The sequence below is a fragment of the Pseudomonas sp. LSJ-87 genome (assembly GCF_032971465.1).
Classification (GTDB): Bacteria; Pseudomonadota; Gammaproteobacteria; order Pseudomonadales; family Pseudomonadaceae; genus Aquipseudomonas; species Aquipseudomonas putida_Z.
Genome location: NZ_JAWJYQ010000004.1, coordinates 1 through 228,369, shown reverse-complemented (window position 1 = coordinate 228,369; position 228,369 = coordinate 1). Strand labels below are relative to the sequence as shown.

Sequence of the window (228,369 nt, the reverse complement as noted above, 5' to 3'; positions counted from 1 at the left end):
CACGCGCGATGTTCACCAGGTAGCCCTCGGCCCCCAGGGCCTCGAGCACGTGTGCATCGACCAGATGGCGAGTATTGGCACCGCCGGGGGTGGCCACAACCAGGATGTCGACGGCATCGGCCAGGTGCTGCGGGCTGTCGTACCAGGTGTACGGCACATCCTGGCGCGGCGTGCGGCTGTGGTAGCTGACGGGCATGGCGAAGCCCAGATGGGCGCGCCTGGCGATGGCCAGGCCCACCGCACCAAGGCCGAGAATGCCCAGGCGCTTGCCACTCACCGAGGGGCTGATCACCCGGTTCCATTCGCCCCGGCGGGTACTGGCATCGGCGCGGGGAATGTCGCGCAACAGCGCCAGCAGCAGGGCGAGGGTGTGGTCGGCGACTGCCTCGGCATTGGCCCCGGCGCCGTTGGTAACAGTGATGCCGCGCGCAGCGGCGGCGGCCAGGTCAACCTGCTCGTAGCCGGCACCGATCACGCAGATGATCTGCAGTTTGGACAGCGTGTCGATTTCGCTGGCAGTCAGGCCCAGCGGGCCGCGGGTGAGCACGGCATCGATTTCATCGGCATGGCGCTGGATGGCCTCGGCCCGCAGTTGCGGCGAAGGGGCGCGGATCAAACGGTAGCCGGCCTGCTCCAGCATGGGCAGGTAATCATCGACGGTTTCCACCAGCACCAGGACTGTCTTGTGCATGCCACCTCCTTATTCTTGAAGGGGCATTATGCGGAATCACAGCACAGTACAGTCAATCGGTAATTGCGGAAAAGCTGTACTGTATTGGTTGCCTGTCCCGACCCCTTCGCGGGTAAACCCGCTCCCACAGGGATATCACAGCACTTGAGATTTGTGACGTACCTGTGGGAGCGGGTTTACCCGCGAAGGGGCCGGGACAGGCAAACAACCCACTACTGGGCGAACGCACGCCCCAGACCACCCGGTACACCGCTGCTGTCAGTCTCCTGCCACGGCCCATCCGGGCTCAGCGACCAGCTCCAGCCGTTGTCGAAGCGGTAGTAGGTCCGCTGGCGGTAGAAGGTATTGGGCTTCTTCTCCAGCACATACACACCCAGCTTCGGGTCCCAATGGCTCGCCCCGCCAGGTGGCGGCGCGAAGCTGGCCGAGGTGCGTGGCATCGGCTTGGGCGTGGCCGCAGGCTTGCTCGGCGCGGGGGCCGGTTGCCTGTCCGGCAAGGGCTTGACCGCCGGCCCCGGCGGCGGCAGGCGCTCGATCGGTGGTTCGGGCTGCTCGTACGGCTCATGCACCGTACACGCAGACAAACCCAGGGCCAGGGTGATCAGGGTCAGGCGGACGATGCTGTGCATGGCATTGCTCTCTTACGGGTCGGGGCTGTCGATGGTCAGGTGCTGGATGGCCTGGGTGGCGCTGGGCAGTGGCGTGCCCTGGCCAATCCACTCGCCATGGGTTGGCTGGCCAGCGCGTGATACACGTGCAACGAGTTGGACTTCGGCAAAGTCCGACAGTTTCATCTGCGGCATCATGGCGTCAGCATCGGACAACTCCACCTCGATCGGCAACTGCGCCACAGTCACCCGCTTGGCCGCCAGCGGCATGGGTGGGCCATTGCTGGCGCGGGCGAAGATGAACACCGTGTCGTCCGGCTTGACCTTGTCCTTCAACGCCGCCGCCAGTTCCACGCGCACCTTCAAGCGAGCCGCCACGGGCGCCGCAGCCTGCCCCGGCGAACCACCCAGGCGCTCGGCGGCGCGGTCGATACCGCCCTGCAGCGCCGCACGCGAGGCATCACCTTCCGGCAGCTGCGCCAGCAGGCGCTTCCAGTAATCGATGGCTTCCTGGTAACGCTCGCCCTCGAAGGCAGCGATACCACGCAGGCCCAGGCTGGTCACTTCGTTGGGGTCGGCTTTCAGCGCCTCGTCAGTCAGCGCCTGCAGCTGCGGGCTCCATTTCTTGTCGGCGGCGAAGTACAGCGCCTGTGCCCACTGCCCGAGCAATTCGGGCTGGCGATCGGCCAAGGCCACGGCGCGCTCGAAGGTACGCGCGGCATCGGCAGGGCGCTGCTCGGCCATGTAGGCTCGGCCCAGGAAGTACACGGCCTCGGCCGAATCCGGCTGGGCCTGCACCACCCGTTCCAGGCGGGCAGTCATTTCTTCCATCGACTTGGGCGCCTCGGCAAACTCCTGGGTCAACTCCACCTTGTCGGCCGCGCCGAAATGCAGGTACAGCCCCAATGCCAGCAGCGGCACCAGCAGCGCCGCCAGCAACGGCAGGGCCTTGCCCAGGTGCCCCTGGCGCGGGGCCTCGGCACCTTCGGTATCCGCCAGCAGCTCACGGGCGGCCTCGTCACGGCCCTTGGCCATCTGCGCCTCGTCGAGCACGCCAGCGGCTTGCTGGGCAGCCAGTTCGGCGACGCGCTCCTGGTACAGGGCCACGTTCAGGGCGGTGCGGTCTTCTTCCTGCTGGCGGCCACGGCCACGCAGGATCGGGATCAGCAGGAAGCTGAGGGCAGCGAGCAGCAGCAGGCCCGCGCTAAGCCAGAATTCAATCATGGGTCTGTTCTTTTTCCAGCAATTTGGCGAGACGCTCGCGTTCTTCGGCGGACAACTCATTGGCGCCCTGCACGGCCGCACCGCGGCGGCGGCGCACGATCAGCGCCAGTACCACGAAACCACCGGCCAGCAAAATCCCCGGGCCGAACCACAGCAGCCAGGTACGCCCGCTGAGCGCCGGCTTGTAGCGCACGAAGTCGCCATAGCGGTCGACCATGAAGTCGACGATCTGCTGGTTGCTCTTGCCCTCGCCGAGCATGCGGAAGATTTCCCGACGCAGGTCGGCGGCAATAGGCGCGTTGGAGTCGGCGATGTCCTGGTTCTGGCACTTGGGGCAGCGCAGCTCCTTGGTCAGCTGCTGGTAGCGCTCACGCTCGGCATCGTCGCGGAACTGGTAGGTGTCGATGGCCGCCTTGGCCACGCCCGCCAGGCTCAACCCCATGAAGAGCCCCAGCACGGCAGCTGCCAGCCCCCGCTTCATGGCTTGGCCTCGTCGACCAGGCCCTGGTACAGCGGCGCCAGCTGCTCACGCCAGACCGTGGCATCGACCACGCCCACGTGCTTGTAGCGGATGATGCCCTTGGCATCGATCAGGAAGGTTTCCGGCGCGCCGTACACGCCCAGGTCCAGGCCCAGGCTGCCCTGCTCGTCACGAATGTCCAGCTGGTACGGGTTGTGGAACTCGGCCAGCCACTTCAGGGCCGCCGCATTGTCGTCCTTGTAGTTGACGCCGTGGATCACCACGCCCTGCTGGGCCAGCTGGTTCAGGTACGGGTGCTCGACCTTGCACGACGGGCACCAGGTGGCCCACACGTTGACCAGTGCCGGGCGGCCCCGCAAGTCGGCCTCGGTCAGGGTACGGTCGCCCTGGGTCGAGGCCAGGGAAAAGGCCGGGAACGGCTTGCCGATCATTGCCGAGGGCAGCTCGTCGGGCTTGAGGAACAGCCCTTTGTAGAGGAACACCGCCACCAGCAGGAATACCGCCAGGGGGACTACCATGATCCAACGCTTCATGCAGCTGCTCCAGACACGCCCAGGGCATCACGCACCCGGGTCTTGACCTTGACGCGATAGCGCCGGTCGAGGGCCGCCAGCAACCCGCCCAGGCCGGTCAGCAGACCGCCCAGCCAGATCCAGCGGACGTAAGGCTTGATATGCACGCGTACCGCCCAGGCACCGTTCTCCAGCGGCTCGCCAAGGGCGACGTACAGGTCGCGGGTAAAGCCGGCGTCGATGCCGGCTTCGGTCATCATCGACTGCTGCACGGTGTACAGGCGCTTCTCCGGGTGCAGGGTGGTCACTTCACGGCCATCGCGGCTGACCACCACGGTGCCTTTGTCGGAGATGAAATTCGGCCCTTCGAAATGCCGGGCACCCTGGAACAGGAAGTGGTAACCGCCCAGTTCCACGCTCTCGCCCGGCGCCATGCGCAAGTCGCGTTCGGCGCTGTTGTTGCTCGACAGCACCACACCCAGCGCGCACACCGCCAGGCCCAGGTGCGCCAGCTGCATGCCCCAGTAGCTGCGACCCAGCCCGGGCAGGCCCTTGAGCAGGCCTTTGTGGCGGGTCTTGTCGAGAATGTCGCGCAGCCCGCCAAGCACCACCCAGGCGGCCAGGGCGAAGGCGGTCAGGGTCGGCCAGTCGAAGTCGTCGACGATAAAGCCCGCCACCGGCGCGAGGATGGCGCTGCCGAGCAGCACCGGGGTCATCATGCTGGCCAGCCATTTGCCGGGGGTGTCTTTCCAGCGCACCACCACGCCCACGCCCAGCACCACCATCAGCAGTGCCATCAGCGGCAGGAACAAGGCGTCGAAATACGGTGGGCCAACCGACAGCTTGGCCCCGGTCAGCGCATCTAGCACCAGCGGGTACAGGGTACCAAGCAGAATCATCGAGGCCGCCACTACCAGCACCAGGTTGTTGGCCAGCAGCAGCGTCTCGCGCGACCACAGGGCAAAGCCGACCTGGCTCTTGACCACCGGTGCGCGCAGGGCGAACAGAGTAAGCGACCCACCGACCACGAACAGCAGGAAGATCAGGATGAAAATGCCCCGCGACGGGTCGGCGGCAAACGCGTGCACCGAGGTCAGCACACCGGAACGCACCAGGAAGGTACCCAGCAGGCTCAGCGAGAACGCGGCAATCGCCAGCAACACTGTCCAGCTCTTGAACACCCCGCGCTTCTCGGTCACCGCCAGCGAGTGGATCAGCGCCGTACCCACCAGCCAAGGCATGAACGAGGCGTTTTCCACCGGGTCCCAGAACCACCAGCCACCCCAGCCCAGCTCATAGTAGGCCCACCACGAACCCAGGGTAATGCCGACCCCGAGGAAGGCCCAGGCAACGATGGTCCAGGGCCGCGACCAGCGCGCCCAGGCGGCGTCCAGGCGGCCACCGAGCAAGGCGGCGATGGCGAAGGCGAAGGCCACCGAGAACCCGACGTAGCCCATGTACAGCATCGGCGGGTGGACGATCAGGCCAAAGTCCTGCAACAGCGGGTTGAGGTCGCGGCCATCGGTCGGCACCTGCGGCAGCAGGCGCTGGAACGGGTTGGAGGTGATGATCAGGAAGCTCAGGAAGCCCACGCTGATCATGCCCATTACCGCCAGCACGCGGGCCAGCATCACCTGTGGCAACTGCCGCGAGAACACCGATACGGCGAAGGTCCAGCCGCCGAGGATCAGCGCCCACAGCAACAGCGAACCTTCGTGGGCGCCCCACACGGCACTGAACTTGTAGTACCAAGGCAAGGCGCTGTTGGAGTTGCTGGCCACATAGGCGACCGAGAAGTTGTCGGTCATGAAGGCATGGGTCAGGCAGGCGAAGGCAAAGGCCAGGAAGGCGAACTGCCCCCAGGCCGCCGGCCGCGCCAGGCTCATCCACAGGCTGTCGCCACGCCAGGCGCCGAGCAGCGGCACGCTGGCCTGCACGGCGGCAAAGCAGATGGCCAGGATCATCGCCAGCTGGCCGAGTTCGGGGATCACCAGCGCCGCGTTCATGGCTTGGCCTCCCCGCCGGTGGCGGCCTGGCCGCTTTCCTTCAGGGCCTTGGTGACCTCGGGCGGCATGTACTTCTCGTCGTGCTTGGCCAGTACTTCATCGGCCACCACCACGCCATCGGCGTTGAGCTTGCCGAGGGCGACGATGCCCTGCCCTTCGCGGAACAGGTCGGGGAGGATGCCACGGTAGGTGATCGGCACCGACTTGTTGAAGTCGGTGACCACGAAGCGCACGTCCAGCGAATCGGACGAGCGCTGTACCGAACCTTTCTCGACCATGCCGCCGGCGCGGATGCGGGTGTCCAGCGGCGCTTCGCCGTTGGCGATCTGGGTCGGGGTGTAGAACAGGTTGATGTTCTGCTGCAATGCGCTCAAGGCAAAGCCGACGGCAACCCCGACGCCGACCAGCAGGCCGACGATGAGCAACAGGCGTTTCTTGCGCTGCGGATTCACTGGTTGTTCTCCCGGCGCAAACGGCGCGCCTCATCTTGCAGGTAGCGACGGCGGGCCAGCACGGGCGCGGCGACATTCAGCGCCAGCACCGCCAGGCAGATGCCATAGGCCGTCCACACGTACAGGCCATGGTGGCCCATGGCGAGAAAGTCACCGAAGGTGGCGAAACTCATTGTGCGGCCCTCCGCCCCAGGCTGTTCAATACTTCGTCCTTGACCCAACTGGCGCGCGCTTCGCGCTTGAGCACTTCAAGGCGCATGCGCAGCAACAGCACCGCGCCAAAGAAGCAGTAGAAGCCCAGCGCCGTGCACAGCAGCGGCAACCACATTTCTGCGGGCATCGCCGGCTTTTCGGTGAGGGTGAAGGTGGCGCCCTGGTGCAGGGTGTTCCACCACTCCACCGAGTACTTGATGATCGGGATGTTCACCACGCCGACGATCGCCAGTACCGCACAGGCCTTGGCTGCACTGTCACGATTACTGATTGCCTGGCCCAGCGCAATAATGCCGAAGTACAGGAACAGCAGGATGAGCATGGACGTCAGCCGGGCATCCCAGACCCACCAGCTTCCCCAGGTGGGCTTGCCCCAGATGGCCCCGGTGACCAGCGCCACCGCGGTCATCCAGGCACCGATGGGGGCGGCGCACTGCAAGGCAACGTCGGCCAGTTTCATCTTCCACACCAGCCCCACCACCCCGGCCACTGCCAGCAGCACGTAGCAGGACTGCGCCAGCATCGCCGCCGGCACGTGGATGTAGATGATGCGGAAGCTGTTGCCTTGCTGGTAGTCCTGGGGGGCGAAGGCCAGGCCCCAGGTGATGCCGACCAGCAGCAGGAGCACGGCAGCGCCGGCAAGCCACGGCAGCATGCGGCCGCTGATGGCATAGAACCATTTGGGGGAGCCCAGCTTGTGGAACCACGTCCAGCTTATTTTCATCAGGGTACATCCAGGGTATTGGCCGGGCTTGAAAGCCCGGGACTCGTTATTCGCCGACGCTGATCTTCAGGCCGGCCGCTATCGCAAAGGGTGCCAGGGTCACGGCGAGGGCCGTCAGGCTGGCGAGCCAGAGCAGGTGGCCGGTTGCCGGCATATTCTGCAACGCCGCTTGCAACGCACCACTGCCCAGGATCAATACAGGGATATACAACGGCAGAATCAGCAATGCCAGCAGCAAACCGCCGCGTTTCAGACCGACTGTCAGCGCCGCGCCCACCGCGCCCAGCAGGCTCAGCACCGGCGTGCCCAGCAGCAGGGAACCGAGCAGCACCGGCAGGCAATGGCTCGGCAGCCCCAGCATCAGTGCCAGCAGCGGCGCCAACAATACCAGCGCCAGCCCGGAAAAGATCCAGTGCGCCAGCACCTTGGCCAGCACCAGCAGCGCCAACGGGTGCGGCGACAGCACCCACTGTTCCAGCGAGCCGTCCTCGAAATCGCTGCGGAACAGGCCGTCCAGCGACAACAGCACCGCCAGCAGTGCTGCCACCCAGACCAGGCCTGGCGACAAGGTTTGCAACAATTGGCTTTCCGGGCCGACTGCCAGCGGGAACAGCGCAACCACGATGGCGAAGAATACCAACGGGTTGGCCAGCTCGGCCGGGCGGCGGAACAGCAGGCGCGCTTCGCGGCGCAACAACAGGATGAATACGCTCATGCCGCCCATTGCCCCAGGTTCAGTTCACGGTAACCGGAGGGCTTGCGTTCCAGCGTGTGGTGGGTGGTCAACACTACCGTGCCGCCCTGCTCGCAGTGGGCCGCCAGGTGCGCCTCGAGCTGCGCCACGCCCTGCTTGTCGAGGGCGGTGAAGGGTTCGTCGAGGATCCACAGCGGCGGGCTGGCCAGGTACAGCCGGGCCAGGGCCACGCGGCGCTGCTGGCCAGCAGACAGGGTGTGGCAGGGCACGTCTTCGAAACCACGCAGGCCGACGGCCGCCAGTGCCGCCCAGATCGCCTCGCGGCTGGCCGGCTGGTGCAGGGCGCACAGCCAGGTGAGGTTCTCCTCGGCGGTGAGCAGGTCCTTGATGCCGGCGGCGTGGCCGATCCACAACAGGATGCTGGCCAGGGCGTGGCGCTGCTCGGCCAGTGGCTTGCCGCCCAGCAGGATCTGCCCGGCCGTCGGCTGCATCAGGCCGGCCAGCAGGCGCAGCAGGCTGGTCTTGCCGCTGCCGTTGGGGCCGCTGATCTGCAGCATGTCGCCGGGCCGCAGCTCGAAAGCGAGGTGCTCGAACAGCAGGCGCCAGTCGCGCTCGCAGGCCAGGCCCGCGGCTTGGAGGTGAAGGGTCACGGTTTCGCCTTATCTTTGTAGGGCTAGAGGTCGGCGTCGTCTGCTTCGCGGGTAAACCCGCTCCCACAGGTTCAGCGCAGGGTTTGAAAGCTGCGCAAACCTTTGTAGGAGCGGGTTCACCCGCGAAGCAGGCGACGCCGACCTCTAGCCCTGTATCTCAAGTCGCCCCCCTCGCTGCCGTTATACTGGCAACGACGGACGGTCGGCATTATTACACGCGCCGCCGCGCTGCCAAGAGGGCGGGCTCGACAGGTTGTATACAATCATGACTGAAATCAATAGTCTCGGCGCACAAACCGCGATCAGCCCCCAGGCCATCAAGGCGGGCATGACCGGCGAACTGCTGCGCCTGACGCAACCGCAGCCCGGCTTGATGGCCCCCGGCGAGACCGCGCAGGCCGAGGTCATGTCGTTACGCCAGGTGGGCCAGGACTTTCAGCTGGTGCTGCGGCTGATGCAGGCCAACGGCACCCAGACCCAGCTGCAAGCCAGCGCCAGCCAGCCCCTGCCCCAGGGTAGCCAGGTCACGGTCAGCCAGACCGAAAGCAACCGCCTGGCGATCATGCTGCAGCAGGCCAGCGCCAGCCAGGTCGCCACCCTCACCCAGCTGGACACCAGCAAGGTGCCGGTCGGCACCCTGCTGCAGGGCAAGGTCCTGACCAACCAGGCGCTGGCCCAGGCCCCCGGCCAGCCCGCCGTCTACCGGGCGCTGGTCAGCCTGCTGAACAGTGCCCAGGCCGGCGCAACCCTGAGCGTGGACAGCCCTCGACCGCTGGCCGTCGGTAGCCTGCTCAGCGCGCTGGTGCAGGGCGACCAGTCGCTGCGTTTCGTACCGCTCAGCGGCCGCCAGGACCAGCTCAGCATTGCCCAACAGCTGCTGACCCAGCAAAACCGCCAGGCTTCGCTGCCCGGCCTGCTCAATGCCCTGCAACAGGTGACCCGCGACCCGGGCGCCGATGGCGAACTGCGAGCCAGCGCCGAACGCCTGCTGGCGGGCCTGCCGGAAGCCCGGCAACTGGGTGATGCCAAGGCAGTGGCCCAAGCCCTGAACAACAGCGGTACCTTTCTCGAAGCCAAACTGCTGGGCGGCCTCCCGGCCAGCGTCGCCACCGACCTCAAGGCGCACTTGCTGCGGCTGATCACCGTCGCGCCGGCCAGCACACCCGGGGCGCCCAACCTGGCGCCCGCCAGCCTGGCCGTAACCATGCCGGCCCTGGCCCGCAGCGCGCTGGGCATGCTCGAACGGGTCAGCCCCAAGCCGCAGCCGGGCGCATTCCCGCTGCCGTCGCGCCTGCTCAAGGCCATGGAAGACGAAGGCGACCTGCAACAACTTCTGCGCCTGGCCGCCGCTGCCGTGTCGCGCCTGCAAAGCCACGCCATGAGCAGCCTGCAACAAACCGGTACCCTGGAAAACGGCAACCTGCAGACCACCTGGCAAACCGAAGTGCCGATCCGTCACGGCCAGGAGTTCATCCCGTTGCAGGTCAAGCTGCAACGCGAGGAAACGCCACAACAGCAAGCCGACCGCCAGCAGGAATCAGCCGACCCGCTGCAAGCCCTGTGGCGTATCGAGCTGGCTTTCGACCTCTCGCCCCTTGGCCCGGTGCAGGTCCAGGCACAACTGAGCCAAGGCCGCCTGGGTGGCCAGCTTTGGGCGGAACGCGAGGCTACAGCCCGGCTGATCGACAGCCAGCTCGGCAGCTTGCGCGAACGCCTGTTGGCGCGGGGCCTGGATGTAGGTGATCTGGAATGCCATCCTGGTATCCCGCCACAAGGCCCGCGTACGCGGGTTGAACAACGCTGGGTGGATGAGAACGCATGACGCACCAACCTGCACGGCAGGCGATTGCCCTGTTCTACGACGGGCAGCAAGCCCCTACCCTCACCGCCAAGGGCGACGATGCGCTGGCCGAGGCCATCCTGGCATTGGCCCGCGAGCACGAAGTGCCGATCTACGAAAATGCCGAGCTGGTGCGCCTGCTGGCGCGCCTGGAGCTGGGGGACCAGATACCGGAGGCGCTGTACCTGACCATTGCCGAAATCATTGCCTTTGCCTGGCACCTGCGGGGCAAAGTGCCTGCGGGCTTCGATGACGAACCTGCCGCCCCAGGGCCTACCCCACCGCTGCTCGGAAGGCTGCCCGGAGGCGAAGGCGCCTGACCGCCATGGTATCCATGCAAATTGCCTTTTTGCGCCATATTGGTAACGTGCCGTTCAAGGTCAGGCGCTTGGCGATGTAAGGAATACTGTAATGCGTACCATCTGGTTCTTGCTGCTCCCGGGCACCCACATCCTTGATCTAGGCGGCCCGCTACAAATCATGGCGAGCCTCGAAGAACTCCAGCTGGCACCGGTCAACGTACGTTGCATAGCCGCCAGACAACAGGTCAGCAGTTTTCAGGGCGTGACACTGAGTGGCCTGCACCAGCTGCCTGAGCGGCTCGCACCGCAGGACTTGCTGTTCGTGGTGGGCAACAAGCTCTCTGCGACACCCGCCGAAACAGCGATATTGACCGCCACCGCCCTGTGGCTGGCGAAGGTGGTCAGGCAAACGCCGGATATAAAGCTGTGCTCCATATGCACCGGTGCGTTCCTGCTGGGCGAAGCTGGCTTGCTGGATGGCCGACAGTGCACCACGCACCATCGTTACGTCGATTTGCTTCGAATGCGCTACCCAGCAGCCAAGGTGCTGGAGAACCGCCTGTTCGTCGAGGACGATGGCGTGTTCACCTCGGCAGGCGTGTCCAGCGGAACTGACCTGGCACTGCACATCGTCAGCCTGGAATTTGGCAAGGTCGTGGCCAACCAGGTGGCGCAGGAGCTGGTCATCTACCGGCGCCGCGCTGGCGAAGATGTGCAGCTGCGCGCGGCAGACCTGGCGCGCAATCACATCCACCCGTTGGTGCATGCGGCCCAAGACTACATCGATGCACACCTGGGTACCCACTTCAGCTTCGAACAACTGGCCAGCCAGTTCAATGTCAGCTACCGGCACCTGGCGCGGCTGTTCCGCGACAATACCGGTCAAACGCTGCAGAGCTACCTGCGCACCCAACGCATCGACCTGGCCCGTGAGCTTTTGCGCAGCAGCCACCTCAACGTGGAACAGATTGCCGAGCGTTGCGGCTACGGCAGCAGCCATGCCTTTCGCTTGGCATGGCGCCAGGAAATGCCGCAACCGCCCCTGCAGTTTCGCCATGCTCTCGCCCACGAGCGCGCCTAGATTTTCGACTGCTACCGCTCGCTTATCGCAGTCGGGGCGAAGCTTTCGGTGAAAAACTCCACCACGGCCTGGCGCGAAGCGTCGCGCGCCGCCGGGTCAGGTGCCGAACGCCCCACGCCGCCCTGACCACGGTGCAAGAACGGGTCCTGATACTCCTGGGCGGCCTCCAGCCCGTTGAAACCGTGCTCTGCGCCGGGGTAAACCAGCACCTGCGCACGCGCCTGGTCTTCGCTGGGCAGGTTTGAAATCAGCGACGGGCAGGCACGCGGGTCATCGTCGTACTGGTCGTTTTCGCCTACCAGCACCAGCAAGCGAGCCGGGGCCAGATGCTTGAAGGTATAACCTGGCACATGGTTGTAACCCCAGCACACGGGGTAAAACGCTGCCATCGAGATGGGGCGAATACCTGAGGCTTGCTCCAGCTCGTCGTTGATGGGCGCAGAGGCGGCGAGCATGGCCTGTACACCCCCCCAGGAAAACCCGAGCACTCCCACGCGCTGGCCGTCGACGCCAGGCTGCTTGGCCAGGTAAGCCAGGGCGCCTGCCAGGTCCGGCAGGGTATCGTGCACGCGTGGCGGCCGCCCTTGTGCACCGCCAGTGAGCCTGCGCGCGCCCCACATGTCCAACTCCAGCGTTGCGATGCCGCGGGCATTGAGGTCACCGCCATGCAAGGGACCACGCGAATCCATACCCGCCGAGCCATGCAGGATGATCACAGCCGGTACCGGGCCCGCGGCCTTGGCCGGCAACGACAACACCGCCGGAACCCGAATCGGTATCGCCTTGCCGGCGGATGGCAGTGGCTGACTATAGAAAGAGACGAGCCGTTTGCTGACTGTGGCAACGGTGCCGCTATTGGTGGCAGCGACCTCAGCCCGAGCCGTTGCGACCTGAAGGGCACAGCCCAGCACCAAGCTGATGGCCATTACTTTGAACATCTGGTTACCCCTGAACGTCATGAGCGGGTGTTGAACCGGCACCCGTTATCGAAAATTGACGGCGCCCGGCATCATCCGCACATCGCCATTACTGCCAGGCCGTCGACATGCCATTGGGTGAATGCCAATGGGTCGAGCATCGCCATGCCTGCCATCACGCAACTCGCCAATGCGAAAGCCACGGCATAGAAACGCACTTCCTTCGCGCAGGCCGTGCCATACACCGCGATCAATGCAAGGATCTGCACGCCCACGGCGAACACGCCAATGCCGAATCCTGAAGCGAGCAGTTCAGCCATTGAACACCGCGTTCCGGTTATGGCCGACCGGCGCTGCCATGGATGTTTGCAAGGACACGGCCTGGAAAGCCTGTTGCAGGTCGGCCTTGATATCGTCCACACGCTCCAGGCCGACGCACAACCTGATCAAACCATCCGAGATACCCGCCTGATGCCGCGCCTGTGCGTCCAGCCGCCCGTGTGTGGTTGTAGCTGGATGCGTGACCATGCTGCGGGTGTCGCCAATGTTGGTACAGCGCGCCACGCAACGCAGTTGGTCAATCCATTGCCAGGCTGCGGCCTGGCCCCCGACGATCTCGAAAGCCAACAGTCCGCCATGGCCGTCCTGCTGGCGGCATGCCAATGCATGCTGGGGGTGGTGCTCCAGGCCGGTGTAATGCACCGCGGTCACCAGCTCCTGATGGCTAAGCCAGCGGGCCAGCTCGAAGGCGCTCTGCTGTGCCCGCATCATCCTGACTTCGAGGGTTTCCAGGCTTTTGAGCAGCAGCCAGGCGTTGAACGGGCTGCAAGAAATGCCCAAGGTACGCAGAACACCCCGCAACACCTGCATCAGGCTTTGCGACCCCGTCACGACGCCCGCCAATGCACGCCCCTGGCCATCCATGTACTTGCCAGCGGAGTGGATGACCAGGTCCGCTCCCAGTGTGTGTGGCCGCTGAAAAACCGGGGTCAGCAAGGTGTTGTCCACCACCAGCAACGCCCCTTTTTCATGTGCCAGGGAGCTTACGGCGCGGATATCACCGATTTTCAGCAGCGGATTGGAGGGCGACTCCAACACCACCAGACGGGTCCTGCCGTCGATTGCTGACTTCCACTGCGCCAGGTCTGTCAAATCGACGAACCGGGCCTCGATCCCGAAGCGGGCCATGTAGTAGCTGAAGGCATTGACGGTAGTGCCGAACACGTCACGGCTGCAGACGATGTTGTCGCCTTGCTGGAGAAAGGCGTGACAAAGCGCGGTGAAAGCGCCCATGCCGGAAGCGAACGCCACTGCACTTTCAGCGTGTTCGAGCGCCGCCACACGGCTTTCAAACGCTTGAACGGTCGGGTTGGTGAAGCGGCTGTATACATTGCCCTGCTGTTGCCCGCTGAAGCGCTCGCAAGCCTCTTTCGCTGAAGCGAAGGTATAGGCGGACGTCATGGCCAACGGCTCGCAGAACACATCGGACAGGTCGCTGACCCGGTGAGCATGCAGTGCCCCAGTTGCATTGAAATCAGTTGCGTCGAAATCATCCAGGCCAATCACGGTCGATTGCATGGTTTTGCGCCTCCTTGTTTGCATTGAACAATGCGCAATTGATTGGTGGACTATTCAGGTTCAGCGAGTTGAGCAGCCAGGGTTTCGCTTGATGGGCGAACCGCTATCAGCCACAACGATGCCAGGGCAGCCACCGCCGTGGCCGTGGCCAGGCCGGCCAAGGTCAGCTGATAGCTTTGATGCCGGTCGAAATCCAGTGCGCCCAGCTGCGTGGCCACCAACGCGCCAAGTTGATGTACCAGGAACAGCATCCCGAACACCTTGCCTTTGATTTCGGCGCCATACAGCGCGAAGCAGAAGGCAGATGTGAGCACCACCGTTCCGAGGTAACTGGCGCCAAACAGCACAGCGAACACGTAGGTTCCAAGGGGCCCGGGCGTGGTCAGCAGCACGATGACCGCAGCGGTTCGCAGCAGGTAGAACATCATCAGCAGCAGGCCCTTGTTGTAGCGGGTAGCCAACCAACCCGCGAGCAGGCCGCTGACCAGTTCCAGCACACCTAACAGGCTCAGGCCGCTGGCCTGCACCGAACTGGGCAGCGCCTCACCCTGCCAGAACGACACCAGATGAACATCGATGAACGCCATGGTGGCACCACAACTGGCGAAACTGAGGGCCAGCACGAAGAAGCGCGGGTCACGCAGCAGAAACATTACCGGATGCCTGACCTTTGCCGCCTGCGGGTCGGGCTTCAACGGCACGGTGCGGGATACCCAATACAGCGCCAGGCTCAAAGGCACCAGAAAGATCAGGCCAACCCAGGAGAACACCGACTGCCAGGGCACGCTCTGCTGCAGCATGATCCACAACGGCGACAGCACGATGAAGCCAATGGAGGTGCCGTTGGTGACGAATGCGAAAGCGAAGGCCTTGAACCGTTCAGCGACCAGGCGATCGACCAGAATACCCATGGGTACATAGGTCATCGCAGCGAGGGCAAAGGCGCCGAGCAGGCCATACAACAGGGTGAACACCAGCAGGTGCGTGCCTGCGAATGTCACGCCCAGCAGCACCACCCCGCCGCTGACACTGCCCAGGGCCACCGTGCTCAAGGGCCCAACCCTGTCGCTCAGCCACCCCACCACGGGCGATACCAGGCCAATGGTCAGGACGAACAGCGATCCTGCGGTAGCCAAGGCTGCGCGCCCCTCGCCAAAGTGGGAGGCCAGGTCGACGAAGTAGACTTGGTACAACCCCTTCAAGGCGCTGGACAGAAACATCACCACGAAGCCGACGACCAGCACCGAGACGATCAAGGTAGAGCTGAATTTCTGTTTCATGGCCAATCCTTATCGTGTGGGCATTACACCGCCTCGGCCTGCGGAGCTCGGCAATACGCCTGGTACATGTTTTCGTACATTGCGTAGAACAGCTGGCAGGTGTGGTCTACAGCCTGCAACGCCTCTTCTTGCATCTGCGCCGTGCTGCACAACTGCGAGACAAGGTCCAAGCCTTCATTGACGTGGCCCACGTCTTCCTTCTGGTGCACCGAGAAGAACAGCAAGTCTTGTTCGGCCAGGCCATAGGCACGCCCCAGCAACACATGCCGTGCATCTCCAGCGACGGTCTCGAGGTTTTGCCCTTCGCTGGCGATCATCACTGCTGCCGCACCAATGTGATAACGCGCCGGGTCACGTACCGCCTGCAGGCGGAAATCGATCAGTTCCCAGGTGGCTGGCAGCGGCTGCTCGGCATCACGCTCGGCATCGCTGATGCCGAGCGCCCTCAGGAAATTCTGCATGAGCACGACATGGTTGTCGGTGCGGGAAAGCCGGCCGGTTTCTTCTTCGAAACAATTGGTGATCAGTGCCCGCTTGTGGGCAGGCAACGGGCAATGAAAGAACAAATGCTCGACATAGGTCAGGAAGTACTTGGTGAGCTGATAGCCTTGCAACGCGACCTTGCGCAGCAGCGGCCTGTTGCCCTCAGGCGCAAGCAGTTCCTTGAATATCGGGTGGGACAGGGTCAGATGGTGGTGCAGTTTCTGCTCCAGCTGATCGCGAAAGGCTGCAGTAGATAAGGCCATTCAGGGTGTTCCTTGGGTGAGAGAGGCAGGTGCCGTTGACCGCGATGGCCACAGGCAGAGTCGACGAAGGGCAACTCAGTCCAGGTTGAGTCGCAGCGCAAGGCTTTCCACGGGCTGGGCCATGTAATGGCCGCGATGCTTCACGCCATCGACACGTGCGTAGTCGTCCAGCACGCCGTAGGTCTGGAAGCCGAAGGTTTGCCATAACCGGTGTGCACGGGTGCCCTCGCGTACATCCAGGGTCAACAGCTCGATACCTTGGGCCTGGCACAGGCGCACGACTTCGCTGAAAGCCCGTGCCACCAGGCCGGTCCCGCGATAGGCCGGGTGCACCACGCCCTTGCTCAGGTCGGCAATATGCCGGCAGTTCGGCATGCTGCTGCGCGAAACAATGACCAGGCAGGCCGGCCCCGCCATTGCCTGGCCGAGCAGGACATGGGTATTGCCGCCATGGATGCGCTCTTGCAACGAGGCCGTGAATTCGACGCTCTGCCCGGCAGACATCTCGTGCTCGTAACCCAGAACACCGCCATCGCCAACCGTGCTGTTGATCAGTTGCATGATGGCCGGCGCGGTATCGCTGTCGGCCTGACGCAACCACTGCAACTGTGGCTCGCCAGGGGCCACCTGCTTTGAAGAGAGGGTGTTCATTGCGTAAATCCCTTGTGCGTACAAGCTGGGATTTAAACGTTTAAGTGCGATGCCGGGTAAGAAGGGAACCGGACAGGAAGCGGAAGGATAGTGACATCCACGACCAAAATGCCATCAGCACCCGAGGGCCAGGGGGTGACGAGATCGGCCAGGCGCCGTACCGACATATCTACCACCGTCTTTTCGTGCCCCTGCTTCAACCTTGCCGGCTTCATCTCAGCGCAAGGTACCCCCATGCATTCGACTCGCATCAACGTGATGGGCACGCATTACGTTATAGACCACCTCGGCCATGTGCCCCGCCCCGATCGTGAAGCCAACCGCGCCATCCGCCAATGGCTCGCGCAGCAAGGCCATGACCTGGACCCAGACCAGCTCGACGTCGTTACCCTCCACTACTGCCCGGACGGTGCAGGTGGCCATCTGGCCGCGATCAGCCAGCGCACCAGCCTGCCCCAGGCACTGCTGGGCAACTGGCAGGGCGAGTCGGCCAGTGACATGTTCGGCAAGCTGCTGCAAGCACCCTGGGCCGGTGCATTACCCGCAGGCCCGCTACGGTTGGTGGAAACCCTCTCGGCACCCGGCTTCAATCACTACGGGGCCCCCTTCGAGGTATTCAACGGCCTGTTCCGGCGCACTGCCCCGCAACGCTACGACGCTTCCACCCATCTGCCGGTAAGCGCCGAAGCCTTCCAGCAGTTCATCAGCAACCTGGACTTCCAGCAGCCTTTCAAGGCGGCGCTGGATGTGTACTGGCGTGACCATCTGCACAGTCACAGGCTGGCGCTGAAGCTCAACTTCATCGCAGCCTGCAACAGACAGGTCAGCGAGGGCAGCCTCAGCGAGCCTGCACGGCAACTGGTCTGGCAAGCGGCCGGGCTGATGCCTCGGCGCAACAGGCTGCGACGCAGCACCTTGAGCATCTACGGCTATGCCGCAACCGACCTGCTGTACCTGAACGACCCCGCTACCGACCTGACAGTGCTGTATGTTCCTGGCAACAGCTCACCGTTGTTGACGTTCAGCAGCGAACGAGAATTGAAGGCCTGGGTCGGCGAACAATGCAAAGACCCGACCAAACGCCAGGCCCTGAAACAGCACTTTCGCTTGACCGATTGCCCGCAAGGCCTCGACTTCAGCGGCCTGGACACTGCCATGGAGGGGCTGGGCGCCTACCCTGAACGTCATCTGCTGCCACCCGAACACGGCTATTTCAACGACGACGGCACCTGGCCGCCGCAGACCTATGTCAATTATCGACCTACCAAGTACAACCCAAGGATCAAGGGCGACCTGTTCCAGGCGTTGGCCGAGCGCCAGCGTCAGCGCAGCTACGACGATGCCGCGTTTCTGATCACGGCTGACAGCGAAGTCATCAAGGCCAGGTGGCGTGGCTACCTGGCCACTACGCTCAACCTGCTGGCGCCACTGTGCCTGGTGGTACCCGGCCTGGGGCCGCTGCTGGCCATCGGCGGCATCGCCCAGCTTGGCCTGGGGCTCGACCAGGCAATCAACGGCAAGTCACTGCAGCAGCAGCAGGAAGGCATCGGCAACATCACCTGGGGCCTGTTCAACGCCTTGCCCCTGGCGGCAGGCGCTGCCGCAAGGGCCGAGGCATTGTTCGAATTCAAGGTCGAGGGTTTCGCACCACCGACGCGGCTGAATGAGCAGATCGGCTACCCCCTGAGCCCGCTCTCGCCACCGCGCTTCCCCGAGCCCGAGGGCGCACGCTACTTCCACATCACCGACCCGATAGAGCCACTGCCTGACTGTGACCAGGCGGTTGCCGACGCAGTCATTCGTACGCCCCAGTACGATGGTGAACCAGACACCCTGGCAGCGAACATCGATGGCTACAACGCCAGGATGATCTACGACATGGAGCGGGACGTATTCATTCGGGCCGAAGACCTGAACCAGGTCGACCCTGTCGGCTTCGTGGCGGTACCCGGCAGCCGGAACCTGCGCCCCGCGCCACAAGGGCGCGTGGTGACCCATGCGATGCGCAGTCGTACCTTGCGGGCGCTGGGCGTGGACCTGCCATTGCCGCTACAGGTGCCGGCCAGAGCGCCGGGCAGTTGGCCAATACCCAGACACATCTCCTGCCTGTGGGTCGGTGACCAGATCATCGGCCCGGAGCTGCTGGCCAACCTGGGCCAGAACGCAGCGCGGTTGCAAGGCAGCGAATACAGCATACGGTTGTTCCTTTCCAGCACTGCCCGGCAGGCCTACGCCGAAAACCTGGGCCTCCTGGCCACTCACGCCCCGGGCTTGCAGGTGCTACCGCTGGAAGAGCAGGCCTTCTTCAGGGCTTTCCGCCAAAGCAGGTACTACGCGCAGTACGACGCGGCCCTGGATGGCAACGGCGGTGTTGCCCGCAACTATGCATCGGCATGCGATGTGCTGCGCTACCCGATGTTGCACCACGAAGGTGGCTTGTACATGGATGTCGATGACACCTTGCTCGCGCCAGGCGAATACTCATTGATCATCGAGGGCCAACCGGTAGGCCCCGCCGGTGAACCCATCGATCAGGTCGACTTGAGCACGGACGCCAATGGGCTGCTGCTGGTACCGCCCATGTCCAATGAAAAGATGAGCATGAACAGCCTCTACAACTCCAGCCTTATCGGCAGCCACCCCGGCAACCCCACCCTGGAGGCCATTTCCGAAGAGATGTACGCACGTTACCAGCTCAATCGCGACTTCTACGACAGCAAGCCCAGCCTGGCTGAAGACCCGGGGAGCTTCTATGAGTATGCCAGCCGCCTGAGCTACCTCACCGGCCCTGCCCTGCTCAGCGACGTGGTCGATCGGCAACTGCCGAGCCTGCGTATCCTGCGCCAGCTCACCAATCTCTATGGGATGCCGCGCATCAATGCCTACCGGTTCGTCGATCTGCCACGCATGCGCGATTCGGTGCGTACGCTCCTGCCCCTGAACCGGTTCGCCACTGTCGGCGGCAACCATTCCTGGAGCCGAACATGACCCAGCGCCAACCTGTGGTCGGCGCAGCCGGCCAAGACTACGTCAAGGCAATGCTGGGTTCGGTGCCTCGTCCTGACCGCAGTGCCAGTGCAGCCATCCGCGAATGGGCCAGCCAGCAGCGGCTGGATGTGGAACCCGACAACACGCTTGCGGTGACCTTGCATTGCAAATTCGTTCCCAAGCGGGGCTGGCTGGCCAAGGTCGTCCAACAAATGAGCCTGACCGAAGCGCTGCTTGGCAACTGGCAGCAAAGCGGCTACTCCAAGGTTGCCGAGCAGACCGCGCAGCTACTGCTAAGAGGCGGGACGGCCACCGTCGACCTGCTAGGTGTACTGCCGGAGCTGTCCCTGCCACACGGTCGAGCGCCCTGGGCCCAGGCCTTCAGCCATGGTCAGGTGACGATCGTCGATGAATTGCCAGGAAGCGGCCTGGACCACGACATCGATGTGCACACCGAATTCCACGGCCTTTTTCGCCGAACCGCACCCATGCGCTACGACGCCAGCACTTATGTCCAGTTCGACGCCACGACTTTCCAGTCCTTCATCTGGCAACTCGACTTCCAGGGCGTATTCAAACGCCAGCTCGATGACTTCTGGGCTCATGCCGCCAGCCAGTACAGCGTCAGCGCATGCATCGCATTCCTCGCTGCCTGCAACCGGCAGGCATTGCGGGGCAACCTCAGTGAACAGGGGCGCAGCCTGGCGTGGCGGGCGGCAGGCGTGGAACGCTGGCACCACGGCGCCAGCCTCAGTGCCAACGGGGTAGACGCCAGGCTGCTGAATATCAATGGCTACCCATCAAGCGACATCCTCTGCCTGAGCGATACGCGCAGCCGCCTGACCTTGCTGTACATACCGGGCAATGCGGCGCCGTTGCATGAGTTCGCCAACCCGGGCGCCATGCGTGCGTGGCTTGCCAGGCAGTGCCGCGACGCCGACAAACGGGCGGCCCTGCTTGCCCACTTCAGGGCCTGCGATATTCCGGACAGGATCGGCCGGTCGGGGTTGCGTCGGGTACTTCAGGGCATGGGCGATTTCCCGCCCCGCCAGATCATCCTGCCTGCAACCAGCGTGTATCGCCTGGCCAGGGTATGGAACCCGCATACCCTGATCAACTACAAGGCAGACACCTCCAGCCCACGCATCGAATACAACCTGTTCGAGGCATTGACGGTGGCACAACGTCAACGCAGCCAATCCGACGCCGACTTCCTGATCACGCGCGACAGTGAAGTGACCAAGGCCGCATGGCGCAGCTATTTCTACCTGACCATGAACCTGGCCACACCGTTTCTGCTGGTGGTTCCCGGACTGCTACCCCTGGCTGCCGTGGCCGGGGTGGCCCAATTTACAGTGGGCCTGGACCAGGCGCTGCACGGCAAGGACTTGAACCAACAGCTCGAAGGCGCGGAGCAGGCCGTGTTCGGCCTGCTGAACGCAGCCCCGGGGCTGGCGCGTGGAGTCAAGGCGAGCAAGGCGCTGTTCGGCCAACGCCCCATTGGCTTCATCAAACCGGTGAGGCTCAATGGCCGCATAGGCTACCCGCTGAGCCCGGTCTCGCCGCCACGCTGGCCCGGGCCTGCGATGACACCCTATTTCCAGGACCTGGCAGTAGCGGGCGACCAGGTAGCCGCCAGCTGGTCCGGCGCCGATTCACACATTGCCCGCTGCGTAACGCGGCGCAGGGCATTCGGCACGGGTGACGAACTGATCGGCGATGTGGGCAATGGCCCGCACCCGCTCTACTACGACGCCCGACAGGACAGCTTCGTGCTCAAGTACCCCAACGGCACACGCGGCGCCCAGCACTATGTGGCCAGCGCCGATCCGCTGCAGCCCTCGATCAGCCGGCTGCTGCCCGATACGGACCCGTTGCGGGAAATCAGCCCGGCATCGCGCTCGCGTACGCTGCGGGCACTGGGTATCGATCTGCAGCTGCCCGTCGACCTCGACGCCCTGGGGACTGCACCAGGCATACCCGTCCCCAGGCAGGTATTTCACATCTGGCTGGGTGACAGGACGATCGCCGGTGATTACCTGGCTGCGCTCGACAACAACGTGCAGGCACTGCGCAACAGCGATTTCACGCTCAAGCTCTACCTCTCCAACGCCAACCCTCGGGCATTCGAACGCAACATGACCCTGCTGCAGCCCCGCATCGCCGAGGGGCTGAAGGTGGCTGTGCTGGAGCACCAGACCTTCTATCGCCAGTTCGAGGCAAGTGAATACTTCGGCCAGTACCAGGCTGCGCTGGAAGGGAATGGCGGTGTGGCGAGCAACTTCTCCTCGGCCTCCGACATCTTGCGCTACCGCGTCCTGCACAGCGAAGGGGGCATCTACCTGGATATCGACGACCATCTGCTGGTCGAGCCGGACGCAACCGGGCAGCTGCGGGCAAAGATCGACAGCGTACCGCTCACCACGCCCCTCGACGGGCTGCTGTTGAGGAGCCCGGTGTGCAATGCGCAATTGGGCATGTATACCAGCTACAACACCAGCATGATTGGCAGCCGTGCTGGCAATCCGGTGCTGAACGCCATTTCCGACGAGATCCTGGGCCGTTACCTCACCCCGGAGGGCCAGGCGTTCTACGAGGCTCCCAAACCGCCGCGGCAGCATGCGGCGGCATTCCAGGCCTATACCGAAAGGCTCAACACGCTGACCGGGCCCGCGGTGCTCAACCATGTAATCGACCAACGTCTACCTGAGCTCTACACCTTCAGGCAGGTGGCGGACCTGGCAAACATGCAGACCCTGAACTACGACGCGCTGCTGGATGAAGCAGCACAACGGCGTGCAGAGCTGCGGTTGCTACCCCTGGAAGAGGTAGCAATGGCGGGGAACGCACAGGGTTACTGACGGCCGGACGGGCTTGCGCGGCCACTGTATCAGGGGCCGCGCAATGCTCATGGCAATCAGTTGCTGCGATGCAGCTTGCTCATCAGCTCTGCCTCGGCCTGGGTCAGGCCGCAGCTTTCGGTCAGCTCGGCCACGCTGGCGCCCATGCCCACCAGCTTGGCCGCCTGGGTGAAGGTGACGTTGTGCGGGTCGCGCTGCTCCAGCTGCTGGATCTTGTCGGGCAGCGGGGCAACCGCCACGCGCAGGTCGTGCAGCGCCTCGCCCATGCGCACGGTACCGTTCTGGTAGTCGTCCAGGCGCTTGGCGAGGTCCTTGATGCGCTGGTCACGCAGGGCATCACCCTCGGCCTGCTGCGCGGCCAGCTCGCGCTGGCGCTTGCTGTAGTTGAGGAAGAACCACAGGCTCAGCGCCCAGACCAGCGCCAGGAAGATGACAGCAACCTGTAGGATCAACTCAGATGTTCTCCAGCTCGGACCACTCTTCCTCGGTCATCATCTTGTCCAGCTCGACCAGGATCAGCAGTTCGCCATTCTTGTTGCACACGCCCTGGATGAACTTGGCCGATTCTTCGTTACCCACGTTCGGCGCGGTCTCGATCTCGGACTGGCGCAGGTACACCACCTCGGCCACGCTGTCGACCAGGATACCGACCACTTGCTTGTCGGCCTCGATGATGACGATACGGGTGTTGTCGGTGACTTCGGTCGGCATCAGGCCAAAGCGCTGGCGGGTGTCGATCACGGTCACCACGTTGCCGCGCAGGTTGATGATGCCCAGCACGTAGCTTGGCGCACCCGGCACCGGGGCGATCTCGGTGTAGCGCAACACTTCCTGCACCTGCATCACGTTGATGCCGTAGGACTCATTGTCCAGACGGAAGGTAACCCACTGCAGGATCGGATCTTCGGAACCTTGTGCAGACGACTTTTTCATTCCCCTACCCTCAAAATCCGCCATCGGCGGTGTATTCGGTGTCATTTCTGTTTGGCATGCATCTGCTTGACCGCACCGCTGGCGATCAGCTCGGCCAGTGCGGCGACGTCGAGCAGTGCACACATGTGTTCAATCACCGTGCCGGCCAGCCACGGGCGCTGGCCACGCTGGCTGCGCCACTTGATCTCGGACGGGTCCAGGCGCAGCGAGCGGCTGACCTGGTGCACGGCCAGCCCCCATTCGTAGCCCTGCACGGAAATTACGTATTGCAGGCCCTGGCGAAAATCATCGCGGTAGCGGTCGGGCATCACCCAACGCGCGGTATCCAGCACCTTCAGGTTGCCGGCCTGGCAGGTCAGGATGCCGAGGAACCAGTCGGGCTGGCCGAACAGTGGTGTCAGTTCCTGGCCAGCCAGGGTGTAGATCGACCCCAGGCACACCAGCGGCACCGCCAGGGTCAGGCCGGCCACGTCGAACAGCAGGCATTCGAACGGCTCGGCGGCCCAGGCCGGGCGGCCATCGACCGTAGCCGGGGGCACGGGCACCTGCGGCGCCGGCAGGTGCACATCCACCAGCGGCACTGCCGGTTCCACGGTTTGCTCTTCGACCAGCACCGGGATGCTGGCTTCGGCCACCACTTCGCGCTCGACCACCGTCACCACCGGTGCTTCCACCGGCATCACGCGGGGCAGCACCGCCAGCCTGGGCTCGGCGAATGGCCGTGGTGCGGGGCTGACTGTCGCTTCGGCTGACGCCGGCCTGGCTTGCTGCAAGGCATCACGCGCCTGCTCTTCGCGCACCGCTTCGGCGAACTCGTCCGCCGCCGCTGGCGCCTCGAACAGGTCTTCGGCTTCGGTGGCCTCCTGCAGCAGGCCGTCGAGGTATGACTGCAGGGCCATCTGTGGCCGGGTATTGGTTTGCCGGGTCTGGGTCATCAGGCCACCTGCGCTGCAGTCTTGTAGGTCAGCAGGTGCTTGAGCAGCGCCCGATAGGCAATCAGCCCGCGGCTCTTGCTGTCGAATTGCGAGGGCGTGACGCCCTTGCGGCTGGCATCGCGCAGGCGCGTATCCACCGGGATGTAGCCCTGCCATACATGCTGGTCGTAGGTGTCACGCAGCAGCTTGAGCGTGGCCAGCGAGGCCTGGGTGCGGCGGTCGAACAAGGTCGGCACGATCTGGTACGGCAGCGCCTGCTTGCGCGACCGGTTGACCATGGCCAGGGTACCGACCATGCGCTCCAGGCCCTTGACAGCGAGGAATTCGGTTTGCACCGGGATCACCAGCTGCTGGCTGGCTGCCAGGGCATTGACCATCAGCACACCGAGCAAGGGTGGGCTGTCGATCAGGGCAAAGTCGAAATCCTGCCACAGCTGCGCCAGACTCTTGGCGATCACCAGGCCCAGGCCGTTCTGCCCCGGTGACTGGCGCTCCAGCACCGCCAGCGCGGTACTCGACGGCAACAGCGAGATGCGTTCGTCACTGGTGGGCAGCAGCAGTTGCCCGGGCAGGCCCTCGGGCACCGCGCCCTTGTGCAGGAACAGGTCGTAGCAGCTGTGCTCCAGGGCATCCGGGTTGTGCCCGAAATAGCTGGTCATCGAGCCGTGCGGGTCGAGGTCGACAACGACCACGCGCTTGCCGGCCTCGGCCAGCAGGCCGGCCAGGGCGATGGTAGTGGTGGTCTTGCCGACGCCACCTTTTTGATTGGCTACTGCCCAGACTCTCATCAAGCAAACTCTATCTATTGATTTGGCAGGGACACTGCTGGGGCAACTGTCTTGCTCAACATCGGAAGCTGGCGCGATCAGTGTGGGAGCGGGTTTACCCGCGAACACCGGCGCAGCCGGTGCCATGCACCGTGTCACCTTCTTCGCGGGTGAACCCGCTCCCACACAGGACCGCGCTACATTCAACTACTTGGCAGCGTCGGGGAATTGACGGATCACTGCCCCGCCACCGTTGCTGGCGTAGCCGGTGCACTTTGTGTGCCAGCCCGGCGCAATGCGGCATCCGGCGTGGCATTGGCACTGCCCGAGCCCGTCAGGCTGCGGCGCACTTCGAGGTTGCGCGAAATCACCAGCACCACGCGGCGGTTGCGCGCACGGCCTTCGGCAGTGTCGTTGCTGGCCACCGGCTGGTACTCGCCATAGCCGACCGAGGCCATGCGTGCCGGGTTTACCCCTTCCATGGCCAGCAGGCGCACGATGCTCGCCGCCCGCGCCGATGACAGCTCCCAGTTGGTCGGGTACTGCGCGGTGCGGATCGGCAGGTTGTCGGTAAAGCCTTCGACGTGCACCGGGTTGGCGAACGGCTTGAGAATGCCGGCCACCTTCTCGATGATGGCAAATGCCTTGTCGCTGGGCATGGCATCGCCACTGCCGAACAGCAACGAGGAATTGAGCTCGATCTCGATCCACAGCTCATTGCCGCGCACCGTCATCTGGTCGCTATTGATCAGGTCGCCAAAGGCATCACGCACGTCATCGCTGATGGTTTTCAGCGGGTCGACACTGGTCGCCCCAAGGCCTGCATCGGTCTGCTCGCTGTCCTTCACCAACGGCTCGGCCGAGCGCACGCTCAGCGGCCGCTCTTCACCGATGGGGATCGGCTTCATGCTGCGCTCGGGGTCGTTGAACACCCCGAGCAAGGCCTGGGAAATGACCTTGTACTTGCCCTCGTTGATCGAGGAAATCGAGTACATCACCACGAAAAAGGCGAACAGCAAGGTGATGAAGTCGGCGTACGACACCAGCCAGCGTTCGTGGTTTTCGTGTTCCTCGGTATGACGACGGCGACGCATGGGTTACTCCATGAAGCCTTGCAGCTTCAGCTCGATCGAGCGCGGGTTCTCACCCTCGGCAATCGACAGCAGGCCCTCGAGCAGCATCTCGCGGTAGCGCGACTGGCGCATGACGATGGCCTTGAGCTTGTTGGCGATCGGCAGCAGCACCAGGTTGGCGCTGGCCACGCCATAGATGGTCGCGACGAAGGCCACGGCAATGCCGTTGCCCAGCTGCGACGGGTCGGCCAGGTTGCCCATCACGTGGATCAGGCCCATCACCGCACCGATGATGCCGATGGTCGGCGCGTAGCCACCCATGCTTTCGAACACCTTGGCGGCCTGGATATCACGGCTTTCCTGGGTCAGGAAGTCGACTTCGAGGATGCTGCGGATGGCCTCTGGCTCGGCTCCATCCACCAGCAGCTGCAGGCCCTTGCGCGCATACGGGTCAGGCTCGCCGTCGGCCACCCCTTCCAGGCCCAGCAGGCCTTCCTTGCGCGCGGTCAGGCTCCAGTTGACGACGCGGTCGATCCCGCCCGCCAGGTCGACCCGTGGCGGAAACAGGATCCAGCGCAGAATCTGCAAGGCACGCTTGAACGACGACAGTGGCGACTGCAGCAAGGCCGCCGCCAGGGTGCCGCCCAGCACGATCAGTGCCGCCGGGCCATTGATCAGGGCGCCGACATGGCCGCCTTCGAGGAAGTTGCCACCGACGATGGCGACAAAGGCGAGGATCAGGCCGATCAGGCTGAGCACGTCCATCAGACGCACGCCTCCACCAGGTGCTTGCCGATTTCGTCCAGGCTGTACACCGCGTCGGCCAGGTTGGCCTTGACGATAGCCATGGGCATGCCATAGATCACGCAGCTGGCTTCATCCTGGGCCCACACCGTACTGCCGCCCTGCTTGAGCAGGCGCGCACCTTCACGGCCATCGGCGCCCATGCCGGTAAGCACCACCGACAGCACCTTGTCGCCATACGACTTGGCCGCCGAGCCGAAGGTGATGTCCACGCACGGCTTGTAGTTCAGGCGCTCGTCACCGGGCAGGATCTTCACCGTGCCCCGGCCGTCGATCATCATCTGCTTGCCACCCGGGGCCAGCAGGGCCAGGCCCGGGCGCAGCATGTCGCCGTCCTCGGCTTCCTTGACGCTGATGCGGCACAGCTTGTCCAGGCGTTCGGCAAAGGCCTTGGTGAACGCCGCCGGCATGTGCTGGATCAGCACGATCGGCGCCGGGAAGTTGGCCGGCAACTGGGTCAGCACCCGCTGCAGGGCGACCGGGCCACCCGTGGAGGTGCCGATGGCCACCAGCTTGTATGGCTTGCGCTTGGGTGCCGGCGAGTGTGCTGGCGCCGCAGCCGGGGCCGCCGCACGGGCAGGCGCAGGCGTGCGCGCCGCTGCCGGGCTGGCGAAACTGCTGGTGGGTGCATGGCTGCTGCCTGCTGGCCCAGGTGCGGCAACCGGCGCATGGCTGGCGTAGCTGCCAAAACGGCGGTTGCTGCGGGAAATGGTATGCACCTTCTCGCACAGCAGTTGCTTGACCTTGTCGGGGTTGCGCGAGATGTCCTCGAAGTTCTTCGGCAGGTAATCCACCGCACCGGCATCCAGCGCATCGAGGGTGACACGGGCGCCTTCATGGGTCAGCGACGAGAACATCAACACCGGCGTCGGGCAGCGCTGCATGATGTGCCGTACCGCGGTGATGCCGTCCATCATGGGCATTTCGTAGTCCATGGTGATGACATCGGGCTTCAGCGCCAGCGCCTGGTCGATTGCTTCCTTGCCATTGGTCGCGGTACCCACTACCTGGATCGTCGGATCCGCCGAGAGGATTTCCGAGACGCGGCGGCGGAAGAAACCGGAATCATCCACCACCAGGACCTTGACTGCCATAAACACTCCATTAGGCGGCGCAACCCGCCAGGGTGCGCCACCGAAATCAAATACGCCGCGCGGCGTAACGCTTGAGCATGCTCGGGACGTCGAGAATCAACGCGATGCGACCGTCGCCGGTGATGGTGGCCCCGGACATGCCCGGGGTACCCTGCAGCATCTTGCCCAGCGGCTTGATTACCACTTCTTCCTGGCCAACCAGTTGATCGACGACAAAGCCGATGCGCTGGGTGCCGACCGACAGGATCACCACGTGGCCCTCGTGCTGCTCTTCGTGCACCTGGCCCTGGACCAGCCAGCGCTTGAGGTAGAACAGCGGCAGCGCCTTGTCGCGCACGATCACCACTTCCTGACCGTCGACCACGTTGGTGCGCGACAGGTCGAGGTGGAAGATCTCGTTGACGTTGACCAGCGGGAAGGCGAACGCCTGGTTGCCCAGCATCACCATCAGGGTGGGCATGATCGCCAGGGTCAGCGGCACCTTGATGACGATCTTCGAGCCCTGGCCCTTGGCCGAGAAGATGTTGATCGAGCCGTTGAGCTGGGAGATCTTGGTCTTCACCACGTCCATGCCCACACCGCGGCCGGACACGTCGGAAATCTCGGTCTTGGTCGAGAAGCCCGGGGCGAAGATCAGGTTGTAGCAGTCCGACTCGCTCAGGCGATCGGCGGCATCCTTGTCCATCAAGCCCTTTTCCACGGCCTTGGCGCGCAGGATGTTGGGGTCCATGCCCTTGCCGTCGTCAGAGATCGACAGCAGGATGTGGTCGCCTTCCTGCTCGGCCGACAGCACCACGCGGCCGGTGCGCGCCTTGCCGGAGGCTTCACGCTCTTCGGGCATTTCCACGCCATGATCGACAGCGTTGCGCACCAGGTGCACCAACGGGTCGGCCAGGGCCTCGACCAGGTTCTTGTCGAGGTCGGTCTCTTCGCCGACCAGCTCCAGGTTGATCTCTTTCTTGAGCTGGCGGGCCAGGTCGCGCACCAGGCGCGGGAAGCGGCCGAAGACTTTCTTGATCGGCTGCATGCGGGTTTTCATCACCGCGGTCTGCAGGTCGGCGGTGACCACGTCGAGGTTGGACACAGCCTTGGACATGGCCTCGTCGCCGCTGTTCAGGCCCAGGCGCACCAGGCGGTTACGCACCAGCACCAGTTCGCCGACCATGTTCATGATCTCGTCCAGGCGCGCGGTATCGACCCGCACGGTGGTTTCCGCTTCGCTGGCGCCATGCTTCTCGGCAGCCGGCGCCGGGGCGCGGGGTGCTGCGGCAGGTTTGCTGGCAGGTGCCGGTGCCGGCGCAGCAACTGCGGCTGGCTTGGCCACGGGCTGGCTGTCGGCCTTGGCCGCGACCGGCGCTTGCACCTTGGCCGCAGCCGGGGCTTCGACGGCGGCAACGTCGCCACCGAACTTGCCCTTGCCGTGCAACTGGTCCAGCAGCGCCTCGAACTCGTGCTCGCTGATTTCGTCGCTGGCTGCGCTGGTGTCGGTTGCGACAGGCGTCGGCGCCTTGGCAGCGGGCAAGGCATCGGCCTGGAAGGTGCCCTTGCCATGCAACTGGTCCAGCAGCGATTCGAACTCGGCGTCGGTAATTTCGTCGCTGGCCGCTTCCGGCGCGCTGGCAACCGGCTGCGCGGCAACCTCGGCGCTGAACTGGCCTTTGCCGTGCAACTGGTCGAGCAGCGACTCGAACTCGGCGTCGCTGATTTCGTCACCCTCACCGCTGACGGTCTCGCCCTGCATCTGCTCGTCGGCCGCAGCTTGTGCCTTGACCGCATCGAGCGAATCGAGCAGCTGCTCGAACTCGCTGTCAGTGATGTCCTGCTCCTCGGCAGGCGCTTCGGCAACCGGTGCCGCAGCGGCAGGCACTTCAACGGCTTCGGCGCCACCCGGCTCGGCCAGGCGCGACAGCGCCGCCAGCAGCTCGGGGGTGGCCGCGGTCACTTCGGTGCGCTCGCGCACCTGGCCAAACATGCTGTTGACCGTGTCCAGTGCCTCGAGCACCACATCCATCAGTTCCGCGTCGACCCGGCGCTCACCTTTGCGCAGGACGTCGAACACGTTCTCGGCGATATGGCAGCACTCCACCAGCTCGTTCAGCTGAAGGAAGCCGGCGCCCCCTTTTACAGTGTGGAAACCGCGAAAGATCGCATTGAGCAGGTCGGCATCGTCGGGCCGGCTTTCCAGCTCGACCAGTTGCTCGGACAGTTGCTCAAGAATTTCGCCGGCTTCTACCAGGAAATCCTGGAGGATTTCTTCATCGGCGCCGAAGCTCATCAAACGTGCTCCTTAAAAACCCAGGCTGGACAGCAAATCATCGACATCGTCCTGACCGGACACGACGTCTTCACGCTTATCGGCATGAATCTGCGGACCTTCACCCCGAGTCGGATGTTTTTCTCGATCTTTTTCTGCGCGCAGTTGATCGTGGTCATGCTGGATGCCCGCAAAGCGGTCGACCTGGCTGGCCATCAACACCAGTTTGAGCAGGTTGCTTTCCACCTCGGTGACCAACGTGGTGACGCGCTTGATCACCTGGCCGGTCAGGTCCTGATAGTCCTGGGCCAGCAGAATGTCGTTGAGGTGGCCGGCGACCTTGCGGTTACCTTCGGCGCTGTGCGTCAGGAAACTGTCGACGCGCTTGACCAGGTCACGGAACTCCGGCGCAGCCACTTCGCGGCGCATGAAACGCTGCCAGTCGGTGCTCAGGGCCTGGGCCTCGCTGGCCAGGTCATTGAGCACCGGGGTGCTTTCCTCGACCAGGTCCATGGTGCGGTTGGCCGCGCCCTCGGTGAGCCTGACCACGTACGACAGGCGCTCGGTGGCGTCGGTTATCTGCGACACCTCCTCGGCCTGCGGCATGGTCGGGTCGATCTGGAAACTGACGATGGCACTGTGCAGCTCGCGGGTCAGCTTGCCGACTTCCTGGTACAGGCCGCGGTCGCGGGTCTGGTTCAGCTCGTGAATCAGCTGCACCGCCTCGCCGAAACGGCCCCGCTCCAGGCTTTCGACCAGCTCCTGGGCATGCTTCTTCAGGGTCGATTCGAACTCGCCCAAAGACGTTTGTGATGAATCCATGGCGCGCCCCCTGACGTGACTCAGCCGTTGACGCGTTCGAAGATCTTCTCGATCTTTTCTTTGAGCACCTGGGCGGTGAACGGCTTGACCACGTAGCCATTGACGCCAGCCTGGGCCGCTTCGATGATCTGGTCGCGCTTGGCTTCGGCGGTCACCATCAGCACCGGCATGGTTTTCAGGCGATCGTGGGCACGCACCTTGCGCAGCAGGTCGATGCCGGACATGCCAGGCATGTTCCAGTCGGTCACCAGGAAGTCGTAGTGGCCGTTCTCCAGCATCGGCAGCGCCGTGGTGCCGTCGTCGGCTTCTTCGGTGTTGGTGAAGCCCAGGTCACGCAACAGGTTCTTGATGATCCGCCGCATCGTCGAAAAGTCGTCAACGATGAGGATTTTCATGTCTTTGTTCAAGTAGACCTCCAAGCAGTCTCAAACGCGCTCGGCCCCGAGCGCGCATTCACAATTCGGTACAACGTAGAAAACGACTGCAACGACAGCGGGCTCAACGCGCCCGCCATTCCCCCAGGCGGCTGCGCAGGCGCGCGGCACACTGGCTGTGCAACTGGCTGACCCGCGACTCGCTGACCCCCAGCACCTCACCGATTTCCTTGAGGTTCAGCTCTTCGTCGTAGTACAGCGCCAGCACCAGGCGCTCACGCTCCGGCAGGTTGGCGATGGCCTCGGTCAGGGCGACCTGGAAGCGCTCGTCCTCCAGACCACGCGCAGGTTCTACCTGGCCACTGGCGCCATCCTCATGCAGCCCTTCGTGCTCGCCGTCCTGCAACAGGTCGTCGAAGCTGAACAGGCGGCTGCCCAGGGTATCGTTCAAGATCCCGTAGTAATCATCGAGACTCAATTGGAGTTCGGCAGCAACTTCATGATCTTTAGCGTCACGGCCGGTTCTGGCTTCAACCGCACGCATCGCGTCGCTGACCATGCGGGTGTTGCGGTGCACCGAACGCGGTGCCCAGTCGCCCTTGCGCACTTCGTCCAGCATGGCCCCGCGAATGCGGATGCCGGCGTAGGTTTCGAAGCTGGCGCCCTTGCTGGCGTCGTACTTGTTGGCCACTTCCAGCAGGCCGATCATGCCGGCCTGAATCAGGTCCTCGACCTGCACGTTGGCCGGCAGCCGCGCCAGCAGGTGGTAGGCGATGCGCTTGACCAACGGGGCGTAGCGCTCGATCAGCTCGTACTGCGCGTCTTTCGACGCCCGGCTGTACATCTTGAAACCGCTGGCGTTCATAGCACAGGTCCCGCGCTGGTGGGCTGCACCAGACGCTCGACAAAGAACTCCAGATGGCCGCGCGGGTTGGCCGGCAGCGGCCAGCTATCGACCTTCTGGGCAATCGCCTTGAAGGCCAGCGCGCATTTGGAGCGTGGGAAGGCTTCGTACACGGCACGCTGCTTCTGCACCGCCTTGCGCACGCACTCGTCATACGGCACGGCGCCCACGTACTGCAGGGCAACGTCGAGGAAGCGGTCGGTGACCTTGGTCAGCTTGGCGAACAGGTTGCGGCCTTCCTGCGGGCTCTGCGCCATGTTGGCCAGCACCCGGAAACGGTTCATGCCGTAGTCGCGGTTGAGCAGCTTGATCAGGGCGTAAGCATCGGTGATCGAGGTGGGTTCGTCGCATACCACCAGCAGCACTTCCTGGGCGGCACGTACGAAGCTGACCACCGAATCACCGATACCGGCCGCAGTGTCGATCACCAGCACGTCGAGGTTGTCGCCGATTTCGCTGAACGCCTGGATCAGCCCGGCATGCTGGGCCGGGGCCAGGTGCACCATGCTCTGCGTGCCCGAGGCAGCCGGCACGATGCGCACACCACCGGGGCCCTGCAACATCACGTCGCGCAGCTCGCAGCGCCCTTCGATGACATCGGCCAGGGTCCGCTTGGGGGTAAGGCCCAGCAGCACATCGACATTGGCCAGGCCCAGGTCGGCGTCGAGCAGCATGACCCTGCGGCCAAGCTCGGCCAGCGCCAGGGACAGGTTCACTGAAACGTTAGTCTTGCCGACGCCACCTTTGCCACCGGTCACGGCGATCACCTGTACGGGATGCATGCTACCCATGTCTGTTCTTTACCTTGTCTCGCTGGGACTCAGGCCACACGTAGGGCAATTCTGCGTACCCCTTGGCATAGCTACCTTGCACACATTTCATCATCAACCCGCTCGCCGTGGGTTGTGATAGAGATCAGCGAACATGTCGGCCATGGCCTCTTCGCTGGGCTCGTCCTGCTGCTGCACATTGACCGCGCGGGAGACCAACTGGTGCCCCCGTGGCAGGTGCAGGTCGTCAGGAATGCGCGGCCCGTCGGTCAGGTAGGCCACTGGCAAATCATGACTGATGGCAAGGCTCAGCACGTCGCCAAGGCTCGCCGTTTCATCGAGTTTGGTCAGGATGCAACCGGCCAGGCCGCAGCGCTTGTAGCTGTGGTAGGCGGCGGTCAGCACCTGCTTCTGGCTGGTGGTGGCCAGCACCAGGTAGTTCTTCGCGGCAATGCCACGCCCGGCCAGGGTGTCCAGTTGCATGCGCAGGGCCGGGTCGCTGGCCTGCAGGCCGGCGGTATCGATCAGCACCACGCGCTTGCGCAGCAGCGGCTCCAGCGCCGCGGCCAGCGACTGACCCGGGTCGACGTAGGTCACCGGCACGTTGAGGATGCGGCCCAGGGTCTTGAGCTGCTCCTGGGCGCCGATGCGGAAGCTGTCCATGCTCACCAGCGCCAGGTTCTGCGCGCCGTACTTGAGCACGTAGCGGGCGGCCAGCTTGGCCAGGGTGGTGGTCTTGCCCATGCCGGCCGGGCCGACCATGGCGATCACCCCGCCCTCTTCGATCGGCTCGACCTCGGGGATTTCAATCATCCGCGCCAGGTGCGCCAGCAACATGCGCCAGGCCTGGCGTGGCTCGTCGATCTCGGCAGTCAGGTCCAGCAGCTCACGGGCGATCGGCCCGGACAGGCCGATGCGTTGCAGCCGGCGCCAGACGGTGGCCTGCTGCGGCTTGCTGCCCTGCAGCTGGTTCCAGGCCAGCGAGCCGAGCTGCACTTCCAGCAGCTCGCGCAGGCCCGACAGCTCGGAGCGCATGGCATCGAACAGGCGCGGGTCGACCGGCGCCGACGCAGGCGCTGCAGCAGCCTCGGGCGCATCGACGTGCGGTTCGATCAACGGCTCGGCAGCGGTCAGCGACTGCCCGGCGAACAATTGGCGGTTGTTGTCGCTGCTGTCCTGGCGGTGGCCCAGCTCGGCCTGGGCAGTGGCGATGCGCGTATGGGTCTTGCGCAGCTCTTCTTCCAGTTCGGCGTTGGGCACACGCGGGGCCAGGGCGGACAGCTTGTAGTCCAGCGCGGCCGTCAGCTCGACACCGCCGGCGATGCGACGGTTGCCGATGATGGCGGCATCGGCGCCCAGCTCATCACGGACCAGCTTCATGGCCTGACGCATATCGGCGGCGAAAAATCGCTTAACTTGCATTATCCCCTACCTCAGCCGTTAGGGCCCACGGTGGCAACGATGGTGACTTGCTTGTTGTCCGGTATTTCCTGATACGCCAGAACATGCAAATTCGGTACAGCCAGGCGACCGAAACGCGACAGCATGGCGCGGATCGGGCCGGCGACCAGGAGGATGGCCGGCTGGCCCTGCATTTCCTGGCGTTGGGCCGCCTCGATCAGCGAACGCTGCAGCTTCTCGGCCATGCTCGGCTCCAGAAGAACACCGTCTTCCTGACCTTGCCCGGCCCTTTGCAGACTATTGAGCAAAATCTGTTCCAACCTTGGCTCCAGGGTAATCACTGGCAGCTCCGACTCAACGCCGACAATGCTTTGCACGATGGCGCGACACAATCCGACGCGCACTGCCGCCACCAGCGCGGCGGTATCTTGACTCTTGCCGGCGTTGTTCGCGATCGCCTCGGCGATACTGCGAATATCGCGCACTGGCACTTGTTCAGACAACAGCGCTTGCAGCACCTTGAGCAGGCCCGACAAGGAAATGACACCCGGCACCAGCTCTTCTGCAAGTTTAGGCGATGCCTTGGCCAACACCTGCAGCAGTTGCTGGACCTCTTCATGGCCGATCAGCTCGTGGCAATGCTTCTGCAGGATCTGGTTCAGGTGGGTGGCCACCACGGTGCTGGCGTCGACCACGGTGTAGCCCAGCGACTGCGCCTGGGAGCGCTGGCCGACATCGATCCACACGGCTTCAAGGCCAAACGCCGGGTCGCGCGCGGCAATGCCGTTGAGGGTGCCGAACACCTGCCCCGGGTTGATTGCCAGTTCACGGTCCGGGTAGATCTCGGCCTCGGCCAGGATCACCCCCATCAGGGTCAGGCGATACGCGCTGGGCTGCAGGTCGAGGTTGTCGCGGATGTGCACGGTGGGCATGAGGAAGCCCAGGTCTTGCGACAGCTTCTTGCGCACGCCCTTGATCCGCGCGAGCAATTGGCCACCCTGGTTGCGATCGACCAACGGGATCAACCGGTAGCCGACCTCCAGGCCAATCATGTCGATCGGCGTGACGTCGTCCCAGCCCAGCTCCTTGGTTTCCAGCGCACGCTGTGGCGAGGGCAGCAGGTCCTGCTGGCGCTGCGCCTCCTGCAGCGCCTGCGCCTTGGCCTTCTGCTGCTTCTTCCACACCAGGTAGGCGCCACCACCGGCCAGCAGGCCGAGGCTTAGGAAGGCCACGTGCGGCATGCCCGGCACCAGGCCCATGACGATCATCAGCGCGCCGGACACCGCCAGGGCCTTGGGCGAATCGAACATCTGCCGGTTGATCAGCTTGCCCATGTCCTCGGAGCCCGAAGCACGGGTAACCATGATCGCGGCAGCGGTGGACAGCAACAGTGATGGCAATTGCGCCACCAAACCGTCACCGATGGTCAGCAAGGCGTACACCTTGCCGGCATCGCCAAAGCTCATGCCGTGCTGCAGCATGCCGATCAGCATGCCGCCGATCAGGTTGATGAACAGGATCAGCAGGCCGGCGATGGCGTCACCGCGGACGAACTTGCTGGCACCGTCCATCGAACCGTAGAACTCGGCTTCCTGCGCCACTTCGGCACGACGGTGCTTGGCCTGGGCCTGGTCGATCAGGCCGGCGTTGAGGTCGGCGTCGATGGCCATCTGCTTGCCGGGCATGGCGTCGAGGGTGAAACGCGCGCTCACTTCCGAGATACGCCCGGCGCCCTTGGTCACCACCACGAAGTTGATGATCATGAGGATGGCGAACACCACGGCACCGACCACGTAGTTACCGCCGATCACCACCTCGCCGAAGGCCTGGATCACCTTGCCGGCGGCGCCGTGGCCCTCCTGGCCATGCAGCATCACCACCCGGGTGGAAGCCACGTTCAGGGCCAGGCGCAACAGCGTGGCCACCAGCAGGATGGTGGGGAATGCGGCGAAGTCGAGCGGGCGCAGGGCGTAGACGCAGACCAGCAGGACCACGATCGACAGGGCGATGTTGAAAGTGAAGAACACGTCGAGCAGGAACGGCGGTATCGGCAACATCATCATTGCCAACATCACCAGCAGCAACAGCGGCACACCCAGGTTGCCCCGGCCGAGCCCGGCCAGGTTGTTACGGGCGTTGCTGATTAACTGAGTGCGATCCACCGCGAGTCCTCTTGATGCAAAACTTTGACGCACAGGGCGCGCCTGGCGCTGGCTTTGCAAGAAGCCTTCCAACTTTGCTCGACGGGGGATTTATGTTGCCTGTTCCGGCCTCTTCGCGGGTGAACCCGCTCCCACAGGTGCGGCGTCGCCCTCGAGGAGCATGAGGTCCCTGTGGGAGCGGGCGTGCCCGCGAAAGGGCCAGACGCCCTGACACAAGGTCAACTGTCGCGGCGCAGGCGACTGGCGCTAGCTTGACAAGAAGCCTTCCAACTTTGCTCGACGGGGGATTTATGTTGCCTGTTCCGGCCTCTTCGCGGGCACGCCCGCTCCCACAGGGACCGCACAGCCTTCAAGGCCCGCACAGGACCTGTGGGAGCGGGTTCACCCGCGAAAGGGCCAGAAGCCCTGACACAAGGTCAACTGTCGCGGCGCAGGTCCGGAGGAATCGGCAGGTCGTCCTTCAGCGGCTCTGGCCGCTTGCCCTTGCCTGCCCGGTACTGGCGGATCTGGAACACATAGGCCAGCACCTGCGCCACCGCCAGGTAAAGCCCGGCAGGGATTTCCTGCTCGAGTTCGGTGGAGTAGTAGATCGCCCGCGCCAACGCCGGCGATTCGAGGATCTGGACCTTGTGCTCCACGCCGATCTCGCGAATCTTCAAGGCAATGAAATCCGTCCCCTTGGCCAGCAGCAACGGCGCCGCCCCGCCTTTCTCCGGGTCGTATTGCAAGGCCACCGCATAATGCGTCGGGTTGGTGATGATCACGTCGGCTTCGGGCACAGCCGCCATCATGCGCCGCTGCGAAGCCTCACGCTGCAGCTGGCGAATACGCTGCTTGACCTCGGGCTTGCCTTCGCTGTCCTTGTACTCGTCCTTGATTTCCTGCTTGGTCATCTTCAGCTTGTTGTGCGTCTGCCACAGCTGGAACGGCACGTCCGCCGCCGCAATCAACAGCAGCCCGGCCGACATCCACAACGCACTCCAGCCCACCACCTGCAGGCTATGGATAATCGCCTGCTCCAACGGCTCATTGGCGATGGCGAGCAGCGCCTGGCGGTCGTTGACCAGCACCACTACTGCCACGACCAGAATCACGAAAAACTTGGCGAGTGCTTTCAATAGCTCGGTCAGGGCGTTCATCGAGAACATGCGCTTGATCCCCGACAAGGGATTCATGCGGCTGAATTTCGGCTGCAACAGGCTGCCGGAAAACAGGAAACCGCCCAGGACAATCGGCGCGACAAACGAAATCACGAACAACAGGATCAAGATCGGCTGCACCGCCCAGATTGCCATCTTGCCCGAGGCCAACAGGAAGGCACCCATGGCCCGCTCATCGACGATGAAGTCGCGGGTCAGGCTGAAGTTCATGCGCATGATCGCCAGCAGTGTCTCGGCCAGGTGGCCGCCGAACGCCAGCAGGCCACCGGCGCCGGCCAAGGTCACCGCCACCGTGTTCAGCTCCTTGGAACGCGCGATCTCGCCTTTCTCGCGGGCATCGCGCTTGCGCTTGTCAGTGGGTTCCTCTGTCTTGTCCTGACCGCTTTCGCTTTCCGCCATGCTCAGCGCGCCCTTGCCAGATCACGCAGCCATTGCAGCGCTTCGCTGGCCAATGCCTGGTAATGGGAAAGTATGTCGGCCAGGCCGACCCAGAAAATGAGCATGCCCATGACCAGGGTCAGCGGAAAACCGATGGAGAAAATGTTCAGCTGCGGCGCGGCACGCGTCATTACGCCAAAGGCGATGTTCACCACCAGCAGCGCGGCGATAGCCGGCAGGATCAGCAACAGGCCGGCACCGAACACCCAACCCAGGCGCCCCGCCAGCTCCCAGAACTGATTGACCACCAGCGCATTGCCCACCGGCAAGGTGGTGAAGCTTTCGGTCAGCACCTCGAATGCCACCAGATGGCCGTTCATCAGCAGGAACAGCACGCTCACCAGCATGGTCATGAACTGGCTGATCACCGTGACGTTGACGCCGTTGGCCGGGTCGACCATCGATGCGAAGGCCATGCCCATCTGCACCGCGACGATCTGGCCAGCGATGACGAAAGCCTGGAACAACAACTGCAGCGACAACCCGAACAACGCCCCGACGATGACCTGCTCGGCACACAGCAGCAGGCCGCGCAGGCTCAGCGGATCGAACTCGGGCAAGGGCGGCAGGGCCGGGACGATCACCACGGTGATAGCCACCGCCACGTACAGGCGCACCCGCGCCGGCAGCATGCGGGTGCCGAAGATCGGCATGGTCATCAATACTGCCGTCACCCGGAACAACGGCAGGATGAAGGTGGCGACCCAGGTGCCGATCTGCGTGTCGGTCAGCTCCAGCATCGGCGCGTCAACCGATCAGCTGCGGGATGTTGGTGTACAGACTGGTGATGTACTCCATGAACTTCTGCACCAGCCACGGCCCGGCGACGATCAGCGTGACCAGCATCACCAGCAGGCGTGGCAGGAAGCTCAGGGTCTGTTCGTTGATCTGCGTGGCGGCCTGGAACATGGCCACCACCAGGCCCACCAGCAGACTGGGCACCACCAGTATGGCGACCATCAGGGTGGTCAGCCACAAGGCATCACGGAACAGGTCGACAGCGACTTCAGGTGTCATCGGCGGCTCTCCTTGACGGCGTCAGACGCCGCCGAAACTGCTGGCCAAGGTGCCCATGATCAGCGCCCAGCCATCGACCAGCACGAACAGCATGATCTTGAACGGCAGCGAGATGATCAGCGGCGACAGCATCATCATACCCATGGCCATCAGCACGCTGGCTACCACCATGTCGATGATCAGGAACGGGATGAAGATCATGAAACCGATCTGGAACGCGGTCTTCAGCTCGGAGGTGACGAACGCCGGCACCAGGATCGTCAGCGGCACCTGGTCCGGGCCGGCGATGTCGGTACGCTTGGACAGGCGCATGAACAGGTCGAGATCGCTTTGCCGGGTTTGTGCCAGCATGAAGTCCTTGAGCGGCCCCTGGGCCTTGTCGATGGCCTGCTGGGCAGTCATCTGCTCCTTCAGGTACGGCTGCAGTGCGTCCTGGTTCACCCGGTCGAACACCGGCGCCATGATGAACATGGTCAGGAACAGCGCCATGCCGGTCAGCAGCTGGTTCGACGGCGTCTGCTGCAGGCCCAGGGCCTGACGCAGGATCGAGAACACGATGATGATGCGGGTGAAGCTGGTCATCAGAATGACGAACGCCGGGATGAAGCTGAGCGCCGTCATGATCAGCAGAATCTGCAGGCTGACCGAATACTCCTGCTGCCCGTCCGCGGTATTGGACAGGGTAATGGCCGGGATCGACAGCGGGTCGGCCCCCAGGGCCAGCGGCGCAGCCAGCAGCAGCGCCAGAGTCAACAACACACGCAGCGCGCCACTCATCACTTCTTGTCCTTAGGGTCCTTGCCCATCAGCTCCATCAGCCGCTGGGCAAACTCCGGCGTCGCCTGGCGGGCGCTTTCCGGCACTTCCACGGGTTCGGCCAGCACATGCAGGGCCTCGATGCTGCCAGGGGTATGGCCGATCAGGATCTGCTCCTTGCCCACCTGCACCAGCAGCAGGCGGTCACGCGGGCCGATGGCCCGGCTGCCGACGATCTCGATCACCTGCCCGCCCTTTACCGCCGTGCTTTGCATGCGCCGCAGCAACCAGGCCAGGAAGAAGATCAGGCCGACCACCAGCAGCAGGCCGAAGACCATCTGCGCCAGCTGCCCACCGAGGCTGCCAGGCGCGGTTGCCGGGGTTGCCGCCGGTGTGGCCGCGGCCAGGCAAGCCTGGCTGGCGAGCAGCGCGGCGAGCGCCGCGATGGCGCGCATCGTGCCCTTCACTCAGCGCAGCTTCTTGATACGTTCGCTGGGGCTGATCACGTCGGTCAGGCGGATGCCGAACTTCTCGTTGACCACCACCACCTCGCCATGGGCAATCAGCGTGCCGTTGACCAGCACGTCGAGCGGCTCGCCGGCCAGGCGGTCGAGTTCGATCACCGAGCCCTGGTTGAGCTGCAGCAGGTTGCGGATGTTGATCTCGGTACTGCCCACTTCCATGGAAATGTTCACCGGGATATCCAGGATCACGTCCAGGTTAGGGCCTTCGAGGCTGACGTTTTCGTTCGGCTTCGGCGAGCTGGCGAACTCCTCCATCGGCAGGCGGCCCGCGCCGCCGGCGCTGCTACCGGTGTCACCACCCAGCAGTGCATCGATATCGGCCTGGCCGGCTGCACCGGTTTCTTCCAGTGCCGCAGCCCATTCATCGGCCAGTGCCTGGTCCTCTGCGGAGGTGATCTCGTTTTCGTTAGCCATGGTTTCCTCGACAGGCATTCAATTTGTTATGAGCGACCGGCACGCGTCAGCGGCGTTCGATCGGGTCGATGATCTGCAGCGCCAGGTTGCCCTTGTGCGAACCCAGGCGCGCCTTGAACGACGGCACGCCGTTGGCGCGCAGCACCAGGTGCTCGGGCAGCTCCACCGGGATCACGTCGCCAGGCTGCATGTGCAGGATGTCGCGCAGCTTCAGCTGGCGCCGGGCTACGGTGGCGGTCAGCGGCACGGCCACGTCCAGCACGTCCTCGCGCAGGGCCTTGACCCAGCGCTCGTCCTGGTCGTCCAGGTCGGACTGGAAACCGGCGTCGAGCATTTCCCGCACCGGCTCGATCATCGAGTACGGCATGGTCACGTGCAGGTCGCCGCCTCCGCCGTCCAGCTCGATGTGGAAGGTGGACACCACCACCGCCTCGCTGGGGCCGACAATGTTGGCCATGGCCGGGTTTACCTCGGAGTTCATGTACTCGAAGGTGACCGGCATGATTGCCTGCCAGGCTTCCTTGAGGTCGACGAAGCACTGGTCCAGCACCATGCGCACCACGCGCAACTCGGTGGGGGTGAACTCGCGGCCTTCGATCTTGGCGTGGCGGCCATCGCCGCCGAAGAAGTTGTCCACCAGCTTGAACACCAGCTTGGCGTCGAGGATGAACAGCGAGGTACCGCGCAGCGGCTTGATCTTGACCAGGTTGAGGCTGGTCGGCACATACAGCGAGTGCACGTATTCGCCGAATTTCATCACCTGCACGCCGCCCACTGCCACGTCGGCGGAGCGGCGCAGCAGGTTGAACATGCTGATACGGGTGTAACGGGCGAAACGCTCGTTGATCATTTCCAGGGTCGGCATGCGACCCCGCACGATACGGTCCTGACTGGTCAGGTCGTAGCTTTTGATGCTGCCAGGCTCGGATGCACTCTCGGTCTGCACCAGCCCGTCGTCGACGCCATGCAACAGGGCATCGATTTCATCCTGGGACAGCAGGTCCTGTACGGCCATTGCGGACTCCTACTGCAATACGAAATTGGTGAACAGCAACTGGTCGACGACCGGCTTGCCGACTTCCTTCTGCGCCACTTCCTGAACCACTGCGGTGGCCTTCTGGCGCAGCATCTCCTGCCCCACCGGGCTGCCGGCCAGGGTGTCGAAGCCTTGCCCGGAGAACATCATCACCAGGTTGTTGCGGATCACCGGCATGTGCACCTTGAGGGCGTCCAGGTCAGCCTGGCTGCGCGCTTGCAGGGTGATGCTCACCTGCATGTAGCGCTGGCGGCCGTTCTGGTTGAAGTTGACCACGAAGGCCGGGGCCAGCGCTTCGTAGATAGCCGCTGGCTTGACGTTGCTGGCTGCAGGATCGGCGGCCGGGGCCGGCTCGCTCTTGTGCATGATGAACCAGGTAGCGCCCACCGAAAGGCCGATCGCCAGCAACAGGCCCACTACCGCCAGCAGGATCAGCTTGAGTTTGCCTTTAGTGGCGGGGTCTTTGACTGCTTCGCTCTTCGCCATGCCAATAATCCGTCGTCCATCGGGGGTTCAAGGGAGGATGGCTTGGCTTGAGCAAGTGTTATGCCAGATTTCGCAGAAGGGAGATTTCAGCAGGAACGACTGTGCTGGCTTCTTCGCGGGTGAACCCGCTCCCACAGGACCTCCACAGGCTTCGAAGCCTGCACTGTACTTGTGGGAGCGGGTTTACCCGCGAAGAGGCCAGTACAGGCAATCGGGATCTACGCGTAGTAATCGACCGCACTGTCGCCAACAACCACCTGCTGCTCCACAGGCCGGGCGCTATCGACTGCCTCTGCCCCGCCCTGCTCGGCCCGGCGCGCCGCCACCCCGGACAGGTTGCTGCCCTGCGCCTGCCCCTGCTGCTGTTGTTGCTGCCCACGCGACTGGTCGGCCACGTTGACATCCGGCTGTGCCAGCCCCTGCTGGGCAAACAGCTCGCGCAGGCGGTGCACCTGGCTGTCGAGGGCGTCCCGCACGCCGGCGTGGCCGCTGATGAAGGTGACCTGGGTCGACTGGTCCTTCGCAACATTGACGCGAATGTCCAGGCGGCCCAGTTCCGCCGGTTCCAGCTGGATATCCGCCGATTTGAGGTTCTGGCTGGACAGGTACATGACCCGGTTGACCAGGCCTTCGGCCCAGGCGTTCTGGTTCATCGGCAGCGGTTGGTGCAATGGGCTGGCATTGGCCGGCACGGCATTGGCGGTCTTGGCCGTGGCGGCCTGGGTCAGGTTGGCCAGGCGGTTGGCGAAATCGTCTACGCGTGTATCGCTGCCAGCGCTCTTGGTGTCTTTCAGGCCATCTTCGAGCATGCCAGCAAAGGCCTTGTCGCCAGGCTCGCCCGTTTCACCCTCGGCATTCTCGACCAGATTCGCCAAGGTATTGACGGCCATCTGCCCCTCTTCGCCCTGAGCCTGCGAAGGGTCCAGGGCATGCGCCGAGGTCGCTCCCTTGGCCTGGGCGCTTTGTTCCAGTGCCAGGCGCAGGGTAGGAAGGTTGGCCAAAGGGTCGGAGTCAGGGTCGAAGGCTTCCTCGGCGGCCGGCTCCTCGGGCAGCTCGGCGGTGACCTGCGCCTGCGCCGCGGCGGCCTGCAACACCGGCGCCACCGCCTCGGCCTGGGCCTGGATCAGTTGTGCGCCAGGCTGGGCGTCGGTGACCTGGCCGGCAACCAGGCTGGCATCGCGCAAGCCGGTGTCGGCCTGGGCCTGGTCGTCGGCTGGCAATTGTTTGCCGTCATCGGCAACCGCGGGTTTGTCGGCAGCGGCTTTCTTGCCGCCCTGCGCCGCCTCGGGCTTGTCCTTGGGCTTGGCCTGGGCGACCTTGTCGTCCTGCCCGGCGGCCTTTTCGCGGCCCTGCCGGGCCATCACCTGGCCGAAGCCGTCGCCCTTGTCGCCCGGCGCCTGCAGCGGCTTGTCGGCCTGTGCGGTGGCCGAACGCGAGGTGTTGGCGATGGCGTTGCCTTGCAACAATGGGTTGGGTGCGACAGGCATCGAGCGGTCTCCGCGCCAGAAACAAAAAAATCATCCAGCCAGAGACAGGCAAGACTCGCGCCAAGTCGTGTTTCAACCCGCCGAAATGCGCTGCTGCTCACCTCGGTAGAAGCGCTGCACCTCGACGAACTCCAGGTCGATGCGGTTGATCAGGTCCTCGATGCCATACAGCGGGGGCCGCCGCGCGCGCTCCTCCAGCTGCTGGCACAGGCTGGCCAACGCAACCGCGCCCATGTTGCTGCTGCTGCCCTTGAAACTGTGGGCTGCGGAACCGAGCTCTTCGGCACTTTTGGCCGCGTGCAGCTGGCCCAGGCGCCGTTCGGAGTCGTCGAGAAAGGTTTGCACCAACTGCAGGTAGCCATCTTCCATGACCTCACGCAGGTCGCTGAGTACCTTGTGGTCAATATGCATGTCAGTCACTTGTTCACTCCTTGATCAAGCCAGATTATGCCCGAGCCAACCCGTGGCTCACCAGACGAACTCCACATGCGCGCAGCGCCCGCCCTCACTCCAGTGCGCGCTGCTGGCCAGCCGCCGCACCAGGTTCAGGCCTCGCCCGCTCAGCCCCTGCTCCAGCGAGGGCCGCGACAGCACCCGTTGCACATCGAACCCGGCACCACTGTCACGAACCTCGATCATCAGACGCCCGCCGTCGGCTTGCGGTTCAACCTTGAAATCGATGCGCACGTAACCGTCGGTCAGTACCCCAAGGCGCCGGGCGCGTTCCTGATAATAGTCGGCAAAGCCCTGTACATCGCGCTTGAGCTGCGAGTCCAGGCCCAGCACGCCATGCTCCAGGGCATTGGAATACAGCTCGCTGAGCACGCTGTGCAGGTTGCCGGTACGCGCGCGCAGGCCATGAATCTCCTGCAACAACTGCACCAGGTACGGCACCGGGTTGAAGCGCTTCAGGCTCTGGCCACGCACCTCGAACCCCAGCGTCCAGTCCAGCGGGCTGGAGCGGCCGCTATCAGAGTAGATCATCGGCGCCGGCACCCGCTCCTCGGCGCTGAACATACGAATGTCGCACAAGCTGATGTCATCGCGCGGGCGCCCGCCAAAGCGCTCCAGGGCCTGCATCACTTCGTCGAACAACCGCACCGGGTCCCGGTTGTCGGCCAGCACCCTGCGCAGGCGCTGCACACCAAACAGGCGTTCCTGGTCGTCGGCAGTGTCCAGCACGCCGTCCGACAGCAGCAGCAGGCGCTCGCCCGGCGCCAGCGGCAACACTTCGGTACTGTCATCGAAACGCTCGGCGTCCAGGATGCCCAGCGGCAGGTGTCGCGAAGTCAGCGCCGACAACACCTGGCCATCCACTGCCAGGCGATAGCCATCAGGCATGCCGCCGTTCCACACTTCCACCGAACCGCGCTGCATGCTGAGGTTGAGCAGCAGCGCACAACAGAACATGTCCACCGGCAGGATACGTTTGAGCTTGGCATTCATCTCGCGCAGGATCTGCGCCATGCCGTAGCCCTTGGCAGTCATGCCGTAGAACACTTCGGCCAGCGGCATGGCGCCTACCGCCGCCGGCAGGCCGTGGCCGGTGAAATCGCCGAGCAGCACGCGCATGTCGCCGGACGGGGTGAACGCGGCCAGCATCAGGTCGCCATTGAACAGCGCATAGGGCGATTGCAGGTAGCGGATGTTGGGCGCGGCCAGGCAGCCGGAGTGGGCCACCTTGTCGAACACCGCCTTGGCCACCCGCTGCTCGTTGAGCAGGTGGTGGTGGTGCCGGGCAATCTGGTCGCGCTGCTCCAGCACGGTGCCCTGCAGCCGGCGCAGGCGGTCCATGGCGCGGATCTTGGCGCCGAGGATCACCGCACTGTAGGGCTTGGCCATGAAGTCGTCGCCCCCGGCCTCCAGGCAGCGCACCAGGCCTTCCTCCTCGTTCAATGACGTCAGGAAAATGATCGGCACCAGCGCTTCGCCGGCCAGCGCCTTGATCTGCCGCGCCGCCTCGAAGCCATCCATCACCGGCATCAGCGCATCCAGCAGCACCAGTTGCGGGCGCCGCTCGACGAACAGCGCCACCGCCTGCTCGCCGTTTTCCGCGGTGAATACCTGATGGCCCTGACGGCGCACGATCTGCGCCAGCAGCAGGCGGTCGGCGGCACCGTCTTCGGCGACCAGCACGGTCAACGCCTGTTCGGCCGGCATGTCGGCGCTCAACTGATATCGAAGAGTTTTTCGAAATTGGAGATGGCGAGGATCTTGCGCACGTCGGAGCTGGCATGCACCACACGCACATCCGACTCATCGCCGCCCGCATGGTCACGCAGCAACAGCAGCATGCCGAGCGCGGAACTGTCGAGGTAGGTGGTGTCCTTCAGGTCGACGACCACCGAATCTGGCCGGCTGGGCTGGCGTTCGTAGGCGTCACGAAATTCCTGGTGCTTGCCGAAATCGAAGCGCCCCTTGATCTTTATCGTCAGCTTTTTCCCGTCCTGCGAAAAATCAGTCTCGACTGCCATGCTAGCGATTCCTTCGATGATGGCGGATGCAACTCCTTAAAGGTTTAGCAGGCGATGCCGGGGGTGGCAAGCATGTGGGCTGCCTGTCCCGGCCTCTTCGCGGGTAAACCCGCTCCCACAGGATCTCCACGAATTCGAATCCTGCGCCGCACCTGTGGGAGCGGGTTCACCCGCGAAGAGGCCAGTACAGGCTACAGGTGATTCTGCCGCGGCAGGCGTTGTGACAGCTCGTCGAGCAAGCGCTGCTCGCGCTTGTCTTCGGCCCGCCGGGCTTCGTCCAGGTAGCGCTGCACCAGCTTGCGCAAGCCTTCTACCCGGGCATAGGCCTGCTGCCAGGTGCCGCGGGCGTTGTTGAGGTTGTTCTGGTGCCAGACCAGGCTCTGGCGCTGCTGGGTCATGGCCGTTTCCAGTTGCCCGAGGAAGCGCTGGTAATTGACCAGCCAGCTACCGTTTACACCCTGCCCGCCACGGTTGATCCACTGCAGTTGGTAGTCTTCGCGAAACCGTTCGAGCTCGGCCAGCTTGGCCTGTGCCGTGGCCACCTGCTGCTGGAACTGCCCAAGGCGCTGGGCCGCCTGGCGCTCGGCCTCTTCGGCCATGTCCACCACCGGCGCCAGGCGCGCGGCACGTCCGGGCAGTGCCATGGCCTATCAACCGCCCGCCGGGGGCGCAAAGATCGCCCCCAACTGTTCGCGGCTTTGCGCCATGCCCACGCTCTCGCGCAGGCCCTGGCGCAAAAACTCCACCAGCTTCGATTGCAGCGCAATGGCCAGGTCGGTTTCCGGGTCGCCACCCGCCACATAGGCACCCACACTGATCAGGTCGCGGCTTTGCGACAGGCGCGACCACAACTGCTTGAACTTTTGCGCCTGGCGCAAATGGTCGGCATCGACCACCTGGGGCATGACCCGGCTGATCGAGGCTTCGATGTCGATGGCCGGGTAATGGCCTTCCTCGGCCAGCCGCCGCGACAGCACGAAGTGGCCATCGAGCACACCGCGCGCCGCGTCGGCAATCGGGTCCTGCTGGTCGTCACCCTCGGACAACACGGTATAGAACGCGGTGATCGAACCACCACCTGGCTCGCCGTTGCCGGCCCGCTCCACCAGCTTGGGCAGCTTGGCGAACACCGATGGCGGGTAACCCCGGGTGGCCGGCGGCTCGCCGATGGCCAGGGCGATTTCACGCTGAGCCTGGGCGAAACGGGTCAGCGAGTCCATCAGCAACAGCACGTTCTTGCCCTTGTCGCGGAAGTACTCGGCAATACGTGTGCAGTACATGGCGGCCCGCAGGCGCATCAGCGGCGCATCGTCGGCGGGCGAAGCGACCACCACCGAGCGCTTGAGGCCTTCCTCACCAAGGATATGCTCGATGAATTCCTTGACCTCGCGGCCCCGCTCGCCGATCAGGCCGACGACGATGATCTCGGCTTCGGTGAAGCGGGTCATCATGCCCAGCAACACCGACTTGCCCACGCCGGTACCGGCGAACAGGCCCAGGCGCTGGCCGCGACCGACGGTGAGCAGGCCATTGATGCTGCGAATGCCCACATCCAGCGGCTTGCTGATGGGGTCGCGGTTCAACGGGTTGATCACCGGGCCGTCCATCGGCACCCAGTCCTCGGCCTTCATCCCGCCCTTGCCATCCAGCGCGCGACCGGCGCCGTCGAGCACCCGGCCGAGCATGCTCATGCCCATGGGCAGGCGGCCGCTGTCATCCAGCGGCACCACCCGGGCGCCGGGGGCGATGCCGACAATGCTGCCGACCGGCATGAGGAATACCTTGGACCCGGCAAAGCCCATGACTTCGGCCTCCACCTGCACCGGGTGGTAGCTGTCGTCGTTGATTACCAGGCAGCGGCTGCCGACTGCAGCGCGCAGGCCTTCGGCTTCCAGGGTGAGGCCGACCATGCGCAGCAGGCGGCCTTCGACGATGGGTTGGGCCGGCAACTCGATGGCCTCGGCGTAACTGCCCAGGCGCTTGCCGAAACTGGTGCGCTCAAGTTGCATCCGGGCTACCCACGGCGCGCTCTGGCAGGCTGTCCAGGTCTACCGACATGTCCGGCGCTGCCGGGTGCAGCGAATGATCGTGCAACTGGTCGAACAGTTGTGCCACGGCTTTCTCGATGCGGGTTTCCATGGTCGCGTCGATGCGACTATGCGCGGTCTCGATACGGCAGCCGCCTGGCAGCAGTGCGCTGTCCTCGAGCAGCCGCCAGCTTTCCTCATGGCGCTCGCGCAGGGCCTTGGCCAGCTCGAAATCCTGCGGGTTGAGGTGGATGCGGATATTGTCCGCGCCCATGGGCAGCAGCTTGAGCGCTTCGCGCAGTACCTGGGTGATCTGGCTGGAATCGCCCCGCAGTTCGCGACCGATCACCTGGCGGGTCATGTGAGCCACCAGGTGGACCAGGGTTTTCTCGATCTGCGTGTCCTGCTCGGCGATCGGCTCCATCAGGTTGGTCATCAGCCGGTCGAGGCTCTCCAACTTGGTCTTCAGGGCCTCTTCGGCTTCCTGGCGGACCTTGAGCTGGGTGCTATGGAAGCCCTCGCGCTCACCGGTGGCGAAGCCTTCGTTGTAGGCCTCCTGGCGGATGGCCTCGAGTTCTTCCAGGGTCAGTGGCTGGACTTCTTCCAGCGGCACCTCCTCGACTTCTTCCTCGATTACCTCGGGTTCCGGCGCCGGTTCGGGCTCAGGCTCCGGTTCCGGGTCGAAGCTGGGCAGCGCCCATACATCCACGCCCTCTAGGTCGCGGGCGCGGATCAGGTCGCTGGGGTGATGTTCTTTGGTGGGCATGCTGTCATGTTCTCAAACCATGTTCAGCCGACACGGTCCCTGTGGGAGCGGGTTTACCCGCGAATGCGTCGGCAGCGACAACCTCTATCGCCAGGTCCGACGCCTTCGCGGGTAAACCCGCTCCCACAAGGGGTGGCGTCGGCCTTCAGATCGCAAATACCTTAGATCATTTCCTCGGCACCCTTGCCGCCGAGCACGATCTCGCCGGCCTCGGCCATGCGGCGGGCGATGGTGAGGATTTCCTTCTGCGCCGTTTCCACGTCGCTGACCCGCACCGGCCCCTTGGCCTCCAGATCGTCGCGCAACAGCTCCGAGGCACGCTTGGACATGTTCTTGAAGATCTTGTCCTTGACCCGCTCGTCGGCGCCCTTGAGCGACACCACCAGCACATCGGACGAGACCTCGCGCAGCAGCGCCTGGATGCCTCGGTCGTCGACGTCGGCCAGGTTGTTGAAGACGAACATCAGGTCTTCGATCTGCTCCGACAGGTCGCTGTCGATCTCGCGGATCGCGTCCATCAGTGCACCTTCCACCGAGCTGTCGAGGAAGTTCATGATGTCGGCGGCGCGCTTGATGCCGCCCAAGGTGGTACGCGCCGCGTTGGAGTTGCCTGAGAACTGCTTCTCGAGGATCTGGTTCAGCTCCTTCAGCGCCGCCGGCTGCACGGTGTTCAGCGACGACACGCGCAGGACGATGTCCAGGCGCACCTTGTGGTCGAAGTTGCTCAGCACTTCGCCGGCCTGGTCGGGGTCGAGGTAGGCAACCACGATGGCCTGGATCTGCGGGTGCTCGTAGCGGATCACGTCGGCAACGGCGCGCGGCTCCATCCACTTCAGGCTGTCCAGGCCGCTGGTGTTGCCACCGAGCAGGATGCGGTCGACCAGGCCGTTGGCCTTGTCCTCGCCCAGGGCCTGGTTGAGCATCTTGCGGATATAGGCATCGGAGCCCACGCCCAGGCTGGTCTGGTCGCCGACGATTTCGACGAACTCGCTCATCACCTGCTCGACCTGTTCACGGTGCACATTGCCCATCTGCGCCATGGCCACACCCACCCGCTGCACTTCCTTGGGCCCCATGTGCCGCAGCACCTGGGCGGCATCGGTCTCGCCCAGCGATAGCAGGAGGATCGCCGCCTTGTCGACGCGGCTCAGCTTGGCGGTAACGGCTCGGTTATCACTCATCGGCGTTGATCCACTCTTTCACGACCTGGGCAACGCGGCCCGGGTCTTCGGCCACCAGGCCTTTGATTGCGTTGAGCTGTGCCTCGTAACCCTCGTTCGGGCTAGGCAGCAGAATGCTTGTCGGGCCACCCAGACTGACGCGGTCGTTGGCCAGTTCGCCATCCAGACCCATCATGCCGCCCAGCTCCATGTCGCTATCCGGGGCAGCCTGCTTGCCGCCCCCTGTAATGTTGTTCAGCACCGGGCGCAGCACACCGAACACCAGCACCAGGATGAACACCACGCCCAGCACTTGCTTGACGATGTCCCAGAACCACGGCTGCTGGTAGAAGGCGATGTCGGTGATCTCTTCGCCGCGGTCGGCGGCGAACGGCACGTTGATCACCGTCACACTGTCGCCACGGCTGGCATCGAAGCCGACCGCGTCCTGCACCAGGCGAGTGAAGCGTGCCAGGTCCTCGGCGCCCCATGGCGCACGGGTGGCGTCGCCGGTGGCCGGGTCGATCTTGACCTGGTCGTCCACCACCACCGCCACCGACAGGCGGGTCATGCGCCCCTGCTGCTGGCGGGTGTGGCTGATGGAACGGTCCAGCTCGAAGTTCTTGGTGCTTTGCTGACGCTTGTCCGACGGGTACGGCGCGAGCATCGGCTGGCCGGTGGCCGGGTCCATGATCTGCTGGCCGTTGGCATCCACCAGCGGCTGGCCAGGCTGGATGGCCGCGGCCGGGGTAGCGGCACCACCGGTGGTCTGCGGTGCCGAGGCCGGGCCTGGCGGCTGGTTGCTCAGCGCACCGGGCACACCTTGCGGGCCCTGGCTGCTGGCACGTTGTTCATCGACCGACTGCTCGCTGCGCAGCGCGGGCTGGTCTGGGTTGAACTGCTCGGAGGTGGACTCGACCGCACTGAAGTCCAGGTCGGCGGACACTTCGGCCTTGTAGCGGTCATTGCCCAGCACCGGCTGCAGGATGTTGTGCACCCGCTGGGTGAGCATGCTTTCCACCCGGCGGCTGTAGTCGAACTGTTTGCCTGCCTGGGTCAGGGCGGTGTCCTGGATCTGCTCGGACAGCAGGTTGCCCTTCTGGTCGACCACGGTGACCTGGGACTTGTCCAGTTCCGGCACGCTGGTAGCAACCAGGTTGACGATGGCCATCACCTGCCCGGCTTCCAGGGCACGACCCGGGTACAGCTCGACCAGTACCGAGGCGCTGGGCTTGCGTTCGTCACGCACGAACACCGAGCTTTTCGGGATGGCCAGGTGCACGCGCGCGCCCTTGACGTTGTTCAGGCTGGACACGGTACGCGCCAGCTCGCCTTCCAGGCTGCGACGGTAACGGGTGGCTTCCATGAACTGGCTGGTGCCCAGGCCCTGCTCCTTGTCGAGCAACTCGAAGCCGACGTTGCCATCGCTTGGTGCCACGCCGGCGGCCGCCAGTTTCAGGCGCGCACGGGAGAGGTCGTCGGCCTTGACCAGCAGAGCACCGGAATTGGGCTCGACGTTGTAGGGGATGTCGGCGGCGGCCAGGGTATCCATGACCTGCTTGGTGTCCATGCCCGCCAGGCTGCCGTACAGCGGACGGTAATCGGGTTGTTGCGACCACAGCACCACGGCAAAGCCGATCGCCACGCTGGCGGCCAGGCCGACCAGAAGGCCGATCTGACGCAGCATGGGCATCTGCGCGATGTTTTCCAGAAACGCCATGCCGAACAGCGGCGGCTTGGCCGCGGGCGGGCCGCTTTTGGCAGGGGGGTTGTCGACGACTGCTTCAGCCATGGTTTACGTCCGTCCTCAAACCGGCATCTGCATGATGTCCTGGTACGCCTGGACCAGCTTGTTGCGTACCTGGGTCAGGGCCTGCATCGACACGCTGGCCTTTTGCGAAGCGATCATCACGTCGGTCAGGTCGACGCCACTCTTGCCGATCTCGAAAGCGTTGGCCAGCTGGGTCGAAGCCTGCTGCGTCTCATGCACCTTGCCGATGGCCTGGCCGAGCATGTCGGCAAAGGTACTTTGCCCGGGTGCCAACTCGGGGGCAGCGGCCACCTTTGGCAGCGACATGGCGTCGGCCTGCATGGCCCGCATGTCCAGCATCAGACGATTGAATTCAACACCTTGGCTCATGACCCTTCTCTCTCCTGCGGCCGCATTTTTTTGACAGTGATGCGGCGGATAGCCAACCTAAAGCAACAAAGGTGCCAGCCTATGTATGCCAGACAATCTGGGGCCGCTTCGCGCCCCATCGCCGGCAAGCCAGCTCCCACAGGTACAGCGCGGGCCTCTGTGGGAGCTGGCTTGCCGGCGATGGGCTGCGCAGCAGCCCCTTTCGATCTTCAGCCGAACAGGCTGGCCTCGACGTCAAACCCGGCATCGCGCATCTGCGCCAGCTTGTAGCGCAGGGTACGCGGGCTTATCCCCAGGCGTTCGGCCGCCTCTTTCCGGCGGCCACGCTCGGCGCGCAGGGTGTCGATGATCATCTGGTACTCATGACGACGCATGTCATCGCCCAGCCCGCCGGGCTCGGCCACCACCTCGGATGATGGCTCTATGCCAGCCGACAATGGAATGGCGCCCGCCAGACAAAAATCCGCCGCCTCGATCACCCCGCCCTGCTGCAGGATCAGCGCCCGCTGCAGGGCGTTGTCCAGTTCGCGTACGTTGCCCGGCCAGGCATACGCCTGCAGGCAGGCTCGGGCCTGGGGCGACAGCTGCACCGGGGCGTGCTTCATCTTCGCCACGTGGCGTGCCAACAGGCGCTCGGCCAGTTGCAGGATGTCACCCGGGCGTTCGCGCAGTGGGCGCCAAGCCAGGGGGAACACCGACAGGCGGTAGTACAAGTCTTCACGGAAACGCCCGGCCGCCACTTCGCCAGCCAGGTCACGGTTGGTGGTGGCCAGCACGCGAATATCCAGGCTGATCGGCTTGCGCCCACCCACCCGCTCCACCTCGCGCTCCTGCAGCACGCGCAGCAGCTTGGCCTGCAAGGCCATTGGCATTTCCGAGATTTCGTCGAGCAGCAAGGTGCCACCTTCGGCCTGCTCGAATTTGCCGGCCTGGGCAGCGATGGCGCCGGTGAAGGCACCCTTCTCGTGGCCGAACAGGGTGGCCTCGAGCATGTTGTCGGGGATGGCAGCACAATTGATCGCCACGAAAGGCTGCGCCGCCCGCGGCGACTGCTGGTGAATGAAGCGCGCCAGCACTTCCTTGCCGGTACCGGATTCGCCGGAAATCAGCACGGTCGAGTCACTGCGCGCCACCCGCGTGGCCAGCTCCAGCAACTGTCGACTGGCCGGCTCGCAGGCCACCGGGCCTTCCTCTTCAGCCACGCGCCCGGCGGCATGCCGCTCGACCAGACTGAGCAAGGCCTTGGGTTCGAATGGCTTGACCAGATAGTCGGCAGCCCCTTGGCGCATTGCCTCGACGGCACGCTCCACCGCGGCATGCGCGGTCATCAGCAGCACGGGCAGTTGCGGTTGCTGGCGGCGCAGCTGGGCCAGCAGTTGGTGCCCATCCATGCCAGGCATGTTCACATCGCTGACTACCAGGCTGAAGGCCTCCTCCAGTACTGCTTCCAGCGCTTCTTCGGCACTGCCCACCGCCTGGTAGGCGAAGCCGCCGATTTCCAGGGTATCGCCCAGCGCCTGGCGCAATACGCGGTCATCCTCGACCAGCAGCACCTTGATCGCCATTACATGCCCTCCGCCAGTTGCCCGTCGATCAACGGCAGCTCCACCTGCACACAGGTACCACGGCCAACCTTCGAGCGCAGGCGCAGCGTACCCTGGTGCGCGCGCACCACGGCCTTGACCACGGCCAGGCCCAGGCCGGTGCCGGTAGCCTTGGTGGTCAGGAACGGTTCGCCCAGGCGGCCGAGCAGGTCGGCATCGATACCACTGCCGGCGTCGCTTACACACAGATGCAGGCTGCGCTCGCGGCGGAACAGGTGCATCTTCAGTCGCGCCGGGCCGTCGCTGGCTTGCAGCGCATTTTCGATCAGGTTGAGCAATGCACCAACCAGGGTGTCGCGGTTGCACAGCAGCTCACCCAGGTGGCTGTCGCACTGCCAGCGCACGGCGTGCCCTTGCACATGCGCCTGGGCAGCCTGCTGCAGTGCCTGGAACAAGGCTTTTGGCGTGACTCGATCATTCAGCGGCAGCTCGCCACGGGCGAATACCAGCATGTCGCGCACCTGGTGTTCCAGCTCGTGCAGGCGCTCCTTCAGGGTGCCGGCAAAGCGCTGGCGGGTTTCCGCGCCCAGCTCTTGTTCGGGATCAGCCAGGTGGCTGGCGTAGAGCATCGCCGCCGACAGTGGCGTGCGGATCTGATGCGCCAGCGAGGCGACCATGCGCCCCAGCGAAGACAGGCGCTCGTGGCGAGCCAGCTGGTCTTGCAGGCGACGGGTTTCGGTCAGGTCGTTGAGCAACACCAACTGGCCAGGCTCGGCATCCAGCGAGCGAGTGGCAATGGACAGACGGCGGCCGTCGCGCAGCGAGACTTCGTGACCGTCATCCTTGCGCGGGGCAAAGCTGCGGGCGATCACCTGGCGCCACAGCTGGCCGACCAGCGGCTCGCCGAGCAGTTCGCAGGCGGCCGGGTTGGCTTCGCGTACCAGGCCCTGGCCATCGATCACGATCACCCCGCCGGGCAGCAGGTCCAGCAGGTTCTGCAGGCGGTTGGCCAGGCGTTCCTTTTCGCTCAGTTCATCGATGCGCTGGGCGCTGACCACCGCCAGCTCGCCCTTGAGTTCGCTGACCCGGGCTTCGAGCAGGCTGTAGGACTGGCTCAGTTGGCTGGACACCTGATTGAACAGGGCGAAGGCCTGCTCGACACCCTGGCGGCTGTCCTGCTCGATCGGGGTTTGCCCCTGCGGATCGGGGGCTAGGGATACGTGGGCGGCCTGGGGCATCTTGCTCTCTCGCGTGGCTGACCGTCATAAAAACGGTGTGTTGCCAGCGGTGTAGCAATAGCCGTGCCGGAGATAGGGATTTGGGTTGGCTGTGCCGGCCTCTTCGCGGGTGAACCCGCTCCCACAGGGATATCACCGAATTCAAGCTGTGCATCGATCCTGTGGGAGCGGGCGTGCCCGCGAAGAGGCCGGTACAGGCAACCGCCAGGCGTCAATCCTCCGCCTGTTCCTCGCCGCCCTGGCGGCTCATGCCGTACTTGCGCATCTTCTCGACCAGGGTGGTACGACGAATGCGCAAACGTTCAGCCGCGCGCGCAACGATACCGTTGGCATCGTCCAGCGCCTGCTGGATCAGGCCCTGCTCCAGGCTACCCAGGTAGTCCTTCAGGTCCAGGCCTTCAGGTGGCAGCATGGCGTGATTACTGAAGTTCGGCGTATGGCCGTTGATTGCGACGCGCTCTTCCAGGTCGCTGCGCAGGCTGTCGACCATCTGCTCGTCTTCGTCATCGACGTAACGGAATTTCTTCGGTAGCTCGGACACGCCAATCACCCCGTACGGGTGCATGATCGCCATGCGCTCGACCAGGTTGGCCAGCTCGCGAACGTTGCCCGGCCAGCCGTGGCGACACAGCGACATGATCGACGCGGAGTTGAAGCGGATGGACCCGCGCTTCTCGTGCTCCATGCGCGAGATCAGCTCGTTCATCAGCAGCGGGATGTCTTCCACCCGCTCACGCAGCGGCGCCATCTCGATGGGGAACACGTTCAGGCGGTAGTACAGGTCTTCGCGGAACGTGCCCTCCTCGATCATGGTCTCGAGGTTCTTGTGGGTCGCGGCAATGATGCGCACATCGATGCTCTGGGTCTTGTTGCTACCCACGCGCTCGAAGGTACGCTCCTGCAGCACGCGCAACAGCTTGACCTGCATCGGCAACGGCATGTCGCCGATTTCGTCGAGGAACAGGGTACCGCCGTTGGCCAGCTCGAAGCGCCCGGCACGGCTGGTGATCGCCCCGGTGAAGGCGCCCTTCTCGTGACCGAACAGTTCGCTTTCCAGCAGCTCGGCCGGGATCGCGCCGCAGTTGACCGGCACGAACGGCGCTTCGCGGCGCTTGGAATGGTAGTGCAGGTTGCGCGCGACCACTTCCTTGCCGGTGCCGGACTCACCCAGGATCAGCACGCTCGCATCGGTATCGGCCACCTGCTGCATCATCTGCCGCACGTGCTGGATGGCACGGCTGGTGCCGACCAGGCTGCGGAACAGGTTGGGTTCGCGCTGGCGACCACGCTCGCGCGCCTGGTCGTACATCTCGCGATAGACCTGGGCACGGTGCAGCGAATCCAGCAGCTGGCTGTAGCTTGGCGGCATTTCCAGGTTGGAAAGCACCCGGCGGCGAAGGTCTTCCGGGAACTCCGCAGAAGAAATTTCACCTAAAAGCAGAACCGGAAGGAACTCATCCCACCCAGCCACTGTCTTAACGAGCCCAAGCACACTGCCCGGGGCGTTTACAGTGCCGATAAGCACGCACAGCACTTCGCGACTCGAAGACAATGGCTCGACCACTTGCTGCCAGTCCTGGCTGGAGCAAGCGAGGTTTTCTTCGCCGAGGAAGTTAAGCACCACCGCCAGGTCGCGGCGGCGTGCGCTGTCGTCGTCGATCAGCAGAATCTTGGTTTCACGCCACATGCAATAGCAACTTCCCTAGTCATATCGGCGCCCGAGGGCGTGCTCGACATCATTCCGACTGAATGGTCAGTGTTCGGACGTCTGAAATTCGAAAACAGCCACTAGTAAAGTCAAAAAAAACCAGCCAGTCAAATTAATGGCGCATGGCTTTTGGCAACATTTGTGGTCAGGTGAATAGATGGTATACCTTTGCCGCGTTCTTCGCCTGACGGATTTTCGTCATTTCATCCACCAAGGATTGACGTTCGCCACTTGCAACATCGATTAGTTGACGGTATACGGCCAGCAACTGCTCAAGGCTGGCACTGACATCGGCCTCGTTGCCTTTCGCCTCGCTCACCATGTCACCGATGCGCAAGCGGCACTCCAGGTCCAGCTCACCCACCGCTTCCCAGTTGCGCTCGGCCAGCGCCGCCAGCAGCATTTCCCGAGTCTGCTCGATACGGGCGATTACTTCGTTCATGTCATCCTCCTTTATCAGGAAGCCGACGACTGATCGCCGATTGCGTCCCAACCTTCCTTCACAGTGATCAGCAGGCGCGCGACCTCGTCGATGATGGCCGGGTCACCCTTGACGTTGGCCTCGATCAGGCGGCGGCTCATGTACATGTACAAGCTGTCCAGCTCAGCCAGGCTGTCGGCATGGTTTTCCAGGTCCAGGCCTTCGCGCAGGCCGCCGATGATGTCGATGGCCTTGCCGATGAGGATGCCCCTTTGCGCGATGTCGTTGCGGGCAATGGCGCCCTTGGCCTGCGCCATGCGATCAAGGCCGCCCTGCATGAGCATCTGCACCAGGCGGTGCGGGCTGGCTTCGGACGTCTGCGCTGCGCCGTTGACTTTCTGGTACTGCCGAAGGGCCAACATCGGGTTCATGGATCTGCCTCGTTGCTGCGGTAAAAAGTTGCTTGTACCTGCTGTATCGCCTGTACGTCAAAAAACTTTAGGGGAAAAGCAAAAAGCCCGGGGCGTCTCGCGGACGCCGCCGGGCTTTTGGCATGTTCAGCCGATCAGGATTTCTTGGCCTGGGCGTTGATCGCTTCGAAGATCGAGGTGATCTGGTCGGCCTGGGCTTTCATCTTGCCCAGGGCGGTGTCCAGGGCCACGTACTTCTTGGTCAGCGATTCGGTCAGAGACTCGGTGCGGCGATCAAGGGCGGCCTGCTGGTTGGCCAGTTCCGAGACCGCCTTGTCGAGGTTCGACTTGCGCGTTGCAAGGCTGCCATCGGTCTTGTTGTAAGGATCGATGGCCTTGTTCATACGCTCGAAGATGCCGTCGGTACCGGTGAACAGCTCCTGCACTTCCGGGCCGAGCTTCTTGTCGTTCATCGCCGCGGTGAACTTGCTGCTGTTGAATTCGAGCGTGCCATCCTTCTGGGTGTTGATACCCAACTGGCTCAGCGTGGTCAGCTGGTCGCCGGCCCCCACCTCACTCAGCACCTTGCGCACATCACCCAACAGAGAGCGGGTGGTCGGGTCGTTGGTGAGCGGGCCGAGCACCAGCTTGTCATCGTCATCACGGCTGGTCGACGTCAGCGACGTGATCGCCTTCTGCAGCGTATTGTAGGCATCGACGAAGCTCTGGACCGACTTCTTCAGGCCATCGTTGTCCGCCGCAATGGTGACCGCGGTCGGCGTACCAGTGGGGACGCCGCTGGCCTTCGGGCTGACCCCGGTCAACTCCAGGGTCATGCCGCTGATGGCGCTATCGAGCGTGTTGGAGGCACTCTTGACCTTCAAGCCGTCGATGGTCAGTTCAGCGTCCTGGGCCTTGGCAGTGATGTAGCCCGCACCGGTCCCGGACATCTGCGTGGTGCCATCGATTGCCAGCTCGGCGATACCGCTCAGGGAAATGTCAGTCCCCGCACCTGTGGTGGTCGAGCTGAGTACCAGGCGCGAGCCGCCTTCCTCGTTGACGATGTTGGCGGAAATGCCGTTGGCGCTCATTTCCTTGTTGATCTGGTCGCGCACACTTTGCAGCGTCGCGCCACTGGTCACGTCCAGATTGTAGGTCTTGCCGTTCTGGCTGATGGTAAGCTGGCCAGCACTGATCGGGCTGGTGGCACCACCGCTGAACTGCTGGCTGGCCACTTTCGAGCTGGTGGCCAGCTTGTCCACCACGATGTCGTAGCTACCCGCTACCGCCGAGTTGCTCGACTTGACCTTGACCACCGACTCGTTGGCCGAGGTCGCTGCATAGGCGTTGAACGACGGGGCATCCTTGTTGTTGAGCGCCTTCATGGCGTCCTGGAATGCCGTGAGGGCACTGCGCAGCGAGCCAATACCCGAAATCATCGCAGTGTTGTTGCTGGTTTGCCGAGTGATCTGCGCCTGTTTGGCGGATGTATCGGCCTTGACCAACGCGGTCACGATCTCGGTAATGTTGAGACCAGAACCCAGGCCTGTACTGGAAGTAATCGGGCTTGCCATGCTGTAGTCCCTCTCATCAACGCGTCAACCCGCTCCTGCGGGACAGACATGCTTCACTTCATTGGTGTTCGCCGCCAACTATACCTTGGCGTCGAACAGAACACTTTTGACATCGCTCAGGCTGTGAGCGATCCGCAGGGCCTCTTCCGAGGGCAACTGGCGAATCAGTTCACCACTGTCGGTAGCGATGACTTTGACCACGATCTTGCCGGATTCTTCATCCGTGGAAAATTCCAGGTTGCGCTGCGACGCCTTCAGGAACTTTTCGATCTCCGAAACGGCATGTTTGACCTTGTCGGCATCCTGCACCGCCTTGGCGTCTTTCTTGTCGTCTTCGGGTTTTACGTTTTCCGTCGACCGGGCAACCGGTTTTTCGGCAACCTGCTCGGCCGGACGTGCGGCCGGATAAGACAGGTTCAGCTTGACGCTCATGTCCATGCCCACCACCTCGCAATGAAAAGGCGGGGAAGTGCCTTACCAGCACTTCCCCGCCAGCAACCAGGCAGATTAGCCCAGCAGCTTCAGTACTGCCGACGGCAGCTGGTTGGCCTGGGCCAGAACCGAGGTGGAAGCTTGCTGCAGGGTCTGCTGCTTGGTCAGCTGGGCAGTTTCAGCAGCGAAGTCGGTGTCCTGTACACGGCCACGAGCAGCTTCGGCGTTTTCGTTGATGTTTTGCAGGTTGTTGATGGTGCTGGTCAGACGGTTCTGCGCGGCACCCAGGTCAGCACGGTTGCTGTTGATGGTTTGCAGAGCGGCGTCGATGGCCGAAACAGCAGCGCTGAAGTTGGCTTCGGCGGTGGTGGTGTCGGAACCCTGAATGTTGATCGAGGAAGTAACGCCCAGGTCCGAAGCGGTGAACTTGGCGCTCAGGTCGATGGTGATCTGGTTGGCGGAACCGGTGTTGGAACCAACCTGGAAGGTCATGACCGAAGCCGAACCGTCCAGCAGGTTCTTGCCGTTCAGCTGGGTGCTGTTGGCGATACGGGTCAGTTCCGAAGCCATCGACTGGAATTCTTTGTCCAGAGCGACACGGTCGTTGGTGCTGTTCGAGTCGTTTCGGGACTGAACGGCCAGTTCACGCATACGCTGCAGGATGTTGGTCTGCTCTTGCATCGCGCCTTCAGCGGTCTGGGCGATGGAGATACCGTCGTTGGCGTTTTTGATAGCCATGGTCTGACCACGGATCTGCGAGGTCATGCGGGTAGCGATCTGCAGGCCGGCGGCGTCGTCTTTGGCGCTGTTGATTTTCAGGCCGGAGGACAGACGGGTCATCGAGGTGCTCAGCGCATCGGAAGCACGGTTCAGGTTTTTCTGAACGCCCAGAGAGGTGGTGTTGGTGTTAACAGTCAAAGCCATGACGAATTCCTCGTTGGATTGGGTACTACGGCTTCCGGCCTTGGCAATTCGCCGGGTGTGGCACAGAGAACCTTCGTAATGTTTATCGTCGTCAGGGCAGTTTGCTTTAGGGCGATTTCTCACTTTTTTTGCTGGCATCCGGCCATCCCAATGAAATCAAGGGTTTGACGCCAGATTACAGGCGCACTCGCTGCGCAGCAGAGAAAAGAAAACGCCGCCCTGAAGCGGCGGCGTCTTGTAACCGATGAGGGCCGGTCAATCGCATCGCTCGATGATTGCCGAACCCCAGGAAAGGCCTACGCCGAAACCGCTCAGGGCAACCCGCTGGTGCTGCGAACCCAGCACATGCTTTTCCAGCAACAACGGAATGCTCGAAGAGACGGTATTGCCGGTCTCGACCATGTCCTTGACGAACCGCTGCCTGTACTCGCCCTCTACAAAGCGCGCCGACACCGCGTCGACGATTGCCGCGCTACCTTGGTGGAGGCAATAAAGGTCGATGTCGCCGGCCTTGAGGCCGCTGGCATCGAGCAACTGCTGAAGGTGAGCAGGCACCTTGACCAGGGCAAAGTTATAGACCTGACGACCATTCATGAAGAACTTGCCGTCGGTAGTACGCAAGTGCTCGGCACCTGCACCATCACTGCCGAACAGCGATTTGCCGAGCTGCCAGGCAGCATCCTCGCCCATCCAGGTTGCAGTGGCGGCATCACCAAACAGCATGGTGGTATTGCGATCTTCGGGGTCGACAATCTTCGAGTACGGGTCTGCGGTGATCAACAGGCCGTTTTTCAGCCCTGCCGCTTCCATGAAGCCCTTCATGGCATACAGGCCGTAGACATAGCCCGAGCAGCCCAGGGAGATATCGAAAGCTGCGACCTGGGTGGTCAGCCCCAGCTTGTGCTGCACGATGGCAGCGGTATGCGGCAAGCCTTCGGCGTCGCCGTTCTGGGTCACGACGATCACGACATCGATGGACGCAGGATCAAGACCAGGATTGGCAGCAAACAGGTTTTTTGCTGCCTCCACGCAAAGATCAGAGGTTTCCTGGGAGGCTTCCTTGCGCGGCAGGAAGGTCGAACCGATCTTGCCGAAGATGAAATCCTGGTCCTTGCCGAATTTCGCGCCCTGCGCGTAATTGTCGACGCCCTCGACAGGTACGTAACTGGCGATGCTTTTGATGCCAATCATTGTGGCTTCCCGATAGATATGGCGAAAATTCGCGGGCTTTCGCGCCGGGTTCAGATACCTCGGGTGAAAAGACGACGAGACTGCCCGCAGACTCGATAGCTTAGAGATGCACGTTTCGACTGCCAAGTCACGGTTGTTCATACGATCGGCCAATCGCCCGACAAGATCAATGCCCCTCGTGCGCAACCATGACCCGGCGTGCGCTGCCAGGCACCCGCATCGCGCGGGCACCCGGCATACGACAGTGACTCAGGCCAGCCAGGCCCGGCGCCATGCCTCCAGGCGCTCCCCCTGAAGCAGCCAGTTCGCCCGGACGGCATTCTGCAAGGCATCACCCAACGCTGCCGACGCGTCGCGGTCGTCCAGATGCAGACGAATGACCCGTAGCCAGTCAGCCGTCTGGTTTTCCACCCTCGACAACGGCAAGGTATCTGCACCAGCGAAACCGGCGACCCGGCTACAGATCACAGGATGTGCGCAAGCAGCGTGCTGGAGCACCCGCAGATCGCCTGAGCAGGCGTTGCCCAAGGTCTCGGCCATCGGCACCAGCGCCAGGTCGAGATTCAGGGCAGCGAGGCTATTGCCCAGCATTTCGCCAGTGACCTGCGGGTGGTGCTCTCGGACGAACGGCCGCAGCGCTTGCGGGCAGTCGCCCAGGACGATCCAATCGACCTCATGCGCCATCGCCGGAACCACCTCGGCCAGCAAGGCAGCATCCTTGTTGCCGATCCAGCCCAGACGCGGCCTTTGCGCCATGCGCCGCAAACCTTGCAACTGGCCCCAGGCGGCAGGTAGCGCGCTTTCAAGCAAGCGCACGTCATCGTGCTGTCCTTGCAACAGCTCCGCCAACGCCGGGGCAGCAACGACCACTCTGTCTGCCTGCATCAGCCCATGGCTCATGCGCTGCAGTAATTCATCCGCACTCAGGCCGGCGTCGAACCCCAATTCCGGGATATAACCGTCCAGCTCATACACCTTGAATGCCTGGGAGAATGCGCGCAGACGACGCAAGGTCTGCAACCCCGCATCCGCCAGCGGGCGCTGCAAGACAATACTCGAGGGCGCATAGCGCTGGATATCCACCAGGGTCAGAACCCCCATGGTTACCGAACCATCAATCAAGCCGGCGTTGCGCATCGCCATGAGGGGCTGTATTACGCGGGCCTGCCCGGCCGCCTGCTGGTCGGCAGCGAAGGCCAGCACCGTCGGAGCAATGCCTTGCAATGGCCGCCAGCACAGACCGTTGTCCTGCCGCGCATGGCTGTGGCCGGCAAGCAATGACTGGTTGGCGTTGTAGGAGGGATCGCTGACCAGTTGCGGCAACCAGCGAGCGTAAAGCGCATCCTCCTGTTCAGCACTGATCGCAGCAGCGGGAGCTGCTTCCAGCAGCAGCCTGGCGCGTGGCGTCCAGACATTCAGATAGCCGGCCTGCTGCAGGCGCAGGCACAGGTCGGCTTCAGCCCAGGGCGCCAATAACGGGTCGACGGAGAAACCACCCGATTGAAGGAAGGTTTCACGCCGCACCATCAGACAACGATCCCCCACGGCTACACCGTTACGCTCAGTCACCAGCGCCGACAGAGCCCCCTCATCGCCGAGTACATGCCCGGCGAATGCAGGACCGACGCTGCCACCCAGCCCAAGTACCAGACCTGCCTGCTGAATCACCCCATCGGCGCTCGCCAGCATGCACCCCACAGCCCCGGCCTCAGGGCGCTGTGCATGGTTTAGCAAGGCTGGCAGCCAATCACAATCACTGACCATGGCGGTAGCATCCAGCCATAGCAGAAACTCGCCCTGCGCCTCCTGCGCCGCGGCGTTGCGCATGGCCTCACGAGGCTGCCCCGGCATGAAACGCAATACCTGGACTCGTCCTGGCTCAACCTGGCTCAGCATGTCCAGCCACTGCAGCAGCACCGGATCGTCATTGCCTGGTTCTACCAACAGCACTTCATGCGGGACAACTGCCGTGTTCTGCAACAACTGTTCAAGGCAGCGCTGCAACCGTGACAGGTCGCCTTCGATGTAGATGATCACACTCACCGAGGCTGGCCGCGAATGCCCATAGTCGATCTGGTAGCAATTCGCCCCTTGCTCGATCGAACGAACCTGCGCATCAGGATAACCACGCTCCAACAGATGCTTCTGGATGACCGTGCGCTCATCGTCGCATACAGTGAGGTCCGGCAGACTGGAGATCAACAGCGGCTCGCTGATATGACCCACAACCCCCAGGCCATGGTCGACAATCAATCGCAGCTGGTAGGCCAATTCGAAGCCCCCCCCTGCAGCCGGGTCGAACCCACCCTGCTGCACGAGCGTGCGCATGTGGTACAACCAGTGCCGCGACAATGCGGCCGGGTGCGCCAGCAACATGTCCAGATTGAGGTCGGGTCGCAGACGGGCTTCAACGCTGTCATCGGCGCCTCGCACGGCCTCGTCGGCAAACACCGCACCAAACGTCACCGGGGCCTGTGCCAGGTCGAGAGCCGCCACCAGCAGGCCACTGGCGGTAAATTCCACGCCCGCATCTACCAACATGCACCAATCACAGGGGCTGCTCTCCAGCAGGCCATTGATGGCGGCCAACGGCGCTCGATCATCAGCTGGCAACCACTGCACGTTCGGGCGACGCGGCTCCACCGCACCCAGCACACAGACCTGGATGCGTTGGTACAGTACGTCGTCCAGGCTACCCAGGGTACGCGCCAGGGCTCCCGGGTCGCCGTGATCCCGCACCAACACGGCGATCGAGGGCGCATCGGGCGCCACCAGCCGGTCCTGCATCAACTGTAACTGCTGCGGCAGCGGGTAACGCTGACGCAGCCATGCCAGCATACCGCTCTGATTGCCGGCCGCCTCGCGACGGGCTGCAAACTGGGTCTTGGCGATGAACACCTCGAGGTGTTGCCAGAAGGGTGCCGTTCTTTCCACATAACGCTGCAGGGCACCTTCCAGCCCTGCGCTGGCACGCTCGAATGCGCCGGGCCGATCGAGCATGGCGAAACCCTGGCTGCCGATGAAGCTGGCCTCAAGAAACTGCTCGTCGATGCCGTGCCCTGGAATGAAGATCACCGGGCAGCCACAAAGGACCGCGATCACGCAGGTCATCGACCATTCGTGGGTATAGAGCACTTCGGCCCTACGCAGCAGCACTGCCAGCTCGGGCAATGTCAGGGCATTGGCCATGCTCAGCAGCTGGATATCGTCAGGCAACTGCGAATAGTCGATCTGCTCCAGCGGGTGGCGATTCTGGTAAAGGTACTTACCTTCCCGCAGCGTGCCCGGTGCCGGCGCGCTGAACAGTTCGACATCGATCGTCGGCAGGCACAGCAAGTCGCCATCCGGATAGCCATGCCGTGCGGCGATCAGGGCGCCGGAATAGAACAACAGGTCTCTGCCAGCGGCCTGCATGCTCTGGCCGGTAAGAAAACCCTCGAAGTTCAGCAGGAAACGCGCCACCACATCGCAGCCAAGCGGGTTGCCCACCACCACTTCCGGATAGACAGCTATCGGCACCTTGCCTTCGGCCTGATGCCGCTTCTGCGTCAGCGGGTCCAGCAATGGCGTTTTCAGGTCCGGATTGACCACCTGACCGCCACAGATATAAGCCTCGCGCCCGTTCAGGTTGAGCACGTGGCAAAGATAGTGCAGCGACGCGACGCCCGAGGAGGTTTCCCGGTAGTCGGGTGCCAGGATGTAGTACGGATGCTCCGGCTTGGCATACATCAACCTCAGGCGCGTCAGTGCCTGGTCGAGCGAATGGGCGTCAACCCCGGCAGAATTGGGCATCGCTTGGAAACTCCAGAATCAGGAAAATACAGGCAAGCCGGCCTCAGACAGCGCGAGGCTCGGCAAAGAACTGGGCGATTGCTGCGCACACTCGGGCAACCTGGCGAGCAGTCATGTCCGAGTAAAGTGGCAAGCGCACCAGACGCTGGGCAACATCACAGGTTACCGGCAGCTCTCCGATGCTGCGGGAATACCGCAGTCCGGCAGGTGAATCGTGCAGCGGTACGTAGTGGAACACTGCATGGATATCCCTTTCACGCAAGAACTGGATCAGCTCGCTGCGTTCCTGGTTGTTGCGCATCAACAGGTAGAAAATGTGCGCATTGGCTGGCCGCCCCCCTGGCGTACGGGGAAGCTGGAAAAAGCCATCGGCTTCCAGCGCCTGCAACTGATTGTAATAAGCCTCGTACAAACCACGCCGATGAGAGTTGATGCTTTCGCCCTGCTCCAGCTGTGCATAGAGGAAGGCGGCCGTCAATTCGCTGGGAAGGAACGAAGAGCCGACATCGACCCAGGTATATTTGCTGACTTCACCCCGGGCGAACGCCTTGCGGTTGGTCCCCTTCTGCCAGATGATTTCTGCACGCTCGATCAGTTTCGGGTCGTTGATCAGCAACGCCCCTCCCTCACCACTGATGACGTTCTTGGTTTCATGGAAACTCAGGCAACCGAGGTGCCCGATGGTACCAAGTGCACGGGTCTTTTCCCTGGCGAGAATCGCCTGAGCAGCGTCTTCGATAAGCATCAGGCCATGGTTGTTGCAGATACGCAGCAGCGCGTCCATGTCACAAGGCTGCCCTGCATAATGCACCGCCACGATCGCCTTGGTTTTCTCGGTGATCGCGGCTTCGACCAGACGCTCGTCAAGGTTGAGGCTGTCCGGGCGTATGTCCACGAATACCGGAACCGCACCGCGCAGCACGAAAGCATTGGCGGTAGATACGAACGTGAACGACGGCATGATGACCTCATCCCCCGGCCCGACATCGGCCAGGATCGCCGCCATCTCCAGCGCCGCGGTACAGGAATGGGTCAGCAGCGCCTTGGGGCATCCCAGGTTGTCTTCCAGCCATTGCTGACACGATTGAGTGAACTGTCCGTCGCCAGCGATGCCGCCGTTCATCACTGCCTGGGCGATATAGAACAATTCCTTGCCAACGACGAAAGGCTTGTTGAAAGGTATGACCTGTTTGCTCACGTTCGTATTCTCCAGCACGTGGTCAGGTGAAATCGCTCAGCGGCAGGTAGCCGCCAATGAGCGCATCGAGAAACTCGACCTGTATTGCCTTCTCAAGGCCGTTACGGGCAAAGAAATCCCTCGCGCGCTGGTAGTAGTGGCCCTCGAGCGCCTGGTCGGCATCGGTATGCCCCGCGTCATAGCCATGCTGGGAAAGCGCCGAACATTTGACTGCCGCGTATTTGCGGCAGCACGCTTCGACTGAATCATCAAGCATTGCGCGCCGATGTGGCCGGGTGTATTCGAAGTACGCACGCGCCTGGGGCGAGAGCTGCACCCCCAGCAACAGCGCCGCCAGGTTGTCAGCCAGCCAAGGCGCAAAGTGATAGCCATCCCGCCGCGTACCGGTCGCAATGAATGTGTTGTCATTGAGCTGGCCGATTACCGGATAGCCATCCAGGCTCACCGGTCGATAGCCGAAGTTGTATCGCACGAAGCCGCTGGCACGGTGCATCTGGTTGACCTGATTGATCGCACCATTTATCAGGGCCGCCACGGACTCGGCACGTGGGACCTGTTCATCGGCAGTGGTGATTAGGTTTGTCGCCCCTACCACGAACAGATCGTCCTGATAGGGCGCATGGTAGATACCACAGGCGCCGCCACGATTTGGCGTGCGAAGCACGTAACGACCCTGGATCCCCGGGTTCTTCAGAACAACAGTAGCGCCGACGCCGTTGATGACCCGAATGCAGTCGTCTTCGGCCCACAGCCGGGTCGCCTTGCTGCCATTGGCGAGGACCACACGCTCCGCAGCCAGCACCCGACCATCGGCCAGGCGAGCCCCGCAGGTTCGGCCACCGATCTTGTCGAGAGACTCCACCACACCCTCGACAAAGCGTACACCGCGCCTTGCCAGCGTCTGTTGCAGGGCCTGGATGACACCATCTGGGTTGACCACGCCTTCGCGGGGCAGGAAGAGGGCATTGCGACTGCGATAGGCCGAAGCTGGTGAATAGGCCGGTTCCAGGGTCGGCTCGATCCGCTCATACGGCTCGGCAAACTCTTCGAGATAATCGGCGATGGCGTCGAACGCCTGGTCCTCGAACCTGTTGGAGGCATTGTTGTTGACCAGCACGGTACCCAAACGGTAATGCTCGGCGGGTATCTCGAACTCTTCGACAAACGCCCCCCACAACCGCGCGGAAGCCTGGCTCAACTCGAACTTGAGGCGGTCTCGCGGTTTGTCCAACGCACCCGGCTCCAGCTCCGCAAACGAGTTGAGCATGGCTGCAGCAGCCATCGAGGCGCTGTAGGGCCGCGACATCGGGCCTACCACTGTAATGCGCTCGGCGGGTACCGAACGGGAAAGGCCGGCGGCGATCGCCAGGCCAACCATGCCGTTACCAATGATCAGGAACATGGCATGCCCTCTTACAGCACTTTGACGATGCACAGGGACGGGTAGGTCTGTGAGCGCTTGATCTCGTGACGAACCTTGCCCAGCACTTCAGCTACGTAGGCGTAACCCTCGCCTGGTAGGAAATCACGCTGCAACTGGAAGAACACCAGCTGCGAACCCGGCACACAGCGCGGCAGGATCTGTTCCAAGGCAAACCGGGTCGGCCCTTCCAGGTTCATGTCGAAAAAGGCCAACGCCACCAGCAGATTGCGATTCTCCTCGATGAAACGTGGCAAGGTATCCTTGATATCGCCCTCCACCACCTGATGGCCGCTGGAAACCTGTGGCAAGGCATTGATGCTCTCGTGCAATGCCAGCAGATGGCGCAGGTAATCGGCATAACCGCTGCCGGTATCGTAGCAACCGTCCTGGAAATTTTCGTTGGTCACTTTGCTGTCGCTGGCGTGCGATTTGTAGCCAGCGAAGGTATCGAATGCCGCAATGCGTCGCTGTTTGTTGAACGGCTCGAAAATGGCCCTCAGATTCTCGCAGAGCACGGCGTTCTGGCCGCGCCAGGTGCCGAAGTCGAGCACCGAGCCGGGCAGCGAGACGATCTCGCGGTACAGGTCGGAAATCGCCAGCATCCGCGCAAGGGAGGCCGAGCGGATGAACAAGCCGAGGTTGCGCTCCTTTTCGGCGTCATCGAGCGGTGCATTGGCAAAGGACTGCCAGAGTCGTTCCCGCGCCTCTAGCTGACTGTCGCTGGACTGGGTAACGGAAGTAGAGCCTTTCTTGAGCATGGATATCTCCAGGAAACAGGGAAGTCGAATGGCAGGTCACGGGGCCTTGCGCACGAGGAGGGTGAATTCGTACAAGCCATAGTCGTGCAAGAGTGCCACCTGCCTGGAGTAGGTTCTTTTGCACAGATCAAAGTAGAAGCACGGGTCACCGTAATACAGGTAGTCGCGCATGAATGGCGCGTCGGAGTAGCTGGTAAGGCAGTTGAAGGCAAAGCCTTTGGTCGAGCACGCATCCATGGTGCGAAGCACCTCGGCAATATATTCTTCCCAGACTTCCCGTGGCGTCTGCTGGGACACGTTGAAAATGCCGCTGGCTACCGCGTAATCGGCCGTCCGGGTGGGCCGGTCGGCGACCTCGAAACAGGTGAACTGGTCCTCACCATGCGTGGCGCGGGCCGACGCAATCATTTCGGGTGACAGGTCATAGCCGTGATAGTCCACTACGCCGCCGCGTTCGCGCAGCCAGTCGAGCAATGCCCCATAACCACAACCCACGTCGACCAGGCTGAAACCCCGCTGCCATTCTTCCTGCGACACCAGTTTGAGCAGCTGTTCGAAGCGCAGATGCTGGGAAGCAGTACCGTTCCAGTCAACCCCTTCCGGAGTGGCGCCATGCTCGCGAATACGCGAGGAATAGTACTGTTCCACTTCTCGCAAAATGGTCGTGCTCATGGTCGCCGCTCCAGGAAGGCAGGCGCGTCGGCGCCGGTGTTGAACAGCAGGTCGATGACACTCAGCGCGTGCTGAAATTCGCCGTACAGTTGCGGGTATTCGAGATAGCCGTCATAACTCATGTACGAAAGGCCAAGCCCGGCAGTAGCGAACGCGGCCTCGTCCAGGTAACAGCTGGCTGCCGGTCCCGACAGGTAATGCGTACCACCTACTGCTTGGCATAACTGGATCAGACGCTCATTCTTGCCGGTTGCATGGCCCAGGTTTTCGGAACGATAAAGCGGCGTTCGTATACCCAGCAGGGGGCACAGGCCGGCGATGAACAGGTGATTGATACGCGAAAGATGAGTGAGCTCGGCGGCCTGCTCAAAGAGCGCCCTGACAGGCCCTTCCATCTGCTGGAAGCACGCCGCGCGACGGTAGCTCATTTCGATGGTCTTCCAGTGGGCAGCCGCCCAGCCAGGCTCACTGATCTCAACTTCGTTGATCAATTGGTCGTAGCGCCCCTTGTTTTTCACCGGGATGCTCAGCCAATGCTCTCCGTGGGCAGTCTTGATCTTGTTGCGGTTGCGCCAGTCGCGGCGCGTGTACTGGACATCATCGAAGAGGATGAACGCATCGACGCTGCCGATGAGGTCGAAATACCCTTTCCAGGGAATGTAGTTGGACTGCAGCACAGCCACTTTCTTTTGCATTCACAACCTCGTCCACACCACGTGAAACCAGGCGCCACGCCTGTCAATTATTTGCCGCCAGGCGCAAAAAAGCCGGGCTCCTGCCCGGCTTTTGCAATTCCCGCGCCAGCTACTTGAACGGGGTCAACCAGCCCGCCTCGGCACCAGCCCACCGGCCATCGACTGCCACTTCACGGGTAAACGCGCTCGGCCACTTCGCCAGCAACCCCTGTACCGCCTCGGGGGCTGGAGAAACTGCACCATCAATCATCAGTTGCGCTTGTGGAGTCCATACCACCAGGCTGCCAGCAGCGGTGGCGGCAAGGCAAAGGTCGACATCGGCCGCCATTCCGCCTTGCAACCCGTCGCAGTGCTCGAACACGCCGGTACGTACCATCAAGCAATCCCCCGACACAGCTGGGCAACCGCGCACAACGCAAGACCAGTGATCCTGGCTAACGTGCTCCCCGGGCAGGCCGGTCCAGGGCGCATGCAACCGCGGCCCTGCAAGCAAATCGTAACCGGCATGCGCGAGACTGCCATCGGCGCCAACCAGGCGCGCGCCGACCACCCCAACCTCCGGCCGTTGTGCCTGGTTGAGCATCGCCTCGATCCAGGCCGGGGAGATCACCTGGCAACGTTCGCTCAGCAACACCAGGTATTCACCGCGCGCATGTCGTGCAGCCTGATTGAACAGGTTCTCTCCCACCTCGGTCACGATCAGACGCAGACGGCCGGCGAACGATCGAAGCGCGTCGGACAGCAGGCCATGTTGATCCTGGGTACAGGCCAGCACGATCTCGTAGCGAGGGTAGCGAGTACGCTGGAACAGACTGCTCAGGCTGCGCTCAAGCGCAGACCGGTCGCCCTCATGAACCATCAGGATGCTGACCAGCGGCGTCGAGTTGTGCCGGAAATCGATGGTCAACCCGGCAGCACCCTGATCGCTGACCTGCCCCCGATAGCCCAGTCGCTTCAGGTGGCGGTCGAGAATGTCCAGCGCTTCGGAACGCATCGGCTCCGGCGCCTGTCCTCCGATCACCAGATACTCATCCATGTGCGCCATGCCGCCGACCCCGCGCTCTTCCACAAGACGCAGCAACAGATCGTATTCGAGCGCGTGGCCAAAACGGCTATCGAAGCCACCCAGGTCAAGCACAGCCTGGCGGCGAAGCAACCAGTGACGCGACATCAGGGCCGGCTGGCTACGCAACAGGTCGAGATCGCTACCGGGGCGCATGATCCCCAGCAAACGCCCCTCTTCATCGCGTTGTATCTCGTCGGCACAAATGGCATCGCAGGCCGGAGACTCACCCAGCTCCAGCTGCAGACGCAGCAGGCCACCACCGGCAAGGATGTCTCCTGCCTGCAGCAACATCATCCATTCACTCGGCAACTGGCGCAGCGCCTGATTCAGGTGTGAAACCCAGTTACCCGGTTCCACCTGGACAAAATGCAAGGTGTCCCGCGCCGTCGTGATAGCCGGTGGTTTCCCGGCCTTGAGCACTACCAGCTTGAAATTGCGCAGACCGGTAGCCAGCAGGCTGTCGAAGGTCGCCTGCAGGGCAAGGTCATCGTCCTTCAAGTCCGCGACCACGAAACCGATTTGCGGGCCGGGCCGCTTGGCTAGTTGCGCAAGCACGCGTTGACGCACCTCAGACGCTGGCGCTGCATCCGCCAACACCTGCAACAGCCGGCCCGAGCCGGTAGTTGCCAGCCACCCGGGCACATCCTGACCCGGAATGCTGTCGAGGCGCTCAAGCCAGGCACTCAATTCGCGGACTTTTTCTGCGTGCACCTCGACCTCCAGGGTTGCCAGCAGACGCTGGCAGACATCGCGGCTGAACAAGCCCAATGCCAAGGCCTGCCAATAACGCTGCTGCAGGCTCTCTTTGGTGTCGTTGGGGTGCACCTCGAGCAGTTCACGCTGACGCACCCAGGTGCCTTCCAGTGCATGACGATGCTCCCGTCCGGTTGGCCAGCCATGGCAGAGAAATTCAAACTGCGCCAGGCGCTGGAACAGGCCCTTTTGGTAGTAAGGCATTTCCATGTACTGCCGGGGTTCGAACTGGCGGTCCGGGTCGCCGATCACACTGGTCCAGCGCGAGGTGAACAGCAACGTCGGCTCGCCTGCATCGTAGCTGCCACGCACCAAGCGGTTGAGCACGACAAAGCCCGCGTCGCCGGCGCATACACCATGGCGTTCGGCGTCCCACGCGCGCAACAGACGCACAGTCCGCACCAGTTGCTCTTCCCGGGCTGTCAGCGACAAAGTACGCGGCGCCAATTCACAGAGGACGTCGGTCTGGTCGAGCTGGATAATCGCCCCGTCGGCCAGCAACGCCAACGACAGCGCAACCCGCCAACTGGCGAAATCCAGATCCTCCGGCAAGTCGGCCAGCACCGAACGCAGCCTCTCGACCCTCACCACGGAGCGCCAGGCCGGCTGGTTCGCCAACGCATGCGACCGAATGCGCGCCGAGGCCCCCTCCCCCTCCAGCGCCGGAAAAGAGTGGCCCATCTTGTAGTAGGCCACTTGACCATTACCCGGAACGTACCCCAAGGCATAGCCTTGGGCACCGAGCGCCAGCGGATTTGCGCTCAGGCATTCAGCAGCGCTGTCCAGTGCCGGTGCCTGCACGAAGTCAGCATCCAGGGCCATATTGACCAGCGGCGTGGCAACCTGCTGCAGCGCCTGACTCAGGCGTGCGCTGCACAGAGCGCCCGGACTATGGGTCTCAAGGGCCTCCAGAGCCAGGCAGGCAATGCCCGCCTGACGGTAGTAGTGCAACGCTCGCTCACGATGAGCGGCCTGATCATGCCCCAGCAACACCACCGTAACGTCACTGCGCGATCCGCTTGCGATATCGACCATAAAGCACCTTCGAAGGTAGAGTTGGGCGCCCGCTCGCAACGAACGCGAAAAAAATTAAACCGCCAGCCAGGCATTCGCCCATTGCTGCAAATGTTGCGGCATCAATACGTAGTCCCGCAGCACCGCCTCACGCAGGGCATCACCCTGGCGGTAGCTGGCCTGGGGGTCGGCCAGGTGCATGCGGATCGCATCCAGCCATTGTTCCGAGGTGTTGTTGCGCACCCGCGTGCAAGGCAGGTAGCCGTCATAGGCCTTGGTGTCGGTGCAGATCACCGGGAAGCCGCACGCACCATACTCAAGCAGGCGCAAGTTGCTCTTGCAGTCGTTGAACAGGTTCTGTTCGAGCGGTGCCAGTGCCAGGTCAAGGTTGAGGCTGGCCAGCTTCTGCGGGTACGACGCCAAGGGCACGCCTTTGTGGAACTCCTTCACATAAGGCCGCAGGGCATCCGGGCACATACCGAAGAATACCCAGTCGACCTCGTCGGCCAGGGCCTTGATCACGTCCAGCAACAGCTCCAGATCGCCCCGGTGGCTGGTGCCCCCCGCCCAGCCCACGCGCGGCCGCGCGCTAGTCTGGCGCTCGCTGGCCAGCCCGGCCCACAGCGGGGCGGCGAGCATGTTGGGGACTACCCGGATATCGTGGTGCATGCTCGACAGTGCATCGGCCAGCGGCTGGGTCGACACCACCACCCGGTCGCACAAGGCAATACCCTGGGTGACCAGCTCGCGCATGTTGGCCGGTATGTTCCGCGCATGGGCGTTCTTTTCCGGCACCTCGATGATGTAGTCGTCGATCTCGTAGATGCGTCGGGCGTTCGACAGGCGCTTGAAGCGCGTCATTTCATCGATCGAATTGACCGTGTAGCGACACTGCAAGATCATCACGTCGGGCTTCTCGCGCTCGATCTCGATCATCTCCGGGGTACTGTAATCAAGCCGCCCCTGGATCCAGCCAGCGCGCTCCAGCTCGGTGAACGGCTGTGCCACCCGGTAGTGACCGACCGCCGAAGTGTTGATCGGCAACGCCAACACCGACGGCAGCACACGGCTGATGAACGGGTCCCAGCCACGACGCTGTCCGGCATCGAGGTGGAAGCTGGCCATCTTCAGGCTCAAGTTGCGGTTATAGGCAGGGTCGCGGGCAACCTTGGCCAACCAGCGTTCATGGAAGATGTCCTTGTCCAGCACCTTGCGCTGGCTGTCGGTCCGCACGTCGCGGGTCGAAGCGAAGCGAACGAGCACTGCATGGGGCGTCCACACCGCCAGATAGCCCTGTTCGCGGATGCGCAGGCAAAGGTCGGCGTCCTGCAGGCCGCCTTTGAGGCCCTGCACATCGAAACCGCCCAGCGCGGCGAACAGCTCGCGGCGCACCAGCAGGCAGTCCAGGCTCAGCGCGCTCCAGTTCTGCACGGCATTGAGCCGGAGCATGTAGCCGCCGCTGTCAGCCGGCATGCCAACGAACGGGCTGCTGACGCCGCCATGCAGCCCCAGGACCAGCCCGGCGCCAAAGATCTCGCCGCTTTGGGTACATAGCTTGGGCGCCACCACGCCAACCTCCGGGCGCTGGGCCTGGGCCATCAACTGCTCCAGCCAGGACCGGGCGAAGGCGGCGCAGGCGCTGTCGAGCATCAGCAGGTAGTCGCCACGGGCAGCCTCGCTGGCCTGGTTCAACTGCGCCAGCTGGCTGCCGCTGGCCACCTCGATCACCCGCAATTGGTTGCTGCCCAGCCCCCGCATGGCCTGCAGCCATTGACGCAGGTCGGCAGGCGTATCCGGCGAGGCGATCAGCAGCACCTCGAAATGGCCATACCGGGTGTGTTCGAACACGGACTCGACACAACGCATCGCCGCGCTCAGGTCGTCCCCGAGCGTAACCAGGATCGAGACCAGGGCTTGCTCCGGGTGCCGGTACGCCACCTGGCACAACGACATGCCTTCGGCACCGACAACCTCGGCATCGACGCCCAGCCGCTGCAGATGGGCCCGCACCACGCGTGGCGCCTGCTGTGCGCAGCGCGGGTCGTGCAGCCACTGGCCAAAGTCGTGCTGGCAATGCACCAGGAGTTCGTCGATGTGCTCGATGACCTGCAAGCCCTGGTGTTCCGCCAGGCGCCACAGCAGGTCGTGGGGTGCAAGGGTATCGAAGTCCGGGTCGAAGCCGCCGACCTCGCGCAGCGCCGTACAGTTGAATGCCAGTACGCGCCCTACATATGGCAGGCTGCGCATCAGGTCGAGGTTGAAGTCCGGCTTGAAGATGGGTGTTGTCGGGCGCAGCCCGTCATGGCTACCTTCGTCGACATAGATGCAGGCCCGCTCGCGAAGTGCCATGCGCTCGCCCATGATCGCCAGAGCATGGGGCACCAGGCGGTCGCCAGCGCGCAACAGCAGTATCCAGTCGGCATCGTCGGCACGCGCCAGGCGCGCCTGCAGCTGGGCCAGGCCATTACCCTGAACGAGCATGCGTTCAACCGCGACCGGGTGGCCTGCCAATTCCAGCGTCGCCGGTGCCAGCAGCCAGGTGCCGGCTGCCGAACAGGACTGCGCGGCAAGGCTGTCCAGGGTCGCGCGCAGGGCCAGTTCCTCACCCGCCTCGGCCCAGATCACCGGGACGATACGCGGCTGCCGGGGCCACTGTTCGAAGCGCTTGGGCAACGCCTTGAGCTGTGCAGCCGACAGGTCACGGCACTCCAGCCACTGGGCATACACCTCTTCAAACGACAGGCAGTCAGTGCCAACCTGCTGCGCCTGGCGGGCCTGCTGTGCCCCGTACAGGCGGTTGAGTTCGTACTCGTCCCACTGCGCACCCTGCTCGCCCTGGTACCGCTCCAGCGACAAGTAGCGCACCCAGCCACTGGCCGGTGCGGCCTCGCTTGCCCGCGCGGCCAGCATTGCCTTTATCCAGTCGGTCTCGATGGGGAAGGCCAGGGTCATGCCTGCCTGGTGGCTCAGGCGCGCAGGGTGCAGACGCTCCATGCTGAGGAAGCGTGACAGATGCCCCAGGTTGCCTCGGCGCATGAGGCAAATGTACAGCGCCATGTCCAGGCGCGCGGCAAACCCGCTGCCCTCCTGCACCAACGCCGGCAGGAACTCGGCCACCAGGTCACGGCGCATCAGTGCATGGCTGAGGCCGCCGAACAGGTTGGGGGCGTTCGTCTCCAACGCTTCGAGCAAGTCGCTACCCTTGACTACCGCATCCTCCGGGCACATCACCGCATTGAGCATGCGCGGCGGTAGCAAGGCATCGTCGGCCGCGCACAGCATGCGCTGGCAGATGGTCATGCTGACATCGGCATGCTGTTCCATGACCGCGGCCTGCAGGCCGACACATTCGGGGAACAGTCGGTCGTCGTCGCAGAGGAACTTGATCAGCGGCCCTTCAGCATGCTCCAGGCACGCCAGCAGGTTGCGGGCGAACCCAAGGGTCTGCGGATTGCGCACGTAGCGCACCGGCTTGCCGGTCTCGCCCACCACCTCGTCGACGATACGCTGGATCTCCAGGCCCCGGCTGTCATCGCAGACCAGCACCTCCAGCGCCGAGTAATCCTGGTTGAGCGCGCTGAGCAACGTGGCGCGGAAGAACTCGGGGTTGAAGGCTGGGATGGCGATGCTGACGAGGGTCTGTTGATTCACGGCGAAGACCTTGAAGAGGTGGCGTGGCCAGCACCGAATGGGCTGGCACACGCCGGATGACGCGAGAGAGGTGAAATCAGATGTAGTTGACCAACGACAAGCTGGCGACCTTGGCATAGGCCTGCAGCGACGCTTGCAGCATGTTGGTCTGCATCTGCAGGCGCAGCATCACTTCAGCCGGGTCGCTTTCGCGGATCGAGCTCTGGGTCTTGGTGTTCTCGGTGCTCAGCGCCTCGTTGGTTTCGGACTGCACATCCAGCGCCTGGCCACGGCCACCGATCGCACTGACCGACGACGACACCTGGTTGGTGGCGCTGGCGATGTTGCCAACGGCCGAATCCAGCGCGGCGAGGAAGTTCTGCCGGGCCACCGGGTCGTTGTCCACCGGGCTGGTCAGCGCGGTACGCAGCTTGCCGATGGTGTCGAGGATGTTCTGGGTCTGGTGGGTATCGACCTTGACCGCGAACGAGTCCCCGGCATTCGGTGCGCCGGACAGCTCGAAGCTGACCCCGGCCGCGGTAGCGGTGGTGCCGTTCGGCCCGCCCAGCGCACCCGATGCCACCGGGCGGCTGTCAGCAGTGACCGGCGCGGCGTACAGCTCGAAGGTGCTGCTGCCGGTGAACTTGAGCACCGCGCCACCGCCCGGGAAAGCGGCCTTGTAGGCAGCCTGATCGGTGATGGTCGCGCCCGTCACCTGCTCGGAGGAGGTATTGCCAGGGCTGCGGGTGCCGGAAACCTCATCGGCCTTGGAACTCAGGCTGAACGTATGCCCTGCGATAGCGGCATCTTCATTACCCTTGTCGCCGTCCTTGAAGGTGATGTCCAGGCGCAGATCGACACCGCGGAAGCTGATGCTGGTGTTGTCGCCATTGGGGTCGAACTTGCCGCCCTGGCTGGCCTCGAGCGTGACGTCATTGCCGTCGACGTCGGTGATCTTGTATTCGGTGCTGCTGAGGAATTCGATGCTGTACGGCTCGCCACTGCGGAAGCGATCGTTGTACAGGCTGTTGCCGGAGACCTGGCCGTTGGACAGGCTGACGCGGCCATCGTCGGTGGCCGGCGCGGTCAGGCTGGTCTGGCTACGGCTGGTGTTGAGCGCCTGCTCGAAGGCGTCGTAGCCGGTTTCATTGGCCGCCAGGCTGAGCATGTCACCCACCTGCAGGTTGAGCTTGCCCTGGTCGCCCTGGTAGCTGTAGGTGCCATCGGCATTGCGCGCGTAAGGCGGGGTATCGCCCTTGGAGCCGGAGAAGATGTACTTGCCGTTCTCGTCCTTGCTGTTCATCAACGAGAACAGCTGGTCTTCCAGCGACGCCAGTTCATCGGCGTTGGCCTTGCGGTCGGCATCGGTGAACGTACCGTTGCCAGAGCTCACCGCCAGCTCGTTGACCCGCTGCAGGATGGTGCCGATGGAGTTCAGGGTGCTTTCGGCAGTGCCCAGGGCGTTACGTACGTTGACGATGTTGCCGCTGTACTGCTTCAGCATGTTCTGCTGCTGCTCCAGTTGCAGCAGACGCGCCGCCCCCACCGGGTCATCCTTGGCCGAACGCACGCGAATGCCATCGCTTGCCTCCTGCTGGCTCTTCACCGTCTTGGCGAAGTTGCTCTGGTAGTTGGCCTGGTTGGTGTTGTAGAACTGCGAAGTAGAGATGCGTACGCTCACGATCTACGGCTCCTTAAAGACTGTTGATCAGGGTGGCGAAGGTTTCCTGGGCCGCCTTGATGATCTGCGACGACGCGGTGTAGTACTGCTGGAACTTGACCAGGTTGCCGGTCTCTTCATCGATCGACACACCCGAAAGGCCGTTACGGCTTTCCACTGCCGAGGCATGCAAGGCAGTGGTGGCATCGCTGTCCATCTGCGCTTGGCCGGCCTTGCCGCCAACGTTGGATACCAGCTTGGCGTAGGCATCGGTGAAGCTGATGCCCTTGCCGTTGGCGCCAACCTCGACCGTGGACTTGGTCTGCAGGTCGATCACCGACAAGGCGTTGCGGTTGTCTGCCGAACCTGCGCCGGTCAGCCCCACGGTATAGCTGTCGCCGTTCTTCGGCGCGCCGGAAACGCTCATCTCAAAGGTGAAATTGCCGCCCAGCGAATTGCCGCTGCCATCGACCATCGGCACCGACAGCTGCAACTTGTTCTCCTGGCCCGGCACGATGGTGCCGCTGCCGATCTCGGTACCCTTGGCGTCGTACATCTTGTAGGCCTGGGGCGAACTGGTGTCATCGCCGAACACCAGCTTGACCGGGGTCGAATACTTCAGGCCAGCCTGCAATTGCGAACGCTGGGCGGCATCGTAGATGTCCATCTCCGAGGTCAGCGTCGGCTGGGTGATGACGCCGGTACCTTTGTTGCCCGACCCACTGGTGGCGGTCAGTGGCGAAGCCAAGGCCAGGCGCTTCGGGTCGGTCAGGACAGTGTCGATGCCGGCGGCCGCATTGCGGGTCGGGGTGATCTTGAAGCTGTCGCCAGCACTCAGGCCGCCACCATTGAGTGACAGGGTGAACCCGTCGATCACCGGAGGCGGCGTGTCGGTGAGGTCGAAACTGCCCATGTCGGTGCCTTCCGGCAACTTGCGCACGCTGTAGCCAGTGGCGCTGGTGAAGGTCACCTGGTAATCGCTGGTGCTGAGCTTGCCGGTGTCCTTGATGGTCACATCGAGGTTACCGGAGCCGGCGCTGTTGCCGGTCTTGGCGACACTGCGCTGGCTGATGGCCGCGGCGCTGTTGATATCGCCGAACAGGGTGGCACCGAAGTCACCGTTCTTGTCGATGCCCTGGGCCAGCTGGCTGTTGATCGCATCGGCTACTACCAAGGCCACGCGACCGAGCTCGTTGAGCGCCGGGTCGAGGGTATCCTTGCGGTAGCGGATCAGGCCGCCGAGCTCACCACCGGTCGTGGTGCTGGTGATGTCCATCTTGGTCGAGCCGCGATTGAGGATCAGGCTCATGCGGGTCGGGTCGGTGGCGCTCGGCTGCACGCCGATGGTCTGGGTGGTGTTGCCCAGCACCAGGGCCTGGCCGTTCTTCAGGTAGATGTCGTAGTTGCCGTTCTTCTGCTCTACAACGTCGGCACCGATCAGCGCCGACAACTCGCGCACCGCGCCGTCGCGCTGGTCGAGCAGGTCGTTGGGCTGGCCATTGACGGCCGTCATCTTGGAGATCTGGCCGTTGAGGTCGGCAATCGACTTGGTCAGCGCGTTGACCTTGTCAGCGATCGACGCCATGTTGGCATTGATGTCGCTGTTCTGCTGGTTCAACTGCGCCGACAGGGTGTTGAAGCGCTTGGCCAGGGACTGCGCGCTGGTCAGCAGCAGTTGGCGCGAGGCGTCCTCGGTCGGCTTGGCCGCGGCATCCTGCATGGCGCTGAAGAAGCTTTTCAGTGCAGCGGTGATACCGGTGTCGCTGCTCGACAGGGCGGTATCCAGCGGCGTGATCTGGTTCAGGTACGAGGTGGCATCGCTGCTCAGCGAGGTGGTGCTACGCAGCTGGTTCTCGAGGAACGCGTTATAGACCCGGCGCACATCCGCCAGGGTAGTACCGCTGCCGATGAACACCTGGCCGACTTGCTGCCCGCCCTTGGTCTTCTGCACGTTCTGCTGGCGCGAGTAGCTTTCGACATCGGCGTTGGCGATGTTGTTACCGAGGGTGTACATCCCCGATTGCGCGGCGCCAAGCCCCGACATACCAATGTTGATCAGACTCGCCATGGTTCCATGCCCTTAAAGTTTCGTTGCGGTACCGAGCATTGCGTAGTGCTCGTACGACTTCATCTGTCTTGCGATCTGCGAGATCTTGCTGGCGTAATTCGGGTCGGTGGCGTACCCGGCCTTTTGCAACTCTTGCACGAACTGTTCTGGTTTATCGGCGGCCTTCACCGCATCTTGATAGCGCGAATTGTTCTGCAGCAGGCTGACCAGGTCGTGGAAGCTGTCCTGGTAGGAATCGTAGGAACGGAACGCCGCCGTCTCCTTGACGAACTGGCCATCGCGGAACTCGCTGGTGATCGCCCGCGCCTCGCCACCTTCCCAGTTGCCGGTTGCCTTGATGCCGAACAGGTTGTGGCTGCTGCTGCCATCGGTGTTGCGCATGACCGACTTGCCCCAGCCGGTTTCCAGGGCGGCCTGCGCCACCAGGTAACGTGGGTCGATACCGATGCGCTTGGCTGCCTGCTCGGCCATCGGCAGCATGGTGGCGACGAACTCGTCGCTGTCGGCAAAGGCTTTTTTCGGTGCCAGCGGTGGCTGGGCCACGGCTCGCCCGAGGATGCGCAGGCCGTTGTCCGGCACGGCGAAGGCCTTGGCCACTTGCTGGCCGTCACGGGCCGGCACGGCTGCGGTATTGGTGCTGGCCGCCGACGGCAAGATGCCGGCCACCAGGCGGTCGGTGAGCTTGCTCGGCAGCGCCAGGCGTCGCGAATTGAGCGCGGCGACGTCGTTGCGGGTGGCGGTCGACTGCGCGGCATGCACGGGCTCGGCCACCTTGTTGCCCCACAGCGTCGGGGCATTGCCCTCGATACGCGGAAACGGGCTGGTGTTGGCCGGTGTGCCCTTGTTCTTCGACAGCTGGCGCACCAGTACGTCCTGCAGCCCGATACCGCCGCCTTCGCGGGACATGCTCACGGCCAGCTGCTGGTCGTACATGTCGCGGTACTGCTTCACCGTTTCGGTGTTCATCGGGTTGTCATCGGCCAGCACGTCGCTGGCCTTGCGCGAGGCCTTGAGCATTTCGCTGATGAACAGCGACTCGAACTCCTGGGCCACCTTGCGCACGTTGGCGTCGCTGTCGCGGTCGCCATGCTTGAGCGAGCTCAGGCGGTTGAGGTCGGTGTAGGCGCCGCTGTCGGCGCTGCCGGAAACCACGCTTTTGCTGTTCATCCGCGCCGTCCTCAGATCACGATCAGGTCGGCCTGCAGGGCGCCGGCCTGTTTCAGGGCTTCGAGGATGGCCATCAGGTCGCTGGGCGCTGCGCCCACCTGGTTCACCGCACGGACGATTTCATCCAGCGTGGTGCCCGGGCCGAACTTGAACATCGGCTTGGCTTCCTGCTCGGCGTTGACCCGCGAGCGCGGCACCACGGCGGTCTGGCCATTGGAGAACGGCCCCGGCTGGCTGACGATCGGGTCTTCGGTAATGGTCACGGTCAGGCTGCCGTGGGTCACTGCGGCCGGCGACACCTTGACGTTCTGGCCGATGACGATGGTGCCGGTGCGCGAGTTGATGATGACCTTGGCGACTGCCTGGCCAGGGTCGATCTCGAGGTTCTCGAGGATCGACAGGTAGTCCACGCGCTGGCTCGGATCCATCGGCGCAGTGACCCGTACCGAACCGCCGTCCACGGCCTGAGCCACGCCCGGGCCGAGCAGGTCGTTGACCTTGTCGACGATGCGCTTGGCAGTGGTGAAGTCGGGGCGGTTGAGGTTCAGGGTCAGGCTGTTGCCCTGGTTGAAGCCGCTCGGCACTGCACGCTCGACGGTAGCACCGCCAGGGATACGACCGGCCGACGGAACGTTGACGGTGATCTTCGAACCGTCACGGCCCTCGGCATCGAAGCCGCCCACCACCAGGTTACCCTGGGCCACGGCATAGACGTTGCCATCGATACCCTTGAGCGGGGTCATCAGCAGGCTGCCGCCGCGCAGGCTCTTGGAGTTACCGATCGAGGACACGGTAATGTCCACCACCTGGCCTGGCTTGGCGAACGCCGGCAGGTCGGCATGCACCGACACTGCCGCAACGTTTTTCAACTGCACGTTGCCGGAGCCGGCCGGCACCTTGATGCCGAACTGCGACAGCATGTTGTTGAAGGTCTGCAGGGTGAACGGCGTCTGGGTGGTCTGGTCACCCGTGCCATTGAGCCCCACCACCAGGCCGTAACCGATCAGCTGGTTGGAGCGCACGCCAGAAATGCTGGCGATGTCCTTCAGGCGCTCGGCCTGGGCGCCGAAGGCACAGGACAGGAGCAGGGTTGCGGCAATCAGCTGCCTCACGTTGAACATGGTCATCCGTACTCAGAAAGGCCAAAGCGGGCTGATGAAGAAGCGGTCCAGCCACCCGGGCTGGCTGGCATCGGCGAACGAGCCGGTACCGGAATAGGTAATGCGCGCGTCGGCCACACGGGTGGACGGCACGGTGTTGTCGGTGGCGATGTCGTCGGCGCGGATCATGCCGGCAATGCGCACCAGCTCTTCGCCGGTGTTCAGGGTCAGCCACTTCTCGCCGCGCACGGCGATGATGCCGTTGGGCAACACTTCGGCCACGGTCACGGTGATGGAACCGGTCAGGGTGTTGCCCTGAGTGGCCTTGCTGTCGCCCTTGGTGGCGCGCTCGCCGCTGTAGCCGGCCTCCAGCGACAGGTCACCGCTGCCGAACGGGTTGTTGGTGTTCGGCGTAGTGCCGAACAACGATGTCAGGCCGATGTTGGCGTTGCTGTTTTTCTGGATCTGCGAGCCGGCGTTCTTGCTGGCCGATGTGCGCTCGTTGAGGGTGATGGTAATGATGTCACCCACCCGGAACGCCTTACGGTCGCTGTACAGGTTCTGCTCGAAACCGGCCTGGTAGATCGAACCGTTGTTGGCCGCTGCCGGCAACGGGGTGCGCGGCAGTACCGGCGCGTAGTACGGGTCGTTGGGCTTGGGCGTCGGCGCGACGCAACCTGCCAGCAACACCGCCCCCCCCAGGGCGAAAACGGACAACAGACGATTCATGACGCTTACCTCACGGGTGCAACGGAGTGACGGGGTTAGAGCTGCCTGCTTCAGAGCTGTTGAGTAACGAACGACAGCATCTGGTCAGCGGTGGAAATGACCTTGGAGTTCATCTCGTAGGCACGCTGGGTGGTGATCATGTTCACCAGCTCTTCCACGGTGCTGACGTTGGAGTTTTCCAGGGTCTGCTGCAGGGTGGTGCCGAAACCGTTCAGGCCCGGGGTGCCGACTTGCGGCGCGCCACTGGCGGCGGTTTCGAGGAACAGGTTGTCGCCAATCGCCTGCAGGCCGGCCGGGTTGATGAAGTCGGCGGTCTGGATGTTGCCGATCACCTGCGCAGCCGGGTTGCCGGCGGTGGTGATCGACACGGTGCCGTCCTGGCCGACGGTGAAGGTCTGCGCGTCGTTCGGCACGACGATGGCAGGCTCCAGCGCGAAGCCGTTGGCGGTGACGATCTGGCCGTCGGAGTTCAGGTGGAAGGTACCGTCACGGGTGTACGAAACGGTGCCGTCCGGCTGCAATACCTGGAAGAAACCACGGCCATTGACCGCCATGTCCAGCGGGTTTTCCGTGGTCTGCAGGCTGCCGGTCTGGAAGTTCTTCTGGGTGCCGACAATGCGCACACCAGTACCGACCTGCAGGCCGGAAGGCAGCTCGCTGTCCTGGGTGGACTGCGCGCCTGGCTGGCGTTTGATCTGGTACAGCAGGTCCTGGAACTCGGCGCGATCACGCTTGAAGCCGGTGGTCGAGACGTTGGCCAGGTTGTTGGAGATGACCGTCAGGTTGGTGTCCTGGGCGGACAGGCCGGTTTTAGCGACCCAAAGAGCCGGAAGCATGTAAGTTCTCCTCGTGCGCCTGTTTTACGGCACCCGTTCAAAAGTGATTAGCCGATTTGCAAAACACGCGCCATGGCTTCGTCGCCTTCCTTGGCCGCGTTCATCATCTTGACGTGCAGTTCGAATTGACGGGACAGCGCCAGCACCGAGGTCATTTCTTCCACGGCGTTGACATTGCTGCCTTCCAGGAAGCCCGACACCACCCGCACGTTGACGTCGGCGTCCGCCGGTTGGCCGTCGCGGGTATGGATCAGGCCATCCAGGCCCTTGGTCAGGCCTTTGGTATCCGGGTTGACCAGCTTGATGCGGTCGACTTCGGCCATCACGCGCGGGTCTTCCCCCATGGAGCGGATGCTGATGGTGCCATCGGCGCCGACTTCGACCTTTTGCTCTGGCGGAATCGCAATCGGGCCGCCGTTGCCGATCACCGGCATGCCGTTGCCGGCACGCAGCACACCGAGGGCATCGATGTTCAGGCTGCCGGTGCGTACGTAGGCTTCACTGCCATCGGGCGCCTGCACGGCGATGAAGCCCTTGCCGGTCACCGTCACATCCAGATCGCGGCCGGTTTCAACCATCGGACCTTCGCTGAAGTCGGTGGCCGGGCGCTCGGTCATGGCAAAGGCGCGCGACGGAAAGCTGTCGCCGAACACCGGCATCGAGCGGGCCTGCTCCAGGTCTCGCTGAAAACCGTTGGTGGAAATGTTCGCCAGGTTGTTGGCGTGCGCCTTCTGCGCCAGCGCATTCTGGCTGGCACCGGTCATGGCCACGTAAAGCATCTTGTCCACAGTCATCCTCCATTGCACTGGCGGTCGTTTGCCGCTCGCCGTTGCTATGCGAGCTAGAAAGCAAGTTCCGAACCAACTTTGCGAAATCATGAAAAAGCCCGTGGATACGGGCTTTCGAGGGAGCAGTTGGCATGTTGGACGCCGGTTATCCGGCGCCTGGTTGCCGATGGCGGCAAACCTGTACCGGCCTCTTCGCGGGTGAACCCGCTCCCACAGGTACTGCGCGACACCTGTGGGAGCGGGTTCACCCGCGAAAAGGCCAGTACAGGTTTATTCAAGGCTCGCGGCAACCACCATTGCTGTAGGGGCCGGCGAACTTCTTCCAGCCATCCCCCGGCGGCCATTGCGAGCAGACCAGGCGCCCATCCACCTGGCTTTCCCAGCGCCACCAGGGCGCGGTACCGGCCTGGGCCTGGTACAGGCAGAAAGCAGCGACCAATGTGACAACCAGCCTTTTCATGACCCCTCCGGCAAAGACGACGAACCCCTTCATGACAAAGGGGTTCGCCCACATACACTCAGCCAGCGACCATCAGGCCATCTGGATGACGGTCTGCATGATGGTGCTTTCAGTGGAGATAGTCTTGGCGTTCGCCTGGTAGTTGCTCTGCGCCTTGATCAGCTCTACCAGCTCCTGCGTCAGGTTCACGTTCGAGCCTTCCAGCGCGTTGGACTCGACGCTGCCCAGGGTACCTGTCTTCGGCGCATCGATGCCCGGGATGCCGGACGTGTAGGTTTCGGTCCAGCGGGTACCACCAATCTGCTGCAGGCCCTGCTCGTTGGCGAAGCTGGCCAGGGCCACCTGGCCAATCGCGCGGGATTGCTGGTTGCTGAAGCTGGCGAACAGCACACCGGTCGAGTCGATGCTCAGGCTCGACAGGATACCGGTCGCGTAGCCGTCCTGGGACTGCGACATGCGCGCGGTCTCGGTGTTGTAAGAGGTGGTGCTGTTCATCGCCAGGCGCATGCCATCGGCATTGCCCACCGCGCCGTTGGAGATCCAGTTACCCGCAGAATCTTCCACCGCCGGCACCCAGCCAGTCATGGTGAAGGTGTTGTTGGTCACGGTGAACGACGAGCCCGCCGGGTGGCCGGTGTTGTCCGCAGTCATGCTCTTGACCGAGCCATCGCTGTTGAAGCTGATGGTGCCAGTCAGCGGCACGGTGGAGGATGGGGAAAACGGGTTGCGCCCATCGACCAGGGTGTACATGGTCCACTCATTGGTGCCAGTCTTGCGATAGAACTGCTCCATGGTGTGCTCGTTACCCTGGCTGTCGTACACCTTGGTCGGGAAAGACTTGGTGTAAGTCGTCTGATCGGAAGGATCGAACGGCAGGTTCGGCACCATCACGCCAGTGCCATCATCCACTTCCAACGGGATGTCGGCGGCCGAGGAATTCAGGTTGATACCCTGGTCGATCAGCGATGTTGCCTTTGGCTGCAGCGACGACGTATCGATCTGCAGATCGGTGAGCACGCCCTTCTGGATCTTGCCAGTCGAGTCGGCGGCATAGCCCTGCAGGCGCAAGCCGTCCGAGGTAACCACGAAGTTGTCCTTGCTGGCCTGGAAAGCACCCGCACGGGTGTACACGCGCGAGCCGTTATCGGACAGCACGAAGAAGCCCTGCCCCTGAATCCCCATGTCCAGCACGTTGCCGGTGGTGTTGACGTCACCCTGGGTGAACTGCTGGGAAACCGCTGCCAGGCGCACGCCGTTACCCACCTGGTTCTTGCCAACACCCAGGCGGTTGGAACCTGCATAGACATCGGCGAACTCGGCACGCGACGACTTGAAACCGTTGGTGTTGACGTTGGCGATGTTGTTGCCGGTGACATCCAGCTGCTTGTTTGCTGCGTACAGACCGCTAAGGCCGATATTGAAAGACATGAATTCGCTCCTTTTGCCGCTCTAGCGGGCCTTAGATACCGATGGTTTGCACGTCGGAGAGGGACACTTTGCCAACACCGGCGAGGTTGAGCACCATTTCGCCGGCGGCACTGAAACTGACGCTGGTCACCTTGGCTGGCAACAGCGTATTCATCTGCACCGACTTGCCATCCACCGTAGTGGTGGCAGTGAAGGTGTAAGTACCAGGGTCGACTTTCTGGCCACTGCTGTTGGTACCGTCCCAGATGAAATCGGCGTAACCGGCTTTCTGCTCGCCCAGCTCGATGGTCTTGACGGTATTGCCGTCCTTGTCCTTGATGGTGATCTTCGCTTCGCCGATGGCTTGCGGCACGACGAACTGCGCATTGAAGCTTTCTGCGGTGTCGACCACGGCCTTGTCGTTCTGCACCACCACCGAACGCCCGACCAGCGACGACGCCTGCAGGGCCTGGGACGAGGCCATGGCGCTGGTGATGGAGTTGACCGATTCGTTCAGCGAGGTAATGCCTTCCAGGCTGCTGAACTGCGCCAGCTGGGCAACGAACTCACCGTTGTCCTGTGGGTCCAGCGGGTTCTGGTGCTGCATCTGGGTGACCAGCAATTGCAGGAACGCGTCCTTGCCGAGCGAGTCGTTGCCGGTCTTGGATGCGGTGTCCGTGGTCTTCTTCGTGCTGGTGCCTACACCCGACGCCGCGAGCACGTCGTTGAGGTTCACACCGTTGGTATCGATTGCCATGGTCTGGTTTCCTTATCACTGACCGAGGGTCATGACCTTCTGCATCATGGCCTTGGCCGTATTCATCAACTCGGCGTTGGTCTGGAACGCGCGGCTGGCGGAGATCATGTCAGCCATCTCCTCGACCACGTTGACGTTCGGGTAGTAGACGTAGCCGTCCTTGTTCGCCGCCGGGTGGTTGGGCTCGTAACGGGCCTCCAGGTTGCTCTGGTCCTCGACGATGCCTTTTACCTGCACGCCCTGCCCTGCCTCGCCCTGGTCTTCGAACAGCGACTGGCTGCCGCCGGCCAGCGCGTCCTGGAAGGTGGTGGCGAACACCGGGTGGCGGGCGCGGTAGGTCTGGTCGATGCTCGAGGACACGGTCTCGGCGTTGGCGATGTTGGAAGCAACGGTGTTCAGGCGCGTGTTCTGCGCACTCATGCCGCTACCGGCAATGTTGAAGACACTGGAAAGGGACATGGTCATTCTCCCCGCAGGGCCGAAACCAGCCCTTTGAATTTACTGTTGAGCAAGGTGAAGCTGGCCTGGAAGCCGACGGCGTTTTCGGTGTAGTTCGATTGCTCGATCTGCGCGTCCACGGTGTTCTGGTCGATCGACGGCTGCGTTGGCGTGCGGTACTTGAGGGTATCGTCGGCCATGGCCAGGCCCTCGGCCTCGATATGGCGGCTGTTGGTACGATCGAGGCTGAAACGGCCGCCACTCTGCTGCTTGTCGCTTTCGGCAGCGAGCACCGAGGCGAAGTCCATGTCGCGCGCCTTGTAGTTGGGCGTGTCGGCGTTGGCGATGTTGTTGGCCAGCACTTCGGCGCGCTGGGCGCGGAAGCCCAGGGCCTTTTCGTGAATACCAAGCGCCTTGTCGAAGCTGATGCTCATGTCGGGGAAACCTTCGGAGGTTGACCGGAATATCGTTGGGCAAGGTATAGCAAGGGCTGTGCCAACCAACAGAAAGCCCGGAAATACGGGCTTGCGGGGCAAGGTGCTGTCAGAGTGATGCCAGAAAAGCGGCAAAGGCCTTCCGCCTTGAGCGGCGAAAGCGGCAATTGCCGGGCGGCAAAAGCGGCAAAACAAAAAATTGACGTCAGCATTTCTCCTGCGCCGGCCTCTTCGCGGGTAAACCCGCTCCCACAGGGTTCTGCACAGCTTTAAAAGTCGGTGCGGTACCTGTGGGAGCGGGTTTACCCGCGAAGAGGCCGGCACAGGCAAACAAAAAGGCCGGCAACTTTCGCTGCCGGCCCTCTTGGTTACTTCGCCTGGTAGATGATCCCCGGGCTGCACTGCACCATTTGGTAATGGTCCGGCAGCCCGTTCAGCGCCTCGGAAGCCCCGAGGAACAGATACCCACCCGGCTTCAAGGTACTGTGGATACGCAACAGGATGTCCTTCTTCACCTGCGCCGAGAAATAGATCAGCACGTTACGGCAGAACACCACATCGAACTTGCCCAGGCTGGCATAGCTGTCGAGCAGGTTGAACGAGCGGAACTCGACGCGGCTGCGAATCGCCGGCTTGACCGCCCAACGCCCCGGCCCCTTGGTGTCGAAGTAGCGCTGCAGGCGCTCCTGGGACAAGCCACGGGCAATTGCCAGGCTGTCGTACTCGCCGGTCTTGCAGTTGGTCAGCATGGTGCCAGACAGGTCGGTGGCAACGATCTGCGCGCCCATCTTCAACTGGCCGAGGTTGCTGCGCTCGAATTCGTCGATGGCCATCGAGATGGAATACGGCTCCTGCCCCGACGAACAGGCCGCCGACCACATGCGCAGGCGCTGGCCGGGGTTGTTGCGGATGAACTCGGGGATGACCTTGTTCTTCAGCACCTCGAACGGGTAGGTATCGCGAAACCACAGGGTCTCGTTGGTGGTCATGGCATCGACCACCTGCTCGCGCAAGCCGCCACGCGGCTGGGCCTGGATGCGCTGCACCAGCTCGCCCAGGCTCTTGATGCCCTGTTGCTCCATCAGCTTGTTGAGACGGCTGGAGACCAGGTACTGCTTATTCTCGCCCAGCAGGATGCCACAGGCTTTCTCCAGGAAGACCCGGAACTGTTCGAAATCCAAATTACCCGTAGACACTACTGCCGCCTCTTTTAAATCACTGGTGCCGGGGGCCTGCCCCCGGCGGCTTCAATGCGTTGCCTTGATCCGGTCGACCACCCGCTGGGCCAGGTCGTCCGGCTTGAACTTGGCCAGGAAGTCATCGGCACCGACCTTCTTGACCATCGCCTGGTTGAACACCCCGGAAAGCGAAGTATGCAGGCAGATGTGCAATTTTTGCATGCGCGGATCGCTGCGGATCTCCGCCGTTAGCGTATAGCCGTCCATTTCCGGCATTTCAATGTCCGAGATCATCATCAGGAACTCTTCTTCCGGCTTCTTGCCCTCGTCCACCAACTGGCGCAGGTAGTTTAGGGCCTGACGGCCGTCATTGAGCGCCACCACCTCGACCCCCACGGTCTGCAGGCAACGGCTGACCTGCTTGCGCGCCACCGACGAATCGTCGACGGTGAGCACCCGCAGCAGCACGGCCTTGTCCTGCACCTCGGCATCGATCACCCCGGCCGACACCGACTCGGACGACGGCGCCACTTCGGCCAGCACCTTCTCCACATCGATGATCTCGACCATGCGGTTGTCCACCCGGGTAACCGCGGTCAGGTAGTGGTCGCGGCCGGTGCCCTTGGGTGGCGGATGGATTTCTTCCCAGTTCATGTTGACGATGCGCTCCACCGAGTGCACCAGGAAGCCTTGGGTCTTGGTGTTGTACTCGGTGATGATCACGAAACTGTTGCGCGTGTCTTCCTGCAGCGGCCGCAACCCGGTGGCCATCGACAGGTCGAGGATCGGGATGGTCGCCCCGCGAATATTGGCAACACCGCGCACCACCGGGTGCGCCTTGGGCAGCAGGGTCAGCGCAGGGCATTGCAGCACTTCCCTGACCTTGAATACGTTGATGCCGTAAAGCTGCTCGCCATTGAGGCGGAACAGCAGCAATTCCAGGCGATTCTGCCCCACCAGCTGCGTGCGCTGGTTGACCGAATCCATAACACCTGCCATGCCAGACTCCTTTATGTTTCAGCCTTTCGTTGCAACTCATGTAGCGAGTCGGCACGGGCTTTGCTTTTTTGAGCGCCATGTACACGAAAACGACATTTTTCCGACGATTGACGCGCCTGCTGACTGGCTCGCTGGCCACGCTGTGCCTTCTGGTGCCCGGCGTTCGCACGGTAGCGGACGCGTTTACCTTGCCTGAACAGCTTATCGGTGTCACTCAAGGGTTTCTTGAATTCAGCGTCGAAGATTATCTGGCAACCACCCAGACCGCCGGCCGTTACGAGATCCAGGTCAACCCGCTGGACCCGCGCCTGCGCATGCCGCTGTGCAGCCAGCAACTGGACGCCTCGCTGGAAAGCCCGGCCCAGCCGTTGGGCCGCGTCACGGTAAAGGTGCGCTGCGAAGGCACGGCGCCTTGGACCGTGTTCGTGCCGGCCACCGTGCGGCTGTTCCGCGAAGTGGTGGTGGTGACCCGGCCGCTCAAGCGCGACAACGTGGTGGGCGAAGGTGACGTGGCCCTGCGCGAGCGCGATGTCGGCACCTTGGGCCAAGGTTTTTTGACCGAACTGGAGCAGGCGGTGGGCATGAAGATGCTGCGCCCCACGGTGATCGACCAGGTACTCACCCCGCAACACCTGGAACAGGCCGAGGTGGTGCGCAAGGGCGACCACGTGGTGATCATCGCCCGCAGTGGCAGCCTGAGTGTGCGCATGCCCGGAGAAGCCCTGAGCAAGGGTGGCCTGAGCGAACAGATCCGGGTGCGCAACCTCAATTCCAAACGAGTGATCAAGGCCAGGGTGACCGGCCCCGGCCAGGTCGAGGTAAGTATGTAGCCAGCCCATTGATTTGCGCTGGCGGTGAGGAACCGCTTTTCCTAAACTGTGTCAGAAAACGGGTTCGCGAGCTTGCTGACAGGCGGCTATGCATTTGCGCCTAAAGTTTCTTTCGGGTTGGCCGAAAACAAGGCAAGCGTCCAAATACCCAGAGGTTTCTGATCATGGTCATCGACTTCAGTCGTTTGAATAACTCTCCGTCCGTCACGGGCGGCGTGCGCGGCAACACCGCGTCCGGCAGCGCCGAAAAACCGGCAGCCAGCCAGGAAGCGGCAACCGCCACCAGCGCCAGCGGAGAAGCGGTACACCTCAGCCAAGAGGCCCAGCAGTTGCAGAAGATCAGCGACAAGCTGCGCGACGAGCCAGTAGTCAACAGTGCCCGTGTGGCCCAGTTGAAACAGGCGATCGCCGACGGCAGCTACCAGGTCGATGCCGGCCGGGTCGCCAGCAAACTGCTCGATTTCGAAGCCCAGCGCTGACCGTTCGGCGCGCTGACTTCACGGACGCTAGAAAAGCCAAGAGTTAGCCATGCACGACACCACCTTGCTGCAACTGATCGAAGATGACATCGCCCCCATGCAGGAGCTGCTGGACCTTCTGCAAAAGGAAGCGATCGCCCTGCATGGCCGCGACATGGCGCCACTGGAGAATATCCTGGCCCGCAAGCAGTCTTTGATCGTGCTGCTGGAGCAGCAAGGCCTGCGGCGCAACAACCTGCTTGCCAGCCTTGGCCTGACCCCCGATCGCGCCGGAGTGGAGGCCGTGGCGGCACAATCGCCGAACGGTGAACTGCTGCTGCAGCAACTCGATGTGATCAGCCAGTTGATGCAAGCCTGCCAGCAGCTCAACGAGACCAATGGCCGGATCATCCAGGTGCAGCAACACGTCACCAACAACCAGATCCGGATCCTCATGGGCGGCGATTCTCCGTCGCTCTACGACAGCCGCGGCAGCACCTCGCCACTGGCCAAGCCACGGGCGCTCAGCCAAGTGTGATTTTTTCTATCAAGGCACGGAACATACTGGCAAAATGCCGTTAATTGCGTGTGTCGCTTTTGCCTGGAGAACGATAAGCCGTGTTCAATGAATCCGATGCCCCGCAGCCGCCAAAGGTGCTGAACACCCCTTTGGAGATTGCGGCCAACTTGCGGCAGCTGCAGGAAAGCCACGACCCCCTGATCATCACCTTCCACGACCGCAGCCAGCGCTTCCAGAGCTACGTGGTGCACGTGGACCGTGAAAGCAACACCCTGGCGCTGGACGAGATGATCCCGCGTGACGGTGAAAAGTTCATCGAGAACGGCGAACACTTCCGCGTCGAAGGCTTCCACGATGGCGTGCGCATCGCCTGGGACTGCAACCACGAGCTGAAGATCAGCGAAGTCGACGGCCACCGCTGCTACCGCGGCGCCATGCCTCTGGAGATGACCTACCACCAGCGCCGCAATGCCTTCCGCGCCGCGCTGAAGCTGTCGCAGCTGGTCGATGTCATCCTCGATGGCGCCCACCTCAAGGGCAACGGCGCCCTGCGTGGCAAGCTGCTGGACATCTCCGCCACCGGCTGCAAACTGCGCTTCGAAGGCAATGTCGAGGATCGCCTGCAACTGGGCCAGGTGTACGAGCGTTTCAAGGCGGGCAACCCGCTGGGCCTGGTCGACACCATGGTCGAGCTGCGCCACCTGCACTATGAAGAGCGGATCAACACCACCTTTGCCGGCGTACGCTTCCATAACCTTACCGGGCAGGCGCAGCGCAAGGTCGAGAGCTTTGTATACCAGTTGCAGCGTGAAGCGCGGCGGTTCGACAAGGACGACTATTGATCGTCGGCCGAGTACAAAAACGCCACCTATCAAGGTGGCGTTTTCATTTGTGCCTCTTCTGTGCCGGCCTCTTCGCGGGCACGCCCGCTCCCACAGAACTGCAAATAACTCATTGAATTAGCAGGGACTCTGTGGGAGCGGCTTTAGCCGCGAACACCGGCGCAGCCGGTGCCATGCACCGCGTTGGATTCTTCGCGGCTAAAGCCGCTCCCACAGGGTACGCGTACTGCTTGCGGATTCAGTTCTCTACGCGACAGATCTCCCACAGGTACAACGCATGCCTTGAACGCTGCGCGGTCGCTGTGGGAGCGGGCGTGCCCGCGAAGAGGCCGGCACAGGCCTACACCGACTTGCTGACCTCACCTTCCGGCTCAGGCTCCTTGTCAGCCCCCTTCTCTTCCGCCTCGGTATCCTCCGCCGCCACCGGTGCCTGCATCACCTCCTGTACCGTCTGCTCATCCACCCGTGGGTCCAGCGCCGCCGACAGTGGCGAACCGGCAGCCGGCATGGCAACGTGGCCCAAAGGCGCATCCTGCACCTGGTGCAGCCCGGTGACCGCTTTCGGTCGAATGCGCCACACCAGCACCAGGGCAAAGAACACGAAGAAGGCATACAGCATCTGCGGGCCCAGCACCTTCATCAGCACGCCTGCCGCCAGCGGCCCGATACAGGCACCCACGCCGTAGGTCACCAGCAGCATTGCGGTCAGCGACACCCGCCGTTCGCTTTCCACATGGTCGTTGGAAAACGCCACCGCCAGCGGGTACAGGCAGAACTGCAACAGCGAAATCACGAAGCCTATGCCGAACAGCAACTCCAGCGGCACGCTGGGCAGCATCGCCAGCGGCGCCGAGGCCAGCGCCAACCCCACCGCCACGCTGCGGATCAGCACGGCCCGATCGTAGCGGTCAGACAACCAGCCCAGCGGCCACTGCACCAGCAGGCCGGCAAAGATGCAGCTACCCATGAACAGACCGACCTGCTCGGTAGTCATGCCCTGGCTGGAGGCATACAAGGGCGCCAGGCCATAGAACGAGCCGACGATCAGCCCCGAGCCCAGCACCGTGCTGAGCGACTGCGGCACGCGCTTGATGAAGAACTTCGGCTCCATCGGTGCCGGGCGCAACGGCGCCGGGTGAATGCGCCGGGTCATGGCGACCGGTACCAGGCACAGGGTGAAACACATGGCCACCAGCATCAGCAGCTCCAGGCCAAGCTGTGGGTGCACCACCAGGATCAGCTGGCCGAGCACCAGGCCCAGGTACGAGGCGATCATGTAGCCGCTGAACACCGCGCCGCGATGCTTCACGTCGGCCTGCTCGTTCAGCCAGCTCTCGATGACCATGTACTGGCACATCATCCCCAGGCCGACAATCATCCGCAGCCCGACCCAGGCCGGCAGCCAACTGGTCAGGCCATGGCCGAGCACCGCCGCACCGACGATGCCGGCGCAAGTGGCATAGGCGCGAATGTGCCCTACCCGGCCAATCAACCGGTGGCCGACCTTGCCGCCTACCGCCAGGCCAAAGTAGTTGGCCGCCATCAAGGCACCCACCCACAGGCTGTCGACATGATCGGCTGCCAGGCGCAGGGCCAGGTAGGTACTGAGCAGGCCCGAGCCGATCAACATCATCAGCGCGGCGAAATACAACGACTGAAACGGCTTCCATATATTTCGCATAGGTCCCTTGCGGCTCCCGGGTCAGGTGGCGATGGGTTGCAGCCAAGCATAAAAGCAAAATTGCTGCGGCGCAGTCCCCTGCCTGACAAATCGTGAATCAAGGGCGCGTCCAGTGTCGGTCATGTCGTGATCATGCACTTGCATCATCGGACCAAGCTGCGCTCCAAGCGTTTCCATCTCATTGTTCACCAGCCGAAGGGTTAGCTTGCCTCGTCCCATCCCGGGAGCAACTGAGACTGGAGGTTACATGATCAAAGCTGATTTCACCGCCGAACTGCATACCCATGCAGGCCGAGTGGTAGTTGCAGAATCATCCGTCGGGCAACACCCATTCACATGGCTGGATGAGGACGGCTGGTTGTGCATCGATAATCACCGAAAGGCGCATGCGCGGGACGAGATCGTACGTATCGCGTTCGATTTCAAGTACATCACATCGGAGAAGGGACGGGACCTCTACTACATCTCGTGCAACAACCACTGGAAATTCGCAGGCGCGAGGCTTGAGCAAAATTCCAGAGGCTGGCTCGGCCTGTATGGGACAGGCGTGATAGGCAGAGTCACGGATGCCGTGGCGAACTTCAAGCCACAACTGGCAGGCCTTGGCGACTACTGGAAAATCGATACACAGGATGATTGGAACGGCGACCTGAACAGCGCCGAAAGAGTTCCGTTCTACCTGCGCGACAAACACGGCCATCGTGTGGCATCGACAAGGCCTGAAGATGCATCCACAGACCTGTCCCTCACCTTTGACAGATTTCTGAATGCAAGCGCAACGCCGGGACAGATACTCATGTTCTACCTGGAGAACATCCGGCTAGCCTGACACCCGGCATCACACCTGCGAAAGCTGCCAGAAGGTGCCCTGCCTCTCGGAATCAATGAGGCGTTGCCAAGGCCAATCATCAGTCAGGCCACACCTATTCCCGCAAGGTCATGCCATTGGCCGGCAGCGGCAAGGCCGTCTTGTAGCGCACCTGCTTCAAGGCGAAACTGGAACGGATATTGGCCACCCCTGGCAACCGCGTCAGGTAATCCAGGAACCGTTCCAGCGCCTGGATGCTGGGCAGCAGTACCCGCAACAGGTAGTCCGGATCGCCCGTCATCAGGTAACACTCCATCACTTCAGGCCGTTCGGCAATTTCTTCCTCGAAACGGTGCAACGACTGCTCGACCTGTTTTTCCAGGCTCACATGGATGAACACGTTCACGTCCAGCCCCAACGCCTCGGGCGACAGCAAGGTCACCTGCTGGCGGATCACCCCCAGTTCTTCCATGGCCCGCACCCGGTTGAAGCAGGGTGTAGGGGACAGGTTCACCGAGCGGGCCAGCTCGGCGTTGGTGATGCGGGCATTTTCCTGCAGGCTGTTGAGAATGCCGATATCGGTACGATCGAGTTTGCGCATGAGACAAAATCACCGGTTTTTTGTGTTTATACGGAATGTTTATCTGCCCTGCTCGGCAAAGGCAATCAACTTGAGAGAAAAATTCTCCTGCCGGCCCACTAAGATGTAGGGGACGCTGACCTACCAGTCACAAGCCGGTACTCAGCGGCGGCCGCTTCAGAGCTCACAAAAACAAATACCCGAGCGAGCGTAAAAAGCATGAACGAGTACGCCCCCCTGCGTTTGCATGTGCCCGAGCCTACCGGCCGGCCAGGCTGCCAGACCGATTTCTCCTACCTGCGCCTGAACGATGCAGGTCAAGCCCGTAAACCCCCAGTCGATGTCGACGCTGCCGACACCGCGGACCTGTCCTACAGCCTGATCCGCGTGCTCGACGAGCAAGGCGACGCGCAAGGCCCGTGGGCCGAAGACATCGCCCCGCAAGTTCTCCGTCAGGGCATGCGCGCCATGCTCAAGACACGGATTTTCGACAGCCGCATGGTGGTCGCCCAGCGCCAGAAGAAGATGTCCTTCTACATGCAGAGCCTGGGTGAAGAAGCCATCGGCAGCGGCCAGGCCCTGGCGCTGAACCGCACCGACATGTGCTTCCCCACCTACCGCCAGCAAAGCATCCTGATGGCCCGCGACGTGTCGCTGGTCGAGATGATCTGCCAGCTGCTGTCCAACGAGCGTGACCCGCTCAAGGGCCGCCAGCTGCCGATCATGTATTCGGTACGCGACGCCGGTTTCTTCACCATCAGCGGCAACCTGGCGACCCAGTTCGTGCAGGCGGTCGGCTGGGCCATGGCCTCGGCGATCAAGGGCGATACCAAGATCGCCTCGGCGTGGATCGGCGACGGCGCAACCGCCGAGTCGGACTTCCACACCGCCCTCACCTTCGCCCACGTGTACCGGGCCCCGGTGATCCTCAACGTGGTCAACAACCAGTGGGCGATTTCCACCTTCCAGGCCATCGCCGGTGGCGAGTCGACCACCTTCGCCGGCCGTGGCGTGGGTTGCGGCATTGCCTCGCTGCGGGTTGACGGCAACGACTTCGTCGCCGTGTACGCCGCCTCGCGCTGGGCCGCCGAACGCGCCCGTCGCGGCCTGGGCCCATGCCTGATCGAGTGGGTCACCTACCGTGCCGGCCCGCACTCGACCTCGGACGACCCGTCCAAGTACCGCCCGGCCGATGACTGGAGCCACTTCCCGCTCGGCGACCCGATCGCCCGCCTGAAGCAGCACCTGATCAAGATCGGCCACTGGTCCGAGGAAGAACACCAGGCCACCACTGCCGAGCTGGAAGCCGCGGTGATTGCCGCGCAGAAGGAAGCCGAGCAGTACGGCACCTTGGCCAACGGTCACATCCCGAGTGCCGCCTCGATGTTCGAGGACGTGTACAAGGAAATGCCCGACCACCTGCGCCGTCAACGCCAGGAACTGGGGGTTTGAGATGAACGACCACAACAACAGCATCAACCCGGAAACCGCCATGGCCACCACTACCATGACCATGATCCAGGCCCTGCGCTCGGCCATGGATGTCATGCTCGAGCGCGACGACAATGTGGTGATCTACGGCCAGGACGTCGGTTACTTCGGCGGCGTGTTCCGCTGCACCGAAGGCCTGCAGAACAAGTACGGCAAGTCCCGCGTGTTCGACGCGCCGATCTCCGAAAGCGGCATCGTCGGCACCGCCGTGGGCATGGGTGCCTACGGCCTGCGCCCGGTGGTGGAAATCCAGTTCGCCGACTACTTCTACCCGGCCTCCGACCAGATCGTTTCCGAGATGGCGCGCCTGCGTTACCGTTCGGCCGGCGAGTTCATCGCCCCGCTGACCCTGCGCATGCCCTGCGGTGGCGGGATCTATGGCGGCCAGACCCACAGCCAGAGCCCGGAAGCGATGTTCACCCAGGTGTGCGGCCTGCGCACTGTCATGCCGTCCAACCCGTATGACGCCAAGGGCCTGCTGATCGCCTCGATCGAATGCGATGACCCGGTAATCTTCCTGGAACCCAAGCGCCTGTACAACGGCCCGTTCGACGGCCACCACGACCGCCCTGTCACGCCGTGGTCGAAGCACCCGCAAAGCGCCGTGCCCGATGGCTACTACAGCGTGCCGCTGGACAAGGCGGCCATTACCCGCCCCGGCAATGACGTGACCGTGCTGACCTACGGCACCACGGTGTACGTGGCCCAGGTGGCCGCCGAAGAAACCGGCGTCGACGCCGAGGTGATCGACCTGCGCAGCCTGTGGCCGCTGGACCTGGAGACCATCGTCGAGTCGGTGAAAAAGACCGGCCGCTGCGTGGTGGTACACGAGGCCACCCGCACCTGCGGCTTCGGCGCCGAACTGGTGTCGCTGGTGCAGGAACACTGCTTCCACCACCTGGAGGCGCCGATCGAGCGCGTCACCGGCTGGGACACCCCCTACCCCCACGCACAGGAATGGGCTTACTTCCCAGGGCCTTCGCGGGTAGGTGCGGCATTGAAAAAGGTCATGGAGGTCTGAATGGGCACGCACGTCATCAAGATGCCGGACATTGGCGAAGGCATCGCGCAGGTCGAGTTGGTCGAGTGGTTCGTCAAGGTCGGCGACATGATCGCCGAAGACCAGGTAGTGGCCGACGTCATGACCGACAAGGCCACCGTGGAAATCCCTTCGCCGGTCAGCGGCAAGGTGCTGGCCCTGGGTGGGCAGCCAGGTGAAGTGATGGCGGTCGGCAGCGAGCTGATCCGCATCGAAGTGGAAGGCAGCGGCAACCATGTGGATGTGCCCACCAAGGATGCGCCAAAGCCCGAACAGGTCGAAGCCCCCGCTGCCCCGGTAGCCGCCAAGCCAGAGCCGCAGAAGGAAGCAAGACCGGCCGCGTGCCAGGCGCCCGTCAACCACGAGGCAGCCCCGATCGTGCCGCGCCAGCCAGGCGACAAGCCGCTGGCCTCGCCGGCGGTGCGCAAGCGTGCCCTGGATGCCGGTATCGAACTGCGTTACGTGCATGGCAGCGGCCCGGCCGGGCGCATCCTGCACGAAGACCTCGACGCCTTCATGAGCAAGCCGCACAGCACTGGCGGACAAGCGCCGAGCGGCTATGCCAAGCGCACCGACAGCGAGCAGGTGCCGGTGATCGGACTGCGCCGCAAGATCGCCCAGCGCATGCAGGACGCCAAGCGCCGGGTCGCGCACTTCAGCTATGTGGAAGAAATCGACGTCACCGCCCTGGAAGCCCTGCGCCAGCAACTCAACAGCAAGCACGGCGACAGCCGCGGCAAGCTGACCCTGCTGCCGTTCCTGGTGCGTGCGCTGGTCGTGGCACTGCGCGACTTCCCGCAGATCAACGCCACCTATGACGACGAGGCTCAGGTCATCACCCGCCATGGCGCGGTGCATGTGGGCATCGCCACCCAAGGTGACAACGGCCTGATGGTGCCGGTGCTGCGCCATGCCGAAGCTGGCAGCCTGTGGAGCAATGCCGGCGAGATCTCGCGCCTGGCCAACGCTGCCCGCAACAACAAGGCCAGCCGCGACGAGCTGTCCGGTTCGACCATCACCCTGACCAGCCTGGGCGCCCTGGGCGGCATCGTCAGCACGCCGGTGGTCAACACCCCGGAAGTGGCGATCGTCGGCGTCAACCGCATGGTCGAGCGGCCTGTGGTGATCGACGGCCAGATCGTCGTGCGCAAGATGATGAACCTGTCCAGCTCGTTCGACCACCGCGTGGTCGATGGCATGGACGCCGCGCTGTTCATCCAGGCCGTGCGCGGCCTGCTCGAACAACCCGCCTGCCTGTTCGTGGAGTGAGCATGCAACAGACTATCCAGACTACCCTGTTGATCATCGGCGGCGGCCCTGGCGGCTACGTGGCTGCCATCCGCGCCGGGCAACTGGGCATCCCCACCGTGCTGGTGGAAGGCCAGGCACTGGGCGGTACCTGCCTGAACATCGGCTGCATCCCGTCCAAGGCGCTGATCCACGTGGCCGAGCAGTTCCACCAGACCTCGCGCTTTGCCGGCCCGTCGGAGCTGGGCATCAGCGTCGCCTCGCCGCGCCTGGACATCGGCCAGAGCGTGGCCTGGAAGGACGGCATCGTCGACCGCCTGACCACCGGCGTCGCCGCCCTGCTGAAAAAGCACGGGGTCAAGGTGATCCATGGCTGGGCGAAGGTGCTCGATGGCAAGCAGGTCGAAGTCGATGGCCAGCGTATCCAGTGCGAGCACTTGTTGCTGGCCACTGGCTCCAGCAGTGTCGAACTGCCGATGCTACCGCTGGGCGGGCCGATCATTTCCTCGACCGAAGCCCTGGCGCCGAAAACCCTGCCGCAGCATCTGGTGGTGGTGGGCGGCGGCTATATCGGCCTGGAGCTGGGCATCGTCTACCGCAAGCTGGGCGCACGGGTCAGCGTGGTGGAAGCGCGCGAGCGCATCCTGCCGACCTACGACAGCGAGCTGACCGCACCGGTGGCCGAATCGCTGAAGAAACTGGGCATCACCCTGCACCTGGGCCACAGCGTCGAGGGTTACGAAGGCGGCTGCCTGCTGGCCCGTGATGGCCAGGGTGGGCAACTGCGCCTGGAAGCCGACCAGGTGCTGGTGGCCGTGGGCCGTCGGCCGCGCACGCAAGGTTTCAACCTGGAGTGCCTGGACCTGAAGATGAACGGCGCCGCCGTCGCCATCGACGAGCGCTGCCAGACCAGCATGCGCAACGTCTGGGCCATCGGCGACGTGGCCGGTGAACCGATGCTGGCGCACCGGGCCATGGCCCAGGGCGAGATGGTCGCCGAGATCATCGCCGGCAAGGCACGCCGTTTCGAACCCAGCGCGATTGCCGCGGTGTGTTTCACCGACCCGGAAGTGGTGGTGGTCGGCAAGACCCCGGAGCAAGCCAGCCAGCAAGGGCTGGACTGCATCGTCGCGCAGTTCCCGTTTGCTGCCAATGGCCGGGCCATGAGCCTAGAATCGAAAAGCGGTTTCGTGCGGGTGGTGGCGCGCCGTGACAACCACTTGATCCTGGGTTGGCAGGCGGTTGGCGTGGCGGTTTCCGAGTTGTCGACGGCGTTTGCCCAGTCGCTGGAGATGGGCGCGTGCCTGGAGGATGTGGCCGGCACCATCCATGCCCACCCGACACTGGGTGAGGCGGTACAGGAAGCGGCACTGCGCGCCCTGGGTCACGCCCTGCATATCTGACACTGAAGCGGCCCAGGCCGATTTGGCCCGCAGCGCCCCAGGCGTTGCGGGTCTTTTTTCATTGGCTAGCCCGTGCCGGCCTCTTCGCGGGTAAACCCGCTCCCACAGGGACATCACTGCCCGTGAGAGCAGTGGCGCACCTGTGGGAGCGGGTTTACCCGCGAAGAGGCCGGCACAGGCTACTCGGCAATAGCGTTCTTGCCGTTCCCCTTGGCCCGGTACAGCGCCGTGTCGGCACGCGCCAGCAGTGCATGCTGGTCCTCTCCTTCCTGCCATTGCACCACGCCGTAACTCATGGTCAGCTGGCAATCGCCCACCGGCTCCACCTGCACCATCGCCTGGCGCAAGCGTGCTGCCACCTCCAGCGCCTCGCCGAGCGAGGCCTGCGGCAATACGATGACGAACTCGTCCCCACCCCAGCGCGCCAGCAGGTCCTGCTGCCGCAGGCAGGTACGCAGGACGTCGACCACCCGCACCAGCGCCGCATCGCCACGGGCATGGCCATAGCGGTCATTGATCGGCTTGAAGTCGTCCAGGTCCATGGCTATCAGCGACAACGGCTGGCGAAAGCGCTTGGCACGCTCGCACTCCAGTTGCAGCGCCTTCTCCAGCCGATAGCGGTTAGCAATGCGGGTCAACGCGTCGCGCTCGGCCAGCTCGCGGTTTTCATCCAGCTGCCGCTGCAACTGCTGGTTCACCCAGGACAGCTCGCGGGTGCGTTCGGCCACCTGGCTTTCCAGCGACTGGTTCCTCTGCTCCAGTTGCGCCACCAGGCGCTTGTTGGCGTCGATGTTGCGGTGGGCACCGAGCATGCGCGCCACCGAGCCGTCCTCGTTATGGGCGATGATGTAGCCGCTGTCTTCGATCCACAGGTAGCTGCCATCGTGGCAACGGCAGCGGTATTCGACCAGGTAGTGCTCGTTGCGCTGGTTGATGTACGCCTCGAAATGCGCCATCACCCGCGAGTAGTCCTCCGGGTGAATCACGCTTTCCCAGGTGAGCACCGAGTTGGCCATGGAGTGACTGGGGTAGCCGAGCATGGCGTACCAGCCCGGGTTGCGATAGACGTAGCCGGTATTGGCATTCCAGTCCCAGATACCATCGCTGATCAGATCGAACAACGTATGCAACTGCTGTTCACTGAAGCCGGCGGGTACCGGCCGGGTTTCCTGACTCATGGACGCTCTCCCTGATGCCCAGCCACAAGTGGCATGCCTCTGACGGGCAAGCATATGCCTAGCGTGGCACCATCGGAATAGCCCCAACGCCCTATTTTCGCGGTGCTGACGACGGGCATGGCATTTGCCCCGTTCGCCCGCTCCCACAGACACCGTGCATGGCTTGGGGGCGCTCAAGCCAACTGCAACAGCGCCTCCTCCACTGCGGCAACCACCTGGTTGCCCTTGGCACCCGGCAGCCGCCATGCGGCAATGGTCATGCCCAGTGGCACCGCGCGGTCGATGGGGGCGACCAGTTCGCCGCTGTCGAGGTAGCGTTGCACCAGGCTTCTGCGCCCTATCAGCACCCCGGCGGCCAGCAAGGCTTGCTGCAGGGCGATCGAGTACAGGGAAAAACCCGGCCCACGGGCAACGAACCTGTGTCCGGGCATCACCGCCCCCGTCCACACCGCCCAGTCGTTCCAGCCCACGTCGGCGATGCAACGGGCGTCGGCAAGGTCCTCGGGCTTGGCGATGCTGGCGGCCAGGGCCGGCACGCACACGGGCAGGACTTCTTCCGTGGCTATCCTGCGTTGCCAGCGCTCGGGCTTTTCGGTGTAGAACAGGCACAGGTCGAACGGGCTGCGTTTCAGGTTGGGCGGCTCATCCACCGCCGTCACCGAGATCTCGATGGGTGCCAGCAGCCGGGTCAGTTCCGGCAGGCGTGGCCCTATCCACAACTGCGCCAGGGCAGGCGATGTGACGATATGCACCCGCTGCGGTGCGGCCAGGCGGCGCAGTGTGCGCGCGGCGGCTTCCACCGCGTCGAACGCCTCGGTGAACTGGCCTTTCACGCTTTCGCCCAAGGGCGTCAGGCGCACGCCTTTGGCATGGCGCTCGAACAAGGCTGCGCCATATTCGCTTTCCAGGGTCTTGACCAGGGCGGCGATGGCCCCCGGGGTCACCTTCAGCTCGAGTGCGGCACGGGCAAAACCGCCCAGGCGGGCTGACGCTTCGAAGGCACGCAGGGCATTGAGCTGCAGCGAGTGCCGGGTAGGAGTATCGAGGTACACGGTTAAGGCCTATTTTTTTTAGGCCTACTATTCCAGAAATCTGACGTTGAGGCCAACTGTCGCGCGCATTAACGTGGACGTACCGCCCTTGCACCGTCTGCACACTTTCAAGGATTTCAAATGCCGTATCCAAGCGGGACCCAAGCGTTCAGGCAAGGTGCCCACAGCGCCCTGCCATTGACCTCCGGCATCGTGCCCTTCGGCCTGATCACCGGGGTCACGGCGATCGGCATGGGCCTGTCGCCAACCGATGCCATCGGCATGACCTTGCTGTTCTACTCCGGCTCGGCGCAAATGGTGGTGATGCAGTTGATGCAAAGCGCCGCCCTGCCGGTGACCATGGTAGTCACCGCGCTGGTGATCAACCTGCGCTTCCTGATGTACAGCGCCAGCCTGGCCCCGCACCTGGGCCAGCTGCCGCGCCGCCAAAAGTGGCCGATGGCGTACATGCTGTCAGATCAGTCCTTCGCCCTGTGCACGCTGAAGATGGGCTCGGGCGGGCTCGGGCAGTATGCCTACCCCTACTATGCCGGTACGGCAATCACCATGTTCTTCGGCTGGAACCTCTCGGTGCTGGCGGGCATGTACCTGGGCGCGAGCATTCGTGAAGACTGGTCGCTGGGCTTTGCCATTCCATTGTCATTCCTGGCCCTTTTGATACCCGGCATTCGCAATGCGGCCACGCTTGGCGCAGCGCTGACCGGCGGCGTGCTCGCCGTGCTGGCCGCCAACCTGCCCTACAACCTCGGCCTGCTGGCTGGCGCGCTGGGCGGCATCATCGCCGGGCTGGCCATCGAGAGCTGGCAAAAACAGCAAACCGTGGCAGACGCCAATACCGAGCAGGAAGCATCATGAGCGAAACGACCCAGTGGATAACCTTCATTCTGATCGGCCTGGGCACCTTCGCCATCCGCCTGTCGTTCATCGAGTTGCACACGGTGTTGCGCATCCCCCCACTGTTTCGCCGCGCCTTGGCGTATGTGCCGGCCAGTGTGCTGGCGGCATTGGTATTGCCGGCTGTGGTATTCCCTGACCGGCAGGCGGGGTTCGACTGGATGAACCCGCAGATACCAGCGGCGATACTGGCCGCGCTGGTGGCGTGGCGTACGCGCAGCACGATGCTGACGCTGATTGTGGGAATGGGAATGCTGTGGGCCTTGAAGCATCTGGGTATGTAGGAATACGCAGGTTCAAGGCTTCCCGATTTCGCGTCAACAACACCGGGTGAACGCGGTAAGGGAACGAAAGGAAATGGCGTCCCAGGCAGGAATTGAACCTGCAACCTTCCCCTTAGGAGGGGGATGCTCTATCCAATTGAGCTACTGAGACGCAAGTACCGGCAGCGGACGCTGCACAGCAGGACGGCCAGCATGTTAACCAGCATGCTGGCGTTTGTCATGCCTCATGCGGGCTTTTTCGCGTAATCCTTTTCTGCCAATGCTACACCTGCGGCAGCACGCCTTCATCACGCAACAGCGCGAACAATGCCGCGACCGCGGTTTCCAGGGTGGTGGAGTTGTCCAGCACATGCAGCGACGGATCGGCCAGCGCCTGCAAGCGTGCATTACGTGCCAGGCGCTGCTCGACTTCCTCTGCGCTTTCCCGGCCGCGGGCCACCAGGCGCTCGCGCAGCACCTCGTGCCGGACCTCGACCAGCACTGCCAACAGGTTCGGGTAGCGCCGGCGCGCCTCGGCCAGATAAGCCCGCGAACCATTCACCAGCACCGCCCTGCCCTCCGCCAGCCACTGGTCCACCTGTAGTGGAATGCCGTAATCCAGGCCATTGGCCCGCCAATGCATGGCGAACGCGCCTTGCGCGCGCAGTGCTTCGAACTGTTCGGCCGAGACTCCATGGGCGGCTTCGCCCTTGGCTTCGGCCGACCGGGTAATGACGCGACGGGCGATTTCCACCCCCGCGGCTGCCAATCGCTCACGAGAAGCATCGATCAGGGAATCTTTCCCGGAACCCGACGGTCCTACCAGATATATCAACCGACCTGTCCCTGATTGGCGGTCGCTTGCGTCATGTTGCATAGCCACTATGCTCTATGGAGGGAAACCGGCACATTCTAGGGGCTTTCCCAGCCTTTTGCTGCGTTTTACCAGTTTTTGACGGCAAAAGTCTGACGATTGGGTAAGCTGGAGCATGTAAAACTTTTCAAACCAGTACTCATTTCTGATAATTGGTACTGGCACAAAGCCTTTATCCGGCTCACTATTTGTCACAGAATTGACGCCAAGGAAACGGCGACCATGAGGCAAGATGAGCATCCATTTTTCACAGACGGTTGAACATTTCGTCGTCGCCACGGTCGTACTACCACCCCGTGCGGCCAATTTGAGAACCGCTTCCCCTGAACCAAAATCCGGTCAATTTATATGCGCCCAATGAAACAGGCTATTTATTCGAGCCGCACTGCTGACAAGTTCGTCGTCCGCCTGCCAGACGGGATGCGTGAGCGCATTGCCGAGGTAGCGCGCAACCATCACCGCAGCATGAACTCCGAAATCATCGCGCGCCTGGAACAGAGCCTTATCCAGGAAGGTGCGCTGGGTGACGAGTTGAGCATGCGCCTGGACAGCCCTGAACTGTCCCTGCATGAACGCGAGTTGCTGCAACGCTTCCGCCAACTGTCGCACCGCCAGCAGAACGCGCTGGTCGCCCTCATCGCTCACGATGTGGAAATGGCTACCGACGCCTCCTGAGGTTTGCAGCCGAACATGAAAAAGCCAGCGTAAGCTGGCTTTTTTGTGGGCTTACCGCCGCTGTAGGATCACTGCCTTTGTGGGAGCGGCCTTGTGTCGCGAAAGGGCCGCAGAGCGGCCCCGCGATGTCAGCGGCACTGCGCATACTTCCGGGGCTGCTTTGCAGCCCTTTCGCGACGCAAGGCCGCTCCCACAAGAACCTCATCAGCTTGTGGAAGTTAAACGGCTACAGCAGGAACAGCGTGGCCAGCCCGAGGAAGATGAAGAACCCGCCGCTGTCGGTCACCGCGGTAATCATCACGCTGGAGCCCATCGCCGGGTCGCGCCCCAGGCGCGTCAGGGTCATCGGGATCAACACTCCCATCAAGGCCGCCAACAGCAGGTTCAAGGTCATCGCCGCAGTCATCACCAGGCCCAACGACCAGCTGCCATACAGCCAGAACGCCACCGCACCGATCACCCCGCCCCAGATCAGGCCGTTGAGCAGCGATACCGCCAGCTCCTTGCGCATCAGGCGGCTGGTGTTGCCCGGCGACACCTGGTCCAGCGCCATGGCGCGCACGATCATGGTGATGGTCTGGTTACCGGAGTTGCCACCAATACCCGCCACGATCGGCATCAGCGCAGCCAGGGCCACCAGCTTCTCGATCGAACCTTCGAACAGGCCGATCACACGCGACGCAACGAAAGCGGTAATCAGGTTGATGGCCAACCAGGCCCAGCGGTTGCGCAGCGAACGCCAGACCGAGGCGAAGATGTCTTCTTCCTCGCGCAAACCGGCCATGTTCAGCACTTCGCTTTCGCTTTCTTCACGAATCAGGTCGACCATTTCGTCGATGGTCAAGCGGCCGATCAGGCGTTCGTTCTTGTCCACGACCGGCGCAGATACCAGGTCATAACGCTCGAAGGCCTGCGCCGCATCATAGGCATCTTCCTCGGGGTGGAAGGAGACCGGGTCGGTCGCCATGACCTCCGCCACCTTCTTCTCCGGGTCATTGACCAGCAGGCGCTTGATCGGCAATACACCCTTGAGAATGCCGTCATAGTCGACCACGAACAGTTTGTCGGTGTGGTTCGGCAGTTCTTTCAGGCGGCGCAGATAGCGCAACACCACTTCCAGGCTGACGTCTTCGCGGATGGTGACCATCTCGAAGTCCATCAGCGCACCAACCTGCTCCTCGTCGTAGCTCAGCGCCGAACGCACGCGCTCGCGTTGCTGGGCATCGAGGGTTTCCATCAGCTCGTGAACAACGTCACGCGGCAGCTCAGGAGCCAGGTCGGCCAGCTCGTCGGCGTCCATTTCCTTGGCGGCGGCGAGCAGTTCGTGATCGTCCATGTCGGCGATCAGCGATTGCCGCACGGCGTCGGACACTTCCAGCAGGATGTCGCCATCGCGATCCGAGCGCACCAGCTGCCAGACCGTCAGGCGGTCTTCCAGGGGCAAGGCTTCGAGGATGTAGGCGATGTCGGCGGGGTGCAGGTCATCGAGCTTGCGCTGCAGCTCGACGAGGTTCTGGCGGTGGACCAGGTTTTCCACCAGGTCGTTGTGGGCGCCTTCCTGACGGTGGGTCAGGTCTTCGACCACGCGCTGGCGTTGCAGCAGTTCGACCACCTGGGCCAGGCGGTCCTGCAGGCTTTCCTGCGCTTTTTTTACTTCTACTTCAGTCATAGGCGAACTCCACTCCCAGCAGCGGAGCACGCCGGGAGAATCAATCGGTCAGATCTTTCTGTATGAATCTTGTTAGCGAGTAACTACTGGGTAAGTCCATGGTGGTTTTCCACAAGCCCCGGCGGGGCTGACGGGCGCAATCATACACTGCTAAAGCTGTCAGATCGCTTAAAATTTTGGCCAGAACAATCGTTTGCGTGATAAAGCTGGGACAACGCTCGAAGCTATCAGTGCGACGGTGGGTCTGGCGGTTAAAGCACATTTGTTGTGTGCCTGGATGTGTATGCGATACCTGATCGAATTCGGGGCTGCTTTGCAGCCCTTTCGCCGGCAAGCCAGCTCCCACAGGGACAACACAGTCCAGAGAGCAGCGCGATACCTGTGGGAGCTGGCTTGCCGGCGATGGGCCGCATGGCGGCCCCAAGCTACACCACAATCATTACAGAAGAGCGTAGATCGACATCACCAACAATTCATTGGCGCAGAAAAACAAAAAGCCCGCTCATTTGAGCGGGCTTCTTGATTTGGTGTGGCGGACTCAGGAGGATTCGAACCTCCGACCGCTCGGTTCGTAGCCGAGTACTCTATCCAGCTGAGCTATGAGTCCGTGGTGGTATTTTTTAGACCAGGTTACCACTGGTTGGTTGAAGTGCCTTTGCAAGCAGAGCCACTTCAAAAAGTGGCGGACTCAGCAGGATTCGAACCTGCGACCGCTCGGTTCGTAGCCGAGTACTCTATCCAGCTGAGCTATGAGTCCGCGATGGTAGTTTTAGACCAGATTACCACTGGTTGTTTGAAGCAGCCTTGCAAACAAAGCCACTTCAAAAGTGGCGGACTCAGGAGGATTCGAACCTCCGACCGCTCGGTTCGTAGCCGAGTACTCTATCCAGCTGAGCTATGAGTCCGTGGTGGTATTTTTTAGACCAGGTTACCACTGGTTGGTTGAAGTGCCTTTGCAAGCAGAGCCACTTCAAAAAGTGGCGGACTCAGCAGGATTCGAACCTGCGACCGCTCGGTTCGTAGCCGAGTACTCTATCCAGCTGAGCTATGAGTCCGCGATGGTAGTTTTAGACCAGATTACCACTGGTTGTTTGAAGCAGCCTTGCAAACAAAGCCACTTCAAAAGTGGCGGACTCAGGAGGATTCGAACCTCCGACCGCTCGGTTCGTAGCCGAGTACTCTATCCAGCTGAGCTATGAGTCCGTGTCTTGCCGCGCATTATAGGTCGCTGAAACATTTTTGCAAGAACTTTTTCGTTTAAAATCAACTACTTAGCGTTCTTACTGCTTACAGCGCCCTAAGCGAATAATGGCGGTGAAGGGGGGATTCGAACCCCCGATACCCTTATGAGGTATACTCCCTTAGCAGGGGAGCGCCTTCGGCCACTCGGCCACCTCACCGCAACACGAGGCGAATATTAAACAGGCTCTTCCTCGTTTGCAACCCTTTTTTTGAAAAAAACTTCAAAAAAATTAAAGGCTTGGCTCCTCGTCCTTCTCTTTCTTGATCCGCAGGTAGATTTCCTCGCGGTGCACAGCCACTTCTTTCGGGGCGCTGACGCCAATACGCACCTGGTTGCCTTTGACGCCGAGCACCGTCACGGTGATCTCGCCGTCTCCAATGATCAGGCTCTCGGCGCACCGACGAGTCAGAATCAACATAGCTTTCTCCTTACGCAAAACATTCAGGGGTAACAGTCTTGGGTGTCGCGGCCTGGTCGTGGACGACGACCAGGGCCCGGTTACTCGCCACACAGGGCAGGACAGGCCTGTGTGGCGAGCAGAAACGCGAAGGGCGCGGCAAGCCGCGCCCTTCCAGGCAGCGTATTACTCGCTCTGTCGTGCCGGAGCGTCGAGCTCGAACGCGGTGTGCAGCGCGCGTACGGCCAGCTCCAGGTACTTCTCTTCGATCACGACCGAAACCTTGATCTCGGAGGTGGAGATCATCTGGATATTGATGCTCTCCTTGGCCAGGGCTTCGAACATGCGGCTGGCAACACCGGCGTGCGAACGCATGCCGACGCCAACGATCGAGACCTTGGCGATCTTGGTGTCGCCGATCACTTCACGGGCACCGATTTCGCGGGCAGTGTTTTCCAGCACGCTCTGCGCCTTCTCGTACTCGTTGCGGTGTACGGTGAAGGTGAAGTCGGTGGTGTTATCGTGGGCAACGTTCTGCACGATCATGTCGACCTCAATGTTCGAGGCGCTGATCGGACCGAGGATCTTGAAGGCCACGCCCGGGGTGTCCGGCACGCCGCGAATGGTCAGCTTGGCTTCATCACGGTTGAAGGCGATACCGGAAATGATCGGCTGTTCCATGGATTCCTCTTCATCAATGGTAATGAGGGTACCCGGACCCTCCTTGAAGCTGTGCAGCACGCGCAGCGGAACGTTGTACTTGCCGGCGAACTCCACCGAACGGATCTGCAGCACCTTGGAACCAAGGCTGGCCATTTCCAGCATCTCTTCGAAGGTGATCTTCTCCAGGCGCTGGGCCTGTGGCACAACGCGCGGGTCGGTGGTGTAGACGCCATCGACGTCGGTGTAGATCTGGCACTCGTCAGCCTTCAGCGCAGCCGCCAGGGCCACGCCCGTGGTGTCGGAGCCACCACGGCCCAGGGTGGTGATGCTGCCGTGCTCGTCGACGCCCTGGAAGCCCGCTACCACGACGACGCGGCCTTCCTTGAGGTCGGCACGAATCTTCTGGTCGTCGATCTGCAGGATGCGCGCCTTGTTGTGCGCGCTGTCGGTGAGAATGCGCACCTGGTTGCCGGTGTAGGACACCGCTGGCACACCACGCTTGATCAAGGCCATGGTCAGCAAGGCAATGGTGACCTGCTCACCGGTCGACACGATCACATCCAGTTCACGCGGAACCGGTTGATCGGTGATCTGCTTGGCCAGGTCGATCAGGCGATTGGTTTCACCGCTCATGGCCGACAACACAACCACCAGGTCGTCGCCCGCCTCACGGTGTTTCTTGACCTTATCGGCTACCTGCTCGATCCGCTCGATGGAACCGACAGAGGTGCCGCCAAATTTCTGTACGATCAACGCCATTTCAATGGTGCCTCAGCCCATACAGGGCCCCAAAAAACAATCCAACATGAAGAGGCCCGCGACTAGACCGCCGGCCCCCTCATCTCAAAGTCCCTGCTCTGCGAATGGCACGGCCAGCGCCAGGGCCTGGTCCAGTGCAGCGACGTCGACGCCACCACCCTGGGCCATGTCCGGACGGCCACCGCCCTTGCCACCCACCGCCGCAGCGGCTTGTTTCATCAGATCGCCAGCCTTGAGTTGGCTGGAGAGGTCCTTGGTCACGCCGGCCACCAGCACGACCTTGCCCTCATGCTCGCTGCCCAGCAGGATCACTGCGTGGCCGAGCTTGTTCTTCAGCTGATCGACCAGCGCCAGCAGGGCCTTGCCGTCCTGCCCATCCAGGCGGGCGGCGAGCACCTTGGCGCCCTTGACCTCAACGGCCGCGTTGGAGAGATCATCCCCGGCGGCGCTGGCGGCCTTGGCCTGCAGCTGTTCCAGCTGCTTCTCCAGCTGGCGGTTGCGCTCGAGCACAGCCGACAGCTTGTCGATCAGGTTGTCGCGGTTACCCTTCACCAGCTGCGCGGCTTCCTTGACCTGCTCTTCGGCAGCGTTCAGGTAGGCCAGCGCAGCAGCGCCGGTGACCGCTTCGATACGGCGCACGCCAGAGGCCACGCCGCCTTCGCTGATGATCTTGAACAGGCTGATGTCACCGGTGCGCTTGGCGTGGATACCGCCGCACAGCTCCACCGAGAAATCGCCGCCCATGCTCAGCACACGCACGGTGTCGCCGTACTTCTCGCCGAACAGCGCCATGGCACCCTTGGCCTTGGCGGTTTCGATGTCGGTCAGTTCGGTTTCCACCGCAGTGTTCTTGCGCACTTCACGGTTGACGATGTCTTCCAGGGCCTTGATCTGCTCCGGTTTCACCGCCTCGAAGTGGCTGAAGTCGAAACGCAGGCGCTGGCTGTCGACCAGCGAGCCTTTCTGCTGCACATGCTCGCCCAGTACCTGGCGCAGCGCTTCGTGCAGCAGGTGGGTGGCGGAGTGGTTCAGCGAGGTGGCGTGCTGCACGTCGGCATCGACCTTGGCCTGGACCGGCGAACCGATCACCAGCGCACCGCTGGCAACCACGCCGTGGTGCAGGAAGGCACCACCGGTCTTGGTGGTGTCGCGCACGTCGAAGCGCGCAGCACCAGCCTGCAGGTAGCCGGTGTCGCCCACCTGGCCACCGGATTCGGCGTAGAACGGCGTGCGGTCGAGCACGACCACGCCCTGCTCGCCTTCACCCAGCTGGTCGACGGCTTGGCCGTCCTTGTACAGGGCGATGATCTTGCCCTGGCCTTCGGTGGCCTCGTAGCCGAGGAACTCGGTGGCGCTGTCGACCTTGACCAGGCTGTTGTAGTCCATGCCGAAGGCGCTGGCAGAACGGGCGCGCTCACGCTGGGCGTCCATCTCGCGCTCGAAGCCGGCTTCGTCGATGGTCAGCTCGCGCTCGCGGGCGATGTCGGCGGTCAGGTCCATCGGGAAGCCGTAGGTGTCGTACAGCTTGAACACCACATCGCCCGGCACCACCTCGCCCTTCAGCTGGGCCAGGTCCTGCTCGAGGATGCGCAGGCCCTGCTCCAGGGTCTTGGCGAACTGTTCTTCTTCAGCCTTGAGCACGCGTTCGATGTGCGCCTGCTGGCTGTTCAGTTCCGGGAAGGCCTCGCCCATCTCGGCGACCAGCGCGGCGACGATCTGGTAGAAGAAGCTGCCTTTGGCGCCCAGCTTGTTACCGTGGCGGCAGGCACGACGAATGATGCGGCGCAGCACGTAGCCACGGCCTTCGTTGGACGGCAGCACACCGTCGGCGATCAGGAAGCCGCACGAACGGATGTGGTCTGCGACCACTTTCAGCGAGGCCTGGCCCTCATTGCCGCAACCGATGGCCTTGGCCGCGGCCGACAGCAGGTTCTGGAACAGGTCGATCTCGTAGTTCGAGTGCACGTGCTGCAGCACGGCGCTGACGCGCTCCAGGCCCATGCCGGTGTCCACCGACGGCGCTGGCAGCGGGTGCAGCACGCCGTCGGCGGTGCGGTTGAACTGCATGAAGACGTTGTTCCAGATCTCGATGTAGCGGTCACCGTCTTCTTCCGGCGAGCCGGGTGGGCCGCCCCAGATGTCCGGGCCGTGGTCGTAGAAGATCTCGGTGCACGGGCCGCACGGGCCAGTGTCGCCCATGGTCCAGAAGTTGTCCGAGGCGTACGGGGCGCCCTTGTTGTCGCCGATGCGCACCATGCGCTCGGCCGGCACGCCGACTTCCTTGGTCCAGATATCGTAGGCTTCGTCGTCAGTGGCGTAGACGGTGACCCAGAGCTTTTCCTTGGGCAGGTTCAGCCATTTTTCCGAAGTCAGGAAGGTCCAGGCGAAGGTGATCGCATCGCGCTTGAAATAGTCACCGAAGCTGAAGTTGCCCAGCATTTCGAAGAAGGTGTGGTGACGCGCGGTGTAACCGACGTTTTCCAGGTCGTTGTGCTTGCCGCCGGCGCGCACGCACTTCTGGCTGCTGACGGCACGCGTGTAGGCACGCTTCTCCGCACCGAGGAAGCAGTCCTTGAACTGGTTCATGCCGGCATTGGTGAACAGCAGGGTCGGGTCGTTGTTCGGGATCAGCGAACTGGAGGCGACTCGGGTATGTCCCTGCTCTTCGAAGAAGCGAAGGAAGGCTTCACGGATTTCTGCGCTTTTCATAGGTTCTTCCACGGAAACGGCGGCCGTTTGGGCTAATACGTCGAATCGACGAAACGACGGCAAAGGGCGCCATTATAGCCAGCCTGAACGGGAGATACAGTGTGTTTGTACACCAGAACAGCAATCGGCGGATGAAAAGCCGTTCATGAGCACGGCCAGGGCGGAAAAGCAGACCTGCAGGCCCACCCATGCGGTACATAAGCAACACCTGACCCGCGCAGTGGAGCGGGATCCTGCCGGCCCACCCTCGCTGCCGGAGCACTCCATGCCTGAGCTGAACCTCTCCAAACTCCACTCGGACCCGCATCCGCTACCCCACGGCATCATGCAGGCCAACCCGAGACCGATCTACTACATCGATGCACGGGAACCAGTCCATGCAGAAACCGCCTTCGACAATAACGAAGACAATCCTCGGCAACAGACCGAGGTCAAGTACATCCAGGCCGACGAAAATGTGCGAATCACCCTCGAGCGCGCCTATCCATTGGGGCGGCGCTATCACCGCAGCACCCCGAACAGCGAGCTGCTGGTCTTCAACGTGGCCCCGCGTACGCTACGCGCGGATGAGCAGCAAAAGCGCGTACGTATCGCCCCTCGCGAATGCCTGCTGGAAGTGACCATCAACGATGCGGTATTCATGGTCGCCGCGCATACCGCCCAAGCCATCGCCATTCGCCTCACCGATGGCAATCACCACGTCGTCATCGCCCCGGAGGTGAAGAAGACGGTGCTGATCGACATGATAGGGAGCGGCAACAGGATCGACACCGGCGCAGGTATCGTCCACATCGACGCCCATACCGGCACGCACCAGATTGTGGTCGGTAGCGGCCCGGTACTCATCGACAAGGGCGACGCGGTTGTCAACGTCACGGGGCACCGCCTGCTTGGCCGCGAGTCCTCCAGGGTCGAGCTCTACCGCGATACCGAAAACGATGCACGACTGGCCCGGCCCGTGACGGTCGAACATCAGGCCCTGGGCAATATCGGCGTGCGAGTGACGGGTAGCGACCCGTTCAGGCAAGCGGCACAGGATGCGCTGGAGCTGCTGCGCAAACTACCCTGCGGCCAGGCGCTGCTGGCGGCCCTGGATAAAAAGGCCGGGCAGTCCGGGACGCCGATCAGCCTGATCGAAGCATCCAGACACCAATTCACGACCTATACACCCAGCGACCACGAAGAAGATGAAGACGAAGGCCACTTCATCATCGACGAAAACCAGAGTAGCTGGGGCTACAGCGGCGGCACCCTGGCATACAACCCAGGCTGGTCGACCGCTGCGCAACTGCCACTACTCGACCTTTACCGCTGCCTTTGCCAAGGCTGGAACTCGATGTCAGGCACCGTCTTTCCGGGCCAGACCGAGGTTCAAGGCAAAAGCGGCGCTTATCCGGTGGACAACCTGCTGCTGCAGAGCATCGGCTTACCCACCGATTGCAGGTTCACATTCGGCGGCAGCACCGCCCTGAACACCAACCCACCCGCCTTCACTGAAAACGGGCTACGCCAGGCGCTGCAACTGGAGCTGCGCACACAGCCGTAAGCCCAGTGTATCGGGGCCAGCTCAGCCTAGTCGCTGGCCGGAGTCAGGAACGATCAGAATCCCCGCCCTGAGGCCATTCTTGACCTTGGGGTTGGGGAAGATGATGCGCGCGCCCTCCTCCTCGACCACCCAACGCGTCTCGGCCAGGTCTTCGGCCAGCAGGTAACCCTTGCTCAGCTCGGAGAAATTCTCGATGTCCGCCGGCAGGTGCAGGTGGAAGCTGTCGCTGTGCTTGATGATCTCGCGGGACACGCTGAACAGCTGCAGGCCATCCAGAGAGCCTTCGCCCTGTGGCTCGGTGTCTTCGATGATGTGGATCAGCCTCGCTTCCAGCTTGTCCAGGTTGACCAGCTCGTTCTGACCGAACGGGCGGGCCTTGCCCAGTTCCAGGGTAAAGGCCTCGGCCTCCAGCTGCTCGTAGGTGAAGGCGCTGAAGGTGATGGAAGACTTGCTCTGCAGCAACACCGCCTCCATGCCCGCCGCCGCCAGGCGCGCCAGCTCGCGACGGGAATGCTTGCGCCCCTCTTTATAAGGGTACAAGGCGAACTGCTCGATCTTCGAGCCGCGGATGGCGGTATGCAGGTCGTAGTGCAGGCGGTTGCGCCCCGGTTTGCTGAAGAACACCCGGGCGAACTGTTCCAGCTCGGCGGCACGCAATGCCTCGAAGCCACTGGACAGCTCGTGGCGGCCGTTGAACAGGCGGTTGATGTCCTGCTCGATGAAGCGCTCGCCCTTGCGGATCGCTGCCGGGTTGCCGAACAGGAACAGCACCCGGGCCTTGGGTTTGATCTTGCCGTTGGCCACGCCATGCAGCAGCCGCTCGAGCAACTCGATCGGTGCCGTTTCGTTGCCGTGGATGCCGGCGGACAACAGCAAGTCCAGCCCGCAATCCTCGTTTTCGGCCGGGCGCACTTCGAGCGCGCCCTCCCCCAGCCAACGCAAACGCGCGCCCTTGGGTGTCACTTGGGTCTTCTCGGCCGGTTCGTGATCGGTGAGGGTCAGCTCAAGCAATTTGCCAAGGGCGAGCATAGGTACTTCCTTAGTGGTGGTGGCCGCAGTCGGGGCCATGGACGTGATCGTCGTCTTCGCCGACCTCCGCCGGTTCCATTTCCAGCTGCAGGCTGACCAGGTTGGTGGCCATCGGGCGCAGCAGCAGGTTGGCGTATTCGGTGTCGTCTTCCTCGACATCCACGCCGATCAGCAGCTGGCCACGACCATCCTGCTGAATCCACACTTCCTTGCCTTGCCAGACCACGGCAAAGCGGGTGCAGGAAGTTTCCAGCTGGGTGCCGTCTTCATCTTCCAGGATAAGGCGCAGGGCGTCGGTCATTGCAAAGTCTCTCTTCAAGGTTGGCGTTGGAACGGATACACCGAGCCCAACTTCAGGATCTGGGTCAATTCGTCCAGTGCCGTACGGCATTCCACCAGCAACTGCGGGTCGGCCAGGTCCGCCTCGCCAAGGCGATCGCGGTAATGCTTGTCGACCCACTGCAACAGGGTGTCGTACAGCGAGGCGGTCATGATAACGCCTTGGTTGACCGCTGCCAGTTCCGTTTCCTTCAACGCCACGCGCAAACGCAGGCAAGCCGGCCCACCGCCGTTCTGCATGCTCTGCTTGAGGTCGAATACCTTGACCTCTTTCACCGCGCCGCCCTGGCTGGTCAACTGGCCCAGGTAGGCCCAGACCCGCTCGTTGTTGCGGCACTCTTCCGGCACCACCAACAGCATGGAGCCGTCGTCGCGGCTGAGCAGCTGGCTGTTGAACAGGTAGGAACGCACCGCGTCCTCCACCGTCACCGCTGCCCGCGGCACGCAGATGGCCTGGAAGTTGCCACCCTTGCTGGCCAGTTTAGCTCGCAGCTGGCCAAGTACCGCGTCGGTGTCGAGGAAAGCGTCCTCGTGATAGAACAGCACCTCACCGTTGCCCACCGCAATCACATCGTTGTGGAACACGCCCTGGTCGATCACGGCCGGGTTCTGTTGAGCGTAGACCACGCCGTCATCGCTCAGGCCATGCAGCCGGGCCACAGCCTGGGAGGCTTCCAGGGTTTGCCGGGCCGGGTACTTCTGCGGCGCCGGGTAGCGGCTGTCGAAGGCGCTGCGGCCGTAGACGAAGAACTCCACGCCAGCCTCGCCATATGCACGGCAGAAGCGCGTGTGGTTGGCCGCCCCCTCGTCACCGAACTGCGCCACGGCAGGCAGTGCCTCGTGGTGGGCAAAGTGCTTGTCGTTGTTGAACATGGCACCCAGCACTCGGCTGGTGGTCGGGTGCTCGATACTGCGGTGGTACTTGCAGTTGAGGTTGGCAGCAGTGAAGTGCACGCGGCCATCGGCAGTGTCGGCACTGGGGCTGACCGTGGCGGCGTTGGCCACCCACATGCTCGAGGCCGAGCAGCTGGCCACCAGCAATGGCATGGCCTCCTTGGCGGCGCGCTGGATCACTTCGGCATCGCTGCCGCTGAAACCCAGGCGGCGCAGTGCGGCCACGTCCGGGCGCTCCTGCGGCGCCAGCACACCCTGCTTGAAGCCCATGTCGGCCAGCGCTTTCATCTTCGCCAGGCCCTGACGCGCGGCTTCGCGCGGGTTGGAACCCTGCTGGCTGTTGCTCTGCGAAGCCACGTTGCCGTAGGACAGGCCGCCATAGTTGTGGGTAGGCCCCACCAGGCCATCAAAATTCACTTCATAGGATTTCATCGGCTAGGCTCCGTGACCTGTTGTTATAGGGTGACGCCCGGCGTCAGGGTTGCCGGCAAGGCAAGGCTGGCGGTCTCCAGCGAAGCCACGGGGTAAGCGCAGTAGTCCGCCGCGTAATAGGCGCTGGCGCGATGGTTGCCACTGGCGCCCACACCGCCGAACGGTGCACTGCTGGCGGCACCGGTCAGTTGCTTGTTCCAGTTGACGATGCCAGCGCGGCTGCGCAGCCAGAAGTACTGGTAACGGGCGCGGGAATCGGACAGCAAGCCGGCAGCCAGGCCGTACTGGGTGTTGTTGGCCTCATCGATGGCGGCATCGAAGTCGGCATAGCGGATCACCTGCAGCAGCGGGCCGAAGAACTCTTCGTCCGGGCGCTCGGCCACGGCGGTGACATCGACAATGCCCGGGGTCAGCAGTGCGGCATCGGCCTGTGGCTGGGTCATTTCCAGCAGCTTGACGGCGCCCTTGGCGACCAGTTCGGCCTGGGCTGCAATCAGCGCCCGCGCTGCTTGCAGCGAAATCACCGAGCCCATGAACGGCGCCGGTTGCTGGTCGAACGCACCGACCGTGATGGATTTGCTCACCTCGACCAGGCGCGCGATCAGCGCATCGCCCCAGGCGCCTTGCGGCACCAGCAGACGGCGGGCGCAGGTGCAGCGCTGGCCGGCGGAAATGAACGCCGACTGGATAATGGTGTACACCGCCGCATCGAGGTCCTTGACCTCGTCCACCACCAGCGGGTTGTTGCCGCCCATCTCCAGGGCCAGGATCTTGTCCGGGCGACCGGCGAACTGCTGGTGCAGCAGGTTGCCGGTGCGGCTGGAGCCGGTGAAGAACAAGCCATCGATACCCGGGTTGGCGGCCAGCGCCACACCGGTTTCGCGCGCGCCCTGCACCAGGTTGAGCACACCCGCCGGCAACCCGGCGGCAATCCAGCAATTGACGGTCAGCTCGGCGACCTTGGGCGTCAGCTCACTGGGCTTGAACACCACGCAGTTGCCCGCCAGCAGCGCCGGCACGATATGGCCGTTGGGCAGGTGGCCGGGGAAGTTGTATGGGCCGAACACCGCCACCACACCATGGGGCTTGTGCCGCAGCACGGCGGTGGCATCGGCCAGCGGGCCGCTCTTTTCGCCGGTGCGCTCGCGGTAGCTCTGCACCGAGATCGCTACCTTGTTGATCATGCTGGTGACTTCGGTCGCCGACTCCCACAGGGGCTTGCCGGTTTCCTCACCGATGCACTGAGCCATGGCTTCGGCATGCGCTTTCAGTTGCGTGGCGAACTTCTCCAGCAAATCGATACGCGCTTCCAGGCTCAATTGCGCCCAGGCCGGGAAGGCCTGACGGGCTGCCTGCACGGCGGCATCCACCTGGCTGGCGTCAGCGCCCTGCCCCTCCCAGACGACGGCTTGCGTCACCGGGTTGAGCGACTGCAGGGTTTCGCCCTGGCCAACCTGCCAATTGCCTGCGATGTAATGCGTGGTCATTTACTGGGCCTCCCGGCTTGCCGACAGCGGCACGGCGCGCACGTTGTCGCCGGCGCCCATGCGCAGGCGCTTGGCGGTCAGGGGGTCGACCACCAGGGTACCGGCAGCCAGCCGCGCAGGTGCAGCCGTGATGCGGCAGTCGTCGCGCTTGCGGTTGTGGATGATGTAAGGCGTCGCGTCATCGCCCGGCGTGCCCACCGCCAGCACCAGGGTCTGGCTCTCGCGCACGGCGCGGATCTTGGAGGTGTCGCACTCGATGGCGGGGCCGGCGTCGAAGATGTCGACGTAGCCCTGGTAGTTGAAGCCTTCCTGCTTGAGCATGGCCAGCGCCGGCTCGGTGTCCTTGTGCACGCGGCCGATCACGTCGCGCGCCGCCTCGGACAGGAAGCAGGTGTACAGCGGGAACTTCGGCATCAGTTCGGCAATGAACGACTTGTTGCCCACGCCGGTGAGGTAGTCGGCCTGGCTGAACTCCATCTTGAAGAAGTGCCGGCCCAGGCTTTCCCAGAACGGCGAGCGGCCCTGCTCGTCGGACATGCCGCGCATTTCGGCGATGATCTTCTTGCCGAACAGCTCGGGGAACTCGGCGATGAACAGCATGCGCGCCCGCGACAACAGGCGGCCGTTGAGGCCGGAGCGGTAGTCGCTGCGCAGGAACAGCGAGCACAGCTCGGAGTTGCCGGTCAGGTCGTTGGCCAGGAACAGGGTGGGGATTTCGCGGTAGATCTTCAGCTCCTGCGAGGCGCTGACGGTCAGGCCGACCCGGTAGTTGTACCAAGGCTCGCGCAGGCCGACGGCACCGGCGATGGCACTGATGCCCACCACCATGCCTTCGTCGTTTTCCAGCACGAACAGGTAGTCGGTGTCGCCACGCTCGGCTTCGCCACGGAAGCTCTTTTCCGCCCAGCCAACGCGATGCCCCAGGCGCTCTTCGTTGGCCGGCAGCGTGGTCAGCCCGGTGGTACCGGTGCTGCGTGCCAATTCGATCAACGCAGGCAAATCGCTGCTGCGTACAGGACGAACGATCATGCTATCTCCTTTTGCGGCGGCGGCGGCCGGCGCGAAACTCTTCTAACGCATCAATCCCGAAACGTCTGTTGCCAGACCTCAGACCGCAACCAGACGCACGCTGGCACCCTCGCCCACCCCCAGCGCCTCGGCGGCGGCCGGGCTCAGGCTGACCGGTTTGCCCGGCACCCAGTCCAGGTCCAGCAGTACCGCGCGGTAGTCCTGCAACTGGCCGTTGCACACCAGGTACGGGCGCCCACCCTTGACCGGGGCGTCCTCGAGCTTCACCGGCACCACCCGGCTCTGGGCGATCGAGCGGATACCCGAAGTACGCGCATGCAGGGTCGGGCCGCCATCGAAGATGTCGATGTAGTGCTCGGTCTCGAAGCCTTCGCGCATGAGGATGTCGAAGGTAATCTGCGCCCGCGGGTGCACCTGGCCCATGGCTTCCTGCGCCAGGTCAGGCAGCAGCGGCACGTAGATCGGGTAGTGCGGCATCAGTTCGGCGAGGAAGGTGCGGCTCTTCAGGCCGCACAGGCGCTCGGCGTGGGCATAGTTGAGGTCGAAGAAGTTGCGGCCGATGGCATCCCAGAACGGCGATTCGCCCTGCTCGTCGCTGTAGCCGACGATCTCGGTCACCACCGAGTCGGCGAAACGCTCCGGGTGAGCGGCCATGAACAGCAGGCGGCCACGCGAATTGAGCTCGGCCCAGCCACTGTTCACCAGTTCCGGCAGCACATAGAAGCTGGTCAGCAAGCTGTTGCCGGTCAGGTCATGGCACAGCGACAGCACATGGATCTTGTTGTGGATCTTCAGCTCGCGCGAGGCGTGCACGAAGGTCTCGTTACGAAAGCTGTAGAACGGCTCGGAGTAGCCGGCCGAAGCGACGATGGCCGAGCAACCGGCCAGCTTGCCGGTTTCGCTGTCCTCGAGCACGAAGAAGTAGCTTTCTTCACCGTTGAAGCTGACCTCGGCGGCGAAGGAAGTCTCGGATGCGGCGATCTTGTCGCCCAGGCGAGCGGTGTCGTCCGGCAGCGAGGTGACACCAATGGGGCTGTCTGCAGCCATGCGCTGCACTTCGTTCAGATCAGCCATTTGCGCGGGGCGCATCACCAGCATGGTGTCACTCCTTTGGAATACGGGCCGCTCACGGCGGCACGGAAAAACGGCAGGTGCACTGGCACCTGCACTGGAATCGGGTATCACCGGCCCGGTGCAGACTCGGGTTGAGCCTGCACCGGGGCCGGCGAAGGAACCGCAGGCGGATCAGCCCTTGGTCAGGGTGGCCACGGCGCGCTCGAAGCGGTCCAGGCCTTCGTCGATGTCGGCGTCTTCAACCACCAGGCTTGGCGCGAAGCGGACCACGTCCGGGCCGGCCTGCAGCACCATCACGCCTTCTTTCTCGGCGGCGTTGAGCACGTCCTTGGCCTTGCCTTTCCAGGCCTCGGTCAGCACGCAGCCCAGCAGCAGGCCAACGCCACGCACCTGGCTGAACAGGTTGTACTTCTGGCCGATCTGCTCCAGGCGGACCTTGAAGCGCTCATGCTTGGCCTTGATGCCGGCCAGGGTTTCCGGGGTGTTGACCACGTCCAGCACCGCGCAGGCGACAGCGCAGCCCAGCGGGTTGCCGCCGTAGGTGGTGCCGTGGGTGCCGACGGCCAGGTGCTTGGCCAGCTCGGTGGTGGTCAGCATGGCACCGATCGGGAAACCGCCGCCCAGGCTCTTGGCGCTGGTCAGGATGTCCGGGGTAACGCCGTAGTGCTGGTAGGCATACAGCGAACCGGTACGGCCAACGCCGGTCTGCACTTCGTCGAAGATCAGCAGGGCGTTGTGTTCGTCACACAGTTTGCGCGCACCTTCCAGGTAGGCCTTGTCGGCCGGCACCACGCCGCTCTCGCCCTGGATCGGCTCGATCACCACGGCGCAGGTCTTGTCGGAAATCTGTGCCTTCAGCGCTTCCAGGTCGTTGTACGGCACATGGCTGATGCCGGTGATCTTCGGGCCGAAGCCATCGGAGTACTTCGGCTGGCCACCGACGCTGACGGTGAACAGGGTACGGCCGTGGAAGCTGTTCACGGTGGCGATGATTTCGTGCTTTTCCGGGCCGAAGCGGTCGTGGGCAACGCGACGGGCCAGCTTGAAGGCGGCCTCGTTGGACTCGGCGCCGGAGTTGCAGAAGAACGCACGGTCGGCAAAGGTGGCGTCCACCAGCTTGTGGGCCAGGCGCAGGGCCGGCTCGTTGGTGAACACGTTGGATACGTGCCAGAGGGTGTTGGCTTGCTCGGTCAGGGCCTTGACCAGTGCCGGGTGGCAGTGGCCCAGGGCGTTGACCGCGATGCCACCGGCAAAGTCGATCAATTCGCGACCCGACTGGTCCCAGACGCGGGAACCCTCGCCTCGCACAGGAATGAAGGCCGCCGGAGAATAGTTGGGGACCATGACCTGGTCGAAATCGGCACGTTGCACCGGGGCTTGCTCAACGGACATCTGAGTCTCCTGAAGAGGAACGCTGGCCTGGAAGTGGCGAGCGATGGGGGGATTGTAAGGACTGATCCGCGCCTGTCCTTGCGGCCAAGCGACAACTTGTTACAGCGCAAAACCCAGTTTTGACAAGGCTTTCGGCAATGCGACAAACACTGTCGCAATCGCGCAGTGTACGGGAGAGAGGGGGCTGGGTGAACGGGTGTACACATATAGAAGCGTGGTTGCCTGTACCGGCCGATTCGCGGGCACGCCCGCTCCCACCTGGACCGCACAGGCTTCAAACATCGCACAGACCTGCGGGAGAAAGGGCGCTGCCCGCACCGGCCTCTTCGCGGGTGAACCCGCTCCCACAGAACCTGTGCAAGATTCGAACGTTGTGCGACCCCTGTGGGAGCGGCTTCAGCCGCGAAAGGGCCGGCACAGGGTAAGGAAATGTCAGCCTTTTTCGGCAGGCGCCGAGCTCAGTTCGAACGGGCTGCTGCTACGCCGCTGGTTGCGATCCTCCCGCGGCGTTGCGCCAAAGAAGTTGCGGTAGGCACTGGAAAAATGCGGCCCCGAGGAGAAGCCGCAGGACAGCCCGATCTGGATGATCGACTTGCTGGTCTGCATCAGCATCTGCCGCGCCTTGTTCAGCCGCAGCTCCAGGTAGTACTGGCTCGGCACGCGGTTCAGGTACTGCTTGAAGATGCGCTCCAGCTGCCGGCGCGAAACGCACACGTGCTGGGCAATTTCGTCGGTGGTCAGCGGCTCTTCGATGTTGGCCTCCATCAGCAGCACCGCCTGGGTCAGCTTGGGGTGGCTGGAGCCCAGGCGGTTCTGCAGCGGAATGCGCTGGCGCTCGCCACCCTCGCGGATGCGCTCGACCACCAGTTCCTCCGACACTGCCCCGGCCAGCTCCGCACCGTGGTCACGGGCCAGCACCGCCAGCAGCAGGTCGGTAACGGCCATGCCGCCACAAGCGGTCAGGCGATCGCGGTCCCAGTCGAACAGGTGGCTGGTGGCGATCACCTTGGGGAAGCGCTCGGCAAAATCATCCTGCCAGCGCCAGTGCACCGCAGCCCGGTAACCGTCGAGCAGGCCCAGCATCGCCAAGGGGTAGACCCCAGCCGACAGGCCACCGATCATGCAGCCACTGCGCGCCAGCTGCTTGAGCGCCGCCGACAACGCAGCCCCCACCGCCGGTGGCTGCTCGTCAGCCAACAGGAACAGCTTTTGGCAGCCCTCAAGGCGGCCGTTCCACGGCTCGCCCGGCAGGCGCCAGCTGCCCTCTTGCGCCGGCTCCGCCTGCAGGAAGACCAGCTCGTAGGCCACCTCCGGGTGCACCCGCTGCGCCACCTGCAACATTTCCTCGGCCAGCGCCAGGGTCAAGGGCCGGGTGCTGGGCCAGATGAGAAAACCGATTCGCTGGGTGGTCATAGGGTGCGGTCCGAAACCTGAGGTCGTTCGAGTCTGTGCGCCGGGTCAGGCTGCGCTCGCCGCGCAGCATGCCCTATTCTGGTGCAAAATTGCAGTTTTTACTTCAGGCTGCCGGAGAGGAACTGCTTCAGGCGCTCCGACTGCGGGTTGGCCAGCACTTCACGCGGGCAGCCGGTTTCTTCCACCAGGCCCTTGTGCAGGAACACCAGCTGGTTGGACACCTCACGGGCGAAGCCCATTTCGTGGGTCACCACCACCATGGTGCGGCCTTCCTGGGCCAGCGCCTGCATCACCTTGAGCACATCGCCCACCAGTTCCGGGTCCAGCGCCGAGGTCGGCTCGTCGAACAGCATGACCTCCGGCTCCATGGCCAGCGCCCGGGCAATTGCCACACGCTGCTGCTCGCCGCCGGACATGTGCCCCGGGAAAGCGTCCTTGCGATGAGCGACACCCACCTTGGCCAGGTAGTGCTCGGCCTTTTCCAGGGCTTCCTTGCGGTTCACGCCCAGCACGTGCACCGGCGCTTCGATGATGTTTTCCAGCGCGGTCATGTGCGACCACAGGTTGAAGTGCTGGAAAACCATCGACAGGCGCGAGCGCATGCGCTGCAGCTGACGCGGGTCGGCGGCCTTGAGCGCGCCGTCCTTGCCCGGCACCAGCTTCAACTCTTCGTTGTTGAGCAGGATCTTGCCGGCGTGCGGCTGCTCCAGCAGGTTGATGCAGCGCAGGAAGGTCGACTTGCCCGAACCGCTGGAGCCGATGATGCTGATGACATCGCCTGCCTTGGCCGACAGGGACACGCCCTTGAGCACTTCATGGCTGCCGTAGCGCTTGTGCAGGTCTTGGACTTCGAGTTTGTACATGCTGTCGATTCTCACAAAGCGGTCAGTGCTTGCGCGGCGCCAGGTAGCCGAGCCAGCGGCGTTCGGCCATCTTGAACAGGCGCACCAGGATGAAGGTCAGGCACAGATAGAACACGCCCGCCGTGATATAGGCCTCGAAAGGCAGGTAGTACTGGGCATTGACCGTGCGCGCAGCGCCAGTGATGTCGATCAGGGTGACGATCGACGCCAGGCTGGTGGTCTGCAGCATCATGATCACTTCGTTGCTGTACTGCGGCAGCGCCCGGCGCAGGGCCGACGGCAGCAGGATGCGCCGGTACATCTTCATGCGCGACATGCCCATGGCCTTGGCCGCCTCGATTTCGCCATGCGGCGTGGCCTTGAGGCTGCCGGCGATGATTTCGGCGGTGTAGGCACTGGTGTTGATGCCGAACGCCAGGCAGGCGCAGAAGGTAGCGCTGGACAGCAGCGGCCACAGGAAGCTTTCGCGCACCGCCTCGAACTGCGCCAGGCCGTAGTAGATCAGGAACAGCTGCACCAGCATCGGCGTGCCGCGGATCACGTAGGTGTACAGCCACGCCACGAGATTGACCGCTGGCTGCTTGGACACCCGCATCAGGCCCAGCGGAATGGCCGCCAGCAGCCCGAAGAACAGCGAAATCGCCAGCAGCTTGAGGGTGGTCAGCAGGCCGCCGAAGTACATCGGCAGTGCCTCCCAGACGACGTTGTAGTCGAAGATCATAGTTCAGCCACCTTGACGCCAACCGAGTAGCGGCGCTCGAGATACTTCAGGGCCAGTAGCGAGATGCTGGTCAGCACCAGGTACAGGGCCGCCACCGCCAGGAAGAAGGTGAAAGGCTCGCGGGTGGCGTCGGCCGCCTGCTTGGCCTTGAACATCATGTCCTGCAGGCCCACTACCGAAATCAGCGCGGTGGCCTTGGTCAGCACCAGCCAGTTGTTGGTGAAGCCCGGGATCGCCAGGCGAATCATTTGCGGCACCTGGATGCGGAAGAACACCTGGCGGTTGCTCATGCCATACGCCACGCCCGCTTCGGCCTGGCCTTTCGGAATACCGAGGAACGCACCGCGGAAGGTTTCCGACAGGTAGGCACCAAAGATGAAGCCCAGGGTACCGATACCCGCGATCAGCGGATTCAGGTCGATGTAGTCTTCATAACCGAGCAGCGGCGCAACGCGGTTGATGATGTCCTGCCCGCCGTAGAAGATCAGCAGGATCAGGACCAGGTCCGGAATACCACGAATCACCGTGGAATACAGATCGCCCAGCCAGGCCAGCCAGCGCACCGGCGACAAGCGCAGCGCCACACCGATCAGGCCGAGCACGATGGCCAGGGCCATCGACGACAGGGCGAGCTGAAGCGTCAGCCACGCCCCGTCGAGGATGACTGCCCCGTAGCCTTTCAACATGATGAGGTCCTCGACCTAGAGAATGAAAAATGGTGCAAACCTCAGAGCCTCTGCTGTTTGCACCATTGCACAGGTGAAACCCGACGTCTTAGTTCGAGTCTGGACCGTAGATGTCGAAGTTGAAGTACTTCTTCTCGATTTCTTTGTACTTGCCGTTGGCACGGATGGCATCGATGGCAGCGTTGATGCGGTCGACGTTGGCCTTGTCACCCTTGCGCACGGCAATACCGATGCCGTCACCGAAGTACTTGGCGTCGGTGAAGGAAGGGCCTACGAAGGCGAAGCCCTTGCCGGCGTCGGTCTTGAGGAAGCCGTCTTCCAGCAGGGTGGCGTCAGCCACGGTGCCATCGAGGCGGCCAGCTGCCACGTCCAGGTAGATTTCGTTCTGGGTGCCGTAAGGAACCACGGTGGCACCTTTGGCGCCCAGTACTTCCTTGGCGAAGCGGTCGTGGATCGAACCGCGCTGCACACCAATCTTCTTGCCCTTGAGCTCATCCAGGCTGTCGCTGACGGCGGTACCTTCCTTCATCACCAGGCGCGCCGGGGTCAGGTAGTAGCGCTTGGTGAAGTCGACCGATTTCTTGCGGTCTTCGGTGATCGACATGGACGACAGGATGGCGTCGATCTTGCGCACTTTCAGCGCCGGGATCAGGCCGTCGAACTCCTGCTCGACCCAGGTGCACTTGGCTTTCATCTCTTCGCACAGGGCGTTGCCGATGTCGTAGTCAAAACCGGCAATGCTGCCGTCTGGCTGCTTGAAGGCGAAGGGTGGGTAGGCGGCTTCGATGCCGATTTTCAGCGGTTTTTCATCGGCCTGCGACACCAGGGAAAACACAGACAGCGCCAGGGCGCCAAGCAGTGCGAGCTTCTTCATCAGGTAACTCCATCGGTACGGAGCAATACAAGGCAGGTAACGGCTGCCCGATATGCGAATGGGTACAACGCGAGCCGCGCAGGGTTCGACCAAGGTCGCAGACCACGAGCGAGTGAGTGGCATTTTAACGACAGCCCGGTAGTCGATATTTCTTCAAAGCGACAACTACTTACAGAAGCGCTTGAAACGGCAGCGGGCGATGTTGACAGCCATTGCAAAATATGCAAGAGCGCAAGAAATAGAACCTATAGTACTAGCAATTCCCGGGCCTATTATTGGCAAAGCCTTGTATTACGGCAAGTGCAGCGTGCCGTGTCGCAAAAAAGGCTGCGAAAACGCACTGAAACAGGCCGGATTTGTTTCCTGGCGCCCCGATATTGTGCGGCGCCGGTGACAGAACAGTTACCGATGAATGTCGGGTAACAGTAAAGCAAAAAACCCCGCCGGTTGCCCGGACGGGGTTTTTATTGGCTGATCTCACAGGTACAGCACACGCCTTACCCTGTGGGAGCGGCTTCAGCCGCGAACACCGGCAACGCCGGTGCCATCCACCGCGCTGGGTTCTTCGCGACTAAAGCCGCTACCACAGGGATCGCATAAAGCCGTCAGCATGCGCCCTGCTTCGCTATCAGGCCGAAGCCAGGCTCATGGCCTTGTGGGTATCGATCAGGTGCTGCACCACGCCCGGGTCGGCCAGGGTCGAGATATCGCCCAGGGCATCGTACTCACCCGTGGCAATCTTGCGCAGGATGCGGCGCATGATCTTGCCCGACCGGGTCTTCGGCAGCCCCGGCGCCCACTGGATCACATCTGGCGAGGCGATCGGGCCGATTTCCTTGCGCACCCAGTTCTTCAGCTCCAGGCGCAGCTGCTCGCTGGCCTCGATACCGGCGTTGAGGGTGACATACACATAGATGCCCTGCCCCTTGATGTCGTGCGGCACACCCACCACCGCGGCCTCGGCCACTTTCGCATGCGCCACCATGGCACTTTCGATCTCGGCAGTACCCATGCGGTGACCGGACACGTTCAGCACGTCATCCACGCGGCCGGTGATCCAGTAGTAGCCATCCTCGTCGCGGCGCGCACCGTCACCGGTGAAGTACATGCCACGGAAGGTCTTGAAGTAGGTATCGACGAAACGGTCGTGGTCGCCGTACAGCGAACGCGACTGGCCCGGCCAGGAATCGAGGATCACCAGGTTGCCTTCGGCAGCGCCCTCGATCAGGTTGCCCAGGTTGTCCACCAGCGCCGGCACCACGCCGAAGAACGGGCGGGTTGCCGAGCCCGGCTTGAGGCCGGTAGCGCCCGGCAGCGGGCTGATCAGGATGCCGCCGGTCTCGGTCTGCCACCAGGTGTCGACGATCGGGCACCGCTCCTTGCCCACCGTCTTGTAGTACCAGCTCCAGGCTTCGGGGTTGATCGGCTCACCCACCGAGCCCAGCAGGCGCAGGCTGGAGCCATCGGCACCTTCAACAGCAGCCTGCCCTTCGGCCATCATCGCGCGGATGGCGGTTGGCGCGGTGTACAGGATGTTGACCTTGTGCTTGTCGACGATCTTCGACACGCGGGTGATGTCGGGGTAGTTCGGCACGCCTTCGAACAGCAAGGTAGTGGCGCCGTTGGCCAGCGGGCCGTAGACGATGTAGCTGTGGCCGGTGACCCAACCCACGTCGGCGGTGCACCAGTACACCTCGCCCGGGCGATAGTCGAACACGCGCTCATGGGTCAGCGCGGCGTATACCAGGTAGCCGCCGGTGGTGTGCAGCACGCCCTTCGGCTTGCCGGTGGAGCCGGAGGTATAAAGGATGAACAGCGCTTCCTCGGCACCCATCTCTTTCGGCGCGCAGTGGCTGGAGGCGACTTTCATCAGGTCTTCGTACCAGATGTCGCGGTGCTGGTGCCAGGCAATGTCGCCACCGGTGCGCTTGCACACGATGATCTTCTGCACGCTGTTGGTTTCAGGGTTGGTCAGCGCCAGGTCGACGTTGGCCTTGAGCGGGGTACGTCGGCCACCGCGCACGCCTTCGTCGGCGGTAATCACGACCTTGGACTTGCAGTCGATGATACGGCCGGCCAGCGCCTCGGGCGAGAAGCCGCCGAACACCACCGAATGGATCGCACCGATACGGGCACAGGCCAGCATGGCGACCACGGCCTCGGGGATCATCGGCATATAGATGGTGACCACGTCACCCCGGTGCACATCCTGGCCACGCAGGGCGTTGGCGAACTTGCAGACCTGCTCGTGCAGTTCGCGGTAGGTGATGTTGCGGTGTTCGGAAGGGTCGTCGCCTTCCCAGATGATGGCCAACTGGTCGCCGCGCTCTTCGAGGTGGCGGTCCAGGCAGTTGGAGGAAACGTTCAGAGTGCCGTCGGCGAACCATTTGATATCGACGTGGTGGTCGTCGAAGGAGGTCTGCTTGACCTTGGTGAACGGCTTGATCCAGTCGATGCGCTGGGCCTGCTCGCGCCAGAAGCCGTCCGGGTTGATCACCGATTGCTGATACATGGCCTTGTAGGTGGCCTCGTCGGTCAGGGTGGTGGCCGCAACCTCGGGACGAACGGGATACAGTGGAGCCGCACTCATCTGTGTTACCTCGGTGTAATAGTTGTTTTTGTATGGAACCGTTTGTAACTGTACCAGAGCGACAAAAGCCATTCGACGTTGGTAGTAATTTGGTACGACCGTCCCGACAAAGCGCTCTGGCACGCACCTTACAGCCCTGGCGAGGAAAAAATGGGGCCCTTTACCAGAGGATTGTTACAGATTCTGCCAAAACACTTTATCAAAAGACCCACTGTTTCGGCCTTGGCCCCAGCCATAAAATTCACCTCGCCAGCAACGGCAAGGCGATTAACAACTGGTAACAGCCCCCACGAAGGCAAACGTTAATCCCCATCCAAACCCGATAGTTAAAACTAGCAATACTCGCGGCGCCATAAGCGCCGCGTGCCCCCTCACGACCTTAGACAGGTAAATTGAAAATGAAAGCTTTACTGGTATTGGTACTTGGCAGTCTTTGCGGCGCGGCGATGGCCGGCGAAGCCAAAGATGCCGAGCAGATTCCGGTTGAACAGTACAGTTACTCGCAGCACCTGGACATTGCCCGCGTCATTTCCATGAGCGAAGTGCCCAATGTGTGCGAAGTCGTGCCAGCCCGCATGACCTACGAGGACTCCAAGGGCCAGAAGCACATTCTCGAATACCGCGTGATGGGGAACGGCTGCTCGAACGGCTGATACCTTGTGAATTGGGGGCCCTGCGGGCCCCTTTCGCGGGCTTGCCCGCTCCCACAGCCTTGAATTTGGCGCGGTACCTGTGGGAGCGGGCAAGCCCGCGAAGAATATTGCACCTGATTAACAGGTTATTGACCAACCGCTTATTAATCTACCGACTTGCCCAACGAATAATCCCTCAACTTGTTGGCAATGGTCGTATGCGAAACACCCAGTCTTTTACCTAAAGCCCGACTACTCGGGAATTCCCCCATCAAACTTTCCAGCACCGCTTTTTCAAAGCGCCCGACAATCTGCGAAAGATCCCCGTCCAGCGAAAACTCACCCAGCGGTTGGCGCACACCGTAATCCGGCAAGCGTATATGTTCACTTTTGACCACGCCGCCTTCGCATAACGAAACCGCCTGGAACAACACGTTTTCCAACTGCCTTACATTACCCGGCCAATGATACTGGCCGAGTTTGTCCATCGCCGCCGGCGCCAGGCGCGGCATGGCGCAGCCAATCTGTCGGCTGGCCTGGTCGAGAAAGTGCTGCACCAGCCCTTCCAGGCCATCCATGCATTCGCGCAATGGCGGAATGTGCAGCGACAACACATTGAGCCGGTGATACAGGTCCTGACGAAACTCGCCACGGGCACACAATTCGGACAAATCCACCTGGGTCGCGCAGATCACCCGCACATCCAGGTACACCTCTTCATCGCTGCCGACACGACGGAAGCAGCCATCCTGCAGAAAACGCAGCAGCTTCACCTGCAGGCGCGGGCTCATCTCCCCTACCCCGTCAAGGAACAGCGTGCCACCGGCGGTCAGCTCCAGCAGCCCCAGCTTGCCCTCGGCCCGCGCCCCTTCGAATGCCCCGGGGCCGTAACCGAACAGCTCGGTCTCGGCCATCGACTCGGGCAACCCGGCGCAGTTGAGCGCCATCAGCGGTGACTGGCCGCGCGGGCTGGCCAAGTGGCAGGCACGCGCCAGCAACTCCTTGCCGGTGCCGGTCTCGCCCTCGATCAGCAATGGTGCGTCCAGCGGCGCCATGCGCCGCGCCTCGCGTACCACCGCAGCCATCACCCGCGAACTCTGGAAGATGCTGTCGAAACCGCGCAGCTCCTGCTTGCGCACGTTGTAGATGCGCTCACCGATACGGTCGGCACGGTGCAGGGTCAGCACCGCGCCAGCCAGCGCCTCGCTGTCGTCGTGCTCGGACTGCAGCGGCGCGATATCGGCCAGGAACACATCGCCCTTGACCTTGATGCGCAGGCCGTTGATACGCGACTTGTTGGCGCGCACCAGCTCTGGCAGGTCGAAGTCCTCCACATAGCGCGCCAGCGGCATGCCCGGCACCTCGTCCACCCGCACGCCCAGCAGCTGCGCAGCGGCCCGGTTGGCGGCGACGATGCTGCCACCCATGTCGATCGACAGCACCGGGAAGTCCAGCGCCCCCAGCAGCGCATTCAGCTCCATGTGCCGGCGCTCGCTGGGCATAAGCCCCACGCGCTTGACACCGAATACTCCGGCAATCGCCTCGAACTTCGGCCGCAGCGCCTGGAACTGCAGATTGATCAGGTTCGGGCAATGCAGGTAGATGGCGTTGCCATGGTCACCGCCCACCTCGCCGCGCAGCACGTTGATGCCGTACTCCACCAGCAGGTTGAGGATGTCGCGCAGGATGCCAATACGGTTCTGGCAATGCACTTTGATACGCATGAGGGCTCTCGAAGCGCCAATGTTTTTCAACACCGCGCGGAAAAGTCGTAAAGATAAGCTGACAAAAACAGCCGAAGCTTCAGCCAGATGCCTCGGATTTTCCGACACCTGCGCCTTTTTGTAAAATTATCGTTACGAAAACCTCGCCCAAAGCCAGCCCCGCCCACTGGCCTACCCCGTGCAAAGTGGCCAGTGAAGGGATATTCCTTAGGCATGTCCTGCACATAACAAGAAAAGCCCTCACCAGGAGAGCCACATGAAACAGACGCAATACGTGGCACGCGAGCCCGATGCGCATGGTTTTATCGATTACCCGCAGCAAGAGCATGCGGTATGGAACACCCTGATCACCCGTCAGCTGAAAGTGATCGAAGGCCGCGCGTGCCAGGAATACCTGGACGGCATCGACCAGCTCAAGCTGCCTCATGACCGTATTCCGCAACTGGGCGAGATCAACAAGGTGCTGGGCGCCACCACCGGTTGGCAGGTTGCCCGGGTCCCGGCGCTGATCCCCTTCCAGACCTTCTTCGAACTGCTGGCCAGCAAGCGCTTCCCGGTGGCCACCTTCATCCGCACCCCGGAAGAGCTGGACTACCTGCAAGAGCCCGATATCTTCCACGAGATCTTCGGCCACTGCCCGCTGCTGACCAACCCCTGGTTCGCCGAATTCACCCACACCTACGGCAAGCTCGGCCTGGCCGCGACCAAGGAACAACGCGTGTACCTGGCGCGCCTGTACTGGATGACTATCGAGTTCGGCCTGATGGAAACCGCGCAGGGCCGCAAGATCTATGGCGGCGGCATCCTCTCGTCGCCTAAGGAGACCGTCTACAGTCTGTCTGGCGAGCCCGAGCACCAGGCCTTCGACCCGATCGAGGCCATGCGCACACCGTATCGCATCGACATCCTGCAGCCACTGTATTTCGTGCTGCCGAACATGAAGTGCCTGTTCGACCTGGCCCACGAAGACATCATGGGCATGGTTCACAAAGCCATGCAGCTGGGCCTGCACGCACCGAAGTTTCCACCCAAGGTCGCGGCCTGAGCGACCTTGCCGATAACAACTCGAACCGGAAAACACCACATGAATGCCTTGAACCAAGCCCATTGCGAAGCCTGCCGCGCCGACGCACCAAAGGTCACCGACGAAGAGCTGGCCGAGCTGATTCGCGAAATCCCGGACTGGAACATCGAAGTACGTGACGGCCACATGGAGCTGGAACGCGTGTTCCTGTTCAAGAACTTCAAGCACGCCCTGGCGTTCACCAATGCCGTGGGCGAGATCGCCGAGGCCGAAGGCCACCACCCGGGCCTGCTGACCGAGTGGGGCAAGGTCACCGTGACTTGGTGGAGCCACTCGATCAAAGGCCTGCACCGCAATGACTTCATCATGTGCGCACGCACCGACAAGGTGGCGGAGACGGCTGAAGGCCGCAAGTAAGCACTGAGAAACTGGGGCCTGTGGGAGCGGGTTCACCCGCGAAGCAGACAACGCGGTGCATGGCACCGGCTTCGCCGGTGTTCGCGGGTAAACCCACTCCCACAGGGGCCCCAGTTTTTTGCAGGAAACATGTCCGCTGTTCGCCCGCAAAACCGACAAGCGACCGCTAAAAAATCCAAACTGTCATCCAGACTTGTGTATCCTGCCCCAGCTTTGCGAAGCTTCAAACGCGCCTGGCGCAGACTTTTCACTCACACTTGCGAGGAACGACGAGATGCATGAAATCCCGAATCTTCCCTTCCCAAGCCTGAACCCAGAAGAGCCAACCGTGACCGTTCACGCCGAACCGGCAGCTGCCGTCGAGCAGGATGGTGACGATCAATCCAGCGCTGACCAGGAATAACCGCGCATCCCCGACTGTGTGAAAACGGCTGACCTGCGGGCTACCCCCGTCATCACGTTTTCACACCGTCCAGAACCCACGTAGGCCCTCATGCCCCACTCACCGCGCCCCCTTGCGGTCACCCTGCAAGTCGTCTCCATCGTCCTCTTCACCTTCATCGGCTACCTGAACATCGGCATCCCGCTGGCCGTATTGCCCGGCTATGTGCACAACGATCTGGGCTTCAGTGCCGTGGTCGCGGGGCTGGTGATCAGCGTGCAGTACCTGGCCACCCTGCTCAGCCGCCCTACCGCCAGCCGCATCATCGACAACCACGGCAGCAAGAAGGCGGTCATGTATGGCTTGGTCGGCTGCGGGCTCAGCGGGGTGTTCATGCTGGCCTGCGCCTTCCTCACCCACCTGCCCTGGCTGAGCCTGGCCTGCCTGCTGGTCGGCCGCCTGGTACTTGGCAGTGCGGAAAGCCTGGTGGGCTCCGGTGCCATTGGCTGGGGCATCGGCCGCGTAGGTGCCGAAAACACGGCCAAGGTCATTTCCTGGAATGGCATCGCCAGCTATGGCGCGCTGGCCATCGGCGCTCCGTTGGGCGTGCTGATGGTCAAGAGCCTGGGCCTGTGGAGCATGGGCGTGAGCATCATCCTGCTGTGTGCGCTCGGGTTGCTGCTGGCCTGGCCCAAACAGGCCGCACCGATCGTCAGTGGCGTGCGCCTGCCGTTCCTGCGGGTGCTGGGCAAGGTGTTCCCGCACGGCTCGGGGCTTGCCCTGGGCTCGATCGGCTTTGGCACCATCGCCACCTTCATCACCTTGTATTACGCCAGCCGCGGCTGGGCCAATGCGGCACTGACGCTGAGCCTGTTCGGCGCCAGCTTCATCAGTGCGCGACTGCTGTTCGGCAACCTGATCAACCGGCTTGGCGGGTTCCGGGTGGCGATTGCCTGCCTGTCGGTGGAAACGCTCGGGCTGCTGATGCTGTGGCTGGCGCCCAGCGCCGAACTGGCGTTGGCGGGGGCCGCGCTGAGCGGGTTCGGCTTCTCGCTGGTGTTCCCGGCACTGGGGGTGGAGGCGGTGAACCAGGTGTCGGCGGCCAACCGCGGGGCGGCGGTGGGGGCTTATTCGCTGTTCATCGATTTGTCGTTGGGGGTGACCGGGCCGCTGGTTGGCGCGGTGGCGGCGGGGTTCGGGTTTGCTTCGATGTTTCTGTTTGCGGCAGCGGCGGCGGCTTGCGGGCTGGTGTTGAGCCTGTATCTGTATCGGCAGGCGCAGCGAAGGCGGGATCGCGCACAGGAAACCTGATTTATGTGACTGCCTGCACTGGCCCATCGCCGGCAAGCCAGCTCCCACAGGGTCCGCATGAACCAAGGCTGACGCTACACCTGTGGGAGCTGGCTTGCCGGCGATGGGCTGCAAGGCAGCCCCCGGGGCCCTGAAGGTCAGCGCTGGGCGTACTGCAGCACCACTTCCAGCGGGTGGCGCATCTGCCGCTCGGTCATGCGCTTGACCTGACTGCGGCACGAGTAACCGGTCGCCAGCGGCTCGCCTTCCTTGTCCAGCTTGGTCGCCCACGACTGCTCGAAGATGGTCCGCGAGGTGTCCTGGTTACGCGCCTCGTGCCCATAGGTACCCGACATACCGCAGCAGCCAGTCGCCTCGGTCACCAGCTTCAGGCCAAGGCGGGCGAACACCTGCTCCCACTGCCTGGTGCTGGCCGGCACGTTGGTCTTCTCGGTGCAGTGCGCCATCAGGCGGAAATTGCCCGGCGCGGTCGGTGCCTGCTCCGGCAGCACATCCATCAACCACTCCTGCGGCAACAGCACCTGCGGGCAGCCATCCAGGCCCGGCACTTTCTGGTACTCCTGGCGATACACCAGAGTCATCGCCGGGTCCAGGCCCACCAGCGGCACGCCGCACTCGGCCAGGGCCTTGAGCTGGGTGGCATTGCGGATCGCCGCCTTGGCGAACGCACCGAGGAAGCCCTGAACGTGCAGTGGCTTGCCGTTGGCACTGTACGGCGCCAGGAACACCCGGTGGCCCAGGCGGTGCGCCAGGTCGATGAAGGCCGACAGCAGCGGTGTCTCGAAGTAACGGGTAAAGGCATCCTGCACCAGCACGATGCTGCGCTCGCGCTGGGCCGGGGTCAGTTCACGCAGGGCCGGCACGCTGGCCACGCCGACGCGGCAGCGGGTCAGGGTGGCCTGGAAGTTGAAGCGGCTGATCAGCGGGCTGTCGACCATGCCGACCTTGTCGGCCAGCAGCTTGCTCACCCACTTCGAACCCATCACCGCGTTGTACAGCCCTGGCGCGTGGGCCAGGTACGGGATGGTGAACTCCAGCGAACCGATCAGGTAGTCACGCAGCGGGCGCTGGTAGCGGCCGTGGTACAGCTCGAGGAAGCGCGAGCGGAAGTCCGGCACGTTGACCTTGATCGGGCACTGCCCGGCGCACGACTTGCACGCCAGGCAGCCGGCCATGGCGTCATACACCTCATGGGAGAAGTCTTCCTGGCCCTGGCTGCGCGCGCGATTGTTGCGCAGGCGTGCCGGCAGGCCCTTGAGCCACGACACCTTGTTGCGCGCAGCCGCCAGCACGTCGATGTTGGCCTCGCCCTGCAAGCGCAGCCATTCGCGCATCAGCGAAGCACGGCCCTTGGGCGAATGCTGGCGTTCACGGGTGGCCTTCCACGACGGGCACATGGCGTCGTTGGGGTCGTAGTTGTAGCAGGCGCCGTTGCCGTTGCAGTGCACGGCGCTAGGGAAGTCCTGCCACACGCGTTCGTCGATGGTGCGGTCGAGGTCGCCGCGCAGGGTCACGCCATCGACCTTGGTCAGGCCTTCGGCGCTGTCTGGCGGGGTGCAGATCTTGCCCGGGTTGAGCTGGTTGTGCGGGTCGAAAGCGCCCTTCAGGCGCTGCAGCGCCGGGTACAGCTCGCCGAAGTACTCCGGCACGTATTCCGAACGCAGGCCCTTGCCGTGCTCGCCCCACAGCAAGCCGCCATAGCTTTTGGTCAGCGCCGCCACGGCGTCGGAAATCGGCTTGACCAGTGCGGCCTGGGCCGGGTCCTTCATGTCCAGTGCCGGGCGCACGTGCAGCACACCGGCATCGACGTGGCCGAACATGCCGTAGGCCAGGCCGTAGCCATCGAGCAGTGCACGGAAGTCGGCGATGTAGTCGGCCAGTTGCTCCGGCGGTACCGCGGTGTCTTCCACGAACGGTTGCGGGCGCACTTCGCCCTCGACGTTGCCCAGCAGGCCCACCGAACGTTTACGCATGGTGTAGACGCGGGTCACCGCCTCGGCGCCCTCGGCCAGGGTGTGGCCCAGGCGCTCGACGCTGGTGTCGCTCTGCAGGTGCTGGATGAACGCTTGCACCTTGGCATTGACCTCGGCCGGCTCGTCGCCGCAGAACTCCACCAGGTTGATGCCCAGGGTCGGGCGCTCGGGGTCGGCCGGGAAGTATTCGGCGACGCTGTGCCAGACGATGTCCTTCATCGCCAGCATCAGCACCTTGGAGTCGACGGTCTCGATCGACAGCGGCTTGTGCGCCATCAGCGCGTTGGCGTCACGCAGGGCATCCATGAAGCTGGTGTAGCGCACGTTGACCAGCACGGCGTACTTGGGGATCGGCAGCACATTGAGCTTGGCTTCGACCACATAGCCCAGCGAGCCCTCGGCACCGCACAGCACGCTGTTGAGGTTGAAGCGGCCCTGCTCGTCGCGCAGGTGCGCCAGGTCGTAGCCGGTCAGGCAACGGTTGAGCTTGGGGAAGGTGGTTTCGATGAGGTCGGCCTGGGTTTCCTGGATTTCCCGCGCCATGCGGTACACCTCGCCGACCCGGCCGGGCGCGGCACAGGCCTGCTCCAGCGCGGCATCGTCGATCGGCAGGCTGTGCAGGCGCTCGCCACCGAGCAGCACGCTGTGAAGCTCCAGTACGTGGTCGCGGGTCTTGCCATAGGTGCAGCTGCCCTGGCCACTGGCATCGGTGTTGATCATGCCGCCGACAGTGGCACGGTTGGAGGTGGACAGCTCGGGGGCGAAGAACAGCCCGTGTGGCTTGAGCGCGGCGTTGAGCTGGTCCTTGACGGTACCGGCCTGCACCCGCACCCAGCGTTCCTCGACGTTGATTTCGAGGATCTTGTTCATGTGCCGCGACAGGTCGACGACGATCCCGTCGGTCAGCGACTGCCCGTTGGTGCCGGTACCACCGCCGCGCGGGGTCAGCTTGACCTGCTGGAAGCGCTCCTCGGCCATCAGCGTGGCGACCCGCGCCACATCGTCGGCGTCCAGCGGGAACACCGCCGCCTGTGGCAAGCGCTGGTAGATCGAGTTGTCGGTGGCCAGCACCGTGCGGGTACCGTAGTCGGCACTGATCTGGCCACGGAAGCCGCTGTTGCGCAGGGCTTCGAGGAATTCGGGGTAGTTGGCGCTCGGGGCAACGGTCGGCAGCTGGGCGATCATCGAAGGATGGCCTCTTGATATTGGCTAATTCACGGGATTCCTGTCGTTCCGGCATGGGTGATGGCATGCGGAGGTGACGTGCAGGCCAATGTTCCTGTAGTTTTGCTTCAGGGGCAAACGGATAATCCTGCCGCTATTAATGACTTTCATGAATGAATTACCGCCATCTGACCCCATCCATGTCGCTGCTACTGGCTTTCGAGGCTGCCGCCCGGCATGAAAGCTACACCCGCGCCGCTGCCGAGCTGTCGCTGACCCAGAGCGCGGTCAGCCGCCAGGTGCAGGCGCTGGAGCAGCAACTGGGCCTGACCCTGTTCCGCCGCGAGGGGCGCCAGGTGCAGCTGACCGATGTCGGCCGCCTGTACCAGCGCGAGCTCAGCGAGGCACTTGGGCGCATCCGCAGCGCCACCTTGCAGGCATTGGCCTACCAGTCGGGGGTGGGCACCTTGCGCCTGGCCACCTTGCCCACCTTCGGCTCGAAATGGCTGCTGCCACGGCTGCACGCCTTCTACAGCGCCCACCCGGGCATGCTGGTGCACATACATTCACGCATCGAAGCCATCAACTTCGACACCAGCGAGATCGATGCCGCCATCGGCGTGGCCAGCCACGACCTGCCGGGGTTGATCTGCCATCGCCTGCATGCCGAGGAACTGGTGGTGATATTGCCGCCGGAGGCTGGCGCGGACAGCCAGGGCTGGAGCCCTGCACGCATCAGTGAAGAGGTGCTGCTGAATGTGGCCAACAACCCGCATGCCTGGGGCGAGTGGTTTTCGCACCATGGCCTGGCGCACCGGGCGATGCGCCTGGGGCCGAGCTTCGAGCTGACCTCACACCTGATCCAGGCGGTACGGGCCGGGATCGGCATCGGCCTGGTGCCGCGCATACTGGTGGAGGAAGAACTGGCCAAGGGTGAGCTGTACAGCCCCGGGGTGGCATTTGCCAGCCAGCGCAGTTATTACCTGATCTACCCGCCGCGCAATGAGGCGTTACCGTCGCTGCGGGCGTTTCGCAGTTGGTTGCTGGAGCAGATCTGATTTTTGCCTGTGCCGGCCTCTTCGCGGGTAAACCCGCTCCCACAGGTATAGCGCTGCTTTCAGGTCAGGTGATGTCCCTGTGGGAGCGGGTTTACCCGCGAAAAGGCCGGTACAGGCAATAAAAAACCCGAAGCCAGTTCCTGACTTCGGGTTATTTGTACGCTACCTGCAGCGCCTTACTTGGCCACGCTACCAGCAGCCCCAAGCGCCTGCGCCTTGCGGCGCGGCTTGACCATGTAGACCACGAACATGGCGAACAGCCACACCGGGATCGCATACACGGAAACCTGGATACCCGGGATCATCGCCATGATGCCCAGGATCAGCACCACGAACGCCAGGCAGATGTAGTTGCCATAGGGGTACCACAGCGCCTTGAACAGCGGCTTCTGGCCAGTGCGGTCCAGGTGCTGGCGGAACTTCAGGTGCGAGTAGCTGATCATCGCCCAGTTGATAACCAGGGTGGCCACCACCAGCGACATCAGCAGCTCCAGCGCGTTTTGCGGCATCAGGTAGTTGAGCAGCACCGCGATCAGCGTCACGCCTGCCGACGCCAGGATCGAGCGCACCGGCACACCGCGGCTGTCGACCTTGGCCAGCGACGCCGGGGCGTCACCTTGTTCGGCCATGCCCAGCAGCATGCGGGCGTTGCAGTAGGTGCCGCTGTTGTACACCGACAGCGCTGCAGTCAGGACCACAAAGTTCAGCAGGTGCGCAGCCACGTCACTGCCCAGCAGCGAGAACACCTGCACGAACGGGCTGCTGCCATAGCTGCCGCCGGAGGCATCGATGCTGGCGACCAGGTTGTCCCATGGGGTCAGCGACAGCAGCACCACCAGGGCACCGACATAGAAGATCAGGATACGGTAGATGACCTGGTTGATCGCCTTGGGGATCACGGTCTTCGGCTTGTCGGCCTCGGCAGCGGTGAAGCCGAGCATTTCCAGGCCACCGAAGGAGAACATGATGAAGGCCAGGGCCATCACCAGCCCGCTGACACCGTTCGGGAAGAAGCCGCCGTGCGACCACAGGTTGGCCACGGTGGCTTCAGGGCCGCCGCTGCCGCTGGTCAGCAGGTAGGCACCCAGGCCGATCATGCTGACGATGGCCACCACCTTGATGATGGCAAACCAGAATTCGGCCTCACCGAAGAACTTCACGTTCATCAGGTTGATGGCGTTGATCAGCACGAAGAACGCTGCCGCCGTGACCCAGGTAGGGATCTCCGGCCACCAGTAGTGGACATACTTGCCGACCGCCGAAAGCTCCGACATGCCCACCAGGATGTACAGCACCCAGCAGTTCCAGCCCGACAGGAAGCCGGCGAAACCACCCCAGTAGGTGTGGGCGAAATGGCTGAACGAGCCGGCCACCGGCTCTTCGACGATCATTTCGCCGAGCTGGCGCATGATCATAAAGGCGATGAAGCCGCAGATGGCGTAGCCAAGGATCATCGACGGGCCAGCGGATTTCATCACGCCTGCCGAGCCGAGGAACAGGCCGGTACCAATCGCACCGCCGAGGGCGATCAACTGAATATGGCGGTTCTTCAGGCCCCGCTTGAGCTCGCCTGAATGCATGTTTTGTCCACTCATGAACGAAGTCACCTGCATTGTTTTTATCTGTGACGGAATCGGACCCACCGCGCTCGTGGCGCAGCGGAATGGGCAAGGTGGTTACCTTGGGTTTCCTGACCTCAGGTGCCGCCGGGGCGGGTCAACCAGGCGTGATCAAGAGTGCGCGGTACGCAAGGGAGTCACAGGTAAAACGCGGCGCACTGTATACCCCTGCAAACGCGCAGGCGTCAACGCGTTGCATCGTTTCCTCGGGAAAAAACGCAGCGATCCTGTGGTGTGGGCCTTGAAAGGCGAAGTGATCGGCGTACATGGCGCCTCCATTTGTTGTTTTGTCAGCCTGGCTCTGTGGACAGGCTTTTGCACACGGCAATGGCGGCTATAACACCGTGGGGCGGGGCTTTGGGCAAGGGTGGGTGGGGCTTGGCTGGCTGTTTTGACGGGGAGTCGGCGGCAAGGTTTGTTTACACGATTCGACCTAATCTGAAATCCGGGCTGAAACCGACCACATTCGTACAATTTTCTTTACAGGGTGGTTCGGGAACTTGCCAGTCGTCCGAAAATTCTTTTTGTTCAATATCTTGGGGCCGCTTTGCGGCCCTTTCGCGACACAAGGCCGCTCCCACAGGTGACGCGTTTTCTGTGGGAGCGGCCTTGTGTCGCGATGGGCTGCACAGCAGCCCCAAAATCTGACAGGCATAAAAAACCAGCCCGAAGGCTGGTTTCTCGATTACCACACAGGCCAATCAACCACGCGGTTTGCCGCGGCCACGCCCTGCCGGCTTGTCACCTTCAGGCTTGGCCGGACGCTTGCGCATCTCGCTCGGGCGTTCGGCCACGGTGCTGCCACGGCCGGTCTTGCGCGGGGCCTCTTCACGCGGCTGGCGCGCCGGGCGTTCGCCAGCAGCAGCACCTTCGTGAGCCGGGCGCAGGTTGCGCACGCGCTCGCCACGGCCCAGCGGGCGGGTCGACTTGCGCTGCAGGCGCTCCATCTTGTCCTTGGCCTTGAGCTTCATGGCTGGCAGCGCCACCGGCTGCAGGCCCACTTCAGCAGCGAGGATGTCGATTTCGCCCTGGCTCATTTCACGCCAGCGGCCCATCGGCAGGTCGGAGTTGAGGAACACCGGGCCGAAACGCACGCGCTTCAGGCGGCTGACCACCATGCCCTGAGACTCCCACAGGCGACGCACTTCACGGTTGCGGCCTTCCATCACCACGCAGTGGTACCAGTGGTTGAAGCCTTCGCCACCTGGTGCCTTCTGGATGTCGGTGAACTTGGCCGGGCCATCTTCCAGCATCACGCCGGCCTTCAGGCGCTCGATCATCTCGTCGTCGACCTCACCACGCACACGTACCGCGTACTCACGGTCCATCTCGTAGGACGGGTGCATCAGGCGGTTGGCCAGTTCACCGTCGGTGGTGAACAGCAGCAGGCCGGTGGTGTTGATGTCGAGGCGGCCAATGTTGATCCAGCGGCCTTCTTTCGGCCGTGGCAGGCGGTCGAACACGGTCGGGCGACCTTCCGGGTCGTCACGGGTGCAGATTTCGCCATCGGGCTTGTTGTACATGATCACCCGGCGGGTGGCCTCGGCGGCCTCTTCGCGCTTGATCAGCTTGCCATCCACGGCAATGGCGTCGTGCAGGTCGACGCGCTGGCCGAGGGTGGCCTCGACGCCGTTGACCTTGATGCGGCCCTGGCTGATCCAGGCCTCGACGTCACGGCGCGAGCCAACGCCAATGCGCGCCAGCACTTTCTGCAGCTTTTCGCCGGATGGAGGGGTGATTTCGGTATCTTGCAGGTCTTGCTCACTCATCTGGGCACCTCCCGGTGTAGGAATGAAATAAGGGTTCTGGCGACGAACGCGCCAAAAGGCCGCGCATCATACGCGGTTCGGCGGGGGAACGCACTGGAGGGTAGAGGGTTTTGTGGGCTTTGCGAGGGGTTTCTGCCTAATGGTTATGTATTGGCAGTACCGGCCTCTTCGCGGGTAAACCCGCTCCCACAGGTACCGCATCACTCTCAGGACCTGTGATATCGCTGTGGGAGCGGGTTTACCCGCGAAAGGGCCAGCACAGACAACACAAGACTCAAGGCTGCACCTTGCCCTCTTCTTCCACAGCAGCCTCAGCCTCTTCCTCGCGCAAATCATCGAAATCGGTCTTCAGCCCCTCTTCCATCGCATCCAGCTCCACCAGCAGGCTACGGAAGCTGGTCTCCTCCTTCGGCTCGGCAACCTCTTCCTCTTCCCCAAGGCTGGCATCCGCCAATGCCTGCAGGTGCGCCGGCACTGGCGCATCATCCGGGTCGAGCAGCGGCTCGGGCTCCATCTCCCGCAGCTCGGCCAAGGCTGGCAGCTCGTCCAGGCTCTTGAGGTTGAAATGGTCGAGAAACGCCTTGGTAGTGGCGAACATCGCCGGCCGCCCGGGCACTTCGCGGTAGCCGACCACGCGGATCCACTCGCGCTCCATCAGGGTCTTGATGATGTTGCTGTTCACCGCTACGCCACGCACATCCTCGATTTCGCCACGGGTGATGGGCTGGCGGTAGGCGATCAGGGCCAGGGTTTCCAGCAGCGCGCGCGAGTAGCGCTGCGGGCGTTCTTCCCACAGGCGCCCGACCCACGGCGCAAAGTCCTCGCGAATCTGCAGGCGGTAACCGCTGGCCACCTCCTTGAGCTCGAAGGCACGGCCATTGCACGACTTGCCCAGCAGCTCCAGAGCCTGCCTGAAGACCTTGGGCTCCGGTCGCTCGGCTTCCTCGAACAGTTCGTACAGGCGCTCCAGGGATTGCGGCTTGCCCGAAGCCAGCAGGAAGGCTTCGATCAGCGACGCCAGGTCGCGGGGTTCATTCAGGTTCATCAGGTTCTTCAACAAGCGCGGGGCGAAGCCGCACGTGGATGGCGGCGAAGGGTTCATTCTGCACCAGTTCGATCAGCGATTCCTTCACCAGCTCGAGAATCGCCATGAACGTCACCACCACACCCAGCTTGCCCTCCTCGACGGCGAACAGCTCGACGAACGGCACGAAACCGCCGCCCTTCAGGCGTTCCAGCACCTGGCTCATGCGTTCGCGGGTGGACAAGGTCTCGCGGGTGATCTGATGGCTTTCGAACAGGTCGTTGCGGCGCATCACCTCGGCCATCGACACCAGCAGCTCCTCCAGGCTGACCTGGGGCAACAGCTTGCGCACCTTGGCCTGCGGCGCCTCCAGCCGCGGCACCACCACCTCGCGGCCAACCCGTGGCAATTCATCGATACCTTCGGCGGCGGCCTTGAAGCGCTCGTACTCCTGCAGCCGGCGGATCAGTTCGGCGCGCGGGTCGCCCTCCTCCTCCTCGACGTCGGCCGAGCGCGGCAGCAACATGCGCGACTTGATCTCGGCGAGCATGGCAGCCATCACCAGGTATTCGGCGGCCAGCTCCAGGCGCACGCTCTTCATCAGCTCCACGTAGCCCATGTACTGGCGGGTGATTTCCGCCACCGGGATGTCGAGGATGTCGATGTTCTGCTTGCGGATCAGGTACAGCAACAGGTCCAGCGGCCCTTCGAAGGCTTCGAGGATGACTTCCAGGGCGTCCGGCGGGATGTACAGGTCCAGCGGCAGCTCGGTCAGGGCTTCGCCATAGACCAGGGCCAATTGCAGTTGGCGAGGCACCTCGGCCTGTTCGGCCGGTGCCTCGGGCGTTTCCACCTGGCTCACGCGTTGACCAGGAACGGCGTGGGGTCGCCGCAGCCTTCACGGACCAGTTCCGGCTCATCACCGGACAGGTCGATGATGGTCGATGCCTTGAGGTCACCGAAACCGCCGTCGATCACCAGGTCGACATGGTGCTCCAGGCGCTCACGGATCTCGTAAGGGTCGGTCATTGGCTCGGTATCGCCCGGCAGGATCAGGCTCACACTCATCAACGGCTCGCCCAGTTCAGCCAGCAAGGCCAGGGTGATGGCATGGGCCGGCACCCGTAGCCCGATGGTGCGGCGTTTATCGTGCAACAGCAGGCGCGGCACTTCGCGCGTGCCATTGAGGATGAACGTGTAAGGCCCCGGCACATGTGCCTTGAGCAGGCGGAAGGTGCCGGTATCGACCTTGGCGTACAACCCCAGCTGCGACATGTCGCAGCACATCAGGGTGAAGTTGTGGGTCTTGTCCAGCCCGCGCAGGCGCCGCACCCGTTCGATGGCCGCCTTGTCACCCATCTGGCAACCCAGCGCATAGGCCGAATCCGTCGGGTACACCACTACACCGCCCTTGCGGATAATCTCGACGGCCTGCTTGATCAGGCGCTGCTGCGGGTTCTCCGGATGAATCTGGAAAAATTGGCTCACGTAGTCGTCCTGTTCATACCGCCAAAGGCTGTTCATGGCTGAATCGGCGCCACAGAGGTGGCAGGTCCTCGGGCAAAGGCCGGTAGGCACCGATCTCGCCCCAGGTGCCGGGGCCGTGGAAGTCACTGCCAGCGCTTGCCAGCAGGCCGAACTCACGGGTGAGGATGGACATGGTGCCCACCTGCTCGGCAGGCATCATCCCGTTGACCACTTCAAGCGCCTGCCCGCCTGCCTGAATATAGTCGGCAATCAGCCTTCTGCGCTTGCTGCGGGTCAGATCGTAGTGCATGGGATGCGCCAGGCTCACCCAAGCGTTGGACTGGCGCAGGGTGGCGACGGTTTCATCGAGGGTAGGCCAGTGCTGCTTGACGTCCCCCAGCTTGCCGGCGCCCAGCCATTTGCGAAACGCCTCGCCGCGGTCCTTGACGTGCCCGGCACGCACCAGGTACTCGGCAAAATGCGGGCGCGCCGGGGCGTTGCCGCTATCGCCCAGTTCGTGCTGCACGGCGCGGGCGCCGTCGAGGGTACCGGGCATGCCCTTGGCCGCCAGCCGTTTGTCGATTTCTTCGGCGCGCAGCCAGCGGCCGCGGTGCAGCGCTTCGATCGCCGCCAGCAGGGGCGGTGCGTCGAGCGGGAAGTCATAGCCCAGCACATGGATGGTCGCGCCACCCCAGGTGCACGACAGCTCCACCCCGCTGACCCAGTGCATGCCCTTGTCGCGGCACGCCTGGCGCGCCTCGGGCAGGCCTTCGATGGTGTCATGGTCGGTCAGTGCCAGCGTTTGCACCCCATGCTCATGAGCCCGGGCGACCAGTATCGAGGGCGACAGGGCGCCGTCGGAGGCCGTGCTGTGACAGTGCAGATCAACATTCATGGAGGAGCGCTTTCGCTGGAATCGATGTTTGTTATTATGCCGTCACATCCCGATTCTGGCTGCCATTGTGAAACAATTCATCGATTTCATCCCGCTGCTGCTGTTCTTCATCGTCTACAAGCTCGACCCGCGCCCCATGGAAGTCGCCGGCCACAGCTTCGAATTCGGCGGCATCTACAGCGCCACGGCCATGCTGATCATCAGCTCGCTGGTGGTTTACGGCGCGCTGTTCCTGCGCCAGCGCAAGCTGGAAAAGGGCCAGTGGCTGACCCTGGTGGCCTGCCTGGTGTTCGGCGGCCTGACCCTGACCTTCCACAGCGAAACCTTCCTGAAGTGGAAGGCGCCGGTGGTGAACTGGCTGTTCGCCCTGGGCTTCGCCGGCAGCCACTTCATCGGCGACCGGGTGCTGATCAAGCGCATCATGGGCCACGCCCTGAGCCTGCCCGATGCCATCTGGACCCGCCTGAACCTGGCCTGGATCGGCTTCTTCCTGTTCTGTGGCGCGGCCAACCTGTTCGTCGCCTTCACCTTCCAGGACTTCTGGGTCGACTTCAAGGTGTTCGGCAGCCTGGGCATGACCGTGATGTTCCTGGTAGCGCAGGGCGTGTACCTGTCGCGCCACCTGCACGACGACCCTTCTACCTCCAAACCCAAGGATTGACATGCTCTACGCCATCATCGCCAGCGACGTCGCAAACTCCCTGGAAAAGCGTCTGGCCGCCCGCCCGGCGCACATCGAACGCCTGCAGCAGCTGAAGGCCGAAGGCCGCGTGGTACTGGCCGGCCCGCACCCGGCCATCGACAGCAACGACCCGGGCGAAGCGGGTTTCAGCGGCAGCCTGATCGTTGCCGAGTTCGACTCCCTGGCCGCGGCGCAGGCCTGGGCCGATGCCGACCCTTACATTGCCGCGGGCGTGTACGACAAGGTGGTGGTCAAGCCGTTCAAGCAAGTGCTGCCTTGATCTGAGACCGCGTGGCCTTCTTCGCGGGCTTGCCCGCTCCCACAGGGACACCACGGGTCCTGAGGTTTGTGGGTTACCTGTGGGAGCGGGCAAGCCCGCGAATAAGCCCACGCGGTACCGGCAGTTATACTGTTGCCATCAGTCTGCGGTATCTTTGCCACTGGCGGGCCGAATAGCCGCCGTCAATGGTTGAATTGAGTGAGTCATGAGCGAGCTGTTACTGATAGATGATGACCAGGAGCTGTGCGAGCTGCTCGGCAGCTGGCTGACCCAGGAAGGGTTTACCGTGCGCGCCTGCCACGATGGCCAGAGCGCACGCCAGGCCCTGGCCACGCATGCCCCGGCGGCCGTGGTGCTGGACGTGATGCTGCCCGACGGCAGTGGCCTGGAACTGCTCAAGCAGTTGCGCAGCGAGCATGCCGAACTGCCGGTGCTGATGCTCTCGGCCCGCGGCGAGCCGCTGGACCGCATCCTCGGCCTGGAACTGGGCGCCGACGACTACCTGGCCAAACCTTGCGACCCGCGTGAACTCACCGCTCGCCTGCGTGCCGTGCTGCGCCGCAGCCACCCCACTACCACCACCAGCCAGGTGGAGCTGGGCGACCTGGTCTACAGCCCAGCCCGTGGCGTGGCCAGCATCGATGGCCGCGAAATGACCCTGACCCTGTCCGAAAGCCGCATTCTCGAAGCCCTGCTGCGCCAACCCGGCGAGCCGCTGGACAAGCAGGAACTGGCGCAGATCGGCCTGGGCCGCAAGCTGACCCTGTACGACCGCAGCCTGGACATGCATGTCAGCAACCTGCGCAAGAAGATCGGCCCCCACGCCGATGGCCGGCCGCGCATCGTCGCCCTGCGCAGCCGTGGTTATTACTACTGCCTCTGAACATCTTTACCGAGCCTTTACCATCCACTGACCGCGCTTGACGGTGATCTCCCTAGACTGTGCTCATCCGGTAACCACCGGCCCATGAAAGGAGAGACACCATGCGCAAGACCCTTATCGCCCTGATGTTCGCCGCCGCCCTGCCGACCGTGGCCATGGCCATGCCTGAAGGCGGCCCGCGCCACGACGGCCCACATCATCGCGGTGATGCGCCTTTCCACCAGCTGGACCTGAGCCGTGACCAGCGCCAGCAGATCGGCAAACTGATGGGCGAGCAGATGAAACAGCGCCGCGACATCACCGAGCGCTACCTGTCCAAACTGCCGGCCGCCGACCAGAAGGCGCTGAAGGACGAACTGCAGGCCAACCGCGACAAGACCGACAGCGCGGTCCGTGCCCTGCTCAAGCCTGAGCAGCAGAAGAAGTTCGACGAACTGCAGAAGGAACGCGCCGCACAGAAAGCCGAGTGGCAGGAGTTCCAGGCCTGGAAAGCTGAAAAAGGCAACAAGGCCCAGTAAGCTGTCCGCCCGATGCCCGGCCCGCCTCAGTGCGAGCCGGGCTTTTCTTGTTTGCAGGAGGTGCACTTGCGTTCACTGTTCTGGCGCATCCTGGCCAGTTTCTGGCTGGCCATCACCCTGGTTGCGGGCCTGTCGATCCTGCTGGGCCATATGCTCAACCAGGACGCCTGGATCCTCAGCCGCCACCCGGGCCTGAATACCCTGGCCAGCAAGTGGGCCAAGCATTACGAACAGGAAGGCCTGGCTTCGGCACAGCACTTCCTGGAACGGCGCAAGGACCGCTACAAGATCGACGTGCAGGTGCTCGACGACAGTGGCGAAGCCGTGGTGCCCGGCACCTTCCCGCGCCGTGCGGCGGCCTTCGAGGCACGCCAGCACAATGACCAGCGGCGCCTGCCGTGGCGCCGGTTGACCGAGGAATACACCAGCCCCGACACCGGCGAGACATACCTGCTGATCTACCGCATCCCCCACCCGGCGCTGGATGCCTGGCACCGCGAAAGCCTGTTGTGGCCGCTCAGTGCGCTGGGCATTGCCCTGGTGGTGCTGACCCTGTTCAGCCTGCTGGTGACCCTGTCCATCACCCGCCCGCTCAGCCGCCTGCGCAGCGCCGTGCATGACCTGGGCCAGACCACCTACCAGCAGAACAGCCTGGCGCAGCTGGCGGCGCGGCGTGACGAGTTCGGCGTGCTGGCCAAGGACTTCAACAAGATGGGCGCGCGCCTGCAAAGCACCATCGGCAGCCAGCGCCAGTTGCTGCGCGATGTGTCCCATGAACTGCGCTCACCGCTGGCCAGGCTGCGTATCGCCCTGGCCTTGGCCGAGCGCGCCGAGCCGGAGCAGCGTGAGGCGCTGTGGCCACGCCTGACCCGCGAATGCGACCGCCTGGAAGACCTGATCAGCGAAATTCTCGCCCTGGCGCGGGTCGATGCCGAACAGGCCCATGCCGAGCCGGTCGACCTCAACGCCCTGCTCGGCAGCGTGCGCAAGGACGCCCAGCTCAGCGCACCAGAGCAGGACGTGCGCCTGGAGGCACAACCGGGGTTGACCTTGCAGGGTTGGCCAACACTGATCGAGCGTGCCGTGGACAACCTGCTGCGCAACGCCCTGCGCTTCAACCCGCAGGGCCAGCCGATCGAAGTCAGCGCCGTGCGCGAGCAGGACCGTATCGTGATCAGCGTGCGTGACCATGGGCCGGGGGCGGCGGCGGAACACCTGGCGCAGCTGGGAGAACCGTTCTTCCGTGCGCCGGGGCAGGATGCGCCGGGGCATGGGCTGGGGCTGGCGATTGCACGCAAGGCGGCGGAGCGGCATGGTGGCAGCCTGGTGCTGGAAAACCATCCACAAGGGGGCTTTGTGGCGCGGCTGGAGTTGCCTGTGACTGAAGCGACAGGCAGTTGATTTGATGTAAACGCTCCCGGCCTCTTCGCGGGTAAACCCGCTCCCACAGGTACCTGTGCAAGGCCTGAGATTTGCGCACCACCTGTGGGAGCGGCGGGCGGTGATGTGCTGTAAAGGCACCCGCCCTCTTCCACAGGTACTGTGCAAGGCCTGAAATTTGCGCAACACCTGTGGGAGCGGGTTTACCCGCGAAAGGGCCGGATGCCTTGATACGGCAATCAGCCCAAGGCTGCGTTACTCGCCCCAGGCACTGACGAAATCTGCAGTTTCCAGAGTCGGCGCGGTGCGCGGCTCGGTCAGCGGCGTACCCACATACAGGTAACCGATCAGCTCCTCGTTCGCGGCCAGCCCCAGGCCCTTGTGCACATGGGCATCGAAAGCCATATCCCCGGTGCGCCACACCGCACCGATACCTTGCGCATGCGCCGCAATCAGGATGCCGTGCGCGGCACAGCCTGCCGCCAGCCGCTGCTCGGACTTGGGCACCTTGAAGTGGTCCTGCAGCTTGGCAACGACCACGATCAGCAACGGCGCCCGCAGGGGCATGGCGCGGGCCTTGTCCAGGGCAGCCTGGCTGGCATCCCCCTTGTGCTGCAGCGCTTCGGCGAACAGCTCACCCAGCTTCTCGCGGCCCTGGCCTTCGATGGTGAGAAAGCGCCACGGCCGCAGCTGGCCGTGGTCCGGAGCGCGCAGGGCGGCCTGGAACAGCGCCTCGCGCTGGGCGGCATTGGGCGCCGGGTCGGTCAGGCGTGGCACGGAAACACGGTTGAGCAATGCGTCGAGAGCCTCCATCGGCTACCCTCCTGGCAGGTAAATGTGCCGCCATTCTAGCGTTTACATCACCAGACCCATAGGTAGAATGGCGCCCTTCCGTTTCGAGTCAGAGCAGATCACATGGCGTTGCCGACCTTAAGGATCATTGGTTTCATCATCGGCATCTTCCTGATTACCCTCGCCGTCAGCATGGCCGTGCCCATGGCGACCCTGGTGATCTTCGAACGCACCCGTGACATGCCGTCGTTCCTCTGGTCGAGCCTGATCACCTTCATCGCCGGCCTGGCCCTGGTGCTCCAGGGCCGCCCCGAGCATGTGCACCTGCGCCCGCGCGACATGTACCTGCTGACCGTCAGCAGCTGGCTGGTGGTGTGCGTGTTCGCCGCCCTGCCGTTCCTGCTGACCCAGCACATCAGCTACACCGACGCCTTCTTCGAAAGCATGTCGGGCATCACCGCCACCGGCGCCACCGTGCTCAGCGGGCTGGACAACATGTCACCGGGCATCCTGATGTGGCGTTCGATGCTGCACTGGCTCGGCGGCATCGGCTTCATCGGCATGGCGGTAGCGATCCTGCCGCTGCTGCGCATCGGTGGCATGCGCCTGTTCCAGACCGAATCGTCCGACCGCTCGGAGAAGGTCATGCCGCGCTCGCACATGGTCGCCAAGTCGATCGTGGGGGTATACGTCGGCTTCTCGATCCTGGGCGCGCTGGGCTTCTGGTGGGCCGGCATGAGCCCGTTCGATGCGATCAACCACGCCATGTCGGCGATTTCCACTGGCGGGTTTTCCACCTCCGACCAGTCGCTGGCCAAGTGGGATATCCCGGCCGTGCACTGGGTCGCGGTGGTGGTGATGATCCTCGGCAGCCTGCCATTCACCCTTTACGTGGCGACCCTGCGCGGCAACCGCAAGGCACTGATCCGCGACCAGCAGGTGCAGGGTTTGCTGGGCATGCTGGTGGTCACCTGGCTGGTGCTTGGCACCTGGTACTGGGCCACCACCAACCTGCACTGGCTCGACGCCCTGCGCCACGTTGCGCTGAACGTGACTTCGGTGGTCACCACCACCGGCTTCGCCCTGGGTGACTACAGCCTGTGGGGCAACTTCTCGCTGATGCTGTTCTTCTACCTGGGCTTCGTCGGTGGCTGCTCCGGCTCGACGGCAGGTGGCATCAAGATCTTCCGCTTCCAGGTCGCCTACATCCTGCTCAAGGCCAGCCTCAACCAGCTGATCCACCCACGCGCAGTGATCAAGCAGAAGTACAACGGCCACCGCCTCGACGAAGAAATCGTGCGTTCGATCCTGACTTTCTCGTTCTTCTTCGCCATCACCATCTGCGTCATGGCGCTGCTGCTGTCGTTGCTTGGCGTGGACTGGATGACCGCCCTGACCGGCGCTGCCGGCACGGTCTCGGGTGTGGGCCCGGGTCTGGGTGAAGTGATCGGCCCGTCGGGCAACTACGCCACGCTGCCGGACGCTGCCAAGTGGATTCTTGCCAGCGGCATGCTGCTCGGCCGATTGGAAATCATCACCGTGCTAGTGTTGTGCATGCCGGCGTTCTGGCGTCACTGACCACCTCGGGCTCGGCACCCAGGCGGGCGCGGTACTCACTGGGTGTGGCATGGAACCAGCGGCGGAACGCCCGGTAGAAGTTGCTGGGGTCGGCAAAACCCAGCAGGTAGGCGGTTTCCAGCAGGGTCATGCCTGGCTGCGCCAGGTACTGTTCGGCCAATTCGCGGCGGGTATCGTCGAGCAGGGTCTGGAAGCTGGTGCCTTCTTCCTGCAGCCGCCGCTGCAAGGTGCGCTGCGACAGGTGCAGGGCCTGGGCCAGGGTTTCGCGCTTGGGCTCGCCCTGCGGCAGGATGCGGCACAGTACCTGGCGCACGCGGTGGGTGACCCGGCTTTCCGAGAAGCGCGCCAGGTATTCGCCGGCAAAGCGGTCATGCAGGATGGCCATGGCTTCGTTGGCGGTGGGCAGCGGCGCCTCCATGTCGGCGCGCTCGAACACCAGCGCATCGTGCGGTGCCCCGAACACCAGCGGCGAATGGAACGCCACCTTGTACGGTTCGATATTCTTTGGCTGCGGCCCCTGCACCAGCACCCGGCGCGGTTGCACCGGCCGACCGCTGAGCCAGCTGCACAGCGCCAGCGCGCAGGCCAGCGATGCCTCGGCACTGTGCCGGGTCGGTGGCAGATGGTCGCCGTGTACGGTCAGGATCAGCGAATAACCCTCGGGGCCGAGGACGAAGCTGAGGTCGGAGCTTTCGGCGATGATGCGCTGGTAACGCACCAGGCGCTCGAAGCCTTCGGCCAGGGTGCGGCTAGACATCAACGCATAGCCCACCACATGGAACGACGCCGGGCGCACCACCCGCGCCATGTTCAGGCCTATGGCCTCGTTGCCCGACAGTTCCACTGCCAGTTGCCACAGCCGGGTCATGGAGTCCTGGGGAAAGCGCGCGTCGGGGTCGTCGAGGGCAGCGAAATCCAGCCCCAGCTGCTTGAACATGGCCCGGCAGTCCAGCCCTTCCAGCTCGAGTGCCTTCACGATCCCTGATGCCCAGCTGGCTGACGTGGTTCTTTCGCTCATGACAGGCATTTATGCTGACCGCTCCTGCGGTGAACCCCAAGGATATTCAATTGGCGCCTATTGTCACTGATAGGCCTCGCCAGTCACTCTAGACTCGATTCAGGCTCCACGCCGTGCATCTTGTCCAGAAGTATTAATCCCGGAGCACTGTCATGAACCGCACAGCGCAGTTTCGCAGTTTTGCCGAGTTCTACCCTTACTACCTGGGGGAGCACAGCAACCCCACCTGCCGCCGCCTGCACTTCGTCGGCACCAGCCTGGTGATAGCCCTGCTGGCCTTTATCATCGGCAGTGGCAAATGGTTGTTGCTGCTGGCCTTGCCCGTGTTCGGCTACGGCTTTGCCTGGGTCGGGCATTTCTTTTTCGAAAAGAACCGACCTGCGACCTTTACCCATCCGCTGTATAGCCTGATCGGGGATTTCGTGATGTTCAGGGATATCCTGCTGGGCAAGATCAGCCTGTAGATTTTTTGGGGCCGCTTTGCGGCCTGTGGGAGCGGCCTTGTGTCGCGAAAGGGCTGCAAGGCAGCCCCCTTGGCCCTCAACCCCTACGCCGGTTCGCGCACCGCCGCCGCTGCCTGCGCTCCACGCGCCTGCGCCTCCGCCAGCCGATAAAGCTCGATCGTGCCATCCCAATGCTCGATCAGCGCCGTGCACGACTCCACCCAATCCCCGCAATTGAGGTACTCCACCTCCCCCACCTGGCGAATCTCGGCATGGTGGATATGCCCACACACCACCCCATGAAAACCGCGGCGGGTGCACTCGTGGGCAATGGCATCCTCGAAGTCGCTGATGAAGTTCACCGCGCCTTTGACCTTGTGCTTCAGGTACGCCGAGAGTGACCAATAGCCGTATCCATAGCGGGCACGCCAGTGGTTGAGCCAGCGGTTGAGCACCAGGGTGAACTCGTAGGCACGGTCACCGAGGAACGCCAGCCAGCGGTGGTAACGGGTAATCACGTCGAACTGGTCGCCATGGATCACCAGCAGGCGGCGGCCATCGGCGGTCAGGTGCTCGGCCTCGTCCACCAGCTGGATGTTGCCGAGCATCAGCTTGGAGTAACGGCGCAGGAATTCGTCATGGTTGCCGGTGACGTAGATCACCTCGGTGCCGCGCTTGCTCATGGTCAGCAGGCGGCGGATCACGTTGGTATGGGCTTGAGGCCAATAGATTCCGCCGCGCAGCTTCCAGCCATCGATGATATCGCCCACCAGGTAGATGCGGTCGGCCTGGTAGCCCTTGAGGAACTGCGACAGGTGTTCGGCCTGGCAGTCGCGGGTACCCAGATGCACATCGGAAATCCACAGGGTACGCACGCGTTGCTTGCGCGAGGGACGGGACAGTTCGGCATGGGTCATGGGCGGGCTCCGGCGCAGTTTGCTGGAGACTGGCAGGCGCGGATGACAGCGCAGTGGCAAAACCGTTACGAGTGATGGACTGCAGGGAATGAGGCACAATGCGGTTCTGCCCCGCGAGGACGACTCTCCCCATGACCGCCGGCCCGATCCTCTCGCTGCGCCATTACCGCGACAGCCTGATCGCCCACAGCCACGAACACCCGCAACTGGTGTTCGGCCTGCGCGGGCGCCTGGAGTTCGAGGTGCAGGGGCATGGCGCCGGGATCGATCGACAGGGGCTGATCGTGGTACCGGCGGGCGCCCATCACACCTGCACCAGCGATGGCGGCAGCGATTGCCTGGTGCTGGATGTACCAGGGGACCACTGGTTGCGCGAGCAACTGGGCGAACATGCCGATGCCAGCCGCCGCCTGCTCGACCGCCCCGCCGCCCTGGGCCTGGACGAGCGCCAGCAGCAATTGGTGGACTGGCTGGCGACCAGCCCCATGCACGACCCGCTGATTGCCCGGCAAGGGGCAGCGCTGCTGCTGGCCAGCCTCAACCCCACGGCGGCAGCCAGCGTCGCGGCCAGCCAGCGCCTGCCCTATGCCGCCTTCGATGCGCATATCGAGCGGCATGCCGCCTACCCGCTGCAAGTGGCTGACCTGGCGCGCATCGCCGGGTTGTCCAGTGCCCGCCTGCATGCGCGCTTTACCGCGGAATGCGGGATGACGCCGATGGACTACATTCGCCAGCGGCGCTTGCTCAAGGCGCGGCGGCTGGTGATGCAGACCTTGCTACCGATGGGGGAGATTGCGGCGCAGGTGGGGTACAGCTCGCAGAGTGCGTTTTCGGCGGCGATGTTGCGGGCGTTCGGGTGTACGCCGTTGGCTTTGCGGCGAGAGTCTGGCGACAATTGACGCCAGTCTTGCGACAGACCGCCTTTGCCTGTGCCTATACACTTTGCCTGTGCCGGCCCTTTCGCGGGTAAACCCGCTCCCACAGGTACTGCGCAAGCTTCAAAAGCGGTGCAGTAACTATGGGAGCGGGTTTACCCGCGAAGAGGCCGGCACAGCCAGTAGAGATCTTGAGCAAGGACCACCCATGAACCACCGCACCGCCCTCGGCGCCCTGCACATCGGCGCGCTGTTCTTCGGCCTCACCGGCGTCTTCGGCAAACTGGCCGCCAGCGCCAGCCCGGCGATCATCGTCTTCGGCCGCGCCGCCTTCGCCGTGCTCGCCCTGGCCCTGTTCGCCAGCCTGGCCGGGCCGGGCTGGCAACGCCTGAGCGGCCAGGACGCCCGCCGCCTGCTGCTCGGCGGCGTGCTGCTGGCCGGGCACTGGGTCAGCTTCTTCATCGCGGTAAAGGTCGCCGGCGTTGCCATCGCCACCCTCGGCTTCGCCAGCTTCCCGGCCTTTACCGTGATCCTCGAAGGCCTGCTGTTCCGCGAACGCATCCGCCGCAACGAGGCTTTGCTGGTGTTGCTGGTCAGCATCGGCCTGGTACTGGTCACGCCGGCATTCGACCTGGCCAGTGAGGCCACCGGCGGCCTGCTCTGGTCATTGCTGTCGGGGCTGCTGTTCTCCCTGCTGTCACTCACCAACCGCGCCGGCTCCGGCCGTCTGCCTGCAGTGCAGGCGGCGCTGTGGCAGAACCTGGTGGTGGGCTTGTGCCTGCTGCCGTTCGCGGCGCCGGACCTGGCCGGCGTAGCCAACATGGACTGGCTGTGGATCGCCCTGCTCGGCATCTTCTGCACCGGCGTGGCGCACAGCCTGTTCGTCGCCAGCCTGTCGGTGATCAAGGCGCGCACCGCCGCCGTGGTGTTCGGCATGGAACCGGTCTACGGCATTGCCGTGGCCTGGGTGGTGTTCGCCGAAACCCCGACCCTGCGCATGCTGCTGGGCGGCGCGCTGATCATCTTCGCCATCGTGCTGTCCAGCCGCCTGGCCGCCGAGCAACCGCCCAGGCAGCGGCCACTGGCCGAGGGCGCCTGATTCAGCGGTCGTTGTGGCCCAGGTCACGCTGCGGGTCGATCTGGTCGCGCACCCGCTGCTTCAGCACCTTGGCCTCGGGGAAACCACCGTCGGCCTTGCGCTCCCAGATCTGCACGCCATTGCAGGTGATGCGGAAGATACCGCCGGTGCCAGGCTCCAGGGCCACCCGGCCAAGGTCGTCTGTGAAGGTGCTGAGCAGTTCCTGGGCCAGCCAGGCGGCACGCAGCAGCCATTGGCACTGGGTGCAATACGTGATGACGATTTCCGGTTTGCTGTCGGCCATGGTGAGGCATCTCCAGGTGAGGGGCCGCTTATACTAGCGGTCTTTAGCCCACGGTTTGAGACTCACGATGCGCCGTTTGCTGTTCTGTTTCCTGCTCACCCTCACCTCTCTCACGGTATTCGCCGCCGAACCGGCCAGGCCCAAGGTTGGCCTGGTGCTGTCGGGGGGCGCGGCCCGTGGCCTGGCCCACATCGGTGTGCTCAAGGCCCTGGAGGAACAGGGCGTGCGCATCGACGCCATCGCCGGCACCAGCATGGGCGCTGTGGTCGGCGGCTTGTATGCCTCGGGCTACAGTGTCGAAGAGCTGGAAAAACTCGCCACCACCCTCGACTGGCAACAGGCGCTGTCCGATGCCCCGCCGCGCAAGGATGTGCCGTTCCGGCGCAAGCAGGATGACCGCGACTTCCTGGTCAAGCAGAAGCTCAGCTTTCGCGACGACGGCAGCCTGGGCTTGCCGCTGGGGGTGATCCAGGGCCAGAACCTGGCGCTGCTGCTGGAAAGCAAGCTGGCGCACACCGCCGACACCCGTGACTTCGACAAGTTGCCCATTCCCTTCCGCGCAGTGGCCACCGACATCGCCAGTGGCGAAAAGGTGGTGTTCCGCCGTGGCCACCTGCCCCAGGTGATCCGCGCCAGCATGTCGATCCCGGCGGTGTTCGCCCCGGTCGAACTGGACGGCCGGCTGCTGGTGGATGGCGGCATGGTCGACAACATCCCGGTGGACGTCGCCCGCGAAATGGGTGTGGACCTGGCCATCGTGGTCGACATCGGCACTCCGCTGCGTGACCGCAAGCAGCTGGCCACGGTGGTCGATGTGCTCAACCAGTCCATCACCCTGATGACCCGGCGCAACTCGGAAGAACAACTGGCCAGCCTGCACCGCGACGACATCCTCATCCAGCCACCGCTGACCGCCTTTGGCGTCACCGATTTTGGCCGCGCCCGGGAAATGATCGAGGCCGGCTACCGCGCCACCCGCCTGCTCGACCCACGCCTTGCCGCCCTGCGCCAGCCCGAAGGTGACAGCAGCCTGGCCGTGGCCCGCTCGCCGCGCCAACGCACGCCGACGATCACCGCGATCAGGATCGAGAACGACTCCAAGGTCAGCGACGAGGTCATCCGCTCGTACATCCGCCAACCGATCGATGCGCCGCTGGAGCTAGGCCGCCTGCAGACCGACATGGGCACGCTGTACGGCCTGGACTACTTCGACCGGGTGCAGTACCGCGTGGTGCACAAGGGCGACGACAACACCCTGGTGATCAACGCCCGCGGCCGACGCGGTGGCACCGACTACCTGCGCCTGGGCCTGAACCTGTCGGACGACCTGCGTGGCGACAGCGCCTTCAACCTGGGCGCCAGCTACCGGGTCAACGGCATCAACAGCCTCGGCGCCGAATGGTTGACCCGTGGCCAGATCGGCGACCAGCAGGAGTTGTACAGCGAGTTCTACCAGCCGCTGGACGTGGGCTCGCGCTACTTCATCGCGCCGTACCTGGACTTCAGCTCGCAAAACATCGAAGCCACCCTGAACAACGACCCGGTGGCCGAGTACCGCCTGGAGCGTTACGGCTTTGGCCTTAACGTGGGGCGGCAGATCGGCACCAACGGCGAAGTGCGCCTGGGCGTGGGCAAGGCCTGGGGCGAGGCCGAGGTACGCATCGGCGACCAGGACCTGCCCAAGGTCAGTTTCAACGAAGGTTTCTACGAGCTGAAGTACTCGTTCGACACCCTCGACAACGTGTACTTCCCGCACAGCGGCGAGGATATCGGCCTGACCTTGCGCAAGTATGACCAGTCGCTGGATTCCGACCAGGATTACCGGCAGTGGATGTTCAACCTGGACAAGGCCCTCAGCAGCGGGCCGAACACCTTCGTGCTGGGCGGGCGCTACGGGCGCACGCTGGATGATACCGAAGTGGTGACGTCGAGCTTCGTGCTGGGTGGCGCGCGGGAGCTGTCAGGCTTCCGCCAGGACTCGGTGTCGGGGCAGAACGTGAGCCTGATGCGCATGGTCTACTACCGCCGCCTGACACCACGGGCCTACGTGCCGCTGGACTTCCCGCTGTACATCGGCGGGTCGCTGGAGCGAGGGCGGGCGTGGAACAACGACAACGATTTCGACAGTGGCTACATCAATGCGGCGAGCATCTTCCTGGGGCTGGAGACGCCGTTGGGGCCGTTGAACCTGAGCTACGGGGCCAACAGTGCGCATGAGCAGGCGGTGTACCTGAACCTTGGGCATACCTTCTAGGGCTTCATCACTTTCAGGGCCGGTGAGATCCCTGTGGGAGCGGGTTCACCCGCGAAGCAGGCGACGCGGTGCATGGCACCGGCTGCGCCGGTGTTCGCGGCTAAAGCCGCTCCCACAGGGACAGCGGCAACTTGAAGGCCGCAAAGCGCCCCCAGCCCCCTCAGGATTTCTCCAGGTTGGCCAGGATCTTGGCATGCACCCGCATGCACACCTGCAGCTCCGCCTCGTCCACCCCGGTGAACAGCTCTACCCGCAATTGATTGGCAATGGTCTCGATCTGGTCGATCAGTGGCTTGGCCGGCGGGCACAGCACAATCTTCTTCGCCCGCCGGTCTTCCAGCACCGCCTGCCGGCGTACCAGCCCCTGCGCCTCCAGGCTGTCGAGCAGGCGCGCCAAGGTCGGGCCTTCGACGCCCACGCTCTGGGCCAGCTCACGCTGGGTCGGGGCCTCTTCGAAACGGGCCAGGTGCAGCAACACCAGCCAGCGCGCCTGGGACAGGTTGAGCCCGGCCAGGCGGCGGTCCAGCTCGGCACGCCAACCCCGGGACATCTGGGCCAGCTGCATGCCGAAGCGGTGTTGGTTGTCGGTCAGGGGCATAAGCAACTCATTGAACAGATCTAATTATTAGGCAGCTAACCATGGCCCGTCCCACGAGGCAAGGCTCGGGCACCCTGGAATGTTCGATAATCGTCAAAAAACATGACAAAGGTCAGCAGATGGCAGTTCTGCCTTCGATCCTGTCGTCACTTACAGCTCGAACTCGGCCGCCAGCGCAGCCCGCACGCAGTACAGCACGCCCTCCGGTACCCGCGCCCCGAACAGTGGCGCAATCGCCGATACCGGTGGAAGCTCGCCCTCGCCATCGAGGAAGGCATCCTGCACTTCCATCAACAGGTCTTCCGGCAGGTCCAGGGCCTGTTCCAGGCTCAGTTCCTGGCGGCCCAACGCCTCGGCCAACAGGCTGTAGACGTTCTTCTCGCTGCAGTTGAGCTGCCCGGCGATCTGCGCCGGGGTCATGCCGGCACGGGCCAGGCTGACCAGTTCGTGGCGCAGGTCGAGTACCACTTTCGGCGCTTCGTCGGTGCCGCCGCTGTTGTTCAGCACCTCGAGGAAGGCCTGGCCATAACGCTCCAGCTTGCGCGCGCCCACGCCGCTGACATGGGCCATGTCGCTGAGGCTGACCGGCTGGCTGCGCAGCATCTCCAGCAGCGTCGAGTCGGGGAAGATGACGTAGGGCGGCACGCTGTGCTCCTCGGCCAGCTTGCGCCGCAGGGTACGCAGTGCTTCCCACAGTTCGCGCTCTTCGGCACGCACCAGCTGGCTGGCCGGGCTGCCGCCACTGGACGACGAAGTCCTGGCGGTGGTCTGCGGCTTGAGGTCACGGCGCAGCTGCAAGGTCACCTCACCACGCAGCAGCGGCCGGCAGCTGTCGGACAGGCGCAGGCCGCCGTAGCCTTCCAGGTCGATGTCGACCAGGCCGCGCGCCACCAGCTGACGGAACAGCGAACGCCACTCGACTTCGGCCAGCCCCTTGCCGACGCCAAACACCGAGAGCTTCTCGTGGCCGAAATTGCGCACCTTCTCGGTGTCCTTGCCCAGCAGCACATCGACCAGGTGACCGACGCCATAGCGCTGGCCGGTGCGGAACACCGCCGACAGCGCCTGACGGGCCGGCTCGGTGGCGTCCCAGGTCTGCACCTGGTCGACACAGTTGTCACAGTGCCCGCACGGTTGCTCGAGGGTTTCGTCGAAATAGGCCAGCAGCGACTGGCGGCGGCAGCGGGTTTCTTCGCACAGGGCCAGCATGGCGTCGAGCTTGTGCTGCTCGATGCGCTTGTGGCGCTCGTCACCTTCGGAGTTCTGCAGCATCTGCTTGAGCATCACCATGTCCTGCAGCCCGTAGGCCATCCAGGCATCGGACGGCAGCCCGTCACGGCCGGCACGGCCGGTCTCCTGGTAGTACGCCTCGAGCGACTTGGGCAGGTCAAGGTGGGCGACAAAGCGCACGTTGGGCTTGTCGATACCCATGCCGAAGGCGATGGTGGCGACCATGATAAGGCCTTCCTCGTTGAGGAAGCGGTGCTGGTTGGCTGCACGCGTCTCGGCAGCCAGGCCGGCGTGATACGGCAGCGCGGGGAAGCCCTGGTCACAGAGGAAGGCGGCGGTTTCGTCGACTTTCTTGCGCGACAGGCAATAGACGATACCGGCGTTGCCGCGGCGCTCGCCGAGGAACGCCATCAGCTGCTTGCGCGGCGCCTCCTTGGGCACGATGCGGTAGAAGATGTTGGGCCGGTCGAAACTCGACAGGAAGCGCTCGGCGCCTTGCAGGTGCAGGCGCTGGACGATCTCCTCGCGGGTGCGCATGTCGGCGGTGGCGGTCAGCGCGATGCGCGGCACATGCGGGAACAGCTCGGCCAGCTGGCCCAGTTGCAGGTATTCGGGGCGGAAATCGTGGCCCCATTGCGACACGCAGTGGGCCTCGTCGATGGCGAACAGCGAGATATCCAGGTCGCGCAGGAAGTCGAGCATGCGCGGCTGCACCAGGCGCTCGGGCGCCAGGTACAGCATCTTCACTTCGCCACGGCGCAGGCGCCCGGCCAGGTCACGCTGCTGCTCCGGGGTCAGCGTGGAGTTCAGCGCAGCAGCCGGCACACCCAGTTCGTCGAGCGTGGCGACCTGGTCGTCCATCAGTGCGATCAATGGCGAAACCACCACCGTCAGGCCCGGGCGCAGCAGCCCCGGCACCTGGAAACACAACGACTTGCCGCCGCCGGTGGGCATCAGCACCAGGGCATCGCCGCCATTGGCCACGCAGTCGATGATCGCTGCCTGGCGCCCGCGGAAACTGTCGTAGCCGAAGACGTCCTTGAGAACGCGCTGAGCCTGTTCGAGCATGTGCAACTCCACAAATCGCCGTACCATCCCGGATACAGGCTGGACGAAAAACCCGCCCCGCACACGCCAAATGCGTAAGCGGTTTTTGCCAGGTAGCCGGCAAACCCTGCCCCTGGATGAAAAATCGCGGAGTATACCGCAGCACCGCCCCGCGCAGGACACCACGGCGATAGACGTTCCCTTTACCCCGCCGCCGTCGCAAGGTGCTAGAATTCGTTATCGTTTATTCCCCAAGGTAGCCCTGTAATGTCCTTCGCCGAGCAACTGACCCGCCTGCAAGCCTTCCTCGACGCCGACGAGCTGCACGAGGAAGCGCTGGACTATGTCGCCGCCCACGGCTACCTCACCGCCCTCTCGATCAATGCCGAGGAAGTGCCCGAGCGCGAGTGGATCGACGCCCTGTTCGCTGAAGAGCCGCACTACGCCAGCGATGCTCAGCGCACCGAGATCGAGGCTACCCTGGTGGCACTGAAAGCGCACATCGCCCGCCAGCTGGCCAGCGACGACGAGTTCGAGCTGCCATGCGACCTCGACCTGACCGACGAGCCGGACGATTCCGACCTGCGCGGCTGGTGCATCGGCTTCATGGAAGGCGTATTCCTGCGTGAAGAGGCCTGGTTCGAGAACGCCGAGGAAGAAGTCAGCGAGATGCTGCTGCCGATCATGGTCGGCTCGGGCCTGTTCGACGAGCAGCCGGAGTTCGCCGACATCGCCAGCAACGCCAACCTGCAGGACGACATGATCGTACAGATCCCCGAAGCGCTGACGGCGTTGTTCCTGCTGCTGCATGCCCCAGACGAAAAACCGGCGCTGCTCAAGCCACGCCACCACTAAGTCGCCTGTGCGCTACCTGCTGCTGGCCACCGGCTGGCTCAGCGTCGCGTTGGGGGTGTTGGGGATATTCCTGCCGGTATTGCCCACCACCCCGTTCCTGCTATTGGCGGCCGCCTGCTTTGCCCGCAGCTCGCCGCGCTTTCACCACTGGCTGGTCCATCACCCCAAGCTCGGGCCATGGATCCGTGACTACCTCAGTGGTGAAGGCATCCCCCTCAAGGGCAAGGTCTACGCCATCGGCCTGATGTGGGCCAGCATCGGCCTGTCGTGCTATCTGGTGCCCCTGTTCTGGGCGCGCACCTTCATGTTGACCAGCGCCGTACTGGTAAGCCTGTACATCCTCAGCCAGAAAACCCTGCACAAGCCAAAGTGACAATATTCTGTCGCCAAATATCAATTTCGCCTAACGATTATTCTCCTTATCCGAAATGATTCTGGAACTCTGTTAAACCCCCGTATTAATTGGCTTTCATGGACTTTTCCGCTGCCATTCCCTGGGTCCTTCCGCGAGCCTATTAGACAATTTATATATTATGTGGCAATTTGATATGAAGAAATCTTCTTATCTATCGCGTTGAATGTACTTAGCTGTGTTATTAAAAACCTGCAACACTATATGTAATAACTTTATCGTCATTTTTTTGGCGAGCAGCAGGATCAATTCCAGGATCAGGGAGATGTACCATGCGCGTTTTGAACCCCATCACCAGTGCATTACTGTTGGCCCTGGCGAGTGCCAACGTACAGGCGATGTCGATCACAGAGGCTGTCCAGAGCGCCGTGGACTACCACCCGCAGGTCAGCTCCAACCGCAACAGCAAGCTGTCGGCCGATGAAGATGTGAAGTTCGCGCGTGGTGGCTACTACCCTTCCGTGGATCTGGTCGCCGGCTATGGCCGCCAGCGTTCGGACAACACCACGACGCGTGCCGAGGGCAACCACAACAAGGAAACCCTCAACTACACCCAGTCCGAGCTGCGCCTGCGGCAAATGATCTTCGACGGCTTCAACACTTCGAATGAAGTGGGCCGCACCGAGGCAGTCTCCACCTCCCGCGCCTACTACACCCAGGCCGTTGCCCAGGATGTCGCCCTGCGTGCAGTCGAGGTGTACCTGGAAGTGCTCAAGCGCCGTGAACTGGTGACCCTGGCCAGGAACAACCTGCAAGCCCACCTGCGAGTCAACGACCAGATCGGCCTGCGCAACGAGCGCGGCGTCGGCAGCACCGCCGACCTTGACCAGTCCCGCGCACGTCGCGCCCTGGCGGAAAACAACCTGGATACCGCCGAAGTCGACCTGGCCGATGCCGAGGCCAACTTCTTCAGCGTCGTCGGCCGCATGCCGGACGAGCTGGAAAGCCCGCAGACCATCAAGGGCGAGGTGCCTGGCACCCTCGACGAAGCCCGCGACGGCATGCGCCAGAACAACCCGTACATCAAGTCTGCCCAGGCTGACGTGAATGCTGCCGAGCAGCAATACGAAGTGGCCAAGTCGACCTTCTACCCTCGCTTCGACGCCATTCTGGCTACCGGTGCCAACAACAACACCGGCGGCGAGAAAGGCCACAACAACAACGACTGGCAAGCTGGCGTGGAGATGAACTACAACCTGTTCCGCGGTGGCAGCGACAAGGCTCGCCTGCAGTCCGACGCGCACAAGATCAACCAGGCCCTGGACATCCGCAACAACGCCCTGCGTGAGCTGACCGAAAACCTGAGCCTGGCGTGGAACGCCATGAACAACGCCAGCAAGCAGCTGCCGACTGCGCGTGAATACGCCGAGACCACCAAGCGCGTGCGTGCTGCCTACCAGGACCAGTTCGGCCTGGGCCAACGTACCCTGCTCGACGTGCTCGACAGTGAAAACGAGCTGTACAACGCCGACCGCCGATACACCGAGGTGCGTTATACCGAGGAGTTCTCGCGCTACCGCGTGCTGGCGACCATGGGCGAGCTGTTGACCAAGCAGCGTATTTCGCTGCCGCCAGAAGCGCTGGCTACCACCGAAGTACGCACCGAGGCACGTTTGCCTGATATGCGTTGATCGGGTTCGAGAGAGCCGGGGCCGCTTTGCGGCCCATCGCCGGCAAGCCAGCTCCCACAGGTACAGCACAAGCTTCACCCTTTGTGTTCCAGCTGTAGAAACCCAAACTTGAGCCCTGCCGCTGCGCCTGTGGGAGCTGGCTTGCCGGCGATAGGGCCCTCACTGCCACCTCACCCCGCACCATGGTTACGCTGGAACGTCTCCAAACCCATGGCCCTGATCTGCCCCTCGATCAACGCCTCGAACGGCGCCAGAAGCGCATCGAAACAGGCAGGCTGCTCCAACGCGTTCAGCGCTCCCACCACCGCCTCGATAGTCGATAACGCCCCCGCCTCCGGCGCCTTGCGCAGGCGGTAGCGTGAAGGCGCGACAGCCCCCAGCGTCACCCGCGGCAACGCCTCCAGCAACGGGTTCAGGTACAACAGCTTGCGCGCCTTGCGCCAGGTGCCGTCGGGCACGATCAACAGCAAGGGTTGGTCGTCCGTCTCGCCATAGGCCACCAATTCCTGGGCGTCGTCACCCGGGAACAGCAGGGCTGGCCGGTATCCGGGGGTCGCCAGCAATTCATTCAGGTCATCGAATACCTCGCCTACCCGCAACTCGGCATTGTTCAGGCCAAGGGCGGCCAGGCGGGCCGTATTCAGGGCATGGGTAGTTTCACTGGGGTGCTGCAGCAGGATGACGCGGGTGCGGCTGTCGAGTGCGGGGATCAGTGGGCAGAGGCAATGGTCGAGCGGGCGCTGGCAGCGCTCGCAGCGGGGTCTGGGCATGGGGTTCTCCTTGGCGGGAACAGTTTGCCACAGAACCGGGGCCCGCTTTGCGGGCCATTCGCCGGCAAGCCAGCTCCCACAGGTATTGCACAAGGCCCAGGCCTGTGGTGATCCTGTGGGAGCTGGCTTGCCGGCGATAGGGCCGCAAGGCGGCCCCGGCAATCTCAACGATTGAACCGCTCCGCCAGGCTATGCAGGTACTCCGCCATGCGCTCCAGGTCCTGGCTGATTTCCGCGCCTTGCCTGGCCTGCCCGGCACTCTGATCGCACAGGTGGGCTATGCGCACGATCTGCTGGTTGATGTCCTCGGCCACATGGCTCTGCTGCTCCGACGCCGTCGCCATCTGCTGGCTCATGCCGGTGATGCGGCTGACCGCCTGGGCAATCCCGCTCAACGCTGCCTGCACCGCCTCGACACTGTGCACGCTGTCCCGAGAGATCTGCTCGCCACGGCTGGCGGTGCTCACCGCGCGCTCTGCCCCGGCGCGCAACGAGGCGATGATCTGGTGGATCTCCTCGGTCGAGGCACGGGTGCGCTGGGCCAGCGATCGCACTTCATCCGCCACCACGGCAAACCCGCGCCCCTGTTCGCCGGCACGCGCCGCCTCGATCGCCGCGTTGAGCGCCAGCAGGTTGGTCTGCTCGGCGATTGAGGTAATCACATCGACCACGCTGCCGATCGACTGGGTCTGCTCGGCCAGGGCATTGACGGCCTGGCCGATGTCGTTGACCGCATTGCTCATGCTGCCCATGGCTTGCAGGCTCTGCATGGCCAGCTCGCTGCCCTGCTGCGCCAGCTGGTCGGCATCGCCCGCTGCGTGCGCCGTGCTCTGCACGTTATGGGTAACCTGCTGAATGGTCGCCGCCATCTGCGCGATGGCGGCGGCGGACTGGTCGGTCTCGTTGCGCTGGCGGTCGAGCATCTGTGCCTGGGCATCGGACAAGTCGGACGACTGCGCCGCCCGCGACTTCACCCCGACCCCGGCATCCACCAGGCGGGTCAAGGCCGTTTGCAGGCGTGCTTCCTCGCTGATGATGGCAAGATCCAGCTGGCCTTGCAGGCCTGGGTTGTCGCTGTAGGTCAGTGCCACCAGCGGGCTGGTGAAGGCCTTGGGGTGCTCGGCCAGCGTGCGGCGGATGGCCTGGTTCTGCCGGTGCTCGACCAGATACCAGGCCAGCAGCAGGCTGGCCATCAGCACCCCGAGCGCCGCGTAGGGCGGTAGCCACAGGTAGCCCGCCGCCGACAGCAGGCCCGCACCGATCAATGGCCAACCGTGACCCAGGCCATGCCCCAGACGGGCCGCCCACGGCACCGGCGCGCGGCCAGCCCGCAAGCGCGCGTACAACGCCTCGGCGCGGCGGATCTGCTCACGGGTGGGCACCGAGCGCACCGACTCGTAGCCACTGATGCGGCCCTGCTCGTAGACGGCCGTGACATAGGCGCTGACCCAGTAGTAATCACCGTTCTTCGCCCGGTTCTTGACTACGCCCATCCACGGTTTGCCTTGTTTGATGGTTTCCCACATGTGGCCGAACACGGCCGGAGGCATGTCCGGATGGCGCACCAGGTTGTGGGGTTGGCCGACCAGCTCGTCGTAGGTGAACCCGCTGATCGCCACGAAAGCGTCGTTGCAGTAGGTGATGCGGCTGTTGAGGTCAGTGGTGGAAATCAGGCGCTGATCGTTGGGAAAGGTTCTTTCGTGCTCAGTGACGGGCAAATTCATGCGCATCTTGGGCAATCCTTGCAGGATTAAAGGGAGGAAGTCAGCAGCACACACTGATTTGATATATAGCAGGGCGCCATTATGTTGTCGGTCAGCGGCACCAACAATTTAACGGGGGCCGACGAAATACAGCATGTGCCGGACTTCAACCCACGTTGAGCTGGCTTTTCAGCAGGTCGCGGAAAGTCTGGATCAACGGTTCGCGGCTGCGCCCGCGGCGAATGATCAGCGAGAATGGTGCCTGGTAGCCAAAGGTGGACGGCGACAGCACGCGCAAGTCGCCCTTGTCGACCCAGGCCTGGGCATAGTGCTCGGGCAGGTAGCCGATGTAGGCCCCGGAGAGAATCAGGATCAACTGCGCCTCCATGCTCTCCACCGTCGCCGCGCTGTGCTTGAAGCCATGCCGGGCCAGTTCGGCCTGGCTCCAGTAGCCACGCCCGACCATGCGCTGCTGGGTCACCACCTGCTCGGGGATGCGCCGTTCGGCATACAACGGGTGGCGGCTACTGCAGTACAGCCAGTGCTGCTCACGGTACAGCGGCTGATAGAGCAGCCCGCTCATGCGCGAGGAAAACGCCCCGATCGCCAGGTCCAGGCGGTTGTCCTGCACGCCCAGTTGCAGCTCGTAAGGGCTGGACACCGACAGGTGCAGGTGCACCGCCGGGTGTTCCTGGCTGTAGGCGCCGATGGCCTCGGCCAGCGGCAAGGCCTGGTCACCGACCGTGGAGTCGATCACCCCCAGGTTGAGGGTGCCGCGCAACTCGCCCTTGAGGGCGGCGGCGTACTGTTCGAAACCGTCCAGCTCGGCCAGCAGGCGCAGGGTTTCCTGGTGGAACAGCTCGCCCTTGCTGGTCAGGCTGAAGCCGCCACGGCCGCGGTGGCACAGTACGATGCCCAGGGCACCTTCCAGCTGGCTCATGTAGGTGCTGATGGCCGAAGTCGACAGGTTCAGCTCGCGCTGGGCATTGGCAAAGCCCTGGTGGCGCACCACGCTGACGAAGATGCGCAGCAGTTTCAGGTCGGGCAAGGTCGAGGCCATGGTGCAACGGTTCCGCAAGGGTGTTTGCGCGCAGTCTAACCGCTCTGCCGGCCTTTAGTTCAGAAATTCCTGAACTAAGTATTTGCCGGTAGCGATTTTTCCCCGGCACTACCTTCAGCAGACTTGGCCGAAATGTCCCTGCCCGCCGGCAAGACCACACCTGGAAGGCGCGCGGCGGCACAGGTTCGAACAAACAGAACAATCGACCGACTGATGAGGCCCACCGTGGACAAGATCCTCCACCAACCACTGGGCGGCAACGAAATGCCGCGTTTCGGCGGCATCGCCACCATGCTCCGTCTCCCCCACCTGCAAAGTGCCCAAGGCCTGGACGCCGCCTTCATCGGCGTGCCACTGGACATCGGTACCTCGCTGCGCTCCGGCACCCGCTTCGGCCCGCGTCAGATCCGTGCCGAATCGGTGATGATCCGCCCGTACAACATGGCCACCGGGGCTGCACCGTTCGACTCGCTGTCGGTGGCCGACATCGGTGACGTGGCGATCAACACCTTCAACCTGCTGGACGCCGTGCGCATCATCGAAGAAGCGTATGACGAGGTCCTTGAGCACAACATCATCCCGCTGACCCTGGGTGGCGACCACACCATCACCCTGCCGATCCTGCGCGCGCTGCACAAGAAACACGGCAAGATCGGCCTGGTGCACATCGATGCCCACGCCGACGTCAACGACCACATGTTCGGCGAGAAGATCGCCCACGGCACCACCTTCCGCCGCGCCGTGGAAGAAGGCCTGCTCGATTGCGAGCGCGTGGTGCAGATCGGCCTGCGCGCCCAGGGCTACACTGCCGATGACTTCAACTGGAGCCGCCGCCAGGGCTTCCGTGTGGTCCAGGCCGAAGAGTGCTGGCACAAGTCGCTGGAACCGCTGATGGCCGAAGTGCGCGAAAAGGTCGGCGGTGGCCCGGTGTACCTGTCGTTCGACATCGACGGCATCGACCCGGCCTGGGCGCCTGGTACTGGCACCCCGGAAATCGGCGGCTTGACCACCATCCAGGCGATGGAGATCATTCGCGGCTGCCACGGCCTGGACCTGATCGGCTGTGACCTTGTCGAAGTCTCCCCGCCTTACGACACCACCGGCAACACCTCGCTGCTCGGCGCCAACCTGCTGTTCGAGATGCTCTGCGTGCTACCAGGCGTAGTGCGCCGCTAAACGAGAGCAACACCGTTCCCTGTGGGAGCGGGCAAGCCCGCGAAGGGGCCAGCACTGACAACCCCCGTGCATGGCAAGGGCTGCGCCCTTTCGCGGGCACGCCCGCTCCCACAGGGGACTAGTGCAAGCCTCTAGAAAGTACCCCGGCAGGAGCCATATGGGAGGGCCATTGAGGCCCGCCAACAACACGACAAGACCGCCGGGCGCCGTGAACCCGCCCGCGTGGTCGATCTCGCCATAATAAAGATAATCGGGAGACCCCCAATGGCCTTGGACATCATTGTTGTAATGATCTATACCGCCGGCATGCTCGGGCTTGGCTGGTATGGCATGCGGCGCGCGAAAACCCACGAGGACTACCTGGTGGCCGGGCGCAACCTCGGCCCGGTCCTGTACATGGGTACCATGGCCACCACCGTGCTCGGTGGCGCGTCCACCGTCGGCACCGTGCGCCTGGGCTACGTCCACGGCATCTCCGGCTTCTGGCTGTGCGCAGCCCTGGGCCTGGGCATCATCGCCCTCAACCTGTTCCTCGCCAAGCCCTTGCTGCGCCTGCGCATCTTCACCGTGACCCAGGTGCTGGAGCAGCGCTACAACCCAGCCGCACGCCAAGCCAGCGCCGTGATCATGCTGGCCTACGCACTGATGATCGGCGTCACCTCGACCCTGGCCATGGCCACCGTATTGCAGGTGCTGCTCGACCTGCCGTTCTGGGCCTCGCTGCTGCTGGGCGGTGGTGTGGTGGTGCTGTACTCGACCATTGGCGGCATGTGGTCGCTCACCCTGACCGACATCGTCCAGTTCGTGATCAAGACCGTCGGCCTGATGTTCATCCTGCTGCCAGTGTGCCTGTACAAGGCCGGTGGCTGGGACACCCTGGTGGCCAAGCTGCCGGCGGCCAGCTTCCAGCTGACCACCATTGGCTGGGACACCATCATCACCTACTTCCTGATCTACTTCTTCGGCATCCTCATCGGCCAGGACATCTGGCAGCGGGTGTTCACTGCCCGTGACGAGAAGGTCTGCCAGCGCGCCGGCACCACCGCCGGTGTGTACTGCGTACTGTACGGCCTGGCCTGCGCCGCGATCGGCATGGCCGCGCATGTGCTGATGCCCGACCTGGCCAACCCGAACAATGCCTTTGCCGAGATGATCAAGACCACCCTGCCCGATGGCATCCGTGGCCTGCTGATGGCAGCGGCGCTGGCCGCCATGATGTCCACCGCCAGCGCCGGCCTGCTGGCTGCGTCGACCACCCTGACCGAAGACCTGCTGCCCAAGCTGCGTGGCGGCAAGGCGTCGAGCCTGGGCGTCAGCCGCCTGTTCACCCTGCTCACCGGCCTGGTGGTGCTGGGCATCGCCCTGGTGGTGAACGATGTGATCAATGCCCTGACCCTGGCCTACAACCTGCTGGTCGGCGGCATGCTGATCCCGCTGATCGGCGCGATCTTCTGGAAGCGCGCTACCACCGCCGGGGCTATCGCCAGCATGTCGCTGGGTTTTGCCACCGCGCTGCTGTTCATGTTCAAGGATGGGCTGGAGGCCAATACGCCGATCTACTACAGCCTGGCAGTTGGTCTGGTGAGCTTTGTGGTGGTCAGCCTGATGTCGCGTAAATCGGTGGCGGCGGTGAAGCTGGCCTGATAGATCGCGGCTGCCTGTACAGGCCCTTTCGCGGGTAAACCCGCGCCCACAGGAATATCACAGGCCTCGAGTGCTGTGGGGTACCTGTGGGAGCGGGTTTACCCGCGAAGAGGCCGGTACAGGCAACACACAACTGGCAGACACAAAAAGGCCGCTGCACCCACCCAGGTGCAGCGGCCTTTGTCTGTATCAGCGACGACGCGGTTGGCGTTTGCGCTGCTCTTCATCAGTCGGGATCGGCACCGGCTGCAAGGGTGGTGGAATCAGCCCCAAGGCGACAGCCAGGTCGTGGAGCCAGTTGGACAGTGGTTTATTCATAATGCCCCCTTGACGGGTCAGCCTCACGGCAATTCAATCCTGCGATGTTTCATACAGATCATAGCCCTATGTCCTGTATTACGCATGCCTCTAAACCTACAGATACGGGCCATTTTGATACGGATCAAGCCGTAACGGCGCATTCCGACGACTGGTTAATCGTTTCGCTTTGTTGCAGGTCGATCCAGGCCTGCAAATTTGCCCCGCGCATGCCCTGGCGCCACATCAACCAGGTGACCGCCTGATCGAACGGCGCCTGCAGTTGGTGCACCCGCACCCGGTCGCGCCCGGGCAGGCTGTCGAGCATCGACCTGGCCATCATCGCCACACCCGCGCCGGCGATCACGCAGGCCAGCATGCTCTGGTACGACTCGATTTCCATCACCCGGCCCATTGGCGTATGGGCATGGGCATACCAGGCCTCCAGGCGCATGCGGTACGAGCAGCCCTGGCGGAAGGTGAACACCGCCTTGCCCGCCACGTCCTTGGCAGTCAGCACCGCCGGGTGCTCGGGGCTGGTGATCAGCACCAACTGCTCATCGCAAAGCGGCACGCCATCCAGCCCGGCCAGGCTCGGTGGCCCGTCCACCAGGGCCGCGTCCAAGGTGTGGTTGAGCAGGCCTTCCAGCAGCTCGCCACTGGGCGCCGCACGCACCTGCAGGTTAACCGCCGGGTAGGCCTGGTGATAACGCGCCAGCAACCCCGGCAAATGGGTCGCCGCCGTGCTGTACATGGTCCCCAGCCCGAAGTCCCCCGCCGGTTGGCCGCCCCGCACGGCGGCCAGTGCCTCGTCGCGCAAGGCTGACATGCGGTTGGCGTAATCCAGCAGCACCTTGCCCGCCGGCGACAGCTGCAGGCGCTGGCGTTCGCGCAGGAACAGCTCGACACCCAGTTGCTCCTCGAGCTGGCGCAAGCGCGTCGACAGGTTCGACGGCACCCGATGCAGGCGCTCTGCGGCACGGGTGACCGAACCTTCCTCGGCCACGGCCTGGAAGATTCGCAGTTGGCTGAATTCCACGGCATTCTCCAAAACAGAACAACTTGATCATCATTATTCAATTTTATTGAAAAAGAAACCGCCCTAACCTGCCAGCCATCGCTTACATCCGTGCAGGAGACTTGTCATGTCGCCACTCATTCAACTGCTGGCCAGCGCCGTGGCGCTGATGATGGCCATGGGCATCGGCCGTTTCGCCCTGACCCCGCAGCTGCCCCAATTGATCGCCGAAGGCCAGTTCGACCTGACGGTCGCCGGGCTGGTGGCCGCGGCCAACTACCTGGGTTACTTCATTGGCGCGGTCGATGCCATGTTCGCTCGCTCGCCGGGCCAGGTGCGCCTGCGCCTGCACGGTGGGCTGTGGCTGTGCGTGCTGCTGACCCTGGCCTCATGGGCCGCAGACGGGTTCTGGAGCCACCTGCTGCTGCGCTTCGGCACCGGCGTGGCCAGCGCTTGGGTGCTGGTGATGATCACCAGCCTCAGCCAACAGGTGGCCAATGCAAACAACCGCCAGCGCCTGGGTGCCCTGGTGTTCGCGGGGCCCGGCCTGGGCATTGCGCTGACGGGTTTGCTGGCGCTGGTGGCGCATTTGTGGGGGCTGGGCTCGGCAGCACTGTGGCTGATCTATGCCGTGGCCGCGCTGGTGATGCTGCTGGCGGTCCGGCCTTGGCTGCCAAGGGCGCTGCAAGCGGCGCCGGTGCCGTCGGCTGCACGCCAGGGCCCGACGCGCAGTGTCGGCATCGGCCGCCTGGGGCTGGTGTATGCGCTGTATGGCGTGGGTTACATCCTGCCGGCCACCTTCCTGTCGCAAATGGCCAACCAGCAGTTCCACGGGCAGTGGCTGGCCGACCTGTTCTGGCCGGCGTTCGGCCTGGCGGCGGCGCTGGGGGTGCTGCTGGTGAGCCTGCGGCGTGGCGGCCGCACCTCGGCCTGGCTCACTGCCACCCTGTGGCTGCAGGGGCTGGGTGTACTGGCCTGCCTGATGGGCGGGGGTGTCGGGCTGGCGTTGGGCGTGGTGCTGTGTGGTGGGCCGTTCCTGGCCTGCATGCAGCTGGTGATGCAACGTTCGCGGGAGTTGGCGCCGCATGCCACGCAGCGCAATGCCGGGCTGCTGACGGCCTGCTTTGCCCTGGGGCAGTTGAGTGGGCCATTGCTGGCGGCGGTCAGCAGCCATTACAGCGGCGGGCTGCAGCCGGCGCTGATGGTGGCTGCGGGTGGGTTGGTGGTGGCTGGGGGGCTGGTGCTGCTTGGCAGCTCTGCACAGCAGGGCAGCGCCTGTCAGGCCAAGGCAGCATCCTGAATCGTAGCTGCCTGTGCCGGCCTCTTCGCGGGTAAACCCGCTCCCACAGGTACTGCACAGGCCTTGAAGATTGTGCGGCCCCTGTGGGAGCGGGTTTACCCGCGAAGAGGCCGTAACAGGCTAAAACTCACCCCACAAACTTACGCAACTGCTGCTTCACCCAAGGCTCGGCACTCACCAGAACCACCCCCAGTAGCACCATCAAGGCGCCAACCACAAAGTTCAGGCTCAGCGGCTCATCCAGCAACAACACGCCGAAGGTCACCCCGAACAGCGGGGTGATGAACGAGAACACTGCCAGGTTCGACGCCAGGTACTTGCGCAGCAACCAGAACCAGGTCAGGTAGCTGATGAACGACACCACAATCCCTTGGAACAGCACGCTGCCCATCGCCAGCGGCGTCAGCGTGACCGCGCCGATCTGGCCGCTGAGCAAGGCAATCAGCAGCAACCCGGCAAAGCCCACCGCCAGCTGATAGAACAGGGTCAGGGTCGCCGGTGCTTCCGACAGCCGCGAGCAACGCACCACCACCGTGGTCGCTCCCCAGGCCAGCCCGGCGATCACGCCAAAGGCATCCCCCAGCAGGGTGCGGCCATCTATGTGCTCGAACGACATGCCGCCGGCAAACGCCATGGCAATGCCGCCGAAGGCCAGCAGGATCCCCAGCCATTGCAGCAGCCGCAGGCGTTCGCTGGGCAACCTGAAATGCAGGCCCAATGCGGTAAACACCGGCGCGGTATAGAGGAACACCGACATGTGCGCCGCCGAGGTCAGCTTCAGCCCCTCGGCAATGAACAGGAACTCCAGGCCGAACAGCCCGCCCGCCACCACCCCGGCACGCCAGGTGCTGCCGACCTGCTCCCAGCCCCCGCGCCAGCACAGCATCAGGCCCACCAGCACGGCGGCGATGCCGTTGCGCAGGGCCGCCTGCATCACCGGCGCGATATCGATGGCGGCAGTCTTGATCAATACCTGCTGGCAACCCCAGATCAGGCACAGCCCCAGCATCACCTGGAAGGCAAAGGCGTCGGGGTTCTTGCGGACCGCGCTCATAGGCGGGCCTCGGCGGTGGTCATTGGCATGGGCAAGGGCTCGGCAGTGTTCAGGAACTACCGATTATCGGGTTTCCATGGCCGCCCTTGCCAGCCTCAAAACGACCTCAGGCGATCTGTGCCTTCGCCGACACCTGCTCGAAGGTGGTTTCGTCCAGCGCATCCTCCTGCTCGTCCAGCACCTGGCGCGGGTGCTCGAAGCCGGGAATGCTGCTGTCGATCAGGCTCATCAGCCGCGAACCGCGCTCGGTCAGCACGAAGTTCTCGCCATTGCCGCCATCCTCTTCGGGCCGGGTTTCGATGAAACCACGCTCGAACAACAACCTTTCGTACTCGCAGGCACGGGTTTTCAGGTGGTCCAGGTCGCCCACCGGCTCCCCCTTGGCAGCCAGTGCCGCAGCGTGCTGCTCGGCATAGGGGCGTGGCGTGAAGCTGTGACCGGCGCCGTTCTGCACCTCGTGCAGCAAACGCTCGATCAGGTCCCAGTCGTAGGCGATGCTCATGGCTACGGGCTCCTGCTGTGGACGGAAGGGGTACACAGGTTGGGACCTGTCGAGGTTGCCCGGCGTTCCGAAATATCTCAGCGCTGGCGTTGTTGCGCTTGCATGTACTGGCGCAGCAACTGGTTGATCCGGGTCTGGTAGCCGCTACCCTGCTCTTTGAACCAGGCGAGGACATCGGAATCGAGGCTAGGTCAGATGCCCAACTGGGGACAGGCTGACCATGAAGTGCCACCGGTCGAAGGCGCTGAACTAACGGCCAGGCACATGCCTCCACCGGGCATCACCACCGCCGGAGGTAGGAAGGATGAAACTGTTGCTGCCCATTGCCTGCGCCACTGCCCTGTTCTGCGCCGTGCCCGCCTGGGCCTGCACACCGGAAGAAGCAACGCAGAAACGCGAAGAGCTGGCCGGGTTGGTCACCCAGTTGACCGAGCAGAACCCGCAGAAGGCCAAGGAGATCAATGACGAGCTTCAAGGGATGGAGCTTGGGACGGCGAGCAAGGATTTGCCCGACAAGTGTCAGCTGATCGACAAGCGGATCAAGGAGTTGAAAGAGGCGGAGAAAAAGGCTGAATAGTAGTCGCCTGTGCTGGCCTCTTCGCGGGTAAACCCGCTCCCACAGGGATTGCACAGACCTGGAAGCCTGTGGGGTCGCTGTGGGAGTGGGTTCACCCGCGAAGAAGCTAACACCGTTACCGAGCGTTACTCAGCCGCAGGCTTGCGCTTCTTCAGCGGCGCCAGGCCGTCGGCGCTGGCCAGCGGTGCATTGGCCTTCGGCTTGGCGGTTGGCTTGCGCTTGGCGGCCGCCTTCTTGTCACCGGTCTTCTTCTCGACCTTTTTCTTCTTGCTGCCAGCCGCCTTGCCCGAGGCCTTGACCTTCTTCGGCCCGTTGTAGGTGCCCTTCACTTCCTTGATCACCCGGCGCTCGAACTGCTGCTTGAGGTAGCGCTCGATGCTCGACATCAGGTTCCAGTCGTTGTGGGTGATCAGCGAGATCGCCAGGCCTTCGCCACCGGCACGGCCGGTACGGCCCACGCGGTGCACGTACTCGTCACCGCTGCGCGGCATGTCGAAGTTGATCACCAGGTCCAAGCCGTCGATGTCCAGGCCGCGGGCCGCAACGTCGGTAGCCACCAGCACCTTGGAGCTGCCCTGCTTGAAGCGGTCCAGGGCCAGCTTGCGGTCCTTCTGGTCCTTCTCGCCGTGCAGCACGAAGGCCTTCACGTCCTTGGCCACCAGGTGGCCGTAGATGCGGTCGGCCAGGGCGCGGGTGTTGGTGAAGATGATCGCCTTGTCGAAGGTTTCGTTGGCCAGCAGCCACTGCACGATCTGCTCTTTGTGCTGGTCGTGGTCAGCGGTGATGATCTGCTGGCGGGTGCCTTCGGCCAGCTGCGAGACGCTGTTGAGCATCAGGTGCTCTGGGTCTTTCAGCACCTTGCCGATGATGTCGCGCAGGGCCGCACCACCGGTGGTGGCGGAGAACAGCAGGGTCTGCTGGCGGTTCTCGCACTCCTTGCACAGGCGCTCCATGTCTTCGGCAAAGCCCATGTCGAGCATGCGGTCGGCTTCGTCGAGGATCAGCACCTGCACGTGGGACAGGTCGAGGTTGCCGGCATTGAGCTGCTCGAGCAGGCGGCCCGGGGTGCCGATCAGCACATCCGGTACCTTGCGCAGCATGGCGGCCTGTTCCTTGAAGTCTTCACCGCCGGTAACCAGGCCCGACTTGATGTAGGTGAACTGCGAGAACAGCTGTACCTGCTTGAGGGTCTGCTGGGCCAGTTCACGGGTCGGCAGCAGGATCAGCGCACGGATCTCGACGCGGCGTTCGCGCAGGTCGACCAGGCGGTTGAGCAGCGGCAGCACGAAGGCCGCGGTCTTGCCGCTGCCGGTCTGCGCGGTCACGCGCAGGTCACGCCCTTGCAGGGCCAGGGGGATGGCCGCGGCCTGCACCGGGGTTGGCTCGACAAAGTTAAGCTCGGCCACGGCTTTAAGCAGGCGTTCGTGCAGGGCGAATTGGGAGAACACGGAGGTAACCTCAGGCAAGTGCGGAAAATTCAGTTGCATAGGGTAACGTTTTCTGCCGCCTTAGCCGAATTTCTTTTGGCAACTTTGTCGCCATCCGCGCTCTAATGGCGCTTCGTTTGGCAACAAGACTGTACGCAAGCCCATGGATATCCAACGAATCTGGCGTGACTCCCTCGACCTGTGGGGCACCCTTGACCAACATCCGATGCTGCACGCGGCCATTGGCCTGGCGGTGCTGCTGCTCATTTCCCTGGTCATCGGCCGCCTGGCACGCTTCCTGGTGCTGCACGGCGCCCGCCTGCTGGCCCGCCAGCCAGCGCTGAAATGGCTGGACGACCTGCGCAACAACAAGGTGTTCCACCGCCTGGCACAGACCACGCCGTCACTGGTGCTGCAGTTCGGCCTGAAACTGGTGCCCGAGCTGTCCGACACCGCCCAGCACTTCCTCGGCAATGTCGCCCTGGCCTTTACCCTGCTGTTCATGACCATGGCGCTGTCGTGCCTGCTGGATGCCCTGCTCGACATCTATGCCCGCACCGAACACGCCCGCACCCGCTCGATCAAGGGTTACGTGCAACTGGCCAAGATGATGCTGTGGATCTTCGCCTCCATCGTCATCGTCGCCACCCTGATCGACCGCTCGCCGCTGTTGCTACTGTCGGGCCTGGGTGCCATGTCGGCGGTGCTGCTGTTGGTGTACAAGGACACCCTGCTGTCGTTCGTCGCCAGCGTGCAGCTGACCAGCAACGACATGCTGCACGTGGGCGACTGGATCGAAATGCCCCAGGTGGGTGCCGATGGCGACGTGGTGGACATCACCCTGCACACGGTGAAGGTGCAGAACTTCGACAAGACCATCGTCTCCATCCCCACCTGGCGCCTGATGAGCGAGTCGTTCCGCAACTACCGCGGCATGCAGCAGTCCGGTGGCCGGCGCATCAAGCGCAGCCTGTTCATCGATGCGGCCGGCGTGCGGTTCCTGACTCGCGAGGAAGAACAGCGCCTCACCCAGGTCAGCCTTCTGCGCGATTACCTGGCGGGCAAGCGCCAGGAACTGCAAAGCTGGAACGAAGCCCTGGGGCCGGTGGCCGAGCTGTCTGCCAACCGCCGCAAGCTGACCAACATCGGCACCTTCCGCGCGTTTGCCCTGGCCTACCTGAAGAACCACCCCAACGTGCACCCGAACATGACCTGCATGGTGCGGCAAATGCAGACCACCGCCGAGGGTGTACCGCTGGAGATCTACTGCTTTACCACCACCACGGCGTGGGCTGAGTACGAGCGGATTCAGGGGGATATCTTCGATTATCTGCTGGCGGTGTTGCCGGAGTTTGGCTTGAGCCTGTATCAGCAGCCGAGTGGCAACGACATGCGGGCGGGGTTGAGCGGGCGTGTATCGCAAGAGCCTGTGCCGCGTCGGCTGGAAGACATGAGCGAGGCTTGATATTGCCGGGGCTGCTTCGCAGCCCATCGCCGGCAAGCCAGCTCCCACAGACTCCGCGCAAAATTCGAGACATGTGCAGTACCTGTGGGAGCTGGCTTGCCGGCGATGGGCCGCAAAGCGGCCCCAAATTGTTTGACTGACTGGCATTACGCCTGAGAGTGGTTCAAGGGGTTTTCATCATGCCCAGTTCAGCATCATCCATGAGCGCCTTGGCCAAGGCACAGAGGTAGTGCGAAGCCCAGATTAGCTGGGGTTTGTCTTCCATCAAGCCGTCCAGGGTCATGTCTCGCGCGTAGCCCATCAGCTCCGAAGCTTGTTCGCGGGCGCTCTGGCAAGGGATGCCGGCCTCGATACGGAATAGCGGATGGGTCTGGTTTTCACCTTGGTAGAAGGTGGTTTTGCCGACGGTGAATTTGGTTTCTTCTGTAGACATCGTTCAATCTCCCCCGAAATCTCTAGTGCCTGGGCTGGCCCTATCGCCGGCAAGCCGGGCTCCCACAGAGGCAGCCCCAGGCGAATCATGATGCGGATTAATGCAGCGTCTGCGGATCTGCTGGTTTTTGGACCTGAGCCAGCGCTGATTCAAGCAACTTGCGGAGGGTCTCCAGCTCGTGCATTGACGCCATCATCAATACCGAGACGGGTGATCTCGGTTGCATCAAAACCGCTTGCTGAGCAACGGCTTCGGCGCATAGCGCGTAATCCGCGGCCATCAGCAGCGTGTCTTCCAGGGAGTGGAGGTTGCAGGGTGGATCGGGGACTATCTTCAGCATGGTGTAACCCTCAATTTGTAGTTGGGGACTACCGCCATTTGCTGTCAAACAAAGGGTGGCAGCTGTGCACGGGTTGACAGACCGGTCAAATTGAGAAACCCGGCGCGCCCGAAGGCGCCCCACGCACAGCCGCCATTGAAGACAAAGCTGGGGATTGTAATTTGAGTCGGCCTGTCAAAGCCGGTCGTTGGATTGCAACGACCAGCCGAGACTAGAGGTCAACTCAGAACACCACAATGGGTGGCAGTATCTTTGGGAAATGCCCTACAAGAAAGGGGCAAAATCTGATTTTTTAACCCTCAGGGATTCTCCGATCAAGTCAGCTTGATATTGCCGGCTGCTTCGCAGCACATCGCCGGCAAGCCAGCTCCCACAGGCTCCGCGCAAAATTCGAGACGTGCGCAGTACCTGTGGGAGCTGGCTTGCCGGCGATGGGCCGCAACGCGGCCCCTTTCTGTGTCAAAGCCAAGTCAGGGGTGCGCATTCATGGTTGTCGAAAGCCGGTTGCTCTCGCGTCCATGGACCATGCAATACAGCGCACCGGCCAGGATCAACCCCATCGCCCAACTGATATCCGCCCCCAGCCACTCGGCCACGAAGCCCGTGTAGAACGACAGCTTCATGAACGGGATGGTACCGATGATCGACACGGCGTACACCGCCAGGCTTCGACGATTGAAGCACCCATAACGCCCCTTGGAGTCATACAGCGCCCCCACATCATAGTGGCCTCGGCATACCCAGTAGTAATCCACCAGGTTGATCGCGCTCCATGGGATCAACAGGTACAGCTGGCCGATCAGGATGTCGGCAAAGAACGTATCGAAATTGTATTGGGTGGCGATGGCGATCACCGTTGCCGCTGCGGTCAGCCCAGCCATCACCAAGGCCTTGGCCGTCGCGGTTACGCGCCGGATGGTCTTGAAGGCGCCAAAGATCGTGACCGACGACATGTAGGCGCTGTACAGGCACAAGACGTTGTACTGGATCACCCCCAGCGCGATCACTGCCAGCGCCAACGGCGCCCACGGGCCGAACAACGCGGCAATGGCTGTCGCCGGGTCATGCCCCAGTGCCGAGGGCAATTCCACCGCCACCAGCGCGCCGAGCGCCATCATGGCGAAGGAGCCCAGCGCGCAACCGCAATAGGTGGCCCAGAACGTGGCGCGTGGGTTGACGTTGGCCGGCAGGTAACGCGAGTAATCGGCTACATAGGGGCCATACCCCAGCGTCCAGGAGGCCGACTGGGCCACGATCAGGTTGAAGGCGGTGAACGAGAAGCCGGTACTCACTGCCGTTGTGGTTGCCATGTCGCCGGGATGCAGCAGGATCAGCACCAGGGCGCCGGCAAAAACCAGCGTGGACAACAGGCTCATCCATGCCCCAAGGCGGTGGATGAGTTCGTAGCCGACAAAGCCGATGACAAAAGTCAGCAAGCCGACCACCACGATGGCCTGGTCATCGCTCATGGGCACCAGCGCCTGCAGGGCATTGCGCATCAGCACGCCGCTGGCGGCGAGGAACAGGACTGCGGCCGTGACCATCACCAGCAGAGGGAGCGCGGCACCATGGACACCGAACTGGGCTCGGCTCTGGATCATCTGTGGCACGCCCAGGTGAGGCCCCTGGGCAGAATGCGCGGCCATGAACACGGTGCCGATCAGGTTGCCGACCAACAGACCCAGCAAGGTCCAGCCCAGACTTAGCCCCGACGCAGCGCCCAGGGTGCCGACCATCAGGGCGGTTATCTGGAAATTGGAGCTGAACCAGATGGTGAACAATCGTTTAGGCGTGCCATAACGCTCGGCGTGTGGGACAAATTCGATACTTCGCGTTTCTAGCTTCACGCCGGTCTCCCGATTTGGTTTTCCGGATTATCGGGTAGGGACCGGCGGAATTTGGGTTCAGTAACGAACGCGTCATAGCTGACTGCGCCATGGCTTGCTTGATAACGTCAGGGTACCCAGGCGGCTCATCCACACCGACGCCAGGATCACTGCCCCGCCGATGAACAGCCTGCCCAATGGCTCGTCCTGGTTCCAGATCAGCAAATTGAGCAGCAACCCTACCGGCACATGCAGGTTGTTCATCACCGCCAGCGTCCCGCCCGAAACCATGCAGGCGCCCTTGTTCCACCAGTACAGCCCCAGCGCCGTCGGGCACAGGCCCAGGAACAGCAGCACCAGCCACTGCACATCGGTGGTCGGCAGGTGCTGGGCGTTGCCAAACAGCAGGAAGGCCGGCAATACCACGATCAACGCGCCCAGGTAGAAGTAGCCAAAGCGCTTGTAGTGCGGCAAGTCGCTGGGGTGGCGTGCAACCAGGTGGCGGTACAGCACCTGGCCGGCGGCGTAGGTGAAGTTGGCCAGTTGCAGCAGCAGGAAGCCGATGAAGAACTCGCCGCTGATGGTGTCGAAGCGGATCACTGCAGCACCGGCCACCGCCACCAGCGCTGCCAGCAGCGCCCACGGGTTGAAGCGCCGGTTCATGGCGTCTTCGATCAGCGTCACGTGCAACGGCGTGAGAATGGTGAACAGCAGCACCTCCGGCACGGTGAGCACGCGAAAGCTCAGGTACAGGCAGACGTAGGTGATGCCGTACTGCAGCGCGCCGATCAGCAGCATCGAGCGCATGAAGCGCGGCTCGACCTGGCGCCAGCGGGTCAGCGGCAGGAATACCAGGCCAGCCAGCACCACGCGCGCGAGCACGGCAAAGTAGCTGTCGACGTGCCCGGCCAGGTACTCGCCGATCAGGCTGAAGGAAAACGCCTGGATCAGCGCGACGATTATCAGGTAGCCCATGGTTGCCTCTCGTGGATCAAGGCCGCGACCTTAACGGGTTGCGGGGAATGAGTTCAACCATGAGGAATGTAAGGGCTGTGCCGGCCTCTTCGCGGGTAAACCCGCTCCCACAGGGACACCACAGGCCTCAGATGCCGTGATACTCCTGTGGGAGCGGGTTTACCCGCGAAGAGGCCGGCACAGGCACCCATGAAATTCCAGGCATAAAAAAGCCCGGCCATGCAGGCCGGGCAGGTACACCCAAAGGAGCAACAACAGGTGTCAGGGTTGGGAATTCGCTAAGCCTCAGGCCACCGCCGCCAGCTTGGCCTTGGCCTGGTTGACGCCCTTCTCGTGGAAGTCAGGGCTCATGTTCAGGCCTTCGGCATGGATGAAGTCGACATCGTGAATGCCGATGAAGGCCATTACCTGGCGCAGGTACGGTTCCTGGTGGTCGCTGGTGGCGCCGGCGTGGATGCCGCCACGGGCAGTCAGGACGATGGCGCGCTTGCCGGTCAGCAAGCCCTGCGGGCCGGTGGGGGTGTACTTGAAGGTGATGCCGGCACGCAGTACGTGGTCCAGCCAGGCCTTGAGGGTGCTGGGGATGGTGAAGTTGTACATCGGCGCAGCCATCACCAGCACGTCGGCGGCGAGCAGCTCATCGGTCAGTTCGTTGGAGCGGGCCAAGGCGTCCAGTTCGGCAGCACTGCGCTGTTCTTCGGGCTTCATCCAGCCACCCAGCAGGTTGGCGTCCAGGTGCGGCACCGGGTTCACGGCCAGGTCGCGCACACTGATCTGATCGGCCGGGTGGGCGGCCTGCCACTGCTGGATGAAATCACGGGTCAGCTGACGGGAAACGGAATCCTGCTGGCGGGCGCTGCTTTCGATGATCAGTACGCGGGACATGGGGTGCCTCCATCGGCAAAAAGGGTTGCGATTCGATGGAGGTGAGATTACGGCTTGACCTATCGATAAAAAAGCGTAAAAAATGGGTTCAATCTATCGATTTATCAGTTTATTCTGCACTGCAGTTCAAGGCGATCCGTAATTTGATGATCTGCCGGTTGAACTTGGCAGTGACATCGACGCTTTTACCGGCCGGTACGTTCACCCGGCGCACCCGTGGTGCCTCGGGGCCATTGCGGAAAGTCACCTTGCACGCGGCGGGTACCTGCCCATAGTTGTTGAGGGTGATGGCGCCAATGTCATAGGCCGTGTCATAGGCGGTGTAGTCGAGCTTTACCCCGGTCAGATCCTTCTCCACGTCGATGGGATAAGCCATGGCCCCGAGGGGCAGGCACATCAGTATTGCCGCACAACATTTCTTCATGGGCCGCTCTCCTTGAAAGAGCGCAGCTTAGGACAACAGGAGCGAAAGATGAAAGCGCCGCGCGTAACCCTTGACCAGTGGCGAACCCTGCAGGCAGTGGTCGATCACGGTGGGTTTGCCCAGGCCGCCGAGGCACTGCACCGCTCGCAGTCATCGGTCAGCTACACCGTGGCCCGCATGCAGGAGCAACTGGGCGTGCCGCTGCTGCGCATCGACGGCCGCAAGGCGGTGCTCACCGAGGCCGGCAATGTCCTGCTGCGCCGTTCGCGCCACCTGGTCAAGCAGGCCAGCCAGCTCGAAGACCTTGCCCACCACATGGAACAGGGCTGGGAGGCCGAGGTACGCCTGGTGGTCGATGCCGCCTACCCCAGTGCCCGCCTGGTACGCGCCCTGGCCGCGTTCATGCCGCAGAGCCGTGGCTGCCGGGTACGCCTGCGTGAAGAAGTGCTGTCTGGCGTCGAGGAAGTGATGCACGAAGGCATCGCCGACCTGGCCATCAGCAGCTACAGCATCGGCGGCTACCTGGGCGCCGAACTGAGCGCGGTGGAGTTCGTCGCCGTCGCCCACCCCGAACACAGCCTGCACCGCCTGGGCCGCGAACTGACCTTCCAGGACCTGGAAAGCCAGTTGCAGGTGGTAATCCGCGACTCAGGCCGCGCCCAGCCGCGCGATGTCGGCTGGCTGGGTGCCGAGCAACGCTGGACCGTCGGCAGCCTGGGCACCGCCGCTACCTTCGTCAGCAGTGGCCTGGGCTTTGCCTGGCTGCCCCGCCACATGATCGAGCGAGAGCTGCGCGAAGGCGTGCTCAAGCCGTTGCCGCTGGATCAGGGTGGCAGCCGCCACCCACTGTTCTACCTTTATTCGAGCAAAGAGAAGACCTTGGGCCCGGCTACGCAGATTCTCATCGACCTGCTGCGCAATTTCGACACCGCGCCACTGGACGTGCCCTTCGCAGCCCCCCCACAAGCCTGAGAGGACCGCGCCCATGGCCTATTTCGAACACGAAGGATGCGCACTGCATTACGAGGAATATGGCCAGGGCGAACCCCTGGTATTGCTGCATGGCCTGGGCTCCAGCTGCCAGGACTGGGAGCTGCAGGTACCGGTGCTCAGCCGCCACTACCGGGTAATCCTCATGGACATCCGTGGCCACGGCCGCTCCGACAAGCCACGCGACGGTTACCAGATCGCCACCTTCAGTGCCGACCTGCTGGCCCTGCTCGAACACCTGCACACCGGCCCGGTGCACTTCGTCGGCCTGTCCATGGGTGGCATGGTCGGCTTCCAGTTCGCCGTCGATCACCCGCAGTGGCTGCGCAGCCTTTGCATCGTCAACAGCGCCCCCGAGGTCAAGCGCCGCACCCGCAGTGACTGGGCATGGTGGCTCAAGCGCTGGGGCCTGGCGCGCCTGCTCAGTGTCGAAACCGTCGGCAAGGGCCTGGCCGAGCGGCTGTTCCCCAAACCGCAGCAGGCCGAACTGCGGCACAAGATGGCCCAGCGCTGGGCGCGCAACGACAAGCGCGCCTACCTCAAGAGTTTCGACGCCATCGTCGACTGGGGCGTGCAGGAACGCATCGGCCAGATCCACTGTCCTACCCTGGTGATCGCCGCCGACCACGATTACACCCCGATACAACTGAAAGAACGCTACGTCGCCCTGATGCCCCACGCCAGGCTGGTGGTCATCGACGATTCCCGGCACGCTACACCCCTCGACCAACCCGAGGTCTTCAACCAGACCCTGCTGCAGTTCCTTGCAGCCGCTTCCACCTCTCAAGGATCTTTGAGCCCATGCTGAAAAAACTCCTGCTCACCGCCTGCTCGGTCGCCTTCACCACCAGCGTCATGGCCTCCGACAAGACCCCGCACGTACTGCTGGACACCAGCTTCGGCCAGGTCGAAATCGAACTGAATGCCGAGAAGGCGCCGGTCAGTACCAAGAACTTCCTCGAGTACGTCGACAGCGGCTTCTACAACAACACCATCTTCCACCGGGTAATTCCGGGCTTCATGGTCCAGGGCGGCGGTTTCACCGAGCAGATGGTACAGAAGCAGACCCGTGACCCGATCCAGAACGAGGCCAGCAACGGCCTGCAGAATACCCGCGGCACGCTGTCGATGGCGCGCACTTCCGACCCGAACTCGGCCACCAGCCAGTTCTTCATCAACGTTGCCGACAACGACTTCCTCAACCCGGGCCGCGACCGTGGCTACGCGGTGTTCGGCAAGGTCACCAAGGGCATGGAGGTGGTCGACCAGATCGTCAACTCGCCAACTACCATCAAGAAAGGCATGCGCGATGTCCCGGCAGACCCGGTGTTCATCAAGTCCGCCAAACGCATCGACTGACCGCAGGTTTCACAGGGACGTGAAACCTTCCGGGGTCGGGTAGCACAGGAGTCTTGTCACCCATGCTGTACCGCCGTTTCGAGCAACTGATCGACATCTTCCGCGACGCACCCAGCGAGTCGCCACCCGGCCAGGTGTGGCCGTTCTACCTGTATTACCTGCGCCAGGTGTGGCCGAGCTTTGTCGCCCTGCTGGTGGTGGGCCTGGTCGCCTCGCTGATCGAGGTGGCGATGTTCAGCTACCTCAGCCGCATCATCGACCTGGCCCAGGGCACGCCCAATGCCAGTTTCTTCAGCGAACACAGCGGCGAGCTGATCTGGATGCTGGTGGTGATCCTGCTGCTGCGGCCGGTATTCTTCGGCCTGCACGACCTGCTGGTGCACCAGACCATCAACCCCGGCATGACCAGCCTGATCCGCTGGCAGAACCACACCTATGTGCTCAAGCAGAGCCTGAACTTCTTCCAGAGCGACTTCGCCGGGCGCATCGCCCAGCGCATCATGCAGACCGGCAACTCGCTGCGCGACTCTGCGGTGCAGGCGGTGGATGCGCTATGGCACGTGCTGATCTACGCCATCACCTCGCTGGTGCTGTTCGCCGAGGCCGACTGGCGCCTGATGCTGCCACTGTTGCTGTGGATCGCCGGCTACATCGCCGCGCTGTTCTACTTCGTCCCCCGGGTGAAGGAGCGTTCGGTGATCTCCTCCGACGCCCGCTCCAAGCTGATGGGGCGCATCGTCGACGGCTACACCAACATCGCCACCCTCAAGCTGTTCGCCCACACCGACTTCGAACAGCAGTACGCCCGCGAAGCGATCCGCGAGCAGACAGAGAAAACCCAGCTGGCCGCACGCGTGGTCACCAGCATGGATGTGGTCATCACCACCCTCAATGGCCTGCTGGTGGTCGCCACCACCGGCCTGGCGCTGTGGCTGTGGAGCCAGTCACTGATCACCGTCGGCGCCATCGCCCTGGCCACCGGCCTGGTGATCCGCATCGTCAACATGTCGGGCTGGATCATGTGGGTGGTCAACGGCATCTTCGAGAACATCGGCATGGTCCAGGACGGCCTGCAGACCATCGCCCAGCCGGTCACCGTCACCGACCGGCCCAACGCACCGGCGCTCAAGGTAAGCCGCGGTGCGGTGCGTTTCGATGACGTGGACTTCCATTACGGCAAGGCCGCCAACGTGATCGAAGGGCTCGACCTGGACATCCGCCCGGGCGAGAAGATCGGCCTGATCGGCCCGTCCGGGGCAGGCAAATCGACCCTGGTCAACCTGTTGCTGAGGCTTTATGACGTGCAGGGCGGGCGCATCCTCATCGACGGCCAGGACATTGCCGAAGTGAGCCAGGCCAGCCTGCGCGCGCAGATCGGCATGATCACCCAGGACACCTCGCTGCTGCACCGCTCGATCCGCGACAACCTGCTGTATGGTCGCCCCGGTGCCAGCGAGGCGGCGCTGCATGAAGCGGTGCGCCGGGCCCGCGCCGACGAGTTCATCCCGCAGTTGTCGGACGCCCAGGGGCGCACCGGTTTCGATGCCCATGTGGGCGAGCGCGGAGTCAAGCTGTCGGGCGGTCAGCGCCAGCGCATCGCGATTGCCCGGGTGTTGTTGAAGAATGCACCGATCCTGATCATGGACGAGGCCACTTCGGCGCTGGACTCGGAGGTGGAGGCAGCGATCCAGGAAAGCCTGGAGACGCTGATGCAGGGCAAGACAGTGATCGCCATTGCCCACCGGCTTTCCACCATTGCGCGGATGGACCGGCTGGTGGTGCTGGACAAGGGGCGGATTGTCGAGAGTGGCAGCCACAGTGAACTGCTGGAGCAGCAAGGCTTGTATGCCCGGTTGTGGCATCACCAGACCGGGGGGTTTGTCGGGGTCGACTGACTCCTGTACTGGCCTCTTCGCGGGTAAACCCGCTCCCACAGGGACCGCACAAATTTCACGGTCTGTGCAGTACCTGTGGGAGCGGGTTCACCCGCGAAAGGGCCGGCACAGGCAATATGAATGGATCAGTCCCGGCGATAGGGCAACATCCCCCTGGCCTCCTCGGCATAGGCCCGTACCCCTTCTCGCTCCTGCGCCAGAAAATCCTCCACCGCCCGCCGCAGCCCCGGGTGCAGCAGGTAGTGCCACGACCGCGTCAGCACCGGCTCGAAGCCGCGAATCAGCTTGTGCTCCCCCTGCGCCCCGGCATCGAAACGCTGCAGCCCTTCGGCGATGGCAAAGTCCATGCCCTGGTAGAAACAGGTTTCGAAATGCAGCCGGTCGAATTCGTCCAGGCAGCCCCAGTAGCGGCCAAACAGGCTGTCGCCCCCCACCAGGCTCAGGGCCATGGCCACATCACGGCCACCCTGCCGCGCCATCACCACGCGCAAGGCCTCGGGCATGCGCTCGGCCAGCAGGCTGAAGAACTCGCGTGTCAGGTAGGGCGCACGGCGGCGCACCGCGTAGGTATTGGCGTAGCAGCGGTAGACGAAATCCCACTGCGCCTCATCCAGTTCACCCCCACGGTACCAGCGGAATTCAATACCGTGCCCGGCCACCTGTTCACGCTCCTTGCGCATCTGCTTGCGCTTGCGCGAACTCAGGCTGTCGAGAAAATCCTGGAAGTCACGGTAGCCGTGGTTGCGCCAATGAAACTGGCAGCCCAGGCGCTCCATCCAGCCCCGCTGGCCGGCCAGCTGTTCGTCCAGCGCCGGCTCGGTGAAATTGATGTGCGCGCCAGACAGCCCGCCCTTGCCCAGGTACTCCGGCAACGCCTGCAGCACCAGCAGACCATCGGCTGGGTCGGCGGCGAGCAGGCGCGGGCCACTGACCGGGCTGAACGGCACGGCACCGAGCAGCTTGGGGTAGTAGGCAATGCCGGCCCGCTCACAGGCATCGGCCCAGCCATGGTCGAACACGTACTCGCCAAACGAGTGCCATTTGCGGTACGCCGGCAGCAGCGCCCGTACCTGCCCGTCACGTTCCAGCACCAGGTGCTCGGCGGCCCAGCCGGTGTTGCGCGCGACGCTGCCGCTGTCCTCCATGGCGCTGAGAAACGCATGGCGCAGGAACGGTTGGCCGGCCGGCACCAGGGCATCCCAGGTGGCCGCCGGTAAATCACGCAAATGGGCAAGGCTGTACAGGCTGGTCACGGTTTCGGCTCGCTGTTTCAAGGTACCCAGTATCCCCAAGGAAGGCCCGCCACTCAAATCACGATAGCCGGGACAGATCCTTTTATTCTCAATTACTTAACCGCAGTGCCACTAATTCGACATTAATCTGTCATTCGCCCCCGCAATACTTGCGCCTGTTTTCCGGAACCCCAGAACCTGTCTATTCAGGCCCTTTCCGAAGACATGCCAACACAGGGGCGGGCGCTTGAGCCTCCCCCATCTTATTCAACAGGGAGAACCTTATGCGTCTTGTTTCTACACTTACCGGAGTGAGCCTCACCGGCATGATGCTGGCTCTGAGTACTCCGGCCAGTGCAGCTGTCGACGCCAAGCTGCTCGAAATGCTCCGCGCCAATGGCTCGATCAACCAGGCGCAGTACAACGAACTGCAGGCGGACCTGGCTCAAGAAACCAAGGAAAAGGCCGCTCAGAAAGCTCAGTCCGAACGGATGAGCTCCTTTGAACAGAAAGTGGCATGGGCCGCCAAGACCCAAGTCAAGGGTGATGTGCGCCTGCGTTACGAAGACGTCAACGTCGACGACCCGAACAGCAGCAGCGGCAACCAGGACCGCCAGCGCGTGCGTGCCCGTGTCGGCTTCTACAGCGAAATCAACCCGCAGGTGGACGCGGGCATCCGTATCGCCACCGGCAGCAGTGCCGACCGCCGTTCGACCAACCAGAGCTTCGACAACTACTTCGACAAGAAGTCGCTGTGGGTCGACCAGGCGTACCTCGACTGGCACCCGACTGCAGTTCCCAACCTGCACCTGATTGGCGGCAAGATGGCGCAGCCATGGGTGAGCATGGGCGACATCATCTGGGATAGCGACATCAACCCGGAAGGCGTGGCAGCGACCTACAAGACCGACCTGGGCGGGGCCGAAGTGTTCGCCAGCGCCGGTCAGTACACCCTCAAGGACAACGTCGATGGCGACGGCGTGCAATACAAGCATGACGCACAGGTCTATCACGGCCAGTTGGGCGCCAAGTTCGCCCCGGCAGACGTGCTCAAGCTGACCGTAGGTGCCAGTATCTATGGCTATGACAACGACAAGGAAGCTACCATCCTGCAGTCGTTCGGCAACACCACCAACGAGTTCAACCTCGTGGAAGGCTTCGGCCAGCTGGACTTCACCGGCTTTGCCATCCCACTCTCTGCTTACGGCCAGTATGTGAAAAACACCGAAAGCACCGATGGGGAAGACCAGGCCTGGTTGGCGGGCCTGAAAACCAAGGTCGGCGCCTGGAGCCTGGACTACAACTACCGCGACGTGCAGCGCAACGCCGTGGTCAGCCTGTTCACCGACTCCGACTTTGGCAACGGCTTTACCGGTTCGCGCGGGCACAAGTTCAAGGTCGGTTATGAAATCGACAAGAACTTCTCCCTGGGCGCTGCCTACCTGATGGCCAAGACCGACCTGTCGCAATTGCCCAACAGCGATGCCGATGTAGATACCCTGCAGGTCGATCTGGAAGCCAAGTTCTAAGCGAAACCCTGCACTGCTTCACCTGAAGCGGGAAATGCCGACCCCATCCGGCATTTCCCGCTTTTTTTTGCCTGGCAGAAATGCGCCGGCCTTTTCGCGGGTAAACCCGCTCCCACAGGGCCCCCACAGATCTCAGGGCCTGTGGAGTACCTGTGGGAGCGGGTTCACCCGCGAAGAGGCCGGTACTGGCTTGCGCTCAATCAGCGCTTGCGCAGGATCACGCTACCAATCGAGTACCCCGCACCGAACGAGCTCAACACGCCCAGCGAGCCCTTGGCCAGGTCGTCCTGGTAAAGGTGGAAGGCAATCACCGACCCCGCCGAACTGGTGTTGGCATAACGGTCGAGAATCACCGGTGCATCTTCCTCGGCCACTTCACGCCCCAGCAGTTTCTTGACGATCAGGTGGTTCATGCTGAGGTTGGCCTGGTGCAGCCAGAAGCGTTTCACATCGCTTGGTTGCAGCCCGTTTTCCTGCAGGTGCTCACCGATCAGTTCTGCCACCTTCGGGCACACCTCGCGGAACACCTTGCGGCCTTCCTGGATGAACAGCTTGTCCGCCGCGCCCTCGCCCTCTTCCGCCGCGCGGTTGAGGAAACCGAAGTTGTTACGGATGTTGTTGGAGAACTCGGTCCACAGCTTGCTGCTGACGATGTCGAACTGGTGCGCCGAGGTGGCCTTGTCGGCACGCTCGAGCAGCACCGCAGTGGCAGCATCACCAAAGATGAAGTGGCTGTCGCGGTCACGGAAGTTCAGGTGGCCGGTGCACACCTCCGGGTTGACCATCAGCACCGCGCGCGCCTGGCCCAGGGCCACGCTGTTGGCGGCGGTCTGGATGCCGAACGTGGCCGACGAGCAGGCCACGTTCATGTCGAAGGCAAAGCCCTGGATGCCCAGCGCCTGCTGCACTTCGATGGCGATGGCCGGGTACGGGCGCTGCAGGTTGGAGCAGGCGACGATCACCCCGTCGACATCGGCCGCCGTGCGACCGGCGCGCTCCAGGGCCTGGCGGGCAGCGGCCACGGCCATTTCGCAGAGCACCGACGGTTCGTCGTTGGAGCGCTCGGGCAGGCGCGGTTTCATGCGCTGCGGGTCGAGGATGCCGGCCTTGTCCATGACGAAGCGGCTCTTGATGCCCGAGGCCTTTTCGATGAACGCGGCATCGGACAGCGGCGCCGCCTCGACTTCACCGCGCTCGATGGCGGCGGCGTTGTCCTGGTTGAACTGCTGCGACCAGGTGTTGAAGGACGCCACCAGTTCTTCGTTGGAAATGCTCTGGGCCGGGGTGTACAGGCCGGTGCCGCTGATCACGACGTTATGCACGGTCGTTCCTCTGGTCAAAGGCCATCGCCACGGGGCGCTGGCTGGAAACATGACAGGTTAATGGCACTTTAGTGCCAATTTATAGGCGAGGGCTGCGCCCTCGTTCGCGGGTAAACCCGCTCCCACAGGGGTTGCGCCGCTCCCGAGGACACTGCTGTACCTGTGGGAGCGGGCGTGCCCGCGAAGGGGCCGCCAGGCGGCCCCAAATTGCATCAATATTGCCACAACTGTGGAAGTTTAGCCCTCCACCTGGCTCCATTGCTTGCTCAATCGCTTGTCGGAAATCGGCACCTTGGTCCCCAACTGCTGGGCAAACAGCGAAACCCGATATTCCTCCAGCCACCAGCGGTACACCGTCAGTTGCTCATCACGCTTGCCCTCCTGGGCATGCTTGTCGGCACGGGCCTTGTACTGCGCCCACAGGTTGGCCAGCTCACCGCTCCACACCCGGTCCTTCTGCACCTGCGAACCCAGCTTCTCCAGGCGCAGTTCCACCGCCTTGAGGTAACGCGGCAGCTCCTTGAACCAGCCCCCAGGGGTTTCGCGCACGAAGCCTGGGTACACCAGGTTGCCGAGCTGTTGCTTGATGTCGTTCAGCGCCACCGCCTGGCTCAGGTCGATCTTGCCCTTGAAGCGCTTCTGCAGCCCATGCCACAGCTTCAGCACTTCCAACGTCTGCCGTGCCAGGCGCTCGGCATGCTCGGCCCAGCTGCCGCGCTTGCGCTCGGCCAGGCCAGCCAGGGCCGCACCATCGCGTGGCAGCGGCTGTTCGCCTTCGAGGATGCAGCTGTCCAGGCTGGCCAGCAGAATGTCCTCGACCAGCGCCTCGACCCGGCCCATTTCACGGTACAGCAGGCCCAACTCGGTCAGCCCCGGCAGCTTGCCGCGCAGGTACTTGGCCGGCTCGGCCAACTGCTGCAGCAACAGGCGCTGCAAGGCGCGGCGGTGCTGGAACTCGGCCTCGGCCTGGGTCGAGAAGCGCCCTTCGCGTACGGTGCCGCCCTCTTCCACCAGTGCCGGGTACACGGTCATCGACAGGCCGGCGATCTTCTGCTGCGCGGTCTGCTTCACCTCGCTGAAAGCCTTGGCCTGCACCGGCTGCTCGCTCTTGGCGTCACGCGGCACGGCCAACGCTGCCTGGCTGGCTGCTGCAAAGCGCGCGGTCAGCTCGGCCAGGTCGCGGCCTTCACCCAGGAACTTGCCCTGGCCATCGACCACTTCGATGTTCATGCGCAGGTGGCCTTCAACCAGGTTGACCGACTCGTCCCAGGCCTCGTCGGGCACACGGGCGCCGGTCATGCGCAGCAGTTCCTGGCCCAGGGCTTGCGGCAATGCGCCCTGGCCGAAGGTCATGCGCGCCAGCGAGGCCTTGACGAAGTCCGGCACCGGCACGAAGTTCTTGCGCAGGGCCTTGGGCAGGTTGCGCACCAGCGCCACGCACTTGGCTTCCAGCAGGCCGGGCACCAGCCACTCCAGGCGCTCGCCCGGCAGGCTCGGCAACAGCGGTGCCGGCACCCGCACGGTCACGCCATCGCGGGGGTGGCCGGGCTCGAAGTGGTAACTCAGCGGCAGGCGCAGCTCGCCCACCTGCATGCTGTCGGGGTACTGCGCGGCGGTGACTTCGCTGGCCTCGCGGGCCAGCACGTCCTCCTCGCGCATGATCAGCAGGTTGGCGTCCTTCTGGCTGCCCATGCGGTACCAGCTGTCGAAGGTCGCGGTCTGGTGGATTTCCGCCGGCAGACGCGCTTCGTAGAAGGCGTACAGCGTCTCTTCGTCGGCAAGGATGTCACGGCGGCGGGCCTTGGCCTCCAGCTCGTCGAGCTCTTCCAGCAGGCGCTTGTTGGCCGCCAGGCACTTGGCCCGCGACTGGATTTCGCCACCCACCAGGCCTTCGCGGATGAACAGCTCGCGCGAGGTGACCGGGTCGATCGGGCCGAAATGCACCGGCCGACGGCCGACCAGGATCAGGCCGTACAGGGTGATCTGCTCGTAGGCCACCACCTGCCCGCGCTTCTTCTCCCAGTGCGGCTCGAAGTGGTTCTTCTTGACCAGGTGGCCGGCCAGCGGCTCGATCCAGTCCGGCTCGATCCTGGCCACCATGCGTGCGTACAGCTTGGTGGTTTCGACCAGTTCGGCCGCCATCACCCACTGCGGGCGCTTGCGCCCCAGGCCCGACGACGGGTGCACCCAGAAGCGCCGCTGACGGGCACCCTGGTAGTCGCCCTCTTCGGTCTTCTGGCCGATCTGGCTGAGCAGGCCACTGAGAATGGCCTTGTGCATTTTCGGGTAGTCGGACGGGTCCTTGTTCACTGTCAGCTGCAGGTCACGGCAGATCAGTGCCAGCTGGCGATGGGCATCGCGCCATTCGCGCAGGCGCAGGTAGTTCAGGAAGTTCTTGCGGCACCAGTTGCGCAGCGGGTTGGCAGTCAACGCCTGGCGCTGTTCCTCGAAGCCACGCCACAGGTTGACCAGCGCGGCGAAGTCGGAATCCACATCCTTCCATTGCGCGTGCGCCTGATCGGCCGCCTGCTGGCGCTCCGGCGGGCGTTCGCGCGGGTCTTGCACCGACAGCGCACTGGTGACGATCAGCACTTCCTGCAGGCTGCCCAGGCGGGCGCCTTCGAGCAGCATGCGGCCCAGCCGCGGGTCGATCGGCAGGCGCGCCAGCTGGCGGCCGATCGGCGTCAGCTGGTTTTCGCGGTTGACCGCCGACAGCTCCTGCAGCAGGTTGAAACCATCGCTGATGGCCTTGCCATCCGGCGGCTCGATGAACGGGAAGGCGTCGATTGCGCCCAAGCGCAGGTGCAGCATCTGCAGGATCACTGCCGCCAGGTTGGTGCGCAGGATCTCCGGGTCGGTGAACGCCGGTCGGCTGTTGAAATCCTCTTCGCTGTACAGGCGCACGCAGATGCCCGGCTCGACCCGGCCGCAGCGGCCCTTGCGCTGGTTGGCACTGGCCTGCGACACGGCCTCGATGGGCAGGCGCTGCACCTTGGCGCGGTAGCTGTAGCGGCTGATGCGCGCGGTACCGGTGTCGATCACATAGCGGATGCCCGGCACGGTCAGCGAGGTTTCCGCAACGTTGGTGGCCAGCACCACACGGCGTCCGGTGTGTGGCTGGAAGATGCGCTGCTGCTCGGCCGGCGACAGGCGCGCGTACAACGGCAGAATCTCGGTGTGGCGCAGTTGCGCCTTGCGCAGGATCTCGGCGGCATCACGGATCTCGCGCTCGCCTGGCAGGAAGATCAGCACATCGCCGGGGCCCTTGCCCTCGCTTCGTTCGTGGTGCGCAAGCTCGTCCAGCGTGGCGAGGATGGCCTGGTCGACGGTGAGGTCGTCCTCGATCTGGTTGCCCTCCTCGTCCTGCTCGCTGGTCAGTGGGCGGTACCAGGTTTCCACCGGGAAGGTACGCCCGGACACCTCGATGATCGGCGCGCCGTCGAAGTGTTTGGAGAAGCGCTCCAGGTCAATGGTCGCCGAGGTGATGATCAGCTTCAGGTCCGGGCGGCGGTGCAGCAGGGTCTTCAGGTAGCCGAGCAGGAAGTCGATGTTCAGGCTGCGTTCGTGGGCTTCGTCGACGATGATCGTGTCGTAGCGCTCGAGGAAGCGGTCGTGCTGGGTTTCGGCCAGCAGGATGCCGTCGGTCATCAGCTTGACCAAGGTGTTGGCGTCGCTCTGGTCCTCGAAGCGCACCTGGTAGCCGACCAGCCCGCCCAGGGGCGTGCCCAGCTCTTCGGCAACCCGCGCGGCAACGCTGCGGGCGGCGATCCGGCGTGGCTGGGTGTGGGCGATCAAGCCATGGCTGCCACGGCCCAGTTCAAGGCAGATTTTCGGCAACTGTGTGGTCTTGCCCGAGCCGGTTTCGCCGGCGATCACCAGCACCTGGTGCTCGGCCAGGGCCTTCTTGATTTCGTCACGCTTGGCAGCGATGGGCAGGCTGTCGTCGTAGCGCACGGTCGGCACGCTCTGCTGGCGCGCGGTGACCTGGGCGCAGGACGCCTGGACCTTTTCCACCCACTGCGCCAGCTTCGCCTCGTCGGGGCGCTTGCGCAGTTCGTGCAATTGCCGGCGCAGGCGATGGCGGTCGGCGATCATGGCGTGGTCGAGGTTTTGCAGCAGTTTGTCGATGGCGTGGTCAGTCATGGGGCTTTTTAGTGATGCAGGTGAGCCTGCTTTTTCATGATCGGCATTCGAAGGATGCGCGATTGTCGCAGATTTGCCGGTTCTCTGCTGCCTGTGCCGGCCTCTTCGCGGGTAAACCCGCTCCCACAGGGACCGCACAACACCCAGCCTTGATGCAATCCTGTGGGAGCGGGTTTACCCGCGAAGAGGCCAGGTGCAACGGCACAAATGTTTAGCCAGGTGCGATGTCAAGGTTGCCATTCACTGCTTTAATCAACCTTACGCCGCATGTGAGTATCAAAGGCATGACTCCCGTCCAGCCCATCGCCCCACCCTCGTCCCGCCCTTCGCAAGCGAAGGCCCGGCGCCGTGCCGGTGAGAATCCGCTGGTCCATATCATCCTCGCTTTCTGGGCCCTGTGGCACTGCCGTCACGCACGCCCACCGGATTTCTCGCTCACGCCGTTGTGACCAGACCCGGCCGTCTTCCGGCCGTTTGACTCAGCCGGGCCGCCTGCATGCGCGGTGGCCCGTGCGCCCGTGAGCGAATCCATCATGCACTTTGCACCTGTAGAGCAGGCCAGCCGTTTTCTGGCCGACAACCCCGATATCGAACTGTTCGAACTGTTCATCCTCGACGCCAACGGCGTACCGCGCGGCAAGCTGCTGCACCGCGAGGAACTGCTGGCCGTGTACCAGACCGGCCGGCCGCTGCCCAGCACCATTCTCGGCCTGACCCTGAACGGCGACGACGTGGAAAACTCCGGCCTGGTGTGGGACGTGGGCGATATCGACTGCCGCGCCTACCCGCTTGAAGGCAGCCTGGTGCGCCTGCCCTGGCGCCGGGTGCCGACTGCCGCGGTGCAGGTGAGCATGCACCCGAACGAGGGCCTGCCGGCCAGCATCGCCGACCCGCGCCATGTGCTGCTGCGTACCATCGAGGCGTTGAAGGCCGACGGCTACCATCCGGTGATGGCCTGCGAGCTGGAGTTCTACCTGCTCGACCAGCAACGTGATGCCCAGGGCCGCCCGCAACCGGCGCTGGACAACGACGGCGGCCGCCCACGCACCACCCAGGTGTATGGCCTGCGCGAACTGGAGCAGATCGAGCCGTTCCTTGCCGACCTCTACGCCGCCTGCAAGGCCCAGGGCATCCCGGCGCGCACGGCGATTTCGGAATACGCCCCCGGCCAGGTGGAAATCACCCTCGAGCACGGCGACGCCCTGCAGGCGATGGACCAGGCCGTGCGCTACAAGCGCCTGGTCAAAGGCATTGCCCACGCCCATGGCATGCAGGCCTGCTTCATGGCCAAGCCGTTCGCGCAACTGGCCGGTACCGGCATGCACATGCACCTGAGCCTGGCCGACAGCGCCGGCAACAACCTGTTCGCCAGTGAGGACAAGGCCGGCACCCCGCTGCTACGCCAGGCCGTGGCCGGCATGCTGCGCCACCTGCGCGACTCGCTGTTGCTGTTCTGCCCCAACGCCAACTCGTTCCGCCGCTTCCAGGCCAACAGCTATGCCCCGCTGGCGCCAACCTGGGGCGTCGACAACCGCACCGTGAGCCTGCGCATACCGGGCGGCCCGGCCAACAGCCGGCATGTGGAGCACCGCATCTGCGGCGCCGACGCCAACCCCTACCTGGCCGCTGCGGCGATCCTTGCCGCCAGCCACCGGGGCATCCGCGAACAGCTGGACCCGGGGGCACCGGTGGAAGGCAACGGCTATGCCCAGGCCACCGAACACCTGCCCACCGACTGGCTGACTGCCCTCGACGCCCTGCAGCATTCCAGCTGGGCTCGCGAAGCACTGGGCGAGGACTTCCTTGGCGTGTACCTGAAGGTCAAGCGCGCCGAGTACCGCCAGTTCATGGCCGAAGTCAGCGAGCAGGACTGGCGCTGGTACCTGCACCAGGCCTGAGCCCCCAGATAACAAGGAACCCCCATGAACGCAGCATTGAACAAGGGCCCGGCGCAGCGCGCGCCGTCCTATTACAGCGCCACCCTCAACGACCACACCGAGTACCCGCAGCTCAAGGGCAGGGTACAGGTGGATGTGGCGATCATCGGCGGAGGCTTCACCGGCGTGGCCACGGCGGTGGAACTGGCCGAGCGTGGCCTGAAGGTGGCCATCGTCGAAACCAACCGCATCGGCTGGGGTGCCAGCGGGCGCAACGGCGGCCAGGTCACCGGCAGCCTGTCGGGTGACGAAGCCATGCGCACGCAGATGCGCAACCGCCTGGGTGCCGAGGTCGATGACTTCATCTGGCACTTGCGCTGGCGCGGCCACCAGGTGATCGAGCAGCGCGTGGCGCGCTACGGCATCGACTGCGACCTCAAGCGCGGCCACCTGCACGCGGCCATGAAGTCCTCGCACATGGACGAGCTGCGCGCATTCGAAGCCGAGGCCCGGCGGCGCGGCATGGGCGAGCAGGTGCAATTGCTGGACCGCGAAGCCATGGCCGAGCACCTGCAAAGCCCGCTGTACCTGGGCGCGCTGAAGAACCTGCGCAACCTGCACCTGCACCCGCTCAACCTGTGCCTGGGCGAGGCCCGTGCCGCCCATGGCCTGGGGGCGCTGATTTTCGAAAACTCCGAAGTGCTGGACATCGTCCACGGCCCGCGCCCGGCGGTGGTCACCGCCCACGGGCGGGTCGAGGCGCGCCAGGTGATGCTGGCCGGCGATGTGTACCACAAACTGGAAAAGCGCCAGCTCAAGGGCAAGATCTTCCCGGCCATGGGTGGCATCGTCACCACCGCACCGCTGGGGGAACTGGCCGAACAGATCAACCCGCAGGACCTGGCGGTGTACGACTGCCGCTTCGTCCTCGACTACTACCGCCTGACCGCCGACAAGCGCCTGTTGTTCGGCGGTGGCGCCAACTATTCCGGCCGTGATTCACGGGATATCGAAGGCGAACTGCGCCCGTGTATCGAGCGCACCTTCCCGGCGTTGAAAGGCGTGCCGATCGAGTTCCAGTGGAGCTGCGCCATGGGCATCGTGGTCAACCGCATCCCGCAGCTGGGCAAGCTGTCGGACAACGTGTGGTATTGCCAGGGTTATTCGGGGCACGGCATTGCCACCAGCCACATCATGGGCGAGATCATGGCCGAGGCGTTGACCGGGACGCTGGAGAAGTTCGACACCTTTGCCCAGTGCAAGCATGTGCGGGTGCCGATGGGGGACTTGCTGGGCAACCCGCTGCTGGCGGCGGGGATGTGGTACTACCAGATGCTGGAGAAACTGCGCTGAAGCATTCGCGGGCACGCCCGCTCCCACAGGTACAGCGCAGCCCTCTGGCTCGGCGCTATACCTGTGGGAGTGGGCGTGCCCGCGAAGAGCCAGTGAGGTCGATCAGGCGATCTTCTTCAAACCCTGTTTCTTCAGCTCTTCATCGCGCAGCTCGCGGCGCAGGATCTTGCCCACGTTGGTGGTCGGCAGCGCGTCGCGGAACTCGATCTGGCGCGGGACCTTGTAGCCGGTGACGTTGGCGCGCATGTGCTCCATCACCTGTTCCTTGGTCACGGTCATGCCCGGCTTGACCACGATGAACACCTTGATCACTTCACCGGACTTCTCGTCCGGCACACCGATGGCCGCGCATTGCAGCACGCCCGGCAGGGCCGCCAGCACATCTTCCAGCTCGTTGGGGTACACGTTGAAGCCGGAGACCAGGATCATGTCCTTCTTGCGGTCGACAATGCGCATGTAGCCGTCCGGCTGGATCACGGCGATGTCACCGGTCTTCAGCCAACCATTGCTGTCGAGGATCTCGGCAGTGGCCTCTTCGCGCTGCCAGTAGCCCTTCATCACCTGCGGGCCCTTGACGCACAACTCGCCCACCTCGCCCAACGGCAGCTCGTTGCCATTGTCGTCGATGACCTTGCACAGGGTGGACGGCACCGGAATACCGATGGTGCCGACCTGGTTGGCCTCCGCCGGGTTCACCGCAGCCACCGGGCTGGTCTCGGTCATGCCATAGCCTTCGCAGATGGCGCAGCCGGTCACGGCCTTCCAGCGCTCGGCCACGCTCAGTTGCAGGGCCATGCCGCCGGACAGGGTGATCTTCAGCGCCGAGAAGTCCAGGGCACGGAACGCCTCGTTGTTGCACAAGGCAACGAACAGGGTGTTGAGGCCAACGAAGCCGCTGAACTTCCACTTACCCAGCTCCTTGACCATGGCCGGCAGGTCACGCGGGTTGCTGATCAGCACGTTGTGGTTGCCGATCAGCATCATTGCCATGCAATGGAAGGTAAAGGCGTAGATGTGATACAGCGGCAGCGGGGTGATGAGGATTTCGCAGCCTTCGTGCAGGTTGGAGCCCATCAGCGCCCGGCACTGCAGCATGTTGGCCACCAGGTTGCGGTGGGTCAGCATCGCGCCCTTGGCCACGCCGGTGGTACCACCGGTGTATTGCAGCACCGCCACATCGTTGGCCTGCGGGTTGGCCTCGGTCACCGGCTGGCCCTTGCCCAGCGCCAGTGCGTCGTTGAAGCGTACGGCACGCGGCAGGTTGTAGGCCGGCACCATCTTCTTCACGTACTTGATCACGCTGTTGATCAGCAGGCGCTTGAGCGGCGGCAGCAGGTCGGCCACTTCGGTGACGATGACGTGCCTGACCTGAGTCTTGGGCACCACCTTCTCGGCCAGGTGGGCCATGTTGGCCAGGCACACCAGGGCCTTGGCGCCGGAGTCGTTGAACTGGTGTTCCATTTCCCGTGCGGTGTACAGCGGGTTGGTGTTGACCACGATCAGCCCGGCACGCATGGCACCGAATACCGCCACCGGGTATTGCAGTACGTTAGGCAGCTGCACGGCAATGCGGTCACCCGGCTTGAGGTCGGTATGCTGCTGCAACCAGGCGGCAAACGCCCCCGACAGCGCATACAGCTCGCCATAAGTGATAGTCTTGCCCAGGTTGCTAAAGGCCGGTTTGTCGGCAAAGCGTTGGCAGGATTGCTTGAGTACCGCCTGGATATTGGGGAATTCGTCAGGATTGATTTCCGCCGTAATCCCGGCTGGGTACTTATCCTTCCAAAAATGTTCGATCATGGAAGCCCACTCCTTCAGCAACAGCGAAGTTCGATTCACGCGTCGATGCGCTTATTATTGATATGAGATGACGGCTCGTTGCAAACCGGATCATCTGAAAGCGGGCCGAGAGTAACAGCTTTGCCTGGGGTCGCCTAGAGGCCAAAACAGGCCTCACGGTCACAAAAATGACTCAATGAACAATACAGGTCATTTTTAGAGTAATTATCCAAAATGTCGCAGATCGGGCTGTAAACAGCCTGCTAGAGCGGTTTGAAAGCATTCGCGGGTGAACCCGCTCCCACACAGGTACTGCACAGGCCTTGAGAACTGCAAGACCCCTGTGGGAGCGGGTTCACCCGCGAAGAATCCAACTCGGTCTCAAGCGATATCCCGCAGCTCCCGCCGCAGGATCTTGCCCACCGGCGTCATCGGCAACGACTCGCGCAGCACGATGTGCTTGGGTACCTTGTAGCCGGTGAAGTTGGCCTTGCAGTAGGCCTTCAGCTCATCCACGCTCAGCCCGCCCTCGCGCGGCACCACGAACAGCTTCACCGCCTCGCCGGAGCGCTCGTCCGGCACACCGATGGCCGCGCAGTTGGCAACCTTGGGATGCCCCATCACCACATCCTCGATCTCGTTGGGGTACACGTTGAAACCCGAGACGATGATCATGTCCTTCTTGCGGTCGACGATGCGGGTGAAGCCGTCCGGGTCGATCACCGCGATGTCGCCGGTCTTGAACCAGCCTTCCGCGTCCAGGGCCTGGGCCGTGGCCTCGGGCTGCTGCCAGTAGCCTTTCATCACCTGCGGGCCCTTGATGCACAGCTCGCCCCGCTCGCCCAGCGGCAACTCGTTGCCGTCATCGTCGATCACCTTGAAGGCGGTGCCGGCCACCGGGATGCCCACCGTGCCCAGGCGCGCCAGCTGGCCATAGGGGTTGGTGCTGGCCACTGGCGAGGTTTCGGTCAGGCCGTAGCCTTCGACGATGCGGCAACCGGTAAGCGCCTCCCAGCGCTCGGCCGTGGCCTTGACCAGCGCGGTGCCGCCGGAGTTGGTGACCTTCAGCGCCGAAAAGTCGAGCTGGCGGAAGCCCGGGTGGTCCATCAGTGCGACGAACAGCGTGTTCAGGCCCAGCAAGGCGGAGAAACGCCATTTGCCCAGCTCCTTGATGAAGCCGGAAATATCCCGCGGGTTGGTGATCAGCACGTTGTGGTTGCCGGTGACCATCATGCACATGCAGTTCGCGGTAAAGGCATAGATGTGGTACAGCGGCAGCGGCGCGATCATCACTTCCTGGCCGTCCTTGATCAGCTTCTGCCCGTCCGGCCCGTGCTGCGAGAAGCAGGCCAGCACCTGCAGCATGTTGGCTACCAGGTTGCCGTGGGTGAGCATGGCGCCCTTGGCCAGGCCGGTGGTGCCACCGGTGTATTGCAGCACCGCAGTATCGTCCAGGCTGAGCGGCACCGGCTTGTGCGACAGCTCGCGGCCCTGGCGCAACACCTGCTTGAACGACACCGCCTGTGGCAGCTGATAGGCCGGGACCATCTTCTTCACCTTGTCGACCACGGTGTTGACCAGCCAGCCCTTGGCGGTGGGCAGCATGTCGCCCATCCTGGCCTCGATCAGGTACTCGATGCCTGTATCGGGCAACACCTCCTGCACGCGCTTGCCGAACATGTTCAGGTACACCAGCGCACGCGCGCCGCTGTCCTTGAACTGGTGGCGCATCTCGCGCTCGGTATACAGCGGGTTGGTGTTGACCACGATCAGGCCTGCGCGCAGGGCACCGAACACGGCGATGGGGTATTGCAGCACGTTGGGCATCTGCACCGCGATGCGGTCGCCCGGCTTGAGGTCTGTGTGCTGCTGCAACCAGGCGGCGAAGGCCGCCGAGTGGCGCTCCAGCTCCGCGTAGGTCAGGGTCACGCCCAGGTTGCTGAAGGCCGGGCGGTCGGCGAAACGTTTGCAGGAGCGCTCGAACACCTCGACGACCGAGGTGTAGGCATTGATGTCGATGGTGGACGGCACGCCCGCCGGGCGCTTGTCATTCCAGAAGTCGGCTTGCATTTATTATTGTTCCTCTGCCTGGACCTGCTGTAAGTCCTGTAGTCCTTTCACCTGCCCGCTTGAAAGCGAAAAGGCGTTGATCCGACGTTAGCAGGTAAGCCCAAGGCGGCATATACGCCAAGTGCCGCCATTAACATTGTGAATCTTATTTGTGCCCTTCCTGCAATCCGGTCGGTTGTGCATACACTGTTCGGGTACCTGTGCGCACAAGGACCCGCCATGCCTCACGACGCCTTCTGGCTGCCCGCCAGCGAGCACTGCAGCCTGTACGTGCACCAATGGTTGCCGGCCACACCGGTAAAAGCCGTGGTGTTGCTGGCCCATGGCATGGCCGAGCATGCCGGGCGCTACCAGCACCTGGGCCATGCCTTGAGCGAGGCCGGCTTCGCCCTGTTCGCCGCCGACCAGCGCGGCCATGGGCGCACCGCCGAACTGGGCAACCTCGGCCTGTTCGCCCGCCATCATGGCTGGAATGCCGTGGTCAACGACATCGGGCTGCTGGCCCAGCACATCGGCCAGCAATACCCGTGCACGCCGCTGTTCCTGTTCGGCCACAGCATGGGCAGCTACATCGCCCAGGCCTACCTGCTGCACCACAGTGGCAGCCTGCATGGGGCGATCCTCAGCGGCTCCAACTACCAGCCGGCGGCGCTGTACCACGTGGCGCGGCTGATTGCCCGGCTGGAAGCCTGGCGCCAGGGGCCGCTGGGCAAGAGCGCGCTGATCGAGTGGTTGTCGTTCGGCTCGTTCAACAAGGCCTTCAAGCCCAACCGCACGGCGTTCGACTGGCTCAGCCGCGACCCGGCGCAGGTCGACCTGTACGTCAACGACCCGCTTTGCGGCTTTCGCTGCAGCAACCAGTTGTGGCTCGACCTGCTGCAAGGCTTGGCGCAGATCAGCCAGCCGAGTAACCTCGCGCAGATCGATCCGAACCTGCCGCTGCTGGTAATCGGTGGTGAATGTGATCCGGTCAGTGCCGGCAAGCGTCTCACCCACCTGGCCGACGCCCTGCGCGCGACCGGCAATCGACATGTACAGCTGCGCGTCTATCCTGAGGCGCGGCACGAAGTACTCAACGAAACCAACCGTGACGAGGTCACCGCCGATATTCTCGGCTGGCTTGAACAGGCGCTTGCCCTTGGCCGCCCTGTGCGCAGTGAATGACAGCCGCCCTCGCCTACCGCTTAAGGAAGCCCCGATGTCCCAGGTCACCAACACGCCTTACGAAGCCCTCGAAGTCGGCCAGAAGGCCGAGTACAAGAAGTCCGTCGAAGAACGCGACATCCAGTTGTTCGCCGCGATGTCCGGTGACCACAACCCGGTACACCTGGACGCCGAGTTCGCTGCCAAGAGCATGTTCCGCGAGCGCATTGCCCACGGCATGTTCAGCGGCGCGCTGATCAGTGCTGCAGTGGCCTGCACCCTGCCTGGCCCTGGCACCATCTACCTGGGCCAGCAGATGAGCTTCCAGAAGCCGGTGAAAATTGGCGATACCCTGACCGTGCGCCTGGAAATCCTGGAGAAGCTGCCCAAGTTCAAGGTGCGCATCGCCACCAATGTGTACAACCAGAATGATGAGCTGGTGGTCCAGGGCGAGGCCGAGATCCTCGCACCGCGCAAGCAGCAGACCGTCGAGCTGGTGTCGCCGCCGAATTTTGTGGCTAGCTGAAGATTGATGCAGGCAGTACCGGCCCTTTCGCGGGTAAACCCGCTCCCACATGGACCTCACAGCATCAAGCCGTGACGCAATCCTGTGGGAGCGGGTTTACCCGCGAAGAGGCCGGCGCAGCCAACATCATTCGATAGCCTGCAACCGCCGCTCGATATGCCTGCGCTCCGGCTCCTGCCGGGTCAGCGCCAGCGCCTGCCGCCAGGCCGCCCGGGCCTCTTCCATATGCCCCAGCTGGTAATGCAGCTCGCCCCGCGTCGCATGCGCCAGGTGATAGTCCAGCAACTCTCCCCTCGCCAGAATCCCTTCGACTTCCCGCAGCCCAACCTCCGGCCCATCCCGCTTCGCCAGCGCCACGGCCCTGTTCAGTTCTACCACTGCTGACGGCCAATGCCGCTGCAGCACGTCATACAGCCCGACGATCTCCGCCCAGTCGGTCGCTTCGGCCGTAACCGCTTCGGCATGCACCGCCGCAATCGCCGCCTGCACGGTATAGGCACCGAACGCCCGGCTTTGCAGGGCCTGGCGCACCAGTTCGCAGCCTTCGGCAATGCGTTGCCGGTCCCACAGGCTACGGTCCTGCTGCTCGAGCAATACCAGGTTGCCCCGGCCATCGGTACGCGCGCGCTGCCGGGACGCCTGCAGCAACATCAGGGCCAGCAGGCCGACCGCCTCCGGGTCGGGCAGCAACTGCACCAGCAGGCGCGCCAGGCGAATGGCTTCATCGCTCAGCTCCTGCTGCAACAACGCCTCGCCCGACGACGCCGAATAGCCCTCGTTGAACACCAGGTAGATCACCCGCAGCACACTCTCCAGGCGCTCGGGCAGTTCGTTCAGCTCCGGCACCTGATAAGGGATGCCGGCATCGCGGATCTTGGCCTTGGCGCGCACGATACGCTGGGCGATGGTGGCCGGGCTCTGCAGGAAAGCACGGGCGATCTGCTCGGTGGTCAGGTCGCAGACTTCACGCAGGGTCAGCGGCACCTGGGCATCGGCGGACAAGGCCGGGTGGCAGCAGGTGAAGATCAGCCGCAGGCGGTCGTCGGCCAGCAGTTCTTCCTCGCTGGGGTCCTGCGCCTGGCCGTCGAGCAGCATGCTCAGGTCCGCCTGGGAACGGTCGAAACGGGCGCGCCGGCGCAGCGCATCGATGGCCTTGAAGCGGCCGGTGGACACCAGCCACGCCCGCGGGTTATCGGGGATACCGTCGCGCTGCCAGCGCTCGACGGCGATGAAGAAGGCATCGTGCATGGCCTCCTCGGCCAGGTCGAAATCACCCAGCAGGCGGATCAGCGTCGCCAGGATGCGCCGTGACTCGCTCCGGTAGACCGCCTCGACCTCGGCGCGCACCTGCGCCAATGCCGTCATCAGTCGGGCATCCGCTGGGTCACCACCTCCACCAGGCGGTCCAGGCTTTCTCCCCAACCCTGGTGGAAGCCCATTTCCTCATGGGCGCGGCAATCGGCGGCATTCCAGTGCAAGGCGCGGGCGGTGTAACGGGTTTTGCCCTTCTCCTCGTCAAAACTGATCACGGCAGTCATGAAGGCCTTGTCCGAAGGCACCCAGCCTGGGCCGAAGGCATCGGTGAACACCAGCCGCCGCGGCGCGGCGATTTCCAGGAACACGCCCTGGTTCGGGTACTCGCTGCCATCCGGCGCCCGCATCAGGGTGCGGAACAGGCCACCGACCCACAACTGCATCTCGCACTCCGGGGTGGTCATGCCGTGCGGCCCCCACCACTGCATCAGCCACTGGGGCTCGGTCCAGGCGCGGAACACCTTGGCCGGTGGCGCGTCGATCAGGCGGCTGATGGACAACTCGTGTTGCGCTTGCGCGGGGTGTGCAAGGCTCATGCTGGTAGGTCTCCATTGCTGTCAGGGTTGCAGTTCGCGCACCGGCCGCACCTCGACACTGCCGACCCGCGCGGCGGGGATGCCCTTGGCGATGTTCAGCGCCTCGTTCAGGTCGCGGGCTTCCACCAGGTAGAAGCCCGCCAGTTGCTCCTTGGTCTCGGCGAACGGGCCGTCGGTCAGGCTCATGTGCCCGTTGCGCATGCGCACTGTGGTGGCGGTCTGCACCGGCTTCAGCGCCTCGGCCGCCAGCATTCGCCCGGAGCCTTGGATGGATTCGGCATACGCCATGCATTCGGCGTCTTCCGGGCTGTCGGGCAGGCTGTGCAGCAGCCCCTCGTCACAATAGACCAGGCACAGGTATTTCATGGTCGCCTCCAGGGCATTGGCAAAGTGCGTTTGGCGATAACGGCTCAGGGCTTGAGATCGAACAGGGCTTTCTGGGTTTCCATGTCGAATGGCGCCGACCAGTGTTCGTGGATTACCTGCCACTGGCCACCTTGACGACGATAGCCCACGGTGGCGCGCATGAAGCCGCACTGGCTCTCGTTGTCCGCGGGGCCACAGCGGTTAAGCCAGTGCGCCAGGGCCAGGTCGCCAGCGGCATGCACGGTAAGTTCGGCGAATTCGAAAACCATCGGGCCGGGGCACATGCCCATGCACATTTCCCAGTGCGCCTGGTAGGTTGCCTTGCCTTTGAATTGCAGGGCCTGGATGGCATCGAAGGCGACGATGTCGTCGGCATAGGGAGCGACGATGTTGGGGATGTCGCGGTCGCGCACGGCCTGCATCCAGCGCTCGATCAATTGGCGGATCTCGGTTTCGGCTGCGGTGCTCATCGGGGGTTCCTCCGACAGGTCATGGGTGATTGGGCACGGGGTGCAACGTGCTCTCACCTATGGTCGAACGGGGGACGGAGGAATCGACAGGTCGAGGAAATTATTCTGGGTTGGTTGTGGTTTGAAATGCATATCGGGGGATTGCGTCGGGGCGACAAGGTGCATGCCTTGGGTGATGTGGCGCCTGTGAGACCGAGCGCCGCCTGCGCGGCGCTCGATCTCACAGGCGCTGAAAATGCTGTGGCAGGCCCTTGGCGGGCTCAACCCTGCTGGCACCCCTCACCCATGGCCCGGTACTGGATGGTGTGCACCTGGCCCTGGTGGTCTTCGTAGGTCATGGTCGCAGGCACCACTTCGCAGACGTTGGGGATGGTCGACAGGTTGATCACCCGCTTGATGTCCAGGTTCATGGAGTAGTCGTACTGCTGGGCGACGGGCTCGCTGGAGACGGGTCTGGCCTCATCGGCGAGGGCGAACGAGGACATACCGACCAATGCAAGAATCAGTAATGGTTTCATGTGAGTTTGCCTTTTGAGCATTCAAGCTGATCGATTGACTTCTATTGCCGTGCCCGGCGCGGAGAAGTTGCCATCTGCGGTGAAGATGGCACGAAGTACCGATCCCGCTTCGTACTGCCAGTGGGGATGGCTAAAAGTCTACTCCCGGCCTGGAATAGTTGAACCCCGAACTCGGACATTCACCCTTGCCAGATATGCAACAATCTGCGACAAGTTCACCGCAAAACATCAGGCCAGAGCCTCTGGCCACCTTTCAGGGCAGGGCGCGCAATTTCTGAAAATTTGTACTGTTCGATACTTTCGGCCCCGGAACGCCGGCTGCTGGACCACTTTTACCGCCAGCACGGCTCACGCATGCGTGCTGCGGGCGATGCTGAGCTGTGGGTGGCGCGGGGCCCCGGCATCATCGCGGGCTTGAGCCTGAGCCCGGTGGGCGATGGCTTCTGGCTGACCGGGTTGTTCGTCGACCCGCAGCGGCGCAGCCAAGGGGTGGCCGGGCGGTTGGTCGAGGCGGCGCTGGCGCAGGCTGGCGGGCCCACCTGGCTGTTCTGCCACCCGGACCTTGCGCCCTTCTACCAGCGCCTGGGCTTCGACATGGCCCAGCAGCTGCCGGAAGCCCTGGCTGGCCGCCTGCAGCGCTACCAGCGCAGCAAGCGGCTGGTGGCACTGCAACGGGGTCAGTCGTCGCTGGCGTCGAGCCCGGGGAACAGCACCTCGGTGTAGCCGAACCGGGAAAAGTCCTGGATGCGTGACGGGTACAGCCGACCGATCAGGTGGTCACATTCATGCTGCACCACCCGCGCATGGAAGCCGTCGGCAAAGCGGTTGATCGGGTTGCCCTGGGGGTCGATGCCTTCATAGCAGATGTGCTTGAAACGCGGCACCACGCCGCGCAGGCCGGGTACCGACAGGCAGCCTTCCCAACCGTCCTCGATCTCGCTGGACGTCGGCGTGATGACCGGGTTGAGCAGGATGGTCTGCGGCACCGGTTCGGCATCCGGGTAACGCTCGCTGCGCTCGAAGCCGAAGATCACCAGCTGCAGGTCGATACCGATCTGTGGCGCGGCCAGGCCCACGCCGCCCACATGGCGCATGGTTTCGAACATGTCATCGATCAGTTGCTGCAGTTCGGCACTGCCGAGCATGTGCTCGGGCACTGGCGGGGCGATGCGCAGCAGGCGTTCGTCGCCCATCTTGAGAATGTCACGGATCATCGGGGGTTCGGCTCGGAAGATTGCTGCTCGCTCGGTACAGGGTGCTCATGGCCCAGCACGGTAATGGTTTCGCGGGCCTTGTGCTCATCGGCGTCCTTCTCGCCAGGGTTCTTGCCCTCGCTCGACATGTGCTCGATCACTGCGTTCATCTCCGCGCCCAGCAGCAAAACGGCGGCGGAGATATAGAAATACAGCAATAGCACGATGATTGCACCGATACTGCCGTACATGGCGTTGTAGTCGGCAAAGGTCTTCACATAGTAGGCAAAGCCCAGCGAGGCCAAGATCCACACCACCACCGCCAGCACCGAGCCCGGGGTGATGAAGCGGAACTGCTGCTTCACATCGGGCATCACGTAGTAGATCAGCGCCACCGCCACCATCATCAGGATGATGATCGCCGGCCAGCGCAGGATGGTCCACACCGTGACGATCACCTCCTGCATGCCGACCTGGGCGGCAATCCACTCCATCACCTGCGGCCCCAGCACCATCAGCGCCGCAGCCACCAGCAACATGCCGGCAATGCCCACGGTGTAGATGATCGACAACGGAATGCGCTTCCACACCGGGCGGCCCTCGGGCACATCGTAGGCAGCGTTCATCGCGCTCATCATCAGGCGCACACCGGCCGATGCGGTCCACAAGGCAATCACGATACCCACCGACAACAGCCCGCCCTTGGACTGCTGCAACTGGTCGATCACCGGGTTCACCTGCTCCAGCGCCTGGGGTGGCAGCACCAGTTCCGATTGCAGGCGCAGCCAGGAGAAGAAGTCCGGCAGGTGCAGGAAACCGATCAGGGCGATCAGGAACAGCAGGAACGGGAACAACGAGAACAGCATCTGGTAGGCCAGTGCGGAAGCGTAGGTCGACATCTCGTCGTCGAGGAATTCCTTGACGGTGCGTACCAGCACGCGGTGCAGGGGCAGGCCGCGCAGGTCGGGGAAAATCATAGCGTCTCCTTTCGCCGCTCGATTCGTGTGTACCACGGTAAGTCTAATAGACCATGCCGCTGCTGTGCTGATCCCGGCCATGCTGCAAGAATTTGCTTACGCCAGCACCGGCCTCTTCGCGGGCATGCCCGCTCCCACAGGTACTGCACAGTGCTTGAAATCTGTTCGGTACCTGTGGGAGCGGGCGAGCCCGCGAAAAGGCCGGGACAGGCCACTCACATCAAGGCTTTTTCACCGCGTCCTTCACGTTGCCCTTGATCTGTTGCCCCTCGCCCTTGAGCTCCTGCGCTTCACCCTCGGCCCGCAGCCGCTCGTTGTCGGTCACTTTGCCGACACCCTGCTTGACGTTGCCGATTGCTTCGTTGGCCAGGCCTTTCGCTTTGTCTTTGGTACCGCTCATGGCAAAACTCCTGCAATTGGGGGCACGTGGACCGTGCCGACAGTCGGTGGACCCGACGCCTTCGCCAAGCGTTCCAACAGTTTTTTCGCCCTCGAGCCGAACGGCAAGGCGGTTGGCAAACCTTGCCCCGCTACCCGCCACCCCTCACAATGCAGGCCTTCATAGCGTCAACCCGCAGGAACCTGCATGAAACTCGACAAACCCGCCGCCATCGCCCGGCGTAACGAAGCACTGGCCCGCCCGGTGCTGACCAGCAGCAACACCCTGTTCGCCATCCTCGACCGCAAGCGCAACCTGTGGTGGTTCGAGGTGCCGGTGGCGCTGCTGCGCAAGGGCCAGCCCGACTGGGTCAACCTGCTGCTGCACACCCCGGAAAGCGACGAGCTGCAGCACCTGAAGGTGCCGACCAACTTCCTGCGCGCTCACCAGGAACAGATGGAAGTGCGCAACCCCGGCAAGCGCCGCTCGACCATCAGCCTGGCCCTCAGCGCCGACCGCGACTCGCTGCTGCGCGACACCCGCCCGGGTGGCGAGCAGCTGGACTTCCGTACCTTCGTGCAGGCCTGATCAGGCCTTCTCGATGCGATCGTCATGGATGACGATGCGGCCCTGCTTGAACAACCCGCCAATGGCCTTCTTGAAGTTGCCCTTGCTGACGTTGAACAGCTTGCTGATCAGCGCCGGGTCGCTCTTGTCGCACACCCCCAGCACCCCGCCTTCGGCCTCCAGGCGCGCCATGATCTGCTCCTGCAGGCTGTCGGCCAGGGCCGCACCCACCGGTTGCAGGCTCAAGGCGATCTTGCCGTCCGCGCGCACTTCCTTGATGAAGCCCTTCTCGTGCATGCCCGAGCGCAGGAACTTGAACACCTCGTTCTTGTGGATCAGGCCCCAGTGGCGGTTGTTGATGATCGCCTTGAAGCCCATCGGCGTCTCGCCGGCCACCAGCAGCTCGACCGGCTGGCCTACCTGGTAGTCCGCCGGGGTGCGGTCCAGGTAACGGTCCAGGCGTGAGGTGGCGGTGATGCGGCGGGTGCGCTTGTCGAGGTACACGTGCACCACGCAGTAGTCGCCGATCTTCAGCGGCCGCGCCTCTTCCGAGTACGGCATCAGCAGGTCCTTGGACAGGCCCCAGTCGAGGAAGATGCCGGCACCGTTGATGTCCTTGACCTTGAGGCTGGCGAACTCGCCAACCTGCACCTTGGGTTTCTCGGTGGTGGCGATCAGCTGGTCTTCGCTGTCCAGGTAGATGAACACGTTCAGCCAGTCATCCACTTCGGTTTCGGCGTTTTTCGGGATGTAGCGCCCGGGCAGCAGGATCTCGCCGTCGGCGCCGCCGTCCAGGTACAGGCCGAAGTCCACGTGTTTCACGATTTGCAAACTGTTGTAACGCCCAAGCAGAGCCATTTCCGATGTTCCTCAAGACAAGGCGGCTATTCTACACCTGAAGCCAGCGCGCCGCCCGACCGCTGATGCAGTGGAACCGTCAGCGTCCCTCTTGCGTCTACCGTCTGGCCAGCACCGCAAGGAACAGCCCATGCCGCTACGCCTGTCCAAAGCCCTGCTCGTCGCCATCGGCTGCGCCCTGGCCCTGGCCGCCTGCAGCCGTATCGACCTGGCCTACCGCAACCTCGACCGCCTGGTGCCGTGGTCGCTGGGCGACTACCTGGCCATGAACAGCGAGCAGAAGGCCATGCTTGACGACCGCCTGCGGGAGCACCTGGCCTGGCATTGCAAGACCCAGCTGCCTGGTTACCTCGACTGGCTGGACCGGGTACGCGGCATGGTCGCCGACGACCAGGTGACCGACCAGGCCCTGCAGCAGCGTACCCGCGAAGCCCGCGAGGCGATTGGCCGGGTAGCCGAGGAAATCACCCCTTCGGCCACCGAGTTGCTGCGCGGCATGAGCGATAGCCAGGTGGCGGAGATGCGCGAGGCATTCCGCGAGGACATCAGCGAACGGCAGAAGAAGTATGTGGATACGCCGTTGGACAAGCAGATCGCCCGCCGTTCCGAACGCATGGAGAAACGCCTGACGCCGTGGTTTGGCGAGCTGACCGCGGTACAGAAGCAGCGCGTGCAGGCCTGGTCCCAGGCGCTGGGCGACCAGAACCGCGAATGGATCGCCAACCGCGCGCACTGGCAGCAGCAATTGCTGCTGGCGATGAACCAGCGCAACGACGCCAGCTTCGAGCCACGCCTGGCGACGTTGTTGCAGCGCAAGGAGAGTTTGTGGACGCCGGAGTACCGGGCGGCGTATCAGAATACCGAGCAGCAGGCGCGCAGCTTGCTGGTGGACCTGGTGCACCAGAGTACCCCGCAGCAGCTGCGGTACCTGCAGGAGCGGTTGGGCAAGGTGCGTACCGATTTCAGTGAATTGAAGTGTTTGAAGGGGTGACGATGAAAAGCAGGCCCGGCCTCTTCGCGGGTAAACCCGCTCCCACAGGGACCTCACTGGTTTCGAATCCTGTGCAGTACCTGTGGGAGCGGGTTTACCCGCGAAGAGGCCAGGCCTGCCAAAGCACAGTCACCGCCCCTTGCGCCGATACGGAAACACATCGATCACCTTCCCTTCACGAATCGCCGCCTGCAGCCCCTTCCAGTAATCCGCGTCGTACAACTCCCCATGCAGCCGGCTGAACAAGCGCCGCTGGCCGATATCGGCAAACAGGAACGGCGGGAACTCCTCGGGGAACACGTCATGCGGCCCGATCGAGTACCACGGCTCGCCCGACATCTCGTCCTCCGGGTAACGCGGCGGCGGGATATGGCGGAAGTTCACCTCGGTCAGGAAGCTGATCTCGTCATAGTCATAGAACACCACCCGGCCATGGCGGGTTACGCCAAAGTTCTTCAGCAGCATGTCGCCAGGGAAGATGTTCGCCGCCGCCAGCTGCTTGATGGCCAGGCCGTAATCCTTCAGCGCCTCCAGCACCTGGCCCTCGCTGGCGTGTTCCAGGTACAGGTTCAGCGGCGTCATGCGCCGCTCGGTCCAGCAGTGGCGGATCAGCACCGTGTCACCCTCGAGCGCCACGGTCGATGGCGCCACCTCCAGCAGTTCGGCCAGGCACTCCGGCTCGAACTTGCTACGCGGGAAGCGAAAATCGGCGAACTCCTGGGTATCGGCCATGCGCCCGACGCGGTCGACGCTTTTCACCAGCCGGTACTTGTCGATCACCGTGGCACGGTCGACCGTCTTCGACGGTGAAAAGCGGTCCTTGATGATCTTGAACACGATGTTGAAGCCCGGCAGGGTGAACACGCTCATGACCATGCCGCGCACCCCGGGCGCCATGACGAAGCGGTCGTCGCTGCTGGCCAGGTGGTTGATCAGCGCCCGGTAGAACTCCGACTTGCCATGCTTGTAGAAACCGATGGAGGTATACAGCTCGGCAATGTGCTTGCCCGGCAAGATGCGTTTGAGGAAGTTGACGAACTCCGCAGGCACCGGCACATCGACCATGAAGTACGAGCGGGTGAAGGAAAAGATGATCGACACCTCGGCCTCGTCGGTGATCAGCGCATCGGCCTCGATACCGTGCCCTTCGCAGTGCAGCAGCGGTATTACCAGCGGCCACTGCTCGTCGCTGTTGAACAGCCGGCCAACCAGGTAGGCGCCCTTGTTGCGGTACAGCACCGGCACAAACAGCTCCAACGCCAGTTTCGGATCCTTGCATACCCAGTCCGGCAGGCACTCGCGCAGTTGATCCTCCAGGCGCGCCAGGTCGCCTTCCAGGTCGCCGTACGGCACTTCGAACGGGTAATCGCTGAACACTGCCCGCAGCAGGCTCTTGAGCCCAGCGTCAGGTCGATAGGTACGGGTTTGTGCGGCGCGCTCACGGCTGCGCATGGACGGTCGGGTGGTGTGGATGAACATGCAGCCGTCGCTGATCAGGTCGTGGCTGAACAGGCTGCAGAACAGCGAGTTGTACCAGGTCTCGGACAGCTCGTCGTCCAGCCTTGGGTCGATCAGGTGGATATAGGCGTTCTTCACCAGCGGCCATTGTTCCACATCCAGCAGCACGTCCTCGGCAAAACCCTGGCGCAGCCAGCCGTTGACCTCGGCGACCTTCTCTTCATAGAGATTGATGCGGGCGGCGGAGGCACGCTGGATATCCTGCCAGCGTGCCTGCTCGAAGCGCTTGCGGGCACCGAGGGTGATGCGCTGGAAGTGGTCGCGGTAGTCGTCGAAGCCGGCGAGGATCATTCGGGCGATTTCGACAGCGGGCCAGGGCTGGGGCATGCGAAGACCTCGGTGCGGTGTTGAGTTACAGAGCTTAGTCGCCTCTTGGTTTTTGCGGAGCCTGTGCCGGCCTCTTCGCGGGTAAACCCGCTCCCACAGGTTCTGTGCAATGCTCGGCCCTGTGGTAATCCTGTGGGAGCGGGTTTACCCGCGAAGAGGCCGGCACAGGTTTACACCGCAAGAAAGCACAAGAATCCCCAGCCCCCCTGGCGTACACTCGCGCCCCTGCCCTGCCTCCGGAGACCGTTGTGAGCCCCATCGCCCTAGCCCGCCTGCTGACCCTTGCCGCCGTCTGGGGGGCGAGCTTCCTGTTCATGCGCATCATCGCCCCCGAGCTGGGCACGGTGCCGACGGCGTTCTTCCGTGTCTCCATCGCCTGCCTGGGCCTGGTTGCACTGCTCGCTGCCGCCCGCGTGCGCTGGGACTTCCAGGGCAAGCTCGGCGCCTGCCTGGTGCTGGGCATGATCAACTCCGGTATCCCCGCCACGTTCTACTCCGTGGCCGCCCAGGTGCTGCCCGCCGGCTACTCGGCAATCTTCAACGCCACCACGCCGCTGATGGGTGTGCTGGTCGGCGTGCTGTTCTTCCGCGAACCGATGACCCTGGCCAAGCTCTGCGGCATCTTCCTGGGCCTGTTCGGCGTCGGCATCCTCAGCGGCGCCGGCCCGGTGGCCCTGGACCTGGCCCTGCTGCAAGGCGCCCTCGCCTGCCTGGCGGCCACCACCTGCTACGGCTTTGCCGGCTTCCTCGCCCGCCGCTGGGTCAGCGGCCTGGACAGCCGCCTGTCGGCACTTGGCAGCATGCTCGGCGCCACCCTGATGCTGAGCCCGCTGTTCGCCTGGAGCGCGCTGAGCCAGCCACCTGCCAGCTGGGGCGGCTGGCAGGTGTGGCTGTCGCTGCTGGGCCTGGGCCTGCTGTGCACAGCGTTCGCCTACATCCTGTACTTCCGCCTGCTGGAGGAGATCGGCCCGGTCAAGGCCAGCACCGTGACCTTCCTGATCCCGGTATTCGGCGTATTGTGGGGGGCGTGGCTGCTGGACGAACCGTTGTCGATGGCGCACCTGTACGGCGGCCTGCTGATTGGCCTGGCATTGTGGCTGGTGCTGCGCCCGGCACGCAGCTGAAGCGGGGTACAGGATGAACGACGCGTACAAGAAGGTCCTGTTCCGCCTGGAGCAGGACGAAAACGGCTACCCGCCCGCCTCGGTCGAGGGCCTGTGGGCCAAGGCCGTGGAAGGCGGCTATGCCGTCGACAACATTCCCTTCCATGTCTACGGCATCGCCCCGGGCGACGTAATCGGCACCCGTGAGGAAGCCGGCGAAACCTGGTTCGCCGAACTGCGCCACAGCAGCGGCAGCTCGGTGTTCCGGGTTATCGTCAAGCCCCCGGAAACCCTGGACCAGGTACGCGCGGCCGTGCACGACTTCGGCTGCAACTGCGAAACCGAGCAGGCGGTGAAGATGCTGGCGGTCGAGGTCCCGCCGCAGCGCTCGCTCGACACCTTGCTCTACTACCTGCTGACCCAGCGCGAAGCCGGCCTGCTGGACTTCGAGGAAGGCGTATTGCGCCACGCCATCCCCGAAGAATTCCGCTAGGGCCTACGCCTCGGCCAGGCGCGCGGCGGGCTTGCGGAACACGAACAGCAAGCCCACCACGATCAGCCCCATGCCCAGCAGGCTGAGCGGCGCCAGGCGGTTGCCGAAGATCAGCAGGTCCATCACCGCGGTCACTGCCGGCACCAGGTAGAACAGGCTGGTGACATTGACCAGGTTACCCTTGGCGATCAGCCGGTACAGCAGCAGGGTCGCCAGTAGCGAGACCACCAGCCCCATCCACAGCAGCGCGCCGACGAAACCGCCAGTCCATTCCACATGCAGCGGCTGCAGCGGCGCGAACAGCGCGCACATGGCAAAGCCGGCCAGGTACTGCAGCGGCAGCGTGCCCATGGGGTTGTCGGTGATGCGCTTCTGCAGGATCGAGCCAAAGGTCATGCTGGCCAGCGCCAGCAAGGCGAACAGCATCCCCGCCAGCGACACCCCGCCCAGGTTGATGCCCTGGTAGACCACCATGATCAACCCGCCAAGCCCCAACCCCAGGCCGAACAAGCGGCTCCAGGAGCGCTGGCGCTCCATCAGCACTACGGTCAGGATCGGTTGTACCCCCATCACCGTGGCCATGATGCCGGGGGTGACATGGGTATCGAGCGCCAGCAGGTAGAAGATCTGGTAGGCGCCGAGCAGCACACAGCCGGTACCCAGGGCCCGCAAGATGGCCCCGCGACTGCGCGGCCAGCGCAGCCCCAGCAACGGGCCGACCAGCAGCAGGCCGGCCAGGGCCAGCGCCGAGCGCAACAGCAGGAAGGCGAACGGGCTGGCGTGCGCCAGGCCGAGTTTGGAGACGATCGCCCCGCTGCTCCACAGCAGGACGAACAGGCTGGTAGTGGCCGCCGAGGCCACGGATGCTTTGCTAAAGACAGACATGTATTGCCACCTGATATAAGGCGAATAAGCCAGACGGACGGCGTGCGCTTCAGCGTGGGAAGTCGCCGACCGTGCTCAGTAGGTTGCGTGTGCGAAGGGATGCGGCCAGAAGCCGATCAGCCCAGCACGACCACGCAAGGAGGCGGAGCTACGCCGCCTACGACGCCACTGACAGGTGGTGGTGGATAGTGACTGATCATCGCCGGCTGCTGGCAGCCACGCACGACCATGCCCGCGACTGGCGCGATGGCAAAGCTTGTGGTGGATGGGCTGGCTGGCATGAACAGGTCTTCGGGAAGAGAACAGTGGGCTGGACTATAGCCCGGTGTTTCCTGGCTGGCAACTACCCCGCCGGCCACAATCCCGTGTAGGAGCGGCCTTGTGTCGCGAGGGGGCGCGAAGCGGCCCCGGTTCTTTGCATCCACGCCGATATTGCCGGGGCCGCTTTGCGGCCCATCGCCGGCAAGCCGGGCTCCCACAAGTACGGCGTAGAACTCAAGATTTTCGCGGTCCCTGTGGGAGCCTGGCTTGCCGGCGATGGGCTGCGCAGCAGCCCCAGTGACGTTAACTGGCTGGTAAGGGGTCGCGTGTGTATTGGTTAATTTCTCACCACCCCGATTCGTCTGAATGCGAAACGCAGCCCGCATTCACCCGTTTCGAGGACCACCGATGAACGTATCCGCCTGGCTCTACCGGCCAGCCCAGATCACCTGCCTGCTGCTGGTCAGCGCCTACGCCCACGCCGCCAAGCCCGGCGACGTGTTCAAAGACTGCAAGGACTGCCCCGAGATGGTCGTGCTGCCCGCCGGCAGCTACGTGATGGGGGCCCCTGACGACGAAGTCGGCCGCCAGCCCGACGAGGGCCCGCTGCACACCGTGACCTTCGCCAAGCCCTTCGCCATGAGCCGCTACCAGGTCACCGCCGGCGAACTGGACGCCTACATCAAGGCCACCGGCACCGTCATCAAGAGCGGCGACGACCGCCCCGGCCGCTGGTGCGAAGCCAGCAAGCCCAGCTACAAGCAAGGCCCCCGCCAGCCGGCGGTGTGCGTCGACTACGACGAAGTGCAGGCCTATACCCGCTGGCTGGCGAAAACCACCGGCAAACCGTACCGCATGGTCAGCGAAGCCGAACGCGAATATGCCGCCCGTGGCGGCTCCAGCGGCCCGTTCCCCTTCCCCTTCGACGAATCGGGCAAGTACGAGATCAGCAAGCACGCCAACACCTATGGCCCCAAGGACGGGCATACCTTCACCGCCCCGGTGGGCAGCTACCCGCCCAATGCCTTCGGCATGTATGACATGCACGGCAACGTCTACGAATGGGTCGCCGACTGCTACCACGACAGCTACGAAGGCGCCCCCACCGACGGCAGCACCTGGATCCAGGACCCCAAGTGCATCCGCGCGCACATGCGCGGCAACGACTGGGGCGAGCCGCCGATCTTCTCCCGCTCGGCCAACCGCAATGACCGCCTCAAGACCACCCGCGGGGACTTCCTCGGCTTTCGTGTAGCACGCGAACTGTGAAGTTGTGACGCGGTTAACGCAGCACCGGCCAAAAAAATCGCCAATAAGAATCGTTCCGGTTTTTCACAGGTGCTGCGTCCTATAGCTGACATAGAAAAAAACCCTCTGCCAACGAGACCGCAATAGATGTCCAAGTCCCTCCCCGGCCCGCTCAACCCGCTTGCCAAAGCATTACTGATCCGTCATTCCCTTCGTCCCCAGCGCGCGTTCACACGCATCGGCCTGGGCCTGGCGATATCCGCTGCGATGGTTGCCCAGGTGCAGGCACAGGAGTGGACCCTGGATATTCCCGCGCAGTCGATGAACTCGGCGTTGCAGGCACTGGCCAGGCAGACCGATACCCAGTTGCTGTACAGCCCGGAGGACATCAGTGGGCTGCGCTCCACGGCCCTCAAGGGCCGGCATGACCTGCAGTCTTCGTTGCGGACATTGCTGCAAGGCACCGGGCTGCGTTACCAGATCGATGGCAACACCGTGACGGTGACGGCCAGTTCGGGCGCACAGGCCGGCCAGGTCGAGCTTTCGGCGACCAACGTCAATAGCGTGGGCCTTGGTGCCACTACCGAAGGCACGGGCTCCTACACCACCGGTGTGACCAACACCGCGACCAAGATGAACCTGTCGATCCGTGAAACGCCCCAGTCGATCAGCGTAGTCACCCGCCAGCGCATGGACGACCAGCAGCTCAACAGCGTGACCCAGGTGCTCAACCAGACACCCGGCATCACCATGTCCCAGGACGGTGGCCTGCGCTACAACATCTATTCCCGCGGCAGTGCCATCAACACCTACCAGCTTGACGGCGTGACCACCACCCAGGAAAACCAGACCCGCAACATGCCCAGCACGTTGCTGGACATGACCATTTACGACCGCGTCGAGATCGTCCGCGGCGCCACCGGTCTGATGACCGGCGCGGGTGAACCCGGCGGTGTGGTCAACCTCATTCGCAAACGCCCGACCCGCGAATTCCAGTCGCATATCCAGGGCACTGTCGGCTCCTGGGACTCCTACCGCAGCGAAGTCGATGTTTCCGGCCCCTTGACCGAGGGTGGCAACCTGCGCGGGCGCATGGTGGCAGCCAAGCAGAAAAGCGGCAGTTTTCGCGACTGGTACAAGGAAGACAAGGACATCCTCTACGGCGTTCTCGAAGCGGACCTGAACGACGACACCCTGGTACGTTTCGGCGTCGACTACCAGAAGTTCAAAGCCACCGGTTCACCGGGTGTACCGTTGTTGTTCACCAACGGCAAGCAGACCAACTTCTCCCGCTCGACCAGTTCCGGCGCCCGCTGGATGTACGACGAGCTGGAAACCACCAACTATTTCATGGCCGCCGAGCATTCCTTCGCCAATGACTGGCAAATCAAGCTGGCCGCGAACTACATGGATTCCAATCGCGATAACTACAACGGCTCTTATCAGACCTCTTCGGGCCGAGCATGGATCAATGAAGAAACCGGCGCTGCGCGAATGCTGCGTTACAACGCTGAAGCCGACCAGACCCAGCGCGGCCTGGACCTGACACTGCAAGGGCCTTTTTCCCTGTTCGGGCGCACTCACGAGTTCATCACCGGCTTCAACTACCAGGATTACAAGAACGATCACACCGGTTATGACGTTGGTACCACAACCGTCAACTTCTATGACTGGGACAACTACCTGCCTCGGCCAACCGAGACTGGCGCACTTGGGGAAATTCTCAACATCAAGAGCAGCCAGCGCGGCACCTACGCGGCATTCAAATTCAACCTGATGGATGACCTCAACGTAATCGTGGGCGCGCGCACCTCCGACTATGACTACGACTATTACTACTGGCCTACTTCGAACGTCAAAATGCACGAACGGGGTGAAGTAACACCGTACGCGGGCATCATCTATGACCTGACCCCCGAGCAATCGGTGTATGCCAGCTATACCGATATCTTCAAGCCACAATCCAACCTCGATCGTAACGGTTCGGTCATTGGCCCTGTCATAGGCAGCAACTACGAAATAGGCTGGAAAGGGGCGTTCTACGACGGGCGCCTGAACGCCAGTACGGCATTGTTCCTGGTCAAGCGTGACAACCTGGCGGTGCAGGATGGCGACGCGATCGTGCCAGGCACGCTCGACCAACAAGCCTACAAGGCTGCAAAGGGTACCGAGACCAAGGGTATCGACCTGGAACTGTCGGGAGAGGTTTTGCCTGGTTGGCAAGTCATGACCAGCTACAGCCATGCCCGCACGGAAGACGCCGAGGGCGAGCGCCAGCTGACGCAGTACTCCATGGACACTTTCCGCTTCTGGAACACCTATCGCTTCCAGGGTGACTGGAACAGGCTGACCGTGGGTGGCGGGGTGTCCTGGAACTCCAGCATGTCGCTCTACTACAACAGCCTCAAAGCCCGAGCCACCCAGGATGACTACACCGTTGCCAGCCTGATGGCGCGCTATCAGGTCACCGACCATCTGGCCGCCACTCTGAACCTGAACAACATCTTCGACGAGAAGTACTACTCGGGTATCGGCGGCAGTGTTGGCCATTACGGTGACCCGCGTAATGCCACCATGAGCCTGCGCTACGACTTCTAGGCCGACAGCCACCTGTACCGTTGTAATCGAAGCGGCGTCATCCACACAGGATGACGCCGCTTTTTTCGTCTCGGTGGCGACACTGCCGACATGAAAAAACCTGTGGGGCCCACGTTGAACGTGAGCCCCACAGGTCATTCAGCCGGCCTTGCCGGGTCAACCCATGACCGGCTCCGCCACCAGCCTGGCCGCGAGCCCCTCGATCACGTCCGGATGCTTGAGGATGTCATAGTGACCCGCTGCAACCGCGTGGTTCTCACCGCTCCCGTGAACCGCGAAGCGGTGGCCATGGTCACCTGCCCACCAGCACAAGGCAGCGGCGCGGGTTGCCGGCAATGCCGGCAACCGTTCCGACAACGCCTTGAGCCGCATCGCCACGGCAAAGGTGTGGGCCAGTTCGGCGCTTTCGACACTGGCGAAGGCCGACGCTACCTGCAGCCCCGAGCGTGCCGCTTCGATCAGCCGCTCAAGCAGCGGCACACCACTGCCCGCCGCGATGGCAGGCAGCACCAGCTGCTCCTTGGCCAGCCCCAGCAGCACACTCAGGAAGTTGCCAAGGTCGGCACTCCAGTCCGCCGCCGGCGTTGCCGGCGCACCGGTGGGGATGAAACTGTCGACCAGGCCAAGCAACGATACTTGCTGGCCCTGGGCTTCCAGCTCCTGGGCCACCAGCACCGCCAGCGTGCCACCCAGCGACCAGCCGGCAAGCTGGTATGGCCCTTCGGGCTGCTTCTGGCGAATGTACTGGGCATAGTCGATCGCCATGGCCTGCAACGAATCATCCTGCCAGTTGCGATCGAGCAGCATACGGCATTGCACGCCGTAGACGCTGCAATGCCCTTCCAGCCGGCGCGCCAGCGGCTCGTAGTCGAACACCGTGCCAAAGCCGGCATGCAGGCAGAACAGCGGCCTGGCCCCGGCTACCCGGCTGTTGAGCAGCAACAGCGGGTCAAGGGCGACGTCGCCATCGGTATAGCCGGAAAGCTCGCCAATGGTGGGCCTGGCCATGACATCGCGCAGTTTCAGCTCGATCGACAGGTCGGGCCGAGCTCGTACCTTCGACAGCATCTTCAGCACGCGCAGCGAATCGCCCCCCAACTCGAAGAAGTTGTCATCGACACCAACTTCATCCACTTCCAGCACTTCTTGCCAGATGGCCGCCAGCGCCTTTTCCGTGTCATCGCGCGGAGCCACCCGCACCGGGCGCCCGGCCAACTCCGGGGCCGGCAGCGCATTGCGATCGATCTTGCCATTGGGCGTGAGTGGAAACGCCGGCAGCAACACCCACTGGGTCGGCACCATGTAGTCCGGCAGGTCGGCACGCAAGGCGTCACGCAATGGCGTAGCGGAAGTCACCCCATTGCCGGTGACCAGATACGCCACCAATTGCTTGCCGGTAGCGCCCTCTCGGGCCACCACCACAGCATCCCGCACATCCGCCAGATTCCGCAGCCGTGCTTCGACTTCCCCAGGTTCGATGCGGAAACCGCGAACCTTCAACTGGTTGTCCAGGCGGCCGATGAAATCGATCACGCCATCCGACCGACGACGCACCCGGTCACCGGTGCGGTACAGCCGCCCGCCCTGGGCAAACGGGTCGGCGACAAAGCGCTCGGCGGTCAGGGACGGACGCTGGTGATACCCGCGCGCCACACCCTCGCCACCAATGTAGAGTTCCCCGGCCACGCCATCGGGCACCGGGTTCAGGCCCTGGTCCAGCACATGCAGCGTGCGCTGGCCAACCCGCTCACCGATCGGCGCATACACCGCCTGGCATGACTGCTGCGCCGATACTTTCCACAACAGGGGGGTCACGACCGTTTCGGTAGGCCCGTAGCCATTGGTCAGGAACTGCGGGCGCAAGGTCCGCTTGACCAGTTCGAACAGTGCATCGGGCACCGCGTCACCGCCAAAGCAATAGATGCGCACCGGCGGTGCGGCCTCCTGCCGGGTTTGCGCGAACTCGGCCAGTTGCTGCAGATACGCCGGCGGGAAGCAGGCAATGTCGATGCGCTCGGCATGCAGTACCTGCCAGGTTTGCTCGGCAGTCCACAGCTGGCTACCGCGCACCACCAAGCAGCCGCCTGACGACAAGGTCGACAGCCAACGCTCCTGGGCACCGTCGAAAGCGAACGACATGAACAACAGCTCGCGAGTGCTTTCATCCATCTGGTAAAGGCGGGCGATTGCCTGGCAGTGCATGCCGATCTGCCCGTGGCTGACCGCCACGCCCTTGGGCTTGCCGGTAGAGCCAGAGGTATAGATCAGGTACGCCAGGTTGGTGTCGTGCACCATCACCTGAGGGGCATCGGACGGCAAGCTGGCGATAGCCAGAAGGTCCAGCTCCACGCAGTGCTCCACCCCGGCAAAACGCTGGCGCAAGCCGCTGCTGGTCACCAGCAGGTGCATGGCCAAATCCTCGACAATCCACTGCAAGCGATCCTGCGGGTAGTCGATATCCAGCGGCACATAGGCGGCGCCGGTTTTCATCACCGCCAGGAATGCCACGATCACCTCCACCGAGCGTTCCAGGGCGATGCCGACCGTAACCTCCGGGCGCGCACCCAAGGCAATCAGGTGGTGTGCCAGGCGGTTGGCACGCTCATCCAGTTGGGCATAGCTCAACTGTCGCTCGCCACAGGCCACCGCAATTGCCTCTGGCCGCACCTGGGCATGCCGGGCAATCAGCTCGGCCAGCCTTGGCATGGCCTGCTCGCATGGCTGCAAGCCGTTGCGAACCTGGGCCTGCTGCGCTTGCGCCGGGGTCAGCATGTCCAGGCTGCCCACGGTGGCGTGAGGGTTGTCGAGCATGCCCTCGAGCAGCCGTTCGAAACTGCCACGAATGCTGTCGGTGCCTTGCTCCGTGAAGCGGTTGCGCAAGTAGAGGAACTCGACCGAGAGCGTCTCGCCCAGATGCACCGCCAGGTCCATGGCGTAGTTGGTCACGTCGCGGTTGCTCACCTCACCGAACTGCAGCGAGCCACCACCACCTTCCTGCAGGCGTTCGTCCACCGGGTAGTTCTCGAACACCACGATGCTGTCGAACAACGCTTGCCCGGCCTGCCCTGCCCAGCGTTGCACATCAGCCAAGGCTGCATGTTCGTGGTCGCGCAGTTCCAGGTTGCAGGCCTGCAGTTGCTGCAGCCAGTCGACAATCCGCTGCTGCGGTTGGGGCGTCTGCACCACCGGCAAGGTGTTGATGAACAAACCCAGCATTTCGTCGGCACCGGGCAAGCCGGCTGGCCGGCCCGCCACGGTGGCGCCGAAGCACACCGTGGCTTGCCCGGTATAGCGCTGCAGCAGCAGCAGCCAGGTCGCTTGGATCAAGGTGTTTGGGGTGATGCGCAAGCGCTGGGCCTGCTCGCGCAGTTGCCGGGTACGCGAGGCATCCCAACGCAGGTACAGCGCGGCGTGCCCCTGCAGGTCTGCCGCCGGGCGAGCCGCCAGGCTGTCCGCCAGCCAGGTGGGGCTTTCCAGCTCTTGCAGCTTGCCTCGCCAGAACTGCTCCAGCGCCGCCTTGGGCTGCCCGGCAAGCCAGCGGATGTAATCGCCAAACCGCCCTGCCGGCGCTCGCGCAGGGTGGCCATGGTAAGTCTGCAACACCTCGCCAAGCAGCAGCGAGGTACTCCAGCCGTCCATCAGTATGTGATGACGGGTCCACAGCAGGTGCAAACGTTCGTCGTCCAGCCGCACCAGGGTCAGGCGCATCAACGGTGCGACACTCAGGTCCAGGCCTTGTGCGGCATCGGCCTCGGCCAGCGCCTGAAGCATCTGCGCACTTACCGAGCGGTCGCGCCAGTCATGCACGACCACCGGCAATTCGACCTTGCGGTAGACAAGCTGCAAAGGTTCGGCCAAGTGGGGCGCCGACCAGAAGGCACTGCGCAGGATATCGTGACAGTCGATCACCTGCTGCCAGGCTGCCACGAACCGTTCGATTTCCAGGCCTTTGACTTCCACCGAAGTCTGGTTGATGTAAAGCGCGCCTTCAGGCCCCTGCAGCGAATGGAACAGCATGCCCTGCTGCATCGGCGACAGCGGGTAGATATCGGCCACCTGCCGTGCAACTGCCGGCAGCTCATCCAGCTGCTGTTGGCGCAGCGCGGCCAGTGGGAAGTCCGAAGGCGTTACACCACGGTTGCCAGGCTCGCAGCAATGAGCGATCAGCGCGCCAAGCTCTGCGGCATAGTCATCTGCCAACTTTTGCATGACCGCGGTGTCGTAGCGCTGCGCACTGAAGGTCCAGCCAAGTTTCAGCTCGCCGCCGTATACCTGGCCGTTCAGGGCGATCTGGCTATCGAGTGGCGCATCGGCTGGTTTGGCCGCACCGCCATATTCCCGCGCGGGTGCGAACAAGCCCGACTGCTCGTCGAAGCTACCGTCGAACTGCCCGAGGTAGTTGAACACGATCTCGCCCTGAGGCAACGCAGCCAGGGCCTCACGCGCACCAGCCGGCCCCATGTACTTCAGCGCGCCATAGCCAAGTCCTTTGTTCGGCACGGCCCGCAGCTGCTCCTTGACCGCCTTGATCGATTCGGCGATCCCGTCCTGCGGGCTCAGCTTCACTGGGTACATGCTGGTGAACCAGCCCACCGTGCGGCTCAGGTCAATTTCGTCGAACAGGTCTTCCCGGCCATGGCCTTCCAGCCTGACCAGCACCTCCGGCCGCTCGGTCCAGCGGGCGATCACCCGAGCCAGGGCTGTCAGCAACAGGTCATTGATCTGCGTGCGATAGGCCGCAGGGGCATCGTGCAACAACTGCCGGGTGGCTTCGCGGCCCAGCCGCGTACTGACCGACGCAGCGTGCTGCTGCTGGTTGCCGCCCAGCGCATTGGCGCACGGCAGGTGGTCGCTGGTGCCCTGCAACTGCGCTTGCCAGTAGGCAAGTTCCGCTTGCAGCGCCTCGCTCTGGGCATAGGCCTGCAGGTGCTGCGCCCAGGTCTTGTAGGAGCTGGTCTTGGCTGGCAATTGCACCGGCTGTCGGTTGCCCAGGGCCTGGTAGGCCTGTTGCAGGTCCTCCAGCAACAGGCGCCACGACACGCCATCTACCGCCAGGTGATGAATGACCAGCAGCAGACGCTGGCTGCCATCGGGCAGGCTGGCCAGCAGCGCACGGACCAGCAAGCCTTGCTGCAGGTTCAGGCTGCGTTGGGCCTGGTCAGCGAGTGCGGACAACGCCTCCTCGTCCGCGCACGCATGCTCCCAGAGTATCCGGGCCTGGTGCTGTGGCTTGTATTCGGCTTGCCAGGCCCCCGCCTGCTGCTCGAAGCCCAGGCGCAGTGCATCATGATGGGCGACCAGTGCCAGCAACGCATCGTGCAGGCGGTCCGCTTGCAGGGGTTCGCTGGGTGTCAGCAGAATCGACTGGTTCCAATGCCCACGCTCACCAATGTCGGCCTCGAAGAACCATTGCTGAATCGGGGTCAGCGGTGTGCTGCCCGTGATCGGCCCTTGCTCGCCAATACCTTCGACAACACGCCGTGCCACCGTGGCCAGGCCTTGTACGGTCTGATGCTGGAACAGTTGCTTGGGGGTGAACTGCACGCCGGCCTGGCGGGCCTTGCCCACGACTTGCAGGGAAACGATGGAGTCGCCACCCAGTTCGAAGAAGTTGTCGTCCAGGCCTACCCGCTCCAGTTTCAGCACATCGGCC

Annotated in this window: 205 protein-coding genes, 7 tRNA genes and 1 pseudogene (1 of these 213 only partly in view); 58 read left to right on the top strand and 155 right to left on the bottom strand. The window is 63.4% G+C overall.

The window, feature by feature from the left end; genetic code table 11:
* From RYH74_RS06135 to ccmA, 11 genes are all read right to left on the bottom strand, one after another.
* Positions 1-691, bottom strand: partial view of a 2-hydroxyacid dehydrogenase gene (locus RYH74_RS06135; protein ID WP_075045902.1) — the 5' portion only. Its footprint begins 248 nt before the window's first position; only the first 691 of its 939 coding nucleotides appear in the window; it begins with the start codon at positions 689-691; its stop codon lies beyond the left edge, outside the window.
* Positions 692-903: 212 nt separating this feature from the next.
* The gene (locus RYH74_RS06130) at positions 904-1,320 is read right to left on the bottom strand and encodes a hypothetical protein (RefSeq protein WP_025340051.1); all 417 of its coding nucleotides are present in this window, start codon (positions 1,318-1,320) and stop codon (positions 904-906) included.
* A 12-nt stretch (positions 1,321-1,332) separates the two neighbouring features.
* A complete protein-coding gene (gene ccmI, locus RYH74_RS06125) occupies positions 1,333-2,523 on the bottom strand; it encodes a c-type cytochrome biogenesis protein CcmI (RefSeq protein ID WP_075045903.1) in 1,191 nt (396 codons plus the stop codon).
* Positions 2,516-3,004 (bottom strand): cytochrome c-type biogenesis protein, encoded by a 489-nt coding sequence (locus RYH74_RS06120; RefSeq protein ID WP_025340052.1) that lies wholly within the window; start codon positions 3,002-3,004, stop codon positions 2,516-2,518. The genes ccmI and RYH74_RS06120 overlap by 8 nt, the downstream gene beginning before the upstream one ends.
* Positions 3,001-3,537: a DsbE family thiol:disulfide interchange protein gene (locus RYH74_RS06115; RefSeq protein WP_023663391.1), complete on the bottom strand. Its 537-nt coding sequence runs from the start codon at positions 3,535-3,537 to the stop codon at positions 3,001-3,003. The genes RYH74_RS06120 and RYH74_RS06115 overlap by 4 nt, the downstream gene beginning before the upstream one ends.
* Positions 3,534-5,507 (bottom strand): heme lyase CcmF/NrfE family subunit, encoded by a 1,974-nt coding sequence (locus RYH74_RS06110; protein WP_015271186.1) that lies wholly within the window; start codon positions 5,505-5,507, stop codon positions 3,534-3,536. Before RYH74_RS06110 ends, RYH74_RS06115 begins: the two co-directional genes overlap by 4 nt.
* A gap of 11 nt (positions 5,508-5,518) precedes the next feature.
* A complete protein-coding gene (ccmE, locus tag RYH74_RS06105; RefSeq protein ID WP_019096399.1) occupies positions 5,519-5,974 on the bottom strand; it encodes a cytochrome c maturation protein CcmE in 456 nt (151 codons plus the stop codon).
* Positions 5,971-6,147 carry a heme exporter protein CcmD gene (gene ccmD / locus RYH74_RS06100; protein WP_013973562.1) on the bottom strand — a complete coding sequence of 59 codons (177 nt, stop codon included), beginning with the start codon at positions 6,145-6,147 and terminating at the stop codon, positions 5,971-5,973. Before ccmD ends, ccmE begins: the two co-directional genes overlap by 4 nt.
* On the bottom strand, positions 6,144-6,911 hold the full coding sequence (locus RYH74_RS06095; RefSeq protein WP_012273476.1) for a heme ABC transporter permease: 768 nt from the start codon (positions 6,909-6,911) through the stop codon (positions 6,144-6,146). The genes ccmD and RYH74_RS06095 overlap by 4 nt, the downstream gene beginning before the upstream one ends.
* Positions 6,912-6,957: 46 nt before the next feature.
* The gene (gene ccmB, locus RYH74_RS06090; protein WP_013973563.1) at positions 6,958-7,635 is read right to left on the bottom strand and encodes a heme exporter protein CcmB; all 678 of its coding nucleotides are present in this window, start codon (positions 7,633-7,635) and stop codon (positions 6,958-6,960) included.
* Complete coding sequence (gene ccmA, locus RYH74_RS06085) at positions 7,623-8,255, bottom strand: cytochrome c biogenesis heme-transporting ATPase CcmA (RefSeq protein ID WP_013973564.1); 633 nt, start codon at positions 8,253-8,255, stop codon at positions 7,623-7,625. Before ccmA ends, ccmB begins: the two co-directional genes overlap by 13 nt.
* A 265-nt stretch (positions 8,256-8,520) precedes the next feature.
* Between ccmA and RYH74_RS06080 the strand changes: the two genes are divergently transcribed.
* The 3 genes from RYH74_RS06080 to RYH74_RS06070 all read left to right on the top strand — a co-directional run bounded on the left by RYH74_RS06080 (position 8,521) and on the right by RYH74_RS06070 (position 11,478).
* On the top strand, positions 8,521-10,077 hold the full coding sequence (locus RYH74_RS06080) for a flagellar hook-length control protein FliK (protein WP_317409101.1): 1,557 nt from the start codon (positions 8,521-8,523) through the stop codon (positions 10,075-10,077).
* Positions 10,074-10,415, top strand: a complete 342-nt coding sequence (locus tag RYH74_RS06075; RefSeq protein WP_075045906.1) for an EscU/YscU/HrcU family type III secretion system export apparatus switch protein — start codon at positions 10,074-10,076, stop codon at positions 10,413-10,415. Before RYH74_RS06080 ends, RYH74_RS06075 begins: the two co-directional genes overlap by 4 nt.
* A 91-nt stretch (positions 10,416-10,506) precedes the next feature.
* On the top strand, positions 10,507-11,478 hold the full coding sequence (locus RYH74_RS06070; RefSeq protein ID WP_023663289.1) for a GlxA family transcriptional regulator: 972 nt from the start codon (positions 10,507-10,509) through the stop codon (positions 11,476-11,478).
* 11 nt (positions 11,479-11,489) lie between these two features.
* Here RYH74_RS06070 and RYH74_RS06065 read toward each other — a convergent pair whose 3' ends face one another.
* The 6 genes from RYH74_RS06065 to RYH74_RS06040 all read right to left on the bottom strand — a co-directional run bounded on the left by RYH74_RS06065 (position 11,490) and on the right by RYH74_RS06040 (position 16,650).
* Entirely contained in the window at positions 11,490-12,167 is a 678-nt protein-coding gene (locus tag RYH74_RS06065; protein ID WP_178076911.1) for a dienelactone hydrolase family protein, read from the bottom strand.
* Between the two features lie 320 nt (positions 12,168-12,487).
* Positions 12,488-12,715 (bottom strand): hypothetical protein, encoded by a 228-nt coding sequence (locus RYH74_RS06060; RefSeq protein WP_085588993.1) that lies wholly within the window; start codon positions 12,713-12,715, stop codon positions 12,488-12,490.
* Entirely contained in the window at positions 12,708-13,973 is a 1,266-nt protein-coding gene (locus RYH74_RS06055; RefSeq protein ID WP_317409100.1) for an aminotransferase class I/II-fold pyridoxal phosphate-dependent enzyme, read from the bottom strand. Before RYH74_RS06055 ends, RYH74_RS06060 begins: the two co-directional genes overlap by 8 nt.
* Before the next feature lie 50 nt (positions 13,974-14,023).
* Positions 14,024-15,253, bottom strand: a complete 1,230-nt coding sequence (locus tag RYH74_RS06050) for an MFS transporter (protein WP_024087451.1) — start codon at positions 15,251-15,253, stop codon at positions 14,024-14,026.
* Between the two features lie 23 nt (positions 15,254-15,276).
* The gene (locus RYH74_RS06045; RefSeq protein WP_013973572.1) at positions 15,277-15,999 is read right to left on the bottom strand and encodes a TenA family transcriptional regulator; all 723 of its coding nucleotides are present in this window, start codon (positions 15,997-15,999) and stop codon (positions 15,277-15,279) included.
* A gap of 75 nt (positions 16,000-16,074) precedes the next feature.
* A complete protein-coding gene (locus tag RYH74_RS06040; protein ID WP_013973573.1) occupies positions 16,075-16,650 on the bottom strand; it encodes a GNAT family N-acetyltransferase in 576 nt (191 codons plus the stop codon).
* 234 nt (positions 16,651-16,884) lie between these two features.
* On the opposite strand from RYH74_RS06040, the gene RYH74_RS06035 reads away from it, so the two are divergent.
* Positions 16,885-19,638 (top strand): dermonecrotic toxin domain-containing protein, encoded by a 2,754-nt coding sequence (locus RYH74_RS06035; RefSeq protein WP_317409099.1) that lies wholly within the window; start codon positions 16,885-16,887, stop codon positions 19,636-19,638.
* Entirely contained in the window at positions 19,635-22,499 is a 2,865-nt protein-coding gene (locus RYH74_RS06030; RefSeq protein ID WP_317409098.1) for a dermonecrotic toxin domain-containing protein, read from the top strand. The genes RYH74_RS06035 and RYH74_RS06030 overlap by 4 nt, the downstream gene beginning before the upstream one ends.
* A gap of 56 nt (positions 22,500-22,555) precedes the next feature.
* Here the strand turns inward: RYH74_RS06030 and RYH74_RS06025 are convergent, their stop codons facing one another.
* The 63 genes from RYH74_RS06025 to RYH74_RS05715 form a co-directional block, all read right to left on the bottom strand.
* Positions 22,556-22,951: a DUF2802 domain-containing protein gene (locus tag RYH74_RS06025; RefSeq protein ID WP_025340064.1), complete on the bottom strand. Its 396-nt coding sequence runs from the start codon at positions 22,949-22,951 to the stop codon at positions 22,556-22,558.
* Between the two features lies 1 nt (position 22,952).
* Positions 22,953-23,432, bottom strand: coding sequence for a chemotaxis protein CheW (locus RYH74_RS06020; RefSeq protein WP_003254393.1), 480 nt, complete (start codon positions 23,430-23,432; stop codon positions 22,953-22,955).
* Positions 23,433-23,473: 41 nt separating this feature from the next.
* The gene (locus tag RYH74_RS06015) at positions 23,474-24,367 is read right to left on the bottom strand and encodes a CheW domain-containing protein (RefSeq protein WP_025340065.1); all 894 of its coding nucleotides are present in this window, start codon (positions 24,365-24,367) and stop codon (positions 23,474-23,476) included.
* Positions 24,367-25,155 (bottom strand): ParA family protein, encoded by a 789-nt coding sequence (locus RYH74_RS06010; RefSeq protein ID WP_025340066.1) that lies wholly within the window; start codon positions 25,153-25,155, stop codon positions 24,367-24,369. Before RYH74_RS06010 ends, RYH74_RS06015 begins: the two co-directional genes overlap by 1 nt.
* Before the next feature lie 215 nt (positions 25,156-25,370).
* Positions 25,371-26,228 carry a flagellar motor protein MotD gene (motD, locus tag RYH74_RS06005; protein ID WP_317409097.1) on the bottom strand — a complete coding sequence of 286 codons (858 nt, stop codon included), beginning with the start codon at positions 26,226-26,228 and terminating at the stop codon, positions 25,371-25,373.
* Between the two features lie 3 nt (positions 26,229-26,231).
* Complete coding sequence (locus RYH74_RS06000; protein ID WP_046614572.1) at positions 26,232-26,972, bottom strand: flagellar motor protein; 741 nt, start codon at positions 26,970-26,972, stop codon at positions 26,232-26,234.
* A complete protein-coding gene (locus RYH74_RS05995; protein WP_317409096.1) occupies positions 26,972-28,105 on the bottom strand; it encodes a chemotaxis response regulator protein-glutamate methylesterase in 1,134 nt (377 codons plus the stop codon). The genes RYH74_RS06000 and RYH74_RS05995 overlap by 1 nt, the downstream gene beginning before the upstream one ends.
* Before the next feature lie 46 nt (positions 28,106-28,151).
* On the bottom strand, positions 28,152-30,380 hold the full coding sequence (locus RYH74_RS05990) for a chemotaxis protein CheA (protein ID WP_075045917.1): 2,229 nt from the start codon (positions 30,378-30,380) through the stop codon (positions 28,152-28,154).
* A 12-nt stretch (positions 30,381-30,392) separates the two neighbouring features.
* Positions 30,393-31,181, bottom strand: coding sequence for a protein phosphatase CheZ (locus RYH74_RS05985; RefSeq protein WP_015271204.1), 789 nt, complete (start codon positions 31,179-31,181; stop codon positions 30,393-30,395).
* A gap of 20 nt (positions 31,182-31,201) precedes the next feature.
* Positions 31,202-31,576, bottom strand: coding sequence for a chemotaxis response regulator CheY (locus RYH74_RS05980; protein ID WP_161551427.1), 375 nt, complete (start codon positions 31,574-31,576; stop codon positions 31,202-31,204).
* A 103-nt stretch (positions 31,577-31,679) separates the two neighbouring features.
* The gene (fliA, locus tag RYH74_RS05975) at positions 31,680-32,420 is read right to left on the bottom strand and encodes an RNA polymerase sigma factor FliA (RefSeq protein ID WP_013973585.1); all 741 of its coding nucleotides are present in this window, start codon (positions 32,418-32,420) and stop codon (positions 31,680-31,682) included.
* Positions 32,417-33,250 carry a flagellar synthesis regulator FleN gene (gene fleN / locus RYH74_RS05970; RefSeq protein ID WP_003254408.1) on the bottom strand — a complete coding sequence of 278 codons (834 nt, stop codon included), beginning with the start codon at positions 33,248-33,250 and terminating at the stop codon, positions 32,417-32,419. The genes fliA and fleN overlap by 4 nt, the downstream gene beginning before the upstream one ends.
* A 93-nt stretch (positions 33,251-33,343) precedes the next feature.
* Positions 33,344-34,651 carry a flagellar biosynthesis protein FlhF gene (flhF, locus tag RYH74_RS05965; RefSeq protein ID WP_085614525.1) on the bottom strand — a complete coding sequence of 436 codons (1,308 nt, stop codon included), beginning with the start codon at positions 34,649-34,651 and terminating at the stop codon, positions 33,344-33,346.
* 11 nt (positions 34,652-34,662) lie between these two features.
* A complete protein-coding gene (flhA, locus tag RYH74_RS05960; protein ID WP_013973588.1) occupies positions 34,663-36,792 on the bottom strand; it encodes a flagellar biosynthesis protein FlhA in 2,130 nt (709 codons plus the stop codon).
* Positions 36,793-37,208: 416 nt separating this feature from the next.
* Complete coding sequence (gene flhB / locus RYH74_RS05955) at positions 37,209-38,351, bottom strand: flagellar biosynthesis protein FlhB (RefSeq protein ID WP_015271208.1); 1,143 nt, start codon at positions 38,349-38,351, stop codon at positions 37,209-37,211.
* Positions 38,352-38,353: 2 nt separating this feature from the next.
* The gene (gene fliR / locus RYH74_RS05950) at positions 38,354-39,130 is read right to left on the bottom strand and encodes a flagellar biosynthetic protein FliR (RefSeq protein WP_075045921.1); all 777 of its coding nucleotides are present in this window, start codon (positions 39,128-39,130) and stop codon (positions 38,354-38,356) included.
* Between the two features lie 7 nt (positions 39,131-39,137).
* A complete protein-coding gene (fliQ, locus tag RYH74_RS05945; RefSeq protein ID WP_075045922.1) occupies positions 39,138-39,407 on the bottom strand; it encodes a flagellar biosynthesis protein FliQ in 270 nt (89 codons plus the stop codon).
* Positions 39,408-39,428: 21 nt separating this feature from the next.
* The gene (gene fliP, locus RYH74_RS05940; protein WP_003257293.1) at positions 39,429-40,184 is read right to left on the bottom strand and encodes a flagellar type III secretion system pore protein FliP; all 756 of its coding nucleotides are present in this window, start codon (positions 40,182-40,184) and stop codon (positions 39,429-39,431) included.
* Positions 40,184-40,618, bottom strand: a complete 435-nt coding sequence (gene fliO, locus RYH74_RS05935) for a flagellar biosynthetic protein FliO (RefSeq protein ID WP_075047027.1) — start codon at positions 40,616-40,618, stop codon at positions 40,184-40,186. The genes fliP and fliO overlap by 1 nt, the downstream gene beginning before the upstream one ends.
* 12 nt (positions 40,619-40,630) lie before the next feature.
* Positions 40,631-41,101: a flagellar motor switch protein FliN gene (fliN, locus tag RYH74_RS05930; RefSeq protein ID WP_317409095.1), complete on the bottom strand. Its 471-nt coding sequence runs from the start codon at positions 41,099-41,101 to the stop codon at positions 40,631-40,633.
* Between the two features lie 46 nt (positions 41,102-41,147).
* On the bottom strand, positions 41,148-42,116 hold the full coding sequence (gene fliM, locus RYH74_RS05925) for a flagellar motor switch protein FliM (protein WP_013973595.1): 969 nt from the start codon (positions 42,114-42,116) through the stop codon (positions 41,148-41,150).
* Between the two features lie 9 nt (positions 42,117-42,125).
* Complete coding sequence (gene fliL / locus RYH74_RS05920; RefSeq protein ID WP_025340078.1) at positions 42,126-42,623, bottom strand: flagellar basal body-associated protein FliL; 498 nt, start codon at positions 42,621-42,623, stop codon at positions 42,126-42,128.
* Between the two features lie 218 nt (positions 42,624-42,841).
* Positions 42,842-44,110 (bottom strand): flagellar hook-length control protein FliK, encoded by a 1,269-nt coding sequence (locus RYH74_RS05915; RefSeq protein ID WP_317409094.1) that lies wholly within the window; start codon positions 44,108-44,110, stop codon positions 42,842-42,844.
* A gap of 72 nt (positions 44,111-44,182) precedes the next feature.
* On the bottom strand, positions 44,183-44,530 hold the full coding sequence (locus RYH74_RS05910) for an Hpt domain-containing protein (RefSeq protein ID WP_025340080.1): 348 nt from the start codon (positions 44,528-44,530) through the stop codon (positions 44,183-44,185).
* A 48-nt stretch (positions 44,531-44,578) separates the two neighbouring features.
* Positions 44,579-46,270, bottom strand: a complete 1,692-nt coding sequence (locus RYH74_RS05905; protein ID WP_286100295.1) for a fused response regulator/phosphatase — start codon at positions 46,268-46,270, stop codon at positions 44,579-44,581.
* Between the two features lie 8 nt (positions 46,271-46,278).
* Positions 46,279-46,584 (bottom strand): STAS domain-containing protein, encoded by a 306-nt coding sequence (locus RYH74_RS05900; RefSeq protein WP_013973600.1) that lies wholly within the window; start codon positions 46,582-46,584, stop codon positions 46,279-46,281.
* Between the two features lie 191 nt (positions 46,585-46,775).
* Complete coding sequence (gene fliJ, locus RYH74_RS05895; protein WP_085663987.1) at positions 46,776-47,228, bottom strand: flagellar export protein FliJ; 453 nt, start codon at positions 47,226-47,228, stop codon at positions 46,776-46,778.
* Positions 47,229-47,234: 6 nt separating this feature from the next.
* Complete coding sequence (gene fliI / locus RYH74_RS05890) at positions 47,235-48,593, bottom strand: flagellar protein export ATPase FliI (protein WP_061551804.1); 1,359 nt, start codon at positions 48,591-48,593, stop codon at positions 47,235-47,237.
* Complete coding sequence (fliH, locus tag RYH74_RS05885) at positions 48,583-49,377, bottom strand: flagellar assembly protein FliH (protein WP_085614533.1); 795 nt, start codon at positions 49,375-49,377, stop codon at positions 48,583-48,585. Before fliH ends, fliI begins: the two co-directional genes overlap by 11 nt.
* A 161-nt stretch (positions 49,378-49,538) precedes the next feature.
* On the bottom strand, positions 49,539-50,558 hold the full coding sequence (gene fliG, locus RYH74_RS05880) for a flagellar motor switch protein FliG (protein WP_003257289.1): 1,020 nt from the start codon (positions 50,556-50,558) through the stop codon (positions 49,539-49,541).
* Positions 50,551-52,329 (bottom strand): flagellar basal-body MS-ring/collar protein FliF, encoded by a 1,779-nt coding sequence (fliF, locus tag RYH74_RS05875; RefSeq protein WP_025340086.1) that lies wholly within the window; start codon positions 52,327-52,329, stop codon positions 50,551-50,553. The genes fliG and fliF overlap by 8 nt, the downstream gene beginning before the upstream one ends.
* A 15-nt stretch (positions 52,330-52,344) precedes the next feature.
* Positions 52,345-52,677, bottom strand: coding sequence for a flagellar hook-basal body complex protein FliE (gene fliE / locus RYH74_RS05870; RefSeq protein ID WP_013973606.1), 333 nt, complete (start codon positions 52,675-52,677; stop codon positions 52,345-52,347).
* A 209-nt stretch (positions 52,678-52,886) separates the two neighbouring features.
* Positions 52,887-54,242, bottom strand: a complete 1,356-nt coding sequence (locus RYH74_RS05865; RefSeq protein ID WP_085614534.1) for a sigma-54-dependent transcriptional regulator — start codon at positions 54,240-54,242, stop codon at positions 52,887-52,889.
* Complete coding sequence (locus tag RYH74_RS05860; RefSeq protein ID WP_317409092.1) at positions 54,242-55,459, bottom strand: sensor histidine kinase; 1,218 nt, start codon at positions 55,457-55,459, stop codon at positions 54,242-54,244. The genes RYH74_RS05865 and RYH74_RS05860 overlap by 1 nt, the downstream gene beginning before the upstream one ends.
* 211 nt (positions 55,460-55,670) lie before the next feature.
* The gene (fleQ, locus tag RYH74_RS05855) at positions 55,671-57,146 is read right to left on the bottom strand and encodes a transcriptional regulator FleQ (protein ID WP_046614590.1); all 1,476 of its coding nucleotides are present in this window, start codon (positions 57,144-57,146) and stop codon (positions 55,671-55,673) included.
* Between the two features lie 166 nt (positions 57,147-57,312).
* On the bottom strand, positions 57,313-57,609 hold the full coding sequence (locus RYH74_RS05850) for a flagellar protein FliT (RefSeq protein WP_075045931.1): 297 nt from the start codon (positions 57,607-57,609) through the stop codon (positions 57,313-57,315).
* Positions 57,610-57,623: 14 nt separating this feature from the next.
* Positions 57,624-58,019, bottom strand: a complete 396-nt coding sequence (fliS, locus tag RYH74_RS05845; protein WP_003257284.1) for a flagellar export chaperone FliS — start codon at positions 58,017-58,019, stop codon at positions 57,624-57,626.
* Between the two features lie 134 nt (positions 58,020-58,153).
* Entirely contained in the window at positions 58,154-59,572 is a 1,419-nt protein-coding gene (gene fliD / locus RYH74_RS05840; protein ID WP_317409090.1) for a flagellar filament capping protein FliD, read from the bottom strand.
* Between the two features lie 78 nt (positions 59,573-59,650).
* Positions 59,651-60,010 (bottom strand): flagellar protein FlaG, encoded by a 360-nt coding sequence (locus tag RYH74_RS05835; RefSeq protein WP_015271224.1) that lies wholly within the window; start codon positions 60,008-60,010, stop codon positions 59,651-59,653.
* A gap of 69 nt (positions 60,011-60,079) precedes the next feature.
* Entirely contained in the window at positions 60,080-60,928 is an 849-nt protein-coding gene (locus tag RYH74_RS05830; protein ID WP_015271225.1) for a flagellin domain-containing protein, read from the bottom strand.
* Between the two features lie 255 nt (positions 60,929-61,183).
* Positions 61,184-62,119, bottom strand: coding sequence for a ketoacyl-ACP synthase III (locus tag RYH74_RS05825; protein WP_317409117.1), 936 nt, complete (start codon positions 62,117-62,119; stop codon positions 61,184-61,186).
* 249 nt (positions 62,120-62,368) lie between these two features.
* Positions 62,369-65,911, bottom strand: coding sequence for a glycosyltransferase family 2 protein (locus RYH74_RS05820; RefSeq protein WP_317409089.1), 3,543 nt, complete (start codon positions 65,909-65,911; stop codon positions 62,369-62,371).
* Between the two features lie 43 nt (positions 65,912-65,954).
* A complete protein-coding gene (rffA, locus tag RYH74_RS05815; protein ID WP_015271228.1) occupies positions 65,955-67,109 on the bottom strand; it encodes a dTDP-4-amino-4,6-dideoxygalactose transaminase in 1,155 nt (384 codons plus the stop codon).
* Positions 67,110-67,131: 22 nt separating this feature from the next.
* Positions 67,132-68,511, bottom strand: coding sequence for an NAD(P)/FAD-dependent oxidoreductase (locus RYH74_RS05810; protein ID WP_317409088.1), 1,380 nt, complete (start codon positions 68,509-68,511; stop codon positions 67,132-67,134).
* Positions 68,512-68,522: 11 nt separating this feature from the next.
* Positions 68,523-69,290, bottom strand: coding sequence for a hypothetical protein (locus RYH74_RS05805; protein WP_003257274.1), 768 nt, complete (start codon positions 69,288-69,290; stop codon positions 68,523-68,525).
* Between the two features lie 36 nt (positions 69,291-69,326).
* Positions 69,327-69,962 (bottom strand): class I SAM-dependent methyltransferase, encoded by a 636-nt coding sequence (locus RYH74_RS05800; RefSeq protein ID WP_317409087.1) that lies wholly within the window; start codon positions 69,960-69,962, stop codon positions 69,327-69,329.
* On the bottom strand, positions 69,959-70,657 hold the full coding sequence (locus tag RYH74_RS05795) for a WbqC family protein (RefSeq protein WP_015271231.1): 699 nt from the start codon (positions 70,655-70,657) through the stop codon (positions 69,959-69,961). The genes RYH74_RS05800 and RYH74_RS05795 overlap by 4 nt, the downstream gene beginning before the upstream one ends.
* Before the next feature lie 109 nt (positions 70,658-70,766).
* Complete coding sequence (locus tag RYH74_RS05790) at positions 70,767-73,511, bottom strand: glycosyltransferase (protein WP_317409086.1); 2,745 nt, start codon at positions 73,509-73,511, stop codon at positions 70,767-70,769.
* 54 nt (positions 73,512-73,565) lie between these two features.
* A complete protein-coding gene (locus RYH74_RS05785) occupies positions 73,566-77,141 on the bottom strand; it encodes a glycosyltransferase (protein WP_317409085.1) in 3,576 nt (1,191 codons plus the stop codon).
* A gap of 76 nt (positions 77,142-77,217) precedes the next feature.
* Complete coding sequence (locus RYH74_RS05780; RefSeq protein WP_085589047.1) at positions 77,218-78,801, bottom strand: flagellar hook-associated protein 3; 1,584 nt, start codon at positions 78,799-78,801, stop codon at positions 77,218-77,220.
* A gap of 13 nt (positions 78,802-78,814) precedes the next feature.
* Entirely contained in the window at positions 78,815-80,848 is a 2,034-nt protein-coding gene (flgK, locus tag RYH74_RS05775; RefSeq protein WP_085589049.1) for a flagellar hook-associated protein FlgK, read from the bottom strand.
* Between the two features lie 12 nt (positions 80,849-80,860).
* Positions 80,861-82,015, bottom strand: a complete 1,155-nt coding sequence (gene flgJ, locus RYH74_RS05770; protein WP_317409084.1) for a flagellar assembly peptidoglycan hydrolase FlgJ — start codon at positions 82,013-82,015, stop codon at positions 80,861-80,863.
* Positions 82,016-82,026: 11 nt separating this feature from the next.
* Positions 82,027-83,136, bottom strand: coding sequence for a flagellar basal body P-ring protein FlgI (locus RYH74_RS05765; RefSeq protein ID WP_015271237.1), 1,110 nt, complete (start codon positions 83,134-83,136; stop codon positions 82,027-82,029).
* Between the two features lie 12 nt (positions 83,137-83,148).
* The gene (flgH, locus tag RYH74_RS05760) at positions 83,149-83,844 is read right to left on the bottom strand and encodes a flagellar basal body L-ring protein FlgH (RefSeq protein WP_015271238.1); all 696 of its coding nucleotides are present in this window, start codon (positions 83,842-83,844) and stop codon (positions 83,149-83,151) included.
* Between the two features lie 50 nt (positions 83,845-83,894).
* Complete coding sequence (gene flgG, locus RYH74_RS05755) at positions 83,895-84,680, bottom strand: flagellar basal-body rod protein FlgG (protein WP_015271239.1); 786 nt, start codon at positions 84,678-84,680, stop codon at positions 83,895-83,897.
* 47 nt (positions 84,681-84,727) lie between these two features.
* Positions 84,728-85,468 (bottom strand): flagellar basal body rod protein FlgF, encoded by a 741-nt coding sequence (locus RYH74_RS05750; protein WP_015271240.1) that lies wholly within the window; start codon positions 85,466-85,468, stop codon positions 84,728-84,730.
* A gap of 274 nt (positions 85,469-85,742) precedes the next feature.
* The gene (locus tag RYH74_RS05745) at positions 85,743-85,928 is read right to left on the bottom strand and encodes a hypothetical protein (RefSeq protein ID WP_039612679.1); all 186 of its coding nucleotides are present in this window, start codon (positions 85,926-85,928) and stop codon (positions 85,743-85,745) included.
* A 72-nt stretch (positions 85,929-86,000) separates the two neighbouring features.
* Positions 86,001-87,356 carry a flagellar hook protein FlgE gene (flgE, locus tag RYH74_RS05740; protein WP_075045942.1) on the bottom strand — a complete coding sequence of 452 codons (1,356 nt, stop codon included), beginning with the start codon at positions 87,354-87,356 and terminating at the stop codon, positions 86,001-86,003.
* A gap of 31 nt (positions 87,357-87,387) precedes the next feature.
* The gene (gene flgD, locus RYH74_RS05735) at positions 87,388-88,092 is read right to left on the bottom strand and encodes a flagellar hook assembly protein FlgD (RefSeq protein ID WP_075045943.1); all 705 of its coding nucleotides are present in this window, start codon (positions 88,090-88,092) and stop codon (positions 87,388-87,390) included.
* A gap of 15 nt (positions 88,093-88,107) precedes the next feature.
* Positions 88,108-88,551, bottom strand: coding sequence for a flagellar basal body rod protein FlgC (gene flgC / locus RYH74_RS05730; protein ID WP_317409081.1), 444 nt, complete (start codon positions 88,549-88,551; stop codon positions 88,108-88,110).
* 2 nt (positions 88,552-88,553) lie between these two features.
* Entirely contained in the window at positions 88,554-88,964 is a 411-nt protein-coding gene (gene flgB, locus RYH74_RS05725; RefSeq protein WP_015271243.1) for a flagellar basal body rod protein FlgB, read from the bottom strand.
* 368 nt (positions 88,965-89,332) lie between these two features.
* Complete coding sequence (gene cheR / locus RYH74_RS05720; RefSeq protein WP_015271244.1) at positions 89,333-90,160, bottom strand: protein-glutamate O-methyltransferase CheR; 828 nt, start codon at positions 90,158-90,160, stop codon at positions 89,333-89,335.
* Between the two features lie 51 nt (positions 90,161-90,211).
* Complete coding sequence (locus RYH74_RS05715; protein WP_039612677.1) at positions 90,212-91,141, bottom strand: chemotaxis protein CheV; 930 nt, start codon at positions 91,139-91,141, stop codon at positions 90,212-90,214.
* 77 nt (positions 91,142-91,218) lie between these two features.
* On the opposite strand from RYH74_RS05715, the gene flgA reads away from it, so the two are divergent.
* The 4 genes from flgA to RYH74_RS05695 all read left to right on the top strand — a co-directional run bounded on the left by flgA (position 91,219) and on the right by RYH74_RS05695 (position 93,791).
* Positions 91,219-91,971 (top strand): flagellar basal body P-ring formation chaperone FlgA, encoded by a 753-nt coding sequence (gene flgA / locus RYH74_RS05710; RefSeq protein ID WP_317409080.1) that lies wholly within the window; start codon positions 91,219-91,221, stop codon positions 91,969-91,971.
* Between the two features lie 164 nt (positions 91,972-92,135).
* Positions 92,136-92,450: a flagellar biosynthesis anti-sigma factor FlgM gene (gene flgM, locus RYH74_RS05705; protein WP_015271247.1), complete on the top strand. Its 315-nt coding sequence runs from the start codon at positions 92,136-92,138 to the stop codon at positions 92,448-92,450.
* 49 nt (positions 92,451-92,499) lie between these two features.
* Entirely contained in the window at positions 92,500-92,967 is a 468-nt protein-coding gene (locus tag RYH74_RS05700; protein WP_075045947.1) for a flagella synthesis protein FlgN, read from the top strand.
* Between the two features lie 80 nt (positions 92,968-93,047).
* A complete protein-coding gene (locus tag RYH74_RS05695) occupies positions 93,048-93,791 on the top strand; it encodes a flagellar brake protein (protein WP_025340106.1) in 744 nt (247 codons plus the stop codon).
* Between the two features lie 340 nt (positions 93,792-94,131).
* Here RYH74_RS05695 and RYH74_RS05690 read toward each other — a convergent pair whose 3' ends face one another.
* Positions 94,132-95,472: an MFS transporter gene (locus tag RYH74_RS05690; protein ID WP_003257254.1), complete on the bottom strand. Its 1,341-nt coding sequence runs from the start codon at positions 95,470-95,472 to the stop codon at positions 94,132-94,134.
* Between the two features lie 247 nt (positions 95,473-95,719).
* Here RYH74_RS05690 and RYH74_RS05685 point away from each other — a divergent pair, with 247 nt between their 5' ends.
* Positions 95,720-96,301 carry a hypothetical protein gene (locus RYH74_RS05685; protein ID WP_286100317.1) on the top strand — a complete coding sequence of 194 codons (582 nt, stop codon included), beginning with the start codon at positions 95,720-95,722 and terminating at the stop codon, positions 96,299-96,301.
* Positions 96,302-96,395: 94 nt separating this feature from the next.
* On the opposite strand, the gene bkdR is transcribed toward RYH74_RS05685, so the two are convergent.
* Positions 96,396-96,881 (bottom strand): Bkd operon transcriptional regulator BkdR, encoded by a 486-nt coding sequence (gene bkdR, locus RYH74_RS05680; RefSeq protein ID WP_012273540.1) that lies wholly within the window; start codon positions 96,879-96,881, stop codon positions 96,396-96,398.
* A 198-nt stretch (positions 96,882-97,079) separates the two neighbouring features.
* Between bkdR and RYH74_RS05675 the strand changes: the two genes are divergently transcribed.
* Genes RYH74_RS05675 through lpdA form a run of 4 tightly spaced genes read left to right on the top strand, consistent with a single transcriptional unit; the run spans position 97,080 to position 102,041 of the window.
* Positions 97,080-98,312, top strand: coding sequence for a 3-methyl-2-oxobutanoate dehydrogenase (2-methylpropanoyl-transferring) subunit alpha (locus RYH74_RS05675; protein ID WP_075045949.1), 1,233 nt, complete (start codon positions 97,080-97,082; stop codon positions 98,310-98,312).
* Position 98,313: 1 nt separating this feature from the next.
* Positions 98,314-99,372: an alpha-ketoacid dehydrogenase subunit beta gene (locus tag RYH74_RS05670; RefSeq protein ID WP_015271253.1), complete on the top strand. Its 1,059-nt coding sequence runs from the start codon at positions 98,314-98,316 to the stop codon at positions 99,370-99,372.
* Positions 99,373-100,659: a dihydrolipoamide acetyltransferase family protein gene (locus tag RYH74_RS05665; RefSeq protein ID WP_085589061.1), complete on the top strand. Its 1,287-nt coding sequence runs from the start codon at positions 99,373-99,375 to the stop codon at positions 100,657-100,659. It abuts the gene before it with no gap.
* Positions 100,660-100,661: 2 nt separating this feature from the next.
* Positions 100,662-102,041: a dihydrolipoyl dehydrogenase gene (gene lpdA / locus RYH74_RS05660; protein ID WP_317409076.1), complete on the top strand. Its 1,380-nt coding sequence runs from the start codon at positions 100,662-100,664 to the stop codon at positions 102,039-102,041.
* A 179-nt stretch (positions 102,042-102,220) separates the two neighbouring features.
* Here the strand turns inward: lpdA and RYH74_RS05655 are convergent, their stop codons facing one another.
* Together RYH74_RS05655 and RYH74_RS05650 are read right to left on the bottom strand one after the other, a co-directional pair.
* Positions 102,221-103,219, bottom strand: a complete 999-nt coding sequence (locus tag RYH74_RS05655) for a diguanylate cyclase (RefSeq protein WP_085663968.1) — start codon at positions 103,217-103,219, stop codon at positions 102,221-102,223.
* Between the two features lie 173 nt (positions 103,220-103,392).
* The gene (locus RYH74_RS05650) at positions 103,393-104,271 is read right to left on the bottom strand and encodes a LysR family transcriptional regulator (protein ID WP_286100319.1); all 879 of its coding nucleotides are present in this window, start codon (positions 104,269-104,271) and stop codon (positions 103,393-103,395) included.
* Between the two features lie 120 nt (positions 104,272-104,391).
* Here RYH74_RS05650 and RYH74_RS05645 point away from each other — a divergent pair, with 120 nt between their 5' ends.
* Positions 104,392-105,126: an AzlC family ABC transporter permease gene (locus RYH74_RS05645; RefSeq protein WP_317409075.1), complete on the top strand. Its 735-nt coding sequence runs from the start codon at positions 104,392-104,394 to the stop codon at positions 105,124-105,126.
* Positions 105,123-105,449, top strand: coding sequence for an AzlD domain-containing protein (locus RYH74_RS05640; protein WP_085614556.1), 327 nt, complete (start codon positions 105,123-105,125; stop codon positions 105,447-105,449). The genes RYH74_RS05645 and RYH74_RS05640 overlap by 4 nt, the downstream gene beginning before the upstream one ends.
* A gap of 74 nt (positions 105,450-105,523) precedes the next feature.
* Here RYH74_RS05640 and RYH74_RS05635 read toward each other — a convergent pair.
* Both RYH74_RS05635 and phnN read right to left on the bottom strand, forming a co-directional pair.
* Positions 105,524-105,600: transfer RNA gene (locus tag RYH74_RS05635), tRNA-Arg, on the bottom strand.
* A gap of 111 nt (positions 105,601-105,711) precedes the next feature.
* A complete protein-coding gene (gene phnN / locus RYH74_RS05630) occupies positions 105,712-106,305 on the bottom strand; it encodes a phosphonate metabolism protein/1,5-bisphosphokinase (PRPP-forming) PhnN (protein WP_085589085.1) in 594 nt (197 codons plus the stop codon).
* A 345-nt stretch (positions 106,306-106,650) separates the two neighbouring features.
* Here phnN and RYH74_RS05625 point away from each other — a divergent pair, with 345 nt between their 5' ends.
* Positions 106,651-106,977: an Arc family DNA-binding protein gene (locus RYH74_RS05625; RefSeq protein ID WP_012273554.1), complete on the top strand. Its 327-nt coding sequence runs from the start codon at positions 106,651-106,653 to the stop codon at positions 106,975-106,977.
* A gap of 226 nt (positions 106,978-107,203) precedes the next feature.
* Here the strand turns inward: RYH74_RS05625 and mgtE are convergent, their stop codons facing one another.
* From mgtE to alaS, 10 genes are all read right to left on the bottom strand, one after another.
* Positions 107,204-108,646 (bottom strand): magnesium transporter, encoded by a 1,443-nt coding sequence (gene mgtE, locus RYH74_RS05620; protein ID WP_025340118.1) that lies wholly within the window; start codon positions 108,644-108,646, stop codon positions 107,204-107,206.
* 530 nt (positions 108,647-109,176) lie between these two features.
* Positions 109,177-109,253, bottom strand: a tRNA-Arg gene (locus RYH74_RS05615).
* A gap of 73 nt (positions 109,254-109,326) precedes the next feature.
* A tRNA-Arg gene (locus tag RYH74_RS05610) sits at positions 109,327-109,403 on the bottom strand.
* 71 nt (positions 109,404-109,474) lie between these two features.
* A tRNA-Arg gene (locus RYH74_RS05605) sits at positions 109,475-109,551 on the bottom strand.
* Between the two features lie 73 nt (positions 109,552-109,624).
* A tRNA-Arg gene (locus RYH74_RS05600) sits at positions 109,625-109,701 on the bottom strand.
* 71 nt (positions 109,702-109,772) lie between these two features.
* Positions 109,773-109,849 (bottom strand) — tRNA-Arg (locus RYH74_RS05595).
* Positions 109,850-109,955: 106 nt separating this feature from the next.
* A tRNA-Ser gene (locus tag RYH74_RS05590) sits at positions 109,956-110,046 on the bottom strand.
* Between the two features lie 72 nt (positions 110,047-110,118).
* Positions 110,119-110,307 carry a carbon storage regulator CsrA gene (gene csrA / locus RYH74_RS05585; protein ID WP_003254503.1) on the bottom strand — a complete coding sequence of 63 codons (189 nt, stop codon included), beginning with the start codon at positions 110,305-110,307 and terminating at the stop codon, positions 110,119-110,121.
* 165 nt (positions 110,308-110,472) lie between these two features.
* On the bottom strand, positions 110,473-111,708 hold the full coding sequence (locus tag RYH74_RS05580) for an aspartate kinase (protein ID WP_013973645.1): 1,236 nt from the start codon (positions 111,706-111,708) through the stop codon (positions 110,473-110,475).
* 84 nt (positions 111,709-111,792) lie between these two features.
* Positions 111,793-114,417 carry an alanine--tRNA ligase gene (gene alaS, locus RYH74_RS05575; RefSeq protein ID WP_025340119.1) on the bottom strand — a complete coding sequence of 875 codons (2,625 nt, stop codon included), beginning with the start codon at positions 114,415-114,417 and terminating at the stop codon, positions 111,793-111,795.
* 265 nt (positions 114,418-114,682) lie between these two features.
* On the opposite strand from alaS, the gene RYH74_RS05570 reads away from it, so the two are divergent.
* A complete protein-coding gene (locus tag RYH74_RS05570; RefSeq protein WP_075045958.1) occupies positions 114,683-115,963 on the top strand; it encodes a M91 family zinc metallopeptidase in 1,281 nt (426 codons plus the stop codon).
* Between the two features lie 21 nt (positions 115,964-115,984).
* Here RYH74_RS05570 and astE read toward each other — a convergent pair whose 3' ends face one another.
* The 13 genes from astE to acs all read right to left on the bottom strand — a co-directional run bounded on the left by astE (position 115,985) and on the right by acs (position 130,786).
* Positions 115,985-116,992 (bottom strand): succinylglutamate desuccinylase, encoded by a 1,008-nt coding sequence (astE, locus tag RYH74_RS05565; protein WP_075045959.1) that lies wholly within the window; start codon positions 116,990-116,992, stop codon positions 115,985-115,987.
* A gap of 10 nt (positions 116,993-117,002) precedes the next feature.
* Positions 117,003-117,293, bottom strand: coding sequence for a topoisomerase II (locus RYH74_RS05560; protein ID WP_003256592.1), 291 nt, complete (start codon positions 117,291-117,293; stop codon positions 117,003-117,005).
* Between the two features lie 14 nt (positions 117,294-117,307).
* Positions 117,308-118,657 carry an N-succinylarginine dihydrolase gene (gene astB / locus RYH74_RS05555; RefSeq protein ID WP_286100322.1) on the bottom strand — a complete coding sequence of 450 codons (1,350 nt, stop codon included), beginning with the start codon at positions 118,655-118,657 and terminating at the stop codon, positions 117,308-117,310.
* Between the two features lie 23 nt (positions 118,658-118,680).
* Positions 118,681-120,144: a succinylglutamate-semialdehyde dehydrogenase gene (astD, locus tag RYH74_RS05550; protein ID WP_075045961.1), complete on the bottom strand. Its 1,464-nt coding sequence runs from the start codon at positions 120,142-120,144 to the stop codon at positions 118,681-118,683.
* On the bottom strand, positions 120,145-121,173 hold the full coding sequence (gene astA, locus RYH74_RS05545; protein WP_286100323.1) for an arginine N-succinyltransferase: 1,029 nt from the start codon (positions 121,171-121,173) through the stop codon (positions 120,145-120,147).
* A 78-nt stretch (positions 121,174-121,251) separates the two neighbouring features.
* A complete protein-coding gene (gene aruF / locus RYH74_RS05540) occupies positions 121,252-122,271 on the bottom strand; it encodes an arginine/ornithine succinyltransferase subunit alpha (protein ID WP_025340125.1) in 1,020 nt (339 codons plus the stop codon).
* Between the two features lie 147 nt (positions 122,272-122,418).
* Positions 122,419-123,639: an aspartate aminotransferase family protein gene (locus RYH74_RS05535; protein ID WP_013973653.1), complete on the bottom strand. Its 1,221-nt coding sequence runs from the start codon at positions 123,637-123,639 to the stop codon at positions 122,419-122,421.
* 432 nt (positions 123,640-124,071) lie between these two features.
* Positions 124,072-125,052: a transcriptional regulator ArgR gene (gene argR / locus RYH74_RS05530; RefSeq protein WP_317409072.1), complete on the bottom strand. Its 981-nt coding sequence runs from the start codon at positions 125,050-125,052 to the stop codon at positions 124,072-124,074.
* Positions 125,053-125,150: 98 nt separating this feature from the next.
* The gene (locus RYH74_RS05525; protein WP_025340127.1) at positions 125,151-125,915 is read right to left on the bottom strand and encodes an ABC transporter ATP-binding protein; all 765 of its coding nucleotides are present in this window, start codon (positions 125,913-125,915) and stop codon (positions 125,151-125,153) included.
* Positions 125,916-125,937: 22 nt separating this feature from the next.
* Positions 125,938-126,636 (bottom strand): ABC transporter permease, encoded by a 699-nt coding sequence (locus RYH74_RS05520; protein ID WP_003260115.1) that lies wholly within the window; start codon positions 126,634-126,636, stop codon positions 125,938-125,940.
* Positions 126,633-127,322 (bottom strand): ABC transporter permease, encoded by a 690-nt coding sequence (locus RYH74_RS05515; protein ID WP_003260113.1) that lies wholly within the window; start codon positions 127,320-127,322, stop codon positions 126,633-126,635. The genes RYH74_RS05520 and RYH74_RS05515 overlap by 4 nt, the downstream gene beginning before the upstream one ends.
* Before the next feature lie 88 nt (positions 127,323-127,410).
* Entirely contained in the window at positions 127,411-128,196 is a 786-nt protein-coding gene (locus RYH74_RS05510) for an ABC transporter substrate-binding protein (protein ID WP_075045965.1), read from the bottom strand.
* 628 nt (positions 128,197-128,824) lie between these two features.
* Positions 128,825-130,786 (bottom strand): acetate--CoA ligase, encoded by a 1,962-nt coding sequence (gene acs, locus RYH74_RS05505; RefSeq protein WP_317409071.1) that lies wholly within the window; start codon positions 130,784-130,786, stop codon positions 128,825-128,827.
* Between the two features lie 398 nt (positions 130,787-131,184).
* Between acs and RYH74_RS05500 the strand changes: the two genes are divergently transcribed.
* Positions 131,185-131,439 carry a DUF2790 domain-containing protein gene (locus tag RYH74_RS05500; protein ID WP_003260110.1) on the top strand — a complete coding sequence of 85 codons (255 nt, stop codon included), beginning with the start codon at positions 131,185-131,187 and terminating at the stop codon, positions 131,437-131,439.
* Between the two features lie 143 nt (positions 131,440-131,582).
* On the opposite strand, the gene RYH74_RS05495 is transcribed toward RYH74_RS05500, so the two are convergent.
* Positions 131,583-133,142 carry a sigma-54-dependent phenylalanine hydroxylase transcriptional regulator PhhR gene (locus tag RYH74_RS05495; protein ID WP_024087504.1) on the bottom strand — a complete coding sequence of 520 codons (1,560 nt, stop codon included), beginning with the start codon at positions 133,140-133,142 and terminating at the stop codon, positions 131,583-131,585.
* A gap of 256 nt (positions 133,143-133,398) precedes the next feature.
* On the opposite strand from RYH74_RS05495, the gene phhA reads away from it, so the two are divergent.
* The 4 genes from phhA to RYH74_RS05475 all read left to right on the top strand — a co-directional run bounded on the left by phhA (position 133,399) and on the right by RYH74_RS05475 (position 136,276).
* Positions 133,399-134,187, top strand: coding sequence for a phenylalanine 4-monooxygenase (gene phhA, locus RYH74_RS05490; RefSeq protein ID WP_025340130.1), 789 nt, complete (start codon positions 133,399-133,401; stop codon positions 134,185-134,187).
* 39 nt (positions 134,188-134,226) lie between these two features.
* Positions 134,227-134,583, top strand: a complete 357-nt coding sequence (locus RYH74_RS05485; RefSeq protein ID WP_003254532.1) for a 4a-hydroxytetrahydrobiopterin dehydratase — start codon at positions 134,227-134,229, stop codon at positions 134,581-134,583.
* 274 nt (positions 134,584-134,857) lie between these two features.
* Positions 134,858-134,986 carry a hypothetical protein gene (locus tag RYH74_RS05480; protein ID WP_015271274.1) on the top strand — a complete coding sequence of 43 codons (129 nt, stop codon included), beginning with the start codon at positions 134,858-134,860 and terminating at the stop codon, positions 134,984-134,986.
* Between the two features lie 90 nt (positions 134,987-135,076).
* The gene (locus RYH74_RS05475; RefSeq protein WP_075045966.1) at positions 135,077-136,276 is read left to right on the top strand and encodes an MFS transporter; all 1,200 of its coding nucleotides are present in this window, start codon (positions 135,077-135,079) and stop codon (positions 136,274-136,276) included.
* Between the two features lie 137 nt (positions 136,277-136,413).
* Here the strand turns inward: RYH74_RS05475 and RYH74_RS05470 are convergent, their stop codons facing one another.
* Entirely contained in the window at positions 136,414-139,434 is a 3,021-nt protein-coding gene (locus RYH74_RS05470) for an FAD-binding and (Fe-S)-binding domain-containing protein (RefSeq protein ID WP_317409069.1), read from the bottom strand.
* A gap of 152 nt (positions 139,435-139,586) precedes the next feature.
* Here RYH74_RS05470 and RYH74_RS05465 point away from each other — a divergent pair, with 152 nt between their 5' ends.
* A complete protein-coding gene (locus tag RYH74_RS05465) occupies positions 139,587-140,471 on the top strand; it encodes a LysR substrate-binding domain-containing protein (protein ID WP_013973663.1) in 885 nt (294 codons plus the stop codon).
* A gap of 176 nt (positions 140,472-140,647) precedes the next feature.
* Here the strand turns inward: RYH74_RS05465 and RYH74_RS05460 are convergent, their stop codons facing one another.
* From RYH74_RS05460 to RYH74_RS05435, 6 genes are all read right to left on the bottom strand, one after another.
* Positions 140,648-142,066 (bottom strand): amino acid permease, encoded by a 1,419-nt coding sequence (locus RYH74_RS05460; protein ID WP_161551429.1) that lies wholly within the window; start codon positions 142,064-142,066, stop codon positions 140,648-140,650.
* A 725-nt stretch (positions 142,067-142,791) separates the two neighbouring features.
* Positions 142,792-143,859, bottom strand: a complete 1,068-nt coding sequence (rluB, locus tag RYH74_RS05455; protein ID WP_075045968.1) for a 23S rRNA pseudouridine(2605) synthase RluB — start codon at positions 143,857-143,859, stop codon at positions 142,792-142,794.
* Between the two features lie 274 nt (positions 143,860-144,133).
* Complete coding sequence (gene scpB, locus RYH74_RS05450) at positions 144,134-144,904, bottom strand: SMC-Scp complex subunit ScpB (protein ID WP_061551279.1); 771 nt, start codon at positions 144,902-144,904, stop codon at positions 144,134-144,136.
* Entirely contained in the window at positions 144,891-145,616 is a 726-nt protein-coding gene (locus tag RYH74_RS05445) for a ScpA family protein (RefSeq protein ID WP_317409116.1), read from the bottom strand. Before RYH74_RS05445 ends, scpB begins: the two co-directional genes overlap by 14 nt.
* A 125-nt stretch (positions 145,617-145,741) precedes the next feature.
* Positions 145,742-146,371 (bottom strand): L-threonylcarbamoyladenylate synthase, encoded by a 630-nt coding sequence (locus RYH74_RS05440; protein WP_038408376.1) that lies wholly within the window; start codon positions 146,369-146,371, stop codon positions 145,742-145,744.
* A gap of 13 nt (positions 146,372-146,384) precedes the next feature.
* Positions 146,385-147,245: a PHP domain-containing protein gene (locus RYH74_RS05435; protein ID WP_023661025.1), complete on the bottom strand. Its 861-nt coding sequence runs from the start codon at positions 147,243-147,245 to the stop codon at positions 146,385-146,387.
* Between the two features lie 67 nt (positions 147,246-147,312).
* Here RYH74_RS05435 and RYH74_RS05430 point away from each other — a divergent pair, with 67 nt between their 5' ends.
* The 5 genes from RYH74_RS05430 (at position 147,313) to RYH74_RS05410 (ending at position 151,009) form a co-directional block, all read left to right on the top strand.
* Positions 147,313-147,906, top strand: a complete 594-nt coding sequence (locus RYH74_RS05430; protein ID WP_003259096.1) for a septation protein A — start codon at positions 147,313-147,315, stop codon at positions 147,904-147,906.
* 1 nt (position 147,907) lies between these two features.
* Complete coding sequence (locus RYH74_RS05425; protein WP_015271283.1) at positions 147,908-148,207, top strand: YciI family protein; 300 nt, start codon at positions 147,908-147,910, stop codon at positions 148,205-148,207.
* A 205-nt stretch (positions 148,208-148,412) separates the two neighbouring features.
* A complete protein-coding gene (locus RYH74_RS05420) occupies positions 148,413-149,090 on the top strand; it encodes a response regulator transcription factor (RefSeq protein ID WP_317409068.1) in 678 nt (225 codons plus the stop codon).
* Between the two features lie 101 nt (positions 149,091-149,191).
* Entirely contained in the window at positions 149,192-149,608 is a 417-nt protein-coding gene (locus RYH74_RS05415) for a Spy/CpxP family protein refolding chaperone (protein WP_137164566.1), read from the top strand.
* Between the two features lie 60 nt (positions 149,609-149,668).
* On the top strand, positions 149,669-151,009 hold the full coding sequence (locus tag RYH74_RS05410; RefSeq protein ID WP_085663952.1) for a sensor histidine kinase: 1,341 nt from the start codon (positions 149,669-149,671) through the stop codon (positions 151,007-151,009).
* 234 nt (positions 151,010-151,243) lie between these two features.
* Here the strand turns inward: RYH74_RS05410 and RYH74_RS05405 are convergent, their stop codons facing one another.
* Positions 151,244-151,801 (bottom strand): nitroreductase family protein, encoded by a 558-nt coding sequence (locus RYH74_RS05405; protein WP_317409067.1) that lies wholly within the window; start codon positions 151,799-151,801, stop codon positions 151,244-151,246.
* 102 nt (positions 151,802-151,903) lie between these two features.
* Here RYH74_RS05405 and RYH74_RS05400 point away from each other — a divergent pair, with 102 nt between their 5' ends.
* Positions 151,904-153,358, top strand: coding sequence for a TrkH family potassium uptake protein (locus RYH74_RS05400; RefSeq protein WP_013973677.1), 1,455 nt, complete (start codon positions 151,904-151,906; stop codon positions 153,356-153,358).
* Here RYH74_RS05400 and RYH74_RS05395 read toward each other — a convergent pair.
* Complete coding sequence (locus RYH74_RS05395; RefSeq protein WP_025340140.1) at positions 153,315-154,376, bottom strand: AraC family transcriptional regulator; 1,062 nt, start codon at positions 154,374-154,376, stop codon at positions 153,315-153,317. The two genes, RYH74_RS05400 and RYH74_RS05395, sit on opposite strands and share 44 nt — an antisense overlap.
* A 152-nt stretch (positions 154,377-154,528) precedes the next feature.
* Between RYH74_RS05395 and RYH74_RS05390 the strand changes: the two genes are divergently transcribed.
* A complete protein-coding gene (locus tag RYH74_RS05390; RefSeq protein WP_274079294.1) occupies positions 154,529-154,840 on the top strand; it encodes a DUF962 domain-containing protein in 312 nt (103 codons plus the stop codon).
* 83 nt (positions 154,841-154,923) lie between these two features.
* Here RYH74_RS05390 and RYH74_RS05385 read toward each other — a convergent pair whose 3' ends face one another.
* On the bottom strand, positions 154,924-155,736 hold the full coding sequence (locus tag RYH74_RS05385; protein ID WP_317409066.1) for a UDP-2,3-diacylglucosamine diphosphatase: 813 nt from the start codon (positions 155,734-155,736) through the stop codon (positions 154,924-154,926).
* A gap of 131 nt (positions 155,737-155,867) precedes the next feature.
* Between RYH74_RS05385 and RYH74_RS05380 the strand changes: the two genes are divergently transcribed.
* Both RYH74_RS05380 and RYH74_RS05375 read left to right on the top strand, forming a co-directional pair.
* Positions 155,868-156,635, top strand: a complete 768-nt coding sequence (locus RYH74_RS05380) for a helix-turn-helix transcriptional regulator (protein ID WP_137164570.1) — start codon at positions 155,868-155,870, stop codon at positions 156,633-156,635.
* Between the two features lie 184 nt (positions 156,636-156,819).
* Positions 156,820-157,710: a DMT family transporter gene (locus tag RYH74_RS05375; protein ID WP_317409065.1), complete on the top strand. Its 891-nt coding sequence runs from the start codon at positions 156,820-156,822 to the stop codon at positions 157,708-157,710.
* 1 nt (position 157,711) lies between these two features.
* Here RYH74_RS05375 and RYH74_RS05370 read toward each other — a convergent pair whose 3' ends face one another.
* Entirely contained in the window at positions 157,712-157,993 is a 282-nt protein-coding gene (locus RYH74_RS05370; RefSeq protein WP_025340145.1) for a SelT/SelW/SelH family protein, read from the bottom strand.
* Between the two features lie 67 nt (positions 157,994-158,060).
* Between RYH74_RS05370 and RYH74_RS05365 the strand changes: the two genes are divergently transcribed.
* Entirely contained in the window at positions 158,061-160,247 is a 2,187-nt protein-coding gene (locus RYH74_RS05365; protein ID WP_317409064.1) for a patatin-like phospholipase family protein, read from the top strand.
* A gap of 160 nt (positions 160,248-160,407) precedes the next feature.
* Here RYH74_RS05365 and RYH74_RS05360 read toward each other — a convergent pair whose 3' ends face one another.
* The gene (locus RYH74_RS05360; RefSeq protein ID WP_013973685.1) at positions 160,408-160,845 is read right to left on the bottom strand and encodes a MarR family transcriptional regulator; all 438 of its coding nucleotides are present in this window, start codon (positions 160,843-160,845) and stop codon (positions 160,408-160,410) included.
* A gap of 150 nt (positions 160,846-160,995) precedes the next feature.
* A complete protein-coding gene (gene recQ / locus RYH74_RS05355) occupies positions 160,996-163,143 on the bottom strand; it encodes a DNA helicase RecQ (protein WP_317409063.1) in 2,148 nt (715 codons plus the stop codon).
* Positions 163,144-163,389: 246 nt separating this feature from the next.
* Between recQ and RYH74_RS05350 the strand changes: the two genes are divergently transcribed.
* The 3 genes from RYH74_RS05350 to RYH74_RS05340 all read left to right on the top strand — a co-directional run bounded on the left by RYH74_RS05350 (position 163,390) and on the right by RYH74_RS05340 (position 166,020).
* Positions 163,390-163,977 carry a YecA family protein gene (locus RYH74_RS05350; RefSeq protein WP_025340148.1) on the top strand — a complete coding sequence of 196 codons (588 nt, stop codon included), beginning with the start codon at positions 163,390-163,392 and terminating at the stop codon, positions 163,975-163,977.
* 7 nt (positions 163,978-163,984) lie between these two features.
* Entirely contained in the window at positions 163,985-164,350 is a 366-nt protein-coding gene (locus RYH74_RS05345) for a YbaN family protein (protein ID WP_025340149.1), read from the top strand.
* A gap of 311 nt (positions 164,351-164,661) precedes the next feature.
* Positions 164,662-166,020 carry a TolC family outer membrane protein gene (locus tag RYH74_RS05340; protein ID WP_075045977.1) on the top strand — a complete coding sequence of 453 codons (1,359 nt, stop codon included), beginning with the start codon at positions 164,662-164,664 and terminating at the stop codon, positions 166,018-166,020.
* A gap of 170 nt (positions 166,021-166,190) precedes the next feature.
* On the opposite strand, the gene RYH74_RS05335 is transcribed toward RYH74_RS05340, so the two are convergent.
* The 3 genes from RYH74_RS05335 to RYH74_RS05325 form a co-directional block, all read right to left on the bottom strand.
* Positions 166,191-166,790, bottom strand: coding sequence for a tRNA-uridine aminocarboxypropyltransferase (locus RYH74_RS05335; RefSeq protein ID WP_085691676.1), 600 nt, complete (start codon positions 166,788-166,790; stop codon positions 166,191-166,193).
* 164 nt (positions 166,791-166,954) lie between these two features.
* Positions 166,955-168,520 (bottom strand): methyl-accepting chemotaxis protein, encoded by a 1,566-nt coding sequence (locus RYH74_RS05330; RefSeq protein WP_317409062.1) that lies wholly within the window; start codon positions 168,518-168,520, stop codon positions 166,955-166,957.
* A gap of 139 nt (positions 168,521-168,659) precedes the next feature.
* Entirely contained in the window at positions 168,660-169,553 is an 894-nt protein-coding gene (locus RYH74_RS05325) for a LysR family transcriptional regulator (RefSeq protein ID WP_025340153.1), read from the bottom strand.
* A gap of 225 nt (positions 169,554-169,778) precedes the next feature.
* Between RYH74_RS05325 and speB the strand changes: the two genes are divergently transcribed.
* Positions 169,779-170,729 (top strand): agmatinase, encoded by a 951-nt coding sequence (gene speB / locus RYH74_RS05320; protein ID WP_025340154.1) that lies wholly within the window; start codon positions 169,779-169,781, stop codon positions 170,727-170,729.
* A 264-nt stretch (positions 170,730-170,993) separates the two neighbouring features.
* Positions 170,994-172,373 carry a sodium:solute symporter gene (locus RYH74_RS05315; RefSeq protein ID WP_025340155.1) on the top strand — a complete coding sequence of 460 codons (1,380 nt, stop codon included), beginning with the start codon at positions 170,994-170,996 and terminating at the stop codon, positions 172,371-172,373.
* A gap of 189 nt (positions 172,374-172,562) precedes the next feature.
* On the opposite strand, the gene RYH74_RS05310 is transcribed toward RYH74_RS05315, so the two are convergent.
* Entirely contained in the window at positions 172,563-172,691 is a 129-nt protein-coding gene (locus tag RYH74_RS05310) for a PA1414 family protein (RefSeq protein WP_009683677.1), read from the bottom strand.
* Between the two features lie 124 nt (positions 172,692-172,815).
* Positions 172,816-173,709: a putrescine utilization regulator PtrR gene (gene ptrR / locus RYH74_RS05305; RefSeq protein WP_317409061.1), complete on the bottom strand. Its 894-nt coding sequence runs from the start codon at positions 173,707-173,709 to the stop codon at positions 172,816-172,818.
* Positions 173,710-173,815: 106 nt separating this feature from the next.
* Here ptrR and RYH74_RS05300 point away from each other — a divergent pair, with 106 nt between their 5' ends.
* Positions 173,816-174,988, top strand: coding sequence for an MFS transporter (locus RYH74_RS05300; protein ID WP_317409060.1), 1,173 nt, complete (start codon positions 173,816-173,818; stop codon positions 174,986-174,988).
* A 127-nt stretch (positions 174,989-175,115) separates the two neighbouring features.
* On the opposite strand, the gene RYH74_RS05295 is transcribed toward RYH74_RS05300, so the two are convergent.
* From RYH74_RS05295 to RYH74_RS05285, 3 genes and pseudogenes are all read right to left on the bottom strand, one after another.
* On the bottom strand, positions 175,116-176,042 hold the full coding sequence (locus RYH74_RS05295; RefSeq protein ID WP_317409059.1) for a DMT family transporter: 927 nt from the start codon (positions 176,040-176,042) through the stop codon (positions 175,116-175,118).
* A gap of 106 nt (positions 176,043-176,148) precedes the next feature.
* Positions 176,149-176,544, bottom strand: a complete 396-nt coding sequence (locus RYH74_RS05290) for a hypothetical protein (RefSeq protein ID WP_013973698.1) — start codon at positions 176,542-176,544, stop codon at positions 176,149-176,151.
* A gap of 77 nt (positions 176,545-176,621) precedes the next feature.
* Positions 176,622-176,729 (bottom strand): annotated as a pseudogene (locus RYH74_RS05285) (BrnA antitoxin family protein); the annotation flags it as partial.
* A 119-nt stretch (positions 176,730-176,848) separates the two neighbouring features.
* Between RYH74_RS05285 and RYH74_RS05280 the strand changes: the two are divergent.
* On the top strand, positions 176,849-177,121 hold the full coding sequence (locus RYH74_RS05280) for a hypothetical protein (RefSeq protein WP_075045984.1): 273 nt from the start codon (positions 176,849-176,851) through the stop codon (positions 177,119-177,121).
* Between the two features lie 125 nt (positions 177,122-177,246).
* Here RYH74_RS05280 and RYH74_RS05275 read toward each other — a convergent pair whose 3' ends face one another.
* Positions 177,247-178,608: a DEAD/DEAH box helicase gene (locus RYH74_RS05275; protein WP_039612590.1), complete on the bottom strand. Its 1,362-nt coding sequence runs from the start codon at positions 178,606-178,608 to the stop codon at positions 177,247-177,249.
* Positions 178,609-178,711: 103 nt separating this feature from the next.
* Between RYH74_RS05275 and RYH74_RS05270 the strand changes: the two genes are divergently transcribed.
* On the top strand, positions 178,712-180,013 hold the full coding sequence (locus RYH74_RS05270) for a mechanosensitive ion channel family protein (RefSeq protein ID WP_075045985.1): 1,302 nt from the start codon (positions 178,712-178,714) through the stop codon (positions 180,011-180,013).
* A gap of 163 nt (positions 180,014-180,176) precedes the next feature.
* Here RYH74_RS05270 and RYH74_RS05265 read toward each other — a convergent pair whose 3' ends face one another.
* The 6 genes from RYH74_RS05265 to RYH74_RS05240 all read right to left on the bottom strand — a co-directional run bounded on the left by RYH74_RS05265 (position 180,177) and on the right by RYH74_RS05240 (position 184,896).
* Positions 180,177-180,446 (bottom strand): DUF3077 domain-containing protein, encoded by a 270-nt coding sequence (locus tag RYH74_RS05265; RefSeq protein WP_019471426.1) that lies wholly within the window; start codon positions 180,444-180,446, stop codon positions 180,177-180,179.
* A 97-nt stretch (positions 180,447-180,543) separates the two neighbouring features.
* Complete coding sequence (locus RYH74_RS05260; RefSeq protein WP_075045986.1) at positions 180,544-180,786, bottom strand: hypothetical protein; 243 nt, start codon at positions 180,784-180,786, stop codon at positions 180,544-180,546.
* A 470-nt stretch (positions 180,787-181,256) separates the two neighbouring features.
* Positions 181,257-182,633, bottom strand: a complete 1,377-nt coding sequence (locus RYH74_RS05255; protein WP_085704976.1) for a purine-cytosine permease family protein — start codon at positions 182,631-182,633, stop codon at positions 181,257-181,259.
* A 72-nt stretch (positions 182,634-182,705) separates the two neighbouring features.
* Entirely contained in the window at positions 182,706-183,587 is an 882-nt protein-coding gene (locus RYH74_RS05250) for a carboxylate/amino acid/amine transporter (protein ID WP_274079300.1), read from the bottom strand.
* 285 nt (positions 183,588-183,872) lie between these two features.
* On the bottom strand, positions 183,873-184,472 hold the full coding sequence (locus RYH74_RS05245; protein WP_025340170.1) for an FMN-dependent NADH-azoreductase: 600 nt from the start codon (positions 184,470-184,472) through the stop codon (positions 183,873-183,875).
* A gap of 109 nt (positions 184,473-184,581) precedes the next feature.
* Entirely contained in the window at positions 184,582-184,896 is a 315-nt protein-coding gene (locus RYH74_RS05240) for a 3-phosphoglycerate kinase (protein WP_207876890.1), read from the bottom strand.
* 48 nt (positions 184,897-184,944) lie between these two features.
* Between RYH74_RS05240 and RYH74_RS05235 the strand changes: the two genes are divergently transcribed.
* The 4 genes from RYH74_RS05235 to RYH74_RS05220 all read left to right on the top strand — a co-directional run bounded on the left by RYH74_RS05235 (position 184,945) and on the right by RYH74_RS05220 (position 189,140).
* On the top strand, positions 184,945-185,868 hold the full coding sequence (locus tag RYH74_RS05235; RefSeq protein ID WP_012273620.1) for a LysR family transcriptional regulator: 924 nt from the start codon (positions 184,945-184,947) through the stop codon (positions 185,866-185,868).
* Between the two features lie 13 nt (positions 185,869-185,881).
* The gene (locus RYH74_RS05230) at positions 185,882-186,694 is read left to right on the top strand and encodes an alpha/beta fold hydrolase (RefSeq protein ID WP_085663938.1); all 813 of its coding nucleotides are present in this window, start codon (positions 185,882-185,884) and stop codon (positions 186,692-186,694) included.
* Positions 186,688-187,245 carry a peptidylprolyl isomerase gene (locus RYH74_RS05225; protein ID WP_317409051.1) on the top strand — a complete coding sequence of 186 codons (558 nt, stop codon included), beginning with the start codon at positions 186,688-186,690 and terminating at the stop codon, positions 187,243-187,245. The genes RYH74_RS05230 and RYH74_RS05225 overlap by 7 nt, the downstream gene beginning before the upstream one ends.
* Positions 187,246-187,307: 62 nt before the next feature.
* The gene (locus RYH74_RS05220; RefSeq protein WP_075045990.1) at positions 187,308-189,140 is read left to right on the top strand and encodes an ABC transporter ATP-binding protein; all 1,833 of its coding nucleotides are present in this window, start codon (positions 187,308-187,310) and stop codon (positions 189,138-189,140) included.
* A gap of 125 nt (positions 189,141-189,265) precedes the next feature.
* On the opposite strand, the gene RYH74_RS05215 is transcribed toward RYH74_RS05220, so the two are convergent.
* Entirely contained in the window at positions 189,266-190,393 is a 1,128-nt protein-coding gene (locus RYH74_RS05215) for a GNAT family N-acetyltransferase (protein WP_286101899.1), read from the bottom strand.
* A 263-nt stretch (positions 190,394-190,656) separates the two neighbouring features.
* Here RYH74_RS05215 and RYH74_RS05210 point away from each other — a divergent pair, with 263 nt between their 5' ends.
* Positions 190,657-191,901: a putative porin gene (locus RYH74_RS05210; RefSeq protein WP_015271304.1), complete on the top strand. Its 1,245-nt coding sequence runs from the start codon at positions 190,657-190,659 to the stop codon at positions 191,899-191,901.
* A gap of 200 nt (positions 191,902-192,101) precedes the next feature.
* On the opposite strand, the gene RYH74_RS05205 is transcribed toward RYH74_RS05210, so the two are convergent.
* Positions 192,102-193,223 (bottom strand): beta-ketoacyl-ACP synthase III, encoded by a 1,122-nt coding sequence (locus RYH74_RS05205; RefSeq protein WP_015271305.1) that lies wholly within the window; start codon positions 193,221-193,223, stop codon positions 192,102-192,104.
* A gap of 237 nt (positions 193,224-193,460) precedes the next feature.
* Positions 193,461-197,366, bottom strand: a complete 3,906-nt coding sequence (gene hrpA, locus RYH74_RS05200) for an ATP-dependent RNA helicase HrpA (protein ID WP_025340176.1) — start codon at positions 197,364-197,366, stop codon at positions 193,461-193,463.
* Positions 197,367-197,899: 533 nt separating this feature from the next.
* On the opposite strand from hrpA, the gene RYH74_RS05195 reads away from it, so the two are divergent.
* Positions 197,900-199,264: a glutamine synthetase family protein gene (locus RYH74_RS05195; RefSeq protein ID WP_075045994.1), complete on the top strand. Its 1,365-nt coding sequence runs from the start codon at positions 197,900-197,902 to the stop codon at positions 199,262-199,264.
* 24 nt (positions 199,265-199,288) lie between these two features.
* Positions 199,289-200,596, top strand: a complete 1,308-nt coding sequence (locus RYH74_RS05190) for an NAD(P)/FAD-dependent oxidoreductase (RefSeq protein ID WP_075045995.1) — start codon at positions 199,289-199,291, stop codon at positions 200,594-200,596.
* A 102-nt stretch (positions 200,597-200,698) separates the two neighbouring features.
* On the opposite strand, the gene fadD1 is transcribed toward RYH74_RS05190, so the two are convergent.
* Together fadD1 and fadD2 are read right to left on the bottom strand one after the other, a co-directional pair.
* On the bottom strand, positions 200,699-202,396 hold the full coding sequence (gene fadD1, locus RYH74_RS05185; RefSeq protein WP_025340179.1) for a long-chain-fatty-acid--CoA ligase FadD1: 1,698 nt from the start codon (positions 202,394-202,396) through the stop codon (positions 200,699-200,701).
* A 360-nt stretch (positions 202,397-202,756) separates the two neighbouring features.
* Complete coding sequence (fadD2, locus tag RYH74_RS05180; RefSeq protein ID WP_015271310.1) at positions 202,757-204,445, bottom strand: long-chain-fatty-acid--CoA ligase FadD2; 1,689 nt, start codon at positions 204,443-204,445, stop codon at positions 202,757-202,759.
* A gap of 219 nt (positions 204,446-204,664) precedes the next feature.
* Here fadD2 and RYH74_RS05175 point away from each other — a divergent pair, with 219 nt between their 5' ends.
* On the top strand, positions 204,665-205,609 hold the full coding sequence (locus RYH74_RS05175) for an alpha/beta hydrolase (RefSeq protein WP_317409050.1): 945 nt from the start codon (positions 204,665-204,667) through the stop codon (positions 205,607-205,609).
* A 34-nt stretch (positions 205,610-205,643) separates the two neighbouring features.
* A complete protein-coding gene (locus tag RYH74_RS05170; protein WP_012273633.1) occupies positions 205,644-206,114 on the top strand; it encodes a MaoC family dehydratase in 471 nt (156 codons plus the stop codon).
* 126 nt (positions 206,115-206,240) lie between these two features.
* Here the strand turns inward: RYH74_RS05170 and RYH74_RS05165 are convergent, their stop codons facing one another.
* From RYH74_RS05165 to RYH74_RS05145, 5 genes are all read right to left on the bottom strand, one after another.
* Positions 206,241-207,479 (bottom strand): RNA polymerase sigma factor, encoded by a 1,239-nt coding sequence (locus tag RYH74_RS05165; protein WP_317409049.1) that lies wholly within the window; start codon positions 207,477-207,479, stop codon positions 206,241-206,243.
* On the bottom strand, positions 207,479-207,964 hold the full coding sequence (locus RYH74_RS05160; protein ID WP_317409048.1) for an SRPBCC family protein: 486 nt from the start codon (positions 207,962-207,964) through the stop codon (positions 207,479-207,481). The genes RYH74_RS05165 and RYH74_RS05160 overlap by 1 nt, the downstream gene beginning before the upstream one ends.
* A 21-nt stretch (positions 207,965-207,985) precedes the next feature.
* Positions 207,986-208,330, bottom strand: a complete 345-nt coding sequence (locus RYH74_RS05155; protein ID WP_013973721.1) for a YciI family protein — start codon at positions 208,328-208,330, stop codon at positions 207,986-207,988.
* 44 nt (positions 208,331-208,374) lie between these two features.
* Entirely contained in the window at positions 208,375-208,800 is a 426-nt protein-coding gene (locus tag RYH74_RS05150; RefSeq protein ID WP_025340184.1) for a YybH family protein, read from the bottom strand.
* A gap of 260 nt (positions 208,801-209,060) precedes the next feature.
* Entirely contained in the window at positions 209,061-209,318 is a 258-nt protein-coding gene (locus RYH74_RS05145) for a DUF2790 domain-containing protein (RefSeq protein ID WP_004375752.1), read from the bottom strand.
* Between the two features lie 354 nt (positions 209,319-209,672).
* Between RYH74_RS05145 and RYH74_RS05140 the strand changes: the two genes are divergently transcribed.
* Positions 209,673-210,041, top strand: a complete 369-nt coding sequence (locus RYH74_RS05140) for a GNAT family N-acetyltransferase (protein ID WP_084785241.1) — start codon at positions 209,673-209,675, stop codon at positions 210,039-210,041.
* Here RYH74_RS05140 and def read toward each other — a convergent pair.
* The 3 genes from def to RYH74_RS05125 all read right to left on the bottom strand — a co-directional run bounded on the left by def (position 209,996) and on the right by RYH74_RS05125 (position 211,888).
* The gene (def, locus tag RYH74_RS05135; protein WP_013973724.1) at positions 209,996-210,532 is read right to left on the bottom strand and encodes a peptide deformylase; all 537 of its coding nucleotides are present in this window, start codon (positions 210,530-210,532) and stop codon (positions 209,996-209,998) included. The genes RYH74_RS05140 and def overlap by 46 nt on opposite strands.
* Positions 210,529-211,488, bottom strand: coding sequence for a YihY/virulence factor BrkB family protein (locus RYH74_RS05130; protein ID WP_025340186.1), 960 nt, complete (start codon positions 211,486-211,488; stop codon positions 210,529-210,531). Before RYH74_RS05130 ends, def begins: the two co-directional genes overlap by 4 nt.
* A gap of 220 nt (positions 211,489-211,708) precedes the next feature.
* A complete protein-coding gene (locus RYH74_RS05125; protein ID WP_015271319.1) occupies positions 211,709-211,888 on the bottom strand; it encodes a CsbD family protein in 180 nt (59 codons plus the stop codon).
* Positions 211,889-212,074: 186 nt separating this feature from the next.
* Between RYH74_RS05125 and RYH74_RS05120 the strand changes: the two genes are divergently transcribed.
* Positions 212,075-212,455, top strand: coding sequence for a hypothetical protein (locus RYH74_RS05120; protein ID WP_013973727.1), 381 nt, complete (start codon positions 212,075-212,077; stop codon positions 212,453-212,455).
* Here the strand turns inward: RYH74_RS05120 and RYH74_RS05115 are convergent, their stop codons facing one another.
* Complete coding sequence (locus RYH74_RS05115; RefSeq protein WP_013973728.1) at positions 212,456-213,292, bottom strand: S1 RNA-binding domain-containing protein; 837 nt, start codon at positions 213,290-213,292, stop codon at positions 212,456-212,458.
* Between the two features lie 130 nt (positions 213,293-213,422).
* Here RYH74_RS05115 and RYH74_RS05110 point away from each other — a divergent pair, with 130 nt between their 5' ends.
* Positions 213,423-214,283 carry a DUF6279 family lipoprotein gene (locus RYH74_RS05110; RefSeq protein WP_317409047.1) on the top strand — a complete coding sequence of 287 codons (861 nt, stop codon included), beginning with the start codon at positions 213,423-213,425 and terminating at the stop codon, positions 214,281-214,283.
* A gap of 129 nt (positions 214,284-214,412) precedes the next feature.
* On the opposite strand, the gene aceK is transcribed toward RYH74_RS05110, so the two are convergent.
* A complete protein-coding gene (gene aceK / locus RYH74_RS05105) occupies positions 214,413-216,128 on the bottom strand; it encodes a bifunctional isocitrate dehydrogenase kinase/phosphatase (protein ID WP_317409046.1) in 1,716 nt (571 codons plus the stop codon).
* Between the two features lie 248 nt (positions 216,129-216,376).
* On the opposite strand from aceK, the gene RYH74_RS05100 reads away from it, so the two are divergent.
* Positions 216,377-217,252, top strand: coding sequence for a DMT family transporter (locus RYH74_RS05100; protein WP_046614694.1), 876 nt, complete (start codon positions 216,377-216,379; stop codon positions 217,250-217,252).
* 13 nt (positions 217,253-217,265) lie between these two features.
* Positions 217,266-217,724, top strand: coding sequence for a DUF4265 domain-containing protein (locus tag RYH74_RS05095; protein ID WP_084785242.1), 459 nt, complete (start codon positions 217,266-217,268; stop codon positions 217,722-217,724).
* Between the two features lie 3 nt (positions 217,725-217,727).
* On the opposite strand, the gene RYH74_RS05090 is transcribed toward RYH74_RS05095, so the two are convergent.
* Positions 217,728-218,609, bottom strand: coding sequence for a DMT family transporter (locus RYH74_RS05090; RefSeq protein ID WP_317409045.1), 882 nt, complete (start codon positions 218,607-218,609; stop codon positions 217,728-217,730).
* 669 nt (positions 218,610-219,278) lie between these two features.
* Here RYH74_RS05090 and RYH74_RS05085 point away from each other — a divergent pair.
* Both RYH74_RS05085 and RYH74_RS05080 read left to right on the top strand, forming a co-directional pair.
* Positions 219,279-220,139 (top strand): formylglycine-generating enzyme family protein, encoded by an 861-nt coding sequence (locus tag RYH74_RS05085; protein WP_317409044.1) that lies wholly within the window; start codon positions 219,279-219,281, stop codon positions 220,137-220,139.
* Positions 220,140-220,265: 126 nt separating this feature from the next.
* A complete protein-coding gene (locus tag RYH74_RS05080; RefSeq protein WP_317409043.1) occupies positions 220,266-222,716 on the top strand; it encodes a TonB-dependent siderophore receptor in 2,451 nt (816 codons plus the stop codon).
* Positions 222,717-222,872: 156 nt separating this feature from the next.
* On the opposite strand, the gene RYH74_RS05075 is transcribed toward RYH74_RS05080, so the two are convergent.
* Positions 222,873-228,369: non-ribosomal peptide synthetase (locus RYH74_RS05075; protein WP_317409042.1), on the bottom strand; the 5,497-nt coding region annotated here is incomplete at its 5' end.

What these genes read in the sequence shown, in the direction of transcription:
- RYH74_RS06130 (WP_025340051.1), bottom strand. Translation starts at nt 1,320, where the DNA reads ATGCACAGCATCGTCCGCCTGACCCTGATCACCCTGGCCCTGGGTTTG.
- ccmI (WP_075045903.1), bottom strand. Translation starts at nt 2,523, where the DNA reads ATGATTGAATTCTGGCTTAGCGCGGGCCTGCTGCTGCTCGCTGCCCTC.
- RYH74_RS06120 (WP_025340052.1), bottom strand. Translation starts at nt 3,004, where the DNA reads ATGAAGCGGGGGCTGGCAGCTGCCGTGCTGGGGCTCTTCATGGGGTTG.
- RYH74_RS06115 (WP_023663391.1), bottom strand. Translation starts at nt 3,537, where the DNA reads ATGAAGCGTTGGATCATGGTAGTCCCCCTGGCGGTATTCCTGCTGGTG.
- ccmD (WP_013973562.1), bottom strand. Translation starts at nt 6,147, where the DNA reads ATGAGTTTCGCCACCTTCGGTGACTTTCTCGCCATGGGCCACCATGGC.
- RYH74_RS06095 (WP_012273476.1), bottom strand. Translation starts at nt 6,911, where the DNA reads ATGAAAATAAGCTGGACGTGGTTCCACAAGCTGGGCTCCCCCAAATGG.
- ccmB (WP_013973563.1), bottom strand. Translation starts at nt 7,635, where the DNA reads ATGGGCGGCATGAGCGTATTCATCCTGTTGTTGCGCCGCGAAGCGCGC.
- RYH74_RS06080 (WP_317409101.1), top strand. Translation starts at nt 8,521, where the DNA reads ATGACTGAAATCAATAGTCTCGGCGCACAAACCGCGATCAGCCCCCAG.
- RYH74_RS06075 (WP_075045906.1), top strand. Translation starts at nt 10,074, where the DNA reads ATGACGCACCAACCTGCACGGCAGGCGATTGCCCTGTTCTACGACGGG.
- RYH74_RS06070 (WP_023663289.1), top strand. Translation starts at nt 10,507, where the DNA reads ATGCGTACCATCTGGTTCTTGCTGCTCCCGGGCACCCACATCCTTGAT.
- RYH74_RS06065 (WP_178076911.1), bottom strand. Translation starts at nt 12,167, where the DNA reads ATGGATTCGCGTGGTCCCTTGCATGGCGGTGACCTCAATGCCCGCGGC.
- RYH74_RS06060 (WP_085588993.1), bottom strand. Translation starts at nt 12,715, where the DNA reads ATGGCTGAACTGCTCGCTTCAGGATTCGGCATTGGCGTGTTCGCCGTG.
- RYH74_RS06055 (WP_317409100.1), bottom strand. Translation starts at nt 13,973, where the DNA reads ATGCAATCGACCGTGATTGGCCTGGATGATTTCGACGCAACTGATTTC.
- RYH74_RS06050 (WP_024087451.1), bottom strand. Translation starts at nt 15,253, where the DNA reads ATGAAACAGAAATTCAGCTCTACCTTGATCGTCTCGGTGCTGGTCGTC.
- RYH74_RS06045 (WP_013973572.1), bottom strand. Translation starts at nt 15,999, where the DNA reads ATGGCCTTATCTACTGCAGCCTTTCGCGATCAGCTGGAGCAGAAACTG.
- RYH74_RS06040 (WP_013973573.1), bottom strand. Translation starts at nt 16,650, where the DNA reads ATGAACACCCTCTCTTCAAAGCAGGTGGCCCCTGGCGAGCCACAGTTG.
- RYH74_RS06035 (WP_317409099.1), top strand. Translation starts at nt 16,885, where the DNA reads ATGCATTCGACTCGCATCAACGTGATGGGCACGCATTACGTTATAGAC.
- RYH74_RS06030 (WP_317409098.1), top strand. Translation starts at nt 19,635, where the DNA reads ATGACCCAGCGCCAACCTGTGGTCGGCGCAGCCGGCCAAGACTACGTC.
- RYH74_RS06020 (WP_003254393.1), bottom strand. Translation starts at nt 23,432, where the DNA reads ATGAAAAAGTCGTCTGCACAAGGTTCCGAAGATCCGATCCTGCAGTGG.
- RYH74_RS06015 (WP_025340065.1), bottom strand. Translation starts at nt 24,367, where the DNA reads ATGACCCAGACCCGGCAAACCAATACCCGGCCACAGATGGCCCTGCAG.
- RYH74_RS06010 (WP_025340066.1), bottom strand. Translation starts at nt 25,155, where the DNA reads ATGAGAGTCTGGGCAGTAGCCAATCAAAAAGGTGGCGTCGGCAAGACC.
- motD (WP_317409097.1), bottom strand. Translation starts at nt 26,228, where the DNA reads ATGCGTCGCCGTCGTCATACCGAGGAACACGAAAACCACGAACGCTGG.
- RYH74_RS06000 (WP_046614572.1), bottom strand. Translation starts at nt 26,972, where the DNA reads ATGGACGTGCTCAGCCTGATCGGCCTGATCCTCGCCTTTGTCGCCATC.
- RYH74_RS05995 (WP_317409096.1), bottom strand. Translation starts at nt 28,105, where the DNA reads ATGGCAGTCAAGGTCCTGGTGGTGGATGATTCCGGTTTCTTCCGCCGC.
- RYH74_RS05990 (WP_075045917.1), bottom strand. Translation starts at nt 30,380, where the DNA reads ATGAGCTTCGGCGCCGATGAAGAAATCCTCCAGGATTTCCTGGTAGAA.
- RYH74_RS05985 (WP_015271204.1), bottom strand. Translation starts at nt 31,181, where the DNA reads ATGGATTCATCACAAACGTCTTTGGGCGAGTTCGAATCGACCCTGAAG.
- RYH74_RS05980 (WP_161551427.1), bottom strand. Translation starts at nt 31,576, where the DNA reads ATGAAAATCCTCATCGTTGACGACTTTTCGACGATGCGGCGGATCATC.
- fliA (WP_013973585.1), bottom strand. Translation starts at nt 32,420, where the DNA reads ATGAACGCCAGCGGTTTCAAGATGTACAGCCGGGCGTCGAAAGACGCG.
- fleN (WP_003254408.1), bottom strand. Translation starts at nt 33,250, where the DNA reads ATGGGTAGCATGCATCCCGTACAGGTGATCGCCGTGACCGGTGGCAAA.
- flhF (WP_085614525.1), bottom strand. Translation starts at nt 34,651, where the DNA reads ATGCAAGTTAAGCGATTTTTCGCCGCCGATATGCGTCAGGCCATGAAG.
- flhB (WP_015271208.1), bottom strand. Translation starts at nt 38,351, where the DNA reads ATGGCGGAAAGCGAAAGCGGTCAGGACAAGACAGAGGAACCCACTGAC.
- fliR (WP_075045921.1), bottom strand. Translation starts at nt 39,130, where the DNA reads ATGCTGGAGCTGACCGACACGCAGATCGGCACCTGGGTCGCCACCTTC.
- fliQ (WP_075045922.1), bottom strand. Translation starts at nt 39,407, where the DNA reads ATGACACCTGAAGTCGCTGTCGACCTGTTCCGTGATGCCTTGTGGCTG.
- fliP (WP_003257293.1), bottom strand. Translation starts at nt 40,184, where the DNA reads ATGAGTGGCGCGCTGCGTGTGTTGTTGACTCTGGCGCTGCTGCTGGCT.
- fliO (WP_075047027.1), bottom strand. Translation starts at nt 40,618, where the DNA reads ATGCGCGCCATCGCGGCGCTCGCCGCGCTGCTCGCCAGCCAGGCTTGC.
- fliN (WP_317409095.1), bottom strand. Translation starts at nt 41,101, where the DNA reads ATGGCTAACGAAAACGAGATCACCTCCGCAGAGGACCAGGCACTGGCC.
- fliM (WP_013973595.1), bottom strand. Translation starts at nt 42,116, where the DNA reads ATGGCCGTACAGGACCTGCTGTCCCAGGATGAAATCGATGCCCTGTTG.
- fliL (WP_025340078.1), bottom strand. Translation starts at nt 42,623, where the DNA reads ATGGCGAAGAGCGAAGCAGTCAAAGACCCCGCCACTAAAGGCAAACTC.
- RYH74_RS05915 (WP_317409094.1), bottom strand. Translation starts at nt 44,110, where the DNA reads ATGCCTGTCGCACCCAACCCATTGTTGCAAGGCAACGCCATCGCCAAC.
- RYH74_RS05905 (WP_286100295.1), bottom strand. Translation starts at nt 46,270, where the DNA reads ATGCCGGCCGAACAGGCGTTGACCGTGCTGGTCGCCGAAGACGGTGCC.
- RYH74_RS05900 (WP_013973600.1), bottom strand. Translation starts at nt 46,584, where the DNA reads ATGGCAGTCGAGACTGATTTTTCGCAGGACGGGAAAAAGCTGACGATA.
- fliJ (WP_085663987.1), bottom strand. Translation starts at nt 47,228, where the DNA reads ATGGCACTGCCCGGACGTGCCGCGCGCCTGGCGCCGGTGGTGGACATG.
- fliI (WP_061551804.1), bottom strand. Translation starts at nt 48,593, where the DNA reads ATGCAACTTGAGCGCACCAGTTTCGGCAAGCGCCTGGGCAGTTACGCC.
- fliH (WP_085614533.1), bottom strand. Translation starts at nt 49,377, where the DNA reads ATGCCCACCAAAGAACATCACCCCAGCGACCTGATCCGCGCCCGCGAC.
- fliG (WP_003257289.1), bottom strand. Translation starts at nt 50,558, where the DNA reads ATGAGTGATAACCGAGCCGTTACCGCCAAGCTGAGCCGCGTCGACAAG.
- fliF (WP_025340086.1), bottom strand. Translation starts at nt 52,329, where the DNA reads ATGGCTGAAGCAGTCGTCGACAACCCCCCTGCCAAAAGCGGCCCGCCC.
- fliE (WP_013973606.1), bottom strand. Translation starts at nt 52,677, where the DNA reads ATGAGCCAAGGTGTTGAATTCAATCGTCTGATGCTGGACATGCGGGCC.
- RYH74_RS05865 (WP_085614534.1), bottom strand. Translation starts at nt 54,242, where the DNA reads ATGGCGATCAAGGTGCTGCTGGTCGAGGATGACCGCGTATTGCGCCAG.
- RYH74_RS05860 (WP_317409092.1), bottom strand. Translation starts at nt 55,459, where the DNA reads ATGCCCCAGGCCGCCCACGTATCCCTAGCCCCCGATCCGCAGGGGCAA.
- fleQ (WP_046614590.1), bottom strand. Translation starts at nt 57,146, where the DNA reads ATGTGGCGTGAAACCAAGATTCTGCTGATCGACGACGACAGCGCACGC.
- RYH74_RS05850 (WP_075045931.1), bottom strand. Translation starts at nt 57,609, where the DNA reads ATGAACGAAGTAATCGCCCGTATCGAGCAGACTCGGGAAATGCTGCTG.
- fliS (WP_003257284.1), bottom strand. Translation starts at nt 58,019, where the DNA reads ATGAACCCGATGTTGGCCCTTCGGCAGTACCAGAAAGTCAACGGCGCA.
- fliD (WP_317409090.1), bottom strand. Translation starts at nt 59,572, where the DNA reads ATGGCAAGCCCGATTACTTCCAGTACAGGCCTGGGTTCTGGTCTCAAC.
- RYH74_RS05835 (WP_015271224.1), bottom strand. Translation starts at nt 60,010, where the DNA reads ATGGACATGAGCGTCAAGCTGAACCTGTCTTATCCGGCCGCACGTCCG.
- RYH74_RS05830 (WP_015271225.1), bottom strand. Translation starts at nt 60,928, where the DNA reads ATGGCTTTGACTGTTAACACCAACACCACCTCTCTGGGCGTTCAGAAA.
- RYH74_RS05825 (WP_317409117.1), bottom strand. Translation starts at nt 62,119, where the DNA reads ATGATTGGCATCAAAAGCATCGCCAGTTACGTACCTGTCGAGGGCGTC.
- RYH74_RS05820 (WP_317409089.1), bottom strand. Translation starts at nt 65,911, where the DNA reads ATGCCCAATTCTGCCGGGGTTGACGCCCATTCGCTCGACCAGGCACTG.
- RYH74_RS05810 (WP_317409088.1), bottom strand. Translation starts at nt 68,511, where the DNA reads ATGTTCCTGATCATTGGTAACGGCATGGTTGGCCTGGCGATCGCCGCC.
- RYH74_RS05805 (WP_003257274.1), bottom strand. Translation starts at nt 69,290, where the DNA reads ATGCTCAAGAAAGGCTCTACTTCCGTTACCCAGTCCAGCGACAGTCAG.
- RYH74_RS05800 (WP_317409087.1), bottom strand. Translation starts at nt 69,962, where the DNA reads ATGAGCACGACCATTTTGCGAGAAGTGGAACAGTACTATTCCTCGCGT.
- RYH74_RS05795 (WP_015271231.1), bottom strand. Translation starts at nt 70,657, where the DNA reads ATGCAAAAGAAAGTGGCTGTGCTGCAGTCCAACTACATTCCCTGGAAA.
- RYH74_RS05790 (WP_317409086.1), bottom strand. Translation starts at nt 73,511, where the DNA reads ATGGTCGATATCGCAAGCGGATCGCGCAGTGACGTTACGGTGGTGTTG.
- flgK (WP_085589049.1), bottom strand. Translation starts at nt 80,848, where the DNA reads ATGGCGAGTCTGATCAACATTGGTATGTCGGGGCTTGGCGCCGCGCAA.
- flgJ (WP_317409084.1), bottom strand. Translation starts at nt 82,015, where the DNA reads ATGAACAGCAAAAGCGTGGTTTCCGGCAGCGCCGACAGCGGCGCCTAC.
- RYH74_RS05765 (WP_015271237.1), bottom strand. Translation starts at nt 83,136, where the DNA reads ATGTTCAACGTGAGGCAGCTGATTGCCGCAACCCTGCTCCTGTCCTGT.
- flgH (WP_015271238.1), bottom strand. Translation starts at nt 83,844, where the DNA reads ATGAATCGTCTGTTGTCCGTTTTCGCCCTGGGGGGGGCGGTGTTGCTG.
- flgG (WP_015271239.1), bottom strand. Translation starts at nt 84,680, where the DNA reads ATGCTTCCGGCTCTTTGGGTCGCTAAAACCGGCCTGTCCGCCCAGGAC.
- RYH74_RS05745 (WP_039612679.1), bottom strand. Translation starts at nt 85,928, where the DNA reads ATGAAAAGGCTGGTTGTCACATTGGTCGCTGCTTTCTGCCTGTACCAG.
- flgE (WP_075045942.1), bottom strand. Translation starts at nt 87,356, where the DNA reads ATGTCTTTCAATATCGGCCTTAGCGGTCTGTACGCAGCAAACAAGCAG.
- flgD (WP_075045943.1), bottom strand. Translation starts at nt 88,092, where the DNA reads ATGGCAATCGATACCAACGGTGTGAACCTCAACGACGTGCTCGCGGCG.
- flgC (WP_317409081.1), bottom strand. Translation starts at nt 88,551, where the DNA reads ATGTCCCTTTCCAGTGTCTTCAACATTGCCGGTAGCGGCATGAGTGCG.
- flgB (WP_015271243.1), bottom strand. Translation starts at nt 88,964, where the DNA reads ATGAGCATCAGCTTCGACAAGGCGCTTGGTATTCACGAAAAGGCCCTG.
- RYH74_RS05715 (WP_039612677.1), bottom strand. Translation starts at nt 91,141, where the DNA reads ATGGCAGGTGTTATGGATTCGGTCAACCAGCGCACGCAGCTGGTGGGG.
- flgA (WP_317409080.1), top strand. Translation starts at nt 91,219, where the DNA reads ATGTACACGAAAACGACATTTTTCCGACGATTGACGCGCCTGCTGACT.
- flgM (WP_015271247.1), top strand. Translation starts at nt 92,136, where the DNA reads ATGGTCATCGACTTCAGTCGTTTGAATAACTCTCCGTCCGTCACGGGC.
- RYH74_RS05700 (WP_075045947.1), top strand. Translation starts at nt 92,500, where the DNA reads ATGCACGACACCACCTTGCTGCAACTGATCGAAGATGACATCGCCCCC.
- RYH74_RS05690 (WP_003257254.1), bottom strand. Translation starts at nt 95,472, where the DNA reads ATGCGAAATATATGGAAGCCGTTTCAGTCGTTGTATTTCGCCGCGCTG.
- RYH74_RS05685 (WP_286100317.1), top strand. Translation starts at nt 95,720, where the DNA reads ATGATCAAAGCTGATTTCACCGCCGAACTGCATACCCATGCAGGCCGA.
- bkdR (WP_012273540.1), bottom strand. Translation starts at nt 96,881, where the DNA reads ATGCGCAAACTCGATCGTACCGATATCGGCATTCTCAACAGCCTGCAG.
- RYH74_RS05675 (WP_075045949.1), top strand. Translation starts at nt 97,080, where the DNA reads ATGAACGAGTACGCCCCCCTGCGTTTGCATGTGCCCGAGCCTACCGGC.
- RYH74_RS05670 (WP_015271253.1), top strand. Translation starts at nt 98,314, where the DNA reads ATGAACGACCACAACAACAGCATCAACCCGGAAACCGCCATGGCCACC.
- RYH74_RS05665 (WP_085589061.1), top strand. Translation starts at nt 99,373, where the DNA reads ATGGGCACGCACGTCATCAAGATGCCGGACATTGGCGAAGGCATCGCG.
- lpdA (WP_317409076.1), top strand. Translation starts at nt 100,662, where the DNA reads ATGCAACAGACTATCCAGACTACCCTGTTGATCATCGGCGGCGGCCCT.
- RYH74_RS05655 (WP_085663968.1), bottom strand. Translation starts at nt 103,219, where the DNA reads ATGAGTCAGGAAACCCGGCCGGTACCCGCCGGCTTCAGTGAACAGCAG.
- RYH74_RS05645 (WP_317409075.1), top strand. Translation starts at nt 104,392, where the DNA reads ATGCCGTATCCAAGCGGGACCCAAGCGTTCAGGCAAGGTGCCCACAGC.
- RYH74_RS05640 (WP_085614556.1), top strand. Translation starts at nt 105,123, where the DNA reads ATGAGCGAAACGACCCAGTGGATAACCTTCATTCTGATCGGCCTGGGC.
- phnN (WP_085589085.1), bottom strand. Translation starts at nt 106,305, where the DNA reads ATGCAACATGACGCAAGCGACCGCCAATCAGGGACAGGTCGGTTGATA.
- RYH74_RS05625 (WP_012273554.1), top strand. Translation starts at nt 106,651, where the DNA reads ATGCGCCCAATGAAACAGGCTATTTATTCGAGCCGCACTGCTGACAAG.
- mgtE (WP_025340118.1), bottom strand. Translation starts at nt 108,646, where the DNA reads ATGACTGAAGTAGAAGTAAAAAAAGCGCAGGAAAGCCTGCAGGACCGC.
- csrA (WP_003254503.1), bottom strand. Translation starts at nt 110,307, where the DNA reads ATGTTGATTCTGACTCGTCGGTGCGCCGAGAGCCTGATCATTGGAGAC.
- RYH74_RS05580 (WP_013973645.1), bottom strand. Translation starts at nt 111,708, where the DNA reads ATGGCGTTGATCGTACAGAAATTTGGCGGCACCTCTGTCGGTTCCATC.
- alaS (WP_025340119.1), bottom strand. Translation starts at nt 114,417, where the DNA reads ATGAAAAGCGCAGAAATCCGTGAAGCCTTCCTTCGCTTCTTCGAAGAG.
- RYH74_RS05570 (WP_075045958.1), top strand. Translation starts at nt 114,683, where the DNA reads ATGCCTGAGCTGAACCTCTCCAAACTCCACTCGGACCCGCATCCGCTA.
- astE (WP_075045959.1), bottom strand. Translation starts at nt 116,992, where the DNA reads ATGCTCGCCCTTGGCAAATTGCTTGAGCTGACCCTCACCGATCACGAA.
- RYH74_RS05560 (WP_003256592.1), bottom strand. Translation starts at nt 117,293, where the DNA reads ATGACCGACGCCCTGCGCCTTATCCTGGAAGATGAAGACGGCACCCAG.
- astB (WP_286100322.1), bottom strand. Translation starts at nt 118,657, where the DNA reads ATGAAATCCTATGAAGTGAATTTTGATGGCCTGGTGGGGCCTACCCAC.
- astD (WP_075045961.1), bottom strand. Translation starts at nt 120,144, where the DNA reads ATGACCACGCATTACATCGCAGGCAATTGGCAGGTTGGCCAGGGCGAA.
- astA (WP_286100323.1), bottom strand. Translation starts at nt 121,173, where the DNA reads ATGATCGTTCGTCCTGTACGCAGCAGCGATTTGCCTGCGTTGATCGAA.
- aruF (WP_025340125.1), bottom strand. Translation starts at nt 122,271, where the DNA reads ATGCTGGTGATGCGCCCCGCGCAAATGGCTGATCTGAACGAAGTGCAG.
- RYH74_RS05535 (WP_013973653.1), bottom strand. Translation starts at nt 123,639, where the DNA reads ATGTCCGTTGAGCAAGCCCCGGTGCAACGTGCCGATTTCGACCAGGTC.
- argR (WP_317409072.1), bottom strand. Translation starts at nt 125,052, where the DNA reads ATGACCACCCAGCGAATCGGTTTTCTCATCTGGCCCAGCACCCGGCCC.
- RYH74_RS05525 (WP_025340127.1), bottom strand. Translation starts at nt 125,915, where the DNA reads ATGTACAAACTCGAAGTCCAAGACCTGCACAAGCGCTACGGCAGCCAT.
- RYH74_RS05520 (WP_003260115.1), bottom strand. Translation starts at nt 126,636, where the DNA reads ATGATCTTCGACTACAACGTCGTCTGGGAGGCACTGCCGATGTACTTC.
- RYH74_RS05515 (WP_003260113.1), bottom strand. Translation starts at nt 127,322, where the DNA reads ATGTTGAAAGGCTACGGGGCAGTCATCCTCGACGGGGCGTGGCTGACG.
- RYH74_RS05510 (WP_075045965.1), bottom strand. Translation starts at nt 128,196, where the DNA reads ATGAAGAAGCTCGCACTGCTTGGCGCCCTGGCGCTGTCTGTGTTTTCC.
- acs (WP_317409071.1), bottom strand. Translation starts at nt 130,786, where the DNA reads ATGAGTGCGGCTCCACTGTATCCCGTTCGTCCCGAGGTTGCGGCCACC.
- RYH74_RS05500 (WP_003260110.1), top strand. Translation starts at nt 131,185, where the DNA reads ATGAAAGCTTTACTGGTATTGGTACTTGGCAGTCTTTGCGGCGCGGCG.
- RYH74_RS05495 (WP_024087504.1), bottom strand. Translation starts at nt 133,142, where the DNA reads ATGCGTATCAAAGTGCATTGCCAGAACCGTATTGGCATCCTGCGCGAC.
- phhA (WP_025340130.1), top strand. Translation starts at nt 133,399, where the DNA reads ATGAAACAGACGCAATACGTGGCACGCGAGCCCGATGCGCATGGTTTT.
- RYH74_RS05485 (WP_003254532.1), top strand. Translation starts at nt 134,227, where the DNA reads ATGAATGCCTTGAACCAAGCCCATTGCGAAGCCTGCCGCGCCGACGCA.
- RYH74_RS05480 (WP_015271274.1), top strand. Translation starts at nt 134,858, where the DNA reads ATGCATGAAATCCCGAATCTTCCCTTCCCAAGCCTGAACCCAGAAGAG.
- RYH74_RS05475 (WP_075045966.1), top strand. Translation starts at nt 135,077, where the DNA reads ATGCCCCACTCACCGCGCCCCCTTGCGGTCACCCTGCAAGTCGTCTCC.
- RYH74_RS05470 (WP_317409069.1), bottom strand. Translation starts at nt 139,434, where the DNA reads ATGATCGCCCAGCTGCCGACCGTTGCCCCGAGCGCCAACTACCCCGAA.
- RYH74_RS05465 (WP_013973663.1), top strand. Translation starts at nt 139,587, where the DNA reads ATGAATTACCGCCATCTGACCCCATCCATGTCGCTGCTACTGGCTTTC.
- RYH74_RS05460 (WP_161551429.1), bottom strand. Translation starts at nt 142,066, where the DNA reads ATGAGTGGACAAAACATGCATTCAGGCGAGCTCAAGCGGGGCCTGAAG.
- rluB (WP_075045968.1), bottom strand. Translation starts at nt 143,859, where the DNA reads ATGAGTGAGCAAGACCTGCAAGATACCGAAATCACCCCTCCATCCGGC.
- scpB (WP_061551279.1), bottom strand. Translation starts at nt 144,904, where the DNA reads ATGAACCTGAATGAACCCCGCGACCTGGCGTCGCTGATCGAAGCCTTC.
- RYH74_RS05435 (WP_023661025.1), bottom strand. Translation starts at nt 147,245, where the DNA reads ATGAATGTTGATCTGCACTGTCACAGCACGGCCTCCGACGGCGCCCTG.
- RYH74_RS05425 (WP_015271283.1), top strand. Translation starts at nt 147,908, where the DNA reads ATGCTCTACGCCATCATCGCCAGCGACGTCGCAAACTCCCTGGAAAAG.
- RYH74_RS05420 (WP_317409068.1), top strand. Translation starts at nt 148,413, where the DNA reads ATGAGCGAGCTGTTACTGATAGATGATGACCAGGAGCTGTGCGAGCTG.
- RYH74_RS05415 (WP_137164566.1), top strand. Translation starts at nt 149,192, where the DNA reads ATGCGCAAGACCCTTATCGCCCTGATGTTCGCCGCCGCCCTGCCGACC.
- RYH74_RS05405 (WP_317409067.1), bottom strand. Translation starts at nt 151,801, where the DNA reads ATGGAGGCTCTCGACGCATTGCTCAACCGTGTTTCCGTGCCACGCCTG.
- RYH74_RS05400 (WP_013973677.1), top strand. Translation starts at nt 151,904, where the DNA reads ATGGCGTTGCCGACCTTAAGGATCATTGGTTTCATCATCGGCATCTTC.
- RYH74_RS05395 (WP_025340140.1), bottom strand. Translation starts at nt 154,376, where the DNA reads ATGAGCGAAAGAACCACGTCAGCCAGCTGGGCATCAGGGATCGTGAAG.
- RYH74_RS05390 (WP_274079294.1), top strand. Translation starts at nt 154,529, where the DNA reads ATGAACCGCACAGCGCAGTTTCGCAGTTTTGCCGAGTTCTACCCTTAC.
- RYH74_RS05385 (WP_317409066.1), bottom strand. Translation starts at nt 155,736, where the DNA reads ATGACCCATGCCGAACTGTCCCGTCCCTCGCGCAAGCAACGCGTGCGT.
- RYH74_RS05380 (WP_137164570.1), top strand. Translation starts at nt 155,868, where the DNA reads ATGACCGCCGGCCCGATCCTCTCGCTGCGCCATTACCGCGACAGCCTG.
- RYH74_RS05375 (WP_317409065.1), top strand. Translation starts at nt 156,820, where the DNA reads ATGAACCACCGCACCGCCCTCGGCGCCCTGCACATCGGCGCGCTGTTC.
- RYH74_RS05370 (WP_025340145.1), bottom strand. Translation starts at nt 157,993, where the DNA reads ATGGCCGACAGCAAACCGGAAATCGTCATCACGTATTGCACCCAGTGC.
- RYH74_RS05365 (WP_317409064.1), top strand. Translation starts at nt 158,061, where the DNA reads ATGCGCCGTTTGCTGTTCTGTTTCCTGCTCACCCTCACCTCTCTCACG.
- RYH74_RS05360 (WP_013973685.1), bottom strand. Translation starts at nt 160,845, where the DNA reads ATGCCCCTGACCGACAACCAACACCGCTTCGGCATGCAGCTGGCCCAG.
- recQ (WP_317409063.1), bottom strand. Translation starts at nt 163,143, where the DNA reads ATGCTCGAACAGGCTCAGCGCGTTCTCAAGGACGTCTTCGGCTACGAC.
- RYH74_RS05350 (WP_025340148.1), top strand. Translation starts at nt 163,390, where the DNA reads ATGTCCTTCGCCGAGCAACTGACCCGCCTGCAAGCCTTCCTCGACGCC.
- RYH74_RS05340 (WP_075045977.1), top strand. Translation starts at nt 164,662, where the DNA reads ATGCGCGTTTTGAACCCCATCACCAGTGCATTACTGTTGGCCCTGGCG.
- RYH74_RS05335 (WP_085691676.1), bottom strand. Translation starts at nt 166,790, where the DNA reads ATGCCCAGACCCCGCTGCGAGCGCTGCCAGCGCCCGCTCGACCATTGC.
- RYH74_RS05330 (WP_317409062.1), bottom strand. Translation starts at nt 168,520, where the DNA reads ATGCGCATGAATTTGCCCGTCACTGAGCACGAAAGAACCTTTCCCAAC.
- RYH74_RS05325 (WP_025340153.1), bottom strand. Translation starts at nt 169,553, where the DNA reads ATGGCCTCGACCTTGCCCGACCTGAAACTGCTGCGCATCTTCGTCAGC.
- RYH74_RS05315 (WP_025340155.1), top strand. Translation starts at nt 170,994, where the DNA reads ATGGCCTTGGACATCATTGTTGTAATGATCTATACCGCCGGCATGCTC.
- RYH74_RS05310 (WP_009683677.1), bottom strand. Translation starts at nt 172,691, where the DNA reads ATGAATAAACCACTGTCCAACTGGCTCCACGACCTGGCTGTCGCCTTG.
- RYH74_RS05300 (WP_317409060.1), top strand. Translation starts at nt 173,816, where the DNA reads ATGTCGCCACTCATTCAACTGCTGGCCAGCGCCGTGGCGCTGATGATG.
- RYH74_RS05295 (WP_317409059.1), bottom strand. Translation starts at nt 176,042, where the DNA reads ATGAGCGCGGTCCGCAAGAACCCCGACGCCTTTGCCTTCCAGGTGATG.
- RYH74_RS05290 (WP_013973698.1), bottom strand. Translation starts at nt 176,544, where the DNA reads ATGAGCATCGCCTACGACTGGGACCTGATCGAGCGTTTGCTGCACGAG.
- RYH74_RS05280 (WP_075045984.1), top strand. Translation starts at nt 176,849, where the DNA reads ATGAAACTGTTGCTGCCCATTGCCTGCGCCACTGCCCTGTTCTGCGCC.
- RYH74_RS05275 (WP_039612590.1), bottom strand. Translation starts at nt 178,608, where the DNA reads ATGCAACTGAATTTTCCGCACTTGCCTGAGGTTACCTCCGTGTTCTCC.
- RYH74_RS05270 (WP_075045985.1), top strand. Translation starts at nt 178,712, where the DNA reads ATGGATATCCAACGAATCTGGCGTGACTCCCTCGACCTGTGGGGCACC.
- RYH74_RS05265 (WP_019471426.1), bottom strand. Translation starts at nt 180,446, where the DNA reads ATGTCTACAGAAGAAACCAAATTCACCGTCGGCAAAACCACCTTCTAC.
- RYH74_RS05260 (WP_075045986.1), bottom strand. Translation starts at nt 180,786, where the DNA reads ATGCTGAAGATAGTCCCCGATCCACCCTGCAACCTCCACTCCCTGGAA.
- RYH74_RS05250 (WP_274079300.1), bottom strand. Translation starts at nt 183,587, where the DNA reads ATGGGCTACCTGATAATCGTCGCGCTGATCCAGGCGTTTTCCTTCAGC.
- RYH74_RS05245 (WP_025340170.1), bottom strand. Translation starts at nt 184,472, where the DNA reads ATGTCCCGCGTACTGATCATCGAAAGCAGCGCCCGCCAGCAGGATTCC.
- RYH74_RS05240 (WP_207876890.1), bottom strand. Translation starts at nt 184,896, where the DNA reads ATGAAGAAATGTTGTGCGGCAATACTGATGTGCCTGCCCCTCGGGGCC.
- RYH74_RS05235 (WP_012273620.1), top strand. Translation starts at nt 184,945, where the DNA reads ATGAAAGCGCCGCGCGTAACCCTTGACCAGTGGCGAACCCTGCAGGCA.
- RYH74_RS05230 (WP_085663938.1), top strand. Translation starts at nt 185,882, where the DNA reads ATGGCCTATTTCGAACACGAAGGATGCGCACTGCATTACGAGGAATAT.
- RYH74_RS05225 (WP_317409051.1), top strand. Translation starts at nt 186,688, where the DNA reads ATGCTGAAAAAACTCCTGCTCACCGCCTGCTCGGTCGCCTTCACCACC.
- RYH74_RS05220 (WP_075045990.1), top strand. Translation starts at nt 187,308, where the DNA reads ATGCTGTACCGCCGTTTCGAGCAACTGATCGACATCTTCCGCGACGCA.
- RYH74_RS05210 (WP_015271304.1), top strand. Translation starts at nt 190,657, where the DNA reads ATGCGTCTTGTTTCTACACTTACCGGAGTGAGCCTCACCGGCATGATG.
- hrpA (WP_025340176.1), bottom strand. Translation starts at nt 197,366, where the DNA reads ATGACTGACCACGCCATCGACAAACTGCTGCAAAACCTCGACCACGCC.
- RYH74_RS05195 (WP_075045994.1), top strand. Translation starts at nt 197,900, where the DNA reads ATGCACTTTGCACCTGTAGAGCAGGCCAGCCGTTTTCTGGCCGACAAC.
- RYH74_RS05190 (WP_075045995.1), top strand. Translation starts at nt 199,289, where the DNA reads ATGAACGCAGCATTGAACAAGGGCCCGGCGCAGCGCGCGCCGTCCTAT.
- fadD1 (WP_025340179.1), bottom strand. Translation starts at nt 202,396, where the DNA reads ATGATCGAACATTTTTGGAAGGATAAGTACCCAGCCGGGATTACGGCG.
- fadD2 (WP_015271310.1), bottom strand. Translation starts at nt 204,445, where the DNA reads ATGCAAGCCGACTTCTGGAATGACAAGCGCCCGGCGGGCGTGCCGTCC.
- RYH74_RS05175 (WP_317409050.1), top strand. Translation starts at nt 204,665, where the DNA reads ATGCCTCACGACGCCTTCTGGCTGCCCGCCAGCGAGCACTGCAGCCTG.
- RYH74_RS05170 (WP_012273633.1), top strand. Translation starts at nt 205,644, where the DNA reads ATGTCCCAGGTCACCAACACGCCTTACGAAGCCCTCGAAGTCGGCCAG.
- RYH74_RS05165 (WP_317409049.1), bottom strand. Translation starts at nt 207,479, where the DNA reads ATGACGGCATTGGCGCAGGTGCGCGCCGAGGTCGAGGCGGTCTACCGG.
- RYH74_RS05160 (WP_317409048.1), bottom strand. Translation starts at nt 207,964, where the DNA reads ATGAGCCTTGCACACCCCGCGCAAGCGCAACACGAGTTGTCCATCAGC.
- RYH74_RS05155 (WP_013973721.1), bottom strand. Translation starts at nt 208,330, where the DNA reads ATGAAATACCTGTGCCTGGTCTATTGTGACGAGGGGCTGCTGCACAGC.
- RYH74_RS05150 (WP_025340184.1), bottom strand. Translation starts at nt 208,800, where the DNA reads ATGAGCACCGCAGCCGAAACCGAGATCCGCCAATTGATCGAGCGCTGG.
- RYH74_RS05145 (WP_004375752.1), bottom strand. Translation starts at nt 209,318, where the DNA reads ATGAAACCATTACTGATTCTTGCATTGGTCGGTATGTCCTCGTTCGCC.
- RYH74_RS05140 (WP_084785241.1), top strand. Translation starts at nt 209,673, where the DNA reads ATGCGTGCTGCGGGCGATGCTGAGCTGTGGGTGGCGCGGGGCCCCGGC.
- def (WP_013973724.1), bottom strand. Translation starts at nt 210,532, where the DNA reads ATGATCCGTGACATTCTCAAGATGGGCGACGAACGCCTGCTGCGCATC.
- RYH74_RS05130 (WP_025340186.1), bottom strand. Translation starts at nt 211,488, where the DNA reads ATGATTTTCCCCGACCTGCGCGGCCTGCCCCTGCACCGCGTGCTGGTA.
- RYH74_RS05125 (WP_015271319.1), bottom strand. Translation starts at nt 211,888, where the DNA reads ATGAGCGGTACCAAAGACAAAGCGAAAGGCCTGGCCAACGAAGCAATC.
- RYH74_RS05120 (WP_013973727.1), top strand. Translation starts at nt 212,075, where the DNA reads ATGAAACTCGACAAACCCGCCGCCATCGCCCGGCGTAACGAAGCACTG.
- RYH74_RS05115 (WP_013973728.1), bottom strand. Translation starts at nt 213,292, where the DNA reads ATGGCTCTGCTTGGGCGTTACAACAGTTTGCAAATCGTGAAACACGTG.
- RYH74_RS05110 (WP_317409047.1), top strand. Translation starts at nt 213,423, where the DNA reads ATGCCGCTACGCCTGTCCAAAGCCCTGCTCGTCGCCATCGGCTGCGCC.
- aceK (WP_317409046.1), bottom strand. Translation starts at nt 216,128, where the DNA reads ATGCCCCAGCCCTGGCCCGCTGTCGAAATCGCCCGAATGATCCTCGCC.
- RYH74_RS05095 (WP_084785242.1), top strand. Translation starts at nt 217,266, where the DNA reads ATGAACGACGCGTACAAGAAGGTCCTGTTCCGCCTGGAGCAGGACGAA.
- RYH74_RS05090 (WP_317409045.1), bottom strand. Translation starts at nt 218,609, where the DNA reads ATGTCTGTCTTTAGCAAAGCATCCGTGGCCTCGGCGGCCACTACCAGC.
- RYH74_RS05085 (WP_317409044.1), top strand. Translation starts at nt 219,279, where the DNA reads ATGAACGTATCCGCCTGGCTCTACCGGCCAGCCCAGATCACCTGCCTG.
- RYH74_RS05080 (WP_317409043.1), top strand. Translation starts at nt 220,266, where the DNA reads ATGTCCAAGTCCCTCCCCGGCCCGCTCAACCCGCTTGCCAAAGCATTA.